Origin of the sequence: Sphingomonas sp. NFR15, from assembly GCF_900103265.1 — a bacterium.
Classification (GTDB): domain Bacteria; phylum Pseudomonadota; class Alphaproteobacteria; order Sphingomonadales; family Sphingomonadaceae; genus Sphingomonas; species Sphingomonas pollutisoli.
The window spans coordinates 1-226,861 of the sequence record NZ_FMWX01000005.1 but is presented as its reverse complement, the minus strand read 5'-3'; the positions used below and the strand labels follow the sequence as shown (position 1 = coordinate 226,861).

211 protein-coding genes and 2 pseudogenes (1 of these 213 cut by a window edge) are annotated in these 226,861 nt (G+C 68.0%); 113 read left to right on the top strand and 100 right to left on the bottom strand.

Features of this window, described 5'->3' with window-relative positions; all coding sequences use genetic code 11:
- Positions 1–491, top strand: partial view of a GNAT family N-acetyltransferase gene (locus BLS81_RS13425; protein ID WP_093224570.1) — the 3' portion only. Its footprint begins 55 nt before the window's first position; 491 of the gene's 546 nt are visible here — the last part of the coding sequence; its start codon lies off the left edge, out of view; the stop codon is at positions 489–491.
- A 64-nt stretch (positions 492–555) separates the two neighbouring features.
- Here BLS81_RS13425 and BLS81_RS13420 read toward each other — a convergent pair whose 3' ends face one another.
- Positions 556–1,401, bottom strand: coding sequence for a metal-dependent hydrolase (locus BLS81_RS13420; protein ID WP_093224568.1), 846 nt, complete (start codon positions 1,399–1,401; stop codon positions 556–558).
- Positions 1,402–1,454: 53 nt separating this feature from the next.
- Between BLS81_RS13420 and BLS81_RS13415 the strand changes: the two genes are divergently transcribed.
- The 11 genes from BLS81_RS13415 to BLS81_RS13365 all read left to right on the top strand — a co-directional run bounded on the left by BLS81_RS13415 (position 1,455) and on the right by BLS81_RS13365 (position 12,236).
- Positions 1,455–2,051 carry a TetR family transcriptional regulator gene (locus BLS81_RS13415; protein WP_093224567.1) on the top strand — a complete coding sequence of 199 codons (597 nt, stop codon included), beginning with the start codon at positions 1,455–1,457 and terminating at the stop codon, positions 2,049–2,051.
- A gap of 106 nt (positions 2,052–2,157) precedes the next feature.
- Positions 2,158–3,204: a GTPase ObgE gene (obgE, locus tag BLS81_RS13410; RefSeq protein WP_093224565.1), complete on the top strand. Its 1,047-nt coding sequence runs from the start codon at positions 2,158–2,160 to the stop codon at positions 3,202–3,204.
- Positions 3,205–3,234: 30 nt separating this feature from the next.
- Entirely contained in the window at positions 3,235–3,702 is a 468-nt protein-coding gene (locus BLS81_RS13405) for a Uma2 family endonuclease (protein ID WP_256326231.1), read from the top strand.
- Between the two features lie 108 nt (positions 3,703–3,810).
- The gene (gene proB, locus BLS81_RS13400; RefSeq protein ID WP_093224564.1) at positions 3,811–4,917 is read left to right on the top strand and encodes a glutamate 5-kinase; all 1,107 of its coding nucleotides are present in this window, start codon (positions 3,811–3,813) and stop codon (positions 4,915–4,917) included.
- Positions 4,918–5,008: 91 nt separating this feature from the next.
- Positions 5,009–5,914 (top strand): NAD-dependent epimerase/dehydratase family protein, encoded by a 906-nt coding sequence (locus tag BLS81_RS13395; RefSeq protein ID WP_093224562.1) that lies wholly within the window; start codon positions 5,009–5,011, stop codon positions 5,912–5,914.
- Between the two features lie 65 nt (positions 5,915–5,979).
- Positions 5,980–6,222, top strand: a complete 243-nt coding sequence (locus BLS81_RS13390; protein WP_093224561.1) for an acyl carrier protein — start codon at positions 5,980–5,982, stop codon at positions 6,220–6,222.
- Positions 6,223–6,283: 61 nt separating this feature from the next.
- Positions 6,284–7,546 carry a serine palmitoyltransferase gene (locus BLS81_RS13385; RefSeq protein WP_093224714.1) on the top strand — a complete coding sequence of 421 codons (1,263 nt, stop codon included), beginning with the start codon at positions 6,284–6,286 and terminating at the stop codon, positions 7,544–7,546.
- Positions 7,547–7,596: 50 nt separating this feature from the next.
- On the top strand, positions 7,597–9,549 hold the full coding sequence (locus BLS81_RS13380; RefSeq protein WP_093224713.1) for an ATP-binding protein: 1,953 nt from the start codon (positions 7,597–7,599) through the stop codon (positions 9,547–9,549).
- A 97-nt stretch (positions 9,550–9,646) separates the two neighbouring features.
- Entirely contained in the window at positions 9,647–10,843 is a 1,197-nt protein-coding gene (gene lptF / locus BLS81_RS13375) for an LPS export ABC transporter permease LptF (RefSeq protein WP_176787165.1), read from the top strand.
- Complete coding sequence (gene lptG, locus BLS81_RS13370; RefSeq protein ID WP_093224558.1) at positions 10,840–11,931, top strand: LPS export ABC transporter permease LptG; 1,092 nt, start codon at positions 10,840–10,842, stop codon at positions 11,929–11,931. Before lptF ends, lptG begins: the two co-directional genes overlap by 4 nt.
- A gap of 5 nt (positions 11,932–11,936) precedes the next feature.
- Complete coding sequence (locus tag BLS81_RS13365; protein ID WP_093224711.1) at positions 11,937–12,236, top strand: putative quinol monooxygenase; 300 nt, start codon at positions 11,937–11,939, stop codon at positions 12,234–12,236.
- 38 nt (positions 12,237–12,274) lie between these two features.
- Here the strand turns inward: BLS81_RS13365 and BLS81_RS13360 are convergent, their stop codons facing one another.
- Entirely contained in the window at positions 12,275–13,369 is a 1,095-nt protein-coding gene (locus BLS81_RS13360; protein WP_093224556.1) for a fatty acid desaturase family protein, read from the bottom strand.
- A gap of 196 nt (positions 13,370–13,565) precedes the next feature.
- Here BLS81_RS13360 and BLS81_RS13355 point away from each other — a divergent pair, with 196 nt between their 5' ends.
- Positions 13,566–14,723: an N-acetyltransferase gene (locus BLS81_RS13355; protein WP_093224555.1), complete on the top strand. Its 1,158-nt coding sequence runs from the start codon at positions 13,566–13,568 to the stop codon at positions 14,721–14,723.
- 56 nt (positions 14,724–14,779) lie between these two features.
- On the opposite strand, the gene BLS81_RS13350 is transcribed toward BLS81_RS13355, so the two are convergent.
- The 3 genes from BLS81_RS13350 to BLS81_RS13340 all read right to left on the bottom strand — a co-directional run bounded on the left by BLS81_RS13350 (position 14,780) and on the right by BLS81_RS13340 (position 16,753).
- Positions 14,780–15,037 (bottom strand): hypothetical protein, encoded by a 258-nt coding sequence (locus BLS81_RS13350; protein ID WP_143023361.1) that lies wholly within the window; start codon positions 15,035–15,037, stop codon positions 14,780–14,782.
- Between the two features lie 174 nt (positions 15,038–15,211).
- Complete coding sequence (locus tag BLS81_RS13345) at positions 15,212–16,003, bottom strand: transporter (protein WP_093224552.1); 792 nt, start codon at positions 16,001–16,003, stop codon at positions 15,212–15,214.
- Positions 16,004–16,048: 45 nt separating this feature from the next.
- Entirely contained in the window at positions 16,049–16,753 is a 705-nt protein-coding gene (locus tag BLS81_RS13340) for a GcrA family cell cycle regulator (protein WP_093224550.1), read from the bottom strand.
- A 63-nt stretch (positions 16,754–16,816) separates the two neighbouring features.
- On the opposite strand from BLS81_RS13340, the gene BLS81_RS13335 reads away from it, so the two are divergent.
- Complete coding sequence (locus BLS81_RS13335; protein ID WP_093224549.1) at positions 16,817–17,671, top strand: ABC transporter permease; 855 nt, start codon at positions 16,817–16,819, stop codon at positions 17,669–17,671.
- Positions 17,672–17,870: 199 nt separating this feature from the next.
- Here the strand turns inward: BLS81_RS13335 and BLS81_RS13330 are convergent, their stop codons facing one another.
- The gene (locus BLS81_RS13330) at positions 17,871–18,533 is read right to left on the bottom strand and encodes a C40 family peptidase (RefSeq protein ID WP_093224547.1); all 663 of its coding nucleotides are present in this window, start codon (positions 18,531–18,533) and stop codon (positions 17,871–17,873) included.
- 209 nt (positions 18,534–18,742) lie between these two features.
- Between BLS81_RS13330 and BLS81_RS13325 the strand changes: the two genes are divergently transcribed.
- The 10 genes from BLS81_RS13325 to BLS81_RS13280 all read left to right on the top strand — a co-directional run bounded on the left by BLS81_RS13325 (position 18,743) and on the right by BLS81_RS13280 (position 28,594).
- The gene (locus tag BLS81_RS13325) at positions 18,743–19,936 is read left to right on the top strand and encodes an aspartate aminotransferase family protein (protein WP_093224545.1); all 1,194 of its coding nucleotides are present in this window, start codon (positions 18,743–18,745) and stop codon (positions 19,934–19,936) included.
- A 250-nt stretch (positions 19,937–20,186) separates the two neighbouring features.
- Entirely contained in the window at positions 20,187–21,053 is an 867-nt protein-coding gene (gene argF, locus BLS81_RS13320; protein ID WP_371128285.1) for an ornithine carbamoyltransferase, read from the top strand.
- Positions 21,054–21,212: 159 nt separating this feature from the next.
- The gene (locus BLS81_RS13315) at positions 21,213–22,115 is read left to right on the top strand and encodes an Hsp33 family molecular chaperone HslO (protein ID WP_093224544.1); all 903 of its coding nucleotides are present in this window, start codon (positions 21,213–21,215) and stop codon (positions 22,113–22,115) included.
- A 121-nt stretch (positions 22,116–22,236) separates the two neighbouring features.
- Positions 22,237–22,635, top strand: a complete 399-nt coding sequence (locus BLS81_RS13310; protein ID WP_143023360.1) for a DUF3617 domain-containing protein — start codon at positions 22,237–22,239, stop codon at positions 22,633–22,635.
- A gap of 159 nt (positions 22,636–22,794) precedes the next feature.
- Positions 22,795–23,478: a 7-cyano-7-deazaguanine synthase QueC gene (queC, locus tag BLS81_RS13305; RefSeq protein ID WP_093224540.1), complete on the top strand. Its 684-nt coding sequence runs from the start codon at positions 22,795–22,797 to the stop codon at positions 23,476–23,478.
- Positions 23,478–24,110 (top strand): 7-carboxy-7-deazaguanine synthase, encoded by a 633-nt coding sequence (queE, locus tag BLS81_RS13300; RefSeq protein ID WP_093224539.1) that lies wholly within the window; start codon positions 23,478–23,480, stop codon positions 24,108–24,110. Before queC ends, queE begins: the two co-directional genes overlap by 1 nt.
- 260 nt (positions 24,111–24,370) lie before the next feature.
- A complete protein-coding gene (ahpC, locus tag BLS81_RS13295) occupies positions 24,371–24,934 on the top strand; it encodes an alkyl hydroperoxide reductase subunit C (protein WP_093224537.1) in 564 nt (187 codons plus the stop codon).
- Between the two features lie 185 nt (positions 24,935–25,119).
- Complete coding sequence (gene ahpF, locus BLS81_RS13290; RefSeq protein WP_093224536.1) at positions 25,120–26,709, top strand: alkyl hydroperoxide reductase subunit F; 1,590 nt, start codon at positions 25,120–25,122, stop codon at positions 26,707–26,709.
- Positions 26,710–26,913: 204 nt separating this feature from the next.
- Positions 26,914–27,816 carry a hydrogen peroxide-inducible genes activator gene (locus BLS81_RS13285; protein WP_093224534.1) on the top strand — a complete coding sequence of 301 codons (903 nt, stop codon included), beginning with the start codon at positions 26,914–26,916 and terminating at the stop codon, positions 27,814–27,816.
- 85 nt (positions 27,817–27,901) lie between these two features.
- Positions 27,902–28,594, top strand: a complete 693-nt coding sequence (locus BLS81_RS13280) for a fasciclin domain-containing protein (protein WP_093224708.1) — start codon at positions 27,902–27,904, stop codon at positions 28,592–28,594.
- Between the two features lie 192 nt (positions 28,595–28,786).
- Here BLS81_RS13280 and BLS81_RS13275 read toward each other — a convergent pair whose 3' ends face one another.
- Genes BLS81_RS13275 through pgsA form a run of 3 tightly spaced genes read right to left on the bottom strand, consistent with a single transcriptional unit; the run spans position 28,787 to position 30,032 of the window.
- Positions 28,787–29,227 (bottom strand): molybdenum cofactor biosynthesis protein MoaE, encoded by a 441-nt coding sequence (locus tag BLS81_RS13275; RefSeq protein ID WP_093224533.1) that lies wholly within the window; start codon positions 29,225–29,227, stop codon positions 28,787–28,789.
- On the bottom strand, positions 29,224–29,481 hold the full coding sequence (moaD, locus tag BLS81_RS13270; protein ID WP_093224531.1) for a molybdopterin converting factor subunit 1: 258 nt from the start codon (positions 29,479–29,481) through the stop codon (positions 29,224–29,226). Before moaD ends, BLS81_RS13275 begins: the two co-directional genes overlap by 4 nt.
- Entirely contained in the window at positions 29,481–30,032 is a 552-nt protein-coding gene (gene pgsA / locus BLS81_RS13265; protein ID WP_093224530.1) for a CDP-diacylglycerol--glycerol-3-phosphate 3-phosphatidyltransferase, read from the bottom strand. The genes moaD and pgsA overlap by 1 nt, the downstream gene beginning before the upstream one ends.
- 124 nt (positions 30,033–30,156) lie before the next feature.
- Here pgsA and BLS81_RS13260 point away from each other — a divergent pair, with 124 nt between their 5' ends.
- Complete coding sequence (locus BLS81_RS13260; protein ID WP_093224528.1) at positions 30,157–31,446, top strand: MFS transporter; 1,290 nt, start codon at positions 30,157–30,159, stop codon at positions 31,444–31,446.
- 35 nt (positions 31,447–31,481) lie between these two features.
- On the opposite strand, the gene BLS81_RS20800 is transcribed toward BLS81_RS13260, so the two are convergent.
- The 4 genes from BLS81_RS20800 to otsB all read right to left on the bottom strand — a co-directional run bounded on the left by BLS81_RS20800 (position 31,482) and on the right by otsB (position 35,665).
- Entirely contained in the window at positions 31,482–31,649 is a 168-nt protein-coding gene (locus BLS81_RS20800) for a hypothetical protein (protein ID WP_176787164.1), read from the bottom strand.
- A gap of 85 nt (positions 31,650–31,734) precedes the next feature.
- On the bottom strand, positions 31,735–33,120 hold the full coding sequence (gene otsA / locus BLS81_RS13255; protein ID WP_093224527.1) for an alpha,alpha-trehalose-phosphate synthase (UDP-forming): 1,386 nt from the start codon (positions 33,118–33,120) through the stop codon (positions 31,735–31,737).
- Positions 33,117–34,913 carry a glycoside hydrolase family 15 protein gene (locus BLS81_RS13250; protein WP_093224525.1) on the bottom strand — a complete coding sequence of 599 codons (1,797 nt, stop codon included), beginning with the start codon at positions 34,911–34,913 and terminating at the stop codon, positions 33,117–33,119. The genes otsA and BLS81_RS13250 overlap by 4 nt, the downstream gene beginning before the upstream one ends.
- The gene (gene otsB, locus BLS81_RS13245) at positions 34,910–35,665 is read right to left on the bottom strand and encodes a trehalose-phosphatase (RefSeq protein ID WP_093224524.1); all 756 of its coding nucleotides are present in this window, start codon (positions 35,663–35,665) and stop codon (positions 34,910–34,912) included. Before otsB ends, BLS81_RS13250 begins: the two co-directional genes overlap by 4 nt.
- Positions 35,666–35,867: 202 nt before the next feature.
- Between otsB and BLS81_RS13240 the strand changes: the two genes are divergently transcribed.
- The 9 genes from BLS81_RS13240 (at position 35,868) to BLS81_RS13200 (ending at position 46,244) form a co-directional block, all read left to right on the top strand.
- Positions 35,868–37,778: a methyl-accepting chemotaxis protein gene (locus BLS81_RS13240; RefSeq protein ID WP_093224522.1), complete on the top strand. Its 1,911-nt coding sequence runs from the start codon at positions 35,868–35,870 to the stop codon at positions 37,776–37,778.
- A gap of 3 nt (positions 37,779–37,781) precedes the next feature.
- Positions 37,782–39,146 carry a chemotaxis protein CheW gene (locus BLS81_RS13235; protein WP_093224521.1) on the top strand — a complete coding sequence of 455 codons (1,365 nt, stop codon included), beginning with the start codon at positions 37,782–37,784 and terminating at the stop codon, positions 39,144–39,146.
- Positions 39,143–40,231, top strand: a complete 1,089-nt coding sequence (gene cheB, locus BLS81_RS13230; RefSeq protein ID WP_093224519.1) for a chemotaxis-specific protein-glutamate methyltransferase CheB — start codon at positions 39,143–39,145, stop codon at positions 40,229–40,231. Before BLS81_RS13235 ends, cheB begins: the two co-directional genes overlap by 4 nt.
- Positions 40,228–41,061, top strand: coding sequence for a CheR family methyltransferase (locus BLS81_RS13225; RefSeq protein ID WP_093224518.1), 834 nt, complete (start codon positions 40,228–40,230; stop codon positions 41,059–41,061). Before cheB ends, BLS81_RS13225 begins: the two co-directional genes overlap by 4 nt.
- Complete coding sequence (locus BLS81_RS13220) at positions 41,061–42,938, top strand: chemotaxis protein CheA (RefSeq protein ID WP_093224516.1); 1,878 nt, start codon at positions 41,061–41,063, stop codon at positions 42,936–42,938. Before BLS81_RS13225 ends, BLS81_RS13220 begins: the two co-directional genes overlap by 1 nt.
- Positions 42,935–43,162, top strand: coding sequence for a hypothetical protein (locus BLS81_RS13215; protein ID WP_093224515.1), 228 nt, complete (start codon positions 42,935–42,937; stop codon positions 43,160–43,162). The genes BLS81_RS13220 and BLS81_RS13215 overlap by 4 nt, the downstream gene beginning before the upstream one ends.
- A gap of 91 nt (positions 43,163–43,253) precedes the next feature.
- Entirely contained in the window at positions 43,254–43,637 is a 384-nt protein-coding gene (locus BLS81_RS13210; protein ID WP_093224513.1) for a response regulator, read from the top strand.
- Complete coding sequence (locus BLS81_RS13205; RefSeq protein ID WP_093224512.1) at positions 43,637–44,272, top strand: chemotaxis protein CheX; 636 nt, start codon at positions 43,637–43,639, stop codon at positions 44,270–44,272. The genes BLS81_RS13210 and BLS81_RS13205 overlap by 1 nt, the downstream gene beginning before the upstream one ends.
- Positions 44,265–46,244 carry a hybrid sensor histidine kinase/response regulator gene (locus BLS81_RS13200; protein WP_093224510.1) on the top strand — a complete coding sequence of 660 codons (1,980 nt, stop codon included), beginning with the start codon at positions 44,265–44,267 and terminating at the stop codon, positions 46,242–46,244. The genes BLS81_RS13205 and BLS81_RS13200 overlap by 8 nt, the downstream gene beginning before the upstream one ends.
- A 70-nt stretch (positions 46,245–46,314) precedes the next feature.
- Here BLS81_RS13200 and BLS81_RS13195 read toward each other — a convergent pair whose 3' ends face one another.
- Positions 46,315–47,580, bottom strand: coding sequence for a dipeptidase (locus BLS81_RS13195; RefSeq protein ID WP_256326229.1), 1,266 nt, complete (start codon positions 47,578–47,580; stop codon positions 46,315–46,317).
- Positions 47,581–47,655: 75 nt separating this feature from the next.
- Positions 47,656–49,761, bottom strand: coding sequence for a phosphocholine-specific phospholipase C (locus BLS81_RS13190; protein ID WP_093224507.1), 2,106 nt, complete (start codon positions 49,759–49,761; stop codon positions 47,656–47,658).
- A 131-nt stretch (positions 49,762–49,892) separates the two neighbouring features.
- Between BLS81_RS13190 and BLS81_RS13185 the strand changes: the two genes are divergently transcribed.
- Positions 49,893–50,447 carry an HD domain-containing protein gene (locus BLS81_RS13185; RefSeq protein ID WP_093224707.1) on the top strand — a complete coding sequence of 185 codons (555 nt, stop codon included), beginning with the start codon at positions 49,893–49,895 and terminating at the stop codon, positions 50,445–50,447.
- 18 nt (positions 50,448–50,465) lie between these two features.
- On the opposite strand, the gene BLS81_RS13180 is transcribed toward BLS81_RS13185, so the two are convergent.
- On the bottom strand, positions 50,466–51,008 hold the full coding sequence (locus BLS81_RS13180; RefSeq protein ID WP_093224505.1) for a pseudouridine synthase: 543 nt from the start codon (positions 51,006–51,008) through the stop codon (positions 50,466–50,468).
- 283 nt (positions 51,009–51,291) lie between these two features.
- Here BLS81_RS13180 and BLS81_RS13175 point away from each other — a divergent pair, with 283 nt between their 5' ends.
- Both BLS81_RS13175 and BLS81_RS13170 read left to right on the top strand, forming a co-directional pair.
- Entirely contained in the window at positions 51,292–54,159 is a 2,868-nt protein-coding gene (locus tag BLS81_RS13175) for a TonB-dependent receptor (RefSeq protein WP_218123130.1), read from the top strand.
- 99 nt (positions 54,160–54,258) lie between these two features.
- Positions 54,259–55,014 carry a UTRA domain-containing protein gene (locus tag BLS81_RS13170; RefSeq protein ID WP_093224503.1) on the top strand — a complete coding sequence of 252 codons (756 nt, stop codon included), beginning with the start codon at positions 54,259–54,261 and terminating at the stop codon, positions 55,012–55,014.
- A gap of 16 nt (positions 55,015–55,030) precedes the next feature.
- On the opposite strand, the gene BLS81_RS13165 is transcribed toward BLS81_RS13170, so the two are convergent.
- Genes BLS81_RS13165 through BLS81_RS13155 form a run of 3 tightly spaced genes read right to left on the bottom strand, consistent with a single transcriptional unit; the run spans position 55,031 to position 58,289 of the window.
- On the bottom strand, positions 55,031–56,347 hold the full coding sequence (locus BLS81_RS13165) for a DUF5690 family protein (RefSeq protein ID WP_256326228.1): 1,317 nt from the start codon (positions 56,345–56,347) through the stop codon (positions 55,031–55,033).
- Positions 56,344–57,153, bottom strand: coding sequence for a phosphonoacetaldehyde hydrolase (gene phnX, locus BLS81_RS13160; RefSeq protein ID WP_093224501.1), 810 nt, complete (start codon positions 57,151–57,153; stop codon positions 56,344–56,346). Before phnX ends, BLS81_RS13165 begins: the two co-directional genes overlap by 4 nt.
- Positions 57,150–58,289: a TIGR03364 family FAD-dependent oxidoreductase gene (locus BLS81_RS13155; protein WP_093224499.1), complete on the bottom strand. Its 1,140-nt coding sequence runs from the start codon at positions 58,287–58,289 to the stop codon at positions 57,150–57,152. The genes phnX and BLS81_RS13155 overlap by 4 nt, the downstream gene beginning before the upstream one ends.
- Positions 58,290–58,442: 153 nt before the next feature.
- Here BLS81_RS13155 and BLS81_RS13150 point away from each other — a divergent pair, with 153 nt between their 5' ends.
- Positions 58,443–59,381 (top strand): LysR substrate-binding domain-containing protein, encoded by a 939-nt coding sequence (locus BLS81_RS13150; RefSeq protein WP_093224498.1) that lies wholly within the window; start codon positions 58,443–58,445, stop codon positions 59,379–59,381.
- 16 nt (positions 59,382–59,397) lie between these two features.
- Here the strand turns inward: BLS81_RS13150 and BLS81_RS13145 are convergent, their stop codons facing one another.
- Positions 59,398–60,339, bottom strand: a complete 942-nt coding sequence (locus BLS81_RS13145) for a class I SAM-dependent methyltransferase (RefSeq protein ID WP_176787163.1) — start codon at positions 60,337–60,339, stop codon at positions 59,398–59,400.
- A gap of 213 nt (positions 60,340–60,552) precedes the next feature.
- Between BLS81_RS13145 and BLS81_RS13140 the strand changes: the two genes are divergently transcribed.
- From BLS81_RS13140 to BLS81_RS13130, 3 genes are read left to right on the top strand one after another with little or no spacing between them, the layout of a single operon-like run.
- A complete protein-coding gene (locus BLS81_RS13140; RefSeq protein ID WP_093224495.1) occupies positions 60,553–62,088 on the top strand; it encodes an MBOAT family O-acyltransferase in 1,536 nt (511 codons plus the stop codon).
- A gap of 8 nt (positions 62,089–62,096) precedes the next feature.
- Entirely contained in the window at positions 62,097–63,182 is a 1,086-nt protein-coding gene (locus tag BLS81_RS13135; RefSeq protein WP_093224494.1) for a hypothetical protein, read from the top strand.
- Positions 63,182–63,589, top strand: a complete 408-nt coding sequence (locus BLS81_RS13130; protein WP_093224492.1) for a VOC family protein — start codon at positions 63,182–63,184, stop codon at positions 63,587–63,589. The genes BLS81_RS13135 and BLS81_RS13130 overlap by 1 nt, the downstream gene beginning before the upstream one ends.
- Positions 63,590–63,930: 341 nt before the next feature.
- Here the strand turns inward: BLS81_RS13130 and BLS81_RS20795 are convergent, their stop codons facing one another.
- Positions 63,931–64,107, bottom strand: a complete 177-nt coding sequence (locus BLS81_RS20795; RefSeq protein WP_176787162.1) for a hypothetical protein — start codon at positions 64,105–64,107, stop codon at positions 63,931–63,933.
- Positions 64,108–64,379: 272 nt separating this feature from the next.
- On the opposite strand from BLS81_RS20795, the gene BLS81_RS13120 reads away from it, so the two are divergent.
- The 6 genes from BLS81_RS13120 (at position 64,380) to BLS81_RS13095 (ending at position 72,036) form a co-directional block, all read left to right on the top strand.
- Positions 64,380–65,165 carry a sulfite exporter TauE/SafE family protein gene (locus BLS81_RS13120; RefSeq protein ID WP_093224489.1) on the top strand — a complete coding sequence of 262 codons (786 nt, stop codon included), beginning with the start codon at positions 64,380–64,382 and terminating at the stop codon, positions 65,163–65,165.
- 55 nt (positions 65,166–65,220) lie between these two features.
- Complete coding sequence (locus BLS81_RS13115; RefSeq protein WP_176787161.1) at positions 65,221–66,432, top strand: TCR/Tet family MFS transporter; 1,212 nt, start codon at positions 65,221–65,223, stop codon at positions 66,430–66,432.
- Between the two features lie 280 nt (positions 66,433–66,712).
- Positions 66,713–69,103 (top strand): hypothetical protein, encoded by a 2,391-nt coding sequence (locus tag BLS81_RS13110; protein ID WP_093224487.1) that lies wholly within the window; start codon positions 66,713–66,715, stop codon positions 69,101–69,103.
- 182 nt (positions 69,104–69,285) lie between these two features.
- Entirely contained in the window at positions 69,286–69,891 is a 606-nt protein-coding gene (locus BLS81_RS13105; RefSeq protein WP_176787160.1) for an EF-hand domain-containing protein, read from the top strand.
- A gap of 79 nt (positions 69,892–69,970) precedes the next feature.
- A complete protein-coding gene (locus BLS81_RS13100) occupies positions 69,971–70,690 on the top strand; it encodes a response regulator (RefSeq protein ID WP_093224484.1) in 720 nt (239 codons plus the stop codon).
- A gap of 41 nt (positions 70,691–70,731) precedes the next feature.
- Entirely contained in the window at positions 70,732–72,036 is a 1,305-nt protein-coding gene (locus BLS81_RS13095) for a sensor histidine kinase (RefSeq protein WP_093224482.1), read from the top strand.
- 17 nt (positions 72,037–72,053) lie between these two features.
- Here BLS81_RS13095 and BLS81_RS20790 read toward each other — a convergent pair whose 3' ends face one another.
- Positions 72,054–72,206 (bottom strand): hypothetical protein, encoded by a 153-nt coding sequence (locus tag BLS81_RS20790; RefSeq protein WP_176787155.1) that lies wholly within the window; start codon positions 72,204–72,206, stop codon positions 72,054–72,056.
- 153 nt (positions 72,207–72,359) lie between these two features.
- On the opposite strand from BLS81_RS20790, the gene BLS81_RS13090 reads away from it, so the two are divergent.
- The 3 genes and pseudogenes from BLS81_RS13090 to BLS81_RS21150 all read left to right on the top strand — a co-directional run.
- Positions 72,360–74,222 (top strand): ABC-F family ATP-binding cassette domain-containing protein, encoded by a 1,863-nt coding sequence (locus tag BLS81_RS13090; protein ID WP_093224702.1) that lies wholly within the window; start codon positions 72,360–72,362, stop codon positions 74,220–74,222.
- A gap of 229 nt (positions 74,223–74,451) precedes the next feature.
- Positions 74,452–74,910 (top strand): YaiI/YqxD family protein, encoded by a 459-nt coding sequence (locus tag BLS81_RS13085; protein WP_093224481.1) that lies wholly within the window; start codon positions 74,452–74,454, stop codon positions 74,908–74,910.
- Positions 74,907–75,278 (top strand): annotated as a pseudogene (locus tag BLS81_RS21150) (nuclear transport factor 2 family protein); the annotation flags it as partial. The gene BLS81_RS13085 and the pseudogene BLS81_RS21150, both read left to right, overlap by 4 nt.
- 237 nt (positions 75,279–75,515) lie before the next feature.
- On the opposite strand, the gene BLS81_RS21145 reads toward BLS81_RS21150, so the two are convergent.
- Positions 75,516–76,067, bottom strand: a complete 552-nt coding sequence (locus BLS81_RS21145; RefSeq protein ID WP_093224480.1) for a hypothetical protein — start codon at positions 76,065–76,067, stop codon at positions 75,516–75,518.
- Between the two features lie 124 nt (positions 76,068–76,191).
- Positions 76,192–76,515 (bottom strand): carboxymuconolactone decarboxylase family protein, encoded by a 324-nt coding sequence (locus tag BLS81_RS13070; protein WP_093224479.1) that lies wholly within the window; start codon positions 76,513–76,515, stop codon positions 76,192–76,194.
- Between the two features lie 488 nt (positions 76,516–77,003).
- Between BLS81_RS13070 and BLS81_RS13065 the strand changes: the two genes are divergently transcribed.
- The 5 genes and pseudogenes from BLS81_RS13065 to BLS81_RS21135 all read left to right on the top strand — a co-directional run bounded on the left by BLS81_RS13065 (position 77,004) and on the right by BLS81_RS21135 (position 81,226).
- A complete protein-coding gene (locus BLS81_RS13065; RefSeq protein WP_093224701.1) occupies positions 77,004–78,128 on the top strand; it encodes a hypothetical protein in 1,125 nt (374 codons plus the stop codon).
- Positions 78,121–78,519 (top strand): hypothetical protein, encoded by a 399-nt coding sequence (locus BLS81_RS13060; protein WP_093224478.1) that lies wholly within the window; start codon positions 78,121–78,123, stop codon positions 78,517–78,519. Before BLS81_RS13065 ends, BLS81_RS13060 begins: the two co-directional genes overlap by 8 nt.
- 219 nt (positions 78,520–78,738) lie before the next feature.
- A complete protein-coding gene (locus BLS81_RS13055; RefSeq protein ID WP_093224477.1) occupies positions 78,739–80,589 on the top strand; it encodes a M1 family metallopeptidase in 1,851 nt (616 codons plus the stop codon).
- Between the two features lie 66 nt (positions 80,590–80,655).
- Positions 80,656–81,057, top strand: a pseudogene (locus tag BLS81_RS21140) (UPF0149 family protein); the annotation flags it as partial.
- Between the two features lie 13 nt (positions 81,058–81,070).
- Positions 81,071–81,226, top strand: a complete 156-nt coding sequence (locus BLS81_RS21135) for a YecA family protein (protein WP_256326241.1) — start codon at positions 81,071–81,073, stop codon at positions 81,224–81,226.
- Between the two features lie 194 nt (positions 81,227–81,420).
- On the opposite strand, the gene BLS81_RS13045 is transcribed toward BLS81_RS21135, so the two are convergent.
- Positions 81,421–81,762: an SWIB/MDM2 domain-containing protein gene (locus tag BLS81_RS13045; RefSeq protein WP_176787159.1), complete on the bottom strand. Its 342-nt coding sequence runs from the start codon at positions 81,760–81,762 to the stop codon at positions 81,421–81,423.
- 267 nt (positions 81,763–82,029) lie between these two features.
- On the bottom strand, positions 82,030–82,782 hold the full coding sequence (locus BLS81_RS13040) for an SDR family NAD(P)-dependent oxidoreductase (protein ID WP_093224474.1): 753 nt from the start codon (positions 82,780–82,782) through the stop codon (positions 82,030–82,032).
- A 116-nt stretch (positions 82,783–82,898) separates the two neighbouring features.
- On the opposite strand from BLS81_RS13040, the gene BLS81_RS13035 reads away from it, so the two are divergent.
- The 3 genes from BLS81_RS13035 (at position 82,899) to BLS81_RS13025 (ending at position 85,190) form a co-directional block, all read left to right on the top strand.
- Entirely contained in the window at positions 82,899–83,801 is a 903-nt protein-coding gene (locus tag BLS81_RS13035; RefSeq protein WP_093224472.1) for a LysR substrate-binding domain-containing protein, read from the top strand.
- A gap of 51 nt (positions 83,802–83,852) precedes the next feature.
- Positions 83,853–84,362: an OsmC family protein gene (locus BLS81_RS13030; protein WP_093224471.1), complete on the top strand. Its 510-nt coding sequence runs from the start codon at positions 83,853–83,855 to the stop codon at positions 84,360–84,362.
- Positions 84,363–84,467: 105 nt separating this feature from the next.
- Positions 84,468–85,190 carry a hypothetical protein gene (locus tag BLS81_RS13025; protein ID WP_093224469.1) on the top strand — a complete coding sequence of 241 codons (723 nt, stop codon included), beginning with the start codon at positions 84,468–84,470 and terminating at the stop codon, positions 85,188–85,190.
- A gap of 15 nt (positions 85,191–85,205) precedes the next feature.
- Here the strand turns inward: BLS81_RS13025 and glgX are convergent, their stop codons facing one another.
- Genes glgX through BLS81_RS12995 form a run of 6 tightly spaced genes read right to left on the bottom strand, consistent with a single transcriptional unit; the run spans position 85,206 to position 96,071 of the window.
- Positions 85,206–87,074, bottom strand: coding sequence for a glycogen debranching protein GlgX (glgX, locus tag BLS81_RS13020; RefSeq protein ID WP_093224467.1), 1,869 nt, complete (start codon positions 87,072–87,074; stop codon positions 85,206–85,208).
- Positions 87,074–88,702 carry an alpha-D-glucose phosphate-specific phosphoglucomutase gene (locus tag BLS81_RS13015; RefSeq protein ID WP_093224466.1) on the bottom strand — a complete coding sequence of 543 codons (1,629 nt, stop codon included), beginning with the start codon at positions 88,700–88,702 and terminating at the stop codon, positions 87,074–87,076. Before BLS81_RS13015 ends, glgX begins: the two co-directional genes overlap by 1 nt.
- Complete coding sequence (glgA, locus tag BLS81_RS13010; protein WP_093224464.1) at positions 88,699–90,150, bottom strand: glycogen synthase GlgA; 1,452 nt, start codon at positions 90,148–90,150, stop codon at positions 88,699–88,701. Before glgA ends, BLS81_RS13015 begins: the two co-directional genes overlap by 4 nt.
- Positions 90,151–90,154: 4 nt before the next feature.
- A complete protein-coding gene (gene glgC, locus BLS81_RS13005) occupies positions 90,155–91,417 on the bottom strand; it encodes a glucose-1-phosphate adenylyltransferase (protein ID WP_093224463.1) in 1,263 nt (420 codons plus the stop codon).
- A 16-nt stretch (positions 91,418–91,433) separates the two neighbouring features.
- The gene (gene glgB / locus BLS81_RS13000) at positions 91,434–93,587 is read right to left on the bottom strand and encodes a 1,4-alpha-glucan branching protein GlgB (RefSeq protein WP_093224461.1); all 2,154 of its coding nucleotides are present in this window, start codon (positions 93,585–93,587) and stop codon (positions 91,434–91,436) included.
- A gap of 27 nt (positions 93,588–93,614) precedes the next feature.
- A complete protein-coding gene (locus BLS81_RS12995) occupies positions 93,615–96,071 on the bottom strand; it encodes a glycogen/starch/alpha-glucan phosphorylase (RefSeq protein ID WP_093224460.1) in 2,457 nt (818 codons plus the stop codon).
- A gap of 206 nt (positions 96,072–96,277) precedes the next feature.
- On the opposite strand from BLS81_RS12995, the gene BLS81_RS12990 reads away from it, so the two are divergent.
- From BLS81_RS12990 to BLS81_RS12970, 5 genes are all read left to right on the top strand, one after another.
- Positions 96,278–97,669, top strand: a complete 1,392-nt coding sequence (locus tag BLS81_RS12990; RefSeq protein WP_093224458.1) for a TIGR03013 family XrtA/PEP-CTERM system glycosyltransferase — start codon at positions 96,278–96,280, stop codon at positions 97,667–97,669.
- 78 nt (positions 97,670–97,747) lie between these two features.
- Complete coding sequence (gene prsK, locus BLS81_RS12985; RefSeq protein WP_093224457.1) at positions 97,748–99,793, top strand: XrtA/PEP-CTERM system histidine kinase PrsK; 2,046 nt, start codon at positions 97,748–97,750, stop codon at positions 99,791–99,793.
- A complete protein-coding gene (prsR, locus tag BLS81_RS12980) occupies positions 99,790–101,151 on the top strand; it encodes a PEP-CTERM-box response regulator transcription factor (RefSeq protein WP_093224455.1) in 1,362 nt (453 codons plus the stop codon). Before prsK ends, prsR begins: the two co-directional genes overlap by 4 nt.
- Positions 101,144–103,219 (top strand): tetratricopeptide repeat protein, encoded by a 2,076-nt coding sequence (locus BLS81_RS12975; RefSeq protein WP_256326227.1) that lies wholly within the window; start codon positions 101,144–101,146, stop codon positions 103,217–103,219. The genes prsR and BLS81_RS12975 overlap by 8 nt, the downstream gene beginning before the upstream one ends.
- Positions 103,220–103,374: 155 nt before the next feature.
- Positions 103,375–104,187 (top strand): ATP-binding protein, encoded by an 813-nt coding sequence (locus tag BLS81_RS12970; protein WP_093224454.1) that lies wholly within the window; start codon positions 103,375–103,377, stop codon positions 104,185–104,187.
- A 130-nt stretch (positions 104,188–104,317) separates the two neighbouring features.
- On the opposite strand, the gene BLS81_RS12965 is transcribed toward BLS81_RS12970, so the two are convergent.
- The 5 genes from BLS81_RS12965 to BLS81_RS12945 form a co-directional block, all read right to left on the bottom strand.
- On the bottom strand, positions 104,318–105,538 hold the full coding sequence (locus BLS81_RS12965; protein ID WP_093224452.1) for an SGNH/GDSL hydrolase family protein: 1,221 nt from the start codon (positions 105,536–105,538) through the stop codon (positions 104,318–104,320).
- Between the two features lie 77 nt (positions 105,539–105,615).
- Positions 105,616–108,537, bottom strand: a complete 2,922-nt coding sequence (locus BLS81_RS12960) for a TonB-dependent receptor (RefSeq protein WP_093224696.1) — start codon at positions 108,535–108,537, stop codon at positions 105,616–105,618.
- Between the two features lie 329 nt (positions 108,538–108,866).
- Positions 108,867–110,153, bottom strand: a complete 1,287-nt coding sequence (locus BLS81_RS12955) for an MFS transporter (RefSeq protein ID WP_093224451.1) — start codon at positions 110,151–110,153, stop codon at positions 108,867–108,869.
- Positions 110,150–111,361 (bottom strand): D-mannonate dehydratase ManD, encoded by a 1,212-nt coding sequence (manD, locus tag BLS81_RS12950; protein WP_093224449.1) that lies wholly within the window; start codon positions 111,359–111,361, stop codon positions 110,150–110,152. Before manD ends, BLS81_RS12955 begins: the two co-directional genes overlap by 4 nt.
- A gap of 8 nt (positions 111,362–111,369) precedes the next feature.
- Positions 111,370–113,694 carry a glycoside hydrolase family 3 N-terminal domain-containing protein gene (locus BLS81_RS12945; RefSeq protein ID WP_176787177.1) on the bottom strand — a complete coding sequence of 775 codons (2,325 nt, stop codon included), beginning with the start codon at positions 113,692–113,694 and terminating at the stop codon, positions 111,370–111,372.
- 354 nt (positions 113,695–114,048) lie between these two features.
- Here BLS81_RS12945 and BLS81_RS12940 point away from each other — a divergent pair, with 354 nt between their 5' ends.
- Both BLS81_RS12940 and BLS81_RS12935 read left to right on the top strand, forming a co-directional pair.
- Positions 114,049–116,091, top strand: a complete 2,043-nt coding sequence (locus BLS81_RS12940) for an alpha-glucuronidase family glycosyl hydrolase (protein ID WP_093224448.1) — start codon at positions 114,049–114,051, stop codon at positions 116,089–116,091.
- 120 nt (positions 116,092–116,211) lie between these two features.
- Positions 116,212–117,327 (top strand): LacI family DNA-binding transcriptional regulator, encoded by a 1,116-nt coding sequence (locus BLS81_RS12935; protein ID WP_256326226.1) that lies wholly within the window; start codon positions 116,212–116,214, stop codon positions 117,325–117,327.
- Positions 117,328–117,483: 156 nt separating this feature from the next.
- Here BLS81_RS12935 and BLS81_RS12930 read toward each other — a convergent pair whose 3' ends face one another.
- From BLS81_RS12930 to BLS81_RS12915, 4 genes are all read right to left on the bottom strand, one after another.
- Positions 117,484–118,866: a sugar porter family MFS transporter gene (locus BLS81_RS12930; RefSeq protein ID WP_093224446.1), complete on the bottom strand. Its 1,383-nt coding sequence runs from the start codon at positions 118,864–118,866 to the stop codon at positions 117,484–117,486.
- 107 nt (positions 118,867–118,973) lie between these two features.
- The gene (locus BLS81_RS12925) at positions 118,974–119,744 is read right to left on the bottom strand and encodes a D-xylose 1-dehydrogenase (RefSeq protein ID WP_218123128.1); all 771 of its coding nucleotides are present in this window, start codon (positions 119,742–119,744) and stop codon (positions 118,974–118,976) included.
- Complete coding sequence (locus tag BLS81_RS12920; RefSeq protein ID WP_093224445.1) at positions 119,741–120,871, bottom strand: fumarylacetoacetate hydrolase family protein; 1,131 nt, start codon at positions 120,869–120,871, stop codon at positions 119,741–119,743. Before BLS81_RS12920 ends, BLS81_RS12925 begins: the two co-directional genes overlap by 4 nt.
- 163 nt (positions 120,872–121,034) lie before the next feature.
- Complete coding sequence (locus BLS81_RS12915) at positions 121,035–121,919, bottom strand: SDR family oxidoreductase (protein WP_093224443.1); 885 nt, start codon at positions 121,917–121,919, stop codon at positions 121,035–121,037.
- 90 nt (positions 121,920–122,009) lie between these two features.
- On the opposite strand from BLS81_RS12915, the gene BLS81_RS12910 reads away from it, so the two are divergent.
- From BLS81_RS12910 to BLS81_RS12900, 3 genes are read left to right on the top strand one after another with little or no spacing between them, the layout of a single operon-like run.
- Positions 122,010–122,867: a helix-turn-helix transcriptional regulator gene (locus tag BLS81_RS12910; RefSeq protein ID WP_218123127.1), complete on the top strand. Its 858-nt coding sequence runs from the start codon at positions 122,010–122,012 to the stop codon at positions 122,865–122,867.
- 37 nt (positions 122,868–122,904) lie between these two features.
- Positions 122,905–124,353, top strand: a complete 1,449-nt coding sequence (locus BLS81_RS12905; RefSeq protein ID WP_093224440.1) for an ABC transporter substrate-binding protein — start codon at positions 122,905–122,907, stop codon at positions 124,351–124,353.
- 6 nt (positions 124,354–124,359) lie between these two features.
- On the top strand, positions 124,360–124,791 hold the full coding sequence (locus BLS81_RS12900; RefSeq protein WP_093224438.1) for a DUF4112 domain-containing protein: 432 nt from the start codon (positions 124,360–124,362) through the stop codon (positions 124,789–124,791).
- A gap of 92 nt (positions 124,792–124,883) precedes the next feature.
- Here the strand turns inward: BLS81_RS12900 and BLS81_RS12895 are convergent, their stop codons facing one another.
- From BLS81_RS12895 to BLS81_RS12845, 11 genes are all read right to left on the bottom strand, one after another.
- Positions 124,884–125,594, bottom strand: coding sequence for a ribonuclease T2 family protein (locus tag BLS81_RS12895; protein WP_093224437.1), 711 nt, complete (start codon positions 125,592–125,594; stop codon positions 124,884–124,886).
- A 37-nt stretch (positions 125,595–125,631) separates the two neighbouring features.
- Positions 125,632–126,477 carry a carboxylating nicotinate-nucleotide diphosphorylase gene (gene nadC, locus BLS81_RS12890; RefSeq protein ID WP_093224435.1) on the bottom strand — a complete coding sequence of 282 codons (846 nt, stop codon included), beginning with the start codon at positions 126,475–126,477 and terminating at the stop codon, positions 125,632–125,634.
- 66 nt (positions 126,478–126,543) lie between these two features.
- Positions 126,544–127,284 carry an SDR family oxidoreductase gene (locus BLS81_RS12885; protein ID WP_093224434.1) on the bottom strand — a complete coding sequence of 247 codons (741 nt, stop codon included), beginning with the start codon at positions 127,282–127,284 and terminating at the stop codon, positions 126,544–126,546.
- A 28-nt stretch (positions 127,285–127,312) separates the two neighbouring features.
- The gene (locus BLS81_RS12880; protein ID WP_093224432.1) at positions 127,313–128,296 is read right to left on the bottom strand and encodes an aldo/keto reductase; all 984 of its coding nucleotides are present in this window, start codon (positions 128,294–128,296) and stop codon (positions 127,313–127,315) included.
- 166 nt (positions 128,297–128,462) lie between these two features.
- Positions 128,463–128,993, bottom strand: a complete 531-nt coding sequence (locus BLS81_RS12875) for a hypothetical protein (protein WP_256326225.1) — start codon at positions 128,991–128,993, stop codon at positions 128,463–128,465.
- Positions 128,994–129,064: 71 nt separating this feature from the next.
- Complete coding sequence (locus BLS81_RS12870; protein WP_143023358.1) at positions 129,065–129,919, bottom strand: peptidoglycan-binding protein; 855 nt, start codon at positions 129,917–129,919, stop codon at positions 129,065–129,067.
- Between the two features lie 134 nt (positions 129,920–130,053).
- Positions 130,054–131,052 carry a quinolinate synthase NadA gene (nadA, locus tag BLS81_RS12865; RefSeq protein WP_093224429.1) on the bottom strand — a complete coding sequence of 333 codons (999 nt, stop codon included), beginning with the start codon at positions 131,050–131,052 and terminating at the stop codon, positions 130,054–130,056.
- A gap of 62 nt (positions 131,053–131,114) precedes the next feature.
- Positions 131,115–131,840 (bottom strand): DUF4230 domain-containing protein, encoded by a 726-nt coding sequence (locus BLS81_RS12860; protein ID WP_093224428.1) that lies wholly within the window; start codon positions 131,838–131,840, stop codon positions 131,115–131,117.
- A complete protein-coding gene (locus BLS81_RS12855) occupies positions 131,830–132,687 on the bottom strand; it encodes an MBL fold metallo-hydrolase (protein WP_093224426.1) in 858 nt (285 codons plus the stop codon). Before BLS81_RS12855 ends, BLS81_RS12860 begins: the two co-directional genes overlap by 11 nt.
- Positions 132,688–132,745: 58 nt before the next feature.
- Positions 132,746–134,290: a M56 family metallopeptidase gene (locus BLS81_RS12850; protein ID WP_093224425.1), complete on the bottom strand. Its 1,545-nt coding sequence runs from the start codon at positions 134,288–134,290 to the stop codon at positions 132,746–132,748.
- Positions 134,287–134,655, bottom strand: a complete 369-nt coding sequence (locus tag BLS81_RS12845) for a BlaI/MecI/CopY family transcriptional regulator (RefSeq protein WP_093224424.1) — start codon at positions 134,653–134,655, stop codon at positions 134,287–134,289. Before BLS81_RS12845 ends, BLS81_RS12850 begins: the two co-directional genes overlap by 4 nt.
- Positions 134,656–134,802: 147 nt before the next feature.
- Here BLS81_RS12845 and BLS81_RS12840 point away from each other — a divergent pair, with 147 nt between their 5' ends.
- From BLS81_RS12840 to BLS81_RS12790, 11 genes are all read left to right on the top strand, one after another.
- A complete protein-coding gene (locus tag BLS81_RS12840; protein ID WP_093224422.1) occupies positions 134,803–135,507 on the top strand; it encodes a CoA transferase subunit A in 705 nt (234 codons plus the stop codon).
- The gene (locus BLS81_RS12835) at positions 135,504–136,712 is read left to right on the top strand and encodes an HAD family acid phosphatase (RefSeq protein WP_093224421.1); all 1,209 of its coding nucleotides are present in this window, start codon (positions 135,504–135,506) and stop codon (positions 136,710–136,712) included. Before BLS81_RS12840 ends, BLS81_RS12835 begins: the two co-directional genes overlap by 4 nt.
- Before the next feature lies 1 nt (position 136,713).
- The gene (locus BLS81_RS12830; protein WP_093224419.1) at positions 136,714–137,358 is read left to right on the top strand and encodes a CoA transferase subunit B; all 645 of its coding nucleotides are present in this window, start codon (positions 136,714–136,716) and stop codon (positions 137,356–137,358) included.
- Positions 137,355–138,242 (top strand): alpha/beta hydrolase, encoded by an 888-nt coding sequence (locus BLS81_RS12825; protein ID WP_371128284.1) that lies wholly within the window; start codon positions 137,355–137,357, stop codon positions 138,240–138,242. Before BLS81_RS12830 ends, BLS81_RS12825 begins: the two co-directional genes overlap by 4 nt.
- Before the next feature lie 37 nt (positions 138,243–138,279).
- Positions 138,280–139,233: an NAD-dependent epimerase/dehydratase family protein gene (locus BLS81_RS12820; protein ID WP_093224418.1), complete on the top strand. Its 954-nt coding sequence runs from the start codon at positions 138,280–138,282 to the stop codon at positions 139,231–139,233.
- A 75-nt stretch (positions 139,234–139,308) separates the two neighbouring features.
- Positions 139,309–140,748 carry a 3-isopropylmalate dehydratase large subunit gene (leuC, locus tag BLS81_RS12815; protein ID WP_093224417.1) on the top strand — a complete coding sequence of 480 codons (1,440 nt, stop codon included), beginning with the start codon at positions 139,309–139,311 and terminating at the stop codon, positions 140,746–140,748.
- Between the two features lie 159 nt (positions 140,749–140,907).
- Positions 140,908–141,519, top strand: a complete 612-nt coding sequence (gene leuD, locus BLS81_RS12810) for a 3-isopropylmalate dehydratase small subunit (protein ID WP_093224416.1) — start codon at positions 140,908–140,910, stop codon at positions 141,517–141,519.
- A gap of 160 nt (positions 141,520–141,679) precedes the next feature.
- On the top strand, positions 141,680–142,003 hold the full coding sequence (locus BLS81_RS12805) for a DUF1476 domain-containing protein (RefSeq protein WP_093224415.1): 324 nt from the start codon (positions 141,680–141,682) through the stop codon (positions 142,001–142,003).
- Positions 142,003–142,236, top strand: coding sequence for a BolA/IbaG family iron-sulfur metabolism protein (locus BLS81_RS12800; protein WP_093224414.1), 234 nt, complete (start codon positions 142,003–142,005; stop codon positions 142,234–142,236). Before BLS81_RS12805 ends, BLS81_RS12800 begins: the two co-directional genes overlap by 1 nt.
- An 11-nt stretch (positions 142,237–142,247) precedes the next feature.
- The gene (gene grxD / locus BLS81_RS12795) at positions 142,248–142,592 is read left to right on the top strand and encodes a Grx4 family monothiol glutaredoxin (RefSeq protein WP_093224687.1); all 345 of its coding nucleotides are present in this window, start codon (positions 142,248–142,250) and stop codon (positions 142,590–142,592) included.
- A gap of 294 nt (positions 142,593–142,886) precedes the next feature.
- The gene (locus BLS81_RS12790; protein WP_093224412.1) at positions 142,887–144,524 is read left to right on the top strand and encodes a thiamine pyrophosphate-binding protein; all 1,638 of its coding nucleotides are present in this window, start codon (positions 142,887–142,889) and stop codon (positions 144,522–144,524) included.
- Positions 144,525–144,581: 57 nt separating this feature from the next.
- Here the strand turns inward: BLS81_RS12790 and BLS81_RS12785 are convergent, their stop codons facing one another.
- Both BLS81_RS12785 and thiS read right to left on the bottom strand, forming a co-directional pair.
- Positions 144,582–144,752 carry a CsbD family protein gene (locus tag BLS81_RS12785; protein WP_093224411.1) on the bottom strand — a complete coding sequence of 57 codons (171 nt, stop codon included), beginning with the start codon at positions 144,750–144,752 and terminating at the stop codon, positions 144,582–144,584.
- A gap of 131 nt (positions 144,753–144,883) precedes the next feature.
- Positions 144,884–145,888, bottom strand: a complete 1,005-nt coding sequence (gene thiS / locus BLS81_RS12780) for a sulfur carrier protein ThiS (protein ID WP_093224409.1) — start codon at positions 145,886–145,888, stop codon at positions 144,884–144,886.
- 160 nt (positions 145,889–146,048) lie between these two features.
- On the opposite strand from thiS, the gene aroQ reads away from it, so the two are divergent.
- The 8 genes from aroQ to BLS81_RS12740 all read left to right on the top strand — a co-directional run bounded on the left by aroQ (position 146,049) and on the right by BLS81_RS12740 (position 153,266).
- Positions 146,049–146,483: a type II 3-dehydroquinate dehydratase gene (gene aroQ / locus BLS81_RS12775; RefSeq protein ID WP_093224408.1), complete on the top strand. Its 435-nt coding sequence runs from the start codon at positions 146,049–146,051 to the stop codon at positions 146,481–146,483.
- Positions 146,484–146,531: 48 nt separating this feature from the next.
- Positions 146,532–147,014, top strand: a complete 483-nt coding sequence (gene accB, locus BLS81_RS12770; protein ID WP_093224406.1) for an acetyl-CoA carboxylase biotin carboxyl carrier protein — start codon at positions 146,532–146,534, stop codon at positions 147,012–147,014.
- 123 nt (positions 147,015–147,137) lie between these two features.
- Positions 147,138–148,496 carry an acetyl-CoA carboxylase biotin carboxylase subunit gene (accC, locus tag BLS81_RS12765; RefSeq protein ID WP_093224405.1) on the top strand — a complete coding sequence of 453 codons (1,359 nt, stop codon included), beginning with the start codon at positions 147,138–147,140 and terminating at the stop codon, positions 148,494–148,496.
- Between the two features lie 109 nt (positions 148,497–148,605).
- Entirely contained in the window at positions 148,606–149,223 is a 618-nt protein-coding gene (locus tag BLS81_RS12760) for a glutathione S-transferase family protein (RefSeq protein ID WP_093224403.1), read from the top strand.
- 85 nt (positions 149,224–149,308) lie between these two features.
- Complete coding sequence (locus BLS81_RS12755) at positions 149,309–150,223, top strand: UDP-2,3-diacylglucosamine diphosphatase (protein WP_093224402.1); 915 nt, start codon at positions 149,309–149,311, stop codon at positions 150,221–150,223.
- A 5-nt stretch (positions 150,224–150,228) separates the two neighbouring features.
- Positions 150,229–151,254, top strand: a complete 1,026-nt coding sequence (locus tag BLS81_RS12750; protein WP_093224400.1) for a glycosyltransferase family 4 protein — start codon at positions 150,229–150,231, stop codon at positions 151,252–151,254.
- A 112-nt stretch (positions 151,255–151,366) separates the two neighbouring features.
- Positions 151,367–152,041, top strand: a complete 675-nt coding sequence (locus BLS81_RS12745; RefSeq protein ID WP_093224686.1) for a DUF1013 domain-containing protein — start codon at positions 151,367–151,369, stop codon at positions 152,039–152,041.
- A 217-nt stretch (positions 152,042–152,258) separates the two neighbouring features.
- Positions 152,259–153,266 carry an LLM class flavin-dependent oxidoreductase gene (locus BLS81_RS12740; protein ID WP_093224399.1) on the top strand — a complete coding sequence of 336 codons (1,008 nt, stop codon included), beginning with the start codon at positions 152,259–152,261 and terminating at the stop codon, positions 153,264–153,266.
- Between the two features lie 184 nt (positions 153,267–153,450).
- Here the strand turns inward: BLS81_RS12740 and BLS81_RS12735 are convergent, their stop codons facing one another.
- The 3 genes from BLS81_RS12735 to BLS81_RS12725 all read right to left on the bottom strand — a co-directional run bounded on the left by BLS81_RS12735 (position 153,451) and on the right by BLS81_RS12725 (position 156,004).
- Positions 153,451–154,833, bottom strand: a complete 1,383-nt coding sequence (locus BLS81_RS12735; protein WP_093224397.1) for a sensor histidine kinase — start codon at positions 154,831–154,833, stop codon at positions 153,451–153,453.
- 150 nt (positions 154,834–154,983) lie between these two features.
- Positions 154,984–155,649, bottom strand: a complete 666-nt coding sequence (locus BLS81_RS12730; protein WP_093224396.1) for a response regulator transcription factor — start codon at positions 155,647–155,649, stop codon at positions 154,984–154,986.
- A gap of 34 nt (positions 155,650–155,683) precedes the next feature.
- Entirely contained in the window at positions 155,684–156,004 is a 321-nt protein-coding gene (locus BLS81_RS12725; protein ID WP_093224394.1) for a hypothetical protein, read from the bottom strand.
- A gap of 337 nt (positions 156,005–156,341) precedes the next feature.
- Here BLS81_RS12725 and BLS81_RS12720 point away from each other — a divergent pair, with 337 nt between their 5' ends.
- Both BLS81_RS12720 and BLS81_RS12715 read left to right on the top strand, forming a co-directional pair.
- A complete protein-coding gene (locus BLS81_RS12720) occupies positions 156,342–158,123 on the top strand; it encodes an ABC-F family ATP-binding cassette domain-containing protein (protein WP_093224393.1) in 1,782 nt (593 codons plus the stop codon).
- A 207-nt stretch (positions 158,124–158,330) separates the two neighbouring features.
- The gene (locus BLS81_RS12715; protein WP_093224391.1) at positions 158,331–159,620 is read left to right on the top strand and encodes an aminotransferase class V-fold PLP-dependent enzyme; all 1,290 of its coding nucleotides are present in this window, start codon (positions 158,331–158,333) and stop codon (positions 159,618–159,620) included.
- A gap of 535 nt (positions 159,621–160,155) precedes the next feature.
- On the opposite strand, the gene BLS81_RS12710 is transcribed toward BLS81_RS12715, so the two are convergent.
- The 3 genes from BLS81_RS12710 to BLS81_RS12700 form a co-directional block, all read right to left on the bottom strand.
- Positions 160,156–162,645, bottom strand: coding sequence for a glycoside hydrolase family 9 protein (locus tag BLS81_RS12710; protein WP_093224390.1), 2,490 nt, complete (start codon positions 162,643–162,645; stop codon positions 160,156–160,158).
- A gap of 206 nt (positions 162,646–162,851) precedes the next feature.
- The gene (locus tag BLS81_RS12705; protein WP_093224388.1) at positions 162,852–163,415 is read right to left on the bottom strand and encodes a hypothetical protein; all 564 of its coding nucleotides are present in this window, start codon (positions 163,413–163,415) and stop codon (positions 162,852–162,854) included.
- Positions 163,416–163,418: 3 nt separating this feature from the next.
- Positions 163,419–164,402, bottom strand: coding sequence for an NAD(P)H-quinone oxidoreductase (locus tag BLS81_RS12700; protein WP_093224684.1), 984 nt, complete (start codon positions 164,400–164,402; stop codon positions 163,419–163,421).
- A 105-nt stretch (positions 164,403–164,507) separates the two neighbouring features.
- Here BLS81_RS12700 and BLS81_RS12695 point away from each other — a divergent pair, with 105 nt between their 5' ends.
- A complete protein-coding gene (locus BLS81_RS12695; protein WP_093224387.1) occupies positions 164,508–164,705 on the top strand; it encodes a DUF1192 domain-containing protein in 198 nt (65 codons plus the stop codon).
- Between the two features lie 136 nt (positions 164,706–164,841).
- Positions 164,842–167,160 carry an ATP-dependent Clp protease ATP-binding subunit ClpA gene (clpA, locus tag BLS81_RS12690; protein WP_093224385.1) on the top strand — a complete coding sequence of 773 codons (2,319 nt, stop codon included), beginning with the start codon at positions 164,842–164,844 and terminating at the stop codon, positions 167,158–167,160.
- Between the two features lie 163 nt (positions 167,161–167,323).
- Here clpA and BLS81_RS12685 read toward each other — a convergent pair whose 3' ends face one another.
- The 21 genes from BLS81_RS12685 to BLS81_RS12585 form a co-directional block, all read right to left on the bottom strand.
- Positions 167,324–168,394 carry a nucleoside hydrolase gene (locus BLS81_RS12685; RefSeq protein WP_093224683.1) on the bottom strand — a complete coding sequence of 357 codons (1,071 nt, stop codon included), beginning with the start codon at positions 168,392–168,394 and terminating at the stop codon, positions 167,324–167,326.
- 104 nt (positions 168,395–168,498) lie between these two features.
- Entirely contained in the window at positions 168,499–169,512 is a 1,014-nt protein-coding gene (locus tag BLS81_RS12680; RefSeq protein WP_093224681.1) for an adenosine deaminase, read from the bottom strand.
- Positions 169,513–169,648: 136 nt separating this feature from the next.
- Positions 169,649–170,935 carry a guanine deaminase gene (guaD, locus tag BLS81_RS12675; protein ID WP_093224384.1) on the bottom strand — a complete coding sequence of 429 codons (1,287 nt, stop codon included), beginning with the start codon at positions 170,933–170,935 and terminating at the stop codon, positions 169,649–169,651.
- A gap of 1 nt (position 170,936) precedes the next feature.
- On the bottom strand, positions 170,937–171,266 hold the full coding sequence (uraH, locus tag BLS81_RS12670; protein WP_093224382.1) for a hydroxyisourate hydrolase: 330 nt from the start codon (positions 171,264–171,266) through the stop codon (positions 170,937–170,939).
- The gene (locus tag BLS81_RS12665) at positions 171,263–172,678 is read right to left on the bottom strand and encodes an FAD/NAD(P)-binding protein (protein WP_093224381.1); all 1,416 of its coding nucleotides are present in this window, start codon (positions 172,676–172,678) and stop codon (positions 171,263–171,265) included. Before BLS81_RS12665 ends, uraH begins: the two co-directional genes overlap by 4 nt.
- Positions 172,675–173,127 (bottom strand): 2-oxo-4-hydroxy-4-carboxy-5-ureidoimidazoline decarboxylase, encoded by a 453-nt coding sequence (uraD, locus tag BLS81_RS12660; RefSeq protein WP_093224379.1) that lies wholly within the window; start codon positions 173,125–173,127, stop codon positions 172,675–172,677. The genes BLS81_RS12665 and uraD overlap by 4 nt, the downstream gene beginning before the upstream one ends.
- On the bottom strand, positions 173,124–173,504 hold the full coding sequence (hpxZ, locus tag BLS81_RS12655; protein WP_093224378.1) for an oxalurate catabolism protein HpxZ: 381 nt from the start codon (positions 173,502–173,504) through the stop codon (positions 173,124–173,126). Before hpxZ ends, uraD begins: the two co-directional genes overlap by 4 nt.
- Positions 173,491–174,387, bottom strand: a complete 897-nt coding sequence (gene puuE, locus BLS81_RS12650) for an allantoinase PuuE (RefSeq protein ID WP_093224376.1) — start codon at positions 174,385–174,387, stop codon at positions 173,491–173,493. Before puuE ends, hpxZ begins: the two co-directional genes overlap by 14 nt.
- Before the next feature lie 97 nt (positions 174,388–174,484).
- Entirely contained in the window at positions 174,485–175,666 is a 1,182-nt protein-coding gene (locus tag BLS81_RS12645) for a pyridoxal-phosphate-dependent aminotransferase family protein (protein WP_093224680.1), read from the bottom strand.
- Between the two features lie 50 nt (positions 175,667–175,716).
- Positions 175,717–177,132 (bottom strand): Zn-dependent hydrolase, encoded by a 1,416-nt coding sequence (locus BLS81_RS12640; RefSeq protein ID WP_093224374.1) that lies wholly within the window; start codon positions 177,130–177,132, stop codon positions 175,717–175,719.
- Positions 177,126–178,709, bottom strand: a complete 1,584-nt coding sequence (locus tag BLS81_RS12635) for a gamma-glutamyltransferase family protein (protein ID WP_093224373.1) — start codon at positions 178,707–178,709, stop codon at positions 177,126–177,128. The genes BLS81_RS12640 and BLS81_RS12635 overlap by 7 nt, the downstream gene beginning before the upstream one ends.
- Positions 178,706–180,052 (bottom strand): NCS2 family permease, encoded by a 1,347-nt coding sequence (locus BLS81_RS12630; RefSeq protein WP_093224371.1) that lies wholly within the window; start codon positions 180,050–180,052, stop codon positions 178,706–178,708. The genes BLS81_RS12635 and BLS81_RS12630 overlap by 4 nt, the downstream gene beginning before the upstream one ends.
- On the bottom strand, positions 180,049–181,383 hold the full coding sequence (locus BLS81_RS12625) for an AtzE family amidohydrolase (protein WP_093224370.1): 1,335 nt from the start codon (positions 181,381–181,383) through the stop codon (positions 180,049–180,051). The genes BLS81_RS12630 and BLS81_RS12625 overlap by 4 nt, the downstream gene beginning before the upstream one ends.
- On the bottom strand, positions 181,380–182,516 hold the full coding sequence (locus tag BLS81_RS12620) for a bile acid:sodium symporter family protein (protein WP_093224368.1): 1,137 nt from the start codon (positions 182,514–182,516) through the stop codon (positions 181,380–181,382). Before BLS81_RS12620 ends, BLS81_RS12625 begins: the two co-directional genes overlap by 4 nt.
- Before the next feature lie 169 nt (positions 182,517–182,685).
- Positions 182,686–182,889, bottom strand: coding sequence for a hypothetical protein (locus BLS81_RS12615; RefSeq protein WP_093224367.1), 204 nt, complete (start codon positions 182,887–182,889; stop codon positions 182,686–182,688).
- Between the two features lie 55 nt (positions 182,890–182,944).
- Positions 182,945–184,591 carry a GGDEF domain-containing protein gene (locus tag BLS81_RS12610; RefSeq protein ID WP_256326224.1) on the bottom strand — a complete coding sequence of 549 codons (1,647 nt, stop codon included), beginning with the start codon at positions 184,589–184,591 and terminating at the stop codon, positions 182,945–182,947.
- 134 nt (positions 184,592–184,725) lie between these two features.
- Entirely contained in the window at positions 184,726–185,559 is an 834-nt protein-coding gene (locus BLS81_RS12605) for an alpha/beta fold hydrolase (protein WP_176787157.1), read from the bottom strand.
- On the bottom strand, positions 185,556–186,455 hold the full coding sequence (locus BLS81_RS12600; protein ID WP_093224362.1) for a pirin family protein: 900 nt from the start codon (positions 186,453–186,455) through the stop codon (positions 185,556–185,558). Before BLS81_RS12600 ends, BLS81_RS12605 begins: the two co-directional genes overlap by 4 nt.
- Positions 186,452–186,895 (bottom strand): NUDIX hydrolase, encoded by a 444-nt coding sequence (locus BLS81_RS12595; protein ID WP_093224361.1) that lies wholly within the window; start codon positions 186,893–186,895, stop codon positions 186,452–186,454. The genes BLS81_RS12600 and BLS81_RS12595 overlap by 4 nt, the downstream gene beginning before the upstream one ends.
- Positions 186,892–187,602 carry a glutathione S-transferase gene (locus BLS81_RS12590; RefSeq protein WP_093224359.1) on the bottom strand — a complete coding sequence of 237 codons (711 nt, stop codon included), beginning with the start codon at positions 187,600–187,602 and terminating at the stop codon, positions 186,892–186,894. Before BLS81_RS12590 ends, BLS81_RS12595 begins: the two co-directional genes overlap by 4 nt.
- 1 nt (position 187,603) lies before the next feature.
- Positions 187,604–187,888 carry a BolA family protein gene (locus tag BLS81_RS12585; protein WP_093224358.1) on the bottom strand — a complete coding sequence of 95 codons (285 nt, stop codon included), beginning with the start codon at positions 187,886–187,888 and terminating at the stop codon, positions 187,604–187,606.
- A 40-nt stretch (positions 187,889–187,928) separates the two neighbouring features.
- Here BLS81_RS12585 and BLS81_RS12580 point away from each other — a divergent pair, with 40 nt between their 5' ends.
- Positions 187,929–188,543, top strand: coding sequence for a J domain-containing protein (locus BLS81_RS12580; RefSeq protein WP_093224356.1), 615 nt, complete (start codon positions 187,929–187,931; stop codon positions 188,541–188,543).
- Positions 188,544–188,581: 38 nt separating this feature from the next.
- Here the strand turns inward: BLS81_RS12580 and BLS81_RS12575 are convergent, their stop codons facing one another.
- The 4 genes from BLS81_RS12575 to BLS81_RS12560 are packed head-to-tail and all read right to left on the bottom strand — an operon-like array spanning position 188,582 to position 190,677.
- Positions 188,582–189,028: an SRPBCC family protein gene (locus BLS81_RS12575; RefSeq protein ID WP_093224355.1), complete on the bottom strand. Its 447-nt coding sequence runs from the start codon at positions 189,026–189,028 to the stop codon at positions 188,582–188,584.
- Positions 189,025–189,513, bottom strand: coding sequence for a VOC family protein (locus BLS81_RS12570; protein WP_093224353.1), 489 nt, complete (start codon positions 189,511–189,513; stop codon positions 189,025–189,027). Before BLS81_RS12570 ends, BLS81_RS12575 begins: the two co-directional genes overlap by 4 nt.
- A complete protein-coding gene (locus tag BLS81_RS12565; RefSeq protein ID WP_093224352.1) occupies positions 189,510–190,289 on the bottom strand; it encodes a VOC family protein in 780 nt (259 codons plus the stop codon). Before BLS81_RS12565 ends, BLS81_RS12570 begins: the two co-directional genes overlap by 4 nt.
- 22 nt (positions 190,290–190,311) lie before the next feature.
- Positions 190,312–190,677, bottom strand: a complete 366-nt coding sequence (locus BLS81_RS12560) for a DUF1428 domain-containing protein (RefSeq protein WP_093224350.1) — start codon at positions 190,675–190,677, stop codon at positions 190,312–190,314.
- Positions 190,678–190,934: 257 nt separating this feature from the next.
- Here BLS81_RS12560 and cobS point away from each other — a divergent pair, with 257 nt between their 5' ends.
- From cobS to BLS81_RS12530, 6 genes are read left to right on the top strand one after another with little or no spacing between them, the layout of a single operon-like run.
- Positions 190,935–191,939 (top strand): cobaltochelatase subunit CobS, encoded by a 1,005-nt coding sequence (gene cobS, locus BLS81_RS12555; protein ID WP_093224349.1) that lies wholly within the window; start codon positions 190,935–190,937, stop codon positions 191,937–191,939.
- Positions 191,940–191,977: 38 nt separating this feature from the next.
- Positions 191,978–192,274: a nucleotidyltransferase family protein gene (locus BLS81_RS12550; RefSeq protein WP_093224347.1), complete on the top strand. Its 297-nt coding sequence runs from the start codon at positions 191,978–191,980 to the stop codon at positions 192,272–192,274.
- On the top strand, positions 192,264–192,605 hold the full coding sequence (locus BLS81_RS12545; protein WP_093224346.1) for a HepT-like ribonuclease domain-containing protein: 342 nt from the start codon (positions 192,264–192,266) through the stop codon (positions 192,603–192,605). The genes BLS81_RS12550 and BLS81_RS12545 overlap by 11 nt, the downstream gene beginning before the upstream one ends.
- On the top strand, positions 192,605–194,437 hold the full coding sequence (cobT, locus tag BLS81_RS12540; protein WP_093224344.1) for a cobaltochelatase subunit CobT: 1,833 nt from the start codon (positions 192,605–192,607) through the stop codon (positions 194,435–194,437). Before BLS81_RS12545 ends, cobT begins: the two co-directional genes overlap by 1 nt.
- A gap of 4 nt (positions 194,438–194,441) precedes the next feature.
- Positions 194,442–194,714: a ribbon-helix-helix domain-containing protein gene (locus tag BLS81_RS12535; RefSeq protein WP_093224343.1), complete on the top strand. Its 273-nt coding sequence runs from the start codon at positions 194,442–194,444 to the stop codon at positions 194,712–194,714.
- 59 nt (positions 194,715–194,773) lie between these two features.
- Positions 194,774–197,320 (top strand): TonB-dependent receptor, encoded by a 2,547-nt coding sequence (locus tag BLS81_RS12530; protein WP_256326223.1) that lies wholly within the window; start codon positions 194,774–194,776, stop codon positions 197,318–197,320.
- A 322-nt stretch (positions 197,321–197,642) separates the two neighbouring features.
- On the opposite strand, the gene BLS81_RS12525 is transcribed toward BLS81_RS12530, so the two are convergent.
- Positions 197,643–197,927: a chorismate mutase gene (locus BLS81_RS12525; RefSeq protein WP_093224342.1), complete on the bottom strand. Its 285-nt coding sequence runs from the start codon at positions 197,925–197,927 to the stop codon at positions 197,643–197,645.
- A 107-nt stretch (positions 197,928–198,034) separates the two neighbouring features.
- On the opposite strand from BLS81_RS12525, the gene BLS81_RS12520 reads away from it, so the two are divergent.
- Positions 198,035–199,048: a polyprenyl synthetase family protein gene (locus tag BLS81_RS12520; protein ID WP_093224340.1), complete on the top strand. Its 1,014-nt coding sequence runs from the start codon at positions 198,035–198,037 to the stop codon at positions 199,046–199,048.
- 135 nt (positions 199,049–199,183) lie between these two features.
- Here the strand turns inward: BLS81_RS12520 and BLS81_RS12515 are convergent, their stop codons facing one another.
- From BLS81_RS12515 to BLS81_RS12480, 8 genes are all read right to left on the bottom strand, one after another.
- Positions 199,184–200,626: an efflux transporter outer membrane subunit gene (locus tag BLS81_RS12515; RefSeq protein ID WP_093224339.1), complete on the bottom strand. Its 1,443-nt coding sequence runs from the start codon at positions 200,624–200,626 to the stop codon at positions 199,184–199,186.
- A gap of 12 nt (positions 200,627–200,638) precedes the next feature.
- On the bottom strand, positions 200,639–203,824 hold the full coding sequence (locus tag BLS81_RS12510) for an efflux RND transporter permease subunit (protein WP_093224337.1): 3,186 nt from the start codon (positions 203,822–203,824) through the stop codon (positions 200,639–200,641).
- Between the two features lie 155 nt (positions 203,825–203,979).
- Positions 203,980–205,242 (bottom strand): efflux RND transporter periplasmic adaptor subunit, encoded by a 1,263-nt coding sequence (locus BLS81_RS12505; protein WP_093224336.1) that lies wholly within the window; start codon positions 205,240–205,242, stop codon positions 203,980–203,982.
- Positions 205,239–205,634: a hypothetical protein gene (locus BLS81_RS12500; protein WP_093224335.1), complete on the bottom strand. Its 396-nt coding sequence runs from the start codon at positions 205,632–205,634 to the stop codon at positions 205,239–205,241. Before BLS81_RS12500 ends, BLS81_RS12505 begins: the two co-directional genes overlap by 4 nt.
- A gap of 311 nt (positions 205,635–205,945) precedes the next feature.
- Positions 205,946–206,560: a TetR/AcrR family transcriptional regulator gene (locus BLS81_RS12495; RefSeq protein ID WP_093224334.1), complete on the bottom strand. Its 615-nt coding sequence runs from the start codon at positions 206,558–206,560 to the stop codon at positions 205,946–205,948.
- Positions 206,561–206,616: 56 nt separating this feature from the next.
- The gene (locus tag BLS81_RS12490) at positions 206,617–207,276 is read right to left on the bottom strand and encodes a helix-turn-helix domain-containing protein (protein ID WP_218123126.1); all 660 of its coding nucleotides are present in this window, start codon (positions 207,274–207,276) and stop codon (positions 206,617–206,619) included.
- Between the two features lie 122 nt (positions 207,277–207,398).
- Positions 207,399–208,373 carry a Gfo/Idh/MocA family protein gene (locus BLS81_RS12485; RefSeq protein ID WP_093224331.1) on the bottom strand — a complete coding sequence of 325 codons (975 nt, stop codon included), beginning with the start codon at positions 208,371–208,373 and terminating at the stop codon, positions 207,399–207,401.
- The gene (locus BLS81_RS12480; protein WP_176787156.1) at positions 208,370–209,326 is read right to left on the bottom strand and encodes an MDR/zinc-dependent alcohol dehydrogenase-like family protein; all 957 of its coding nucleotides are present in this window, start codon (positions 209,324–209,326) and stop codon (positions 208,370–208,372) included. The genes BLS81_RS12485 and BLS81_RS12480 overlap by 4 nt, the downstream gene beginning before the upstream one ends.
- 50 nt (positions 209,327–209,376) lie before the next feature.
- On the opposite strand from BLS81_RS12480, the gene BLS81_RS12475 reads away from it, so the two are divergent.
- Entirely contained in the window at positions 209,377–209,904 is a 528-nt protein-coding gene (locus tag BLS81_RS12475; RefSeq protein WP_093224327.1) for a DUF1003 domain-containing protein, read from the top strand.
- 19 nt (positions 209,905–209,923) lie between these two features.
- On the opposite strand, the gene BLS81_RS12470 is transcribed toward BLS81_RS12475, so the two are convergent.
- Genes BLS81_RS12470 through BLS81_RS12460 form a run of 3 tightly spaced genes read right to left on the bottom strand, consistent with a single transcriptional unit; the run spans position 209,924 to position 212,861 of the window.
- Positions 209,924–211,036 carry an inositol-3-phosphate synthase gene (locus tag BLS81_RS12470; protein ID WP_093224325.1) on the bottom strand — a complete coding sequence of 371 codons (1,113 nt, stop codon included), beginning with the start codon at positions 211,034–211,036 and terminating at the stop codon, positions 209,924–209,926.
- Positions 211,036–212,046, bottom strand: a complete 1,011-nt coding sequence (locus BLS81_RS12465; protein WP_093224324.1) for a glycosyl hydrolase — start codon at positions 212,044–212,046, stop codon at positions 211,036–211,038. The genes BLS81_RS12470 and BLS81_RS12465 overlap by 1 nt, the downstream gene beginning before the upstream one ends.
- Positions 212,043–212,861: a TIGR04290 family methyltransferase gene (locus BLS81_RS12460; RefSeq protein ID WP_256326222.1), complete on the bottom strand. Its 819-nt coding sequence runs from the start codon at positions 212,859–212,861 to the stop codon at positions 212,043–212,045. The genes BLS81_RS12465 and BLS81_RS12460 overlap by 4 nt, the downstream gene beginning before the upstream one ends.
- 198 nt (positions 212,862–213,059) lie before the next feature.
- On the opposite strand from BLS81_RS12460, the gene BLS81_RS12455 reads away from it, so the two are divergent.
- Positions 213,060–213,944, top strand: coding sequence for a glycosyltransferase family 9 protein (locus BLS81_RS12455; protein ID WP_256326221.1), 885 nt, complete (start codon positions 213,060–213,062; stop codon positions 213,942–213,944).
- Entirely contained in the window at positions 213,941–214,375 is a 435-nt protein-coding gene (locus BLS81_RS12450) for a DUF6165 family protein (protein ID WP_093224321.1), read from the top strand. Before BLS81_RS12455 ends, BLS81_RS12450 begins: the two co-directional genes overlap by 4 nt.
- On the opposite strand, the gene BLS81_RS12445 is transcribed toward BLS81_RS12450, so the two are convergent.
- Positions 214,353–214,934 (bottom strand): histidine phosphatase family protein, encoded by a 582-nt coding sequence (locus BLS81_RS12445; protein WP_093224319.1) that lies wholly within the window; start codon positions 214,932–214,934, stop codon positions 214,353–214,355. The genes BLS81_RS12450 and BLS81_RS12445 overlap by 23 nt on opposite strands.
- A 190-nt stretch (positions 214,935–215,124) precedes the next feature.
- Here BLS81_RS12445 and BLS81_RS12440 point away from each other — a divergent pair, with 190 nt between their 5' ends.
- The 8 genes from BLS81_RS12440 to BLS81_RS12400 are packed head-to-tail and all read left to right on the top strand — an operon-like array spanning position 215,125 to position 223,903.
- The gene (locus BLS81_RS12440; RefSeq protein WP_256326220.1) at positions 215,125–216,240 is read left to right on the top strand and encodes an NAD-dependent epimerase/dehydratase family protein; all 1,116 of its coding nucleotides are present in this window, start codon (positions 215,125–215,127) and stop codon (positions 216,238–216,240) included.
- The gene (locus tag BLS81_RS12435) at positions 216,237–217,301 is read left to right on the top strand and encodes an SDR family NAD(P)-dependent oxidoreductase (protein WP_093224317.1); all 1,065 of its coding nucleotides are present in this window, start codon (positions 216,237–216,239) and stop codon (positions 217,299–217,301) included. Before BLS81_RS12440 ends, BLS81_RS12435 begins: the two co-directional genes overlap by 4 nt.
- Positions 217,298–218,419 (top strand): glycosyltransferase family 4 protein, encoded by a 1,122-nt coding sequence (locus BLS81_RS12430; protein WP_256326219.1) that lies wholly within the window; start codon positions 217,298–217,300, stop codon positions 218,417–218,419. Before BLS81_RS12435 ends, BLS81_RS12430 begins: the two co-directional genes overlap by 4 nt.
- Complete coding sequence (locus BLS81_RS12425; protein WP_093224315.1) at positions 218,416–219,603, top strand: CgeB family protein; 1,188 nt, start codon at positions 218,416–218,418, stop codon at positions 219,601–219,603. The genes BLS81_RS12430 and BLS81_RS12425 overlap by 4 nt, the downstream gene beginning before the upstream one ends.
- Positions 219,600–220,688, top strand: coding sequence for a CgeB family protein (locus BLS81_RS12420; protein ID WP_093224313.1), 1,089 nt, complete (start codon positions 219,600–219,602; stop codon positions 220,686–220,688). The genes BLS81_RS12425 and BLS81_RS12420 overlap by 4 nt, the downstream gene beginning before the upstream one ends.
- Positions 220,685–222,772, top strand: coding sequence for a bifunctional glycosyltransferase/UDP-glucuronate decarboxylase (locus BLS81_RS21295; RefSeq protein WP_371128282.1), 2,088 nt, complete (start codon positions 220,685–220,687; stop codon positions 222,770–222,772). The genes BLS81_RS12420 and BLS81_RS21295 overlap by 4 nt, the downstream gene beginning before the upstream one ends.
- Positions 222,773–222,783: 11 nt before the next feature.
- Positions 222,784–223,416, top strand: coding sequence for a cysteine hydrolase family protein (locus BLS81_RS12405; protein ID WP_093224312.1), 633 nt, complete (start codon positions 222,784–222,786; stop codon positions 223,414–223,416).
- A gap of 43 nt (positions 223,417–223,459) precedes the next feature.
- Positions 223,460–223,903, top strand: coding sequence for a DUF3606 domain-containing protein (locus tag BLS81_RS12400; RefSeq protein ID WP_093224310.1), 444 nt, complete (start codon positions 223,460–223,462; stop codon positions 223,901–223,903).
- A 128-nt stretch (positions 223,904–224,031) separates the two neighbouring features.
- Here the strand turns inward: BLS81_RS12400 and BLS81_RS12395 are convergent, their stop codons facing one another.
- Positions 224,032–224,625 (bottom strand): DUF4142 domain-containing protein, encoded by a 594-nt coding sequence (locus BLS81_RS12395; protein WP_093224309.1) that lies wholly within the window; start codon positions 224,623–224,625, stop codon positions 224,032–224,034.
- A gap of 172 nt (positions 224,626–224,797) precedes the next feature.
- Here BLS81_RS12395 and BLS81_RS12390 point away from each other — a divergent pair, with 172 nt between their 5' ends.
- Positions 224,798–225,205, top strand: a complete 408-nt coding sequence (locus BLS81_RS12390; RefSeq protein WP_093224307.1) for a DUF3597 family protein — start codon at positions 224,798–224,800, stop codon at positions 225,203–225,205.
- Positions 225,206–225,262: 57 nt separating this feature from the next.
- Here the strand turns inward: BLS81_RS12390 and BLS81_RS12385 are convergent, their stop codons facing one another.
- Positions 225,263–225,532 (bottom strand): helix-turn-helix domain-containing protein, encoded by a 270-nt coding sequence (locus tag BLS81_RS12385; RefSeq protein ID WP_256326238.1) that lies wholly within the window; start codon positions 225,530–225,532, stop codon positions 225,263–225,265.
- Between the two features lie 294 nt (positions 225,533–225,826).
- On the opposite strand from BLS81_RS12385, the gene BLS81_RS12380 reads away from it, so the two are divergent.
- Together BLS81_RS12380 and BLS81_RS12375 are read left to right on the top strand one after the other, a co-directional pair.
- Positions 225,827–226,504, top strand: a complete 678-nt coding sequence (locus tag BLS81_RS12380) for a FadR/GntR family transcriptional regulator (RefSeq protein ID WP_093224306.1) — start codon at positions 225,827–225,829, stop codon at positions 226,502–226,504.
- A 63-nt stretch (positions 226,505–226,567) separates the two neighbouring features.
- A partial coding sequence (locus BLS81_RS12375) for an IS5 family transposase (protein WP_143023357.1) occupies positions 226,568–226,861 on the top strand: 294 nt, incomplete at its 3' end.

The following is a 226,861-nucleotide window of genomic DNA, read 5'->3' as shown; positions in this document are numbered from 1 at the left end:
CCCATGAGAGCGTCGTGATGAACCTTTCGCGCGTGCCGTGGCCCTACATGCCGGCCGATGCGCGCGATTGGCTGGCGATCCCGCGTGGTTCCACCGACGTGACGCTGCTGATCCACGCGCATGATGGCCCCGCCCCGGGCCGAAGCTGTCCGCGGCTGATCGGCACGATCTCGCTCGATCGCGAAAGGGGCGATGCGCCGGAGCTCGGCTATTGGCTGACGCCGTCCGCCTGGGGACGCGGCTATGCGACCGAAGCCGGACGCGCGGTGCTGCACATGGCGCGCCATTCGCTCGGGCTCAAGCGGCTGCGGGCGCGACATTTCGTGGACAACCCCGCCTCGGGCCGGGTGCTCGGCAAGCTGGGGTTTCATGAGACCGGGCGCGGAACGACCTTCTCACGCGCGCGCGGACGCGAAGTGGCGAGCGTGATGCTCGCGTGCGACCTGGAGGATGCGCGAATCGGGGACCAAGCGCTCAGCCTCGCCGCCTAAACACGTCTCGCGACATCTGACACGCATGATAGCGCAGCGGCCCCGGCCTGCGCCGGGGCGACGGCTATGCTGGCAGCACCGCCGCCGCGTAGTCGCTCTCCGCGCGCGAGATCAGCTTACGGTCGTCGTGCCGCCACGGATGAAAGCCCGGCAGGAAATAGCTGATCCACGCGCCGAGTACCTTACGCACCATGCCGGGGCGCACGAAGGCATAGTGCAGCACGCCGAGATGCGCGCGCAGGCCGGTGATACCATCCTGACGCAGCAGTTCGATGGTGCCGAGGTAGCGACCGCTGAGAAACTTGCGCGTCGTGGTCAGCATCACCAGCGCCTTGACGGCCCAACGCCGCAAACGCGGCCAGTCGCGCGTGGCATGGAGCCATGTGTCATAGGCGACCCCCTTGTGCTCGATCTCCTCGATCGCATGCCAGCGCCACATCGCCGCCGCCTCCAGCTCCGCACCCGCGAGGTGGCGCGGCGCGGCGAGCAGTTCGTGCGCGAGGATCGCGGTGAAATGTTCGAGCGCCATCGTCGCGGCGAGCCGCGCGATCGCCGGCTTGCCCTCGGTCAGCGCGATCGCCTCGTCGACATGCCGGTCGAGCAGAGACACGTCATAGCCCTGATCGGTGACGTGGCGGTTGAACGCGACATGCTCGCGCGTGTGCATCACCTCCTGCTTGATGAAGGCGTTGATCTCGGCGTTCAGACGCGACGGCGTACCGGCGCGAAACGCGCGCACGCTATCGATGAAAAAGCCTTCGCCCTTCGGGAAGGTCACCGACAGCGCGTTGTAGAAGGCGGTCGCGATCGGATCATTGTTCATCCACCAGCGCGCGCGGCGCACGCCCCGGCCAAACCGCAAGTCGCGCGGGGTGATCGTCAGATCGGTAGGCGTGGTTGCTTTCGTCATGGAAACCTCCAGACAGCTTCTGCGGGACAGTGAAATAGGCGTTACTTACAATCGTGTCAATAACACCAAAACGACTAAGCCCCGAACGCTCGCGCGTCGCCGCGATCGAAGCCGCGCGCGATATCCTCATCCACGACGGCCCGCAGGCGGTGACGCTCAAGGCGGTGGCGCAGCGGATCGGGCGCACGCACGCCAATCTGCTCCACCATTTCGGCAGCGCGGGCGGGCTGCAGAGCGCGCTCATCACGCACCTGGCCGACACAATCACCGCACGGATCAGCGACGCCGCCAAACGCGCCCGCGCCGGCGAGGCCGATCCGCGCGAGGTGGTCGATCTGACCTTTGACGCCTTCGCGCAGGGCGCCGGCGCGATGGCGAGTTGGATGATCCTGTCGGGCAATCACGACGCGCTTGATCCGGTGTTGAGCGCGATCCACCGGTTGGTCGATGATCTCGCCGCGGACGAGGCCGATCAGGCGACGCACATCCGCGAGGAGACGCTTCGGCTCGTACTCGTCGCGATGGGCGATGCGCTGCTGGGACCGGCGATGGCCAAGGCGCTCGGGTTGCCACGCGAAACCGCGCGCGGGCTGGCGACCGACGCGTTGGTCGCGGCGCGGGCTACGGCGGTGAAGGGGGCTGGCGGCTGATCCCCAGGCGGCGCGGCAAAGCCGCGCCGTCGGCCCTCGCCCGGTGGCGAGGCCGGCCGGCGCGCTCTGGCCTCGCTTTAGCTGTGCTAAAGCGTTAGAGCGCGCCATGCATTTTCTCGACCAAGCTAAAATCTTCGTCCGCTCGGGCGCGGGCGGCCCCGGCGCCGTCAGCTTCCGGCGCGAGAAGTTCATCGAATATGGCGGCCCGGACGGCGGTAACGGCGGCAAGGGCGGCGACATCATCTTCGAGGCGGTCGCCGGGCTGAACACGCTGATCGACTTCCGCTACACGCAGCATTTCCGCGCGCCGCGCGGTGAGGGCGGCTCGGGCAGCAACCGCACCGGCGCTGGCGGCGACGATCTCGTCATCAAAGTGCCGGTCGGCACGCAGATCATGGACGAGGAGCGCGAGGAGGTACTGCTCGACTTCACCCGCGCCGGCCAGCGCGAGGTGTTCCTGCGCGGCGGCGACGGTGGACGCGGCAACGCCAGCTACAAGACCTCGACCAACCGCGCGCCGCGCCAGCACGGCACTGGCTGGCCGTATCAGGAAGCGTGGGTGTGGCTGCGCTTGAAGCTGCTCGCTGACGCCGGGTTGGTCGGGCTGCCCAATGCCGGTAAATCGACCTTCATCAACGCCGTCACCAACGCGCAGGCCAAGGTCGGCGCCTATGCGTTTACGACGACGCGCCCGCAGCTTGGCGTGGTGCGCCACCACAACCGCGAGTTCGTGATCGCCGACATCCCGGGCTTGATTGAAGGCGCGGCGGACGGCGCGGGGATCGGCGACCGCTTCCTCGGCCATATCGAACGCTGCAAGGTGCTGCTTCACCTCGTCGATGCCAATGACGACGATGTCGCGGAGAGCTACCGCATCGTCCGCGACGAGCTGGAAAATTACGGCGGCGGGCTCACCGACAAGCCGGTGGTGGTCGCGCTCAACAAGATAGACACGCTCGACGACGAACTGATCGCGGCGCTGCTCGCCGAACTCGAGGAAGCCAGCGGCGAGGAAGTCATCGCCATCTCGGGCGCCGCCGGCACCGGCACCGACTGGGCGCTTGATCGGCTGCTCGAGGCGATCGGTCCGGAAGCGGCGACGGTCGATGAAGACGACGAGGGCGAGGACTCGATCGAATGGTCGCCGGTTTAAGCGACTCGCGCGCTCTGTTATGAGCGCACCATGCTGTCGCCAGTCGAATATCCGCTGCTGAGCGCCGAGGATTTCCTCGACATCAATTTTGGTGATCGGAAGGCTGAGCTGGATAACGGTGTTATCCGCATGATGGCTGGTGGAACGGCGCGCCACGTGCTGGTGCAAGGGAACATCCTCGTCGCTTTGGCATCACGCCTCCGCGATTCGGACTGCACGCCTTTCACCTCGATAATGGCAGCGCAGACCCACGCCTATTCCGTTCGCTATCCAGACGTAACGATCTACCGCAGCGGCAGCGGTAGAGAGCATGACGATGCGAGAGCGTTCGACGATCCCGTGGTCATTTTCGAGGTGATGTCCGCAGGCACCTCGCGAACTAATCTCGTCGTCAAACTGGAAGAGTATACAGCACTCGAAAGTGTCGATACCATCGTTTTCGTGGACATCGCGAGAGAACGGCTCCGCGTTATCCAGCGCACGGGTGTCGGCGCCTGACCGGTCGATCTGGCCCTGCCCTCCGTACGTACTGAACTGACGCATGCCGAGATTTTCGCCCGCTGATTTGGTTGGCGGATCGCCCGCCCCGCGCTAAGCGCCGCCCCGATGCATCTGTTTCCGCCCGCCACCTGCCCGCGCCTGATCGTCAAGATCGGCTCGGCGCTGCTCGTCGATCCCGACGGCGGCGTGCGGCGTGCGTGGCTCGCCGGGATCGTCGCCGACATCGCCGAACGTGCCCGCGCCGGGCAACAGGTCGCGGTGGTGTCGTCGGGCGCGATCGCGCTCGGCGCGCGGCGGCTCGGGTTGCCCAAGGGCGGGCGCGCCAACCTCGAGGATGCGCAGGCCGCCGCTGCGACCGGGCAGATCGCGCTCAGCCAAATGTGGGCGGAAACGCTCGGCGCGGAGGGGCTGACCGCAGCGCAGATCCTCGTCACGCTCGACGATCTCGAGGACCGTCGCCGCTATCTCAACGCCGCCGCCACGCTCGACCGGCTGCTCGGCCTCGGCGTGGTGCCGGTGCTCAACGAGAATGACAGCGTCGCGACGGCGGAAATCCGCTTCGGTGACAACGACCGCCTCGCCGCGCGCGTCGCGCAGGCGGCGGGCGCGCAGGGCGTCGTGCTGCTCTCCGACATCGACGGACTGTACGATCGCAACCCCGCCCTGCCCGGCGCGGCGCACATCGCGCGCGTCGAGCGGATCGACGCGCGCATCGAGGCGATGGCGGATCGCGGCTCCGCCTCGGGCATGGGGTCGGGCGGGATGGTCTCGAAGATCGCCGCCGCGCGCATCGCCAATGCGGCGGGCGCGAACCTCGCGATCGCGAGCGGCCGGATCGAGCAGCCGCTCTCGACGGCGGCGCGCCACACGCTGTTCGTCGCCGAGAAATCCGCGCCCGCGCGCAAGGCATGGCTGGCGGGCGGGCTGACCGCGCGCGGCACGATCCACGTCGATGCCGGCGCCGCCACCGCGCTGCGCAGCGGCGCGAGCCTGCTCGCAGCGGGGGCGACCCGCGTCGAGGGCGGTTTCCGGCGCGGCGACCTCGTCACGATCTGCGCGGACGACGGCCGCACGCTGGCGCGCGGACTCGCCGAATATGATGCCGACGAGGCGGAACGGATCACCGGCAAGCGCAGCGGCGAACTTGCCGACATCCTCGGCTACGCGCCCCGCGCCGCGCTGGTCCATCGCAACCACATGGCGCTGTTGTGAGCGTCCGCCACGCACGCAACCTGCTCCCCTCCCTGGAAGGGAGCGGCACCGCGCGAGACGCGACCGCAGCGTTCCCCAGGAACCCCTCGCAATGACCACGCTCGCCATCACCGGCGGCACCGGCTTCGTCGGCAAGCGGCTGATCGCACAGGCGCTCGCCGCCGGCTATCAGGTCCGCGCGCTCACCCGCCGCACGCAGCCGCCGCGCGACGGCGTGACCTGGATCGCCGGCGCGCTCGACGATGCGCCGGCGCTCGCCGAGATAGTCGCCGGCGCGGATGTCGTCATCCACGTAGCCGGGGTCGTCAACACGCCGACGCGGGCGGGATTTATCGCAGGCAACATCACCGGCACGCAGGCGGTGGTGGATGCCGCGCGCGCAGCCGGCGTGCGCCGCTTCGTCCACGTCTCCTCGCTCGCCGCGCGCGAGCCGGCGCTTTCCACCTACGGCTGGTCGAAGCACGGCGCGGAGGAGGTGGTCGCCGCCTCCGGTCTCGACTGGACGATGGTGCGCCCCTCCGGCGTGTTCGGCCCCGGCGACACCGACTGGCTCGATATGTTCCGCGCGGCCAAGCACGGGCTCGCGCTGCTGCCGCCGCCCGGCAAGCTCGCGGTGATCCATGTCGACGATCTCGCCCGGCTGCTGCTCGCGGTGGTCGCGACTAACCCAGGCCCGGTCCTCTACGAAGCCGATGACGGCCGCCCCGGCGGCTGGACGCACCGCGCGTTCGCGCGCGCGATCGGCGCGGCGGTCGGCCGTCGCGTTCTGGCGATCGACCTGCCCAAGCCGGTGATGCTCGCCGCCGCGCGCATCGACCGGCTGATGCGTGGCGACAAGGCCAAGCTCACCCGCGACCGGGTCGGCTATTTCTGCCATTCCGACTGGACGATCGATCCGGCCCGCGCGCCCGATCCCGCGCTGTGGCGCGCACAAATTCCGACCGAGGAAGGTCTCGCCGCGACGGCGGCATGGTATCGCGACCACAGCCTGCTATAGAATCGTCCGAATGCCGCCGCATTTGCTTGGCAACGATCGTGCGGCCCCACTCCCGAAGGATTTCCATGAGCGACCGCGCCACCGTTTTCGAAACCGTTACCCGCCAGATCGAACCGTTCAACAAGAAGCAGGTCGCGCTGACCGAGGCGACCACCTTCCAAGGCGATCTCGAGTGGGACAGCTTGACGGTGATGGATTTCGTCGCCGCGATCGAGGACGAGTTCGACATCATCATCACCATGAACATGCAGGCCGAGATCGAAACGATCGGCCAGCTCGTCGATGCCGTGATGAGCCTCAAGGCCTGATCCCAACCTCCGTTCGTCCCGAGCGAAGTCGAGGGACGCGAACGGTCTAGGAATGAATGACATGACCGAAGCCGCTGCCACCGCCGACGCCCTGCCCGCCTCGCCCGCCGAGGTTGCGCCGGAACGCGACCTGTTCACCAAGTTCGACGCGCTGATCGCCGAACGCGAGGCGCTGATGGCGACTGGCGTGCGCGATCCGTTCGCGATCGTGATGGACGAGGTGAAATCGCCCACGCTCGCGGTCATCAAGGGCAAGGAGACGATCCTGCTCGGAACCTACAATTACATGGGCATGACGTTCGATCCGGACGTCGTGCGTGCCGGCAAGGACGCGCTCGACGCGTTCGGATCGGGCACCACAGGCAGCCGCGTGCTCAACGGCACCTATTCGCCGCACAAGGATTGCGAGGAGGCGCTCAAGGAGTTTTACGGCACATCCCACGCGATGGTGTTCTCGACCGGATATCAGGCCAATCTCGGCATGATCTCGACGCTCGCCGGCAAGGGCGAATATGTCATCCTCGACGCAGACAGCCACGCCTCGATCTACGATGGCTGCGCGCTCGGCAATGCCGAGATCGTCCGCTTCCGTCACAATTCGGTCGAGGATCTCGACAAAAGGCTCGGCCGGCTGCCCAAGGAGCCGGGCAAGCTCGTCGTTCTCGAAGGCGTCTATTCGATGCTTGGCGATATCGCGCCGCTGCCCGAAATGGTCGCGGTCGCCAAGAAGCACGGCGCGATGGTGCTGGTCGACGAGGCGCACGGCATGGGCTTCTTCGGCCCCAACGGGCGCGGCGTGTACGAGGAACAGGGCGTCGAGGATCAGGTGGATTTCGTCGTCGGCACCTTCTCCAAGTCGGTCGGCACGGTCGGCGGGTTCTGCGTGTCGAACCATCCCAAGTTCGATGTGATGCGGCTGGTGTGCCGCCCCTATGTCTTCACCGCCTCGCTTCCGCCCTCGGTGGTGGCGACCGCGGCGACCTCGATCCGCAAGCTGATGCACGCCGGCGAGAAGCGCGCGCATCTGTGGGCGAATTCGAAGCGGCTCCACGGCGGGCTCAAGGACATGGGCTACACGCTCGGCACCGAGACGCCGCAATCGGCGATCATCGCGGTGATCCTCAAGGATCAGACCCAGGCGGTCGCCCTATGGCAGTCGCTGCTCGAGGGTGGCCTGTACGTCAACATGGCGCGGCCGCCCGCAACGCCGGCCGGTACGTATCTGCTGCGCTGCTCGCTGTGTGCGGAGCATAGCGCCGAGCAGGTCGAGACGATCCTCGCCATGTTCAAGGCGTCGGGTCAAGCGGTGGGCGCGATCGATTAACGGAACGTCGCGCCTTTCCTCGATTTCCGCGCCATAGTAACATGACCGCCATGAGCGGGACCGAGGGCGACGCGGCGGCGGAACGGGGGGCGGAGCACACCTTCGGCGCGGTATGGCGGACCATCATGCTGGGCATGATGGCGCTGTTGGGCGTGTCCGTGCTCATCGCACTGATTCTCACGCTGTCGGGCGCCAACCGCCAGCGCGACGAAGCGCAGCAGCGCGAGCGGCATAGCTATGAGGTGATGATCCTCACGCGGACGCTCGCGGGCACGATCGCCGACGCGGAGGCGGCGCTCGGCCGCTACGTCATAAGCGGCGACCGCGTGCTCGGCGCGCGCTATGCGGAGCGATGGCAGATCGCCGGTTCGCAGATCGACAAGCTTCGGCGCGACACCGCCGACAACCCCGAACAGGCGCGCGCGATCGCCGACCTCGCCCAGGCATATGATGCGCGCGGCGCCGAACTCGAACTGATCGCGCTGAGCACACGCTACAAGAAGAACACGCAGGCGCTCGATCTATATTACCGTGCCGGCACCTCGCCCCGCCTCGCCCGGATCAACGCGCTGCTGAACGAGATTTCGGCGCGGGAACATGCGCTGCTCGACCGGCGCACCGCCGGCGCGATCGCGGCGGTCGCGCATTCGAACGATGTCGCGAAAGTGCTGGCGGTGTTCGGTGTGTTGATCGTCATCGGCGCGATCCTGCTCGGCTGGATGATGGTGCAGGCGCTGCGTTCCGAAGCGATCGCGCATGCCGAGACCGCCGCCGAACGCGCGCGCGCCGAAGACCTGAGCGCCGCCGTCGCCGCCGCGGCCGCCGAACTCCGCGCGCAGGAAGCGCAACTCCGCCAGATTCAGAAAATGGAGGCGATCGGCCAGCTCACCGGCGGCATCGCGCACGATTTCAACAATATGCTCGCAGTGGTGCTCGGCGGGCTCGAACTGGCGCGACGGCAGATCGCGCTCGATCCGGCCGCCGCCAACCGCCATATCGACAGCGCGACCGAGGGCGCGAAACGCGCCGCCGAACTGACCCGGCGGCTGCTCGCCTTCTCGCGCGAAGACGCGCTGAACACCGAGCCGATCGAGCCGGGCGCGCTGGTCGCGGGCATGTCGGACCTGCTCGACCGCACGCTGGGCGACACCATCACGGTGACGGTGCGCGATGCGGGCAGCGGCTGGCATACGCGGATCGACAAGCACCAGCTCGAAAACGTCATCCTCAATCTCGCCGTCAACGCGCGAGACGCGATGGACGGGCGCGGCCAGCTCACGATCACCACGGCGGGCACCGCGCTGTCGCAGGGCGCGGTGGGCGCGTGTCCGGCGGGCGAATATGTCAGCATCGCTGTCTCCGATACCGGCAGCGGCATGACGCCCGAGGTGATGGAGCGCGTGTTCGAGCCGTTCTTCACCACCAAGCCGGTCGGCAAGGGCACCGGCCTCGGCTTGAGCCAGGTGTTCAGCTTCGTTCGCCAAGCGGAGGGCGAGGTCGTTTTGCGCTCGGCACCGGGCGAAGGAACCACGGTGACGCTGTACCTGCCGCGTCATGCCGACGCGGCCGCACCCGCCCCGCCCGCCCCCGCGCTCCCTGTCGGCATGACGCCCGCCGCGCGCGACATCCTGGTCGTCGAGGACGATCCGCGCGTGCTCGCCGCGACGATGGTCGCGCTGGAGGAACTCGGCCACCGCGCGATAGCCTGCGGCGACCCCCTCGCCGCGCCGGCATTGCTCGCCGCCAACCCTGGCGTGAGCATGGTGATTTCCGACGTGCTGATGCCGGGCCAGACCGGGCCGGAGATGGTCGCCACGCTGTTGCTGCGCCGGCCCGATCTTGCCGTGCTGTTCGTCACGGGCTTTGCCGGCGACGCCGCCGAGGCCGAGTTCGGCGGCCATGTCGTGCTGCGCAAGCCGTTCACCATCGCCGGGCTGGAAGCCGCGATTCACGATGCGGCCGCTACGCCGGGCGGCATCGAGGACCACATCGCCGCGGAATGATTTCGTAGCTGACGCGGGCGGTATAGGCCGATATAGCCCGCGCTTCGGTCTCCCACTCCCCAGACCGCCCCAAGCAGAAGGCCGCCAAAGCCCGCCCATGAAGTCCATCGACCGTTACATGGCCCGGCTGATCGCGGTGCCGCTGTTCTCGACCCTGGTCATCTCGGCGATGCTGCTGGTGCTCGACCGGATGCTGCGCCTGTTCGATTTCGTCGCGACCGAGGGCGGGCCGATCAGCGTGGTGTGGCGGATGCTCGCCAACCTGCTGCCCGAATATCTCGGGCTCGGCATTCCGATCGGGCTGCTGCTCGGCGTGCTGCTCGCCTTCCGGCGGCTCGCCACGTCGTCCGAGCTCGACGTGATGCGCGCGGTCGGCATGAGCTATCCGCGTCTGCTCTACGTGCCCTTCCTGTACGCGGCGGCGCTGGCGGCGGTGAATCTCGCGATCGTGGGCTTCATCCAGCCGGATGCGCGCTATTCCTATGAGAAGCTGCGCTTCGAGCTGCGCACCGGCGCGCTCGGCGCCTCGATCAAGGTCGGCGAGTTCACCCACTTCCCCAACGGCGGCACGGTGCGGATCGAGCACAGCCGCGACAACGGCCGCAAGCTCTCGGGCATCTTCGTGCAATACGCCGACAAGAAGGGCGACTGGTACGCCGTGACCGCGCAGAGCGGGCAGTTCCTCGCCACCGACAACCCGGACGAGATCATCTTCCGGCTGACCAAGGGCACGCTCGTCAACAAGGCGCCCAATTTCGCGACGCCGCGCGTGCTGACCTTCACCTCGCACGACCTGCCGATCGCGCTGCCCAAATACGAGAGCTTCCGCACCCAGGGCAGCAGCAACCTGGAGATGACGTTGCCGACGCTCGCGCGGCTTGGCCACGACCGCCATGCCGACAAGGAAACCCGCGACACGAGCCGCGCCGCATTCCACTTCCGCATCGTCGAGGTCTGTACGATGTTCCTGTTGCCGATGCTCGGCCTCGCGCTCGGCGTGCCGCCGAAGCGATCGTCCTCGGCGATCGGCGTGTTCCTCGGCATCATCATGATCGTGGCGTATCATAAGGTGAATGAATACGGCATGGCGGTCGGCGGTCTCGGCAGGATCGACCCGATCATCGCCTTGTGGGTGCCCTTCGCCGTGTTCGCCAGCCTAGTGCTGTGGATGTTCTACACGATCGCGTTCGTCCCCGGCGGGCAGCCGATCGGCGCGCTGGAACGCGCCGCATCCAAGGCGGCCAAGGCGATCGGCCGGCTGTTGCCGCGCCGCGGCCGGGAGGCGCGGGCATGACGGCGATGTTCCCGTCGCGCACCGTCGCGTTCTACATGGCGAGGATGTTCCTGATCCGGACCTTCGCCATCCTCGGCGTGCTGGTGCTGGTGCTGCAATCGCTCGACCTGCTCACCGAATCGGGCAAGATTCTTGCCTATGCCGGCAATGGCGACGCGCAGATCTGGCATTATGTCGGCCTGCGCGTGCCGCAGATCATCTCGACCTTCCTGCCCTATTCGGTGCTGCTCGGCGCGATCATCACGCTGACGACGCTCAACCAGAACAGCGAGGTCATCGCGCTCAAGGCGTCGGGCTTGTCGGCGCACCAGATCCTCGCGCCGCTGATCGTGGCGAGCTTCGGCGTCGCGCTGCTGTCGTTCAGCTTCAACGATCGCATTGTCGCGCGCGCCACCGCGACGCTCGATCAGTGGCAGAAGGTCAATTACGGTCCGCTGCCGATCGACCGGGGCGACCGGTCGGACGTATGGGTGCGTGACGGCGACGATCTCATCCAGGTCGATCAGATCAAGGGGCGCGGCGACGCGGCGATCCTGGGCGGCGTGACCCTGTTCGATCGCGAGGGCGGCTCGCTCAGCACGATCACCAAGGCGCCGCATGGCAAGCGCGAGGGGGACGGCTGGCGGATCTGGCCGGCGACGCGGTTCGATCTCGCCGCCGACAAGGTCACACAGGCCGGCTCGATCGTGATCGGCCGCGGCGTGCGCCCCGATCAATTCTCGCTGTCGAGCGTCGATGCGGACGGGCTGTCATTTAGCGATCTTCGCTCCGCGATCGCCGACCTCGCCGCCGCCGGACGGCCGACCGCTTCGCTGGAAGGCACGCTCTGGCACAAGCTGTCGGGGCCGCTGTCCGCGATGCTGATGCCGCTGCTCGGCGCGGTCGCCGCGTTCGGCATCGCGCGATCGGGCAAGCTGTTCATCCGCGCGGTGATCGGCATGGGACTCGGCTTCCTGTATTTCGTCGCCGACAATTTCGCGCTGGCGATGGGCAATCTCGGCGCCTACCCGCCATTCCTCGCCGCGTGGGGCGCGTTCCTGCTGTTCCTGATGATTGGCGAGACCGTGCTGATCCGCACCGAGGAGTGACGCGCATGCTACTGATCGCCGGCACGATCCGCCTGCCCGCCGAAAACGTCGCCGCCGCGCGCGACGCGATCGCCGCTGTGGTCACGGCCACCCGCGCCGAGGACGGTTGCCTCGAATATCGCTTCGCCGAGGACGTGCTCGATCCCGGCCTGATCCACATCACCGAACGCTGGCGTGATCGCGCGGCGCTCGACGCGCATTTCGGAACACCGCACATCGCGGCATGGCGCGCGGCGGGCACTACGCTCGGGATCGGCGGCCGCGCGCTGACACTTTACGACGTGGGCGCGGGCAAAGCCATCTGACAGCGTTCGCCGCCGGTCGAGCGAATGTCAGCGCGCGTCTAGCGAAGCCTGGTCGTGCTACGCACCAGCCGCGCGACCAGCGGCGCGAGGCCGGGATGGTTGCCGTCGTGATAGGGCGAGGCGGTGTCCAGCGTCGCGACGAGCCGGCGATGCGCCTCGCCCAGCGCGTGATACGGCACGCTCGGCACGAGGTGGTGGAGCGCGTGGTAGCGCAGGCCCACCGGTGCCCAGAGGAACGGCAGATAGCTTGGCGGCGGCACGTTGACGCTGTCGAGATATTGCGCGGTGACGCTCATCGGCTCGCCTTCATTCTCCCACAAATGCGCGACCAAGGTGCGGATCTGGTTGAGCAGCGTCGAGACGGCGTAGATGCCGAGGAAGATCGCGGCGGCGCGCAGCGGAATCACGCCGCTCGCCACCAGAGCAACCAAAGCGATCGCCCAGACGCTGGTCGCGCCCTCCAGCCACAGCCAGCGGGTGCGCAGCTCGCCCTCGGGGGGACGGCGGCGGAAGGCGGGGTTGATTGCCAGCGACGACGCCTGCTCGACCAGCCAGGTCCGCACCTGCGGGATCACCAGCGAGAGCGGCACCAGCACAGCATAGCGCACGACGAGAGCGATCGGGGCGAGCAGCGCGGTCAGCACGAACAGCGGCAGGGTCCACGGCTTCATCAGCGCGAGCGGCAGATATTCGGGATCCTCGACCGTACCATAGCGCGTGCGGGTGTGGTGGATGGTGTGCACGCCTTCGTACATGAAGGACGGCACCATCATCGGAATGCCAAACAGCAGGTTCCAGCCCAGGCGGAAGCCGGGCACCGCGCTCGGCTTCATATGGGTGATCTCGTGGATGAAGCTGCCGGCGCGATAGAGCGCGAGCGCGGCGACGGCCCCGGCGAGGATCGCCCAGGGCGACACCCACAGCATCGCCACCGCGAGTGCGGCATAGCCCGTCACCGCCGAGGCGAGGAAATCCACCCAGTAGATCGTCGGATTGGGTGTATGCAGATCCCGCGTCAGTTCGGCGGCGGCGCGCAACATCGCCTTGTCATCGGCCTTCCGGTCGATCGGCGCGCGCGCAGGGACGCCAGCGTCGTCGGCGGTGCTGCGCCGGGCGAAGGTCATGCTCGTCATGGGGCTTTCCATTGCCCTAACATAGTGGCCGCATGGTGGCAGTAACAGGAGGGCAAATTGTCCAACGCCGGGCGTGCCACCAAACACTGGCGCCCTTACGCCTGCAACACGTAACCGCTTGACGCGCCGCGCGCGCTGCGGCTTGTGCGCTGCGCGCGACGGAGTGCGCGACGCTTTAGCGAGAGGCTTATCCACCGTGGCAACTAAAGATTTCACGATCCGGCCAATCGAGAGCAAGGCCGATCGCAAGAAGTTCATCGAACTGCCGTTCCGGCTCTATGCCAACGATCCGAACTGGGTGCCGCCGCTGAAAGGTGAAGCGCTCGGGCTGGTCACCCCCGAGAAGAATGGCTGGTTCAGCCACGCCAAGGCGCAACTGTTCCTCGCCGAGCGGAACGGCGCGGTGGTGGGGCGGGTTTCGGCGCATATCGACACGCTCGCGCTGGAGATGCCGAGCGATCAGGGGTTCGGCCCCGGCTGCGGACAGTTCGGCCTGCTCGACGCCGAGGACGGCGTGATCGCCGCCGCGCTCATCAAGACCGCCGAGGCGTGGCTGCGCGGCCAGGGCATGAACCGCGTGCTCGGGCCGATCAGCATGTCGATCTGGGAAGAACCCGGATTGCTGATCGAGGGCTATGACCATCCGCCGACCATCATGATGGGCCATGCGAAGCCCGAATATCGCGGCTGGATCGAGGGCGCGGACTACCGTCCGGTCAAGCAATTGCTGACCTACGAACTGGACATCACCAAGCAATTTCCCCCGATCGTCCAGCGCATCATCGCATCGGGCGAGAAAAATCCGCGCATCGTCATACGCGAGGTGAACAAGAAGAAGTTCGACGAGGAAGCGGCGATCATCCTCGCCATCCTCAACGATGCATGGTCGGACAATTGGGGCTTCGTTCCGCTCACCCCGCCCGAGATCAAGGACGTCGGCGTCAAGCTCAAGCCGATCGTGTTCAACGACCTGATCCGCATCGCCGAGCTCGACGGCCGGCCGGTCGCGTTCATGATCACGCTCCCAGATCTCAACGAGGCGATCATGCCCTTCAAGGGCAATCTGTTCCCGTTCAACGTGCTCAAACTGCTGTGGTGGCTGCGCAAGCCCAAGGTGAAGACGATGCGCGTGCCGCTGATGGGCGTGGTGAAGGAATTGCAGGCATCGCGCATGGCGAGCCAGTTGGCGTTCATGATGATCGAATATATCCGCCGCACATCGGTCGCGAACTATGGCGCGACGCGCGGCGAGATCGGCTGGATCCTCGACGACAATCAGGGGATGCGCTCGATTGCCGAGACGATCAATTGCGACATCAACAAAGTGTATCAGGTGTACGAAAAGGCGCTCTGAACGCGGGAGACGCGGCGCGCGGGGTCTTCCGCGCGCCGCAGCGACCCCGTTCGGGTTCAGTTCTTCTCGAGCGGGTCGTGGCCGGTCAGGTCGATCCAGTCCTTGCGCGTGTGGCAAACCTTGCGCGGGATGATCGAGCCGGTGATCGTGTCGATGACACAGTAGCGGGTCTCGCGCTTGGCGGGCGCGGCGACGATCGGCGCGGTATTGGCCTCGATGCGCGCGCCGTCCGGGGTGCCGGCGGGAGTGGCGATCGACGGGGTCGCGAGCAGCGCGGTCGAGGCGGCGGCGGCGAACAGGGCGGTCTTGAACATGGCGTAATCTCCGATGGTGAGCGGCTCGTTGCGCCGCGCCAACGGTATTGCATCCACCGTGCCAACTTATTTTATGCTGCTAAAACAATGACATGATCCGATCGATCACGCTGCCAGGCGGCATACCAAACCAACACACCGGATAATACGCCAAGCTGTGGCGCAATTTCCCGATCAGAAGAGCTGCGAAATTCCGAGGTACACTTCGGCGTCGGGCGCGTCGCGATTGAGCCCGGCGATACCGCCGATATCGAGCTGCACCGCCTTGCCGACCATCCAGGCGAGCGACAGCGCGCCGGATGCCTGAGTGGTGCCTTCGTCGGGATCGTCGTCGCGCAGCACCTGTGCCTCGATCGTGGCGGTCAGCGCCTCGGTGAGTTCGACGCCGAGCCCCAGCGTGCCGCTCGCCGCGAAGTGGCGACCGTGCCCGTCCTTGTCGACCGCCGCCTCGACTTCGGGCGTGGCCTGTAGCTTGAAGGTCTCGTTCAGTTCGTAGGAGACGGGTGCGGTCATCCCCGCGCCCCAATCCCCGAAGCCCACCGGCATCCGGCCGACCGGCACGGTCACGAAGGGGCGGACGGCGGCGGACAGGCCCTTGCCGTCCGGATTGTGCAGGTTGACCTTCGCGCCGAGCGTCACGTCGCCGGCACGCGCGCGGTTCTCGACCATGCCGCTCGCGCTGTCACGGGCGCGGACGTGGCCATAGGGCGTCCAGCCCACCTGCGCCTCGACGGTGTCGCTCAACCCGACTCGCACCAGCGTGTCGGCGATCAGCACCGTGTCGGTGCGGCCGTCCGAGTCCTTTTCGAGCGTCCAGTCGGCGAGCGCGGTCTCCACCGAGACGCGGCCGGGTGCGATCGTACAGGGCGGCCGGCCGAGATCAGGGCGCGACGGACAATATTCGCGGTCCTCGGCAAGAGCTGGGGCGGCGGCGAGCGTCGCCGCCAGAAACAGGATGGTGCGCATGAAGTCCCCTTTTCATGCGCAACCCCGAATCGACGGTTCCGTTCCTTAGCGGACGCGCGGGCCACCGAAGGGCAGCGGCGGCGGCGGACGGCGGTCGCGGCGGGGGAGCTGCGCCTGATAGGCGTGCCCGCAATGCGCGACGCAATACGGGAAGCCGGGGTTCACCTTTTCGCCGCAAAAATGGAAATCGGGTTCGCCTGGGTGGCCGAGCGGCCATTTGCAGATACGGTCGCTGAGATCGAGCAAGGTGGTCTTGCCCGCCATGTCGGCCGAGGGCTTGGCGGGAACCAGCCGGCGCGGCGGCGCGGGCGTGATCGGCGCCTGCTGTTCGCCCGGCGACTGGCGCAGAAATCCGCCCGGACCGACCGAGCGCAGGATCGGCTGCGGCGGCGTGGCCGGCGCGGGCGCGGCGACGGGCTCGGGTGAAATTTCAGCATCCTCGTCCTCATCGACCTCTAAAACCGGGTCGGCGGGGGCGGCAGCGACGACTTCCACGGGCTGGAACGCGGCCGGCGGCACGGCCGGAGCGGGCTTGGGCGCGGGCGCCTCGACGACAGGCTTGGCGGCGACCTCGGCGGTGACGTCGTTGGGCTTGACCGGGGACGGGCGCGATTGCAGGCCGAGCCGATGTGCCTTGCCGATCACGGCGTTGCGGCTGACCTGCCCGAGCGCTTCGGCGATCTGGCTGGCGGTCTGACCGTCCTCCCACATCTTCTTGAGCGTATCGATCCGTTCGTCGGTCCAGGCCATGAAATCTATCTTCCCTACATGCCGGGTTGCGGGCGGTGGCGGCAGCGACTAACCGATCGCGCCATGAGCAGCCACCCCCCATCCGGCGAAATCCAGTCGGCGGTCCGCAACGCTCCCGGCGTTCCCGTCATCAAGGACGTGAACTGGGGCGGCCTGCGAACGCTCTATATCAAGGAGGTGCGCCGTTTCTTCAAGGTCCACCTGCAGACGATCTGGGCGCCGGCGATCACGACGCTGCTGTTCCTGATCGTCTTCACGATCGCGACCGGCGCGAAACGGCCGGTGCATGTCGGCGGAATCGACATCCCGTTCGCCGATTTCATCGCCCCCGGACTCATCATCAGCCAGGGCATGATGGGGCCGGCGTTCGCCAATGCCAGCTTCTCGCTGCTCGCGGGCAAGATCCAGGGCACGATCGTCGATTACCTGATGCCGCCGCTCTCGACGCTGGAGGTGCTCGCCGCGCTGCTCGGCGGCGCGATGACGCGCGCGTTCCTCGTCGGCTTCGTGGTTTGGCTGGCCATGCTGCTGTATCCGGGCGTGCATGTGATTCCGTCGCACCCGGTCGCCGTGGTGTGGTTCGGCTTCCTCGGCGCGCTGTTCCTGTCGCTGCTCGGCGTGCTGACCTCGATCTGGGCGCAGAAATTCGACCACGCCGCCGCCGTGACCAACTTCGTGGTGGCGCCGCTGTCGCTGCTGTCGGGTACCTTCTATTCGGTCGACCGGCTCGCGCCCGCGTTCCGCGCGTTCAGCCACGCCAACCCGTTCTTCTACATCATCTCGGGGTTTCGCTACGGCTTCCTCGGCACCGCCGACTCGCCGGTGCTGGTCGGCAGCATCGTGGTGCTGGGCGTCGACGTGGTGCTGTTCGTATTGTGCTATCAATTGCTGGCGCGCGGCTGGCGGCTGAAGAGCTGAAGCGCAATGGCAGTACCCCCACCCGTTCGTGCTGAGTAGGGATCGAGTAGGCGCTTGCGCCGTATCGAGAGCCCGTATCGAAGCACAGATCGGACTCGGGGCCTGTGCTTCGATACGCTACCTCGATACGCCCTGCGGGCTACTCGGCAGCTACTCAGCACGAACGGAGCGACTTGAGTCAAAGCCGGCAGGAAGCCGGTCAGGCCGGCTTGCGGAACACCGGGTTGCGATACAGCGTCGTGCCGAGCTTGCCATTCCGCGGATACAGCGCGCGATGCACGCGGTTGGACTGGTTGCCGCCCAGCACGAGCAATTTCGCGCCCTGATCGTCGAGCAGATACGAGACGTGGCCGAGCGTCTTGCCCCCGACGATACGCTCCCACACCACGACGCTGCCCCGGCCGGGCGTCGGATTCTCGACGCCCCACCCTCGCCAATCGAGCGCCCAGGCCGAGTCGGTGCCTTTCTCGCCCGCGCTCACCATGCACCAGTTGACGAAGGCCGAGCACCAGGCGGTATCGTCATCATTGCGTTGCGCCGCGCTCAAGCCCTTACAGGTCGCGAGATATTCGACGATGCGGGGATTGCTGCCGGGATTATATTCGGCGACGCCGGCATCCTCCTCGCGCAAGGCGAGCGAAAGCCAGAGCGGATCGCCTTCGGCGGCGGTCTCGGTCGCCGCGCCGACCAGCAGCGCGCTCCGGTCGCTGCCGTCGGGCAGAACGATCTGCTGGCCGGAGCGAATCAGGTTGGGATTGGTGATCTGCGGGTTCAGGGCGAGCACGTCCTTGGCCGATACCTTCAACCCGTGCGCGATGGCTCCGATCGTATCTCCGGGCCGCACGGTGTAGATCTTCTTCATGAGACTTGCCCCCAAGCCGGCGATCCTTCCTGGCACCAGACTATATGGCGCTCCCGGCGTGCTCTAGGATAAAACCGACTTGCGGCGGCGGTGAGCGTTGCCCGGGCCTTCAGGCCGAGGTTGACGCTCAGCGTTCACACCACGTAGATATCCGCTCCGGCGGCCCAAGCACGGGCCGCCGTTTTTGTTTCTGCTAGGAGCGCGTCATCATGCCGATCACCCCACTCATGCCAGTGTACCCGCGCTGCGGCGTGCGCCCGGTGCGAGGCGAGGGCTGCTATCTGATCGGCGAGCAGGGCGAGCGGTATCTCGATTTCGCCGCGGGCATCGCGGTCAACGCGCTCGGCCACGGGCACCCGCATCTGGTCAAGGCGATCGCCGATCAGGCGGCGACGCTGATGCACGTCTCTAACCTCTACGGCAGCCCGCAGGGCGAACATCTCGCTCAGCGCATCGTCGACAACAGCTTCGCCGACACCGTGTTCTTCACCAATTCGGGCACCGAGGCGGTCGAATGCGCGATCAAGACCGCGCGCCGCTATCACTTCGTCAACGGCAACCCCGAGCGCACCACGCTCATCACCTTCAACAACGCCTTCCACGGGCGGACGATGGGGGCGATCAGCGCGACCAACCAGCCGAAGATGCGCGACGGGTTCGAGCCGTTGCTGCCGGGCTTCGCTTATGCGCCGTTCAACGATCTCGCCGCCGCGCTCGCGCTGATCGACGAGACCACCGCCGGCTTCATGGTCGAGACGATCCAGGGCGAAGGCGGCGTGTCTGCGGGCACGCCCGAGTTCATCCGGGGCCTGCGCGAGGCGTGCGACAAACACGGGCTGCTGCTGGTGCTCGACGAGGTGCAGTGCGGCTATGGGCGCACCGGCAAGATGTGGGCCTATGAGCATTACGGCATCACCCCCGATATCATGTCGGTCGCCAAGGGGATCGGCGGCGGCTTCCCGCTCGGCGCGTGCCTCGCCACCGAGGAGGCTGCGAAGGGCATGGTGTTCGGCACGCATGGCTCGACCTATGGCGGCAATCCGCTGGCGATGGCTGCGGGCGAAGCGGTGCTCGATGTGATGCTCGAGCCGGGCTTCCTCGAGAATGTCACGGCGATGGGCGAGCGGCTCCGCGGTGCGCTCGAACAGATGATCCCCAACCACGACAGCGTGTTCGACAGCGTGCGCGGCAAGGGGCTGATGCTCGGTATCAAGCTGAAGGACACGGCTGTGGCGCGCGATTTCGTCGCGCATGCCCGCGACGCGCACGGGCTGCTCACCGTGTCGGCGGGCGAGAATGTCGTACGCGTGCTGCCGCCGCTGGTGATCGAGGAGCATCACATCGCCGAGGCGATCGAGAAATTGAGCGAGGCGGCGCGGACCTACGCGCCGGTCGCGGCGTGATCTCCCTCTCCCCTTGGGAGAGGGAAGGGGCCCGCACGGCGCAGCCGTGTGGGAAGGGTGAGGGCGAGGTTCGCGCTATCACCCTCACCCTTCCGTCGCTTCGCGCCTCCAGCATCGGGTGGACAGCGCCCCGCGCTGTCCAGGCCATGCCAGGGGCATGGCCGACCCGATGCTCTCTCCCAAAGGGAGAGGGAAAGTGACTCGCCACTTCCTCAACCTCTCCGATGCCGGCGCGGACGGGATCGCGGCGATGCTGGCCGATGCGCTCGATCGCAAAGCGGCGCGGGGCGGCTGGCCCAAGGGCAAGGCCGATGCCGATGCGCCGCTCGCCGGGCACACGCTGGCCATGGTGTTCGAGAAGAACTCGACCCGCACACGCGTCAGCTTCGACATGGCGATCCGCCAGCTCGGCGGGTCGTCGATCGTGCTCGACGCGGGGACGACCCAGCTCGGACGCGGCGAGACGGTGGCGGATACCGCGCGCGTGCTGTCGGGCTATTGCGACGCGATCATGCTGCGCACCGACGACCACGACAAGGTCGAGGAGATGGCGCGCCATGCGAGCGTGCCGGTCATCAACGGCCTCACCGATGCGTCGCATCCGTGCCAGATCATGGCCGATCTGCTGACCATCCTGGAGAGCGGCAAGGCGCTGCCCGGCCTCAAGGTCGCGTGGCTGGGCGACGGCAACAACGTGCTCGCCTCGATCATCGAGGCGGCCGGGCTGATGCGGTTCGATGTGGTGGCGGCGTGCCCGCAAGGCTTCATGCCGCCCGAAAGCGACCTCGCGCTCGGCAAGGGCCGGGCGCGTGTGGTCGGCGATCCGCGCGAGGCGGTCGAGGGCGCGGACATCATCGTCACCGACACGTGGATCTCGATGGGACAGGCACACGCCGAGACCAAGCTCGCCGCGATGATGCCGTTCCAGGTGACGGAAGCGCTGATGGCGCGCGCCAAGCCCGACGCCAGGTTCCTCCACTGCCTGCCCGCGCACCGCGGCGAGGAAGTGACCGACGCGGTGATCGACGGGCCGCAATCCTTGATCTGGCCCGAGGCGGAGAACCGGCTGCACGCGCAGAAATCGGTGCTGCGCTGGTGCTTCGGGCAGATCGGTTGATCCGGCCGGCGCGCTTCCCCACATAGCCGTCTCTCATCGCACCCTGCCCCGTCACCCCAGCGCAAGCCAAGGTCTCGCGGACGTCCGGAGCGACCTTGCCGCGAAAGACCCCAGCTTTCGCTGGGGTGACGATTGTGGCTGGGGTGCTGAAAGACGTTGATGCCTGACACCTCCCCCGATCTCGATCTCGCGCTCGGTTTCACCATTCCCGGCCGCCACGCGCGCGGGCGGATCGTCCGGCTCGGCCCGGTGATCGACCGTATCCTCTCCGCGCACGCCTATCCCGCTCCGATCGAGGCGTTGCTCGCGGAAGCGCTGACGCTGACGGCGCTGATCGGCTCGACGCTGAAGGACGCGGGTGGCCAGCTCACGCTGCAGGCGCAGACCGAGACCGGCATCGTCAGCCTGCTGGTGTGCGATTATCGCGGCGGCGAGCTGCGCGGCTATGTGCAATATGACGCGGGCCGCCTCGCCGACGCGCCGCTCGCGCCGAGCCTGTTCGCGTTGTTCGGCACCGGCTATCTCGCGATCACCTTCGACCAGGCGACGACGGGCGAGCGCTATCAGGGCATCGTCCCGCTCGACGGCGAATCGATCGCGGACGCGGCGGCGACCTATTTCCTCCAGTCCGAGCAGATTCCGACGCTGATCCGGCTCGGCGTCGCGCCCGGCAACCGTGTGACCGGCGGGCTGTTCCTCCAGCATCTGCCCGAGGGCGAGGAAGGCCGCGAGCGGCTGCACGTGCGGCAGGACCATCCCGAATGGGAGCATGTCGCGCTGCTCGGCCAGACGATGGGCGCGGACGAACTGACCGACACCACGCTGCCGCTGGAGACTCTGGTGTGGCGGCTGTTCAACGAGGAAAGCGAGGTCCGCGTGCTCGCGCGCCAGCCGATCGTGCGCGGATGCCGCTGCTCGCCCGACTATATCGCGCAGGTGCTCGCCAAGTTTTCCGACGAGGACCAGCGCGAAATGGCCGACGAATCGGGGGTGATCACCGTCGATTGCGCGTTCTGCGCGCAGAAGTTCCCGGTATCGGTCGGGAATCGTTGCGATTCCTGAACGACATTGAATCTCGCGACACGATCCCCCACTTTCTGTACCGAGCGGTCACGCTCACGGCGGTGGGGCGTGGACTTGGGGAACCGAAATGATGCGGCGTTGGCGGATGATATGCGCGGGTGTGGCCGCGCTGGCAGGAACAGGCGCCATCACGGCGGCGGTGCCCGATCCGGGCGCGTCGGTCGCGTTGTCGCGGATCGAGCGCGGGCAGTATGAGATCAAGGTGGTCGGTTCGGAGGCGCCCGGGCGGTCGGTGTGCATCGCCGATGCGGCGATGCTGCTCCAGATGCAGCATCCCGGCGCCGCCTGCACGCGGCTGGTGATGGCTGACAGCCCCGACAGCACGACGGTCAACTACACCTGTTCGAGCGGCGGGCATGGGCGCACCGTGGTGACGATCACCACGCCCAGATCGTTCGATATTGATACACAGGGCATCGCCAGCGGCGCACCTTTCGACTTGAATTATCAGGGACGTCGTGTCGGCCCTTGCCCGGCACGCTCCACCGCATCGCGTTAACCCTTTGCGAAGACGGTGTGATTAAGGTGATTCGAGTGTGCTTTGGCATGCTTTTTCCCAATTGCCCGGTAACGGGCGACCGCTGGGCCGCCCAAGGGCGGCCCGTTTTTCCACAGCGGATTGCGCGGGATGCCCCCCGCCCCTAGACATGGGACGATCATGACACGCGGCAACACCCTGGCGGTCGCCCTGATTTCGGGCGGCCTCGATTCGATGGTTTCGGCGGCGCGCGCGCGCGAAGACGGGCACCGGCTGCTCGCGCTCTCGATCGATTACAACCAGCGGCACCAGATCGAACTGGCGGCGGCGCGGCGGATCGCGGCCATGCTCGGCGCGGAACGCCATGTCGTGCTGCCGCTCGATCTGTCGGCGTTCGGCGGATCGGCGCTGACCGCCGATATCGCGGTGCCCAAGGATGGCGTCGGCGACGGCATACCCGTCACCTACGTGCCGGCGCGCAACACGATCTTCCTCAGCCTCGCGCTCGGCTGGGCCGAGGCGGCGGGCGCGCGCGACCTGTATATCGGCGTCAACGCGCTCGATTATTCGGGCTATCCCGATTGCCGGCCCGAGTTCATCGCCGCGTTCGAGGACATGGCCGAGGTCGCGACCAAGGCCGGCGTCCAGGGCGAGCGCTTCCGCGTCCGCGCGCCGCTCCAGCATATGACCAAGGCCGACATCGTGCGCGAGGCGGCGCGGCTCGGACTCGACGCGGGGATGAGCTGGTCGTGCTACGATCCCGCGCCCGGCGGGGTGCATTGCGGCCAGTGCGATAGCTGCCGGCTGCGCGCCAAGGGATTCGCCGAGGCGGGGTTGCCCGACCCCACCGTTTACGCGATCTGATGTCCTACGCGGTCAAGGAGATGTTCCTCACGCTGCAAGGCGAGGGGGTGAATGCGGGCGCCCGCGCGGTGTTCGTGCGGTTCGCCGGGTGCAACCTCTGGTCGGGGCGCGAGGAGGATCGCGGCACTGCGGTGTGTCGGTTTTGCGATACCGATTTCGTCGGGATCAACGGGCTGGGCGGTGGGCGCTTCGCCGATGCGGGCGCGCTCGCGGCGGCGGTGGCGCGCTTCTGGGGCGACGGCCGCGAGTCGCGCTTCGTCGTGCTGACCGGCGGCGAGCCGATGTTGCAGGTGGACGACGCTCTGGTCGACGCGCTGCACGCGGCGGACTTCCGAATCGCAATCGAGACCAACGGCACCCTGCCCGTCCACCCCGGCATCGACTGGGTGTGCGTCAGCCCCAAGGCGGGCAGCGTGGTGGTGCAGCGCTCCGGCGACGAACTAAAACTGGTGTGGCCGCAGGCGGGCAGCGACCCCGAAGCGCTGGAACGCTGGGATTTCGCCAACTTCCTCGTCCAACCGATGGATGATGCGACGGCGGTCGACAATCAGGCGGCCGCGATCGCGCTGGCGATGGCGCGACCCAAGTGGCGGCTGAGCCTGCAAACGCACAAGTTTCTGGGATTGCGGTGATTTCCTTCTCCCCTCCCTGGAAGGGAGGGGTTGGGGGTGGGTTGGCCCGAGAGGGAACGGCGCGCGTGCCACAAGCCTACCGACCCCCGGCCCCTCCCTTTCAGGGAGGAGAGCAGGTGGGGCGAACTCTTGCGCTTGCGAAATCACTCAATATCTTTGCACTGATCGTTCTACTCGATCGGTCAGAACGAACTTCCCAATTTCCCGTGGGCGGGCGATTCGCCTATATCCGCCTCGTCCACTGCAAAGGAGAAAATTGCATGTCGATCATCGGCAAGACGATCAAACCGTTCACCGCGACCGCGTATAAGGAAGGCAAGTTCGTCGACGTCACCGATGCGGACGTCAAGGGCAAGTGGTCAGTATTCTTCTTCTACCCTGCGGACTTCACCTTCGTTTGCCCGACCGAACTCGAAGACCTCGCCGATATCTACCCGACGCTGCAGAAGATGGGTGTCGAAGTGTATTCGGTCTCGACCGACACGCATTTCAGCCATAAGGCATGGCACGACACCTCGCCGGCGATCAGCAAGATCAACTATTACATGCTGGGCGACCAGAACCACGTGATCTCGAACAATTTCGACATCCTGCGTGAAGGCGTCGGCCTCGCCGATCGCGGCACCTTCGTCGCCGATCCGGACGGCGTGGTGCAGCTCGTCGAGATCACGCCCGAGGGCGTGGGCCGCAACGCCGTCGAACTGCTGCGCAAGATCAAGGCCGCGCAATATTGGGCGTCGCACCCCGGCGAAGTGTGCCCGGCCAAGTGGGAAGAGGGTGAGACCACGCTCGCCCCGTCGCTCGATCTCGTCGGCAAGATCTAACCGATAGCCCCTGGGGTCGCACGTGGCCCGGGGTGGATGACCGTCCGCCCCGGGCCATTTGTCTTTAAGTAGAACCGCATGTCCGTTCGTCCCGCGCGCAGCCGAGGGACATCAAATCTCCCAGTGTCTCGACTTCGCTCGACACGAACGGGGTAGCGGTACTCATCCAATGAGGAGTTTCACCCATGCTCGACGCAAATCTGACGCAGCAGCTCAAGGCCTATCTCGTCAACATCAAGCAGCCGATCGAGCTGGTCGCCTCGCTCGGCGACGATGCCAAGTCGCGCGAGATGGGCGAGCTTCTGAACGAGATCGCCGCGCTCTCCGACAAGATCGCGGTCGTCGACGGCATCGACGCGCGCAAGCCCAGCTTCATGATCCGCCGCGTCGGCACCGATATCGGCGTGCGCTTCGCCGGCCTGCCGATGGGGCATGAGTTCACCAGCCTCGTGCTCGCGCTGCTGCAGGTCGGCGGGCATCCGTCGAAGGCGGCGGCCGAGCTGATCGAACAGGTCAAGAATCTCGACGGCGATTTCAGCTTCGAGACCTATTTTTCGCTGACCTGTCAGAACTGCCCGGACGTCGTGCAGGCGCTCAACCTGATGGCGGTGCTCAACCCGCGCATCAAGCACACCGCGATCGACGGCGCGCTGTTCCAGGCCGAGGTCGAAGAGCGCAAGGTGATGGCGGTGCCGACCGTGTTCCTGAACGGCGAACCGTTCGCGAGCGGCCGCATGGAGCTCGAACAGATCGTCGCCAAGATCGATACCGCCGCGGAAAGCCGCGCCGCCGAGAAGATCAAGGGCAAGGCGCCGTTCGACGTGCTCATCATCGGCGGCGGCCCCGCCGGTGCCGCCGCCGCGATCTACACCGCGCGCAAGGGCATCCGCACGGGCATCGCCGCCGAGCGGTTCGGCGGGCAGGTGCTCGACACGATGGCGATCGAGAATTTCGCCTCGGTGCCGCACACCGAAGGGCCGAAGTTCGCCGCCGATCTCGAACGCCACGTGCGCGACTATGATGTCGACATCATGAACCTGCAGCGCGCCGAGAAGGTGATCCCGGCGAGCGAGGCCGGCGGTCTCCACGAGGTGCGTCTCGCCAACGGCGCGAGCCTCAGGACGCGCACGTTGATCCTCTCGACCGGCGCGCGCTGGCGGCAGATGAACGTGCCCGGCGAGGACACGTACAAGAACAAGGGTGTCGCTTATTGCCCGCATTGCGACGGCCCGCTCTACAAGGGCAAGCGCGTCGCGGTGATCGGCGGCGGCAATTCGGGCGTCGAGGCCGCGATCGACCTCGCCGGCATCGTCGCGCACGTCACGCTGATCGAATATGACAGCGATCTGCGCGCCGACGCGGTGCTCCAGCGCAAGCTCGCCAGCCTGCCCAACGTCAAGATCATCACCTCGGCGCTCACCACCGAGGTGCTCGGCGACGGCGAGAAGGTGTCGGGGCTGATCTACAAGGATCGCAACCACGACACGCATCACGAGATCGAACTGGAGGGGATCTTCGTCCAGATCGGGCTGGTGCCGAACACCGAGTTCCTGCGCGACACCGTCGCCTTGTCGCCGCGCGGCGAGATCGAGGTCGATCATCGCGGCGAGACCTCGCGCCCCGGCATCTTCGCCGCCGGCGACGCGACGACGGTGCCGTACAAGCAGATCGTGATCGCGGCGGGTGACGGCGCGAAGGCGGCGCTGAGCGCGTTCGATTATCTGATCCGCAACGAGCCGGTCGATGCGGCGGAACAGGAACTGGTCGCGGCGTAAAGACGCTGCGTTCCCCGCACGGGCGGGGGTCTGGAGCCGCGGGCTTCTTGCCTGCGGCCCTGGACTCCCGCTTCCGCTGGGGTGACGGTGTCGCGAAGCGTCGCCCCGGCGCAGGCCGGGGCCGGTGCGTAATCTGGCGGCGAGTCGCCCCCACCCAGCGGCCCCGGCCTGCGCCGGGGGCGACGGACATTATGGAGCACTGCACTGGCCGCCACCTATCTCCCCACGCTGAAACAGCTCCAGTATCTGGTCGCGCTTCAGGACAGCGGCCATTTCGGGCGCGCGGCGGATGCGTGTTTCGTCACGCAATCAACGCTCTCTGCGGGAATACGCGAGCTTGAGACGCTGATCGGCGTGGTGCTGGTCGAGCGGACGCGGCGCGTGGTGCGTTTCACGCCGCTCGGCGACCGTATCGCCGAGAAGGCGCGGCGCGTGCTGCGCGAGGCGGAGGAACTGGGCGACATGGCGCGCGCCGCCGGGCGGCCGCTGTCGGGCGACATGCGGATGAGCGTGATCCCGACGATCGCGCCGTTCATGCTGCCGCGTATCCTGCCCCGGCTGCGCCGCGACTATCCCGAACTGCGGCTATTCCTGCGCGAAGAGGCGAGCGGCCCGGCGTGCGAAAGCCTGAGCCAGGGCCGCGCCGACTGCGTGCTGCTCGCGCTGCCCTATGCGTGCGGCGAGGTGACGTCGCAGGTGCTGTTCGAGGACCGGCTGTTCCTCGCCGGGCCAGAAGCGGAGATCGGCGCGGGCGGCGCGAGCGTCAGCGCCGACGCGATCGACGAGACGCGGCTGCTGCTGCTGGAGGACGGGCATTGCCTCAAGGACCATGCGCTCGCCGCATGCAACCGCCCCGAGCTGCGCGCCGAGGCGACGATGCTCGGCACGTCGCTCCATACGATCGTGCAGATGGTCGACAACGGCCTGGGTGTGACGATGCTGCCCGAAATGGCGCTCAACGCGGGCATTCTCGACCATACGCACCTCGTCGCGCGGCCGCTGTCGGCGGCGAATCCGTCGCGCAAGATCGCGCTCGTGTGGCGGCGCGCATCCCCGCGCGAGAAGGATTTCCAGTTGCTCGCCGACGCTCTGACCGAGGTACATTAAAGAGGCGGACGAAACCATTTCGGTCCTGATCCGTATTTCCACGGAGCGCCCGCGTCGGCGCCACCCGTAACGCTTGGAGAATTCGATGATCCGCACCACCACTGCTTCGCTCGCCGCGATCGCCGCGCTGATGGTCGCCACGAGCGGCTCCGCCCAGACGGCGGGCCAGACCATGCCGCAGACCGGCACGGCCCAGCCCGGAACGGCACAGCCCGGCACTGCCCAGCCCGGCACCGCAACGCCGGGGGCGCCGGCGACGGGCGCGGCGCCCGCCGATCAGGCCGCGGCCCCCAACCCGACCGTCGGCGGCGCGGCGATGGACGCGAGCAAGCCGATTCCGGTCAACGCGGCGGCGGCCCCCACCCTGTCGACTCTGGTGAAGGCGGTGACCGCCGCCGGGCTCGTCCCCACGCTCTCGGGCCCAGGGCCGTTCACCGTGTTCGCGCCGACCGACGATGCGTTCGGGCGGCTCGCGCCTGGGACGGTCGATACTTTGCTCAAGCCCGCCAACAAGGCGACGCTGACCAAGGTGCTGACCTATCACGTCGTTCCCGGCAAGATCACGATCGCTCAGTTGCAGGCACAGGCCACCGCCGCCGGCGGCAGCACCACGCTGACCACGGTCGAGGGCGAGCCGCTCAAGGTGACGGTCAACAACAACGTGATCGAACTGTCCGACGTCAACGGCAACAAGAGCTATATCTCGACCGGTGACGTGATGCAGTCGAACGGCGTGGTGCATGTCGTCAACGGCGTGCTGCTGCCGAAGCTGGGCTAACGCGCAACTGCCTTTCGTGCTGAGCGAAGTCGAAGCACGTGCCACTGGCGGTATCGCTTGCGGCACGCTCTTCGACAAGTTCAGGGCGAACGGCGGTAGATTTTAAGCCCGTACCCCGTTCGTGTCGAGCGAAGTCGAGACACCTGTCACTCCGGGCTGTCCCTCGACTGCGCTCGGGACGAACGGGTGTGTTTAGGGCCGCCACCGCGCAGCGGCGGCGTCGTCGCTGTCGCGTGGTTCCACCCAGCGCTCGGCGCCGGCGAGGGTTTCCTTTTTCCAGAACGGCGCGTCGGTCTTGAGCCGGTCGATCAGGAAGGCGCAGGCCTCCAGCGCGGCGGCGCGGTGGCGGGCGGCGGTGGCGACGAACACCACCGTGTCACCGGGGACCATCCGCCCGACGCGGTGCGTGATCCGCGCCGCACTCAGCGCCCAGCGCGCGGCCGCCGCCTCGGCGAGCGCCACCAGAGCCGCCTCGGTCGCGCCGGGATAATGTTCGAGCGTCAGCGCCGTGACGCCGTCGTCGGCGCGGACCAGCCCGGCGAAGGTGGCGATGCCCCCTGCCCCATCCACCGCGATCGCGGCATATTCCGCGCCGATGTCGATCGGTGTGGGATCGACCATGACCGCAATCATCCGCCCGTCACCGGCGGGAAGATCGCGACTTCGCGCGGCCGGCCGAGCGGCGCGTCGAGCGCGACGAAATTCTGGTCGAGCGCCGCGCGCAACCGGGTGGGATCGGCGAAGGCTTCGGCGTGGCCGGGGCTGCGCCCCGCGAGCCACGCGACCAGATCGGCCACGGTCGCGAGGCCGGCGGGAAGATCGAGCGTCTCGGCGCCGGTGCCGATCTTCTCGCGCACCCAGGCGAAATAGAGGATCTCGGTCGTCATCAGTCCATGTGCTTCAGGCCGACGCGGAGATAATCCCAGCCGGTGACGAGGGTGAGCGCGGCCGCACCCCACAAAGCGACGAGGCTGATCGTCTGCAGCCACGGCCACCCCGGCAAAGCCCCGGCGAGGATCAGCCCGCCGAGCGCGACGAGTTGCAGCGTCGTCTTCCACTTGGCGAGCCGCGATACCGGCACCGAGACCTGCAGTTGCGCGAGGAATTCGCGCAAGCCCGATACCGCGATCTCGCGCAGCAGGATGACGAGCCCGGCGATCAGGTTCACCCCGGCGATATCGTGATCGGCGACGAGCAGCAGCACCACCGCCGCGACCATGATCTTGTCCGCGATCGGATCGAGGAAGATGCCGAGCTTCGAGACCGTGCCTTGCGCGCGGGCGAGATAGCCGTCGAAATAATCGGTGATGCCCATCAGGCAATAGAGCGCGAAGCCGATCGCGTAACCGGTCGCCCAGGCCGGCCACCACAGCGCCCAGACGAGCAACGGCACCGCGACGATTCGCGACAAGGTGAGCAGGTTCGGCAGGGTCAGCATCGGTGCCGCTCTACCCTCCTCACCCTCTCAGCGAAAGCCGTGGATGACAAGTAGGTTGCCGCTCCCTTGCCGCCTCGTCTATGCGTTGCCATCTTTTCGCCATTCACTGACCACGGACCCTAACATGCTCAACGCGCTCGGCTTGCTGAAAGAGCGCCGGTTCCTGCCGCTTTTCACGACGCAGTTTCTGGGAGCATTCAACGACAATCTGTTCAAGACGGCGATGGTGCTGTTCGCCACCTATCAGATTTTCCACAATCCATCGGGCGAGCAGAATTTCAACGCGCTCGCCACCGCGATCGGCATCATCCCGTTCTTTCTGCTGTCGGCGCTGTCGGGGCAATTGGCGGATACGCACGACAAGGCGAGCATCATCCGCATCGTCAAGACCGCGGAGGTCGGCATCATGCTGCTCGGCGCGGGCGGCCTCTTGGTGGCGAGTTCGGGGCTGACCACGCTCGGGCTGGTCATGATGCTGTCGGCGGTGCTGTGCCTGGGCGTGCATTCGGCATTCTTCGGGCCGATCAAATATGCGATCCTGCCGCAGCATCTCGAGGATGACGAGGTGCTCGGCGGCACCGGACTCGTCGAGGCGGCGACCTATCTCGCGATCCTGATGGGCACGGTCGCGGCCGGGCTGCTGTCGGTGCGCGGCACCGCGATCACGGTGTTGGTGGTGGCCGCGATCGGCTGGCTGATGGCGCTGCTGGTGCCGCCCGCGCCGCGCATGGGGCCGAAGCTGACGGTCAACTTCAACCCGTTCACCTCGTCGTGGCGGCTCATCAACGCGACGATGCACATCCCGCGGCTGTTCCTCGCGATCTGCGCGATCAGCTTCTTCTGGACGATGGGCGCGGTGCTCATCATCATCTTTCCGCCGCTGGTGAAGAACGTGCTGACCGCCGACAAGCAGGTCTCGACCTTCGTGATCGCGCTGTTCTCGGTCGGCGTGGCGATCGGTTCGGTGGCGATCAACGCGCTGCTGCGCGGGCATACCAGCGCCAAGTTCGGCCCGTTCTGCGTGCTCGCGATGGGCGCGTGCATCGTCGTCTTTTCGCTGCTGACGCGCACCTTCCCGCATGCGCCGGCGGGCACGCTGTATGATCTGACGACGTTCCTCGAAATCCCCCACGGCGTGCTGATCGTCGTCGTGCTGATGGCGGTGGCGGTGACCGGCGGGATGTTCGTGGTGCCGCTCTACGCGTTCCTGACGACGACCGTGACCAAGGACCAGACCGCGCGGACCGTGGCGGCGAACAACGTCGTCAATTCGGGCGCGATGGTGGTCGGCGCGGTGATGGTGCAGGGGCTGGCGTCGGCCGGCGTGACGCCAGAGGACATGCTGTTCGTGGTGGCCGCGATGTCGCCGGTGTCGGCCTGGCTCGCGCAGAAGCTGCATCTGGCCTGCGATTGACGGGGTTCTGACAAGCCCGCCTCAACAGCGGCGCTTCAGAAAATCAGCGTGTAGAAGCAGATGAAGAAGGCGGTGAAGCTCAGCACGAAGAGCTTGATGTCATCGTCCTCGCCGCGATCGGCGCGGGACGCGTGCGCCCGCGCGACCGATTGGCGGAACGGGTGACGCGGCACCCTGGCGACGCTGCGGTGACGACTCCTCATGGCACGAGGTTAACGCGCGGCTTACGATCTCAGCCATCACATTTGTAAGGTTAACGCCCGTCCCGTTTCGGGGCAGACCCGGCAGTTAGGCCGTCGCCTCGTGCGGCGTCGCCTCGAGCATGTCGGTGAAGCGGCGGCGCCACCAGAACACGTCCTGCTGTTCGATCGTGTCCATCATCGCGCGCCAGCGCTTCACCCGTTCCTCCAGCGGCATCGCCAGCGCGGTGGCGATCGCATCGGAGACTTCCTCGGGGCTGTGGGGGTTGACGAGCAAAGCATCGGTCAGTTGCTCGGCCGCGCCGGCGAAGCGCGACAGGATCAACACGCCGGGATCGGCCTGGTCCTGCGCGGCGACATATTCCTTGGCGACGAGGTTCATGCCATCGCGCAGCGGCGTGACCAGCGCCACCCGCGCGGCCCGGTACATGCCGGCGAGCTGCTCGCGTGGATAGCCTTTGTTCACGTAGCGGATCGGCACCCATTCCACGTTGGAGAACTCGCCGTTGATCCGCCCCGACAGCGAATCGAGCGTCGCGCGGATTTCCTGGTAGCTCTGCACCTCCCCGCGCGAGGGCGGCGCGATCTGCAGCAGAAACACCTCGCCCTGCTGGTCCGGGTTGGCCGACAAGAAGCGCTCATAGCCCAGGAAGCGCTCCTGCAGGCCCTTCGAATAATCGAGCCGATCAACCCCGATCATCATCGTGCGGCCGTCCGCGCTCTCGCGCATCCGGGCGAACCGCTCGCGGGCGGTCTCGCTGGTGGCGCTCGCGCGGAAATCGGCGGTGTCGATGCCGATCGGATCGGCGATCAGGCGGACGCTGTGCCCCTCATAGGTCATCACGCCGGCATCATCGATCTCGGCCTCGAACTGCGAGCGCGCATAATCCCGGAACGCATCGAGCGAGTCCTCGGTCTGGAAGCCGATCACGTCATAGGCGAAAAGGGATTCGACCAGTTCGCGGTGGCTCGGCAGCGACATCAGCAGCCGCGTCGGCGGCCAGGGGATGTGGAGGAAGAAGCCAATCCTGTTCTCGCAGCCGCGCTTGCGCAGTTCGCGCCCGAGCGGGATGAGGTGGTAATCGTTGACCCAGACGAGATCCTCCTCCTCGATCAGCGGCACCACCGTCTCGGCGAAGCGCGCGTTGACGCGCTCATACCCGCCGGCGAAGCCGCGCTCATATTCGGCGAGATCGATCCGGTAGTGGAACAGCGGCCACAGCGTGCGGTTGGCGAAGCCGTTGTAATATTCGTCGATATCCTGCGCCTCCAGGTCGATCGTCGCGGTGGCAACACCCTGGTTGCGCTGGAAGTTGATGTTGCCGGTGAAGGTCTCGATCTCCTCGCCCGACCAGCCGAACCAGATGCCGTTGCTTTCGCGCAGTGCAGCCGACAGCGCGACCGCGAGGCCGCCCTGCGCGCCGCCGCCGCTGGGCGCGGAGACGCGGTTGGAAATGATGACGAGCCTGCTCATCGTACGGAACTCCAGGGTTTACTGAGCAAGCCGGCGCAATTGATGAGGCCGACCAGCGAATAGGTCTGCGGATAATTGCCCCACAATTCGCCGCTGACCGGATCGATATCCTCGGACAGCAGACCGGCGGCGGTGCAGCGCGACACCATCTCTTCGAACAGCGCGCGCGCATCGGCATCGCGGCCAGTCGCGTGGAGCGCCTCGATCAGCCAGAAGGTGCAGACGTTGAACGCGGTCTCGGGCAGGCCGAAATCATCCTCGGTGTCATAGCGCAGCATGTTCGAGCCGCGCCGCAGCCCGACCTCGACCGCTTCAAGCGTGCTGCGGAACCGCGGATCGTCGGGTGCCAGGAAGCGCAGGTCGAGAAGCTGGATCAGGCTCGCGTCGAGATCGTCGCCGCCAAACGTGGCGGAGAGGCGCCGGGTGTTCTCGCGCCACGCCGCTTTCTCGATCGTGTCGCGCATGATGTTGGCACGGTCGCACCAGAAGGCGCGGCGCTCCTCGAGGCCGAGCGCCCAGGCGGCGTTGGCGAGCCGGTCGCACGCCGCCCAGCACATCGCCGCCGAATAGGTGTGGACGTGGCTGCGCGTGCGCAGTTCCCAAAGCCCCGCATCGGGCTTGTCATAGGCTTCCCAGGCGCGTTCGCCGACCATCTCCAGCGCGCGGAAATCCTCGACCGTGGCGACCCGGAACAACCGCTGGTCGAAGAACGCCTGCGCGTTGCACAGGATGATCTGGCCATAGGCATCGTGCTGGACCTGCTCATAGGCCTGGTTGCCGACCCGCACCGGCCCCATGCCGCGATAGCCATTGAGGCCGGGCGCGACGCGCTCCTCAAGCGTCGCCTCGCCGCCGACCCCGTAGAGCGGCTGGATGTGGCCGCCGCGCGCGCTGTCGACGATGTTGCGGAGATATTCGAGATACCCCTCCAGCACGTCGAGCGCGCCGAGCCTGTTGAGCGCCTGCACCGTGTAATAGGCGTCGCGGATCCAGCAGTAGCGATAATCCCAGTTGCGCTCGCTATTGGCATGTTCGGGGATCGAGGTGGTGAGCGCGGCGACGATCGCGCCGGTTTCCTCGTGCTGACATAGCTTGAGCGTGATCGCCGAGCGGATCACCGCTTCCTGCCATTCGAGCGGCGTGGCGAGACCACGCACCCAATGCCGCCATTCGGCGGCGGTGCGGTCCAGCATCATCTCGATCGTTGCGGAGAGCTCACCGCTGAAACTCTCGTCGGGGCCGAGGAAGAAATAGAGCGGGCGTTCGATGCGGAACAGCCGCTCTTCCTGAATCCAGCCGACCGGCGCGTTGGTGCTCAGCCGCAGCGTCATCGCATTGTTGAGATAGCGGATGTGGTTGGAGCCTTGCGTGCGCTCGGTGTCGGCGCTGCCCCAGTCACGCGCCGGGCGCAGGCGCGTGCGCATCCGCGGGCTGCCCGCCACGGGGCGGACGATGCGAACGAACGCGACCGGGCGATAGGTGCGTCCTTCTCGCACATAGCGAGGGCAGAAATCCGTGACCTCGATCGCGTTGCCCGCGTCATCCTCGTGCCGGGTGACGAGGATCGGCGTGTTGCGCATGTAGCGCTGCGTCGTCTTGGTGCCGTTTTCGAGATCGATTTCCCAGAAGCCGCGCGCGCCCTCCCCGCCCCTCGGCGCGTCATCGAGCAGCGAGCAGAACACCGGATCGCCGTCGACCCGCGGGACGCAGCCCCAGGAGAAACGCCCGGCGCGATCGACCAGCGCGGACACCTGGCAATTGCCGATCGGCCAGAGATCGAGCGTCGCGGTCATGCATGTTCCTCCAAAAGCCACGCCCGCACGGCGGCGGGATCGGGCAAGCCATAATCGGCCGCGCTCGCGCGGGGTTCGCCGACGAGAATGGCGTGCCCGCCCGAATCGCGCGCGGCGACGAACGCGGGTTCGTCGGTGAGATCGTCGCCGATGAAGATCGGCCGGGTTCCGGCCATGTCGGGCCGTTCCATCAGCCGCGCGACCGCGACGCCCTTGTCGCTGCCGGGCACGCGCAGCTCGATCATCATCTTGCCGTGCTGGATCGCGAGATCATGGTGCGCCGCGAGCCGCTCGGCGAGCGAAAGCGCTTCCGCCCCGAAACCCGGCGCGAGCCGGTAATGGAGCGCGACGCCGAAGCTCTTCTCCTCGACGATCACGCCGTCCTGTCCGGCGGCGGCGGCGTGCATCGCCTCGGCGACATGGTCGAGGCTGTCGGGCCGCTCGGGCCGCGCGGTGGCGCCGTGCCAGCGATGCTCGCAGCCGTGGCTGCCCGACAGCGCCAGCGTCCGCGCGACCGGGCCGAGCAGCGCGTCGAGCTGCGCGAGCGAGCGCCCGCTGACGATCGCGACGCGGCCGTCGAGCCGCCGGGCGAGGCCGGCGAGCAGATCGGTGAGGCCGGCATCGACCGAAACGCCGTCGGGGCGATCGGCAAGATCGACCAGAGTGCCGTCGAAATCGAGGAACAGGCTGGCGGACTCGAGCAGAGTCGGCGGCGGCGCGGGCAAGATCACTGCGTCCGTGGCGGCGGACATTCGGTTCTCCTTCGGGATCGGCACGAAACACCCGTTAGCATGTCGTTACGCTGCGGACACGAGGCGCTCCACCCGTTGGACGTGCGAATCGGTCAAAGGGTTCCCCCGGCGCGATGCAAAAGCCGGCGCGGGCGTGCGCTGGCGTCGGCGCGAGGCTTGTCCTATGCCGGCCGCGCCACTCCCCGTCACGCAGAGTAACCTCATGGCGTTAGTCAAGAAATCGACCCTCAGCGCACGCGGCGCGCCGGCGCCGGCTCCGACCACACCGGCGCCTGAGCCGGCCCCGCCGGCGGCCCCGCGCACGCTGACTGGCGCATCGGCAGTGGAGCGGATCGACCGCGCGGCGCAGGATCTCGCCAGCGGCATCGGCGAAGCCGCCGCCGCCGCCGCCGAACTGCAACGCGCGATGGACCAGATCGCGAGCGGCGCCGAAGAGGCCGCCGGGGCCGCGCAGGAATCGCTCGGGCTGATCGGCGCGCTCGCGGGCGGCTTTCGCGACGCGCGCGCGCGCGCCGAGGCGTCGCGTCGCCAGACCGACGCGGTGCAGAGCGCCTTCGTCGAAGTGGGCGCGCAGATCGACGGATCGGTGACCGCGATCGAGCGGAACGCGCGGCGTCAGCTCGCCACGGTCGAGATCATCGGCGCGCTGGAGGATGCGGCGACGCGGATCGACGGCATCGGCGGCGCGATCACCGACATTTCCGACCAGACCAGCCTGCTCGCGCTCAACGCGACGATCGAGGCGGCGCGCGCGAGCGATGACGGCCGGGGCTTCGCGGTCGTCGCCGACGAGGTGCGCGCGCTCGCGGAAACCTCCGAGGCGAGCGCGGGCGAGATGCGGACGCTCGCGGGCGAGGTGACGCTCGCGGTGCGCGACATCGCCGCGCGCGTCCGCTCGGGCGCGGCGCTCGCCGTCGGCGAGGCCGAGACCGGGCGGCAGGTCACCGCACAGCTCGACGAGGCCCGCGGCGACCTCGCGACGCTGGGCGAGGGCGTGCGCGAGATGGTCGATGCGTCGATCGAGGCCGAGGGCGCGCTGGGCGAGGCCGAGCGCGGCTCCGAGCAGGTCGCCAGCGCCGCCGAGCAGCAATCGGCCGCAGCCGCGCAGGCGCAACAGGCGCTCGAACAGCAAAGCGCCGCGCTGGAGGAGAGCCAGCAGACCGCCGAGCAACTGGGCGTCCTGACGCGGGATCTGCGCGCGGACGCGACCGACACGCTCGCGATCGAGCAGGTCGCGAGCGCCGCCGAACAATTGTCCGCGACGGTACAGGAGCTTTCGGGCGCGTCGGGCGAAATCATGGTCGCGATCGAGCAGATCGGGCGCGGGGCGCAGGCGCAGGCGGCGGCGACGCTCCAGTCGAGCACGGCGATGGCGCAGATCGAGAAGACCGCCGACCTGGCCCGCGCCCGCGCACGCGCCGCCCTGGAGCGGATCGTCGCGGTGTCGGAATCGGTGGCCGCAGGGCGCAAGGTGGTCGAGCGGCTGATCGACGGCGTGACCGCCTCGGTCGCCGAGGTGCGCGCGGTGCTCGAGCTGCTCGGCACGCTCGGCGGGACGGCGCGGCGGATCGAGAAGATCACCGACGGGCTCGCGCTCATCGCCGTGCAGACCAGCATGCTCGCGGTGAGCGGCGCGGTCGAGGCGACGCGCGCGGGCGACGCGGGGCGCGGTTTCGCCAACGTCTCGGGCGATATCCGGACATTGTCGCGCGATTCGGCGGCGGCCGGCGATCGCGCCAAGGATGTCGTGCGCGTGATCCAGGATCAGGTCGATGCGGTGCGGCGCGATCTCGATCAGGTCGTCGCAACCGCCGAGACCGAGATGGGGCGCAGCCGCGTCGTGATCGAACGCACGCGCACGATCGCGGACGACCTCGATGCCGCGCGCGCGGCCAACGAAGCGATCCTGACCGGCGCCGAGGCGATCCTGCTGTCGGCGCGCGAAGTGCGCGGCGGCACCGACCAGATCGCGCGGGCCGCCGAGCTTTCCGCCGGCGCCAGCCGCGAGGCGGGCGCGGCGGCGCGCCAGCAGTCGCAAGGTGCCGAGCTGCTCGCGGCGGCGATCGAGGAGATCGCGTCGCTCGCCGCCGCGCTGGTCGATGCGGCCGGATAGCGGATGGCCGGACCAAGCCTGACGTTCCGAGCCGGCGGCGCGCGCTTCGCGGTTCCGGCGGCGAGCGTACGCGAGGTCGCGCGCGTCCCGCGCCTCACGCGGGTGCCGCACGCGCCGCCGAGCCTGATCGGGCTCGGCAACTTCCGGGGCACCGTGCTGCCGGTGCTGTCGCTCGCGGCGTTGCTCGCGCGGCCGCGCGGCGACGAGGCGCACGTCCTGCTGGTCGAGGACGGCGAGCGCGTCGGGATCGCGGTCGATGTGGTCGAGGGGATCGCGCGCGCGGCCGACGCCGCCGAACCCGTGGCGCTGGCGTCGCTGATCGCGGCGGGCTTCGCGCGCGTCGAACGCCGCGCCGGGCGCGCGATCGTGGCGGGCGCACGGACCGCCGGGCGGCGCGACGAGATCCCGCTGCTCGTCTTCGCGGTCGGAGCGCAGGACTTCGCGCTGCCGGTCGGTGCGGTCGAGGCGGTGCTGCGGCTGCCGCGAGACGTTACCGTGCTTCCGCAGGCCGATGCGGCGGTGGTCGGCAGCATGTCGGTGCGGAACCGCCTGCTGCCGCTGCTCTCGCTCGCCGCGCTGCTCGGCCTGGGCGCCACCGCCGCCGGCGCGCGAACGCCGGTGATCGTCGTGCGGATCGGCGCGCACCGCTTCGGCCTCGTCGTCGATGCGATGCGGGCGATCGAGCGCGTGCCCGAAAGCGACCTGGACGCGGTGCCCGCCGTGTTCAACCGGGGCGGGGCGGAAGCGCGTATCCAGGCGATCGGTCGGCTGGATGGCGGGCGGCGGCTGGTCTCGGTGCTCGCCGTGGAGCATCTGCTGAGTGACACGCTGACGGCGCGGCTGTTGCGATCGAGCGGGGAAATGCCGGACGCGGCGCCTGCGACCGACGCGCCGGCCGAGCGATTTCTGGCGTTCCGCGTCGGCGACGGGGCGTTCGGCCTGCCCGTCGCGGCGATCGACGAGGTGGCACCGGTGCCCGATCGGCTGACCCGGCTGCCCAACGCGCCGGCCTTCGTGCAGGGCGTGATGAACCTGCGCGGCGCCGTGGTGCCGGTGGTCGATCAGGTCCGGCGGTTCGACGGAGTGGCGGCGCGGGGCGCCAAGCGGCGGATCATCGTCGTCCGGGCTGGCGCAACGCGGATCGGCTTCATCGTCGATGCCGCGCCCGAGGTGCTGCGCGTGCCGGCATCGGCGTTGTGCGAGGCGCCCGAACTCGGCGGCGCGGAGACCCGGGTGTTCGAGCGGGTCGCGGCCCTTGGCGACGACGCGCGGATCGTCCTGATCCTGTCGCCGCGCGAACTGCTCGACGGCGCCGAGCGGGACATGCTCGCGGCACTTCGGCCGGAAGGCGCGGTGGCGCAATCGTGACCAGAGTGCTGATCGTCGACGATTCGCCGCTGATGCGGCGGCTGCTGGGCGACATCTTCGCGAGCGCCGGCGATTTCGAGGTCGCGGTAGCGCGCTCGGGCGCCGAGGCGCTGGCGCTGCTGGCCGCGTTCGCGCCCGACGTCATCACGCTCGACATCCACATGCCGGAGATGGACGGACTCGCCTGTCTCGACCGGATCATGCTGCTGCGCCCTTGCCCCGTGGTGATGGTCTCGGCGCTGACCGCCGAGGGCGCGAACGAGACGCTGGAGGCGATGGCGCTCGGCGCGGTCGATTTCATCGCCAAGCCACGCGGCGCGATCTCGCTGGAGATCGACGCGCTCGCGCCGGTGCTGGTCGACAAGGTTCGCGCCGCCGCCGGCGCGCGCATCTCGCGCGCGGCGCGGCTGACCGAGCGCGTGCGCGCGCGCGCCGGCGGCACCCGCCAGGCGCCCCCCGCGTCGCACCCGCACGCCGTCCGCACCCGGCCGGTCACGCGCGCCGCCGCGCCCGCCGGGCTGGTGTTGGTCGGCTGCTCGACCGGCGGGCCGCCGGCGCTCGACGCGCTGCTCGGCGGACTGGCGGCGGACTTCCCCTGGCCGGTCGTGGTCGCCCAGCACATGCCCGCGAGCTTCACCGGCGCGCTGGCGCGCCGGCTCGACCGGATCTGCGCGCTCGACGTGATCGAGGTGTCGGGCGCGGTGCCGCTCGAACCGGGGCGCGCCTATATCGGGCGCGGCGATGCCGACGTGATCGTCTCGCGGCGCGGCGGCGCGGTGGTGGCGATGTCCGCGCCGAACGATCCCGCGCGGCTCTGGCACCCGAGCGTCGATCGCCTCGTCGAAAGCGCCGCCGCCGTGCTCGCCCCCGAACGCCTGGTCGGGGTGTTGATGACCGGCATGGGCAATGACGGCGCGACCGCGATGGCCGACCTGCATCGTCGCGGCGGCCACACCATCGCCGAAAGCGCCGAGACGGCGATCGTCTGGGGCATGCCCGGCGCGCTGGTCGCGGCGGGGGGCGCCGGCGAGACCGTACCGCTCGAGCGCATCGCGCCCACGCTGACCGCGCTGTTCGCGGCATGAACGACGCCCCCGTCCCCCTCGCCGGCGCGGATCTCGCCCACACCAGCGCGCTGATCCACCGCTGGACCGGCATGACCTTCGGCGAGACCAAGCGCTATTATATCGAACGCCGCCTCGCAGAACGGATGAAGCGCACCGGGCACGACACCGCGCGCGTGTATCTCGCCTTCGCCGCCGCCGATCCCGGTGAGCGCGAGGCGCTCATCAACGCCTTCACGATCAACGAAACCTATTTCTACCGCGAGGAGCATCATTTCGCGGCGCTCGCCCGGCAGATCCTGCCCGCCGTGGTGGCGGATCGCCGGCCCGGCGACCGCATCCGCATCTGGTCGATGCCGTGCTCGACCGGCGAGGAGGCGTATTCGATCGCGATCTGGCTGCTGGAGAACTGGCGGCTCGTCGATGCCTATAACATCGAGATCGTCGGATCGGACATCGACACGCACGCGCTCGCGCGGGCCCGCGAGGGCCGCTACGCGCCGCGCGCGCTGGCGCGGCTGCCGGCGCCGCTGATCGCCACCTATTTCGAGGCCGAACATCGCCACACGCGCCGCATCATCGCCGATCTGCGCGAATCGGTGCATTTCACCGTCGCCAACCTCGTCGATCGCGCGACGCTGGTCGATCAGGGCATGTTCGACGTGATCCTGTGCCGCAACCTGCTGATCTATTTCGACGACGCGATGCGGGCCATCGCGGCGGACAATCTGTTCGAGCGGCTCAACCCCGGCGGCTATCTCGCGCTGGGGCACAGCGAATCGATGGCGCGCATCTCGGACAGGTTCACCACGACTCGCCTTGACGACGCGATCGTCTATCGTCGGCCGTGATGGACGACCTGCTCGAACACTTCCTGATCGAAGGCCGCGATCTCGTCGCGCAGGGCCAGGCCGATCTCGCGGCACTGGCGCGGAACCCGGCCGACGCGCGCGCGATCGACGGCGCGTTTCGCGCTGTCCACACGCTGAAAGGGTCGGTCGGGCTGTTCGACATGGCGCCCGCCGAAACCCTGCTCCACGCCGCCGAGGACATGCTGGAGCGCGCGCGCAAGGGCGTTTCGGCGCTCGATGCCGATATGGTGGCGCGGCTGGTCGCGACGCTCGACCAGACCGATCGCTGGATCGACGCGCTCGAACGCGGCGAGCCGATCGTGGCCACGGCGCCGCAGGAGACGCCGGGCACCGACACCGCGCCGGAAGCCGAGTGGGCCGGGGCGCTATATGCCACCGCGCGGCTGGCCGGGGACGCCGTGCCGCGCACCGCGTTCCGCTACACACCCGATGCCGATTGTTTCTTTCGCGGCGACGATCCGCTCGCGATCGTCGCCGCGGTGCCCGATCTGCTTGCCCTCACCGCCAGCCCGCTGGCGGGCGCGTGGCCCGCGCTCGACGGTTTCGAGCCGTTCCAGTGCGTCACTCGGCTTGAGGGGCTGAGCGCCGCGCCGGTCGCGGCGGTGCGCGCCGCCTTCCGGCTGGTTTCCGATCAGGTCGAACTTGCCGCCGTCACGCCGCGCGCGGCGTCGGTCACCGCCGCCGAAAGCTCTGCCGCCAGCACGACATCGCTGCGCGTCGATCCCGCGCGGATCGACACGCTGGGGGATGATCTCGGCGAACTGGTGGTGGCCGCCAACGCGCTCGCGCCGCTCGCGGCGCGGCTCGAGCGCATCGATGCCGCCGCCGCGCTGGAGGTGCGTACGGCGCAGGCGCGGATCGGCCGCTCGGTCGCGGCGTTGCTGCGCACCGTGTCGGCGGTGCGGATGGTGCCGCTCGAACCGACCCTGCGTCGCCTGCCCCGGCTGGTCCGCGAGATCGCCGAGCAGCTCGGCAAGACCGTGCGCTTCGACATGCGCGGGCAGGCCACCGAAGTCGATCGGCAGATCGCCGAGGGGCTGTTCGAACCGCTGCTCCACCTCGTCCGCAACGCGATCGACCACGGCATCGAGGCGGCGCCCGCGCGCGCCGCCGCGGGCAAGCCCGCCGAGGGCACGTTGTCGCTCGGCGTCGCGCGCGAGGGCGGACAGGTCATCGTGACGCTCGGCGACGACGGCGCGGGCATCGATCCCGTGCGCATCCGCGCGACGGCGGTCGCGCGCGGGCTGATCGACGCCGAAGCGGCTCAGGCGCTGAGCGACGCGCAGGCGATCCGACTGATCTTCCGGCCCGGTTTCTCGACCGCCGCCGCCGTCACCGGCGTGTCGGGGCGCGGCGTCGGCATGGACGCCGCGCTCGCCGCGATCGAACGGCTGCGCGGCACGATCGAGATCGACAGCGCGCCCGGCGCGGGGACGCGCTTCCGGCTGCGGCTGCCGGCGCACGCCATCACCACGCGCATCCTCGTCGTCGAGGCCGGGGGCGATCGCTACGGCGTCCCGCTCGACCAGATCTTCGAGACGGTGCGCGTCGCCGTGGACGACCTGCGGCCGCTCGGCACCGGCACCGCCGTCGTGCTGCGCGATCGCACCGTGCCGGTGCTCGATCTCGCCACGCTGCTCGGCGGCGGATCGGGCGGCGGCGGCACGCGGCTGCTCGTCACCGAGGCGGACGGTGCCCCGGTGGCCGTCCGCGTCGATGGCTTCGGCGAACGGATCGACACGCTGGTGCGGCCGGCCAGCGGCGTACTCGCGGCGGTGCCCGGCGTCAGCGGCACCACGCTCACCGGCGGCGGCGACGTGCTGCTGGTGCTCGACCTGCCCGAGCTGCTGGCATGAGCGTCCGCGTCGAAGCCGGGGTGATCCACCTCGAAGGCCGTTGCCTGGTCGAGGATGCCGAACCGCTACTGCTCGCGTTGCAGGACGATGCCGACGCGACCGTGTCGCTCGCGGGCGTGACGCGGCTGCACATGGCGGTCGTGCAGGTCTTGCTCGCCGCGAGACCATCGCTGAGCGGCGTCCCAGCCGATCTCGCCGTGGCGCGGTTTCTTCTCGCACCTTGACCTGGATCAGTCCATCCCGTCACGACTTTGCCCTAGACCGGCGCGCTGTATAAGCGTGCCGTGCGCCCCTCCGGGCGCCTTGGAGTTCCCGATGCCCGTAACCGTCCTGATCGTCGATGACAGCAAGCTCGCGCGGATCGTCGCCGCCAAGGCGCTCGCCGCGCTCCAGCCTGACTGGTCGAAGATCGAGGCGGGCGGCGGTGCGCAGGCGCTCGAACTCGTCGATCGGACCCCGGTCGATCTCGCGCTGATCGATTACAACATGACCGAGATGGACGGGCTCGAACTCGCCGGCGACTTGCGGTCGCGCTTCCCCGACATGCCGATCGCGATCATCACCGCCAACATCCAGGACGAGATCGTCGCACGCGCGCGCGAGATCGGCGCGGCGTTCGTCGCCAAGCCGGTGACGCCCGAGGGGCTGGAAGGCTTCCTGTCGGGTGCCGCGCTTCGGCTGCGCGCGGCGCGATCGTGATGGCGGACGGGGTGGCGCTCGGAGATCTCGAACGTGACGCGCTGACCGAGATCGTCAACATCGGCGTCAGCCGCGCCGCCTCCAACCTGCGCAAGATGATCGGCGACCATGTCATCCTGTCGGTGCCGTCGATCGACGTGGTCAGCCAGCGGCGGGCGGCACGCCTCATCACCGAACGCGAGGCGGCCGATCTGATCGCGGTCCGGCAGGATTTCACCGGGCCATTCAGCGGCCGCGCGCTGCTGATCTTCCCCGAGGCCAACAGCCTCGAACTGGTGCGCGCGGTGACGCAGGGCGAGCTTTCGGCCGACGAGGTGATCGAGATCGAGCGCGAAGCGCTGGTCGAGACCGGCAACGTGATCCTCAATTCGTGCCTGGCGACGATGGCCAACCTGCTCAGAAGTTCATTGTCGATGACGATCCCCGAGGTGATGCGCGGCTCGGGCGCGACGCTGTTCGGGGTCGAGGACGCGTCGCCGAGCGACGGGCTGGTCCTGTTCCTGTACATAGATTTCGCGGTGCGGCGGCTCGATATCCGCGGCTATATCGCGATGATCATGGACCTGCCGGCGCTGGAGACGCTGCGCGCCCTGCTCGGCGACTTCATCGCGCGCGTGGTCGGCGACGATGGCTGACGCCACCGCCGAGGCGGACCGGCTGCTCGCAATGCTCGCCGCGGCGGGGGCGAGCGGGACATGGGACTGGGAGATCGCCGCGGACCGGCTGCGCGTCGACCGGCGCTTCGCGGAATTATATGGCTTCGATCCGGCCGAGGGGTTGAGCGACCTGCCGACCGCGCGTTTCTTCGCCGCGATCCACCCCGATGACCGCGCGCGCATGCGGATCGCGGTGGCGGCGATCCTCGCCGGGGCCGAGCTGTTCTCCAAGGAGTTCCGCATCGTCACCCCCGCCGGCACGACGCTGTGGATGCACGCGCGCGGGCAGAGCCACCTCGACGCGCATGACGAGCCGGTGCGCTTCACCGGGCTGCTCGTCGACGTCACCGAACGCAAGCGCGCCGAGGAGCGGTTGCGCATCGCGCAATCGGCGGGCGGCGTCGGCAGCTTCGAATATAGCGACGGTTTCGCCACCGCGACCGTTTCCGAGGAATTCTGCCGGCTGCTGGGGCTGCATCCGGCGCAGGCGCTGCCGGTGCGCACGATCAACGGCGTGCTCGCCGATGGCGGCGTGCCGCTGATCCCGGAACCCAGCCGCGAACCGCCGCCCGAGACGCTCGACCACGTCTTCCGCGTGCGGCGCGCGGACGACGGCGACGAACGCTGGATCGCGCGGCGCGGCGAAATCCTGCCCGAAGGCTCGGGCTATCGACTGGTCGGGGTGATCTACGACGTCACCCAGGCCAAGGAACAGGAAGCGCGGCTGCGCGAGCTCAACGAAACGCTCGAGATGCGCGTCGCGAGCGCAGTGGCCGAGCGGCAGGAGGCCGAAGACGCGCTGCGCCAGGCGCAGAAGATGGAAGCGGTGGGCCAGCTCACCGGCGGCATCGCGCATGATTTCAACAATCTGCTGACGATCATCATCGGCAATATCGACACGGTGCTCCGGCGATTCGATTCGGCCGCCGATCCCCGTGCGCGGCGCTCGCTCGAAAACGCGCTGAAGGGCGCCGAGCGGGCCGCATCGCTCACGCAGCGGCTGCTCGCCTTCTCGCGCCGCCAGCCGCTCGACCCCAAACGCATCGATCTCGACCGGCTGCTCTCGGGCATGTCCGATCTGCTGACGCGTTCGATCCCGGAGGCGATCGCGATCCAACTCGCCCCCGCCGCCGACCTTTGGAGCATCGAAGCCGATCCGCATCAGCTCGAGAACGTCATCCTCAACCTCGCGGTCAACGCGCGCGACGCAATGCCCGACGGCGGATCGCTGACCATCACCGCGCGCAACGTCACCGCCGGCCCCGACGCCGAACGGATCGCGGGCGTGCCCGACGGCGCCTATGTGCTGATCCAGGTGACCGACACCGGCATCGGCATGACCGCGGATACGATCGCCAAGGTGTTCGATCCGTTCTTCACCACCAAGGAAGTCGGCAAGGGCACCGGGCTCGGGCTGTCGATGGTCTATGGCTTCGTCAAGCAGAGCGGCGGCCATATCGAGATCGATTCGACGCCGGGCAAGGGCACATGCGTGTCGATCTTCCTGCAACGCCAACATCCTGGCGCCCCCGAAGGCAATGAGGATATCGAGACGCCGGCCGCGCGGCCGGGCAAGCTCTCCGAAACGATTCTCGTCGTCGAGGATGACGACGATGTCCGCGCCTATACCGTCAGCATCCTGCGCGAACTCGGCTATCGCGCGGTCGAGGCGCATGACGGCGCGACCGCGCTGCGGCTGCTCGAACGGCAGGAAACACCGATCGCGCTGCTGCTGACCGACGTGGTGATGCCGCAGATGTCGGGCCAGGAACTCGCGAACCGCGTGCGTACGATGCAGGGCGACATCCGGGTGCTCTACACGTCGGGCTATACGCGCGAGGCGATCATGCGCGATGGGCGGCTGGAGCCGGGGGTCGACCTGATCTCCAAGCCGTTCACCTACCACATGCTCGCCGCCAAGGTGCGCGATCTGCTCGACCGGGCGCAATAGGCGCGAAGACGCCCGCCATCCCGTTCGCGCTGGGCTTGTCCAAGCACGAACGGGGCGGAGGCGAGTTGCCTCAATTCGTGACCGGCACCTTCGGCAGCGAAGCCGGATCGGCCAAAGATTGCGCGGCGCGCAGCACGCGCAACGCGTTGCCGCCCCAGATCTTGCCGATGTCGGCCGGGGTGTAGCCCGCCTTGAGCAGCGCCGCCGTCACCTTGGGGTAGGCGGTGACATCCTCCAGACCATCGAGGCCGCCGCCGCCATCGAAATCGCCGCTGATGCCGACATGATCGATCCCGACGACTTTGATCGCATGGAGCAGGTGCTGCATGAACATGTCGAAGGTCGCGCGCGGCGCGGGGAATTGCGCTTCGATCGCCTTGCGGCGGGCGATCAGCGCGCGGCGTTCGGCGACGGTCATCGTATCGGCCTTCTCGTAGCTCGCCGCCAGTTCCTTCATCGCGGCAGCCCGCGCGGCGCTGGCGGCGGGAGGATCGACCATATAGCCGCTATAGGCGTTGATCTGGATGACGCCGCCCTTCGCGGCGACCAGCTTGGCATCCTCGTCGGACACGTTGCGCGGGTGGTTATGGATCGCACGCATCCCCGAATGCGACAGGATGATCGGGGCGCTCGACAACAGGACGGTCTGGCGCAGCACGTCGTCCGACGCGTGGCTGACGTCGATCACCACGCCCAGCTTGTTGGCTTCCGCAACGGCTTCCTTGCCCTTGGGCGACAAGCCGTGCCATTCGGGCGTGTCGGTCGCGCTGTCGGCGAGATCGTTGTTCTTGAAGTGGACGAGACCCATCATCGTCACGCCGAGGCCGCGGAAGGTCCGCATCAGCGTGAGATCGCCCTCGAACGGATAGCCGTTCTCCATGCTGAGGAACACGAAGCGCTTATGCGCCGCCACCGCCTTCGCCGCATCATCGGCGGTGAGCGCGAGCGCGAACACATCGCTGTGCCTGGCCACCATCTCGCGGATCTGCACCGCGCGCTGGATGCCGAAATCGCGTGCGGTGCGATCCCCCACCGGCGTGCGCGGGCCCGAGGGCGTGTAGATCGCGAAGAAACCGCCATCGACGCCGCCCTGCACCATGCGCGGATAATCGACCTGATCGCCATCGGTGGCGGTGGCGTGCCGGTCCATGATGCTCCAGCCGGGGCGACCGAGGTTGGCGGGCGTGTCGAAATGCGTGTCGAGCACGATCAGCTTCTCATGAACAGCGCGCGCCGGGTCGGCGGGGGCCTTCCTGCTCGCGGCGTAGCCGGCGCCGCCGATCAGCAGGGCGCCGCTCGCGAGCAGCGCCATTACGCGATTTCGTCCGTCGATCACAGCGACCCCTTTATGTTTGCACGTGCAGCATCGTCGGGGCGGCGGCGCGGTTCGTCAAGCGGTGGATCGTTCGCTTCACGCGTCGAGCCGCATCACCCCGATGCCGGGATCGGTCTTGCGGCCGCTCGCGAGACGCCCGGCGAAACGACGCAGGAAGGTGCCGTCGCCCTCGCACCTGACGCTGAGATCGTACCAGCCGTCGCTCGCGGCCAGACTCCAGCGATCGACGGCGCGCTTGCCGGGCGCGAGCGTGATGCGGCGTGTGCGCTCGGCGCCGGGATAGGCGGGATCGAGCGCGATCACGAACACGCATGCCGCGTCCCCGTGGTTGGCGAAGATGAGTTCGACGGAGGTCGCGCGCCGCCGCAGCGTCACCTCGCCGGTCGCGACACGGGTGCCGGCGAAGCGGCGATAGAAGCCGTCCGGGCCATGCACCGTCAGGTCGTACGCGGTGTCGGCGGGCGCGTGCCAGTCATCGGCGGCGTGGCGGGCGCCCGCCCCGATCGTGAAATGCCACGGCGATTGCACGTCATGATTGTCGTGGACCGAGAACACCGCGCCGGTGCCGCCGGCATTGACCATGTCGATCCTCAGCCGTCCGTCCGACAAGGCGGCGTTGACGTCGAGCGCATAGGGAAGCGGGCGCGCGGGGCGTTGGCCGGGCATCTGCCGCGCCGGGGTTTGCACGGGCGGGATGGTGAGCGCGGTGCCGGCCTTGGAGCGGGCGATGCGGTCGAGAAAGTCGCGGGTCGGTGGGAGGCCGGGCGCGGCCGGGTCGGCGCCGGTGAAATCGAATGCCGAGGTGAGATCACCACACACCGCGCGGCGCCACGCGCTGATATTGGGTTCGGCGACGCCGAAGCGCTTCTCCATGAAGCGCAGCACCGAGGTGTGATCGAACAGCTCCGAGCAGACTTGGCCGCCACGTGTCCAAGGCGAGACGATGATGGTGGGCACGCGGATGCCTAGGCCGATCGGATGCGTGCCCGTGTTGGCGAGCGGCCCCTGCCCCCAATCCTTGGTCTCGCCGTCGATCGGCACGGTCGAATGGCCGCGATAGCCCGCGACCGGTGGCACCGGCGGAGCGACGTGATCGTAGAAGCCGCCGGCCTCGTCGTAGGTGACGATGAACGCGGTCTTGGCGAACATCTCAGGGTTGTCGACCAGCGCGGCGATCAGTTCGGCCGCGACATGCTCGCCGCGCGACGGCTCGGCAGCGGGATGTTCGGACAGAGCGGCGGCGGTGACGATCCACGAGATTTGCGGCAGCGTGCCGTTCGCGAGATCGTCGCGGAAGGCGGCGACGAGCTGCTCGCCGTCCGAGCGGGTGCGATCCGCGCCGGTCTTGTGTTCGCTGACCCACGCGCGGCCGCGCCGGTAGAGCGGCGATTCGGGCGGGCACGGGCGGAAGGCGGGGAACACCGACAGCAGATTGTCGCCGAAATTGTCGTATTCCTGATAGACCTTCCAGCTTACCCCCGCCTGTTCCAGTCGCTCGGCATAGGTGGTCCAGCGATAGGCGTCGGGGCGGAGCGGCTTGTCCTCGCGCATGTCGGCGCTCGGGGTTTCGTCCTCGCCGTAATTGTGCATCTGCGGATCGCCGCCGACCGTGCCGCCGCCGTTGCAGCCGGTGAACAGATGCAGCCGGTTGGGATAAGTCTGCGTCATCGTCGAGCAATGATAGGCATCGCAGACCGTGAAGGCGTCGGCGAGCGCGTAATAGAAGGGCAGATCGCCCGCGGTATAATGCAGCATGCGGTTGTGGAGTTCGCCGCTCGCGCCCCAGCGGTCGTAGCGACCCCGGTTGAAGATCGTCATGTTGCCCTGATGCGACTGATCGGCGCCATCGACGAGGAACGACCGGCTGACCTTCGAATCGCCGTGATAGGGCATGACATAGCCGTCGGGATGCTCATGCGAGGGCTGGCGCCACACGCTCGCGCCGCCGCTCAGCCGAAGCGGACGCGGATCGCCAAAGCCACGCACGCCGCTCAGCATGCCGAAATAATGATCGAACGCGCGGTTCTCCTGCATGAACACGACAATGTGCTCGACATCGCGGATCGAGCGGGTGCGATGGTTGGCCGGGATCGCGAGCGCGCGGCCGATCAGCCCCGGTAGCGACGCCGCCGCCGCGCCGGCCCCCGCCATGCGCAGGAAATCGCGTTTCGACCTATCCATGCTTTTGCCTTTTCAGCCTCGATCTTTGCCGCTATCGGCGCATTCCTCTGGTATAGTCCAATAGTGACAAAACCGCGACATTGGGGACGGCACCACCCGCCGCAGCCCTCTTCGGCCATTCGAGGACGATGATGACGACACAGGTGATCGACGAGATTTACGCGCTGTTCGCGGCGGCGGGCGACGAATATTACGGCGAGAACGCCACCCAGTTGCAGCACGCGCTCCAGGTCGCCGAACTCGTGCGCCGCGCGGGCGGCGACGCGGCGCTGATCGCCGCCGGGCTGCTCCACGATGTCGGGCAGCTCATCGACGACGCCGGCCATGCCGCCGAGCGCCACGGCACCGACATGCGCCACGAGATGCTCGGCAATGCGTTGTTGAAGGCACATTTCCCGCCCGCCTTGACCGAGCCGGTGCGGCTTCACGTCGATGCCAAACGCTATCTGTGCGCGGTCGAGCCGGGCTATCAGGCGTCGCTCAGCGCGGCGTCGTTGCTGAGCCTGCGCTTGCAGGGCGGCGCGCTCGACGCGGAAGGCCGCGCCGCGTTCGAGGCCGAGCCGTATTTCGCCGAAGCCCTGCTGCTGCGCCGCTGCGACGACGGCGGCAAGCGCAAGGATTGGGTGGTGCCGACGCTGGAATCCTATCGGCCGCTGCTGGAGGCGCTGGTGGTTTCGCGGCCGTGACCGCCGCCCTGTGAGCCCCTACCCCGCACGCCATTCGCCGGGCGCGAGGCCAGCGACGGTCCAGTCGCCGATGCTCCAGCGGATCAGCCGCAAGGTGGGATGACCGACCGCCGCCGTCATGCGGCGGACCTGCCGGTTGCGGCCTTCCCGGATCGTCAGCCGCAGCCAGCAATCGGGGATGTTCGCGCGGACGCGGATCGGCGGATCGCGCGGCCAAAGCGCGGGCGCCGTGATCCGCTCCGCCTCGGCGGGCCGGGTCGGGCCGTCCTTCAGCATCACGCCGGCGCTCAGCCGTTCGAGCGCACCGGCGCCGACCTCACCCTCGACCTGCACGAGATAGGTCTTGGGCAGCTTGAACTTCGGATCGGCGATCCGCGCCTGGAGACGGCCTTCGTCGGTCAGCACCAGCAACCCCTCGCTGTCGCGATCCAGCCGCCCCGCCGGATAGACGCCGGGCAGATCGATGAACGCCGACAGCGTCGCGCGCGCGTCCGCCGTGCCGCGATCGGTGAACTGGCTCAGCGTGCCATATGGTTTGTTGAACAGAATCAGCCGCGCCATCCCGCCGCCTTTAGGACGATGCCGGCGGCACGGCGAGTCGATCGGTGCGTTGAGGCTTTCTCGAATTATTTCGCATGACGGCGTGGTCGTAACCAAGCCGTCATCACATCTGGTTTAGACCAGTCGTGGCCGGAAGAGCCGACTCGCCCGGCCCGCCGGGGCAGGGATCAGACCGCCGCTTCGCCCCGCAGACGCGCCCGCGTCGGCGGCCGCGGCGGTGTGTCTGTGCCCGGTCGGTGCCCGGCCCGAGCTTGATATTCTCACATCCCAAAGGGGGGACATGATGACGATGCCGTTCCACAGCGCGCGCCGGGCGCACGCGCTCCGATCCGCCGCCCTACCCGCGTTGGCCGCCGCGCTGGCCACCACTTTGCTCGCGCCCGCCACGGCACGCGCCGATGCCGTCGCACCGCCCGCCGCCGACGATGCCGGCGCGGACACGTCCAACGACGTCGTCGTGAGCGGCCAGCGGCTCAGCACCGCGCGCGCGCTCGAGGACAAGCGCGCGTCCGACCGGGTGATCGACGTGATCTCGGCCGACGATCTCGGCAAGCTGCCCGATGCGACCGTGGCGGATTCGCTGGCGCGCGTCCCGGGCGTCTCGACGATCGTCAATCAGGACACCGGCGAGGGCGAATATGTCACCGTGCGCGGCCTGTCCGGCACGTACAACGCGGTGATGATCAACGGCGTGCGCGTCGCCAACACCGATCCCAGCACGCGCGACGTGTCGCTCACCGTGCTGCCGCCTTATGGTCTCGCCTCGGTGACCGTCACCAAGACGCTGACCCCCGACCAGGATGGCGATGCGATCGGCGGGACGATCGACTTCCGCACGCCGACCGCGTTCGACTTCAAGAACCGCACGACATTCCGCCTCTACGGCAGCGGCGGCTTCAACGACCGCGCGAAATCGGCCGATCTGCCGGCGGAGAATTACAATTTCCAGGGCGATTTCGCGCATCGCTTCGCCGATGACCGTTTCGGCGTGTTCGCATCGGCCAATTACGGCGTCACCCACGGCGACGGACAGGAAACCGAGAATGACGGCGAGTGGGAGCCGAACCAGTGGCGCGCCAATTCGACCGAGGTGATCGACCAGCGCAACATGCACCTGCCGGGAATCGATCTCGATTTCCGTCGCGTCAAGAACACGCGCTACGGCGGCAACGTCTCGCTCGACTGGCATGGCGACACCACGCGGCTGTACCTGCGCGGCCAGATCTCGCGGCAGGAGCAGCGCGGCAGCAACGACGTGACCGACTATCGCAGCCGCACCACCGCGCGGCTGACCCAGGTCGACAAGAACGATACCAGCCTCGTGCAGCCCGATCGCAACGTGATCGGCACGGTCACCATCGGTGGCAAGACCTATAGCCGTTATGGTTACACCACGTCGCAGATCGTGGACGCCGACGGCGACGGCATCATCACCGGGCACGACGCCAATTCGAACCAATATTGGTCGCTCAACGGCCGGTCAGGGATCTGGAACCCGCAGGCGTTCCAGTTCGCGCGCAACTTCGGCACGATCAACTCGAACCAGACGCTCGCGACGGTGAGCGGTGGCGGACACAGCGATTTCGAGCGGCTGCATGTCGATTACCAGGGCAGCTACAGCTACGGCGTCCGCGAAAACCCGGACAGCTATTCGATCTCCTACAATTGCGACAAATGCGCGCCCGCGCTGCTGTCGCAGGGGCTCGACTGGGTATCGGCCGATCCGCGCTTCCCGCAGGCCAGCCCGACCGGCGCGGCCGCCAACGTCCAATACGACCCGACCCTGCTGCCGTTCGACGGCGCCAGCCACAACCGCGACAAGCAGACCGACAACCGCATCAACGCCAAGCTCGACGTACGTTATGATTTTGACGGATGGCTGGAATATCTAAAGGCAGGCGCGCAGTTCAACCGGTCACATCGCGTCTATGATTACACGCCGCTGTGGAGCGGCGACTTCACCGGCACCACGCTCGACGGCAAGAGCCTCGCCGCGTCGGGGCTGATCCAGCGCGACGTGACCGACATTCTGCACGGCGAATATTATTATGGCGCGATCTTCGATCCCGCCAAGGTGCGCGCGGCGATCGACGCGGCGCAGGCGCTCGGCAACAACGGCCTGCCCTCGGCGACCGACCGGCTCTCCAGCGACAACAAGAACACCGAGAAGGTCACGGCGGGCTATCTGCTCGCGCATCTCCGGCAGGGCGCGGTGCAGGCGACGATCGGCGTGCGCGCCGAACACCGCGAGACGAAGAACGTGTTCTGGTCCGACGATGGCGACAACAGTGGCTTCGACAGCACCAGCAACAGCTATACGGTGGTATTGCCGAGCGCGAACCTGATCTGGCGGCCGAGCGACAAGCAGGTCTATCACTTCGCGCTCTGGACCGGCTATTCGCCGCCCGAATATGGCTATCTCTCGGGTGGCCAGAGCGTCGCGCGCAACGCGCAGAACGAGATCATCGCGATCAGCCGGGGCAACCCCGATCTGAAGGCGGCGCGCGCGGTCAATCTCGACGTTTCGGCGGAATATTACCCCGATCGCACGAGCATCGTCAGCATCGCGGGCTATTACAAGTCGATCAGCAACTTCATCTTCACCAACGGCAGCCAGGTCAATGCAGACACCTCGGTCGGCACGGTCGAGATCAGCCAGCCGCAGAACGGCAAGGACGCGATCGTCTACGGGTTCGAGGCGGCGATCGTGAAGCAGTTCCAGGGGCTGCCCGCGCCGTTCGACGGGTTCGGCTTCGAGGGCAACGTCACCATCCAGCATAGCGAGGGCGACACCGGGCAGGCCTATCGGATGGGCAAGAAGATCCCGCTCATCAATACGCCGGGGGTGCTCTACAACGCCTCGCTTACGTATCAGAAATACGGGTTCGAGGCGAAGCTGTCGTACAATTATCGCGGCAAGTACATCGAGAGCCTGCGCGACAACGCCGTCGACAAATGGGTGCAGCACAATCGCAGCGTCGATCTGCACATGCGCTACAACATCAACGACCGCTTCGCGATCGACGTCGATGTCAGCAACCTGCTCGACGACTGGAAATATTGGACCACCAAGGGCGACAACCCGAGCTACCTCAAGGACTATATGGAGCCGGGCCGCAACGTGATCGTCCGCGCGAGCGCACGGTTCTGATCCCGCCACCGCCGCCCCGGCCCCGCGCCGGGGCGGCGATATCGCCGCGCCGTCATATCGCGGTTGCCTCCCGCCGCCGCCCCGCCCAAGATCACCGGCATGGCTCGCCTCGACAGCATGATTCCGCTCGCCCCGCCCGGGGGCGCAGGCCCGCATTACATCGCGCTGCGCGACCAGATCGCGACCAGCATCGAGGCGGGGCAGCTCGCCGCCGGTGCCAAGCTCCCCTCCGAACGACAGCTACAGACCGGCGCGGGCACCGCGCGCGGCACCGTGCGCGAGGCGCTGTTCCAGTTGGAGGCCGAGGGGCTGATCTACCGGCGCGAGCGCAGCGGCTGGTACGTCTCGCCGCCCGCCGTCACATATGATCCGACGCGGTGGAGCGGCTTCATGACCTATGTCGCGGAGCAGGGCCGCCGCCCGGCGACGCGCACGGTGAGCAAGGACAGCGTGCCCGCCACCGCCGCCATCTCAGACATCTTCCGCGTCGCGCCCGGCACCCCGCTGTACGTGATCGGCCGGTTGCGCTCGATCGACGGGCGGCCTGTGCTGATCGAGAAGATCACGGTCGATCCCGCGCTCGCGCCCGGGCTGCTCGACCACTCGCTCGACGGATCGCTGACGCAGGTGCTGACGCGCGAATATGGCGCCACGGTGATCCGCAACCGCGTGGATATGCGGCCTTGCGCGCTGATCAAGACGGTGGCGGACGAACTCGGCGTGAAATCGGGCACGCCGGGGCTGCTCGTGGTGCGCACCAGCTTCGATTCGGCCGGGCGCGTGGTGGAATATGATCAGGAATATTGGCGCCACGACGCGATCCGCGTGCATGTCGATCTGAGCGTGCGGGGGTAAGTTCCTGCCGTCCGCGCTAGGACGCCGGCTGCAGCGTCAGCGCCCGCTCCGGCGCCTGCGTCGTGTGGCGGAATGCCGCCGCCCCGAAAGCGGTGCCGGCCAGCCCCAGCCCGCAGGCGGCGTAGCAGACCGCGCACAGGAAGTTGCTCCAGTCGAGCGAGACGTGCGCGAAGCTGCGGAACAGCAGCAGCGCGACGCTGCCGACATAGCCGCACGCATCGGCGACGTAGATCAGGAAACCGGCATTGCCCGGCACCGAAGCGGTCGCCATCAGCCGATCGAACAGCAGGGCGTTGAACGGCGTATAGGCGAAATAGAGGCCCGCGCCGATCACGATCATCCACGCGACCGCGCCGATCAGGCCGAGCTGGAACGCGGCGGTGGCAAGGCCGAGCAGCGCGAAGCCCAGCGCGATCAGCGCGAGGTTCCAGAACACCGCCGCGCGATTGTCACGGACGCGGATCAGCATCCCCATCGACACCAGCACCACCACCGCGACGGGCAGTTCGGAGACGGTGAAAATCCCGGCTTCACCCGCGAAGCCCAGTTCGCGCCAAATCTCGGCGGCGAAATTGTCGCGGAAATCGCGTAAGGCGGTGAGCATCACATAGACGCCGATCAGCGCGGTCAGTGACGGCGCATAGGCGGCGAACAGGCGCGCGCGCTGCTCGCGGCCCATCGGCACGCGCGGGGCGCGCTCGGCCTCGTCGCGGGAGTCCGGCGGCGGCAGTTGCGCGAGCGCCCACACGGAGACGAGCAGCAGCGGCGTGAACGCGAGGCCGGTCGCGGCGGGCATCCAGCGCTCGCTCGCCCAGCCGGCTAAAATCAGCGCCTCGCCGGCCGATTTGACCAGCCCCGAAGACAGGATGAAGCTCGCGCACAGCATCGCGCCGAGCACCTCGGACAGCCGCCGCCCTTCGAGAAAGCCGAACACCAGCCCCCAGATCATGCCGAGCATCAGCCCGTTGAGGAACAGCGCGGCGATGCCGGCGACCGCCGGCAAGGTCGCGAACCCGATCAATGCGAGCTCCGCCACGCCGATCAGCGTGAGGATGCCGGCCGCGCGGCGCGCGGGCGGCATTTCGGAGACGATCTTGATGCCGATCACCTTCGACATCGCATAACCAGCCACCTGCGCGATGACGAGCGCGACCTTGAAGTCGATCGCGAAGGGCCAGCCGGCGACATGCTCGAAGCTCGCGGCGGTGAAGGGTTTGCGGAAGGCGTACATCGCCGAATAGGCGGCGAATCCGGCAAGCCCGCCGTAGAGCGCGAACAGGAAGGGCGGCGCGGTGCGCAGCCAGCGCGTCACCGCGCTTTCGCGGGCGCTCATGCCGGCTTTTCGCCGGCGGCGACGCGGACCGAGATTTGCTCGAGCACCGGCCACAGGTCGACGACGCTGTCGATCACATAATCGGCGCCCGCCGCGTAGAGCGCGTCCGCTGCGTCGACGATCCGGCGCGCGCGCGCATCGGCGGGAAGCGCGGCGAGTTCGGCGGTATCCAACCCGACGCCGTTGCCCGACGCGGCCAGCCCGACCGTCCACATCCCCGCCTCGCGCCCCTCGCGGACCCCGACGGTCGCGTCGTCGACCTTGACGCACGCCGACGACGGCCACACGCCGAGTTCGACAAGCGCCTTCCACGCCATGAGCGGCGACGGGCGGCCTTCGGCCGTCTCCCCCGAACAGACCACCACCTCGGGCGCGTACCCCTGATCGGCCGCGCGCGGCAGGATGTCGGCCATCATCGCGCGCGTGTAACCGGTGCAGGAGCCGATCCGCACACCCTCCCCGCGCAGCCGCGCCGCGATCTGCGCCGCGCCGGGCACCAGCGCCGCACAATCGGCGGCGGCGGCGCGCATGATCGGCTCGACCGCGTCATGCAGCCGCGACACATCCGCCTCGCCCGGCGGCGCATCGTACACCGCCCGCCAACCCGCCGCGATATGCGGCACCGCGAGGATGGCGCGGATATGGTCTCGCTTGGCACGCCCCATGTCAGCGCGCGCCTCCGCCTCGGTGATCGGCACGCCGACATCCTCGAACAGCCGCAGCAGCGCGATGACCGGCGCGCGCGAACCGAAATCGATCATCGTGCCGGCCCAGTCGAAAATCACGGCCTTGATCGCGAGACTCATGCGGAAGCTCCCATTCGGATGGTTGCGAGGTCGCCGATCACCTCCTCGGCGAGCGCGAAGGCGGTCGATGCGCCGGTGCCGCTGGTGACGACGACCAACCGCACGCGCTCCATCGGCGTCTCGACAAGGCTGTGGCCGGACGCCGACGCATAGGTGCCGGTCCAGCGTTCGAGCACCGGCGGCACGAGGCCGAACACGGCGGCGAATTCATCGAGGATCAGCGCGTCGACCGCGCTCGACCCGAACGGATCGGGCGTGGCGGCATAATGGTGGCTGTCACCGACGACCAGACTGCCGTCGGCGCTTTGCGCGACGATGAGGTGGACGCCGTTGGCGAGGTGACCGGGCTGCTCCACCTTCAGGCGCGCTTCGAGCGCGGCGGCGGCGGGCAGCGCCGCATAGCCGCGATAGCGCACCAGCCCGAGATCGGACATCACCGCCGAGGGCAGCCGAAAGCCGGGATCGGCCAGCCGCAGCATCTGCAGCTTGCAGCGGGTCACGCCGGCGCGCGCCAGCGCATCGGGGAACAAGGTGGCGAGATCATCGCCGGGGCACACGATAACCGCGTCGGCGGCGACCGTTCCGGCACTCGTCGCCACCCGCCCGGTCTCGACCGCGTGGACCGCGACGCCGCGCCGGAACGCGACACCGTGACGCTCGGCCAGCCACGCGGCGAGCCGGGGGATGGCGGTGCGCGATTCGACGCGCAGGTCGATGCCGCTGAACAGGGCGCCGGCCAGCCCGCGCGGGCGCACGTCGCCGAGCCGGGCACGGGCGGCGGACGCGTCGAGCAGATCGCAGCCCTCGGCCATGTCGGTCGCCATGAAGGCTTCGAGCACCGCCAGCGCCTCGGGTCGCCGCGCCACCATCGCGAGGCCGGTCTGCTCGATCGCAATGCCGGCTTGCGGCGCGACCTCCGCCCAGATGTCGCGCGAGCGCCGCGCGCGGCGCCACGGCGCGCCCGCTTCCTGCCCTGTGACCGTGACGAAGCCGAAGTTGCGGACGGACGCGCCATTCGCGCGCGCGTCGCGGTCAATCACCACCACGCGGAGGCCCGCGCGCGTGGCGGCGAGCGCGTGCGCCAGCCCGACGATCCCCGCGCCGACGATGGCGACGTCATATTGGTCTTCGCCCAAAGATCGGCTCCCCCGCGAACAGGGGATCGCCCTCGCGCGGAAATGCCGGGCGGGGCCAAGCGTTTGCTTGAATGCGCCCCATAGATGATACCTATGACTACGCGGCGGAATCGTCACGCAACCGTCACCAGCCTAGGCTAGGCGGAAGTCCCGATGGCAGCGAATCATCAGCATCTGCGCGCGTTCCACGCGATCGCGGTGGAAGGCGGCGTGTCGCGGGCGGCGCGGCGGCTCAACGTGTCTCAGCCGACCCTGTCGCAGCAGCTCAAGGCGCTCGAAAGCCGCTACGGCGTGACATTGTTCGAAAGCCGCAAGGCGCCGCTGCGGCTCTCGCCCGCCGGGCGCGACCTGCTCGCGCTGACGCGCAAATTGTTCGCGACCGCCGCGGATATCGACGACCTGCTCGGCGATACCGCCGATCCTGCCGGCGGCGCGCTCCGGCTCGGGTCGGACTCGCCGCGCTACGCGGCGCAACTTGTCGAGCAATTTCACCGCCGCCACCCCGATACCGGCATCCAGATCCGCATGGGCAACGCGCGCGAGGTGATGCGCTGGCTCGACGAGGCCGAGATCGACGCCGCCGTTGCCAGCGACCCGCCCGCCCAAGGCGCGTTCAGCTACGATCCCCTGTTCACCGATCGGCTCGCCTGCGCGATGCGCAACGATCATCCACTCGCGCGCCACCCGACCGTGCCGATCCGCGCGCTCGCCGACGAGACGCTGATCCTGCGCGAGCCGACCTCCAAGACACGCGCCTTCACCGAACGCGCGCTCGGCGATGCAGAAGTGCGGCCGCGCGCGACGCTCGAACTGCAGAGCCGCGAAACGATCCGCGAGGGAATCGCGCTCGGGCTCGGCATCAGCGTCTTCCTCACCTCGGAATGCCCTCCGGACCCGCGGATCACGTATCGGCCGCTCGATACCGGCGCGCGCGACTATCGGCTGCGCAGCTATCTGGTCTGCCAGAGCGACCGCCGCCGCAGCGCGATGATGCGCGCGCTGCGCGAGATCGCGCTGGAGATGCGGGCGGCGGATGAGGGGGATGTCGCCGCCCCGGAGCTCATGCCGGCGGGCGCCGACACCCCCCGGTGAGTCCAAGCCCGCGAGGTCAGCCCGGCCGCCGCGCCAGCACCGAGCAACTGATCGACAATTTGTGCTTCTCCGCGCGCGCGAGCGTGGTGCCCGACATCGGGAAGGCGGCCGCGTCGATCACCTCCAGCCCGGCCTCGCGCGCGATCGCCTGCGCATGATCGAGACCTTCGAACAGGAAGATGTGATCGGGCGCGGGGCTGTTCGCGGGAACGTTGATCCACAGCAACCCGCCGGGGACGAGCCAGCGCGCCGCCGATGCGAGCGCGGCGACCGGCTGTTCGAGATGTTCGAGGATCTCGCTCATGACGATGCCGTCGAACAAGGCGTCCTCATCGGGCGCGGCGGCGGCGAACAGATTCTGGAGCGTCAGTTCCACCGGCGCGGTGACGCCGAGCAGATCGAGCGCGTGACGGGTCTTGGCGATGCTGGTCGGGCTGACATCCCACGCGGCGATCCGGGACGCGCGTCCTGAGGCGGCGGCGAAATAGAGCAGCAGGCCGTGACCGGGGCCGATCTCCAGATGCCGGCCGCCGGCGGGCAGGCGCGGCAGATAGTGATCGACGAAATAGGCGAAGGCGTGCGCATGGTTCGACCACAAGACGTCGGACAGGAGCAGCCCGTTCATGTAGCGGTTCATGAACGGCGCGTTGGCATAGCATTCGCGTTCGGCGTCCTCGAAGCGGCTGAGCCGGTAGCTGTCGTGCCGGCGGAAATGGATCTCCTCGGGCAGCACGATCTCTTCGCACAGGAAACGGTAATCTGCGGCGAGCGCGGACAAGCCGCCGTCGATACCGGGCGCGAGCTTGAGAATTGCGTCGCTCAACCGCTCGGACACGTCGAGCACCGCGTCGGACCGGCCGGCGAGGCTCTTGGCGATGAAGCCGGCATGGTCTGGCCACGCGGCGGCGACGGTATCCGCGATCGTGCGCAGCGCAACCCGTAAGCCGGTCTCGGTCATGTCATCTCCACACGCCGGGCGCGCGCCTCGCGGGCTCGACGGGGCGTTATAGTCATGCTGCATCGCAGCCGGCAATCTCGCCGCATCGCGGAAATCTGAGGCCGCGCGGCTGGACAAATCCCGCGCTTGGCCGCACCACGGCGCCCGGGGGCCGACGGATCGTAAGGTCAACGCGGCCGAGGCGGTCACAAAGCTTGGCGGGCGGCGCAATCCATGTTGTTCAATTCGGCCGGTTTTTTGCTGCTGTTTCTACCGGCCGCCCTGATTCTCCATCATCTCGTCTGCGCGTTGGCGGCACGCTGGCGCCAGCCGTTCCTGATCGCGCTGACGATTCTTTTCTACACGATCGGCGGCAAAAAATTCATTTTGTTGCTGCTGGTCTCGGTTGCGGTGAATTACGCAGCGGCGCGCTGGATCGCGGCGCGGCGCCGGAGCGGCCGATCGGCGCGCTGGCCGCTGGCGGCGGGGATCGGCTTCGATCTCGCTTTGCTGTTCTATTTCAAATATTCGGCGGCGGTGATCGTCGGTGCGGGCGGGCTGTTCGGGCTGAACCTGCCGCTTCGCCACATCGCGCTGCCGCTGGGCATCTCGTTCTTCACCTTCCAGCAGATCGGCTTCCTCGTCGATCTCGCGCGCGGCCGCTTCGAGATGAAGCGCGTGCGCGATTACGCGGGGTTCGTGCTGTTCTTCCCGCAACTGCTCGCCGGGCCGATCGTGCGGTACGAGGAACTGGTGCCGCAGTTGCGCGACCGGCCGCCCGGCGCGGCGAGCAGCAACATCCTGATCGGGCTGACGATCTTCGCGATCGGGCTGTTCAAGAAAGTGGCGATCGCCGATACCGTCGCGACGCTGGCCGCGCCCGCATTCGACGCCGCGGCCGCTGGCGCGACGCCGGGCATGGCGGCGTGCTGGATCGCGGCCTTCGCCTATACCGCGCAAATCTACTTCGATTTCTCGGGCTATTCGGACATGGCGATCGGCACCGCGCGGATGTTCGGCGTGGTGCTGCCGCTCAATTTCCATTCGCCGCTGCGCGCGTCCAGCATCATCGAGCTTTGGCGGCGCTGGCACGTCACGCTCAGCCGCTGGGCGCAAAGCTATATCTTCCAGCCGCTGACGATCCCGCTCGCGCGGTTCTCGGCGGATCACGCGGCGGGCAAGCTCGCCAGTTTCCTGCTGTCGTTCGCGGTGCCGACGCTGCTGTCGATGGTGGTGATCGGCGTGTGGCACGGCGCGGGTTGGACGTTCGTGCTGTTCGGCGTGTTACAGGGCCTCTACATGGCGGTGAACGAATATTGGCGGATGGCCCATCGCAAGGCCCGCAAGGCGCGCAAGGGGCCGCCGCCCTTCTACGTCGAGCCGATGTACCGCGCGCTGACCCTGGTCGCCTTCGTGGTCGCGGTGGTGGCGTTCCGCGCGCCGTCGCTCGACGTGGTGTGGCGGATGTATGGGGCGATGGTCGGCCTAGGCGGCGGTGCCCCAGTCGCGTGGCCGGGCGGCCTCGGCGCCGCGCTCGCGATCCTCGCGGTCATCTACGCGATCATCTACCTCGCCCCCAACACGCAGGCGATCCTGGCGCGGTATGAGCCGGTGCTGGAATGGGCGAAGTGGCGCAGGATCGATCCGCCGCGTATCGCCGTCGAATGGCGGCTCACCGTCGGCTGGACGATCGCCTCGGCGGTGCTGTTGTTCGCCGGTTTCGTGCTGGTGATGCGCGGGACCACCAACTTCATCTACTTCAACTTCTGAGCAGGACCGTGGCGCAGCCGACCGACACCGTGAGCGCGACATTGGCGACCTTCCCGGCGCGGCGCGGGTTGCTCGCGCTGTTCGTGATCGTCTTCCTAGCCTGTTGCGTCGGCGCGACCTTGCTGCCGCACGACCGCCATATCCGCTACCAGCAGTTCGGCGGCACGGCGATGCTGCCGCTCGGCTGGGTCTATGACCGGCTCCATTATGACCGCACGCCGATCGACATAGCGATCATCGGGGCGTCGCGCACCGAAGTCGGGGTCAGCGGCCCGCAGGTGGAGGCGGTCCTCACCGCGAAACTTGGACGGAGGGTGCATGTCGCCAACCTGTCGCTGCCACAGGACGGCCGCAACCTCCATTACGAGATGACGAAGGAGTTGCTGGCGACGCATCCCGAGGTCAAGCTGATCCTCTATTCGCTGATCGAACATGCCTCACGCACCGGGCATCCCGCGTTTCGCGACGTCGCGGACACCAGCGACGTGCTGCGCGCGCCCATCCTGCTCAACCCGAAGTATTTCGACAACCTCGCCTATCAGCCGTATCGCCAACTTTCGCTATTCCTCCAGACGCAGATGCCGGGGCTGTTCGGGGTGCATCGCGGCTTCGACCCGAAACGCTACGCCGGCCCGGAACATGACGGAACCCTGAGCCATTGGTCGGTCCACGGCAATTGGGTCGATCGGGACACGATCCACTCCGCGGCCGAGCTGGCGAAAGCGGCGAAGGGCAAGGTCGCGCAGCGCAGTCCAATCTTCCTGCCGGCGCGGTTCCGCGAATATGAATATGTCGTCGAGCGCCATTACACGCGCGCCACGATCGCCCTGGCGCACGCGCATCATGTCGAAACCGGCTTTCTGTATCTCCCGATTTACGCGCACGACCAGCCGATCGCCGACGCCGATTTCTACCGCGCGCGCGGTTTCGTCCTGAACGCGGGCGCGATCGGGAGCGAGGCGCGCAATTATTCGGATTACGCGCATCTCAATCGCACCGGATCGGGGAAGGTATCGCGCTGGCTGGCCGGCTGGCTGGCATCCGGCGAGCGGCGCGGCCAACTCCATTTCCTGCCGGATGATCGGGTGCGCTGATGTTCGAATCCTATACTCTGCACCATGTCGGCATCATCTGCCCGGATCTTGCCGACGCGGACGCGTTCATGGCGAAGATGGGGCTGGCCGAGAGCTATCGCGGCCATGTCGCGCGCTGGGGATGCTGGTGCCTCTTCACCGTTGCCGCCTCGGGCGCGGTGATCGAACTGGTCGTGCCCGACGACGGCAGCGTGCTGGCGAAGTTCAACAAGGGCGCGGGCGGCGTCCACCATTTCGCCTATCAGGTGGACGATCTGCGCGCGACGATGGACTGGTGCGCGACCCGCGGGCTGCGCATGCTGGAGCCGGAGCCCGTGAAGGGCGCGGGGGATTTCCTGTGCAACTTCGTCAACCCGGTCGATACGCGCGGGATTCAGATCGAATTCGTCCAGCCGCTCGCGTCATGACGCGCGGGCGAGCCTCCGACGTCAAAAAACGAAGAAGCTGACGATCCCTGCCCAGATCACCAGGCTGATCGCGCCGCCGAGGACCACGCCGCCGAGAACGCTGGCACCAGCCAGTTGATCCGGTGCCAATTCCACGGGCGACTCTTCCCCACGACCCATAGCACTCTCCTAATCGACCCGCCGATGGCGAGTCCGCCGATCGACGATTGTTTTATATCGCGCCGCTTATAACACGGCTTGAACGTCCGGGTGACGCCCAGCTTCATGAAGAAACGTACATGCGCGATTAAGGTTCCGCGAAAAACGCAATATTTCCCGTGAATTAGAGGCACTTACGAGCCTCAGCGGGCGGCACCGAGCCCCTGCGCGGGCCGGTCGGGGGTCATGCTGGCGGGAAGCAGCGGTTCCAGAGACCAGCCATCGCACTGGGGGTCTCCGCAGCGGCAGATGCTCGCCGCCCAATGTGTCCGCCCGATGCGGACGGTGTCGCCCGAAATCGAGAAGTTATCGATCGACATCGATCGAAGATGTGCTGCCAGCGAATCGCGAACCGTCTCGACCATCGCGGGATGATCCGTCTTTTCACCATCCGTTGCAATATCTTTGTCGCAGCGAACTTCAACTGTAGTTTGTCCGACATGCCGTAGTCTATTGTCCGAGAATATTATGGGAGCGCTACCGTCATCCTGACGTCGCGATGATACCGGCACGCATGGACGGACAAGCTTCTGTTTGTTGCGGCCGCGTGACGCGCAGTGCATGGGCGGACCGACATTTCTGAGGCTCGCGCATGATTCTTGCCGGTATCAACCCGCTCTATTCCGTCGCCGGCCTCGCGATCGGCACGCTCGTCGGGCTGACGGGGGTAGGCGGCGGATCGCTGATGACGCCGCTGCTGGTGCTGCTGTTCAACTTCCATCCCGTCACCGCGGTCGGCACCGATCTGCTTTACGCCTCCGCGACCAAGAGCGTGGGCACCGGCGTCCACGGCTTCAACCGCACCGTCGACTGGCGGGTGGTGCGCCTGCTCGCCTTCGGCAGCGTGCCCGCCACGGTCCTGACGCTGATCGCGCTCGGCTATGCCGGCAAACATTATGGCGGCATGGTCGATGTGGTCACGATCGTCCTCGGCCTGACGCTGATCGCGACGGCGATCGCGATGCTGCTTCGCCGGCAAATCGTCGCGCGGATCGCGCCGGCGATCAACGCGCTCAGCATGCGCCGTGTCGCCGAGTTGACGGTCGCGCTCGGCGTGCTGCTGGGGGTGCTGGTCTCGCTCACCTCGGTCGGCGCGGGCGCGATCGGCATGACCGCGCTGCTCGCGCTCTACCCGCATCTGCCGACCAATCGGCTGGTCGGATCGGACATCGCGCACGCTGTACCGCTGACGTTGATCGCCGGGATCGGCCATTGGGTGATGGGCGCGGTCGATGTCGGCCTGCTCGGCAGCCTGCTGATCGGATCGGTGCCGGGCATCGTCATCGGCAGCCTGCTGTCGGCGCGCGTGCCCGATGGCGTGCTGCGCGCGATCCTCGCGCTGACTTTGCTCGTGGTGGGCGGCAAGCTCCTGTTCTAAAGGCCACCGAGCCGTGGTAGCGCCCCATGTGCGGAGCGGAGGGGTTTTCACAAGAATGCGGTTCGAACATCGCGCGGTGCCGATCGTGCTGGCGGCCGTGCTGATCGACACGATCGGCTTCGGCATCGTGATGCCGGTGCTGCCGACGCTGATCGTGCAGTTGAAAGGCGGCAGCCTCTCGGACGCGGCGCGCACCGGCGGTGCGTTGCTGATCGCGTTCGCCGCCGCGCAATTCGTCGCGGGGCCGATCTTCGGCAGCCTCGGCGATCGTTTCGGGCGGCGACCCGTGCTGCTCGCGGCGATGATCGCCTTCGCGGTCGATTACGCGCTGATGGCGTTCGCGCCGACGGTGGGCTGGCTGTTCCTGGGCCGCGTCGTCGCCGGGGTCGCGGGCGCGATCTACGGCCCCGCCAACGCCGTGCTCGCCGACGTGACGCCGGCCGAGAAGCGGGGCGAGGTGTTCGGGCTGATGGGCGCGGCGTTCGGCGCCGGGTTCATCATCGGCCCGGCGATCGGCGGGTTGCTCGTCGGGTTCGGGCCGCGCGCGCCGTTCGTCGTCGCGGGCGCGCTGGCGGTGCTCAACGCGATCTGGATGGCGGTCGCGATGCCCGAGACGCTCGCGCCCGCGGACCGCCGCGCGTTCGACTGGCGCCGCGCCAACGCGTTCGGCGCGTTCAAGCCGGTGTTCCACGCCGGCGGCGCGACGCCGCTGCTGATCGTCGCATTCTGCTGGCAGATCGGCCAGATGGTGTATCCGGCGACCTGGGCGTTCTGGTGCGAGATCCGCTTCGGCTGGAGCCCGCACATGATCGGGCTGTCGCTCGCCGCGTCCGGCATCACGATGGCGCTGACCCAGGTGTTCGTCACCGGCCACGTGATCCGGCGCTTCGGCGAGGCGCGCACGGTGATGATCGGCATGGTCGTGGCGGTGATCACCTTCGTCGCGATCAACTTCGCGACCGCGGGCTGGATGGTGTTCGCGCTGATCGCGCTCGGATCGCTGACCGGGCTGGTCTTTCCCGGCATCAACGCGCTGCTCTCGCGCAGCGTCGATGCGGCGAACCAGGGCGCGCTCCAGGGCGGCATGGCGAGCCTGGGGAGCGTCGCCGAGGTGATCGGCCCGCTCGCGATGACGCAGACGCTCGCGTTCGGCACCGAGCATGGCACACCGGGCGCGGCGTTCCTGCTGGCCGCCGCGCTGGCCGGGGTCGCGGCGGTGATCGTCGCGACGCGGCTGGTGCGATGGGAGCGTGTCGCGCCGGCGTGAGTGGGCCGGCCAAACATGGCTAACGTGACCCACCGAGCGCACGGTACGGGCAGTGTCACTTTTGGCACGCAGACCGCGCGCACGCGCCCGGCCGGCCGCGAACGCGGGCTGGGACGATCGGCGCGGATGCGGACGACGGGCATGGCGCGGAGTATGGCGATGGCGGCGGCTGTAGGACAGGGTTGGCCTGGACGCGGTGGCTTAGATATCGCCAACCAGTGAAACGACCGTATACCAACCGATCTTATTCTTAAGACGAGAAACAGGGCCACCACACTTGATGACACTCGCACAGGCGCTCGCCACGGCCCGAACCGAGGAGGACGTCAAGGACGCCTACATAGCGGCCTTGGGTCTCAAAGGCGTTTCCAAAAACCTAGTCGATATCCAGACGCAGGAGGTCTGGTTCGAAGCGAAAGCGGTTTCGACCCCGCCGATCATCATGTTCGCACAACTGATGTTCTACGTCCGCGCGGCGAAGAAGCGGGGCGAACCGATCCCAGCTTTCCTTGCCGTGATCGACCGCGACAAGGCCGCGATTATGCCAACCGAGAAGGCCCTGCCCTTGCTCGACGACAAGAGCATTGTCTGGCCGAAATCCGGATCGGGCGCGGGCAAGGAACTGGGCGCGCAGATCGCGCCCTACGTCCAGACGCACATCGTCGAATATGAGATCGCGCATGACGAGGCGGCGTTCATCCGGGCGGTGAAGGACGCGATCAAACAACGGCGCATCATCCGCACGCCCATCACGCCCGACAATCTGCGACAGGTGTTCGATCGCTGGGTCGCGATGATCGGGCAGGAATTGGGCGTAAAAGCGCAGGCGGATTATGCTGTGCTCTTCTTCGCTGACATCATGCACGACGGCGAGCACGAGGCGATGCACAACCTGCCTGCGCGGCTGCTGATGACTGCCGACGGGCCGATCTTTCTGCTTAATGGTGAAACCTTCGAACTGGCCAACGATCGCGGCTATCGTAATTTCTGGGCAATATACCACCGGCCGCCCGAGCAGAAGCACCGCCACTATCTGCTCGAACGGCGCGACAGCCTGCTCCCGGTGGACGAACAGAAGTTCAAGGGCGCCTATTACACACCGCTGCACATCGTCGACAAAGCCTATGATCAGTTGCGCGCCACACTGGGCGAGAACTGGCAGAACCGCTACTTGGTATGGGACATGTGCGCGGGCGTCGGTAATCTCGAGGCTAAGCACAGCAACCTGCGCAACGTCTTCATGTCGACGCTCGACAAGGCGGATGTAACGATCATGAAATCAAATCCTGCTTTCGCGGGAGCGGAAATTTTCCAGTACGATTATCTTAACGACGACGTCACAGATTTCGGCGAGATTGACCACAGTCTGTCGAACAAGCTGCCGATCGCGCTGCGGAAGGCGATCGCTGATGCGAAAGAGAGCAAGACGGGCGCGAAGCAAATTTTAGTGCTTATCAATCCGCCTTATGCGGAAACTGGCTCCGGGATCGGACGCGGGAACAATAACAAGAAGGGTGTCGAAAACACACGTGCTCAAAGGATGATGGAGCGCGTTAGCGCCGGTTTCGCAAGTAAGGAGCTTTTCGTCCAGTTCCTTGTTCGCATTCAGCAGGAAATGCCATCCGCCACGCTAGCAATGTTCAGCAAGCTAAAGTATGTTAACTCTCCAAATTTTGAGAAATTCCGACAAGGCTGGAGAGCAAAATTTATTGGAGGCTATGTAGTTCCGAGCCGGGTTTTTGATAAATTGAAGGGAAATTTCCCTATTGGCTTCTTGGTTTGGGATCAAAGTCAGAAAGAGAATATTACTGAAACGCCGGTTGCTGTCTTGAATCGGGCGGGAGCGGTCATCGGCGAAAAAATTTATCGGACCGCGCCTACCAATCAGCTTTTAAATGTCTGGATAAATAGACCTGTGGCACGCGGCGCACCAGCTTTACCGCTCTCTAATGCGCTCAAGGTTTCTGACAATCCTCGTCCAAAGAGGCAGTGCGAAAATGCGATTGGTTTTCTCTATGCCAGCAACAACGATTTACAGCATGCTCAACTAGAAACACTTATCACTTCTTCAATATTTACAGGTGGCAATGGTGGCGGCTATTACATACTGGTCGAAAACCTATGGCAAGCGGCCATCGTCTTCAGCGTCCGCCGCTTGATTAAGCCGACTTGGCTCAACGACCGCGACCAGTTCCTGCAACCAAGCGAACGGCTGACTGACGAGTTCAAGTCGGACTGCCTCGTTTGGATGCTGTTCAATGGCAGCAACCTGACCGCCGGGGCTGACGGCCTGCGCTGGAACGATCGCGACTGGAGCCTCGTCAATCACTTCATCCCCTTCACCGAGGCCGAAGTCGGCGCGAAGGGGCGGTTCGAGAGCGACTTCATGGTCCGCTACATCGCAGGCATGGCCTTTTCGCCCGAGGCGCGTGCAGTGCTCGACACGAGCCGCACGCTCTGGAAGCGCTTCCACGCCACCAGCTTCCCGCGCAAGATACGCGACGAGTACAAGCTCGGGCGGCCCGACGCCGGATGGTATCAGATTCGCCGCGCGCTGGAAGCCCATGGCGACACCGAACTGACCGACTTCGATCCGTTCAAAACAGCCTATGCCGCGCTGACCGCCAAACTGCGCCCGAGCGTTTATGCTTTGGGCTTCCTGCCTGAGTGACGAGCCTTTCCTCTCGATAGCAATGTCAGCTTAGGGGTCGGTCATCGCCGAGAGGGCGATCATCCAGCGACGCGACACATTGCGACAGTTTCGGGGCGAACTGACATAGCCGCGGTACAGACGCGGCCTAAATCCTCACGGATGATCCGGGATGGCCGGGTCCATCGATGAGGACGATCACGATGAAGATGCTCTTTCTCGCCACCGCGCTCGCCGGGACGGTCCTGGCCGGTGTGCCGGTCGTGGCGCAGGGTCCGGGCGGCGGGATGATGATGCGCGCCGACACCAACGGCGATGGCGTCATCACCCGCGACGAGTTTCTGGCGCAGTCCGCCGAGCGGTTCCAGCGGATGGATGCCAATCACGACGGCAAGCTCGCCGGCGACGAGCTGCGCGGGCGGATGGCGGAGCGCGCGCAGGGCGGCACGATCACGCGCGAGGCGTTCATGGCCGAGGCGGAGGCGCGCTTCCAGCGGCTCGACGCCAACCACGACGGCAAGATCACCAAGGACGAGATGGCGGCGCTCGGCGCGCGCGGCGGCGCGGGCATGGCTCCGCCGGCGGGCGGGATGCCGGGGCCGCATGGCCATGGCGACTGGTTCGACAAGATCGACACCAACCATGACGGCCGCATCAGCCGCGAGGAGATGCGGGCGCAGGCGGACGCGCATTTCGCCAAGCTCGACACCAACCACGACGGCTTCGTCGACAAGGCCGAGCTGAACGCCGCGCACATGCACCACCGCCACGGCGGCATGCCGGCGCCGGGCGCCGACGCCGGCCAATAGGACCGGCCGCCGGGCGGCGCGCGCCCTCGCCCGCCCGGCGACCTTGGCAGGATGACGCTTTATGCTAAGCCCAGACCCCATGGGTGACACACCGCATCTGCTGCTCGTCGACGACGAGCGCTCGATCCGCGAACCGCTCGCGCAATTCCTGACGAAGCAGGGCTTCCGCGTGACCCAGGCGGGCGACGCCGAGGGCGCGCGGATGCGGCTGGCGGCCTATGCGATCGACCTCGTCATCCTCGACATCATGATGCCGGGCGAGGACGGTCTCAGCCTGTGCCGCCATATCCGCGCGACCGGCGACACCCCGGTCATCCTGCTCACCGCCAAGACCGAGGAGACCGACCGGATCGTCGGGCTGGAGATCGGCGCCGACGATTATGTCGTCAAGCCCTTCTCCCCGCGCGAGCTGACCGCGCGGATCAAGGTGATCCTGCGCCGTGCCGCCGGCGGCGGGGTGCGCCAGCATGCGCCCGCCGCCGGATCGTTCGCCTTCGCCGGCTGGGTGCTCAAATCGGGCGAGCGTGCCCTGGTCGATCACGACGGGGTATCGGTGCCGCTCTCGACGGGCGAGTATAATCTGCTGCACGCGCTGGTGACGCGCCCGCGCCAGGTGCTGACGCGCGACCAGTTGCTCGATCTGACCCAGGGGCGCGAGGCGGCGGCGTTCGACCGCGCGATCGACAATCAGGTCAGCCGGCTGCGCCGCAAGATCGAGGCCGACCCCAAGAACCCCGAACTCATCAAGACCGTGTGGGGCGGCGGCTATACGCTCGCGGCCGAGGTCACGCGGCTTTGACGCTGCGCCCGCGCCTGTGGCCACGGAGCCTTTCCGGGCAGATGGCGCTGGTGATCGCGGTCGCGCTGTTCGTCGCGCAGGCGATCAACTTCACGCTGTTGTTGCAGGAGCGCCAGCGCGCGCGCATCGAGGGCGCGACCGGGCCGGTGGTCGGGCGCATCGCCGACGCGATCGAGCGCAACACGTTCGGCGACCCGAGGCGGTCCGATCGCGGCCGCGTGCGCAGCCTCGCGCTGTCCCCGGTCGCGCCGCAGGGCGAGCATCGGCCCGATATCGAACGCAGCCTGCGCGCCGCGCTCGCCGAGGCGGGGATCAAGGCCGGGCGGGTCGAGACCGAGGTACGCACGCTGACGCCCGACGACCCACGGCTGCGCTTCACCGGCAAGGAACGCCGCGAACGGTTTCGCCGCGCCGGCGGCGAGCTGATGATCGCGATCGAACGGCCGGGCCGCGACTGGCTGGTGCTGTCGGTGCCGTGGTTCCGCGGCGAGGACATGATCTTCTGGCATCTCGTCTCGCAGACGATCATCCTGTATGTCGTCGTGCTGGTGCCGGTGCTGGTCGCGGCGCGGCAGATCTCCAAGCCGCTGCGCACCTTGGCGGGCGCGGCGCGCGGCTTCCGCCCCGGCGAGCCGACCGAGCCGATCGAGGGGCGCGGACCGCAGGACGTGCGCGACGTGATCGCGGCGTTCAACGCGCTGCGGCTGCGCGTGACCGCGATGCTCGACGAGAAGGACCGGATGCTCGGCGCGATCGGGCACGACCTGCGCACCCCCCTCGCCGCGCTGCGCGTCCGCATCGAATCGGTCGACGACGATACAGACCGCGCGCGCATGGCCGAGACGATCGACGAGATGAACCGCACGCTCGACGACATTCTCTCGCTCGCCCGGCTCGGGCGGCCGAGCGAACCGCCGACCGAGGTCGATCTCGCCGCGCTGGTCGAGGCGGTGGTGGACGATTTCCTCGATCTGGGTGAGGAGGTCGCGTTCGAGGAGCGGGCGCGGCTGCGGATGCGGCTGCGGCCCTCGCTGATGCGCCGGGCGTTGCGCAACCTGATCGAGAATGCGTTGAAATACGCGCGCGATGTCGAGGTGCAGCTCGCCGAGACGCCGCAGCAGGTGCGGATCGCGGTGTGCGACCGCGGCCCCGGCATCCCGGAGGATCGCCTGAACGACGTGTTCGAGGCGTTCACGCGGCTCGAACATTCGCGCAACAGGGATACCGGCGGCATCGGCCTGGGCCTCGCGCTGGCGCGCGCGATCGTGCGCGAGGCGGGCGGCGACATCATGCTCGCCAACCGCACGGAGGGCGGCCTGAGCGCGACGATCACGCTGCCGCGCTAGGCCGCCCGTCGTGCCGGTTACGCGAGAGCCGGGGCGAAATGCGCGTCGTTGCGGGTCGCCACGCGGAAGCCGTCGTCGATCCGGGTACGATCGGTGCGGCGGCGCAGCTTCTCCGCGATCACCCGGCCGACCAGTTCATGATCCGCGCGAAAATAGATAACACCGTTCATCGTTCGCTCCTCATATCCGTGCGGAGAGAGGTCATTTTTCGACTCACCGTCGGTTATGCACGATTCAACGCATGCGGCCGCGATATGTTCCACAGCTTCGCCGTCGACGCCGAGAGGTGACGAATGCTGCACCGCATGGTAAGCGCGCGCGTTATGCTCAATATCAACGGTATCACGGTGCGCCTTGGCGGGCGGACGATCCTCGACAACGCCTCGGCGGCGCTGCCCGGCAAGAGCCGCGTCGGGCTGATCGGCCGCAACGGCGCGGGTAAATCGACGCTGATGAAGGTGATGATCGGCTCGATCGACCCGGATACCGGCGAGATCGAGATGCCGCGCAAGACGCGGATCGGCTATCTCAAGCAGGACGCACCGCAGGGCACCGCGACGCCGATCGAAACCGTGCTCGCCGCCGATGTCGAGCGCGCCGCGCTGCTGACCGAATCGGAAACCTGCGAGGATGCCGATCGGCTCGGCGAGATCTACGAGCGGCTGGGCGCGATCGACGCCTATACCGCGCCGGCGCGCGCCTCCTCGATCCTGGTCGGCCTCGGTTTCGACGAGGAGATGCAGAACCGCCCGCTCGACAGCTATTCGGGCGGCTGGAAGATGCGCGTCGCGCTGGCGGCGTTGCTGTTCTCCGAACCCGATCTGCTGCTGCTCGACGAGCCTTCGAACCACCTCGATCTCGAAGCGACCTTGTGGCTGGAGAACTTCCTCAAGTCATACCCCAACATGATGGTCGTCATCAGCCACGAGCGCGACCTGCTCAACAACGTCGTCGACACGATCCTCCACGTCGAGGGCGGGCGCGTCGCGATGTACACGGGCAATTACGACAGCTTCGAGCGGCAACGTGCCGAGCGGGCGGCGCAGCTCGCCGCCGCCAAGGCCAACCAGGACGCGCAGCGCGCCAAGCTGCAGGATTATATCGCGCGCAATTCGGCGCGCGCATCGACCGCGAAACAGGCGCAGTCGCGCCAGAAGATGCTCGCCAAGATGCAGCCGATCGCGGCGATGGCCGAAGATCCGTCGCTGTCGTTCGAATTCCCCAGCCCCGACGAGCTGAAGCCGCCGCTCATCACGCTCGATCTCGCCACGGTCGGCTATGGCGAGACGCCGATCCTCCAGCGGCTCAACCTGCGGATCGACCCCAATGACCGCGTCGCGCTGCTCGGCCGCAACGGCAACGGCAAGACCACGCTCGCCCGGCTGCTCGCCGCGCAGCTCGCGCCGATGCACGGCGCGATGAACGCGAGCGGCAAGATGCGCGTCGGCTATTTCACCCAATATCAGGTCGAGGAACTCGACGGCGACGACACGCCGCTCGAAACCATGATCCGGGTGATGCCGGGCAAGACCCCGGCGTCGGTGCGCGCACAGCTTGGCCGGTTCGGCTTCCAGGGCGACAAGGCCATCACCAAGGTCGGCAAGCTTTCGGGCGGCGAGCGCGCGCGGCTCGCGCTCGCGCTCATCACCCGCGACGCGCCGCACATGCTGATCCTCGACGAGCCGACCAACCACCTCGATGTCGATGCGCGCGAGGCGCTGGTGCAGGCGCTCAACGCCTATGACGGCGCGGTCATCCTCGTCAGCCACGATCGCCATATGGTCGAGCTGACCGCCGACCGGCTGGTGCTGGTCGATAACGGCACCGCGCGCGAATATGACGGCAGCATGGAGGACTATATCGCCTTCGTGCTCGCCGGCGACCCCGCCGCCGCCGAGGCCAAGGGCAAGGCGAAAGCCAAGGACAAGGCCGCCGACGCCGCGCGCGAGCAGGCCAACGCCTTGCAGAAGCGCGCGCACGAGGCCGAGGCGCTGGTCGCCAAGCTGACCCGCCAGCGCGACGCGATCGACCGCGCCATCGCCGATCCCTCGGTGGCGGAACCGTGGCTCGCGCGGATGAACCCGCACGCGCGGGCGAAGGAACGCGCGACGGTGGCGAAGAAGCTCGAAGCGGCCGAGGCGGTGTGGTTCGAGATCAGCGAATCGCTTGAGGGAATCGCGGCCTAGAACCAACCCGTTCGTCCCGAGCGAAGTCGAGGGGCCGCGACGAAGCGCAAGTGTCTCGACTTCGCTCGACACGAACGGTTTGGGATGCACGATCGGAAAGCCGGAGGATGCCTTCCACCACCCCATTCGTGTCGAGCGAAGTCGAGACACGACGCGATACGCATGAGGCCTATCCCTCGACGCCGCTCGGAACGAATGGTGGTAGGGAGCGCAATTGCAGGACCATCGGATGACCGACACCACCCCCCGCATCCTCGTCGATGGCGACGCCTGCCCGGTCAAGGAGGAGATCTACAAGGTCGCCTATCGCCGGAACGTGCCGGTGATCGTCGTCAGCAACAGTCCGTTCCGCATTCCGCAGCATCCGCTGGTCAGCCGCGTGGTGGTGTCGGACGGGTTCGACGCCGCCGACGACTGGATCGCCGAACGCGCCGATGCGGGCGCGGTCGTCGTCACCGCCGACATCCTGCTCGCCGACCGCTGCCTCAAGGCCGGCGCCACCGTGCTCGCGCCGACCGGCAAGCCGTTCACCGCCAGTTCGATCGGCGGGGCGATCGCGACGCGCGCGATCATGGCCGATCTGCGCGCCGGCGGCGACGTGATCGGCGGGCCCGCGCCGTTCGCCAAGGCCGACCGCTCGCGCTTCCTGCAAGCGCTCGACACCGCGCTGGTGAAGCGCGCGCGATGAGCGCCGATCTCGCCATCCGCCTGCGCCGCGCGGCGTTCAACCGCGCGCTCGCCGAGGGCGATCTCGCCGCGATCGGGCCGCTGCTCGCGGCGGACGCGGTGCTCGTCACCGGCACCGACAGCGCGGTGCTGAACGGGCGCAAGGCGCAGCTCGCGGCGTGGCGGCGCGAGTTCGCCGCCGCGCCGCGCACCGTCTATACGCGCACGCCCGAGACGATCGTGGCCTCGCCGGTCGAGCCGATCGCGTTCGAACACGGCCGCTGGCAGGGCGTGATCGCTGGTGAGACCAGCGCCTCGGGGGTCTATACCGCCAAGTGGCGCGAGCGCGGCGGCGGCTGGGTGATCGAGGCGGAGCTGTATCTGACGCTCGGCCGAGACGAAAAATGGCAAAGGTCAGCCACACGGCACACGGTACGGACCTGTCACTTTTACGCACACACCGCGCGCGCGCACTCCGCGCATGGCACGGGCAGGACCATGATCGGCGGACGCGGTCGGCGGGCGGGGCCGCGATATGGCACCCGCGCCGCGTGTAGGACAGGCCCGACGATCCTCGGCGAAGACGGCGCCGGGGGCGTTCCGGCGCCGCCTTGCCGGGGACGAGCGTCAGGCCGCTTTCGTGTCGCTCGCGAGCGCGCGGCGCGCGATGCTCGCGGCGAACAGCGGCGTCTCGCGGCTGTTATGGTCGCCGCCGGCATCCTGGCGCGCCTTGGCAGCGTCCTCATAAGCGATGCCGTGCGCGGCGATGAAGTCCATGAAGGCGTCGGTCGGATGCGCGGTCACGGCATTGGTGTAACGGGTACGGCCGCCGTCGATGCGCTCGGCCTTGAGCTCCCAGATCACGTTGACCTGGGTGCGGCCGTTGGCGGTGAACACGTCCGAAATCGAGTTCATGCGGCAATAGGTCGGCCCCGCTTCTTCGGCGACATAGTGCTGGACGACCAGACCGGTGCCGATCATCTCGACATTGATCGACATCAGCCGGCCATCATCGGTGTGGGTGGTGGCGGCGGCGATGTGATCGGGCGGGCAGCAGCGCTGATATTCCGCCTCGGCGAGGTTGAACAGCCAATCGGCGATGTCGATCTTCTCGATCGGAACGTCGATCTCTGCCGAGAATGCCGATTTCGACAGGATGATGTCCGTAAGTACCTTCATGATGCTATCCTTTTCGTCTTGCAGGGGTGGTCGGGAGGAAAACGGGGTGGCCAGCCGCGCCCGGCCCGCGCGGGGGGCGGTGTCTCTCGTGGGGAGGCGTCGAACCGGGGCGGTTCGAGGATCGTCAGCCGTCGCCGAGCGGCCCGAGCGTCTCGGCGGCGCGGACCGACGCGGAGATCGCGGCCGGGAAGCCGGCGTAAAAGGCGAGATGCGTGATGAGTTCGCTGAACGCGCGCGTGTCGACGCCGTTCTCGACGCCGCGGCGAAGATGCGCCGGAAGCTCGTCCAGCGCGCGCAGCGCGGCGACGGTGGCGATGCTGCGCTCGCGCTTGCTCAGGCCGCCGCGCTCCCACACCTGCGCATACAGCGGATCTTCGACATAGCGGGTAAGCTCGGGCGTGAAGGCGCGCGCCGCCTCGCGCGGGCTGGTGAAGTCGGGTCCGCTCATGCTGCACTCCTTCTCGATGCGGCGGCGCGGACATCGTATTCGACGCCGCCGATGCACCGGATATCGGGGCAGACGGGGCGCGGCGGCAGACATACCTAGGTTTCTAGCGGTGGTTTGTGGGGGGTTGGCGGGGGAAGCGTGGGCCGGCGGGGGCGCGGTGCGTAGCGGCGTGGCTGGACTTGTCATGCGGGAATGACCGGCGATGCGGACGGGGCGAGCGGAGACATTTCTCCCATTCGTGCCGCCACCTCGGATCACCGACACTGGCAAACCTGACTCTAGCACCGAGCTGGCGAGCTATCAGTTCGACGGCGCCGACTGCCGGCAGCTTCGGCAAAGGATACACTTCTAAGCTCGGTGACTTCGATGATGTTGGCGGGAACGCCCAACATGTATCCTGTTTGCCGGCGCGGAGTAACGATGTCCTGACAAAAAATGTTGGCGTTGGCGATCGCGCGAGATACTCAATGCCGCCTACCGAGGGGCCGATGCCAGACGAACCGACGATTTTCAGTCTGCACTACAGGGGAAGCCGCTTTCGCAACGCGCGGCTTCCTGTCGAGGTGCTGGCTGATCTCCCGGCCTTCCGCGACCTCCTTGTTTCCTACGCCAAGGACGAATGGCGACGGCGAAACTCGGATCGCCAGCGTGTGCCGAAAGGCTTCGACAAGAGTCTCTCATTCGACCTCATCTCGATACGAGAAGGCAGCGCGATTCCGAAGCTGGAGTGGAACCGAGACAGCGCTCAAGCCAATCTCCCTGGGTTTGCCGACGAGATTGAGGAGATTGTTGAGGCCGCTTACGATGACGTCGTTGCGCTCATCGACGGCCAAGACGGACGAATCACCGCACTTAATGCCGAAAAAGTAAGGGCGCTTAATAGATTCGGGGCTGGACTTCGGGACAACGAAACTATCGAGTTAACCTCTCGCGGGACTGGCGGCGTCGTGTACTTCGACGCGCTTCGCCGAAAACAGCTTATCACTGGCGCTCGCGAGACCTATTTGACTCGCATCGAAGGCATCGGTGAGTTGATCGGGACTTATGTTCCCAGCGGCTATCAGGGCCACATTATCGTAAGGACGGAGAAGTACGGAAACATAAATATCCCCGTTGACCCGTTTCAAATCTATGAAGAATTCGCCAATGAACTCAACAATGATGTTCAATTCGAACTTCTCGCTGAACTCGACAGTCAAGATCGCTTTAGGGGCGTGTCTGATGTGTTCGAAGTTGGCATCGTGTTTGATGAGGCTCGCGCCGCCTTTGAGAAGGCCATGAAGCGCCTCTCGGAACTTCGCGCGTTGCCGGATGGCTGGCACGATGGAAGCGGAAAACAGATTGCTGGGGATGCGCTAGAAAGCGCAAGCCAGTTTTTCGATCAGCGGCCAGCGTTCTGTGAGCTTTATCGCATTTACCCTACAGAAGAAGCGGCGATCCTCATCGATTTTGAAATTGACGGTTGGGACTACTCGATTGAGTTCGGGAGCGGCGGCGCAATAGAAATGTACGGAATCCAGGTGGATGGTGACGCGGAAATGGAGCCGCATGATTTCAGAAGCGTAGATGCACTTGTTGCGGAGTTCGACAAACGGATCGCCGCTGATGGGTAACCCGCTGACATCAGCCGATGAGGTAATGTTTAGGCAAATTCACCCTAACTTCATTCAAGATGGAGAGCCTGCAAGCGACCGCTTCAAGCCCCAGCCGAATGACGCCGGGTTGATGTCACTAGATCGCGGTTCGTTGACAACAGCGGCCGCGTCGCATGCGTTGTATACTAGTACGGGCCGTCAATCGGCGGCAGTATTCGGGGTGAGCGTGGGCGAATTTCAGGTGGAGGCCATCCCCTGTCAGGATGATCCACTAGCCGCGACCCCGACCGCACCGGCCAATCCGGCCCACGCCCTCGCGGATTATACCGGCCACGCAGACAAGGCCCAGAAGAACATATCAAAGCGACTTAAGCGCAAAGCAGTAGCGCGGGGACAGCTTCACCCCTGACGCCGCTTAGCGGGGTGATAGAAGCAATCACCTAGGTTAGTAACTCTACCCCAAAAAACTGTGGGTGCTCGGCTCACCCCAGCGCAGCCGCTATGGTTGATGCCAGTTTTGATCATCGGCACATGCATGAACCAATCGAAGTATTCAATGTGCTGGTTCCGCTCGCCGCGCACCCCACCCCCTCTTTGCCCGCCCCACGAAACCCGGTAGCACGCTGCGATGATCCCGACCCTCATCGCGCTCGCCGCCGCGCCGCTTGCCGCCCCGGCGGCGGCGCCCGCTCCGATCCTCACCACGCCCGAAGCGAGGGACACGCTCTCCTTCGCCGAGCCGGAAAAGGCGCGGGTGACGCATGTCGATCTCGATCTCACCGCCAATTTCACCACGCAGCGGCTGAGCGGCACCGCGACGCTCGACATCCTCGCCAAGCCGGGCGTCGGCTCGATCGTGCTCGATGACGACGGGCTCGTCATCGCCCGCATCACCGACGCCAAGGGCCGCGCGCTGAAATACACCGTCGGCGCCATCGTGCCCGACAAGGGCGCGCCGCTCACCGTCGCGATCGGTGACGCGCGGCGGATCGTCGTCACCTATACCTCCGCGCCCAAGGCGAGCGCGCTGCAATGGCTGCCGCCGTCGCTCACCGCCGGCAAGACCAAGCCGTTCCTGTTCAGCCAGGGCGAGCCGACCAACAACCGGAGCTGGATCCCGACGCAGGACAGCCCCGGCATCCGCCAGAGCTGGTCGGCGCACCTCACCGTCCCCGCCGACATGATCGCGGTGATGAGCGCGAACCGGCTCACCCCCAAAGGCGAACCCGCCGCCAACGGCCGCAAGCGCTTCGCGTTCGACATGCCGCATGCGGTGCCGCCGTATCTGATCGCGTTCGCGGTCGGCGATCTCGCGTTCAAGCCGCTCGGGCCGACCACCGGCGTCTATGCCGAGCCGGCGACACTCGCGCGCGCCGCCGCCGAACTCGACGACACCGAGAAGATGGTCGCGGCGGCGAGCGCGCTCTACGGGCCGTATCGCTGGGGGCGCTACGATATCCTGATGCTGCCGCCCTCCTTCCCCTATGGCGGGATGGAGAACCCGACCCTCACCTTCGCCACGCCGACGATCCTGACCGGCGACAAATCCAACGTCGATGTGATCGCGCACGAACTCGCGCATAGCTGGTCGGGCAATCTCGTCACCAACGCGACCTGGTCGGATGCGTGGCTCAACGAGGGCTTCACCACCTATTTCGAGAACCGCATCGACGAGGCGGTCTATGGCAAGGAGCGCGCCGCGACGCTCGCCGATCTGAGCTGGGACAATCTCCAGCGCGACCTCAAGGCCGCCGGGCCGGAGTCGGGCGCGACGCGGCTGCACGGCGATCCCGGCGGCACATATGGCGAGCTCGATTACAACAAGGGCGCGACCTTCCTGCGCACGATCGAAGTTCGCGTCGGGCGGGCGCGCTGGGATGCGTATCTGCGCGGCTATTTCGATCGCCACGCCTTCCAGCCGCAGACCACCGCCGGCTTCCTCGCCGATCTGCGCGCCAATCTCATCAAGGGCGATGCCGCGCTCGAAAAGGATCTGGAGCTCGACCGCTGGGCGTATCAGCCGGGGCTCCCCGACAATGCGGTGCATGTCCGCTCGGCGACGCTGGCGGCGATCGACACCAGGATCGCCGCGTTCGACGGCGGCGCGGCGGCGGCCTCGATCGACACCAGCCGGTGGAGCACTCAGGAATGGCTGCGCTTCCTCAACGGCCTGCCGCGCCAGCAGACGGCGGCGCGACTGGCGGAAATGGACTCGGCCTGGGCGCTGTCGAAATCGCCGAGCGCCTATATCGGCTTCGCGTGGTTCAGCCTCGCCATCGCCAACCACTATGATCCGGTCGTGCCGGCGCTCGACCACTATCTGCACACGATCGGGCGCGGGCTGTTCGTCTATCCGCTCTATCGCGCGCTGATGGCGCAAGGGTCGTGGGGCCAGCCGATCGCGCGGCGCATCTATGCGAGCGCGCGCGCGACCTATCACCCGACGGTGGCGGCGACGCTCGACGGGGTGGTCAAATAGGTGGCGAAACTCCCCTCGCGGCTGCGGCGGCTCGACGACATCCTCTACGATCTGCCCGATGACGCGATGCTGCTCTCCGAGCTGGACGGCTATCTCGCCGGCATCGCCACCGCGCCCGAGCCGATCGCGCCGGCGGAATGGCTGCCGCCGATCTGGGGCGGGCTGTATGGCGAGGCGGCGCCGTTCGACGATCCGCTCGACGCGGATCTTTTCGCCGACATGGTGGTGGCGCGCTATGGCGAGATCCTGCGCGATCTCGGGCGCGGCAAGCTCCAGCCGATCTTCGACGTGGACGACCGCAACGGCGAGGTGCTGTGGGAGATCTGGATCGCGGGCTTCGCCGAGGCGATGGCGCTGCGCGACGGCGCGTGGCGCGCGGCCAGCGGCGACGACGCAGCCGCGCTCTCCTATCTGCGGATGCTTTCGGACATCGCCGACAACACGACGGCGCTGACCAGCATCGAGCTCAACGCGATCAGCGATGCCGCGCCGGGCGAGATCGCCGGACAGGTGCTGCGGCTGTACGCGGCGCGGCGTGGCGCTGCCGGAAACCGGCGCGCGCGCGGCGAAGGTCGGCCGCAACGATCCGTGCCCGTGCGGATCGGGGAAGAAGTTCAAGAAGTGCTGCGCCGCGTAGTGAGAGCGTGCTCGTTCGGCCGTTCGCGCTGAGCGCAGGCGAAGCAGGTGTCCGCGAGCGCTGCGCCGGGGGCACGCCCTTCGACTGCGCTCAGGGCGAACGGGGTGGTTCGCGCCGGGGCGAAGGGGGTGGATGTGGCGCCGCGACGCCGGGGCCGGGGGTGCCGGCCGCCGGCGGCGCGACGCGCGGTACCGTCAGTCCTTCTTCGCGGTGAGATGCGCGCTGAGGTGCTTGTTCATCTCGAACATGCTGACCGACTTCTTGCCGAAGATCTTCTGCAATTTGTCGTCGCCGTTGATCTGGCGACGGTCCTTCGCGTCCTGCAGATCGTGCTTCTTGATATAGTCCCAGACCTTCTTGACGACGTCGCTGCGCGGCAGATCCTTCTTGCCGACGATCTCGGCGAGATCATCCGACGGGGTGACGGGGGCGGTGATGCCGCCGCGCGCGCCGCCGGCGGGCTTGCCGGTCGCCTTGACCTTCTTCTCGGCGGCCGCCGTCTCGTCCTTGCCGCGCTTCTCTGCCGTTCGTGCCATCATGCTCTCCGTGCTTGCCCGTTCGAGCGGAATGCTCCCTGCCAGGCATATACGTCGCTCGTCCGTCTTCGTTGCCGGCATGCCCCCGTTTTGACACGGTTGCGCCCCGTTTATGCGACGGAACCGCCCCCGGTCTTGGAAAAATGCGCCGACATCGCCCGCGAGCGGCGGCGCCATCATCCGCGCGACGGCGAAAAAGGGCAAGTGGGCTGATCGCGAGCCTCCGCACCGCGCGCGGCGCGGCGCGAAGGCTCGCGCGGCGCGCGGCTAGATCTGCGTCATGCCGCCATCGACGAACAATTCGATGCCGTTGATGAAGCTGGCATCGTCCGAGGCGAGGAACAGCACCGCCTTGGCGACTTCCTCGGGCTCGCCGACGCGGCCGCTCGGGATCATCTGGGTAAGTTGCGCCTTCACGCCGTCCGCCTGTTCACCGCCGCCGAACAGCTCGTTGAGGCCGGCGGTGTCGATCGGGCCGGGGCTGACCGCGTTGACGCGGATGTGCCGGTCCTTGAGATCGAGCACCCAGTTGCGCGCGAAGCTGCGCACCGCCGCCTTGGTCGCGCCATAGACGCTGAACGCGGGCGTGCCCGATACGCCGGCGGTCGAGGCCGTCAGCACGATCGCGCCGCCGTCACGCAGCAGCGGCAGCGCCTTCTGCACGGTGAACAACGTGCCCTTGACGTTGGTGGCGAAGGTCGATTCATACTGGTCCTCGGTGATCGCGCCGAGCGGGGCGAAGGTGCCGCCGCCGGCATTGGCGAACACCACGTCGATCTGGGCATGCTGCTGCTGGACCGCGTCATACAGCCGGTCTATGTCGGCGAGCACGCTCATGTCGCCGCGCACGCCGGTCACGCGGCCGCCGATCGTCTTGACCGCCGCGTCGAGCGCATCCTGACGGCGGCCGGTGACGAATACCGATGCGCCCGCGTCCGCGAACGCCTTGGCGGTGGCGAGGCCGATGCCGCTGGTGCCGCCGGTGACGACGACGACCTTGTCTTGAAAATCCGTGCGCATTCTATGTCTCCTGTCCGGCGACGCGACCCGTTCGCGTCGGCTGCACGGGAGATGGATCGGCAACGCCGAAGCGGGTAGATGACGATTTCGGCCCTTAGCGTTCTATCAGAGGAACGATGAACGACCTCAACGACTATGTCTTTTTCGCGCGCGTGGTCGAACACGGCGGGTTCGCCGCCGCCGGGCGCGCGCTCGGCCAGCCCAAGTCCAAGCTCAGCCGGCGCGTCGCCGCGCTGGAGGCGCGGCTGGGGGTCCGGCTGATCGAGCGCTCCTCGCGCCGCTTCCGCGTCACCGAGACCGGCCAGGCGTTCTACGAACGGTGCCGCGCGATGCTGCTGGAGGCCGAACAGGCCGAGGCGATCGTCGCCAGCGCGCAGGCCGAGCCGCAAGGGCTGGTGCGCTTCTCCTGCCCGACCGGGCTGCTCGAAACGCTTGCGCCGGTGATCGGGAGGTTCCTCGCACGCTATCCGCGCGTGCGGCTGCATGTGCTCGCGGTCGATCGGCCGGTCGACCTGATCGGCGAGGGCATCGACATTGCGCTCCGGGTGCGCGTCACGCTAACCAGCGACGCGGCGCTGACGATGCGCAGCTTCGGCGTGTCGCGGCGCATCCTCGTCGCGAGCCCGGCGCTGGCGAACGGGCTCGGCGACGACGTCGCGGCGCTGGCCGGCTATCCGACGCTCAGTTCCGCCGACGTGCCCGGCGAGGTGACGTGGGAGCTGCACGCAGCGGATGGCGCGGTGTGGCGCTGGCGGCACGAGCCGCGCATGACCTGCGGCGACTTCGGGGCGCTGCGCGAGGCGGCGATCGCCGGCCTCGGCATCGCGCTGCTGCCCGACCATAGCTGCGCCGCCGCGCTCGCCGCGGGCACATTGGTGCAGGTCGTGCCCGATTGGGCGGCCGCGGCGGGGATCGTCCATATCGTCTTCACCACGCGGCGCGGGCTGCCGCCGGCGGTGCGCGCGTTCATCGACCATCTCGCCGCCTGCTTCCCGCGCGAGGTCGCCACCCGCGCGTGACCGGGCCGCCGCCGCGTGGCATGTAGCGGCACGCAAGACAGGAGCAACCGCATGACCGATCCGCTGCCCGGCGGCGCCATCGCCGAGGAAACCGGCACCAGCCGCTTCCAGATCCGCATCCAGACGGGGGACACGACGATCCTCGCCGACGAGCCGGTCGCGGCGGGTGGTCTTGGCAGCGGACCCACGCCCTATGAATTGCTGTGCTCGGCGCTCGCGGCCTGCACGACGATGACGCTGCGGCTGTACGCGGCGCAAAAGGGCTGGCCGGTCGGCGCGATCCGCACGCAGGTCGGCCATCGCCGCGAGACCGGCACGACCCCGCCCGATCTGTTCACCCGCCGCATCGCGATCGAGGGCGATCTCGACGCGGCGCAGCGCGCACGGCTGATCGAGATCGCCGATCGCTGCCCGGTCCATCGCACGCTGACCGGCGGCGCCCGCGTCGAGACGCAGGCGAGCGCGGCGACCCCGCCATGCGAGCCGGCGGTGACGCACATGGCGGACATGGAGGCGCTGATCGCGGTCGGCCGGGGATCGTTCGACTTCGCGGAGCATTGAGCGCGCGGCCGGCGCGGCCATGTCGAAAATCGCCAATCCTTTGCCGGCGACCTCGTTCTAGGGTATGTTTTTCCAACACCGATCGGGGGCGGTTGGGGGGAGCATATGGCGACGACGGCACTATCGCGCGATCCGGTCTCGGCGGAGCGGGCGTTCTTCTTCCGCATGGCGATCGCCTTCGCGGCGACGGTCGTGGTGGGATTCTCGTTGAGCTACGCGCGGATGACGCAGCCGCCGAGCACACTGCCGATCCAGATCCACCTGCACGCGATGGTGTTCGTATCCTGGGTGGGGTTCTATCTGGTCCAGAACGGGCTGGTCGCGACCGGGTCGATCGCGATCCACCGGCGGCTGGGCGCGGTCGGCGGCGTGCTCGCCGCGCTGATGGTGGTGCTGGGGATCGTCGTCACGGTGATGTGCCTGCGCCGTGGCGCGGTGCCGTTCTTCTTCATGCCGGGCGTGTTCCTGCTGCTCGACGTGCTGGGCGTGGCGCTGTTCGGCGCGCTGGTCGGCGCCGCGATCGGGCGGCGCAACCGGCCCGACTGGCACAAGCGGCTGATGCTGTGCGCGATGGCGGTGGTGATCTCGCCCGCGCTCGGGCGTATCCTGCCGATGCCGCTGTTCGGCATCTGGTCGCCGGTTGCGGTCTATGTGGCGTCGATGCTCTATATCGCCGCGGCGATGGTGTATGACGTGCGCGCGCGCGGCTCGATCCATCCCGCCTATTGGTGGGGCACCGCCGGGCAGACGGTGTTCGTCCTGATCGTGATGCTCGGCGGGTTCAGCGCGCCGGTGATCGCGCTGGCCGACTGGATCGCGCGGGCCTGATCGCCGCGCCCGGGTTCACGCCGGCGCGCCGTCGAGCACGAAGGCGACGCTGCGCGCCGGCACCGTCCTCGGCGGATCGGCGAAGGCGACCGCCGTATCGGTGCGGTTGAACAGCACGCTGACCCCGTTCAGCCGCATCGCGACCGCGCCCGCATCGGGCACGTGCCAGTCCGCGTCCTCGAAATGCCCGCCATCGGGGCGCAGCCACGCGACATCGGGGCCGGTGAGCATCGCCGGATCGGACAGATGCGGGCTGCGCGCGCGCAGGGCCGCGAGGCCGGCGGTGAAATCCTCCAGATCGGTGTCGCGGTTCGCCCAGTCGAGCCAGGTGATCGCATTGTCCTGGCAATAGGCGTTGTTGTTGCCACGCTGGGTACGGCCGAACTCGTCGCCGGCGGTGAGCATGATCGTGCCGCGCGTGGCGAACACCGTGGCGAGCAACGCCTTCACGTCGCGGCGCCGCGCGTCGCGGATCGCGGGATCGTCGCTCGGCCCCTCGACGCCGTTGTTCCACGAGAAATTGGGATCGTGGCCGTCGCGATTGCCTTCGCCATTCGCCTCGTTGTGCTTGACCGCGTATGCGACGAGATCGCCGAGCGCGAAACCGTCGTGCGAGGCGACCGCGCTGACCGACCGCGTCGCGGCGCCGGTGAACACGTCGGACGATCCGGCGACGCGCGTGACGAAATCGCCGAGCCGGTGCGCGTCGCCGCGCCAGAAGCGGCGCACGTCGTCACGGTAGCGATCGTTCCATTCGAGCCAGTTGGCGGGGAAATTGCCGAGCTGATAGCCGCCGGGGCCGAGATCCCACGGTTCGGCGATCATCACCCGATCGGCGAGCACCGGATCGGCGGCGATCGCGGCGAACAGGGGCGCCTGCGGATCGAAGCCGCCCGCCCCGCGCCCGAGCACCGGCGCGAGATCGAAGCGGAAGCCGTCGACGCCGGCGTTGATGACGAAATGGCGCAGCGTATCGAGGATCAGCCGCCGCATCGGCGCGCCTTCACACGCGAGCGTGTTGCCACAGCCGGTATCGTTGACGAGCATGCCGTCGGCCATGCGGAAATAGGCCGCGCCGTCGATGCCGCGCAGCGACAGCGTGCCGCCCATCGCGTCGCTTTCGCCGCTGTGGTTGAACACCATATCGAGGATCACGCCGATGCCGGCGGCGTGCAGCCGCTCCACCGCATCCTGCAACTCGCCGATGCCGCCCGGCGCGATGCGCGGGTCGAGCGCCATGAAGGGCACGCTGTTGTAGCCCCAGCCGTTGCGCAGCCACAGCGGCGGCAGGTGGCGCTCGTCGATCCACGCCGCGATCGGCATCAGTTCGATGGCGGCGACGCCGATCTTCTTGAGGTGCGCGATCACCGCCGGATGGCCGAGCGCGGCGATGGTGCCGCGCTGCGCCTCGGGCACGTCGGGGTGGAGCATCGTGAACGGACGCACCGCGACTTCGTAGATCAATCCGCCCGGCGCGAAGCGCGGCGGCTCGGGGAAGCCCGGCTCGGGCAGCGCCGTGACGATCGCCTTGGGAACGAGCGCGGCGGTATCATAGCCGCGCTGGCCGAGCCTTGGGTCTTGCACGAACGGGCGGTCGACCGCGAGCGCATACGGATCGACCAGCAGCTTGGCGGGATCGTACCAGAGCCCGGCGGACGGCTCGTAGCGCCCGGTCATGCGATAGCCGTAACGCGCGCCCGGCTCGACCGTCTCGACGAAGACATGGTGCCAGCCGCCCTGCCCGGCCTCGAGCCGCTGCCGCCCGATCTCGGCGTCGCCGGCGCCGAACAGCACGACATCGACCGTCTCGGCATGGTCCGACCAGATCGTGAAATGGGTGCCATCCTCCTGCGGATAGGCACCGGGCGGGAACGGCGGCTCCATCAGGTGACGACGTCGGGCTGGCTGCGGCCGGTGTGGCGCGTGATGCCGGCGACCGCCTCGGCCGCGGCGATCAGCGGCGCGAGCGCCTGCGGCGTGTCCTGCGCGAGATCGCCGTCGGCGGGTTCGTAGCGCTCGATATAGACGCGCAGCGTCGCGCCCGAGGTGCCGGTGCCCGACAGGCGGAACACCACGCGCGAGCCGCCTTCGAAGCCGATGCGGATGCCCTGTTTCGCGCTGACCGAGCCGTCGACCGGATCGGTATAGGCGAAATCGTCGGCGCTCGCGATCTTCAGCCCCGCCGCCTCGGTGCCGGGCAGCGCCGCGAGCTGACCGCGCAGATCGGCCATCAGCGCGTCGGCGGCGGCGGTGTCGATGCCTTCGTAATCGTGGCGGGCATAGTAATTGCGGCCGTAGGTCGCCCAATGCTGCCGCGCGATCGCGGCGACGCTTTCGCGGCGCGCGGCGAGGATGTTGAGCCACAGCAGCACCGCCCACAGCCCGTCCTTCTCGCGGACGTGGTCCGATCCGGTGCCCGCGCTTTCCTCGCCGCAGATCGTCGCCATGCCGGCATCAAGCAAATTGCCGAAGAACTTCCAGCCGGTCGGCGTCTCGTAGAGCGGGATGCCGAGCTTTTCCGCGACGCGGTCGGCGGCACCACTGGTCGGCATCGAGCGGGCGATGCCCTTGAGACCGGCGGCATAGCCCGGCGCGAGATGCGCATTGGCGGCGAGCATCGCCAGCGAATCCGAGGGCGTGATGAAGATGTGCTTGCCGATGATGAGGTTGCGGTCGCCATCGCCGTCCGACGCGGCGCCGAAATCGGGCGCGTCGGGGGCCATCAGCCGGTCGTACAGATCGTGCGCGTGGACGAGGTTGGGATCGGGATGGTGCCCGCCGAAATCGGGCAGCGGCACGCCGTTGAAGATCGCATCCTCACCCGCGCCGAGCCGGCGGCCGATGATCTCCAGCGCATAGGGGCCGGTGACCGCGCTCATCGCATCGAACACGACGCGGAAACCCGAACCGATCAGATCGCGGATCGCGCCGAAATCGAACAGGGTTTCCATCAGCGCGGCGTAATCGGCGACCGAATCGATCACCTGCACCGACATGCCTTCGATGAAGCTCTCGCCGATCGTGTCGATGTCGACATCGGGCGCGGTGACGGTCTTGTAGGCGTCGATCACCTTGGTGCGCGCGTAGATCGCGTCGGTGACGCCCTCGGGCGCGGGGCCGCCGTTGGCGATATTGTACTTGATCCCGAAATCCTCGTCCGGCCCGCCGGGATTGTGGCTGGCCGAGAGGATGATGCCGCCGAACGCCTCGTATTTGCGGATGACGTTGCTCGCCGCCGGGGTCGAGAGGATGCCGCCCTGCCCGACCAGCACGCGGCCGAAGCCGTTCGCCGCCGCCATGCGCAACACGACCTGAATGACCTCGCGGTTGTGGAAACGGCCGTCGCCGCCGAGCACCAGGGTCTGCCCTTCGAAGCCTTCGAGGCTGTCGAAGATCGCCTGGACGAAGTTCTCGATATAGTTCGGCTGCTGGAAGTGGCGAACCTTCTTGCGCAGCCCGGACGTACCGGGCTTCTGGTCCTGATAGGGCGTCGTCGGCACGGTCTCGATCATGCTGGCGTCCGTTCTTGGAGGAGCGAATGGTACAAAGCCGCATAGCGCGCCGCGCTCTGCCGCCAAGAGAAATCGGCGCGCATGCCGGCGCGTTGCATCGTCGCCCATGTCTCGCGCTGGCGATAGAGCGCGATCGTGCGGTGGATGCCCGAGTGGAGCGCCTCGCGCGTGCCGGGATCATGCACCACCCCGGTCGCCACGCCGGCGGCGAGCGCGGCCTGATTCGCGTCGATCACGGTATCGCCGAGGCCGCCGGTATGCGCGACCACCGGGATGCAGCCGTAGCGCAGCGCGTAGAGCTGGGTGAGGCCGCACGGTTCGAAGCGCGACGGGATGAGGATCGCGTCGGCGCCCGCCTGGACGAGATGCGACAGGCTCTCGTCGAAGCCGGTGAGCACGCCGACCCGCCCGCGGTGGCGCGCGGCGGCATCGAGCATCGCCGCCTCGATCCCCCGGTCGCCCGAACCGAGCACCGCGAGGCGCCCCCCCATCGCGACGAGGCCGTCGATCTCGTCGGCGAGGATATCCATGCCCTTCTGCCACGTCAGCCGGCTCACCACCGCGAACAACGGCCCGTCCGAGGGCGCGATGCCGAAGCGCTTCTCGACCGCGCGGCGGTTGCGGCGGCGTTCGGCGAGGCCGCGCGGGCCATAGTGGACGGGCACGTGCGGATCGGTCGTCGAATCCCATTCGGCGGTGTCGATGCCGTTGAGGATGCCGTGCAGCCGCCCGCGCCGCGCGGCGAGCAGCCCGTCGAGCCCCATGCCGTGGGTCGGCGTCAGGATCTCGTCGGCATAAGCGGGGCTGACCGTGGTGATCGCGTCGGCATAATAGAGGCCGGCCTTGAGATAGCCGACGCCGCCATAATATTCGATGCCTTCGGTCGCGAAGGCGCCGCCGGGCAGGCCCAGCGCCGGGAAGATGCCGGCATCGAACCGACCCTGGAAGGCGAGGTTGTGGATCGTCGTAACCGTCGGCAGATCGGGGCGGCGGCCGTGGCGCACATAAGCGTGTGTCAGCGCCGCCTGCCAATCATGCGCGTGGACGATATCGGGCGCATAGCCCTTGATCGCGCCGCCCGCGATATCCGCCGCGACCGAGGACAGCGCCGCGAAGCGCCGCCAATTGTCGGGCCATTCGCGCCCCGTGGTGTCGCCGTAGATGCCGCCCTCGCGCTGGAAATGCAGCGGCGCATCGAGCACGAGCAGCGCCGCCTCGCCGAGCTTCGCGCGTAGCACGCGCGCCGGGCCGCCAAAAAGATCGGGATAGCGCGCCACCGTGCGCGTGCCGGCGAGCGCCGCGAGTACGGCGGGATAGCCCGGCAGGATCGTGGTGACGCGCACGCCATAGGGCGCGAGCGCCGCCGGCAGCGCGCCGACCACATCGGCGAGGCCGCCGGTCTTGACCAGCGGGTGCATCTCGGAAGCGACGGCGAGAACGTCCAGCATGCCGTCAGTCGCCCAGCCGGTCGATCATCGGCTGGGTGATGAGCACCACGCCCTGTTCGGTACGGCGGAAACGCTCGGCATCCGCGACCGGATCTTCGCCGACGATCAGCCCGCCGGGGATCTTGACGTGCGAATCGACCACGACCTTGGTCAATCGCGCGCCGCGCCCGATCTCGCAATAGGGCATCACCACCGCTTCGGTGATCGACGAATAGCTGTGCGCGCGAACCCCGGTGAAGATCAGGCTCTTGTGGAGCGCCGACCCCGAGATGATGCACCCGCCCGCGACCAGCGACGAGATCGCGCTGCCGCGCCGCCCTTCGTAATCATGCACGAATTTGGCGGGCGGGTTGATCTCCGAATAGGTCCACAGCGGCCAGGCGCGATCGTAGATGTCGAGTTCCGGGATGACATCGGTGAGGTCGATATTCGCCTCCCAATAGGCGTCGATCGTGCCGACATCGCGCCAATACGCCTTTTGCTCGAGCTTCGAACGCACGCAGCTCGCCGCGAAACGGTGCGCGACGGCTTTGCCGTGTTCGACGACGTACGGGATGATATCGCCGCCGAAATCATGCTTCGACGCCGGATTGGCGGCGTCGCGCCGGAGCAGATCGGCGAGGAAGCTCGTGCGGAAGACGTAAATGCCCATCGACGCGAGCGCGAGCTCCGGCTGCGCGGGGATTCCGGGCGGATCGGCGGGCTTCTCGACGAAGGCGATGATCCGGTCGGCCTCGTCGACGTGCATCACGCCAAACGCGGTCGCGTCCATGCGCGGCACTTCGAGGCAGCCGACCGTCACGTCCGCGCCCGAATCGACGTGCTGTTGCAGCATCAATTCATAGTCCATCTTATAGACGTGATCGCCCGCGAGGATGACCATGAACTCGGGCGCGTAATTCTCGATCACGTCGAGATTCTGGTACACCGCGTCGGCGGTGCCCGAATACCAGCCATATTCCTCCTGCCGCTGGCTGGCGGGGAGGATGTCGAAACTCTCGTTGCGCTCGGGCCGGAAGAAGTTCCAGCCGCGCTGGAGATGGCGGATCAGCGAATGCGCCTTGTACTGGGTCGCCACGCCGATCCGGCGGATGCCCGAGTTGAGCGCGTTGGACAGCGCGAAATCGATGATCCGTGCCTTGCCGCCGAAATAGACGGCGGGCTTGGCGCGCACATCGGTCAATTCCCACAGCCGGCTGCCGCGGCCGCCGGCCAGCACATAGGCCATCGCATCGCGGGCTAGCGGTGCGCCTCTCCGTTCGACCATGACTGCATCTCTCCCGTTAAATGGTATGTTCGAACATGAGCGTGGCGAGCGGCGGGACGGTGATGACCGCCGCGCCGCCCTCGGCCGCTTCGATCCCGCCGAGATTGCCCGCGCCGGTGCCGCCGTAGCCTTGCGCATCGGTGTTGAGGATCTCGCGCCACCGCCCGCCCGCGGGCAGCGTCAGCCGGTAGCCGGTGAGCACCTGCGGTGTGAAATTGGTGACGACGACGACCGGCGCTTCGCCGGGCGCGCGGCGGACCCAGGCAAACACCGAATTGGCGCGATCGTCGGCGACGACCCACGCGAACCCCTCGCCTTCGCAATCGCGCGCGTGGAGCGCGGGCGTGTCGCGATAGACGCGGTTGAGATCGCGCACGAGGCAGCGCACGCCGTCGTGGGCGGGGGCCTGGAGCAAGTCCCAGTCGAGCTGGCGGCTCTCGCTCCATTCGCGGCGCTGGGCGAATTCCTGCCCCATGAACAGCAGTTTCTTGCCGGGATAGCCCCACATGAAGCCGTAATAGGCGCGCAGGCTCGCGAACTGCTGCCAGTCGTCGCCCGCCATCTTGGTGAGCAAGGTGCCCTTGCCGTGGACGACCTCGTCATGGCTCAGCGGCAGCACGAAATTCTCGGAAAAGGCATAGACGAGTCCGAACAGGATCTCGTCATGATGCCACTGCCGGTACAGCGGATCGCGCGCCAGATAGGCGAGCGTATCGTGCATGAAGCCCATGTTCCATTTGAAGCCGAAGCCGAGGCCGCCTTCGTGGGCCGGCTTGCTGACGCCGGGCCAGGAGGTCGATTCCTCGGCGATCGTCATCATGCCGGGGTGCGCGCCGTACACCGCGATGTTCATGCGCTTGAGGAATTCGACCGCCGCCCAATTCTCGCGCCCGCCCTGTTCGTTGGGCACCCATTCGCCGGGTTGCCGCGAATAATCGAGGTAGAGCATCGAGGCGACCGCATCGACGCGCAAACCGTCGAGATGGTATTTCTCGGTCCAGTAGAGCGCGCTGTTGACGAGGAACGCCGACACTTCGCGCCGCCCAAAATTGTAGATCGCGGTGTTCCAGTCGGGGTGGAAGCCCTGGCGCGGATCGGCATGTTCGTAGAGCGCGGTACCGTCGAAATGTTCGAGCCCGAAGGCGTCGGTCGGGAAATGCGCGGGCACCCAATCGAGGATCACGCCGATGCCGGCGCGGTGGCAGCCATCGACGAAGCGCGCGAACCCCTCGCCATCGCCGAAGCGCGAGGTCGGCGCGAACATGCCGGTGGTCTGGTAGCCCCAGCTCGGATCATAGGGATGTTCGGTGATCGGCATCAGCTCGATATGGGTGAAGCCCATCTCGACGACATAGGGGATGAGCTGTTCGCCCAGTTCGTCCCAGGTGAGGAAATTGCCGTGCCAGTCGCGCCGCCACGATCCGGCGTGAACCTCGTAGATCGAGATCGGCTGACGGCGCGCATCGGCCTGTGACCAGAAGGCGCGGTGCTCGGCATCGCCCCATGCGTGCGCGAGCGGCGCGGTGGTGATCGACGCGGTGGCGGGGCGAAGCTCGGCGTGGAAGGCGAACGGATCGGCCTTGAGCGGCAGCGGCGTGCCATCGGCGGCGAGGATCTCGAACTTGTACGGCGCGCCGGTGCCGATGCCGGGGATGAAGATTTCCCAAATGCCGGTGTCGCGGCGAAGGCGCATGACGTGCCGCCGCCCGTCCCACTGGTTGAATGCGCCGACCACCGAGACCCGCCGGGCGTTGGGCGCCCACACCGCGAAATGGATGCCGTCGCTGCCTTCGTGGTGGAGCGGATGCGCGCCGAGCTTGTCGAACAGCCGCAGATGCGTGCCCTCGGCGATGTAATAATCGTCCATCGGGCCGAGCACGGGGCCGTAGGCGTAGGGATCGTCGACCCACCAGTCGCCACCGGCGTTGCGCGCGTGGTAGCGCAGCGGCTGCGGCGCCTTGAGCGCGACCTTGCCCGCGAACAGCCCGTCCGGGCCGGCGGGCGCGAGCGCGCCGAGCGCGGTGCCGTCGGGCGTGAACGCCTCGACGCTTTCCGCGCCCGGGATGTAGCAGCGTGCGACGATGGCCCTGCCCTCGCGGTGCACGCCCAGCACCGCGAACGGATCACCATGCGTACCCGCGACGATCGCTTCCGCTTCGCCGGGTTTCACCGCGCACTCCTTCTCACAAAGATCGGGCTATGGAAGAACGCCCCAGATTTCGCTCGCATATTGTCGGATGGTCCTGTCGGAGGAGAACCAGCCAACGCGCGCGGTGTTCCGAATGGTTTTCGAATACCATGCGGCTTCATCGCCCCAGAGCGCGTCGATCGCGCGCTGCGTGGTGTGATAGGCATCGAAATCGGCCGCGACCATGAACCAGTCGCGATCATAGATGCCGCCGATCAGATCGCGGTAGCGGTCGCGGTCGTCGGGCGAGAACACGCCCGAGGCGATCGCCGACAGCGCTTGGCTCAGTTCGCGTGAGGCTTCGATCGTCTCGCGCGGATTATACCCGCCGGCGCGTTTGGCAGCGACCTCCTCGGCGGTGAGGCCGAAGATCATGATGTTCTCGTCGCCGACATGATCCTTGATCTCGATGTTGGCGCCATCGAGCGTGCCGATCGTCAACGCGCCGTTGAGCGCGAACTTCATGTTGCCGGTGCCCGAGGCTTCCATGCCCGCGGTCGAAATCTGTTCGGAGAGATCGGCGGCGGGCATCATCACTTCGGCGAGGCTGACGTTGTAATTGGGCACGAACACGACCTTGAGCAGCCCCTGCACCGCCGGATCGTGGTTGATGACGCGCGCGACGTCGTTCGCCAGCTTGATGATGAGCTTGGCATTGGCATAGCTCGGCGCGGCCTTGCCGCCGAACAGTTTCACGCGCGGCTGCCAGTCCTTCTCCGGATGCGAGCGGATCTGGTCGTAGAGCGCGACCGCCTCGATGATGTTGAGGAGCTGGCGCTTGTATTCGTGGATGCGCTTGATCTGGATGTCGAACAGCGCGTTGGGGTCGATCTTCAGCCCCATCCGCTCGCGCAGCAGGTTGGAGAGCGCGGCCTTCTTGGTGCGCTTGACCGCCTTGAACTTTGCCTGGAACGTGGCGTCATCGGCGACGGCGTCGAGCGCGGCGAGCTGCTCGGTATCGTCGAGGAAGGCGTCGCCGATCGTCTCGCGCAGCAGCCCGGTCAGTTCGGGATTGCATTGCTGGAGCCAGCGGCGCGGGGTGACGCCGTTGGTCTTGTTGTTGATCCGCTCCGGGAACATGCGGTGCAGATCGGCGAACACGGTCTGCTTCATCAGCTCGGTATGGAGCGCGGCGACGCCGTTGACGCTGTGCGACCCGGCGAAGGCGAGGTTGGCCATGCGGACGCGGCGTTCGCCGGTCTCGTCGATCAGCGAGATCGCGGCGATGGCGCGGTCGTCCATGCCCTTTTCGCGCCGCGCCTCGCCCAGCAGCCGGGCGTTGATCGCATAGACGAGCTGCATGTGGCGCGGCAGCAGGCGCTCGAACAGCGGCACCGGCCATGTCTCCAGCGCCTCGGGGAGCAGCGTGTGGTTGGTGTAGCCGAAGGTCGGCTGGGTCACCGCCCAGGCTTCGTCGAAGGTCAGATCGTGCTCGTCGATCAGCAGTCGCATCATCTCGGCGATCGAGACCGCCGGATGCGTGTCGTTGAGCTGGATCGCGGCCTTTTCCGGCAGCGTGCGGATATCGCCGAAATACTGGATGTGGCGGCGGATGATGTCCTGCAACGACGCCGAGGAGAAGAAATATTCCTGCCGCAGCCGCAGTTCCTGCCCGGCGGGGTTCGAATCGGCCGGGTAGAGCACGCGCGCGAGACTGTCCGCCTTGTTGCTCTCGGCGAGCGCGCCGAGATGATCGCCGGCGTTGAACCGGTCGAGCAGGATCGGGTCGATCGGCGTCGCGGTCCACAGCCGCAGCGTGTTGACGCGCTCGGCACGCCAGCCGACCACCGGCGTGTCATAAGCGGTCGCGATCAGCCGCTCGCCGGGTTTCCACACGCGCGCGTCGCCATCCTCGACGCCGGGTTCCACGGTGCCGCCGAAGCCGATCTCGTAGCTCGATTCGCGGCGTTCGAACTCCCACGGATTGCCGTGGGCGAGCCAGGTCTCGGGCAGCTCGATCTGCCAGCCGTCGTGGATCTCCTGCCGGAACATGCCGTTCACGTAGCGGATGCCGTATCCGTAGGCGGGCACGTCGACCGTCGCCATCGATTCCATAAAGCATGCCGCGAGCCGGCCGAGGCCGCCGTTGCCGAGCGCGGCGTCGGGCTCCAGCTCGCGGATCAGATCGAGCTGGACGCCGAGCGACGCCAGCGCCTGCCGCATCTCCTCCATCAGCCCCAGGTTCGAGACCGCGTCGCGCATCAGCCGGCCGATCAGGAACTCGAGGCTGAGATAATAGACGCGCTTGCCGCCCTGTTCGTACGTCTCCTGCGTCGAGGCGATCCAGCGGTCGATGATGCGGTCGCGGATCACGTTGATGACGGCGGCGAGCCAGTCGTGCGGCTTGGCCGCGACCGCGTTCTTGCCGATGCGATAGGTGAGCCGTTCGACGATCTCGGCGGCGAGCACCTCCGGATCGGTGGCGCGCGGCGCCGGCTTGGGAAGCGTGGACACGGCCTTGATCATCGAAAACCCCCGAGGACAACCCGAAATGAGCCTATCGCGGCGGATGCGCTTTGTAGAGAGCCAATTCGCGCGGCTGCGTAACGATTTCGCTCACGCGGACGATGGCGACCGCGACGCCGCCGCCGTTTAGCCTTTGTTTGTCAATTTCTGCGACACGGCCCGGGCATGTCGGAATTGCTTACACATGCCACCGGGGCGACGCGACGATGATCAGGCTGTTCAAGCACTACATCCCCAACGCCGTGCTGCTGCTCGGGCTGCTCGACATCGCGCTGCTCGTGATCGCGGGCGAGGCCGGGTATGTGCTGCGCATCCATCAGCTCGGCAGCATCGTCGATCCGATCCAGCATCGCGTCCCGCAGCTCGCCACCTTCGCCCTGTGCGTCGAGGTCGCGATGATGGCGACCGGCGTCTATAGCGCGCAGTCGCTGCAATCGCTGCGCTTCGCGCTGGCGCGGCTGGTGGTGGCGGTTTCGCTGGCGGTGATCCTGCTCAGCGTGGTGTTCTTCCTCGTGCCCGGCGCGACCTTCTGGCGATCCAACCTGCTCTATTCGATGGGCATCAGCGTGCTGCTGCTGATGGCGATGCGGATGCTGCTCGGCAAGGCGCTGGGCGGACAGATCTTCAAGCGGCGGATCGTCGTGCTCGGCGCGGGCGCGCGCGCGGCGCGGCTCAAGGCGCTGGCGGCGGCACCGGGCGCCGGCTTCGTCGTGGTCGGCTATGTCGCGATGAGCGAGGCCGCGCCGCGCGCCATTCCCGAGGCGATCGCGCGCGAGGCGATCTACAACCTGGCCGATCATGTCGTGCTGCTGAACGCGAGCGAGGTGGTGCTGGCGCTGGAGGAACGGCGCAACGCGCTCCCGCTCAAGGATCTGCTGCGCATCAAGACGACCGGCGTCCACGTCAACGAGATTTCGACCTTCCTCGAACGCGAGACCGGGCGGGTCGATCTGCAGAGCGTCAACCCGAGCTGGCTGATCTTCTCCGACGGCTTCTCGTCGGGCCGGATGTTCTCGAGCATGTTCAAGCGGTTGTTCGACATCTGCGCGAGCGCGACGTTGCTCGCGTTGATGGCGCCGGTGATCCTGCTCACCGCGATCGCGGTCAAGCTGGAGAGCCGGGGGCCGGCCTTCTACCGGCAACGCCGGGTCGGGCTGTTCGGCGTCGGGTTCGATTGCATCAAGCTGCGGTCGATGCGGCAGGATGCCGAGCTCGCCGGGCAGGCGGTATGGGCGGAGAAGGACGATCCGCGCATCACCCGCGTCGGCCGCTTCATCCGCAAATGCCGGATCGACGAACTGCCGCAGACCTGGAGCGTGCTGAAGGGCGAGATGAGCTTCGTCGGCCCGCGCCCCGAACGGCCGCAGTTCGTCGAGGATCTCGAACAGCAACTGCCCTATTATGCCGAGCGGCACATGGTGAAGCCCGGCATCACCGGCTGGGCGCAGATCAACTATCCCTATGGTGCCTCGATCGAGGATTCGCGCCACAAGCTCGAATACGACCTGTATTACGCGAAGAACTATTCGCCCTTCCTCGATCTGCTCATCATCCTTCAGACGATCCGCGTCGTGCTGTTCCCCGAAGGCGCGCGGTAGGCCGATGTCGGCTGACCCATCCGACTTGCACCTGGAGCGTTCGGCGGGTCACGCTCCGGACGCGCGCGCACGCACCCGATGATCGCGAGCGTGATCCTGTGGGGCCATGCGCTCGCCGCGCTGCTGTTCGCGGGCGTGGCGCTGTCGCTGCTGCGCGAACGGCCATCGGGGCTGCCGCGGCTGACCATGATGGCCGCGTTGGGCGGGACGGCTTTGTGGGGGCTGGCGGTGGCGGGCATCGGCGGCGCGGAGGTGGTGACGCGCCTCGCCGAGAGCGGCCGCGATCTCGCCTGGCTCGCGTTCATGTTCGCGCTGGTGCGGCGCGACCCCGCCGATGCGCGCCGCCGCGCGGTTTCGCTGATCTATGGCGCGGTGATGCTCGTCGTGGTGGCGGGGGGCGCGCTCGCCGTCGCGCAGGCGGCGATCGGCCGGGACGCCGCGGCCGATCTCGGCGCGGCGCGGGCGCTGTTCCGCGCGGTGGCGGCGATCGGCGCGCTGGTGCTGGTCCAGCATCTTCATGGCGCGGTGGTGCCGCGCGCGCGCGCCGGCGTGCGGCTGGTGGTGATCGCGCTGGCGGCGATGTGGGGCGTCGATCTGATGCTCGCCGCGACCGCCTATGCGGCGGGCGGCGCGCCGCAGCCCCTCCTCGCCGCGCGCGGCATCGTCATGGCGCTGACCGCGCCGATCCTCGCGGTGGCGGTGCAGCGTGGCGGCGACTGGACATTGCACCTGTCGCGCACGGTCGCGTGGCAGACGCTCTCGGCCGCGGCGACGATCCTCTATGCCGTCGCGATGCTGCTCGCGATCAGCGCGATCGCCACGCTGGGCGGAGACCATGCGCGGCTGCTCCAGACCGCGTTCGTGTTCGGCACCACCGCCGCCGGGCTGACCATGCTTTCCTCGCCGCGCGTGAAGGCGTGGACCAAGATCAAGCTCGCCAAACATGTCTTCGCGCACCGATATGATTACCGCGCCGAATGGATGCGCTTCACCGACACGCTCGGCCAGCCCGAGGGCGCAACGCCGCTCGCCGAGCGGATCGTCAAGGCGGTGGCGGATCTGACCGATTCGCCCGCCGGACTGCTGCTGGTGCCCGAGGGCGCGGGGCTCGGCATCGGCGCAGGCTGGCGCTGGGAGCATCCGCCCGCGCAGGGCAGCGACGAGACGCTCGCCGCATATCTCGCCGCCAGCGGCCGGATCATCGAACTCGATGCGGTGCGCGGCGGCGGCGCCGACCCGGCCGAGCGGGCGAGCGTGCCGGCGTGGATGCTCGCGACCGACGCCTGGGCGCTGGTGCCGCTGGTGCATCTGGGCAAGCTCGCCGGCGCGATCCTGCTCGCGCGCCCGCCGATCGACCGCGCGCTCGACTGGGAGGATTTCGATCTGCTCCGCGTCGCCGGGCGGCAGGTGGCGAGCTATCTCGCCGAGGCGCGCGCGCAGGAGGCGCTGGCCGAGGCCGAGCGGTTCGACGAGTTCAACCGCCGCTTCGCCTTCATCCTGCACGACATCAAGAATCTGGTCAGCCAGCTCACGCTCACCGCGCGCAATGCCGAGCGGCACGCGGAGAACCCCGCCTTCCGCGCCGACATGATCGCCACGCTCAAGGATTCGGCGGGGCGGATGAACGACCTGCTCGCGCGGCTGTCGCAGCACCATTCGGGCCGCGCCGAGGAACCGCGCGTGGTCGATCTCGCCGACATCGCCGAGCGCGTGATCCGCCAGCGCCGCCGCCAGCATCCGATCACGCTCACCTGCACGCCGCACGCGACCGCGCTCGCCGATCCGGCGCGGCTGGAGCAATTGCTCGCGCACCTGCTCCAGAACGCGATCGAGGCGAGCGGGCCGGACGAGCCGGTCGAGATTTCCGTCGCCGGCGGCGCGCGCCCGACGCTCATCGTCGCCGACAGCGGCTGCGGCATGTCGCCCGCGTTCGTGCGCGAGCAATTGTTCAAGCCGTTCGTGTCGTCCAAGCCGGGCGGGTTCGGCATCGGCGCGTTCGAGGCGCGCCAGCTCGCCGAGGCGATGGGCGGCGGCGTTGCCGTCACCAGCCGTGAGGGCGCGGGAACGCGCTTCGTGGTGACCCTCGCCCCCGCCCCCAACATGCCCGTGGAGCAGGCCGCATGACCGACAAGCCCAGGACGCCGCCCAAATTGCTCATCGTCGAGGACGATCCGGGGCTGCAACGCCAGTTGCGCTGGGCCTATGACGGCTATGAGGTGATCGTCGCCAGCGACCGCGCGAGCGCGATCGACGCGGTGCGCGCCGAGGAGCCGGCGGTCGTCACGCTCGATCTCGGGCTGCCGCCCGATCCCGACGGCGTGGCCGAGGGGTTCGCGACGCTCGCCGAGATCCTCGCGCTCAAGCCCGACACCAAGGTGATCGTCGCATCGGGCCACGGCGCGCGCGATTCGGCGCGGCAGGCGATCGCCGACGGGGCGTGGGATTTCTACCAGAAGCCGATCGACATCGACGCGCTCGGGCTGATCGTCGCCCGCGCCTTCCACGTTCACGCGCTGGAGGCGGAGAACCGCCGCCTCGCCGACCGCGCGAGCGGCACCACGCTCGGCGGCATGATCACCGCTGCGCCCGAGATGCTCAAGGTGACGCGCACGATCGAGCGCGTCGCGGGCGCCGACGTGTCGGTGATGCTGCTGGGCGCGAGCGGTACCGGCAAGGAACTGCTCGCGCGCGGGCTGCACGACACCAGCCGGCGCGCGCGCGGCACCTTCGTGGCGATCAACTGCGCCGCCATTCCCGAGACGCTGCTCGAGAGCGAATTGTTCGGGCATGAGAAGGGCGCGTTCACCGGCGCGATCAAGACCACCGAGGGCAAGATCGAGCAGGCGAGCGGCGGGACGCTGTTTCTCGACGAGATCGGCGACGTGCCGCTGCCGTTGCAGGTCAAGCTGCTGCGCTTCCTGCAGGAACGCGTGATCGAGCGGATCGGCGGGCGCAAGCCGATCGCGGTCGATACGCGGATCGTCTGCGCGACGCATCGCGACATCGACACGATGGTGGCGGACGGCTCTTTCCGCGAGGATCTCTATTATCGTCTCGCCGAGATCGTCGTGCGCATCCCCACGCTTGCCGAGCGCAGCGGGGACGCCGGCCTGCTCGCCAGCCATTTCCTCAAGAAATACGCCCGCACGATGCACTCCGCCGTGACCGGCCTCGCCCCCGACGCGCGCGCCGCGATCGACGCCTGGGGATGGCCGGGCAACGTGCGCGAGCTGGAGAACCGGGTGAAGCGCGCGGTCATCATGGCGGAGGGCAAGCTCGTCACCGCCGCCGATCTCGATCTCGCGGGTGACGCGGAGGCGGCGCCGCTCAACCTGCGCGCCGCGCGCGAGGGCGCCGACCGCAAGACCATCCGCCAGGCGCTGGCCCGCGCGGAGGGTAATATCTCGAACACCGCCAAGCTGCTCGGCATCAGCCGGCCGACGCTGTACGACCTCCTGAAGAGCTATGATCTCCATGCCTGAGCGTCGCGCATCGTTTCGGATCGCGCGCCGCGCGCTGGTGGCAAGCGGCGCGCTGGCCGCCGTCGCGGGCGCCTGCGTCTTCGCGCTGGGGACGATCGCCCCGGCGCGCGCCGATGCGAAACACGCGCGCGGCGAGCTGGCCCAGAGCCTGACGCTGCTCGATGCCGGCAATTACAGCGCGGCGCGGCTGCACGCACAACGCGCGATCAAGGCCGATCCGGACTGGGGCCTCGCGCATGCGGTGCTGGCGCGCGCCTATCTCGCGCTCGGCGACGGCATTTCGGCGGAGGGTGAGCTCGACCGCGCGCGCGACGACGGCTTCGACCACGACCGCGCCCACCAGCTCTACGCCCATGCCGCCTTGCTCGAAGGCGATCCCGACCGCGCGCTGGCCGAGGCGGCCAAGGCGCAGCCGCGCTTCGCGGGCTATGCGCTGCGCGTCGCCGCGCTCGCGCTCGCCGCCAAGGGGCACGGGCCGGAGGGCGAGGCGCTGCTCGACCGGCTGCTCGACGTGAACCCGAACGATGGCGCGGCCTGGGCCGATCTCGGCCGCATCCGCTTCGCGGCGGGCAATGTCGCGGGTGCGATCGACGCCGCCGCGCGCGCGATCAAGGCCAGCCCGAACGATCTCGCCGCGCTGACGCTGCGCGGCGAACTGGTGCGCGCGCAATATGGGCTGGTCGCGGCCTTGCCGTGGTTCGAGGCGGCGCTGGCGCGCGACGCTTATTATTACGACGCGCTGATCGACTATGCCGCGACGCTCGGCGACATCGGGCGCTACCGGGACATGCTGGCGGCGACGCGCAAGGCGCTCGATGCGCGGCCGAACGACGCGCGCGCTTATTATCTCCAGGCGGTGCTGGCAGCGCGCGCGGGACACTATGACCTCGCGCGCACGGTGCTGGCGCGGGCGACGGGGACGCTCGGCGACGTGCCGGGGGTGCGGTTGCTGGGCGGGATGCTCGCCTATCAGGCGGGCGCGTATCAGCAGGCGATCGACCAGTGGAGCGCTCTCGCGAGCCAGCAGCCGATGAACCTCACCGCCAAGCGGCTGCTCGGGCTGGCGACGCTGCGCGCCGGGGACGCGCGCGGGGCGCTCACCGCGCTGCGCCCGGCGGCGCTGCGCGGCGATGCCGACAGCTATACGTTGACGCTGGCGGCGCGCGCGTTCGAACAATCGGGCGAACGGGATTGGGCGGCGCCGTATCTCGACCGGTCGTTCTGGCCGGCGCGCCCGGGCGCGGCGCCGTTCGGGACCGACGACGCCCCGGCCGCGCTCACCGCCGCCGCCGCCGCGCAGCCGGACGAGCCGGTCGCGCGGCTGAGCGCGGTGCGCGGGTTGCTGGAGACGGGCGACCAGAAGGGCGCGCTCGGCGAGGCGCAGGCGATCACGCGCATCCTGCCCGGCGCGCCCGCCGCCTGGCTCGCGCTCGGCGATACGCTCGCCGCGATGGGTCGCGGCGTCGACGCGGCGCGCGCCTATACCCGCGCCGCCGACATCCGCTTCGACGAACCGACGATGCTGCGCATGGTCGACGCGCTCGAGCGCGCCGGGCAGCGCCCCGCCGCGCTCGATGCGCTCACCAAATTCCTGTCGCAAAACCCGCAGAGCATCGCCGGGCGCCGGATCGCCGCGCATTGGCAGATCGCCGCCGGGCGCTATGACGACGCGATCGAGACGCTGGAGCGCCTGCGCGGGGAACTGGGCAATCGCGACGCGGCGCTGCTCGCGGAACTGGCGGTCGCTTATACCGGCGACGGCGATGCCGAGACCGGGCGCAGCTATGCCAGGGCCGCCTATGCGCTCGCGCCGATGAACCCGGCCGCGACCGACGCTTATGGCTGGGCGCTGTACCAGCTCGGCAAGACTGCGCTGGCGCTGCAACTGTTCCAGAAGGCGGTGGCGATCGCGCCGGGCGACGCGACGCTGCACTGGCATCTCGGGCAGGCGCTCGGCGATCTCGGCCGAAACGGCGAGGCGGCGGCGCAGATCCGCGCCGCGCTCGCCGATCCGGGGTTCGGCGACCGGGCGGCCGCGATGGCGGCGTTGCGGCTGTTAGGCACCTAGTTCCCCCGAGTTCGCGGGGGAGCGTACGCCCTCACAACCGTTCGTGCTGAGCTTGTCGAAGCACGTGTCCCAAGCGTCGTATTCCGGGCACGTGCTTCGACTTCGCTCAGCACGAACGATGGAAAAGATCGATCCGGCGCGATAGGAGCGATCGCATGACAGACCCGATCGAGCGGATCGCCGCCGCGCTGGAGCGGATCGCGCCGCCCCGCCCCACCCCCGCCGACCCGCTCGCGCAGCCGGCCTATGTCTGGCGCGGCGACACGCTCGCGGCGGCGCGCGCATTCGCGCCGGTGCCGCTCGACCGTATCTTCGGGCTGGCGACGCAGAAGCAGGCGCTGCTCGACACGCTCCACCGGCTGGCACAGGGCGCGGCCGCGCATGACGTGCTGCTGTGGGGCGCGCGCGGCACCGGCAAGTCGGCGCTGGTCAAGAGCTGCACCGGCGCGGTGCAGGCGGATGGCGCGAACCTCGCGCTGATCGAGGTGATCGGCGCGGGGCTGGAAACGATGCCCGCGCTGTTCGCCTTCATCGCGCCCGTGCCGCGCGCGTTCGCGATCTTCATCGACGATCTCGGCTTCGACGCGGCGAGCGACGCACGCGCGCTGCGCTCGATGCTCGACGGCGGCGCGGAGGCGCGGCCCGCCAACGCGCGGCTGTTCGTCACCTCGAACCGCCGGCATCTGGTGCCGCGCAACATCGAGGAGCAGGAGAATGCGATCAACCCGCGCGATTCGGTCGACGACAATCTCGCGCTCGCCGACCGGTTCGGGCTGAGCCTCGGCTTCCATGTGATCGACCAGGATACGTATCTCGGCATCGTCGAAGGCTATGCGCGGGCGCTCGACCTGCCCTTCGACGCGCAGGACGCGGTCGGCTGGGCGACGCGGCGCGGCAGCCGGTCGGGCCGGGTGGCGTGGCATTATATCGTCGATCTCGCCGGGCGGCACGGCAAGGCGGTCGCGTAAAGCGCCTCGGCGAAGCACACGCTCATACGCACAATACCGGGCGAAAGACCCATCCGTTCGTGCCGAGCGAAGTCGAGGCACCTGCGCAGGCGCCTCGACTTCGCTCGGCACGAACGGATGCGGCTTCGGTTTAACGGAACAACGCCAGCGGCACCGCCTCGCCCATCGCCTTGTAGCCCGCCGGATTGGGATGGAGGTGATCGCCCGAATCGAACGCGGGCGCGAGCCGCGAGGGATCGGCGGGGTCGCGCGTTACGCGATCGAAATCGACCATCGCGTCGAAATGGCCGGGCGCGCGGATCCACGCGTTGATCGCCTGCCGGTCGGCCTCACTGCCAGCGTCGGGGTGGTAATAGCCGCTGCCCATGTCGGGGGTGATCGTCGCGCCATAGACCTTGAGCCCGCGCGCATGCGCCCGCGCGACGATCTGCGCATAGCCGGCGGTGAGTTGCGTGACGAACGCCTTGCGCTCGGCGGGGGTCTTGGCTTCGAGACGGGTCAGCACGCCGAGATCGTTGATCCCCTCCAGCACCAGCACGTAGCGCACGCCCGGCTGTGCCAGCACGTCGCGATCGAGCCGCGCCAGCGCGTTGGGTCCGAGCCCGTCGAGCAGCACGCGGTTGCCGCCGATTCCTTGGTTGAGCACCGCCGCGCCGCCGCCGAGCCGGCGCGCGAGCACGTCGGGCCAGCGATCATTGCCGTTGGTGGTGGCGCCGTGCCCATCGGTGATCGAATCGCCGAGCGTGACGATGCCGTTCGCCGGCGCGCAGCGCTCGACCTCGACGCCGGAGAGCATGTACCAATGATCGACCGGGGTCGCGCCGGTCAGCGTGGCCGCCGCGATCTGGTCGCCCGCCGCGACATAGGATGTCGCACGCGAGCCGGGGTGCGCGGTCTGACTGGCGGGATCGCCGCTCGCGCGCAGCGAGATGGCGAGGTCGTCGAACGCCTTCACGTCGAGCGTGACGGGATCGGAAAGCCAGTCGGCGCCGGGCGGGATGGTGATGCCCGCCGCGCCCGCGAAGGTCAGCGTACGGCGGCTGGCCACGTCGATCCGGTCGCTGCGATTGTCGGCGGAGCGCGCCAGCCCGGCGCCGAGGATCACCAGCGGCGTGCGGCCGAAGGCGTTGGAGAAGCGCACGCGCAGCTTGCCCGCGCCGAGCGTCGGGCGGACGATCTGGCGCAGCGTCGCGCCGTTCATCCCCGCCGCCGGCATCGCGTTGGCGGCATCGGGGCTCATCTGCGCCGAGGCCCAGGCGGCCTGCCACGAACAGGCCGGCGCGGCCTGCGCGCCCGGCGCTACGCCGGCGCCGCCCAACGCCAGCAGCAACGCCGTGAAGATGGTTCGCATGCCGCGGTCCTCTCTAGAAAAAAGGGGGCCGGCCGTGGTGGCCGACCCCCGCAGGTCTACACTGGGGAGTGTATCTCTCAAAACTTGCCGCGGATGCCGAACAGGATCTGACGGCCCGGATAATAGACGCTGTAGGTCGCGTTATCGTAGCCGAAGGTCGTGCGGATCGGCGCGTTGGTGATGTTGAGCACGTCGAGCGTGAGCCGCGCCGCGTTGTTGAAGAACGGAAGCTGGTAGCCCGCCGACAGATCGAACTGGCCGCGCGCATCCGAGTTGAGCGACGCCGGCAGGCCGCTTTGCGGGCCGTTGGCGGCGATCAGCTTGTCGGTCCACACATAGTTCAGGCTGAGCGAGACGCCGTGGCCTTCGTAGAAGCCCTGCAGGTTGTAGCTCCACGGCGCGACGCCGGGGGCGACGAGCCCGCTGTCCGACGACTGCGAGATGTGCGTGCCGTTGACCGAATAGCCCAGACCCTTGACCAGGAAATCGAGCGGCTGGACCCAGGTCGCCTCGACGCCGCGGATACGCAGGTTCTGGAGGTTGACCGGCTGGCCGACCACGACCGTCGCGACATCCGGGCCGCCGCGCAGCATGATCGCCTGCTGCTGGGTGACGGTGAGATTGTCGAAGGCGAGGCCGAGCGACGTGAACGGAACGGTGTTCTGCTGCGTAACGGTGAAGCCCGAAATATCCTTCTGGAACAAATCGAAGCCGATATAGCCGATGCCACCGGTGTAATATTCGCCGCCGAAATCGATGTTGTTCGAATAATAGGGCTTCAGATTGGGGTTGCCCGCAGTGCCGATCTGCGCCGACGGATCGGAGAAGGTGAGGCCGGGCAGCAGCGAACCCGGATCGGCGCGCGTCATCGAGCGCGACGCGGCGAGCCGGACCTTGAGGTTGTGCAGCACGTCGTAGCTCAGGTTGAACGACGGCAGGAAGTCGTCATACGACGCGTTCTGCGCGACATCGACGATGCCGTTGACGGTCGAGGTCGGGCCGGCGACGCGCTGGTCGGTGTGGAAGTAGCGGATGCCGGCGTTGATGCGCAGATCGCGGTCGGCGAGCTGGAACACGCCGTTGGTCTCGACGTAACCGCCATAGGTCTTCTCGTCGATCAGACCGGTCGCGCCGCCAGTGACCGCGCCGATCGCCTCGGGCGCGCTAGCGAGGTATGACTGATAGTTCGTCGCCTGCTCGAGCGCGGCGACGTTGGGCTGGATGAACTGCGTGTAGCCGACGCTCGACCCGGCGAGATGGCCGAAGTTGCTGATGTTCATGCCCTGCAGATACTGGCCGAGCGCGCTGTTCGGCACCGATCCGCTCAACCCGTCGCAGGTCGCGCCGCAGACCGAGGTCTGGAACGCGGCGCTGTTGTCGAAGGCGCGGATGTCGCGATAGTTGGTGTCGTAGGCGAAGCCGCCCTTCAGGTTGAGGTTGGCGTCGCCCCAGGTCAGATCGAGATGCGCGCCCTTGGTGTTGGTCTTGCGGCGCACGGTCTGGACGTTGACGCGGTACCAGCGCCAGCCGAGGTTGGGATCGTTGAGATCGCGGTTGGTGGTGATGATCGGCTGCGGATTGCCGCTGGTGTTGTCGAAATAGACGTCGAGGCCCGATTGCGCCGGCGTCTGGAAATCGAACTGCGGCTGTTCGCGGAAGAAGTCGCTCTTGCTGTAGTTGAGCGACAGATCGACGCGCAGATTGCCGGTCGGCTTCCACGTCATGCTCGGGTTGATGTTCCAGAACGTCGTCGTCTGGTTGAAGATGTCCTGCTCGAGGAAGAAGGACGAGTTGGCGAACGTGCCCTTGGTGACGACGTTGTTGCCATCGACGCTGAGGCCGATCGGCACCATGCCGCCGGTCGAGGTCGGCGAGGTGCCCGGCCCCGAGTTGCGGACGTACCAGTTCATCGCCGAATGGATGTAATCGCGCTTGGACTTCGCCCAGATGCCATCGAGCGCGAAGTGCAGGTCGTCGCTCGGGCGCCATTCCAGCGAGCCGACCACCGAGATGCGCGAGCGCGTGCCGTCGGTCAGCGCGTTGCGGCCGAGGCGCGGGATGGTGGCGGTGCGAAGCTGGTCGAGCGTCAGCCCGGAGGTCGCGGCGAGATCGACCGGGGCGCCGGGGACGAGACCGTGGCCGGTGTTGTTCGGCACGACCGACGCATAGGAGAAGCCGTTGTTGCCGAGATCGGCGATCGGCTTGCCGTTCGCATCGAAACGCGGGACGTTGCCGTCGGCCCAGCCGATCGTCTCGAAGCCGTCCACCCGCGTCTTGGTGCGGACGCCCGACACGCCGACCAGCACGCCCCAGGTATCGCCGGTGTGGCTCGCGACGATCGCGCCGCGCGGGCTCACGCGCATGTTGCTGTCGGTATATTGGCCCTGCGCGACGACGGTGACGTGGTCGCCGGGGTTATCGAACGGGCGCGCGTTGTGCAGGTTGACCGTGCCGGCGATACCGCCCTCGATCTGGGAGGCGTCGGCGCTCTTCGACACGTCGAGGCGGGTGAACAGTTCGGACGGGAAGAAATCGAGATCGACTTCGCGGTTGGTGCTGCCGCCGTTGGTGCCGCCGTCCGACGCGACCGCGATCTGGCTGCCGTTGAGCAGCACCTTGGAGAAGCTCGGGCCGAGCCCGCGGATCGCGACCTGCGTGCCCTCGCCGCTGATGTCGCGGTTGAGGCGGACGCCGGGAATGCGGTTCAGCGTTTCGGCGAGGTTGGTCGCGGGCAGCTTGCCGATATCCTCGGCGAAGATCGAATCGCCGAAGCCGACCGAGTTCCGCTTGGCGTTGGTGGCGCTGCGCAAGCTGGCGCGGATGCCGGTGACGACGATGTCCTGCGCGGCATCGTCGGGGACGGCGGCGGCGGGCTGGCTCGTCGCGGCATCGGTCGGCGTGGTCTGCGCCGGTGTCTCGACGGGCGTGGTGACCGGGGTAGCGGCCGTCTGGGCCGAGGCAGCGGATGCGACCAGCGCGCCGAGCGCGGCGGCGTTCATCAGGCCGAACCGAACGGCCGTGCTGCGAGCAATGACTTTCATAAATCCCCTCAAAGCCCCGGTTAACCACCGGGCTACTTGATGATGCGCTGGTAGCGCTATCGGCGGGCGATTATGGGTCTGGCCAATTTGTGTCAAGTGACTTGCTGTTCACAAACCCTTGGCGCACCGAAATTTTCGTCGTGCCTTTCTGCCGCTTGGCCGCACAGTAAGCATGACTACGCCGCGAATGCGGCCAGGCCGGTTAGCGTCACCATGTCTCAGCTAAACGTGCATGTGCGGCCTTACCGCTCATGCTGACCGATTTCCGCCAGCCGAACTGCGGCGGGCTAAGCGTGGCGTTCGGCGAGCGTCGCGGCGGCGTAGCGCGGCACGAGCAGGTGGATGACCGCGAGCGCGATCAGATAGGCGCAGGCGGCGACGAGGAAGATCGGCTGATAGCTGCCGACGGTCGCGAGGATCGTGCCCGCGAACTTCGCCATCAGCATGCCGCCGAGTGCGCCCGACAGCCCGCCCAGCCCGATCACCGACCCCGAGCGCCCGCGCGGGAACAGATCGCCCGGCAGCGCGAAGACATTGGCCGAGAAGCCCTGATGCGCGGCGCAGGCGAGTCCGATCAGCAGCACCGCCCACCACATATTCGGCACGTGGGTGGCAAAGGCGATCGGCAAGGCGAACAAGGCGCACACGAACATCGCGGTCTTGCGCGCGCGCCCGACGTGCCAGCCGCGCAGCAACAGCCGCGACGACAGCCAGCCGCCCGCGATCGAGCCGATATCGGCGAGCACATACACCGCGACCAGCGGCGGCCCGAAATCGAGCATCTTCACATGATACTGGCGGTTGAAGAAATCGGGCAGCCAGAACAGGAAGGTCCACCACACCGGATCGATGAGGAACCGGCCGAGCATATAGGCCCAGGTCTGACGCATGCCGAGCAAGGTCCGCCACGGGATCGGCCGCGCCGCCTCGGCCGGCTCATGCTCGATCCACGCCAGTTCCTCGGCCGAGACGCGCTTGTGGTCGCGCGGGCGGCGATAGAAGCCGAGCCACGCGACCAGCCACAGCACCGTCAGCGCGCCGGTGGCGATGAACGCCATCCGCCAGCCGAAGGTCAGCGCGATCACCGGCACGATCAGCGGCGTGACGATCGCGCCGACGTTCGAGCCGGCGTTGAAGATGCCGATCGCGAGCGCGCGTTCGGACTTGGGGAACCATTCGTTGGTCGCGGAGATCGCCGCCGGGAACGCCCCCGCCTCGCCGATCGCGAGCGGAACGCGCGCGATCAGCATGCCCGCCGTCGAGGTGAACAGCGCGTGCGCGACGTGGCCGACCGTCCACAGCACCACCGCGACCGTATAGCCGATCCGCGCCCCGAACCGATCGACCAGCCGCCCGAACAGCACATAGGCGAGGCCGTACGCGCCCTGGAACCAGATCGCGAGATCGGCATAGCCCTGCTCGCTCCAGCCATATTCGGCCTGGAGCGAGGGCTTGAGCACCGGCAGCACGAGCCGGTCGATGTAGCTCAGCACCACCGCCGCGAACAGCAGTGCGCAGATCACCCAGCGGATGCGGCCGCGTGGCTTTCGCGGCGGGGCGGCGGACTCGCTCACCAGTTGAACATGGTGCCGTCTTCGAGCCGGTTCACCGGCAGGAAGGCGCGGTTGTATTCATAGCCCTCGGCGAGTTCCTCATCGATATCGACGCCGAGGCCGGGCGCGTCGCCGGGGTGCATCGCGCCGTCCGCGAAGGTGTAGGCGTGCGGGAACACCGCGTCGGTCTCGGGCGTGTGGCGCATATATTCCTGCACGCCGAAATTGGGCACCGACAGATCGAAGTGGAGCGCCGCCGCCATGCACACCGGCGACAGATCGGTCGCACCGTGGCAGCCGGTTTTCACCTGATAGAGATCGGCGAGCGCGGCAATGCGGCGCAGATGGGTGATGCCGCCGGCATGCACCACGGTCGCACGGATATAGTCGATCAACTGGTTCTCGATGAGATCCTTGGCATCCCAGATCGAGTTGAAGATCTCACCGACCGCGAGCGGGCTGGTGGTGTGCTGGCGGATCAGCTTGAAGGCTTCCTGATTCTCGGCCGGGGTCGCGTCCTCGAGCCAGAACGGGCGGTATGGCTCGAGATCCTTGCCGAGTCGACCTGCCTCGATCGGCGTCAGGCGGTGGTGGATGTCGTGGAGCAGATGCACGTCCCAGCCGAGCGCCTCGCGCGCGGCCTTGAACAGCTCCGGCACGACGCGCATGTACTTCGACGTGTTCCAGACGTTCTCGGTCGGCAGATCGGCGTCGGCCGGCTCGTAGAAATATTTGTCCTTCGACACGCCGTAGGTCGAGGCCATGCCCGGCACGCCGCACTGGATGCGGATCGCCTTATAGCCCTGTTCCTGATATTCGAGCGCGACCTTGACGGTATCCTCGATCGTGGTGCCGTTGGCATGGCCATAGACCATCACGCTCTCGCGGCTCGCGCCGCCGAGCAACTGATAGACCGGCAGCCCGGCGATCTTGCCCTTGATGTCCCACAGCGCGGTATCGACGGCGGCGATCGCGCTCATCGTCACCGGGCCGCGGCGCCAATAGGCGCCCTTGTAGAGATACTGCCAGATATCCTCGATGCGGTGCGCGTCGCGGCCGATCAGGCAGGGAATGACATGATCGGTCAGATAGCTCGCGACCGACAGTTCGCGGCCGTTGAGCGTCGCGTCGCCGACGCCGGTGGTGCCGTCGTCGCACGTGATCTTGAGCGTGACGAAGTTGCGGCCCGGCGAGGTGATGATGACTTTGGCGGATACGATCTTTGGCATGGGGCTCCTCAAACGATTTCGAGAGTGACGGTTTTGAGATCGACGGAGTTCGGCCCCGCCATGATGTCGAACAGGCCCGGTTCGACGACTTCGCGCATCTCCGCGTTCCACAGCCGGAAAGCCTCCGGGCCAAGCGCGAAGCGGAGCGTGCGGCGCTCGCCGGGCGCGAGCGTGACGCGTTCGAACCCCTTCAATTCACGCACCGGGCGCGTGACCGAGGAGACCTGATCGCGGATGTAGAGCTGCACGACCTCGTCGCCCGCGCGGGCGCCGGTGTTGCGGACATCGACCTCGACCGTAACGGTCCCTTCGCGGGCGATACGCGGCACCGACAGGCGCGGCGCGCCGATCTCGAAGCTCGTGTAGCTGAGGCCGAAGCCGAACGGGAACAGCGGCGCGGTGTCGGTGAAGAGATAGCCGCGCAGCGCGGTCGGCTTGTGATCGTAATAGAGCGGCACCTGGCCGACGTCGCGCACCACCGTCACCGGCAGCTTGGCGCCGGGGTTGATCGTGCCGAACACCGCCTCGGCGATGGCGGTGCCGCCCTCCTGCCCGACGTACCAGCATTCGAGCAGCGCGTTGGCCTGCGCGACGACCGCCGGCCAGGACGGCGGGCGGCCGTTGATCGCGATCACCACCACCGGCTTGCCGGTCGCCTTCATCGCGGTGAACAGCGCATTCTGTTCGCCGAGCAGATCGAGATCGGTACGGTCGCCGAGATGGTTGGCGGCATAGCCTTCGCGGCTGGTTTGTTCGGTGTCGCCGATCGCGAGCAGGATGACGTCGGCGGTCTTCGCCACTTCGACCGCTTCGGCGATCAGCGTGCGGTTGCGTGCGGGATCGGCGAGTTGCACGTCGTTCGCGGAGCGATCCTCACTGCGGGTGATGAACACGCCCTGCGCATGAACGACCTCCGCCTTGCCGGCGAGATGCGCGGTGACCCCGCCGAGCAGCGAGACGGTCGCCTTCGGCGTCGAGGAATAGCCGCCGAGCCGGGCGATGGCCGCGTTCGGGCCGATCACGGCCACGCGCTTGAGCGCCTTGGCGTCGAGCGGCAGCGTGCCGTCGTTGACGAGCAGCGCGATGCTCTTGCGCGCCGCCTCCAGCGCGATCGCGCGCGCCTCGGCATTGCCGGTGAGGCGGGCGGCGGCGCGCGGATCGAGCGGGGGCGCCTCGAACAGGCCGGCGCGAAACTTCATCGTCAGCATCCGCCGGCATGCCGCATCGACACTGGCGAGCGGCACCTTGCCGGCGCGGACCAGATCGGCGAGCGCGCCATAGGTCTTGCCGTCGGGCAGGTCGCAATCGACGCCGGCGTCGAGCGCGATCCGCGCCGCCTCCCCGGCATCGGCGGCGACGTGATGCAGCGTCGCCAGTTCGCCGATCGCGGCATAATCGCTGACGATCGCGCCGTCGAAACCCCATTCGCCGCGCAGCACATCGGTGAGCAGCCAGCGGTTGCCGTGGCTCGGCACGCCGTCGATCTCGTTATACGACGGCATCACCGCGCCGACGCCGGTGCGCGACACCACCGCGCGGAACGGCGGGAAGAACGCGGCGCGCAACTCACGCTCACCGAGCAGCGCGGGCGCGATATTGTCGCCGGCTTGCGGCTGACCGTGGCCGGTCATGTGCTTGAGCGTGGCGTGGACCTTGTCGGGGCCGAGCTCGCGGCCTTGGCCCTGCAACCCGGTAACGGCGGCGACGCCCATCTCGCCGCATAGATAGGGGTCTTCGCCGAACGTCTCCTCGATCCGGCCCCAGCGCGGATCGCGCGCGATGTCGACCACCGGGGACAGCACCAAGGTCGAGCCGTGCGCGCGCACCTCGCGCGCGATCACGCTGTTCGCGCGTTGGACGAGATCGCGATCGAACGTGCCGGCAAGCGCGATCGCCTGCGGGAAGCTGGTCGCGTCGGGCGCCATATAGCCGTGCAGCGCCTCTTCGTGGAACAGGATCGGGATGCCGAGCCGGGTGCGGGTCCGCGCCCACGCCTGCGCGGCATTGACGAAGGCGATCGTGTTGGCGGGGGTGCGCCAACGCCCGGTGACATCGGCGCCGGTGTTGGTCGCGGTGGCGGCGCCGGCGAGATCGGACGGGCGGGTGATCTGGCCGATACCGGCGGGGTGGAGCGCCTCGGCGCGCGCGGCGTCGAACCCGCCCTCGGGCGTCATCACCGCGCGCTTGCGGGTGGAGAGCACATCGAGCTGCGCGACCTTTTCGTCGAGCGTCATCCGCGCCATCAGATCGCGCACGCGCAGATCGATCGGCGCGCGCGCATCCTTATAGACCGGCGGCGCGGCACGAGTCGCGGCGGGCAGCAGCGTCAGCATCGACACGCCCGCGCTCCAGCGCAGGAAATCGCGACGGCTGTTCACAGCCTTGCGCACCACGACATGACCATCTCCCCAGAATTGGTCAGATCATATGCAGAGACTGCGCGCAAATTGAAAGCGCGTTCTGACGACGGCGCCCGCGCCGCTTCATCGCCGCCCGCCCCGCCGGGATCCCCTGCCCGCATCACCGAACCTCTCCTGTTTTTCTGCTAAAACGCGGCATTGCTGTGCCGCCGTCGTGGTGATAGCGATATCACTCACGATACCGGGCGCCGTTGTCAATGGCGTGAACCGCAGGAGAGGCATGTGAAACTCGTAAGGACGCTGTGTGCGGGGATCGCCCTTTTTGGTATGACCACTGGGGCGGCGCAGGCCGAGGATGGCTATGATCTGTGGCTGCGCTACGGCCAGCCCGGCGCGGCGGCGATTTCGGTTCCACACGCTTCACCGACGCTGGACGCGGCGGCCGCCGAATTGCGGCGCGGGCTGCCGCGCGCCGCCCGCCCGATCGTGTTGGAGCGCGCGAGCGCGCCCGAGGTCGCCGCGCTCGGGCTCAAGCTCGGCGCGCTCGGCGACGAAGGCTATGCGGTGCGGCAGGTTCGGCTCGGCGGCCGCGCCGTCACGCTCGTCACCGGCAACAGCGACGTCGCGATCCTGTACGGCGCGTTCGCGCTGATCCGCCACGCCCACACCGGCGGCATCATCGAGAGCGCCTCGCTCACCTCGACGCCGCGGATCAAGCTGCGCATGCTCGATCATTGGGACAATCTCGATGGCTCGGTCGAGCGCGGCTATGCCGGGCAATCGCTGTGGGACTGGTGGACGCTGCCCGATTTCCGCGACCCGCGCTATGTCGATTATGCGCGCGCCAATGCCTCGATCGGCATCAACGGCACGGTGCTCAACAACGTCAACGCCAAGCCCGACAGCCTGACCGCGCCGTATATCGCCAAGGCGGCGGCGCTCGCTGACATCTTCCGCCCCTATGGCATCAAGGTCTATCTGTCGGCGCGCTTTTCAGCACCGATCGAGATCGGCGGGCTGAAGACCGCCGATCCGCTCGACCCGCAGGTCGCGGCGTGGTGGAAGGCCAAGGCCGACGAAATCTACCGCGCGATTCCCGATTTCGGCGGGTTCCTCGTCAAGGCGAACAGCGAGGGCCAGCCCGGTCCGCGCGATTACCACCGCAGCCATGCCGATGGCGCCAACATGATGGCGGCGGCGGTCGCGCCGCACGGCGGCATCGTGATGTGGCGCGCGTTCGTCTATGCCGAGACCAACGCCGAGGACCGCGCGAAGCAGGCGTATAGCGAGTTCAAGCCGCTCGACGGCACCTTCGCCAGCAACGTCATCCTGCAAGTGAAGAACGGCGCGATCGATTTCCAGCCGCGCGAACCGTTCCATCCGCTGTTCGGCGCGATGCCGAAGACGCCGCTGATGATGGAATTCCAGATCACCAAGGAATATCTCGGCTTCGCGACGCACCTCGCCTATCTCGCGCCGCTGTTCAAGGAGACGCTCGACGCCGATACGTTCGAGCGCGGCCCCGGCTCGACCGTCGCGCGCGTGATCGACGGCTCGATCGAGGGGCATAAGCTCACCGGCATCGCTGGCGTCGCCAATATCGGGCGTGACCGCGACTGGTCGGGATCGACCTTCAACCAGGCAAACTGGTATGCATTCGGGCGGCTGGCGTGGGATCCGTCGCTGTCGTCGGAGGGGATAGCGCGCGAATGGGCCGAGCAGACGCTCGGCACCGATCCCAAAGTCGTCGATACCAGCGTGGCGATGATGCAGGGCTCGCGCGAGGCGGTGGTCGATTACATGACGCCACTCGGTCTTGCCCACCAGATGAGCACCTCGGGCCATTACGGGCCGGCGCCGTGGATCGCCGACCTCAAGCGCCCCGAATGGAACCCGGTCTATTACAACCGCGCCGACGCGAAGGGCATCGGCTTCGACCGCACCGCGACGGGCAGCGACGCGGTCGCGCAATATGCGCCGCCGGTCGCGAAGATCTTCGCCGATCCCAAGCTGACCCCTGAGCGCGACCTGCTATGGTTCCATCACGTCGCCTGGGACCGCAAGATGGCATCGGGCCGCACGCTCTGGGCCGAGATGATCGCGCATTACGATCGCGGCATCGATTACGTCACCGGCATGCGCGCCCGCTGGGACGGGCTGAAGCCGCTGGTCGATGCCGAGCGCTGGCAGAAGACCGCGACCTATCTCGCCATCCAGGAGCGCGAGGCGCGCTGGTGGCGCGACGCGAGCCTCGCCTACTGGATGTCGCTCAACCACCTGCCGCTGCCGGCGGGCGAGGCCGCGCCCGAGCACGATCTCGACTGGTACAAGCGGCAGACGTTCCCCTTCGCCCCCGGGCAGGGCAAATGATCGCCTGTCCGGAAATGGTAAGCTCTGCCGCGTCGCGATAGTTTCGGGTAAAGACCTGCGACATTCCCGAGCTTGCACATTGTTCGCGGGTGCGTAATCTGGTCTGCGAAAGGTATTGCATTGAAGGAACCCCGCGGCCCCCGTCGCCAGCGCAACGTGCCGACGATCAACGATGTCGCGGCGCAGGCCGGCGTATCACCGATGACGGTGAGCCGGGTTATCAACCATGAGGCGAACGTCCGCGACGAGACCCGCCGCCGGGTCGAGGAAGCGATCGCCGCGCTCAACTATCGCCCCAGCGCGGCGGCGCGCACGCTGGCGGGCGGCGACGAGATCCGCATCGGCCTGCTCCATTCGAACCCGAGCTTCGCGTATCTGAGTGCGTTCCTGGTCGGCAGTCTCGATCAGGCGAGCCGCAGCAACGTGCAGATCGTCGTCGAGAAGTGCGACGACGACCGAAGCGAGCAGGCTGCGATCGACCATCTGCTGCGCGGCCATGTCGACGGCATCGTGCTGCCGCCGCCGCTCAGCGACTCGCCATCGGTCCTCAAGGCGCTCGCCGCGACCGACCTTCCGGTGGTGGCGGTGGCGACGGGGCATGCGCCCGAATGGGCGATGTCCGTCAGCATCGACGATCGTCAGGCCGCCTATGACATGACGCGCCATCTCGGGGCGCTCGGCCACCGCCGGATCGGCTTCATCACCGGCAACCCGAATTTGACCGCGAGCGCCGAGCGGCTCGAAGGCTATCGCGCCGCGCTCGCCGACCTGAAGCTGGCCGAAGCGCCCGAACTGATCGCCGAGGGGCTGTTCACCTATCGCTCGGGTCTCGACGCCGCCGATCAACTGCTCGAACTCGCCGATCCGCCCTCGGCGATCTTCGCGTCGAACGACGACATGGCGGCGGCGGCGGTGGCGATCGCGCATCGGCGCGGGCTCGACGTGCCGGGCGACCTCACGGTCTGCGGGTTCGACGATACCGCGCTCGCCACGACGATCTGGCCCGAGCTGACCACGATCCGCCAGCCGGTCATCGATATGTCGCGCATGGCGATCGACATGCTGGTGCGCGAGATCCGCGCGCGCAAGGCGAACGAGGGGAACGCTTCGGGCGCGCATCTGGTCGCGGAGTATGAATTGATCCGGCGCCAGTCGGATGCCGCGCCGCGCCGCCGCCCGGCCGCCCGGCGCGGCTCCGGCGGGGCGCTGCCCTCCCGCGCGCACGAGCCGCTGTAAGCGCCGTCCGAGCCGCCGCCCTCGCGGCGTTGCCCGCACGCCAAAAGAAAACCGCCGCTCCGGGGCGATCCCGGAACGGCGGCTCTTGAAACCAGGTCTTGAGCGCGGCCCGGCACCGGCGAGACGCTTTCGCATCCCCCGGCGCCGGCGTGCGGCCTATCCCTCCATCGCTTCCAGCTCGCGGCCGCGCGTTTCCCGAACCATCTTCTGGACGAAGAAGAACGAGATCGCCGCGAACACGGCATAGCCGGTGTAGGTCAGCGCGAGGCCCGGCGACTTGGCGAGCGTCGGGAAGCTGACCGAGATCGCCGCGTTCGCGATCCACTGCGCGAAGCCCGCCACCGCGAGGCCCGAACCGCGAATCTGGTTCGGGAACATCTCGCCGAGCATCACCCACATGATCGGGCCCCAGCTCATGTTGAACGCGATCGTGTAGAGGTTGGCCGCGACCAGCGCGATCACGCCGTTGTGGCCGGGCAGCGTGACCGCGCCGTCGGCGCCGGTCACCGCGGTCGAGAACGCCCAGGCGACCGTGGCGAGCGTCACGGTCATCCCGGCCGATCCGATCAGCAGCAGCGGCTTGCGGCCGATCTTGTCGACCAGCGCCATCGCGGCGAGGCACGCGCCGATCGAGAGCACGCCCGAGAGGATGTTGGTCATCAGCGCGTCGTTCTCGGAGAAGCCGACCGCTTCCCACAAAGTCGCGCCGTAATAGAAGACGACGTTGATGCCGACGAGCTGCTGGAACACCGCGAGGCCGATGCCCGCCCACAGGATCGGGCGGATCTTGCCGGTGGTCTTGTCGATCAGATCGGAGAGTTTGGGCTTGTGGTGATCGGCGGCGAGGCTGGCGCGGATCTCCGAAACCTTGCGATCCGCCTCGGTGCTGCCGAGCAGCCGGGTGAGCACGCCGCGCGCATCCTCATCGCGCCCTTTGGCGACAAGGAAGCGCGGGCTTTCGGGGATGAAGAACAGCGCGACGAGATAGATCGCGGCGGGGATCGCCTGCAGCCAGAACATCCAGCGCCACGCCGAGAAGCCGAACCAGAAATCGGCGGTCGAGCCGCCGGCGAAGCGCGCCAGCGCGAAATTGGCGACGAACGCGCCGGTGAGGCCGGTGATGATCATCACCTGCTGCACGCTCGACAGCCGGCCGCGGATCGCCGCCGGCGTGACTTCCGAGATGTACACGGGCGAGATGACGCTCGCCGCGCCGACGCCGAGGCCGCCCATGATGCGCGCGAGGATGAACACGAGCGAACTGCCGGCGGCGCCGGCGAGCAACGCGCTGACGAGGAACAGCACGGCGGCGAGCATCATCACGCTGCGCCGCCCGATCCGGTCGGCCAGACGCCCGGCGGTGAACGCGCCGATCGACGACCCGATCAGGATCGCGCCGACGTTGATGCCGAGGCCGAGCTTGCCGAGATCGAACGCGGCCTCCAGCCCCTTCTGCGTGCCGTTGATGACGCCCGAATCATAGCCGAACATGAAGCCGCCGATCGTGGCGACCGCCACGATCGTGGCGATAAAGCCCATATTGAGCTTTTGCTCAGGGTTTAATCCCACCGAACCTGTCACACCCTGCTCCTTGTTGCGCCGCTATCGGCGTTCGTCCCACCCAATATCGTGTCGTGCTTATCCGATCAGCGCCAGCCGGCGTCGATGAAATAATCATGGCCGGTACACATACGCGCGTCGTCCGATGCGAGGAACAGCGCGAGCGCCGCGACATCGGCGGGCTGGATGCGCCCGTCGAGGCACTGCGCGGCGACGATCTCGGCCTCGCCCTCGGGCGTGTACCATTTCTCCTGGCGCGGTGTCTGGACGTTGCCGGGCACGATCGTCGAGACGCGGATGTTGTCGCGGCCGAAATCGCGCGCCATCGCGCGGGTCATGCCTTCGATGCCGGCCTTGGCGGTTTCGTACAGCATCAGTTCGGGCAGGCCGAGATGCCAACTGATCGACCCGAAATTGAGGATCACGCCGCCGCCATTGGCGCGCATGCCGGGGACGACCGCCTGCGCGGCGAACAGCAGGTGGCGCAGGTTGGTCGCCATCCGCTCGTCCCAATATTCGGGCGTGATCGCGTCGATCGTGTGGCGATCGTCGCTGGCGGCGTTGTTGATGAGCACGTCGATGCCGCCGAACTCGGCGATGATCGATTCGATCGTGGTCTTGAGCAACGCCAGATCGCGCAGGTCGCACGGCTTGAAGACCGCACCCTCGAACCGCGCGGCATGGGCCACGCCCGCCTCCGCATTGATGTCGAGGAAGGCGACGCGTGCGCCGGCGCGCGCGAACGCCTCGACGAGTCCGGCGCCGATGCCGGTCGCGCCGCCGGTCACCAGCACGCGCTTGCCCTTGAGGCTCGGATAGACGGCGCGATCTTCCGCGGGCAGGAGTGCGATGCTCACGCTGCGCCGCCGAGCAAACCGCGCGACGCGAGGTTGGCGATGAACGCGCCGATGCCGGTCTGCCACGGCGCGGCGTCACGCGAATAGACCACGCGGTTGACCAACTCGCCCAGCCGATCGCTTTCGATCCGCACGGTGTCACCCACCTTGTGGGTGAAGCCGCGGCCCGGCTCGTCGCGGTCCTGAACCGGCGCGAACAAGGTGCCGAGGAACAGCACGAAGCCGTCGGGATATTGATGCTCGCTCAGCGTCTGCCTGACGAGGTCGAGCGGATCGCGGCTGATCTCCGCCATGTTGCTCGCGCCTTCGAGGCGGTAATTGTCCTCGCCCTCGATGGTGAGGCGCACCTCGGCCTTGCGCACGTCGTCGATCGTGAAGCCGTCATCGAACAGCCGCACGAACGGCCCGAGAGAGCACGAGGCGTTATTGTCCTTGGCCTTGCCGAGCAGCAGCGCCGAGCGTCCTTCGAAATCGCGCAGATTGACGTCGTTGCCGAGGCACGCGCCAACTGCCTTGCCCTTGCTGTCGACGAGCAGCGCGATTTCCGGCTCGGGATTGTTCCAGCTCGAATCGGAGCGGATGCCGATCTCCACGCCCGTCCCGACGGTGGAGAGCACCGGCGCCTTGGTGAACACTTCGGCGTCCGGCCCGATCGCGACTTCGAGATATTGCGACCACAGGCCCGCTTCGACCAGCGCCGCCTTGAGTTCGGCGGCCTCGTCCGAGCCGGGCTTGACCGAGCGGATCGAGCCGCCGACGCGCGCCTCGAGGCTGTCGCGGATCGCACCGGCGGCGGCCCAGTCGCCGCGCGCGCGCTCTTCGATGACGCGCTCGACCGCCGACACCGCGAAGGTGACGCCGCACGCCTTGACGCATTGCAGATCGATCGGGCTGATGACCGTCACGTCGGACTGATCGAGCGCGCCGAGCGACACGCCGCCCGCGCCGGAGAAATCACCCGCCTCGACCAGCGCGGACACGGTCGGCGCGACCCGCGACATATCGAAAAGCTCGCCGCCGATGAGCAGCACCGGACTCGGGCCTTGCGCGGTCTGCACGCGGCCGAGGAAACGGCCCGCCTGCCAGTCGCTCGGCAGGCTGTTCTGAATTGCGGTTCCGCCCCTCATATCCACTCCGGTAGTCTATTGAATTTGATAGCGCTACCAGCACGGCAGGGCCAGCGCTGTCAATAGGACAGACCAATGGGGTGCGCCAGAACGCAGGTAAGTTATGCGCAAGCGAAATTCACCGGGCCGGAAAAGCCGGGTGAGCGCCGCCGCCGGAGCCCCCTCACCGCGCGAAATAGCCCGCGTTCACATGATCTTCGAACAGGCCGGGCTGCTCGGGGCGCCAGCCCAGAATGTCGCGCGTGCGGGCGCTCGACGCGGCGATATCGGCGCCAGCGAACATCGCGAGCCAGCCGAAATGATCGGCGGCCTGCTCGGGTGTGACGGACACCACCGGCATGCCGAGCCCCTGCCCGATCGCCTCGGCGATCGCGCGGAAGGGCACCCCCTCCTCGGCGACCGCGTGATAGGTCTCGCCGCCCGCGCCGCGCTCCAGCGCGAGGCGGTACAGGCGCGCGGCATCGCCGCGATGTGTCGCCGCCCAGCGATTCGCCCCGTCGCCGACATAGGCGGCGATGCCTTTGCGCCGCGCGATTTCGATCAGGAACGGCACGAAGCCATGATCCCCCGCCCCATGCGTCGTCGGCGCCAGCCGCACGGTCGATGCCCGCGCGCCAGCCGCCGCGGCCGCCGCCGCCGCGGCTTCCGAACGGCGCGGGAGAGTCTCGGGCGAGCGGTCTTGTTCGGTCGCGAGCCGGCCGGCCGCGAGCATCGCCAGCCCCGAGGTGACGAGCATCGGGCGCGCCGATGCGGCCAGCACCGCGCCCATCGCCTCGATCGCACGCGCATCCTCGGCGGCGTTGGCGGCATATCGGGAGAAATCGTGGTTGAACGCGGTGTGGATCACGCCATCCGCCGCCGCCGCGCCGCGCCTCAAGCTGTCGAGATCGTCGAGCCCGCCACGGTGGACCTTCGCGCCCGCCCTTTCCAGCGCGGCCGCGCTCGCATCCGATCGCGCGAGGCCGAGCACCTCATGCCCCGCATCGAGGAGATCCCGCACCACCGCGCTGCCGACGAACCCCGTGGCACCCGTTACGAAAACACGCATCGCCAATCCTTCCTGATCGATGCGGCCTCTATCGGGGCTGCCGCTATCGGGTTAAATATGGGAGCATATCGGGGTATAATGGGTAACAGCATGGCGACGCGGACCGATGACAACCGGCTCGGCACCTATTTGCGGGACCGCCGCACGCGGCTCGATCCGGCGGTGCTGGGCTTCCCGCCGGGGCGGCGGCGGACGCCGGGCTTGCGCCGCGAGGAGGTCGCGCAGCGCGCGCATATCAGCGCCACCTGGTACACCTGGCTCGAACAGGGGCGCGGCGGCGCGCCGTCCGCCGACGTGCTCAACCGCATCGCGCGCGCGCTGATGCTGACCGACGTCGAGCGCGAGCATATCTTCCTGCTCGCGCTCGGCCGCCCGCCCGAGGTGCGGTATCAATCGGGCGACGGCGTCACGCCGCGCCTGCAACGCGTGCTCGACGCGTTCGGCAATTGTCCCGCGCTGGTCAAGACGCTGACCTGGGACGTGGTGGCGTGGAACCGCGCCGCCGCGCTGGTGCTGACCGATTACGGCGCGCTGCCGCCCGACCGGCGCAACATCCTGCGGTTCCTGTTCTGCGATCCGCGCGTGCGCGCCGCGCAACACGATTGGGAGAGCGTCGCGCGCTTCGTGGTCGCCGCCTTCCGCGCCGACGTGACGCGCGCCGGCGCCGCCGCGCAAGCGAGCGCGCTGATCGAGGAACTGTGCGCGACCAGTGCGGAGTTCGCGCGGCTGTGGGCGGACAATGACGTTCGGCAGTACGGCGGCGGGCTGAAGCAATTGCGGCACCCGGTGCTGGGGCCGATCGCGTTCGAATATTCGGCGTTCGCCGTCGATGGCCGCCCCGATCTCGGGCTGATCGTTTACAATCCCGCCACCGCCGAGGATGCGGCGCGCATCGACGCGATGCTCCACCCCGAACGCGGCGAGGCGCCGGGAATTTTCACGCGGTAGGTGGCGGCGGCGGCGGCGCGGTGGCAAGACACCCCCGATGCGCCGCCTGCTGCCCCTCGCTGTGTTGCTCGCCGCCGGCGGGTGCGATTCGCGGCCCGATGCGGGCGCGGTGGTGGTCAGCGCGATCGGCGGCGCCCCCGCGCTCGCCGATCCGGCGCGGGGCGCGCTCGCCACGCCCGGCCGGCTGCTGCTCGATTCGGCGGCGCAGGGGCTGGTGCGCTTCGATGCGGCCGGGCAGATCGAACCCGGCCTCGCCGAACGCTGGACCGTGCTCGACGATGGCCGCAGCTACATCTTCCGCATCCGCGAGGCGACGTGGAGCGACGGGAAGCCCGTAACCGCCGCCGAAGTGGTCGCGATCCTCAAACGCCAGCTCTCGCCCGCGTCGCGCAACCCGTTGCGCCCGTTCCTCACCGCGATCCACGAGATCGTCGAGATGACGCCCGAGGTGATCGAGGTGCGGCTGAGCCGCCCGCGCCCCGATCTGCTCAAACTGTTCGCGCAGCCCGAACTCGCCATCCTGCGGGCGCGGCCGCCCGGCGGCAGCGGGCCGTTCCGCGCCGGCACCATCGGGCGCGACGGGGTGATGCTGCGCCCGGCGTCCGATCCGCGCCACGCCGACGACGACGATGCGGCCACGCCGTCGCCGCAAGCCTCGGTACGGCTGATCGGCGAGCGCGCGGCGAAGGCGATCCTGCGGTTCCAGCGCCGCGACGCCGATCTCGTCGCGGGCGGCGGCTTCGCCGACTGGCCATTGCTCGCGCACGCGTCGATCCCGCCCGCCGCCGTGCGGATCGATCCGGCGGCGGGCGTGTTCGGCCTCGCCATCGCCGATCGCACCGGTTTCCTCGCCGATCCCGGCAACCGCGCCGCGATCGCGCAGGTGATCGACCGCGCCGCGATCGTCGCCGCGTTCGCGCCCGGCTGGGCGGCGACGCTGAGCATCCTGCCCGAACAGCTCGATTCCGCCGCCCCGCCCGCCGTGCCGACGTGGCAGCAGGCCGGCGCGATCAACCTCTCGCCGGCGGAACGGGTGCGGCAGTGGCGCCAGATGCACCCGCTGCCGCTGTACCTGCGCGTCGCGCTGCCCGCCGGGCCGGGCGCGACGATCCTCTACGGCCATATCGCCGCCGCGCTGGTGCGGATCGGCATCGGGCCGCAGCGGGTGGGGCTGGCCGAACCCGCCGACCTCCGGCTGGTCGATGCGGTCGCGCCGTATGACAGCGCGCGCTGGTATCTGGCGACGGCGTGTCAGCCGTGCGGCGAGGCCGCGCGCAGCGCGCTCGACGCCGCGCGCGACGCGCCGACGCTCGCCGAGCGCGCGCGGCATATCGCGGACGCGGACGCAGCCCTTGCCGCCGACGTCGCGTTCGTGCCGATCGCGCGTCCGCTGCGTTGGTCGCTGGTGTCGGCGCGGCTCAAGGCGTGGACCGGGAACCCGCGCGCATGGCATCCGTTGAATCGGCTGCGCAGTGACACCAATTGAGGTGACATGACCCAGGCCACCCGTATCAAGCCCGAACCGCTCCACGGCTTCGCCTCCGGCTATGTCGGCCGTGACGCCGCGGCGGTGCGCAAACGCATCGAGGCGATGGAGCGGCTGCTCGAAGGGCTGTTCGTCATCCCCGGCATCAACCGGCGGATCGGCCTCGACGTGATCCTCGACCTGATTCCGATCGGCGGAGACGCGGTCGGCGCGGCGATGGGCGCATGGATGGTGTGGGAGGCGCGCAACCTCGGCATGTCCAAAGTGCAGATCGCGCGGATGCTGGGCAATGTCGGCGTCGATTTCGCGCTCGGGCTCATCCCGTTCGTCGGCGCGATTCCCGACGCGCTGTTCCGATCGAACACGCGCAATTTGCGGATCATCCACAAACATCTCGACAAACATCACCCCGCGAGCGCGGTCGTCGAGCAGCGGTGACCGTCGCCCCGGCGCAGGCCGGGGCCGTTGCATGATCTGGCGGTCCGATCGCCCAAAACCCAGCGGCCCCGGCCTGCGCCGGGGCGACGTGTCTAGCGGCGGCCGCGCCAGATTTTCAGCGGCGTGCTCGCCGGAATCCCGCCCGAGTTCGGCTTGCACCGCTCGTACGCGAAGCTCTTGTCGAGGCACAGCCAGAGTTCGTCGAGCCAGCCCTTGCGGTTGGCGGTCACGCGGATCGCGCTCGCGGGCAGCCCCGGATTGACGGCCGCGAACGCCGCCGCGAAATCGCCCGCGGTGAGCGGCCGGCGCGAGAGCGCGTCCATGTCGGGGTAGCGCAGTTTTCCGTACAGCCCGGTCGAGCGTTTGAAATACTCCGCCGGCGTGGTCGGCATGCAGGTGCCGTGCTTGGCCCATTCGTGCTGGAGCAACTGCGCCGACGGGGTCGCGCACAGATGCTGCTTGATGAGCGCCGACGGCAGGATCGGTGTCGCCTGGCAATATTGCGGCCACTCCGCCCCTACCCCGTCGGGCCACAACCCATGCAGCGTGAAGCCGAAGCGATTGCCGCCGCCGCATTCCATCTGCGCGCCCGCGTCGCGGCGATGCGCCTGGCAATATTCGGGCGCCCAGGTGAGCGCGAGCGTGTAGCCGCCGATCGGCAGGGTGCGCACCGGCTCCTTGGCGGAGGGGAGTTCGGGGCGCGGACTCGGCACGAACGCGGGGATCGCGCATTGCAGCGCCTGTGCCTGCGCGACGCCGGGCACGGCGATCGCGAGCAGCGGCAGGATGTACGACAGTTTCATGCGGCGTTCCCCCTCGTATCCGTGACCGCCATCGCCCTCAAAGCGCGGCGAAATCAAGCCCGATGTCGGCGGCGGGCGCGGATTGGGTGATGCGGCCGACGCTGACATAGGTGACGCCGCTTTCCGCGATCGCACGGATCGTGTCGAGCCGGACCCCGCCCGAGGCCTCGGTCGGCACGCGCCCGCCGACCATGGCGACCGCCTCGCGCAGCATGTCGGGCGGCATGTTGTCGAGCAGCAGGTGCGTCGCGCCCGCATCGAGCGCCGGCGCGATCTGCGCGAGCGTGTCGACCTCGGCGATGATGCTGGCGATCCCCGCCGCCTTCGCGCGCCGCACCGCCTCGCCGATGTCACCGGCGACCGCGACGTGATTGTCCTTGATCATCGCCGAATCCCACAGCCCCATGCGGTGATTGGTCGCGCCGCCCATACGGGTCGCATATTTCTCCAGCACGCGGAGGCCGGGAATGGTCTTGCGCGTATCGAGCAAGGTCGCGCCGGTGCCGGCGATCGCATCGACATAGGCGCGGGTCAGCGTGGCGATGCCCGACAGATGCTGGACGGTGTTGAGCGCGGAGCGTTCGGCGGTGAGCATCGCGCGGGCCGCGCCTTCGAGCCGCAGCAGCTCGGTGCCGGGCGCGACCGAATCGCCGTCCTCGACCAGCCGGGTGATCGCCACCGCCGGATCGAGTGACCGGAAGAACGCCTCGGCGATGCCGAGACCCGCGACGACGATCGCGTCGCGGCTGTCCATCACGCCGGTGAAGCGCGCCTCCGCCGGGATCACCGCCGCCGCGGTGATATCCCCGGCGTCGCCGAGATCCTCGGCGAGCGTCGCCGCGACGAACGCATCCAGATCGAAACGGTCGAGGTGAAAGGCCATGCGGGCATCCGGGTGGTTGAACGATGCCCGCCCCTTGCCAGATCGCGCGCCGCGCGAACAGCGCGCTTACAGCTCCTGCACGGTCGGGCGGAACAGGATTTCGTTGACGTCCATGTCCTCGGGCTGGCTGATCGCGAACGCGACGACGCGCGCGAAGCTGTCGGCCGAGATCGCGTTCTTCTCGTAGAAGTCGTTCATCCCCGCCGCGATATCCGGCTCGGTGATGCTCTGCGCCAGTTCGGAGGCGACCGCGCCCGGCGAGACGATCGTCGTGCGGATATTGTACGGCTTGACCTCCATCCGCAGCCCTTCGGACAGCATCCGCACCGCCGCCTTGGTTGCCGCATAGACCGCGCTGCCGGGGCGAACCTTGTGCCCGGCCACCGACGACACGTTGATGATATGCCCGCTCTTCTGCGCGGTCATGTGTGGGAGCGCGGCGGCGATGCCGTACAGCGTGCCCTTGAGGTTGACGTCGATCATCCGGTCCCAGTCCGCGATCTTGCGGCGTTCGAGCGGCGAATGCGGCATCAGCCCGGCATTGTTGATGAGCACATCGATACGGCCGTGGAGCGCGACCGCGCGATCGACCAGCGCCTGCACCTGCATCGGATCGGTCACGTCGGTCTCGACGGCGGCATCGTCGCCCAGCCCGAGGTCTGCGGCGAGCGCCTGGAGCCGATCGAGCCGCCGCGCGCCGAGCACGAGCTTCGCGCCCGCCGCCGCCAGATGGCGCGCCGCCGCTTCGCCCAAGCCGCCGCTCGCGCCGGTGATGACGATGATCTTGCCTGCGATATTCTCGGTCATGATGATCTCCTGTGCTGTGCGGATACGGTCAGTTGCCGGTCCTCGCCATCAACTGGGCTGGGTAGCGCTCGCCTTCGACGTCGATTTCGGCCAGCGCGGCGCGAATGTCGGCAAGCTCGCCGTCGTCGAGCGTGACGGTGAGCGCGCCGAGATTTTCCTCGAGCCGGTGGCGCTTGGTGGTGCCGGGGATCGGCACGATCCACGGGCGTTGCGCGAGCAGCCACGCGAGCGCGATCTGCGCCGGTGTCGCCTGCTTGGCGTCGGCGATCGTCCTGATTCGGTCGATCAGCGCCTGGTTCTTCGCCATCGCCTCGGGGGTGAAGCGCGGCAGCAGCTTGCGGAAATCGCCTTCGGTCAGTTCGGTCCCGAGCGCGCCGGTGAGGAAGCCCCGGCCGAGCGGACTATACGGCACGAAGCCGATGCCGAGTTCCGCGCACACGTCGAGGATGCCGTTGGTTTCGGGCTCGCGCGTCCACAGCGAATATTCGTTCTGAAGCGCGGCGACCGGCTGGACCGCATGCGCGCGGCGCACCGTCGCCACGCCGGGTTCGGAAAGGCCGAAATGCTTGACCTTGCCTTCGGCGATCAGGTCTTTGACCGTACCCGCGACATCCTCGATCGGGACGGCGGTATCGACACGGTGCTGGTAGAACAGGTCGATCACCTCGACGCCAAGCCGCTTGAGCGAGGCGTCGCACACCGCGCGGATATGGTCGGGCTGGCTGTTGAGGCCGCCGGACACGCCCTGATCGGCGTTGAAGCCGAACTTGGTGGCGATCACCACCCGGTCGCGCACCGGGCGCAGCGCCTCGCCGACAACCTGCTCGTTGGTGAACGGGCCATAGATTTCGGCGGTGTCGAAGAAGGTGACGCCGAGATCGACCGCGGTGCGGAGCAGCGCGATCGCCTCATCCTTGCCGGGCGCGTGACCATAGCTGGACGTGAGCCCCATACAGCCGAAGCCGAGCGCCGAAACCTCGAGTCCGCTGTCGCCGAGCGTGCGTGTTTGCATGTGCGATCCTCCTGTGTGCCGATGACGCGCGCCATCGGTGGGTGGGAGATAGGGTCGAAGACGGCGGCGGATTAGGCCGTGAATGTGGGATGAGCCTATGCCGTACATTCATGAATGGCGACCACATTGATGCAAGCGGAGGCCGTTCGGGCGGAGGACCCCCGGTTCAGCCCACGGGGGCGAGCAACCGCACCGCGAGCGCGAGCCGGCTCGCGTCGCCACGCGCGACAGGCTCGGACGGCAACAGCCGCCCGGCACGATCGAGCGCCGCGACGACATCCCCGCGCGACACGCCGCGCGCGCACAGCAATTCGCCCAGATACCGCACCCGGAACGGCGCGGCACAGCCGCACGCCTGCGCGAGCACCTCGAGCCAATAGGCGTCGAGATCGCAATCGGCATAGACTTCGCAGCCGGCGGCCTCGGCCATCAATTCGTCCAGGACTTGCTGCGGATGCTGCCCCCGCTCGGACAGCATCGTGCGGCTGATACCGTGGAGATGCTCGGCCTCGGGCGACCAGTCCCAATATCGCCACTCGGCGGCCGGGCGGATCAGCCAGCTTCGCGTGCTGCCATCGACCTTCGCCAGCGCGACCTCGATCGGATAGGATTCCCCCGCTTCGGGCAGGCACGACGCCGCGAAGTCGATGATCGCCACCGGCCGCGTTTCGGTGCGGGAGAGAGACTGAGTCGCCAAGATCACCTCCTGATGACAGTTTGGCGACACTCTCGGGACTTGTCACGCGCGGCGTGCGCGCCGCGGCGGGATCAGCCGATACCGAGCGACAGCAGCAGATCGTTGCTGATCGCGGGCGTGAGCGGCAGCTTCATCTTGGCGCGATAGCCGAGGATCGCCGCGCGCGTGGTCGCGCCGATCACGCCATCGGGATCGCCCGAATCGAACCCGGCGGCATCGAGCGCGGCCTGAACGCGGAATTCGGTCGAATGTTCGACCGGCGGCGCGCCGATCACGAACGGCCAGATCTTCGCGAACCATTTCCTGCGCCCGGCCAGCCCGACGAGCCCGCCGTTGACGAGCCTCGTCACCAGTTCGATGTCATTGTGATCGGCGGCGGCATTGCAGTGCTTGTCGTCCCATTCGGCGAGCGCGGGTTTGAGCGCATGATCGCCCGAGGCGACGAGATCGGGGTGGCCGAAGAAATCGACGCCGCAGCGCTTGCCGAAATCGGCGTAGCTGGCGCGGCCCGTCGTCTGGAGAATGCCGCGCCCGCGATACGTCCAGCCGTCCTTCGAGGCCGGCGGCCCGTTGCCCATGCGATTGCCATAGACGAGGCTGAACAGAGCGACGCCGTGATCGCGCTTGCACTGCTCCGCCATCTCGACGCAGGCGGCGCGATTGGTGAAATATTTGTGCCAATTGCCCGAATCCCACATATCGCCGAGGTTCTTGGCGGAATAGTCGCCGCTTTCGACCAGGATGGTCAGCCCGCCGGTCTCATGCAGCACCTGCGCCATGAAATGCGCAAGTCTTAGCGGCGTGGTGATGCCGCTCTTGGCAAGCAGCGCATCGCCCTGTTGGAACGCCTGTTTATATGCATCCTTCGCGCTTGGCGCGAAACGCGAAACGATATCGCTCGCCCGAACGGCAGCGGCCACGCTCATCGACAGCCTCCCCCACAGTGACTGTCCCGCGTCTTCTGCCGATCAATCGCTGTAGGCAAGCCTTATTGTCGCCGATGTGACGATGACCTTGGCGAGATCTTCTCCCCTCCCCGGAAGGAGGGGAGCGTGTAGCATTATTGGGAGACTTTCAGCGGCCCCAGGTCGCCCAGCCCGACCGTGCCAGACGCCATCGCCAGCATCGCGTCGAGGCTCTTCTTGGCGCGCAGCCGCAGCCCTTCCTCGATCTCGACGCGCGGGGTGAGGTCGCGCAGCGCGATATACAGTTTTTCGAGCGTGTTGAGCGCCATGTACGGGCAGATGTTGCAGTTGCAATTGCCGTCCGCACCCGGCGCGCCGATGAAGGTCTTGGCGGGTGCGGCCTTTTGCATCTGGTGGATGATGTGCGGCTCGGTCGCGACGATCAGCGTGTCGCCGGGCATCGAATCGGCGAAGGCGAGGATGCCGCTGGTCGATCCGACATAATCGGCGTGATCGAGGATATAGGGCGGGCATTCCGGGTGCGCGGCGATCGGCGCGCCGGGGTGCGCGATCTGGAGCTTGAGCAGCTCGGTCTCGCTGAACGCCTCGTGGACGATGCACACGCCCGGCCACAGCAGCATGTCACGCCCGGTCTTGCGGGCGAGATAGCCGCCGAGGTTCTTGTCGGGGCCGAAGATGATCTTCTGTTCGGGCGGAATTTGGCTCAGGATCTTCTCCGCCGACGACGAGGTGACGATCACGTCGGAGAGCGCCTTCACCTCGGTCGAGCAGTTAATGTAGGTCAGCGCGATGTGATCGGGGTGCGCGGCGCGGAACGCGGCGAACTGCTCGGGCGGGCAGCTATCCTCGAGGCTGCACCCGGCATCCATGTCGGGCAGCACGACGATCTTCTCGGGGGAGAGGATCTTGGCGGTCTCGGCCATGAAGCGCACGCCGCAGAAGGCGATCACGTCGGCGTCGGTCGCCTGCGCCTTGCGCGACAGGTCGAGGCTGTCGCCGACGAAATCGGCGAGATCCTGGATCTCGGCCTTCTGATAATAATGCGCGAGGATGACGGCGTTGCGCTCCTTGCGCAGCCGGTCGATCTCGGCGCGCAGGTCGAGTCCTTGCAGGTCTTGAGTCTGGACGGTCATGCGCAAAGTCTCCCTCGCGCGCCCAGATAGGGAGTCGCGCGGCGGTTGTCAGCCGGGATCGCTCACCGCCCCTCGGCGAGAATCTCCTCGATCGATCGGCTGCGGTCCCATTGTTCGGTGTTGCGGCCGCCCTCGCCCTCGAACTGGACGACGACGTGCGCATCGACGCCCGCGATGGTCAACGGGCGCTGGTACAGATCGGCGATCTCGCGCCGGGCATTCTCGCGCGCGCGCACCATGTTCTTCGCGCTCCCCGCCTCGCCCCGCACGACCTGCGCGGCGCGCGACGAGGCGCGCTGGCGCAGCCGCGCCATCGCGCCGCGCGTGACGATGAGGCCGGTCGCCTGATCGACCGTCGCACGGCCTTCGTCGACGTTGACGCTGTCGACGCGCACGTCGGGCGGGGTCACGATCAGCGTCTTGGTCTTGGCGTTCCAGAAGAAATGGCCGCGATCGAGCTTGGCGAGATCGACGAAATAATCCGCCTCGAACGGCGCCTTGAACACCAGCCCCGAGGGCAGGATGCCACCCCAGCCCGTATCGGAGGCGGTCGCCTGCACCGTGCCGGTCAGGCGGCTGACGCGCAGATCGGTCGCGCCGGCGAGCCGCGCATCGACCACCTTGGAGACGACCAGCCCGTCGCTCTCGCGCTCGACCGTGTAGCGCACCGTATAGCGCTGATAGGCAAGATAGCCGCCGACCCCGAGCGCGATCACCACCGCCAGCACGACCGCGCCGGCCAGCGCGGGGATCAGCCAGGCGGCGGGGCGCGGCGATTCAACCGGCATAGGACCAGGTTTCGGCATCCTCGGTCACCAGCCCGCGCGCGCGCAGATCGATCAGATGCGCGAGCACCGAGCGGCCGGCGGCGGGGAACAGCCTGGGATCGAGCCCGGCGTACATCCGCTCGACCATGTCGGGCACCGGGCGCGACCCCTCGCGCAGTAGCCGGAGGATCTGCCCTTCGCGCTGCTTGCGGTGACCCATCATGCCGCGCACCAGCCGGCGCGGGTTTTCGATCGGGTCGCCGTGGGCGGGGTAATAGATACGGTCCTCGCGGTGCATCAGCCGGTCGAGGCTCGCCATATACGCGGCCATGTCGCCATCGGGCGGCGCGACGACGCTGGTCGACCAGCCCATCACATGATCGCCGGTGAACAGCGCGCCGGTCTCCTCCAGCGCGAAACACAGGTGGTTGGAGGTGTGGCCGGGGGTATGGACCGCGCGCAGCGTCCAGCCCTGCCCCGCCACCGCCTCGCCATCGGCGAGGATGCGGTCGGGCGCGTAATCGGGGTCGAACCCCGCTTCGAGGCGTAGGCCGGTGTCGGCGACGACGAGCGGCGCGCAACCGACGATCGGCGCGCCGGTCAGCACGGCGAGCGGGCGCGAGGCCGGGCTGTGATCGCGGTGGGTGTGGGTGATGACGATCGCGGTGACCGGACGCCCGGCGATGGCGGCGACGATCGCGTCGAGATGCTCGGACAGGTCGGGGCCGGGATCGATCACAGCGAGATCGGTGGTGCCGACCAGATAGGTCTGCGTGCCGGTATAGGTGAAGGGCGACGGGTTGGGCGCGAGCACCCGCGCGACGCGCGGCTCTAGCGCTTGCGAAGTGCCGGTGTGCTGCGCGTCCATGCCGGTCGATGTGGCGGCGCCGGGCGCGGAACGCAAGTCCGCGCCCAGCCGGACGCGATCAGTCCTGCTCGTCGATATGGGCCTGGATCTCGTCGAGCGAAGCGTCGATCGAGTCGAGCGCCTGGTGTCGAGCGTCGACGGGCATATTGGTGTTGTGGGCGACGTTGGCGCGTGCGCGGCGCAGCCCGGCGAGCGCGGAGCGATAGGCGCTGCGCTGGAGCACCGCGCTGTTCGCGGCCAGCGCGGCCCCGCGCGCGGCGGCGCGGTCGATCCGGTCGGTGCAGATCGTGATGCTGCGCTTGCCGTCATGCTCTGCGCGGATGACGGTCGGCCGGTCGGGACCGCCGCAATGGGCGGAGGTCACGCGCGGCACATCGGCGGCAATATCGCGCATGTCGTGCCAATCCCGGCTTGAAACCGCGATCGGCGGCACCGGCGGCACGGGCTCGACGGGGGAAAGCGGTGACACGGGCGGCTCGACCGGCGCGATCGCCACGTCGGACGGCGCCAGCGGAGCGACCGGCACCTCCGACGAAGCCGGCGGCATGACCGGCACATGCGACGACGCTGGCGGGATGACGGGCACGCGGGACGACGCTGGGGCGAGCGCGGCCATCGTCGGCATCGAATCGAACGACGTGATATCGATCCCGGTCACGGTCTTCACCCGCGTTCGGACATGCTCGGCGGCCTGCGTGCCCGAAGCGGTCAGCCCCAAGGCGGCGACGCCGAGCAGCGCGACGGCTGCGCTGCCGCCGGCGAGGCGGACGCGGGAAATGCGGCGGGTGGTCAGCATCCTCAGTCTCCCTTTCAGATCGTCGATGGTGTGGAGGTGGCATGCCGCCGACACCGCGCCGCCATGCGCCGCCTTCAGGATCGCGCAGGCATAGGTGTGACGGGTGATCGCGGGCCGGCCGGCGAGCACGCGCGCGTCGTTCGCCACTTCCTGATCGGTGCGGAATGCGCGGAAAGCGTACCAGGCGAGCGGATTGAACCAGTGCAGCGCGAGCACCGCCAGCGCGATCCAGTTGGCGACGAGATCGCCGCGCGCATGGTGGCCGAGTTCGTGTGCGAGCGCGAGATCGCGCTCGGCGGGATCATAAAGCGCGCCGAAATCGGTCGGGAAGGCGACGTAGCGCCGCCAGATGCCGAAGGCGAGCGGGCCGCGCGCCACCGGCGTTTCGATCACCTGCACCGCGCCGCGCGCCTCCAGAGGCGCGGCGCCGTCGAGCAGATCGCGACAGAAGCGCCGGTGCGCGAACACATGCCACCCGGCGAAGCCGAGCGCGCCGACCAACCACACCGCCGCTACGACCGGCACGAACGCGTCCCAGCCGACCGACCGCGCCGCGGCCCGCGCCGGGGCGGCGAGCAGGATCGTGACCGGCTCGCTCGCCTGCGCGACCGGCAGGGCGGCGACGTGGCGCACGCTTCGGGACACCATTTCGGGCAGCGGCGGCAAGCACAGCCGCAACACCGGCAGCGCCCATAGCGCATAAGCCACGTCCGGCCCGAACGCGCGGCGCACCGGCCCGCGGATCGCCATCACCAGCGCCATCAGCACGGCCGAGCCGGCGAGCGCCTCGAGAGCCCAGCCGATCATGGCTTGAGCGCCTTGAGCAGCGCCTCGATCTCGGTGATGTCCTGCGCGGACAGCGCATCGCGCTCGGCAAGATGCGCGACCAGCGGGGTGAGCCTGCCGCCGAACAGCCGGTCGATCAGCCGCCGCGATTCGCCCTCGACATAATCTTCGCGCGCGACCAGCGGGCGATAGAGATAGCGCCGGCCATCGGCCTCGTGCGCGATCACGTTCTTGGCGAGCAGCCGGCCGAGCAGCGTCTTGACGGTGTTGGCGGACCAGTCGCGCCCCGGCGCGATCCGTTCGGCAACGTCCTGCGCGGTGAGCGGGCTATCGTCCCACAGCACCTCCATCACCGCATGTTCGGCATCGCTGATCCGTTCGGCCACGACTCGCTCCCGTAATGACTACACGTGTAATCGCACTGACTACGGGTGTAGTCAAGATCGGCGGCGTGCCGTCGCGGCGAATCCTGCGCGCGTCTCTTGACCAGTGCTGCACCGCACCCCTATCCGCCGGATGTTGGAGGGACACGCATGCAGAAGCTCTACCCGAACGCCGCCGCCGCTTTAGAGGGGCTGCTTCAGGACGGCATGACGATCTGCGCGGGCGGCTTCGGCCTCTGCGGCATCCCCGAACGGCTGATCGACGCGATCCGCGACGCGGGCACCAAGGATCTCACCATCGCCAGCAACAACGCCGGCATCGACGGCGAGGGCCTGGGCAAGCTGCTGCGCACCCGCCAGGTCAAGAAGATGATCTCCTCCTATGTCGGCGAGAACAAGGAGTTCGAGCGGCAGTATCTTTCGGGCGAGCTCGAGGTGGAATTCTGCCCGCAGGGCACGCTCGCCGAGCGCTGCCGCGCGGGCGGTGCGGGCATTCCCGGCTTCTACACCAAGACCGGCGTCGGCACGCTCGTCGCCGAGGGCAAGGAAGTGAAGAGCTTCGACGGCGAGGACTATATCCTCGAACGCGGCATCCGTGCCGATCTCGCGATCATCAAGGGCTGGAAGGCGGACAGCACCGGCAATCTGATCTTCCGCAAGACCGCGCGCAACTTCAACCAGCCGATGGCGACGGCGGGCAAGGTGTGCGTCGCCGAGGTCGAGGAGATCGTGCCGGTCGGCAGCCTCGGCGCCGATTCGATCCACCTGCCCGGCATCTACGTGCAGCGGCTGATCGTCGGCAGCCCCTATGACAAGAAGATCGAATTCCGCACCGTCCGGGAACGCGCTGCGTGAAGCGACTCCTCGCCCTCACGGGGTCGCTGGCGGCACTGGCGCTGTTACAGGGCTGCGCCGCGGCGATCCCGATGGCGGCCGATATCATGGGGCGGCGCCATTATGACGCGCGCCTCAACGGGCGGATCGAGACCGACACCGATCTCGCCGCCTATGCCAGCGCCGCCGCGAGCGCGCCGCCGGTGATCCCCGCCGCCTTCGCGGGCCCGGAGACCGCGCCCGCGCCGATCCACGCGGCGATGCTCCAGCCCGGCGGCGGCACCGACATCGCGCTCCAGCAGGCGTCCGCGCAGGACGACGAGACGCCGTCCGCGTCGCGCACCTATGTCGCGCCGCGCAGGCGCAAGCGCGGGGCCGCCCCGCCGCCGCCCGCGCCCCGCGCCACCACGGCGGTGCCGGCGGGGATGCAATATCTCTACGGCTCGGGCGAGGCGGCGGCGCAATATCTGCAGACCTATATCGCGCTCGAAAACTATCTGCTCGGCGTCACCTCGGATCGCGCGATCGGGCATATCGTCCATTCGGTCGTGCTCGCGCCCGGCGCGACGCTCCAGAATCCGAGCTTCCTGCCATGCGACCAGAAGCCGATGGCGGTCGTGTTCGATATCGACGAGACGGTGGTGTTCAACCTCGGCTTCGAACAGGCGAGCCTCGCCGCGGGCGGCGGCTACAGCGCGGCACGCTGGGAAGCGTGGGAACGTTCGGGCAGCAAGGCGGTGTCACTCGCGCCCGGCGTCGCGGAAGCGATCAAGGTCGCGCGCGACGCGCATGTCGAGGTGATCTTCAACAGCAACCGCTCGGGCGCGAACGCGGACAAGACCGCCGCGATGCTCAACGGCCTCGGCGTCGGCCCGGTCGCTTATGGCACCAACCTGTGGCTGAAAGGCGACAGCGGCAGCACCGGCAACGGCAAGGACGCCCGCCGCCAGGACATCTCGGTCCATTACTGCGTGATCGCGATGGTCGGCGATCAGCTCGGCGATTTCAGCGACCTGTTCAACGCTGGCGACATCACCCTGTCGGAACGGCGCCAGCTCACGGCGGGCCGCGAAATCTATCTGCTCTGGGGGCATGGCTGGTTCATGCTGCCCAATCCGGCGTATGGCACCGCCGTCAACGGCACGCAGGCGGACATCTTCCCCGCCGACAAACGCTGGACACCCGGCGCGGCACCGCCCCCCGACCCCGCTCCCACGGAGAAATAACATGGCCTGGACCCGTGACGACATGGCGGCGCGCGCCGCGCGCGAGCTGCAGGACGGCTTCTACGTCAATCTCGGCATCGGCATCCCGACGCTGGTCGCGAACCATATCCCCGAGGGCGTCGAGGTGACGCTCCAGTCGGAAAACGGCATGCTTGGCATCGGCCCTTTCCCCTATGCGGGCGAGGAGGACGCCGATCTCATCAACGCGGGCAAGCAGACGATCAGCGAACTGCCGCAAAGCGCCTATTTCTCGTCGTCGGACAGTTTCGCGATGATTCGCGGCGGGCATATCGATCTGACCGTGCTCGGCGCGATGGAGGTCGCCGAGAATGGCGACATCGCCAACTGGATGATCCCCGGCAAGATGATCAAGGGCATGGGCGGGGCGATGGATCTCGTCGCCGGCGTCAAGAAGATCATCGTCGTGATGGAGCATACAGCCAAGAACGGCGACCCCAAGTTCATCCCGGCCTGCACGCTGCCGCTGACCGGCAAGAACGTCGTCGACATGATCGTCACCGATCTGTGCGTGTTCCGCCGGCCCGACCATGACAGCCCGTTCGAGCTGATCGAACTCGCCCCCGGCGTGACCGCCGACGAGGTCGCCGCCAAGACCACCGCGCATTACACCAGCGCCATCGCGTGATCCTGCGCATCGCCGCGATCGGCCTGTTGGCGGTCGCGGTCGGGCTGGTGGCGGTGCTCAGGCTGCTCTCGCCACCGGGTCAGCTCAGCCTGCTCGACGGCGCGATGGGCGGCGGCTGGGGCACCGCTCGGCCCGGCGTCGCGGTGCCGTTCGGCGGCCACGGCCAGACGCTCGACGTGTGGCGGCCCGCATATCCGGCGCACGCGAAGCTGCCGGTGGTGATCTTCTTCTATGGCGGCGGCTGGGCGGCGGGATCGCGCGACGGCTATCGCTTCGCGGCGCGGGCGTTCGCCAGACGGGGGTTCGTCGTGGTGGTGCCCGATTACCGCAAGGTGCCGGCGGTGCGCTTCCCCGCCTTCGTCGAGGATGGCGCCGAGGCGGTGAAATGGACGCACGATCATATCGCGGCCTACGGCGGCGATCCCGATCGGATCGCGCTGGCGGGGCATTCGGCCGGGTCGCACATCATCGCGCTGCTCGCGCTCGATCGGCGCTATCTGGCGGCGCAAAAGCTGCCACCGAACACGATCAAGGCGGTGGTCGGCCTGTCGGGACCGTATGATTTCTATCCGTGGACCTCGCCGCGCGCGATCGCGGCGTTCAAGGGAACCGCCGATCCACGGACCACGCAGCCGATCGCCTACGCGCGCGCCGATGCACCGCCGATGCTGCTCGTCACCTCGTCCGGCGATACCGAGGTCGAGCCGCGCAATGCGATCAGCCTCGCGCAGCGACTCGATACGCTCGGCGCGCCGGTGACCTTGCGCAGCTACCCGAGGCTCAGCCATGAGGAGGTGGTGATGGCGCTGTCGGTGCCGTTCCGGCGCAAGGCGGCGGTGCTCGCGGACAGCGCGGCCTTTCTGCACGGGGTGATCGGGCGGTAAGGCCATGCCGGCGACCTGAACAGGGGGGAACTTCGAGATGCGCGTGCTGCTCACGGGATCGTCAGGCTGGCTCGGCCGCTTCCTCGCGCCGCGCCTGCGCGAAGCCGGGCACAGCGTCACCGGGCTGGACGTCGCGCCGGGCATCGACACCGACGTGATCGGCAGCGTCGCCGACCGCGCGTGCGTCGAGCGATTGTTCGCGGAGCATTGCTTCGACGCGGTGATCCATGGCGGCGCGCTCCACAAGCCAGACATCGTCCGCTATCCGCGCCAGGCGTTCATCGACGTCAACGTCAGCGGAACGCTCCACCTGCTCGAAGCGGCGGTGGCGCATGGCGCGAGCCGCTTCATCTTCACCTCGACCACCTCGCTGATGATCTCCGCCGCGATCCGCGCGGGCACCGCGAACGAAGCGGTGTGGATAGACGAAAGCCTCGCCCCGCTCGAACCGCGCAACATCTACGGCATCACCAAGCTCGCCGCCGAGCAAATGTGCCGGCTGATCCACGCCGAGCATGGCCTGCCCGTGCTGATCCTGCGCACCGGGCGCTTCTTTCCCGAGGATGACGACACGCACCGCGCGCCCGATGGCGAGAACATGAAGGCGAACGAACTGCTTCACCGCCGCCTCACCGTGGAGGACGCGGCGGATGCGCACGTGCTCGCGCTGGAACGCGCGCCCGAAATCGGCTTCGGCACCTTCATCCTCTCCGCGCCGACGCCGTTCACGCGCGCCGACTGCGCCGCACTGAAGACGGACGCGACGGCGGTGATCGCCCGCATCTTTCCCGATGCCCCGGCGCTGTATGCCGCACGCGGCTGGTCGCTGCCCGAGCGGATCGACCGTGTGTACGATGCCGGCCGCGCCGAGCGCGTGCTCGGCTTCCGCTGCCGCACCGGCTTCGCCGAGCAGCTCGCGGCGCTGCGCGACCAGTCGCCCTCGCCGGTCACGCACGATCCGACGTATCTCTCTCCCAAGGAGGCGGGTTGACCGCGGATTTCCGACTTGCGCAATGAACATGCAGTCTGAGGTTGCGATCGCGCATCAAAGCGTTAAAGCGCGCGCATGTCGAACCCGCAAACGCTGTACGAGAAAATCTGGAACGCGCATGTCGTCGAGAAGCGCGACGACGGGACGTGCCTCATCTATATCGATCGTCACCTCGTCCATGAGGTGACCAGCCCGCAGGCCTTCGCGGGCTTGCGCGCGAACGGCCGCAAGGTGCGCCGCCCCGATCTCACGCTCGCGGTGCCCGACCACAACCTGCCGACCACACCGCGCGTCGATGCCGCCGGCCACCGCCTGCCGATCGCCGACCCGGAGAGCGCGCAGCAGCTCGACGCGCTCGAGCGCAACACGCGCGAGTTCGGCGTCGATTATATCGACGCGGTCGCGCCCGAACAGGGCATAGTCCATGTCGTCGGCCCCGAACAGGGCTTCACCCTGCCCGGCACGACGCTGGTATGCGGCGACAGCCACACCTCGGCGCATGGTGCGCTCGGCGCGCTCGCGTTCGGGATCGGCACCTCCGAGGTCGAGCATGTGCTCGCCACGCAGACCTTGCTGCTCAGCCCGTCCAAGACGTTCGAGGTGCGGATCGAGGGCGAGCTCGGTGTGGGCGTGACGCCCAAGGACGTGATCCTGCACGTGATCGGGCGGATCGGCACCGCCGGCGGCACCGGCCATGTCATCGAATATACCGGCTCGACGATCCGCGACATGTCGATCGAGGGCCGGCTGACGATCGCCAACATGTCGATCGAGGGCGGTGCGCGCGCCGGGCTGATCGCGCCCGACGAGACGACCTTCGCCTATCTCAAAGGTCGGCCGATGGCACCCAAGGGCGCGGCCTGGGACGCGGCGGTCGCCTATTGGCGCACGTTGCCGACCGATCCGGGCGCGCGCTACGACCGCACCATCCTGATCGACGCCACGCAGATCGCGCCGTCGCTGACCTGGGGCACCTCGCCCGAGGACGTCGTGCCGATCACCGGCGTGGTGCCCGATCCCGAGAGTTTCGCCGATCCGTCGAAGCGGGTCGCGGCGCAAAAATCGCTCGACTATATGGGCCTCGCCCCCGGCACGCCGATCGCCGAGGTGCCGGTCCAGCATGTCTTCATCGGCAGTTGCACCAACAGCCGCATCGAGGATCTGCGCGCCGCCGCCGCGATCGCGGGCGGGCGGCACGTCGCCGAGGGCGTGCGCGCGCTGGTCGTGCCCGGCTCGGGGCTCGTCAAGCGCCAGGCCGAGGCCGAGGGGCTCGATCGCATCTTCCGCGACGCCGGATTCGAGTGGCGCGAGCCGGGCTGTTCGATGTGCCTGGCGATGAACCCGGACAAGGTGCCGCCCGGCGAACGCTGCGCTTCCACTTCGAATCGGAATTTCGTAGGACGGCAGGGGCCGGGTGCGCGGACGCATCTGGTTTCACCGGCGATGGCGGCTGCGGCCGCGATCAACGGCCGGTTGAGTGACGTCCGCGAGTTCGATTTGGGGGTACAGGCATGAAGCGCGCACTTATCTTGCTGATCATGGGCACCATCGTCAGCGGCGTCGCGGCGTATGCCGCCACGGCGCGCCCGAACCTCACGCTGACCAGCGGCGAACGCTGACGCGGCGTCGGCGTCAAGCAGGCAGACACTTTCGTTCCTTGAAGGCACTCGTCCGATGAAGCCCGTCACCCAAGTCTCCGGCCGCGCCTATCCGTGGGGCGCGAAGAACATCGACACCGACGTCATCATCCCCGCGCATTGGCTGAAGACGGTCACGCGCGAGGGGCTGGGCAAAGGCGCGTTCGAGACGGTGCGCGCGGAGCCGGGCAACATCTTCGACGATCCGCGCTACGCCGGCGCGCCGGTGCTGATCGCGGGCGACAATTTCGGCTGCGGATCGAGCCGCGAACATGCCGCCTGGGCGCTCGCCGACATGGGGATCGCCGCGGTAATCGCGCCGAGCTTCTCGGACATCTTTTCCGGCAATGCGTTCAAGAACGGCATCGTCACCGTGGTGCTGCCGCAGGATGCGGTCGATCGGCTGGTCGAGGTGGCGAAGACCGACAGCGTCTCGGTCGACCTCGAAACCATGACCGTCACCACGCCCTTCCAGGACCGCTTCGCGTTCGAGCTCGATCCGTTCCGCCGCCAGTGCCTGATGGAAGGTCTCGACGAGGTCGGGCTGACGCTGGCGCGCGATGCCGCGATCTCCGGCTATGAAGCCGGCGTCGCCCACGACCGGCCGTTCATGGCCGGCGAACGCTTCCACGCGAGCGCGGCGGCATAAACCAACCGTTCGTGTCGAGCGCAGTCGAGACACCTGCGCGCCGGGGATGTTCCTCGACGTCGCTCGGGACGAACGGATCGGCGGCCTAACGCCCAGTTGCGCCACCCCATCGCCTTCCCTATCTCGGTCAGGAGATTTTGCGGCCCGAGGGGAGAGCCAGATGACCACATTCGACGAGCGCGAGCGGGCGTTCGAGGCGAAGTTCGCACGCGACGAGGAGATGGCGTTCCGCATCGTCGCGCGGCGCAACCGCCTGCTCGGCTATTGGGCGGCGGAGCTGATGAAGCTGACCAAGGCCGAGGCCGACGCTTATGCCACCTCGGTCGTGCATGCCGATTTCGAGGAAGCGGGCGATGACGATGTCGTGCGCAAGCTGCTCGGCGACCTGACCGCCGCGGATATCGCGTGCGACGAGGCGATGGTGCGCCGCGCGATCGACGAGCATACCGTCGAGGCGCGCCGCCAGTTGATGGCCTCCGAATAATGCCGATGGCCGCCCATGAGATCGAGGCGCTGATCGTCGCGGCGATCCCCGATGCGCAAGTCGTGATGACCGACCTCGCCGGGGATGGCGACCATTGGGCCGCGCGCGTCACCAGCGAGACGTTCCGCGGCCTGCCGCGCCTCAAGCAGCAGCGGGCCGTCTATGCCGCGCTCGGTGAACGCATGGGCGGCGTTCTCCACGCGCTCCAGCTTACCACCGCCGTACCAGAGTGAAGGATATCCAGATGACCACCGAAACCAGTGGCGAGACCCAGGCTCGCCTCGCCGAGATGGTCGGCAAGAGCGACGTGCTCCTGTTCATGAAGGGCAGCCCGCTCTTCCCGCAGTGCGGCTTTTCGAGCCGTGCCGTCGCGATCCTCAACCATGTCGGCGTCGAGTTCGACAGCGTCGACGTGCTGCAGGACCAGGCCGTGCGCCAGGGCATCAAGGCGTTCTCGGACTGGCCGACGATCCCGCAGCTCTATGTGAAGGGCGAATTCGTCGGCGGCTCGGACATCATGATGGAGATGTACGAGAGCGGCGAACTGGCGCAATTGCTGACCGACGCGGGGCTGTTGAAAGCCGCCTGATCGGAATCGACCGTCCGCATCGCGGGAAAGCCGGGTGCGGACGGGCCGACGCGAGATCGGGGGCAGCATCGGCCCGTCCTGCTGAAGCGTTTCCGCTCGGCTGATTAGTGTAGTGCAGGGCGCGTGCCAATTGGCGCGAGATCGCGGATTTGCTCGCACGGCCTGGTTAACGCGGCGCGCCGGATCGCGGCGGTGTAAAGCTTCCCGACAGGTCCAATGACGTTCGGGCGAACCGATACGTCGCGGCTTTTCCCCATCCGCTCGCCCGAGCGGCAGACGTTTGAGAGACGTGCCATGACCCATCCGCGCACCGGCGGCCGCATTCTCGTCGATCAACTGCTCGCGCAGGGATGCGACCGGATCTTCACCGTCCCCGGCGAGAGCTTCCTCGCGGTGCTCGACGCGTTGCACGACACGCCCGCGATCGACCTCGTCGTCTGCCGGCAGGAAGGCGGGGTCGGGTTCATGGCCTGCGCCGACGGCACGCTGACCGGGCGGCCTGGGGTCGCCTTCGTCACGCGCGGGCCGGGTGCGACCAACGCATCGATCGGCGTCCATGTCGCGATGCAGGACAGCCAGCCGATGATCCTGTTCATCGGCGACGTCGATCGCGGCACGCGCGACCGCGAGGCGTTTCAGGAAATCAACTTCGAGGCGATGTTCGGAGCCGTAGCCAAATGGGCGGCGCGGATCGACGACGCGCGCCGCATCCCCGAATATGTCGCGCGCGCCTATGCGACCGCGATGAGCGGGCGGCCGGGACCGGTCGTGCTGGCGCTGCCCGAGGACATGCTCAAGGATGTGGTCGAGGTAGTCGATCGGCCGCGCGTCACGCGGGTGACGCAGGCGGCCGATCCGATCCAGATGGCGGCGCTCGGCGGCGCGCTGGGCGGCGCCGAGCGGCCGATGCTGCTCATCGGAGGCGCCGGGTGGGACGATGCGGCGGCGCGCGACATCGCGCAATGGGCCGAGCGCAGCGGCGTGCCGGTCGCATCGGCGTTCCGGCGGCAGGATGCGCTGCCCAACACGTGCCCGGTCTGGGCTGGAAATCTCGGCTACGGCCCCAATCCGAAGCTCGTCGCGCGCATCCGCGCGGCCGATCTGCTGGTGGTGGTCGGCGCGCGGCTGGGCGAGGCGACCACCGATGGCTATACTTTGCTCACGCCCGAGCATCCCGGCCAGACGCTTGTCCACGTGCATCCCGATCCCGAGGAACTCGGCAGCGTCTATCGCGCCGATCTGGCGATCTGCGCGGACATGGCATCGTTCGCGGATGGCCTGCTGTCGATCGACCTGCCGCCGCGCACCACCGGCGCCGAAGCGCATGCCGAGTATCTCGCCTGGTCCACCCCTGCCCCGCGCCCCGGCCTCGTGCTCGATCTCGGCCCGTGCGTGGCGGCGATGCGCGAACGGCTGCCGGCGGACACGATCATCTGCAACGGCGCCGGCAATTATTCGGGCTGGTGGCACCGCTATTGGCGATATGAGCTCAACAGCCAGCTTGCTCCGACCTGTGGCGCGATGGGCTATGGCGTTCCCGCCGCAACCGCCGCCGCCCTCCGCCACCCCGACCGGCAGGTCGTCGCGCTCGCGGGTGACGGCTGCTTCCTGATGAACAGTCAGGAACTCGCGACAGCGGTGGCGCACGGCGTGGACATGCTGGTGCTGGTGATCGACAATGCGGGCTATGGCACGATCCGCATGCATCAGGAGCGCGACTATCCCGGCCGGGTGAGCGGGACGCGGCTGCACAACCCCGATTTCGCCGCGCTCGCCCGCGCGTACGGCTGCTGGGCGGAGACGGTGGAGACCACCGAGGCGTTCGCGCCCGCGCTCGAGCGCGCACTCGCGCATAGCGGTGTCAAACTGCTCCACCTCAAGACCGAGATGCGCGCGATCAGCGCGGGTGCGATGCTCGCGGGCGACGCCTAATGAAAACGCCGCCCCGGTCCCCCGGGGCGGCGTGTCTCTCCTAACGCTTTCGCGGCCTCAGATGTCGTCGCCGAGCGCGCCCTTGATCTTGCCCTTGACCTGCTCGCCCTTGCCTTTCAGCTCCTGCGCGGCACCTTCGTCGCGCGTGGCGGGGTCGTCGCTCTGCTGCTTGACCTTGCCGATCGCCTCGTTGATGTTGCCTTTGATCTTGTCGCCGAGTTCGCCCATGATCTGTCTCCTGCGTGGGTGAAAAGCGCGTCGTTGGCCGACGCTTACCACTCCCGCAGTATCAACGGACCAAGGCGGTCATGGTTCCGAAACAGTAACTTAGATCATATGCGGCGCGCGTGCCCGGCGGATCAGATCAGCCCGGACAGCGGGCTCGACGGATCGGCATAGCGCCGCTTGCCCATCCGCCCGGCGAGATAGGCGAGCCGCCCCGCCTCGACGCCCGCCTTCATCGCGGCGGCCATCATGATCGGGTCTTTCGCCTCGGCGATCGCGGTGTTCATCAGCACCCCGTCGCAGCCCAGCTCCATCGCCGCCGCCGCGTCCGACGCGGTGCCGACGCCGGCATCGACCAGCACCGGCACGCCCGCGCCCTCGACGATCAGCCGGATCGTCACCTGGTTCTGGATGCCCAGCCCCGAGCCGATCGGCGCGCCGAGCGGCATGATCGCGACCGCGCCGGCATTCTCCAGCCGCTTCGCCGCGATCGGATCATCGACGCAATAGACCATCGGCAGGAAGCCTTCCTTGGCCAGCACCTCGGTCGCGCGCAGCGTCTCGACCATGTCGGGGTACAGCGTCTTGGCCTCGCCCAGCACCTCGAGCTTGACCAGATCCCAGCCGCCCGCCTCGCGCGCCAGCCGCAGCGTGCGGATCGCACTTTCCGCATCAAAGCAGCCGGCGGTATTGGGGAGGTACGTCACCTTCTTCGGGTCGATATAGTCGGTCAGCATCGGCGCGTTCGGGTCGGAGACGTTGACGCGCCGCACCGCGACGGTGACGATCTCCGCGCCCGACGCTTCCAGCGCGGCGGCGTTTTGCGCGAAATCCTTATACTTGCCGGTGCCGACGATCAGCCGCGAGCGGAAGGTGCGGCCCGCCACGCTCCATGTATCCTGCGCGACCGCGCGGGCATGGTCGCCGCCGCCCACGAAATGCACGATCTCCAGCTCGTCGCCATCCTCCACCAGCACATCCTTGAGCGTCGAGCGCGGTACCACCGACAGATTGCGCTCGACCGCGACCTTTTCGGGCGCGAGGCCGAGATCGGCAGCCAGATCGGCCAGCGTCAGCCCGGCACGCACGCGGCGATGCTCGCCATTGACCTGAATCGAGAGAGTTCCGTCTGTATGCATATCGAATCCTGCGTTACGGTGGCGCGCCGCGCCCTGTGCCGTTCGTGTCGAGCGAAGTCGAGCCGTGTGCGCGGGTCTCTCGACTTCGCTCGGCACGAACGGATAAGGATGGTCGTCACGATATAGGCGTGCGCGCCGTGCCCGCAATTGAAAGCGTCCGATGCCCGACACCATCTTCGTCCTCAACGGCCCCAATCTCAACCTGCTCGGCACGCGCGAGCCGGACATTTATGGCCACGACACGCTCGACGACATCGCCGGCATGCTCGAGGATCGCGCCCGCGAGCTCGACCTGACGATCGACGTGCGGCAATCCAATCACGAGGGGCATCTGGTCGATTGGCTGCACGAGGCGCAAGCGGTGGGCGCCAAGGCGGTGCTGCTCAACGCCGGCGCGTTCACCCATACGTCGGTCGCGGTGCATGATGCGATCAAGGGGATCAGGACGCCGGTGATCGAGGTCCACCTCTCGAACCCGCTCACGCGCGAGACATTTCGGCATCACAGCTACGTCGGAATGGCCGCTAAGGGCACCATAGCGGGGTTCGGTGCGTATTCCTATATGCTGGCGCTTGAAGCCGCCGCGCGCTTCTGACAGGACGCGCCACCAAATTCAGGGCAAGAACAGGACAACAGGGGTCGTATGACCGATAGCACAGAAACTTCCGGCGCGATGCGGATCGATGTCGATCTGGTCCGCCAGCTCGCCGAAATGCTCGACGCGACCGATCTCACCGAGATCGAGGTCGAGGACGGCGACCGCAAGATCCGCATCGCGCGCAAGGCGCCGCCCGTCGCGGCCGCGCCGATGCATTATGCCGCGCCGGCGGCCGCCGCACCCGCTGCCGCCACCGCAGCGGCCGAGATCGTCGCGTCACCCGCGCCGAGCGCGGCCAACGCGGTCAAGTCGCCGATGGTCGGCACGGCCTATCTCTCCGCCGAGCCGGGCGCCAAGCCGTTCGTCGGCATCGGCGACCGCGTCGCGGCGGGCGAGACGCTGCTGATCGTCGAGGCGATGAAGGTGATGAACCCGATCGTCGCGCCCTCGGCCGGCACCGTGAAGGCGATCCTGGTCGAGAACGGCCAGCCGGTCGAGTTCGATCAGCCGCTCGTCGTGGTGGAATGAACCACCCCACCGCCGTTCGTGCCGAGCGTGTCGAAGCACATATTCTGACGCCTGCCGTTTTCGCTGCACGCCCTTCGACAGGCTCAGGGCGAACGACTGGCCTTTTCATGGTCTCGATCAACAATGGCTGAAATCAAGAAGCTCCTGATCGCCAATCGCGGCGAGATCGCGTTGCGCATCCACCGCGCCTGCCACGAAATGGGCATCCAGACGGTGGCGGTGCATTCGACCGCCGATGCCGATGCGATGCACGTGCGGCTCGCCGATCAGGCGATCTGCATCGGGCCGCCGGCGGCGGGCGAGAGCTATCTCAACATCCCCAACATCATCTCGGCGGCGGAGATTTCGGGCGCGGACGCGGTCCACCCCGGCTACGGCTTCCTCTCGGAGAACGCCAAGTTCGCCGAGATCGTCGAGGCGCACGGGCTGATCTTCGTCGGGCCTAAGCCCGAACATATCCGCACGATGGGCGACAAGGTGGAGGCAAAGCGCACCGCCGGCGCGCTCGGGCTGCCGCTGGTGCCCGGTTCCGACGGCGCGGTCAGCGACATCGCCGAGGCGCGCGAGATCGCGGCGCGGATCGGCTATCCGGTCATCATCAAGGCCGCGTCGGGCGGCGGCGGGCGCGGCATGAAGGTGTGCGCGTCCGAGGACGAGCTCGAAACGCTGATGCAGCAGGCCGGCAGCGAGGCGAAGGCCGCGTTCGGCGACGCCACCGTCTATCTCGAAAAATATCTCGGCAACCCGCGCCACATCGAGTTCCAGGTGTTCGGCGACGGCAAGGGCGAGGCGATCCACCTCGGCGAGCGCGACTGCTCGCTCCAGCGCCGCCACCAGAAGGTGCTGGAGGAAGCCCCCTCGCCCGTGCTCGGCCCCGAGGATCGCGCGCGGATGGGCGGGATCGTCGCGAAGGCGATGGCGGACATGGGCTATCGCGGCGCGGGCACGATAGAGTTCCTGTGGGAAGACGGCGAGTTCTACTTCATCGAGATGAACACGCGGCTCCAGGTCGAGCATCCCGTCACCGAAGCGATCACCGGCATGGATCTGGTGCGCGAGCAGATCCGTATCGCCGAGGGGCATCCCTTGTCGGTGCGGCAGGAGGAGCTGGAGTTCCGCGGCCACGCGATCGAATGCCGCATCAACGCCGAAGACCCGCGCACCTTCGCCCCGTCGCCGGGGCGGGTGGACTATTTCCACGCGCCGGGCGGCATGCACGTCCGCGTCGATAGCGGACTGTACGCCGGCTATCGCATCCCGCCTTATTACGATTCGATGATCGCCAAGCTGATCGTCTATGGGCGCACGCGCGAGGGCTGTATCCTGCGGCTGCGGCGCGCGCTCGAGGAGTTCGTGATCGACGGCGTCAAGACGACGATCCCGCTCCATCAGGCGCTGCTCGACGATCCCGAATTCCGCGCGGGGGATTATACGATCAAGTGGCTCGAAGACTGGCTCGCGCGGCCCGAGAATCAGGACTGACGGACGTGGATGAGCTCGGGTTGATAAGCCCGGCTTATCTGCCCCCCGCCACGCTTTGCTTGTGTTCGCGCGCGATGCGGGCACAAGCGGCGCGGCATAGGGGGCGACCATGACCGATCTGATCCTGCACGAATATGCGCCATCGGGGAATTGCTACAAGATCCGGCTGACCGCCGCGCATCTCGGCGTTCCGCTCGGGCGACGCGGCTATGACATCCTCGCTGGCGAGACGCGCACCGACGCGTTCCTGCGCGACGTCAACGCCAACGGACGAATCCCCGTCCTCCAGATCCGCGACAGCTTCCTGCCCGAGAGCAACGCGGCGTGCGTGTGGCTCGCCCACGGTTCGGCGCTGATCCCCGAGGATCGCTTCGACCATGCCGACATGCTGCGCTGGATGTTCTGGGAACAATATAACCACGAACCCAATGTCGCGACGCTGCGCTTCTGGCGCGCGATGATCGGCGAGGCCAACCTCACCGACGCACAGCGCGCGCAGATTCCCGCCCGGACGGCGGCGGCGGAAGCGGCACTGACGCTGATGGAGGATCACCTCGCCCGCGCCGACTGGTTCGCCGGCGGCCGCTTCACGCTCGCCGATATCGCGCTCTACGCCTATACGCATGTCGCGAGCGAGGGCGGGTTCGATCTCGCACGCTGGCCCGCCGTATCGGCATGGCTGGCGCGAGTCGCGGCGCAGCCGGGGCATGTCGCCATCACCGCGTAACGCGGCTGTCATCCCGCCCGACTCAAGGTGTAACAAAACCCGGCCATAGCACGGTCTCAGCCGATATCCGGGCCGGGGAATGCGCATGGACGCCGTCACCAAGATTGCGATGGATCTGCTGCCGGGAGACGGCTCGGTCACGGACCTGTTCGATTTCGCGAACTCCACGCCGGCGATCCCCGAGCGCACGCCGCCCGAACGGCTCCGCTACCGCACGATCTGGATTTCGGACATCCATCTCGGCACGCGCGGCTGCAACGCGGAGATGCTGATCGACTTCCTCGACCATGTCGACAGCGACACGATGTATCTGGTCGGCGACATCATCGACGGCTGGCGGCTGAAGAAGAAGTTCTACTGGCCCGCCGCGCACAACGACGTGGTGTGGCGCATCCTGAAACGCGCCAAGCGCGGCACCGACGTCATCTACATCCCCGGCAACCACGACGAGGTGATGCGCCAGTTCAGCGGGCTGAGCTTCGGCGGCGTCTCGATCCGCCGCAAGGCGATCCACACCACCGCCGACGGGCGCCGCCTACTGGTGCTCCACGGCGACGAGTTCGACGCGATCACGCTCGCGCACAGATGGCTGGCGCATGTCGGCGATGTCGCATATGAAACCTTGATGGCCCTGAACCGGCTGGTGAATGCGTATCGCCGCCGTTTCAACCTGCCATATTGGTCGCTCTCGAAACATGCGAAGGCGAAGGTGAAGAACGCGGTCGAATTCATCTCGAATTACGAGCAGGTGATCGCGGAAGCGGCGGGCGCGCGCGGGGTCGACGGCGTCGTGTGCGGGCATATCCACACCGCCGAGATCCGTGATATCGGCGGCGTTGAATATTATAACGATGGCGACTGGGTGGAGGGCTGCACGGCCTTGGTCGAGCATTTCGACGGTCGCATGGAGGTGTTGCACTGGGCCGACGAAATTGCCGCCCGCAAGCCGCCCGAGGCGGTGACCGAGGCGCCCGCGGAGATCGAGATGATGGCGGCCTGAGCGCGGTGCGGATCGCGATCGCCACGGACGCATGGAGCCCGCAGGTCAACGGGGTCGTCCGCACGCTGCAATCCGTTCGCGCCGAACTTGAGCGCCAGGGGCATCAGGTGCTCGTCGTCTCGCCCGATCTGTTCTATTCGCTGCCCTGCCCGACCTATCCCGAAATCCGCCTCGCGCTCGCCAGCACCGGCGGGGTCGGCAAGATGCTCGCCGATTTCAACCCGCACGCCATCCACCTCGCCACCGAGGGGCCGGTGTGCCTCGCCGCGCGGCGCTGGTGCCTGACGCAGAATTTTCCGTTCACCACCGCCTATCACACGCAATTCCCGGACTATGTCTCGGCGCGGACGGGCGTGAACCCCGAATGGGTCTGGCGCTATATCCGCTGGTTCCATGCCCCCGCGCAGGCGATTCTCGCCTCCACGCGCTCGATCGAGGCGACGCTCAAGGATCACGATCTCACGCGGGTGCGCGAATGGGGGCGCGGCGTCGATCTGTCGCTGTTCTCGGCCACCGCGCCCGACGCCGAACTGCGGGCGCTGCCCGGCCCGGTGATGCTCTACGTCGGGCGGGTCGCGATCGAGAAGAATATCGAGGCGTTCCTGACCGCGTCGCACCCCGGCACCAAGGTCATCGTCGGCGACGGCCCGGCGCGCGCCGCGCTCGAAGCGCGGTTTCCCGATGCGAGGTTCCTCGGCGCGCGCTTCGGCGCGGAGCTCGCCGCCGCATACGCCGCCGCCGACGTCTTCGCGTTTCCGAGCCGCACCGACACGTTCGGGCTGGTGATGATCGAGGCGATGGCATGCGGCACGCCGGTCGCCGCCTATCCGGTGACGGGGCCGCTCGACGTGCTCAAACCCGGCGTCGGCGTGATGGACGAGGATCTCGACACCGCGATCGCGCAGGCGCTGACGCTCGACCGCGCGGCCTGCGCCGCCTACGGCCAGAGCTTCACCTGGGAGGCGAGCGCGCGGCAATTCCTCAAGGCGCTCGCCCCGGTCGGGCTGGACGACGCGGCGATCGCGGCCTGATTACGCGCCCGTCGCACGGCGCTTGCCCCGGCGGGGCATAAGCATTAAGTCATATGCATTACTGCGGCCGCTCCGAAAGGGGCGGCCCTTTCCGTTTTTGAAGGAGTATTTCGTGGCCCAGCCGCTTATGCCGCACGCGACCGCGTCCTGGCTCGTCGACAACACCTCGCTTTCGTTCGAGCAGATCGCCGAGTTCTGCGGGCTGCACATCCTGGAAATCCAGGCGATCGCCGACGATACCGCCGCGACCAAGCTGACCGGCCGCGATCCGGTGCGCGCGCACGAACTGACCCAGGAAGAGATCGACAAGGGCCAGGCGAACCCCGATTATCGCCTGCAGATCCTCAAAGGCCCCGAGCAGGTCCGCCGCACCAAGGGGCCGCGCTACACGCCGGTTTCGAAGCGTTCGGACAAGCCCGACGGCATCGCCTGGATTATCCGCAACCATCCCGAGATTTCGGACGGCGCGATCGGCAATCTGATCGGCACCACCCGCACCACGATCGCGGCGATCCGCGACCGCAGCCACTGGAACATCGCCAACATCACGCCGAAGGATCCGGTCACGCTGGGCCTGACCACGCAGCGCGAGCTCGACGCCGCGGTGGCGAAGGCGGCCAAGGCGGCCGGTATCGAGGCGCCGGTCGATACCCGGCTGGAGGGTGACCGCGAGGCGCTCATCACCGAACTGCGCGCCCAGCGCGAGCAGGCCGCGCGCGGCGAGAACGGCGAGAGCGGCGGCATCACGCCGTCCGAGCCGACCGCCGAGACGCTGTTCCGCCGGTAATCGCCCGCCTCCGCCGAATTATCTTCCTCCCGTTCGTGCTGAGCTTGTCGAAGCACGTGCCAGGCAATGCAGCACCTGGGGCGCGTGCTTCGACAAGCTCGGCACGAACGGCGCAGGGAGTGTTCAACGATAGCACTGCAAGGGTCGCCGGCAGGCGACCGGGATTTTTGTACCGTCCGGTCTGGTAAGCCGTCCCGCCCCTCCCCACATCCGGCGCATGACAGCTTATTCGCTTCTCGATCTCGTGCCCGTCGTTCAGGGCGGTTCCGTCGCGCAAAGCCTCGCCAACGCAGCCGATCTGGCGCGGACGGCCGAGCGACTCGGCTTCACCCGCTATTGGACCGCCGAGCATCACGGCATGCCCGGCATCGCCAGCGCGGCCACCTCGGTGGTGATCGGACACGTCGCCGCGGCGACCTCGACGATCCGGGTCGGCGCCGGCGGCATCATGCTGCCCAACCACGCGCCGCTGGCGATCGCCGAACAGTTCGGCACGCTCGACGCGCTGTTCCCCGGCCGGATCGATCTTGGCCTCGGCCGCGCGCCCGGCTCCGACCTGCGCGTCGCGCGCGCGATGCGCCGTACCCTGGCGAGCGACGCCAACGCCTTCCCCCGCGACGTGCTCGAATTGCAGAGCTATTTCGCCGACGACGGCCAGACCGGCATCACCGCGACGCCGGGCGCGGGCGCCAATGTGTCGCTATGGATCCTCGGATCGAGCACGTTCGGCGCGCAACTCGCGGCGATGCTCGGCCTGCCCTATGCCTTCGCGTCGCATTTCGCGCCGGATTCGCTGATGGAGGCGATCACGATCTACCGGCGCGACTTCAAGCCATCGGCGGCGCTCGCCAAGCCGCATCTGATGGCCGGTTTCAACGTGGTCGCCGCCGAAACCGATGATGAGGCGGAATATCTCGCCTCCTCCCAGCAGCAGGCGTTCATCGCGCTGCGCACCGGCACGCCCGGCCGGCTGCCGCCGCCGATCCACGGCTATCGCGCCGCGCTCGGCGCGCAGGGCAATGCGATGCTCGACCACGTGCTGCAATGCTCGGCGATCGGCGGCCCCGCCAAGGTCGCCGAGGGGATCGCGGCGTTCATCGCCCGCACCGGCGTCGACGAGATCATGGTGACGAGCATGATGTACGATCACGAAGCGCGCAAACGCAGCCTCGAGATCGCGGCCGGGGCGATGCAGGCGCTCGGCAAAGAGGCTGTCGCGGCCTGAATCCTTCAAGCTGACGACCGTTCGCCCTGAGCCTGTCGAAGGGCGCACCCCAGGCGGTGGCGCGCGGGGTACGTGCTTCGACTTCGCTCAGCACGAACGGGGAAAAGGTGGCGGCCCGTTCGTGCCGAGCGCAGTCGAGGCACCGTGAACCACCGTCCTTCGACTTCGCCCGGACGAACGGGACTTAGTTCGCGGCGGGCAGCCTCAGCCGCACCAGCAGCCCGCCCAGATCCTCGCTCTCCTCCAGCGCGACGGTGCCGCCGTAGATTTCCGCCACGTCGCGCACGATCCCCATACCGAGCCCGGTGCCGGGCTTGCCGCTGTCGAGCCGCACGCCGCGATCGAAGATGCGCGCGCGCTGCTCCTCCGGGATGCCCATGCCGTCGTCTTCGATCAGGAACTCGACGAAGCCGGCCTGCGCGCCCACCGTCACGAAGACGCTGCCGCCGCCATATTTGGCGGCGTTCTCGACGAGGTTGCCGAGCATCTCGTCGAGATCCTGCCGCTCGACATGCACCTGCAAGTCCTTCGGGCCGGCGATGTCGATGCGCACATGGCGGTACAGCCGCGCGACCGCACGCTCGACCGATTCGAGGCTCGGCCACACATCGGCGCGGCTGTGCGCCGATCCGCGCCGGCCGACCGCGCGGGCGCGGGCGAGGTGATGATCGACCTGCCGCCGCATCGTCCGCGCCTCACGAATCACCGTCTCGCCGAGATCGTCGGCCTGCGCGGTCGCGGCGTTCATGATGACGGTGAGCGGCGTCTTGAGCGCGTGGGCGAGATTGCCGGCGTGGCGGCGCGCTTCCTCGGCCTGCTTCTCGTTATGCTCGATCAGCGCGTTCAACTCCTCGACCATCGGCGCGACCTCGATCGGCATCGCGCGTTCGATCTGGCGCGCCTTGCCCGCGCGCATCCGCGCGATCTCCTCACGCACCTTGCGCAGCGGCCACAGCCCGTAGAAGGTCTGGAGCGCCGCCATCACGATCAGCCCGAAGCCGAGCAGCGCGAAGCTCTTGAGCATCGTGCTGCGCAGGATCTTGATCTGCGCGTCCAGTCCGGCGCGGCTCTGCGCGACCTGGAAGCGCCAGCGCACCGGCGATCCGGGCAGCTTGATGTCGCGCTCGACGATGCGCAGCCGCTCGTCGGGAAACTGGTCGCTGTCATAGACGTGGACGCCGAGATCGTTGTGCTGCCCGCCATAAGCGAGCCGCCGGTCCCACAGCGAGCGCGACGGGAACGCCTCCTGGCCGGGGGCGCTCACCTGCCAATACAGACCCGAGCCGGGTTCGAGGAAGCGCTGGTCCGCTGCCTCGCGGGTGAACATCACCTCGCCATCGGGGCCGATCTCGGACGAGACGATCTGTGCTTTCAGGACATATTCGAGCTGATCGTCGAAATTCTGCGTGATCGCGGCGGTGAGCACACGATCGAGCGCGAATCCGCCGCCGGTGAGCAGGATCAGGATCCACGCCGCCGCGATGACGATCATGCGTCGGCTGAGCGATCCGGTGGTGCGCACGCGCGGAGCGGGCGCGGAGATGTCAGGCGCGGTGTCTTCAGTCATGCCGACCCGATCCTCCCCCGCCAGGGGGAGGTGTCGCCAAAGGCGACGGAGGGGGAGGGCTGCGGCGCCTCTCGACCGTTCCGTGGCCCTCCCCCTCCGTCACGCTGCGCGTGCCACCTCCCCCTGGCGGGGGAGGATGTGGGGAACGCCTTAGCCATTGGGCTCTTCGAGGCTGTAGCCCAGCCCGCGGATGGTGGTGATGACATCCTGCCCGAGCTTCTTGCGGATGCGCGTGACGAACACTTCGATCGTGTTCGAATCGCGGTCGAAATCCTGGTCGTAGATATGCTCGATCAGTTCGGTGCGGCTCACCACCTTGCCCTTGTGGTGGAGCAGATAGCTGAGCAGCTTATATTCCTGCGCGGTCAGCTTGACCGGCTCGCCCGCCAGCGTGACCTTGCCGCTGCGCGTGTCCAGCCGCACGTCGCCCGCGATCAGCTCGGACGAGGCGTTTCCGCTCGCGCGGCGGATCAGCGCGCGCAGCCGGGCGATCAACTCTTCGGACTGGAACGGCTTGGCGACATAATCGTCGGCGCCCGCATCGAGCCCGGCGACCTTGTCCGACCAGCTATCGCGCGCGGTGAGGACGAGGACGGGCATCACCTTGCCCTCCTTGCGCCAGCGGTCGAGCACGGTCAGCCCGTCGATCTCGGGCAGGCCGAGATCGAGCACGACGGCGTCGTAATTCTCGGTCGAGCCGAGGAAATGCCCTTCCTCGCCATCCGTGGCGAGGTCGATCGCGTAACCGGCGCCCTCGAGCGTGTTCTTGAGCTGCTGGCCCAGATTGGGTTCGTCCTCGACGATCAGCACGCGCATCTTAGTCCCCTTTTGGAAATCAGCGGATTTAGGCTCAGTGGCCGGTACGGCCGATGATCTGGCCGGAGCGGCCATCGACATCGACCCAGATGACGACGCCATCGCGCAGGAACTTGAGCGTGTAAATCCCGCTGTCCCCCTCGAAATCGAAGCCGAGATACTGGCTGCCGCGCATCGCCGGCAGCACCCGCGCCTCGATTTCGCGTAACGGGAGGATGCGGCCCTGCTGGCGCTGGCGCCACGCCTGTTGCTGGTCGCGCTGCTGCTCGGGCGCGGGCGCCGCGAGGGCGGCGGCCGGCGCGGCGAGCAACAGGGGCAATGCAAAGGCGGCGAGCATCTTCATAAGGTGTTGCATAGTGGCCGGGCCTTGAACAGCCTGTGAATGCCGCAGCGCGGCAGCGGCAACGCTGGCTCGCGCTGCGGCCGGCCGGCGGGTCGGCTAAGCCGAACCCGTCCGGCGACGCGGGATTACTCCCGCGTCGGTCACCCACCCCCACCGTTCGCCCCGACCGAAATCGAGGGGCGATCCGGAGTGCAGGCGCCTCGACTTCGCTCGGCACGAACGGGTGGGGAAATGCGTGGAGAGAAGGCTCGACGCGGCAAAGCCGCGTCGGACGGCGCTATAGCGCCGCCGGCCGAGCGTGCGCGAAGCCCTCGCTTTAGCTGCGCTAAAGCGTTAGGGCGCGCACGCTATGGCAGCACCTATCCTCGCATATGAAAATCTCGGCGTCATCCAGGGGTCGGGCTGGTTGTTTCGTGGCCTCGACATCAACGTCGGCCCGCGCGACCGGCTCGCGCTGATCGGGCGCAACGGCGCGGGCAAGACCACGCTGCTCAAGCTGCTCGCCGGCGTGATCGACAGCGACGAGGGGCGCCGCAGCGTCGTACCGGGCACGCGGGTCGTGATGCTCGAACAGGAACCGGACCTGCGCACCTTCCCGACGCTGCGCGATTACGTGCAGGGCGGCGACGACGCCCCCCAACCCTATGAGGCCGATGCGATCGCCGACCAGCTCGGCATCGATCTGTCGCGCGAATCCGCCTCGGCGTCGGGCGGCGAGCGCCGCCGCGCCGCGATCGTGCGCGCGCTGGCGATGGACCCGGACGTGCTGCTGCTCGACGAGCCGACCAACCATCTCGACATCGCCGCGATCGACTGGCTCGAGGAATGGCTCAACCGCTTCCGTGGCGCCTTCGTCGTCATCAGCCATGACCGTACCTTCCTGACACGCCTCACAAAACAGACCCTGTGGCTCGATCGCGGCGCGATGCGACGCGCCGAGATCGGCTTCGGCGGGTTCGAGGCGTGGACCGAACAGGTCTATGCCGAGGAGGAGCGCAACGCGCAGCGGCTCGACGCCAAATTGAAGATCGAGGAGCATTGGCTGTTGCGCGGCGTGACCGGGCGGCGACGGCGCAACCAGGGCCGACTCACCAAGCTGCACGAGATGCGTGCCGAGCGCGCGGCGATGGTCGGCCCGCAAGGCTCGGCCAACCTCACGATCGGCACCGATGACGCGCGCAGCAAGGTGGTGATCGACGCGAAGCACATCTCCAAGAGCTTCGGCCCGCGCAAGATCATCGACGATCTCACGCTGCGCATCACGCGCAAGGACCGGATCGGCATCGTCGGCGCGAACGGTGCGGGCAAATCGACCCTCATCAAGCTGCTCACCGGCGCGCTCGAACCCGACAGCGGCGAGATCCGGTTCGCGCAGACGATCGAGGCGATGGTGATCGACCAGCAGCGCACCAAGATGGAGCCGCAGAAGACGGTGCGCGAGGTGCTGGCGGATGGCGGCGACTGGGTCGATGTGCAAGGCGTGCGCAAGCATGTCATCGGCTATCTCAAGGACTTCCTGTTCGACGGCCATATGATCGACGCCAAGATCGGCACGCTCTCCGGCGGCGAACGCTCGCGGTTGCTGCTGGCACGCGAATTCGCGCGACCGTCGAACCTGCTGGTGCTCGACGAGCCGACCAACGATCTCGACCTCGAGACGCTCGATCTGTTGCAGGACGTGATCGGCGATTTCGACGGTACCGTGCTGATCGTCAGCCACGACCGCGACTTTCTCGACCGCACGGTGACGGTGACGCTCGGGCTCGACGGATCGGGGAAGGTCGATGTCGTCGCGGGCGGCTATGAAGATTGGGAGAGGCAGCGCCGGGCGAAGGCGGGTGGCGGCAAGCGCGAGAACCCGCGCAAGGTGCAGCCGACCGCGCCGCCGGTCGCCGCGCCCAAGGTCAAGCTGACCTACAAGGACCAGCGCGATTACGAACTGCTGCCCAAGCGGATCGAGGAACTGGAAGCGCAAATCGCGCGCGACGAGGCGCTGCTCGCCGATCCCGCGCTCTACGCGAAGGATTTCGCGCGGTTCGAGGCGCTGACCAAAGCAGTGGCGAAAGCGCGCGACGACAAGGACGCGGCGGAAATGCGCTGGCTCGAACTGGCGGAGATGGTCGAGGGGTAACGGGTTCGCAGGGGACTGGCGCTCCTCCGTTCGCACTGAGCGAAGTCGAAGTGCGTGCGCCAGGCGCCTCGTCCGGGGCCACGTGCTTCGACTTCGCTCAGCACGGACGGTAGGTGGCGCAGGGCGACCTTTCTCCTCAGGAATATGGATTGCGCAGCGTGACAAAGGCGCTACGCTCGACGGCATCCCATCCAAATCGAGGTGCCGATGCTCAACCGCCGTTCCCTGCTCGCGACCGCAACCGCCGCCGGGCTTGCCGCCCCGTTTGGACGCGAAGCTTTCGCCGCGGCGCTGACGCCGGTCGCGATGCCGGCGCCCGGCCTCTACGATACCAATGAGGACGCCTATTGGGCGTCCTTGCGCAAGCAGTTCCTGATGCCGGCGGACCTCGTCAACCTCAACAACGGCACGGTCGGTTCCTCGCCGCGCCCGGTGCTCAAGGCGGTGTTCGACAGCTATGAGCAGACCGAGCAGATGATGCAGGCGGCGCCGGAGGATTATCCGATCTGGGGCTATGGCCCGTGGCCGGAGTTCCGCAAACCCTTCGCCGATCTGATGGGCGCGCGGGTCGATCAGATCGCGATGGTGCGGAATTGCACCGAAGCGAACAGCTTCGTCGGCAACGGTTTCGAGATGAAGCCGGGCGACGAAGTGCTGATGTCCGACGAGGAGCATGGCAGCGGCATCGCCCCGTGGGAGCTTCGCGCCAAGCGCTACGGCATCGTCATCAAGACCTTCGCGATGCCCAAGCCGCCGAAAAGCCCCGACGAGATCCTGAACCGCATCAACGATGCGATCACCCCGCGCACCCGGATCATCTTCGTCAGCCATATCAGCACCTCGACCGGCGTGGTGCTGCCGGCCAAGCAGATCTCGGCGCTGGCGCGCTCGAAGGGCATCGTCTCGGCGTTCGATGGCGCACACGCGGCGGGGATGATGAAGGTCGATCTCAACGACATCGGCTGCGATCTCTACACCGGATCGATGCACAAATGGCTGTTCGCGCCCAAGGGCACGGGGTTCCTGTATCTGCGCGACGACAGCATCATCAACCGCGTGTGGCCGACGACGGTGACGCATTCGTGGGATGACCTGTCGCTCAAGGCCGGGCGCTACCAGCAGTTCGGGTCGTCCAACATCCCGACGATGATGGGGCTGAACGCGTCGATCGCGCTTGCGCAAGGCATCGGCATCGACCGGATCGAGAAGCGCCACCGCCAGATGGCCGATTACCTCCACGCCGAGATGGTCAAGCGTGGCGCGGAAAGCTGGACCTCGCCCGATCCGACGCTGCGGTGCGCGATCACCACGGTCAACGTGCCGCCGGTCTCGCGGATGGAATTGGAGACGTGGCTGTGGAAGAACCACAAGATCCGCATCCGCGGCGGCGAGCCGAGCAAGCTGCGGCTCTCGACGCCCTATTATCTGTCCAAGGCCGATCTCGACCGCTTCCTCGACCGCTTCGATGCGTTTCGGAAGATGAAGGGGATCGCGTGATCCGTACCCGTTCGTGTCGAGCGAGGTCCAGACACCTGCCGCAGCGCTCGCGGCCATCCCTCGACTTCGCTCGGGATGAACGGGGAGGTGGTGTTTCGCCTCTCTCGCCAAGATGGAGGTGCGCTGATCCGGCCGCGGCTTCACCCACCCCCCGTTCGTCCTGAGCGAAGTCGAAGGACGTGCCCGGAGCGCAGCGCTTAGGGCACGTGCTTCGACAGGCTCAGCACGAACGGGGTGGGCGAAGCAGCCGAGCGATGTATTCCGGAAGATGAAGAGACTCGCCCGATCCCCACCCGTTCGTGTCGAGCGCAGTCGAGACACCTCCCGCAGCGCTTGCGGAACATCCCTCGACTTCGCTCGGGACGAACGGGGCGGTGGCATTGCACCTTCTTCGCCGAGATGAAGGGGTCACTTGATCCGGCCGCCCCCCCCACTCCGTTCGTCCTGAGCGAAGTCGAAGGACGTGCCCGGAGCGCAGCGCTTGGGGCGCGTGCTTCGACAAGCTCAGCACGAACGGGGCGGGCACATCCCTGCGTTATTTCGCCTCCTTCGCCGCCGCCGCCGCCGCGTTGGCGGCGAGGATGTAGGCCGAGGTCGTGCTGACGGTATATTCGTTCTCGAACCACAGGAACGGCCAGTCGGTCTTCACCTCGGGGAAATCGGGCTTGATGACGATCACGCCGGGCGTCATCCCGCCGGGGATGAAGCTGTAATCGGCACGGTTGTGGCCGTAGCCGATCAGCCGCGATTGCGTGCCGACGGTCGAGACCAGCGACAGATTGTTGGCGGGGTGCCGCCCCAGCATGTAATCGAGCGCGCGCAGCGAATATTCCGGCCCGACGATCTCGGGGAAGGCGGTGTGGAGCATGTACATCGTGCTGCCGAACGTCGCCACGTCATGCGACCCGGCCCAGGTTCCCAGGCTCACCGGCACGCCGAAAGGGTTTTTGGCCATGTCGGTATCGATCTTCGCCTTGGCCGCCTGCACCAGCGGCACCAGCTTGGCGCGATAGTCGGCATCCATGAACGGGATCGCGCGCACCGCGGCGCTGCCGATGAAGGCGAACCGCTCGCTGATCGTCGGCAGCAGCGCCTTCAGCTTGGCGGTGTAGGTCGGGTCGCCCTTGGTGGTGATGACCAGTTCGACCGTCGCCGCGACGTTGGCGACATCGGGGAAGCGCGAGGCGAAGCTGTTCTCGCGGCCATCGTTGCTGTCGACCAGCCGCGGCTGCTGCTTGGCCCATAGCGCCTTGGCGGTGGCGAGCGCCTCGGCCGACATCTTCGGGTCGAGCGTGGCGAGCGCGCGGCTCGCCCCGGCCAGCGCACCGACGACATAGAGGTTGGTCGCCGGGATGTCGGTGGTGAACGCCCAGCGGTCGTCGGGCTTGCCCGAGGTCGCGCCGGTATCGCCGAGCGGCCCGAGCTTGGGATCGTAGAGCTTGCCGTCGGTCTGCGAACCGGCATCGCCGAGATGCGCATATTGCCGCAGCGTCGGATCGATGATGCCGACGATGGCGTGGCCGAACACCTTGTACTGCGCGAGCAGTTGCAGCGTGCCGTGGCGGATCTGCTGGAGCGAATCCTCGATCCCGTCGGGCTTGCGGATTTCGACCGCGCGCGCCGCCTCGTCGACGCTGGTCTGGTCCCACTTCAGCCCGAACAGCTCGTGCGCCCAGACGAGATCGCGCACCACCCAGGCATTGTCGGGCGTCTGGATGTCGTAATCGCCGGCATCCTGCCAGCCGCCGACCGCGAGGCCCGGGATATGCTCCCCCGCCTTGAAAGGCGAATCGAGGTTCGGCCCCATCCGGTAGCCGTCGAAATGGACATGGTTGACGGGCGCCTGCCGCGCGTCGTCGAGATGCGAGGGCGACTGCCAGACGCGATACTGCTCGCGCACGCCGACATGGTCCATCTGCTCGGCGAGGAAGGTGTCGAGCGAGGTCTGCCAGACATGGTCATATACGTCGGGCGAGATGCGGAACGGGTTGGTGGTGTTGCCCGCATAGGTGATCGCGTAAATGCCGGGATCGCGCACACTCGAGAAGTCGAACGCGGCATAGTCATAGCGCAGGAAGCGGCCGCGCGGCTGCGTCTTGGCGCGCAGCACGACCTGACGGCTGCCGTCGGGCGCGAGCTTGACCAGTTCGGCCTCGCCTGGCGCCTTGAAGGCGGGATCGAGTTCGATCAGCGCCACCTTGTCGCGCGCGGGCGTATAGCCGGCCTGGTTGAACGAGACGACCGGCGCGCGCGTCCAGCCCTTGATGACGTTGGGGCGGACATGCCATACGACGGCATTCTCCTTCGCCCCTTCCGCGATCAGCGAACGCACCACGAACCAGCCGTTCTGCGCGCGGGCGCGGGCATCGTAGAGCGACAGCGTGCCGGCATCCGAGGTGATCGAGACGCGCGTGAGCGGGTCTTCGGGCGCGAGCGTGATCGACGTGCCGCCAGTGGCGAGCGGCAGCGGATCGCCCGATCCGTCGAGCGCCATTTCGCCCGTCGGGTGGCGCGGGAACAGGCCGGGGGCGGCATCCATCAGATAGGTCTTGCCGAAATAGGCGGTGGGCAGGAAATCCAGGTTGAACCCGGCCTTGCCGGCGAGCGCGTGCGGCAACGGCTGATCGAGATCGACTGCGATGCGGAAGCCAGTGCCCTCGGCGGTGACCTTCACGCGATAGGCGAGGTTCTGATCCTTGTACGCCGAGCGCACGACGATCTGATTGGGCTCGCTGCCGCGCTCGCGGCTGATGAAGGCGGGGACCGGCGCCCATTGCTCGGGGGTGCGATCGAGCCGGACCGCGCCGTCGGTGGCGATGCGGTCGCCGTGGAGGACGAGCTGGATGCCGGCATTTTTCTCATCGAAGAAGATCGGGCTGAACTGGTTCTGGTCGATGATGACGCTGAGGCCCTGCGTCTCGAGCGTATCGTTGGGGCCGGTCTTGAGCGACTGCGCCGAGGCGGCGTGGAGGGTGGCGACCAGACTGACGGTCGCAAGTAGCTTGGCACATACACGGTAACGCATCGACGCCTCTCCTGTTAGCGTTATCATCTTTGCCCCACATTTCGCGTCTGGAACGATCGCGCGATTTTTGCGGGGAGACGGACGACCCGGCTAACGCCATGTGACCGCTACCTTTCTTGTGGACGAAAGGCGGGCGGCGGGCAACAGGATTTGTCGTTCAAATCAATATCATCGCCGCCACGAGGGGCGGCGCGGCGTCGCTGCGCTCAGATCAACCCTTCGGCCTCGCGCCGGCGCCGCGCCGCGCCGATCTCGAACAGCCCCCAGCCGGCGAGCGCGAGCGGGAAGACCCAGCCCCAAACATGCTCCCACCAGGCGAACGACTGGCGCGACAGCGGCTTCGGCCCCGGCAGCCCGACCTTGCGCATATAATCGTCGGTCACCGGCGCGTAGACATATTCGCGCAGCGTTTCGTAATAAACGACGTAGCCGTCATCCTTGCGATACCAATACGGCGCGCCGAGGATGCTCGTCTCGACGATCGAATAGCCGAAACGCAGCCGCTCGACCGTGAGCGGGGCGCGCTCCGCCAGCGCCGGCGCGTGCCCCTGTTTGGGCAAATGCACGCCATATTGGTCGAGCGCTTCGACATAGCCTTTCGGTGCGGCCGACACCGGGATGCTGGCGCCGGGCAACACCAGCGCGCGGCTGCCGATCACCACCGGACGGTCGGTGACCATCAGCACGATCGCCGCGTAGAGCACGATGACGCCGAGAATCGCGCTGCGGATATGCTGGTCGCGCGCGACGATCGGGTCGGCGTGCGCCATGGGTCAGTCGTCCATCGTCAGCACGATCTTGCCGATATGGTCGCCCGCCTCCATCCGGCGATGCGCGGCGGCGGCTTCGGCGAGCGGGAAGCTGCGGTCCATAACGGGGCGCAGCTTGCCGGCCTCGACATGCGGCCATACGGTCCGGTGCAGCTCGTCGGCGACGAGCGACTTGAACGCGGTGTCGCGCGAGCGCAGCGTCGATCCGGTCAGCGTCAGCCGGCGGCGCATGATCTCGAAGATCGGGATTTCGGCGGTGGCGCCGCGCTGCACCGCGATCGAGACGTGGCGGCCATCATCGGCGAGGCATTTGAGGTTGCGCGGCAGGTAATCGCCACCGACCATGTCGAGCACCGCCGCCACCCCGGCGCCGCCGGTGATCGCGCGGACCTGCTCGACGAAATCCTGCGTGGCGTAATTGATCGCGTGATCCGCGCCGAGCGCCAGCGCCGCCGCGCGTTTCGCATCGTTGCCGACGGTGACGATGATCGTCAGCCCGAACAGCTTGGCGAGCGAGATCGCCATCGTGCCGATGCCGCTGGTGCCACCATGCACCAGCACCGTATCGCCTTCGATCGCATAGGCGCGCTCGAACAAATTGGTCCACACGGTGAACAAAGTCTCGGGCAGCGCCGCCGCCTCCGCCATCGACAGCGACTCGGGCACCGGGAGGCACTGCCCGGCCGGCACGCTCGCATAGTCGGCATAGCCGCCGCCGGCGAGGAGCGCGCAGACCGGCTGGCCGAGCAACTCAGACCCGACCCCCTCGCCCGTGGCGACGATCGTGCCGGAGATTTCGAGACCAGGAATCGAGGGCGCGCCGCGCGGCGGCGGATAACCGCCCTTGCGTTGGAGCACGTCGGGGCGGTTGACGCCCGCCGCCGCCACGCGCACCAGCACCTCGCCCGCGCCGCACGCGGGAACCGGCCGCTCGACGACGCGGAGCACCTCGGGTCCGCCGGGCGCGTCCGGGTCGATCGCCCGCATCGTCACTGGTATCGCATCCGTCGCCACGCCCGTCCCCCGCCGGGGGATTGGCGCCCCGTCGCCGGCCTTATTGACATCGCCCGCGCATCGGTCAACGATCCGCACATGGACTTCGACGAGATTCTCGCGAAAAACCCGGCCGATCCGCTATCCCAATTGGTGCGGCAGGATCTCGATCGCCTCTCGCTCGACGAACTCGCCGCGCGGATCGCGGTGCTCGAAAGCGAAATCACGCGCAGCCGACAGCAGATCGAACGCGCCAGCAAGCACCGCGCCATCGCCGACGATCTCTTTCGGAGATGACCGCGCCCGCCAGACCGGGCGGCGAACGCGAAACAGGGCGGGCAGGCGCATTTCAAGTGCTTGATGCGAACCCCCCGCCTTCCAACATAGTCGGAAAGGGCCGCGCGTCTGCTTGCGGCCCGCATGGAGTACCATAATGCCCTCTTTCGCCTCCGCGCTGGAAACCACGCTCCACAAGGCGCTTGAAGCCGCGTCGTCGCGGCGCCACGAATATGCCACGCTCGAGCATCTGCTGCTTGCCCTGGTCGATGACGAGCACGCCTCGAAGGTGATGGCGTCATGCGGGGTCGAACTCGGCGAACTCAAGACCACCGTCGCGCACTATCTCGATACCGAACTCGAAGCGCTCAAGGTCGACACCGCGACCGATCCGTCGCCGACCAGCGGCTTCCAGCGCGTCGTGCAGCGCGCGATCCTGCACGTCCAGTCGTCCGGCCGGGACGAGGTGACGGGCGCCAACGTGCTCGTCGCCCTGTTCTCCGAACGCGAGAGCTATGCCGTCTATTTCCTCCAGCAGCAGGACATGAGCCGTCTCGATGCCGTCAGCTTCATCTCGCATGGCGTCGGCAAAGGCGGCGCCGCCCCCGAGCCGCGCGAAGTGAAGGGCGCCGAGGAGGAAAAGCCCAAGGCCGAGGCCAAGGGCAAGGCGGAGAGCGCGCTGAAGCAGTTCACCGTCGATCTCAACGAGAAGGCGAAGAGCGGCAAGGTCGATCCGCTGATCGGGCGCGGCCCCGAGGTCGATCGCACGGTGCAGATCCTGTGCCGCCGCTCGAAGAACAACCCGCTCTATGTGGGCGATCCCGGCGTCGGCAAGACCGCGATCGCGGAGGGACTCGCGCGCAAGATCGTCGAGGGCGACGTGCCCGAGGTGCTGCTGCCGGCGGTGATCTATTCGCTCGACATGGGCGCTTTGCTCGCGGGCACGCGCTATCGTGGTGATTTCGAGGAGCGGCTGAAGGCGGTCGTCAACGAACTCGAGAAGCTGCCGCACGCGGTGCTTTTCATCGACGAGATCCACACCGTGATCGGTGCGGGCGCGACCAGCGGCGGCGCGATGGACGCATCGAACCTGCTGAAACCCGCGCTGTCGGGCGGGACGATCCGCTGCATCGGCTCGACCACCTACAAGGAGTTCCGCAACCACTTCGAGAAGGATCGCGCGCTGCTGCGCCGGTTCCAGAAGATCGACGTCAACGAGCCGACGATCGAGGATACGATCAAGATCCTCGCCGGGCTGCGCTCCGCGTTCGAGGACCATCACAAGGTCAAATACACGCCCGACGCGATCAAATCGGCGGTGGAGCTCAGCGCGCGCTACATCAACGACCGCAAGCTGCCCGACAAGGCGATCGACGTGATCGACGAAGTCGGCGCGATGCAGATGCTGGTGCCGCTGGGCAAGCGCAAGAAGACGATCACCAGCCGCGAAATCGAGGCCGTGATCGCGACGATGGCGCGCATCCCGCCGAAATCGGTCTCGACCGACGACACCAAGGCGCTCGAATCGCTCGAAACCGATCTCAAGCGGGTGGTGTTCGGCCAGAACGAGGCGATCGAGAAGCTCGCCTCGGCGATCAAGCTCAGCCGTGCCGGCCTGCGCGATCCCGAAAAGCCGATCGGCAACTATCTGTTCACCGGCCCGACCGGCGTCGGCAAGACCGAAGTCGCCAAGCAGCTCGCCACGATCATGGGCATTCCGCTCCAGCGCTTCGACATGAGCGAATATATGGAGCGGCACTCGGTCTCGCGGCTGATCGGCGCGCCTCCCGGCTATGTCGGCTTCGATCAGGGCGGCCTGCTCACCGACGCGGTCGACCAGCAGCCGCATTGCGTGTTGCTGCTCGACGAAATCGAGAAGGCGCATCCCGACCTGTTCAACATCCTGTTGCAGGTGATGGACAACGGGCGCCTGACCGACCAGCATGGCAAGACGGTCGATTTCCGCAACGTCATCCTCATCATGACGACCAATGCGGGCGCCTCCGACATGGCGCGCGAGACATTGGGCTTCGGCAATCTCACCCGCGAGGGCGAGGACGAGCAGGCGGTGCAGAAGATGTTCAGCCCCGAGTTCCGCAACCGGCTCGATGCGATCGTGCCGTTCGGGTACCTTCCGACCGAGGTGGTCGCGCGGGTGGTGGACAAGTTCATCCTCCAGCTCGAACTGCAGCTCGCCGACCGGGGCGTCCACATCAACCTCGACGACGAGGCGAAGACGTGGCTCACCGCCAAGGGCTATGACAGGCTCTACGGCGCGCGTCCGATGGGCCGCTTGATCCAGGAGAAGATCAAGCAGCCGCTCGCCGAGGAACTGCTGTTCGGCAAGCTGGTGCACGGCGGCGAGGTCAGCGTGAAGATGAAGGACGGCGCGCTCGCCTTCGAGATCGTGCCGGCCGCGCCGAAGAAGCCGAAGAAGGGCAAGTCGGCGCCGAAGGCGGTGACCCCGACGGAGTGAACATGGACAGGCCCGGTCGCGAGACCGGGCCTGTTTTCTGCGGTCCCACGTCAACCCAAGCCGTTCGTGGATCGTACTCTAATCCAAACCGCTCGTGCCGAGCGAAGTCGAGGCACCTGCGTTCCGGACTCGCCACTCGACTTCGCTCGGGGCGAACGGAAGGTTACTTCCGGGACATCTCCCGCGCCATCAGCGCTTCGAGCCGCTTGGGATCGACCGCGCGCACCACCTCGGCCTTTTGCTCGCCAAGCCCCGGCTGATAACCATCGCGCCACGACAGCATGTCGCCATAGCCGGCCGAGAAGACGGTGTTGTAATCCACGAACAACGTCTCGCGATCGGTCACGATCGAGGGATCGAGCCAAACCGCCGCCGCCGTCTCGTCCCACAGCGGAAAGCCCGGCTCCATCCCCGCGATGAACCTCGCCACATCGGGCAGCGCCACCTTGGCCAGCCGCGCGAGCAAAGCCGCGCTGAGTTCGGTCGCGGTCGAGGGATCGACCGGCACCGCGACGATCCTGCGCCACGGCGCGCGCGCGACGATACTCGCCGCCTCGGGATCGAAGCGGGCGTTGAACTCGCGGCGCGGCGTGTTGGTATATTCGCGCGCGAAGTCGCTCGCCGAGGCGCCGGTCAGCACCTGATGCGGGTTGAGGCTGCCGCCCATATAGACGAGCTCCTTGGCCAGCCCCGCGAACGCCGGATCGAGCCGCTGCGCCAGCGCCAGGTTGGTGAACGGCCCCGCCGCCAGGATCGTCACCTCGCCGGGGTAACGATGCACCATGCGGATCAGGAAATTGGCGGCGATCTCGTCGGCCGCCTTGTGCGTCGGGTTGCCGCCGCGCAGATCGACCGGATCGTTCGGGCCGAAATAGGCGGGCGTGCTTTGCTGGGTCGGCTCGACCCAATGCTTCATCCACGCGCCCTTCCAGGTGAGCTTGCCGTACAGCGTCTCCCACCGCTCCGTCGCCGCCTCGGTGTTGACGAGCGGAAAGGTCGCGCCCTGCACCACCGGCACGTCGGTGCGGTGCGCGATCTCCAGCCCGCGTAGCGCCATCGCGGTCGCGCGGTTCGCCCAGACATTGCCCGAGACGGTGGTGAGGCCGAGCACCTCGACGTCCGGGTCTTCGAGCAGCATCAGGTGCATCAGCCCAAAGCCCTCGTCGTCGATGATGACCTTGCGCTTGGGGGTTTGCGCGTGCGCTACGCCGAAGCTGAGGAGCAGCGCCAACATCAAGCCCACCAGTTCCCCCGCGAAAGCGGGGGTCCAGAGCCACGAACGCTGGCGCTGTTTGGCCCTGGACTCCCGCCTGCGCGGGAGAACGGACAGTGCCGCAGTCACTGCGCCGCCACGAACGCATCGATCCGCGCGAGGTGTGCCGCCACCGCATCCGCCGGCAGGAACGATCCGATGAAGCTGTTGCGCGCCAGCGTTGCCAATGCGGCGCGGTCCAGACCGCGTCCGCCCGCGATCGCGCGGTAATTGTCAGCGACATAGCCGCCGAAATACGCGGGATCGTCCGAGTTGACGGTGGCCTTGAGGCCAAGCGCGAGCATCCGGTCGATCGGATGCGCGGCGATCTCGGGCACGACGCACAATTTGAGGTTGGAGAGCGGGCAGACCGTCAACGTCATCCCCTCAGCCGCCAGCCGCGCGACCAGTGCATCGTCTTCGAGCGCGCGGTTGCCGTGGTCGATGCGATCGACATGGAGCAGATCGAGCGCCTCCCAGACATAGGCGGGCGGCCCTTCCTCGCCGGCGTGCGCGACCAGCTTGAGGCCCTTCGCGCGCGCTGCGGCGAAGACGCGCGCGAACTTCTCGGGCGGGTGGCCGACTTCGGAGGAATCGAGCCCCACGGCCACGATCCGGTCGAGCCACGGCTCTGCCTCGGCGAGCGTCGCGAACGCATCGTCTTCGCTCAGATGGCGCAGGAAGCTCATGATGAGGCTGCTGGTGATGCCGTGCTTCGCCTCGGCCTCCGCCATGCCCGCGAGCAGCCCTTCGATCACCGTCGCGAACGCGACGCCGCGCGCGGTGTGCGTCTGCGGATCGAACATGATCTCGGCATGGCGCACCCCGTCCGCCGCCGCGCGATCGAAATAGGCGGCTGCGAGATCGTGGAAATCGGCTTGCGTGCGCAGCACGTCCGCCCCGGCATAATAGATGTCGAGGAAATCCTGAAGGTTGCCGAACGCATAGGCCGCGCGAACCTCCTCGACCGACGCATAGGGGATTGTCACCCCGTTGCGCCGGGCGAGCGCGACCATCAACTCGGGTTCAAGACTGCCCTCGATATGGAGGTGGAGTTCGGCCTTGGGCAGGCCGGTGATGAAGGTGTCGAGATCGGTCATGCGGCCGAATGTGCTGCGGTGCGGCATGGAAGGCAAGCGCGGCCTGCCGTCGCCCCGGCGCAGGCCGGGGCCGTTGCGTGACTTGGCGAGCCGGGTGCCCCAAACACAGCGGCCCCGGCCTGCGCCGGGGCGACGGTTAGCGGGTCCATGCGCAGTCTCCGAGCACATAGGTCCGCGCGATCGCACGGTCATCGCCGAGGATCTGGAGCGCGAACAGCCGCTCCGCCAGCCCCACCCCCGCCGTGCGGCGCGCGAGCAGCGAGGTCGCCGCGCAGTCGAGCACGACGAAATCGGCTTCCTGCCCGATCTCCAACGCGCCGACGCGATCGGCGATGTGGAGCAGCGCTGCACTCCCCGCCGTCGCCAGATACAGCGCGCGAAACGGATCGAGCGGGTAATCGCGCGCCAAAGCCGCCTGATAGGCAAGGCCCGCCGTGTGAAGCATCGAGAACGTCGTCCCCGCGCCGACATCAGTGCCGAGGCCGAACGACACCCCATGGGCGTCGGCCTGCCCGAAATCGAAAAAGCCCGAGCCGAGGAACAGGTTCGAACTCGGGCACACCGCGATCCCCGCGCCGGTCTCGGCCAGCCGTGTGCAGGCTCGGTCGGAGAGGTGAACGCCATGCGCGAACACCGAACGCGGCGTCACCAGCCCGAAGCGATCATAGGCGTCGAGATAATGATAGGCATCGGGGAAGCGCGCGGCGACCGCCTCGCATTCGCGCACATTCTCGGCGAGGTGCGTGTGCATCAGCACGTCCGGGTGGGCGGCGACCAGATCGCCCGCGACCTGCAATTGCGCGTCCGACGACGTGAGCGCGAACCGTGGCGTCACCGCATAGCCGAGCCGCCCGCGCCCGCGCCCGCGCCAGCGCGCGATCAGCGCTTCGCTCTCGGTTCGCGCGCGCTCGGGCGTGTCGGCGAGGCCCGCTGGCCCGAGGTCCATCAGCACCTTCCCCGAGACGATCCGCATCCGCCGCGCCAGCGCCGCCTCGAACAGCGCATCGACCGACTGTTCGTGGACGGTCGGGAACACCAGAGCGCTGGTCGTGCCGTTGCGCAGCAACTCGGTGAGAAACGCGTTCGCCACGTCGTCGGCGTGGGCGCGATCGGCGAAGGCCGTCTCGGCGGGGAAGATGTGGCGAGTCAGCCAGTCGAGCAACTGTTCGCCGTGCGACGCGATCCGGTCCATCTGCGGATAATGAACATGCGCGTCGATGAAGCCGGGCACGATCAGCCCCGGGAGCGGCTCGACGGCGATGTCGGGGAATCGTTCGGCAAGCGCTGCATACGTCCCCCGCGCGACGACGATGCCGTCCTCGACGACGAGCAGCCCGTCGGGCTCGTGGCGCACGGCATGCGCATCGTGGCGCGGATCGCGCGGCACCGACAGCAGTTCGCCGCGAAAGGCTTTGAGCGTCATCTCAACTGCCGCGATAGGTCGAATAGCTATAGGGCGAGACGAGCAGTGGCACATGATAATGGCCGCCCGCAGCGACGCCGAAGTCGATCGTGATCACGTCGAGGAACGGCGGATCGGCAAGCGTCACCCCCTGCCCCCGGAAATAGGCGGCGGTCGCAAATTCGAGACGGTAGCGGCCGGCATCGACGGCGGGGAGGCCGGGGCAGCGGCCATCGGCGTTGGTTTCGCCGGTGAACAGCACGCCGCCGCCCGCGCCGAGCAGCCGCAGCGCGACGCCGGCGGCGGGGCGACCGTGCGCGGTATCGAGCACGTGCGTCGACAGGCTGGTCATGCGGTGGGCCTTTCGGGCGGCCATTCGCCGAGGAACTCGGCTTCCTCATAAGCGATCAGATCGGCGACGAGTTGCTCCCGATCATCGAGGAACAGTTGATCGGCGACCCCCTTCACCACGCGCGGCAGCGCGGTCTGGAGGCCCGAGAGCGCGGATGCGGACAGACCTAGGCTGATGAGCGCGGAATAGTTGAACGCGAACAGGCCGTGGAGCGCGTCGGCATCGGCGGCGTCGCGCGGCAGCAGTTCGAAGCCGGGCCCGAGATAGGGATGCGCGTCGATCAGCGCGTTCTCGGCACCCGGCGCGGGCGCGAAGCGATCCGCCCAGCGCGCGATCTTGTCCGCCACCAGCCGCAGTTCGGGGCGCAGGCCGGGATCGCTGACGAGACCGGTCGAGAGCACGACGAAATCGAAATCGTGGCTGCCGTGCGGCGTCGTCACGCGGACCACGCCGCCTTCCTCCGCCACCGACAGCCACGGCGCGCCGAGATGGAGTTCGAAACCCGGCCATGCGGCGGCCCGCGTGAACGTGTCGTTGGTCGGCGGCTGGTTATGCCCGAGGAAGCTCGCCATCACCGCATATTTCTCGGCGTCCGAAAGCGCCGGATAGCGGCCGGTGAAGCCCACCCGCTCCATGAAGCGGATCGGGTTGATCCGCGGCAGCGCCCCGCGCCGGATGAACACATGCGCTGCGGCCACGCCCATCGTCAGCGCGGCATTGGCATTGTCGAACGCCGATGCGCCGCCGCCGAGGATGCCGATGCGCTTGCCGGCGAGCGCGGCGTAATCGATCGGCTCGCTGGTGTGCGCGTAGCGGCCGCGCGGCAGGGCGTCGCGGATCATCGCGGGCGTGTGCCATTCGCCGCCACCCTGGATGCCGGTCGCCAGCGCGACCTTCCTTGTGAGGAGCGGCGCGCCTTCGGCGAGGTGGAGGCGGTGCAATCCGCCGCCGAGCGGCTCGATCGTCGCGAGCCGGCACGCGTTGCGCACCGGCAGCGCGAGCACGCGGCGATACCAGCGCAGATACGCCATCCAGTCGCCACGCGCGATCTTGTCGACCGCCGCCCAGCCCGCCGCGCCGTGCTGCGCCTCCCACCATGCCCGGTAGGTGAGCGCGGGCACGCCGAAGTCGATCGGGTTGAGCCCCTTGGGGGTACGCAGCGTCAGCATCCGCGCATAGGTTTCCCACGGGCCTTCGAGGCCGGGCGGATTCTCGTCGAGCACGAGGATGTTCGAGACCCGCTCGCGCAACAGCCCGAATGCGGCGGCAAGCCCGCTCTGGCCGCCGCCGACGATCACCACGTCATAGACATGGCCGTCGGGATGCGTGCGCGGGCGCGTCCAGTCGGCGCCGCCGTGGCCGATAAGCGCGAGCTGGCGCGCGAGATCGGCCTCGAGCGCGGCGAGGCTCACGCTTCGTCTTCCATCCGCAGCAGCACGATCTTGCCGATCTCCGCGATGGCGGTGGCGATTTCGGTCTCGCGATCATGCGCGAGCCGGCGCTCCATCGCGGCGAGGATGCCGGCCTTGTCGGTCAGCCGCACGCAGATCACGAAGGGGAAGTCGAATTTCTCGCGATAGGCGGCGTTGAGCGCGTGGAAAAGCTCGAACTCGCCGGGCGTGAGCCGGTCGAGCCCCGCCGACGCCTGCTCGGCCGCCGATGCCTCGCTCAGCGTGCCGTCGATCGCGGTCCTGCCGGCAAGCTCGGGGTGCGCGCGGATCAGCGCCACCTTCTCGGCGCGGGTGGCATCGTACACCACTTCCATCAGGTCATGGTAGCGGTTGCCGGTCGAGGGCCGCGCATCGGCGCGCGCCTCCACCCAGGGGCTATGTTCGAAGAGTGGCTCATGATGGGTGCTCAATGTGTGCTCCCCTCCAGGCTGACATGCGCCGAAACGACCTTCCAGCCATCGGCGAACTTGACCCACGCTTGCGTCTGGCGACCGCGCCGATCGCTGTTCTCGCGAAAGAATTCGGCGTCGGCGGTGGCGAAGCTGTCGCCATAGACGGTGATCGCGACGCGGCCGAGCCTGCGCTGGGGCGAGCCGCCCCGGCCTTTGCGAAACGCGCGGATTTCCTCGATGCCGTACAGCACCTCGCCGACGCCGTAGCGGTTGGTGGTCGGGGCATCGTGGAACAAAGCGTCCATCGTCGGCACGTCGTCGGCCATCAGCGCGCGTTCATAGGCGTGGAACGCTTCGGTCACTTCGGCGAGCAGAGCCGGATCATCGATTTTCATACGGGTGAACCTCCAGCCAGTGACGGGCGATGTCGATGCGGCGCGCGACCCAGGCGTCGCCGCTCGCGAGGACATGATCGAGGAAGCGCGCCAGCGCCCGCGCGCGGCCCGGCCGCCCGGCGACGCGCGCATGCAGCCCAACCGACATCATCCGCCCGCCTTCCTCACGAAGCTGGTCGAACGTGTCGCGCAAATAGCGGAAGAACTGCTCGCCCTCGGTGAAGCCGTTCAAGGCGACGATCTTCATGTCGTTGACGTCGAGCGTATAGGGCACGATCAGTTGCGGCGCGCCGAAGCGGGTGTCGTAATAGGGCAGATCGTCGGCGTAGCTGTCGGCATCATAGACGAACCCGCCTTCCTCGACGATCAGCCGCGCGGTGTTGGGCGAGGTGCGGCCCTGATACCAGCCGAGCGGGCGGCTGCCGGTCAGCCGGGTGTGGAGCGCGATCGCCTCGGCGATGTGCGCGCGTTCGGTCGCTTCGGGCACGTCCTGATAGTCGATCCAGCGCAAACCGTGGCTGGCGATCTCCCAATCGGCGGCTAGCATCGCTTCGACGGCGGGCGGGTTCATCTCCAGCGCCCTGGCGACGCCAAATACGGTGACGGGCAGGTCGCGCTGTGTGAACAGCCGATGCAGCCGCCAGAAGCCGGCGCGGCTGCCATATTCGTAGAGGCTCTCCATCGCCATCGCGCGTGCCGGATGGCTGGCCGCGCCGACCATTTCGGAGAGGAACTTCTCCGAACCCGCGTCGCCGTTGAGGACGCTGTTCTCGGCGCCCTCCTCGTAATTGACGACGAACTGGACGGCGACGCGCGCCCCGCCGGGCCAGCACGGATCCGGCGGGGTGGCGCCATAGCCGATCAGGTCGCGCGGGGCGGTCATGCCCCGCCCGCCCGCATCCGTTCGGGCCGAGCGCAGTCGAGGCCCCGATGTGGCGTATGTCCCTCGACTTCGCTCGGGACGAACGGACGTAGCACCCTCACGCCTCCCAAGCCTCAAGCGCTGCCGTCACCGCCGCCCCCGCCGGCAGCACGAACCCCTCCGCGCGCAGGCACGCCTCTAGCGCGCCCAGCGTAATCAGCACCTTATGCTTCATCGCATTGTAGCCCATCGCACCGATCCGCCAGATTCGGCCGGCTAGCGGGCCGAAGGCGGTGCCGATCTCGATCTCGAAATGGTCGCGCATCGCCGCGCGGACGCGTTCGCCGTCAACGCTCTCGGGGATGTAGACGCCCGTCACGTTGGTCATGCGGAAGCGGTCGTCGCCGAACACGGTGAGCCCCATCGCGCGCAGCCCCGCCGTCACCGCCCGGCCCGCAGCGGCGTGGCGGGCATAGCGCGCCTCCAACCCCTCGCCGAGCGCTACGCGCGCGCATTCGCGCGCGGCGTAGAGCATCGAGGTCGCCTCGGTGTGGTGGTTGAGCCGCTTTTCGGACCAGTAATCCATAATCATCGCGAGATCGAAATAGTTCGAGCCGATGCGCGGACCGTTGCCATCCACCATATCCGCCGCGCGGATGCCCGCCTCGGTATGGCGGCGCGCGAAGATATGCTCGGCGGCGGCATCGGAGATCGTGATCGGCGCCGAGCCGGACGGGCCGCCGAGGCATTTCTGCAAACCGCCGGTAACGATGTCCGCGCCCCAGCGATCCGCCGCAATGTCCATCCCGCCAAGTGTCGCGGTGGCATCGACATAGAGCAACGCCCCCGCCGCGTGGCAGAGATCCCCGAGTCCGTCGAGCGGCTGCGCCATCGTCGTCGAGGTGTCGCCATGGATGGTGGCAACGACTTTCGGGCCGGTACGCTCGATCGCGGCGGCGATGACGTCGAGCAGAACGGTCTTGCCCCAGGGTGCATCGACCGTTTCGATGCGCGCGCCGATGCGGCCGAGGATCTCCTGGAGCAGCAGCCCGAACCGGCCGAAATCGACCACCAGTACGGTGTCGCCCGGCGTGACGAGGCTGACCAGCGCCGCCTCGATCCCCGCGCGCGCGGTGCCGTCGATCAGCATCGTCCAGCGGTTCTGCGTCCCGAAGATCGGGCGATAGAGCGCCATCACCTGGTTCATATAGCCGGTCATCTCGGGATCGAACTGGCCGAGCAGATCCGCCGACATCGCGCGCAGCACGCGCGGATGCGCGTTGACCGGGCCAGGCCCCATCAGCAGCCGCTGCGGCGGGTCGATCTCGCCGAACAGGAGGGGGTCGAGGGTCACGCGGCATCTCCGAGGCGTTCGATGAAGCCGAGCATCACCCGCAACGCGATCTCGGCGTCGGCGGGGTCGACATGCTCGGCGGGGTTGTGGCTGATGCCGCCCCTGCAACGGACGAACAGCATCGCGGTCGGGCACAGCGCCGCCATCACCATCGCGTCATGCCCCGCACCCGAGACGAGCCGGCGCATCGGCTGGCCGGCAGCGGCGGTGGCCGCATCGAGCAGGTCCATCAACGCGGGATCGCACGGACTGGCGGGGAGATCGTGGATATGATCGACGTCGAAGTCGAGGCCGCGTGCATCCGCGATGGCGGCGATCGCATCCAGAATCGCTTCGGCGGCGCGGTCCCGCCGCGCGGGATCGCCTGAGCGGATATCGATCGTGAAGCGCACCGTGCCCGGGATCACGTTGGCGGCGCCGGGCAGCGCCTCGATCCTGCCCACGGTCGCGACGAGATCGGAGGCGTCGGCGCGGGCGATGCGCTCGATCGCGAGCATCATTTCGGCCGCACCGGCGAGCGCGTCGCGGCGCAGCGGCATCGACGCCGTGCCGGCGTGGCCGGCGACGCCGATCACGCTCGCCTGAAAGCGAAGCTGCGCGGCAATGCCGGTGACGGTGCCGATGGCGAGTCCCTCGGCTTCGAGGACCGGGCCTTGCTCGATATGGGCTTCGAGATAGGCGAGCGCTTCCGGGATGCGTGCCTCTCCGAACGCCGTCACCCCAGCGCAAGCTGGGGTCTTTTGCGGCGCGGACGCGCCCTCCCCCGGGAGACCCCAGCTTGCGCTGGGGTGACGGTTTGCGGCATGGGCGTCCTCTTCCCCGTTCGTGCTGAGCGAAGTCGAAGCACGGGCCGCGAGCGCTGCGCCTGGGATCTGTGCTTCGACTTCGCTCAGCACGAACGGGGAAAGCGGGGGAAGTGCGGCAAGCGCCTCCGCCAGCGTCACGCCATCCGCATCCGCCACCTCCAGCGCGGCCATATCCAGCGTCCCCGCCACCGCGCGGCTGGTCAGCATCGCGGCGGGGAAGCGCGAGCCTTCCTCGTCGCCGAACGCGATCACCTCGATCGGGAAGCGCATGCGTCGCCCGGCGGCGTGCAGCGCCGCGACCGCCTCGATCCCCAGCAGGATGCCGAGCGGCCCGTCGTAGCGCCCGCCATCGCGCACGCTGTCGAGATGGCTACCGATCAGCAACGCCGGCGCCTGCACGTCGGTGCCCGCATAGTGGCCGATCAGATTGGCGGCGGGGTCGCGGAGCACCGTCATGCCAGCGTCCGCCATCCAGCCGGCGAGTGCGTCCTGCGCGGCGGCGTAAGCGGGGGTCAGATAGCCGCGATACAGCCCGTCCGGCATGTCGCTATACGGTGCGATCCCCAGCGCATCGCAGCGCGCCACTGCGCGTGCGCCGCCTACCATGCCACCACCCCGCCGTCGCTGCGCGGATCGGTCGCACCCTCGAGCGCGCCGTCGCCGTGGCGGACGATCGCGCCGGCATGGCCCATCATCGCGGTCAGCGCGCCGACGCGCTCGACATCGTGCCCCGCCGCCGCGAGCGCCGCGTAGAGCGTGTCGTCGAAACCGTCTTCCAGCTTGAGCGTGGTCGATTGCTCGCCCCAGGTGCGCCCGAGCAGCCAGCGCGGGGCGCGGATCGCGGCCTGCACATCCACACCGTAGCGTGCATAGCGCGTGAACAGCGCGGCCTGGGTCTGCGGCTGGCCCTCGCCGCCCATGGTGCCATAGGCCATCACCCGGCCATCGTCGAAGCGCGCGAGTGCCGGGTTGAGCGTGTGGAACGGCTTGCGGCCGGGCTTCAATGCGTTCCAGCCACCCTCGGCAAGCCGGAACGAACTGCCGCGATTCTGCCAGGTGATGCCGGTCTGCGGCAGCACCAGCCCCGATCCGAACTCGAAATAGGTCGATTGGATGCAACTCACCACGCGCCCCTCGGCATCGGCGGCGCCGAACCAGCAGGTATCGCCCCACTGCGGCGGCTGCGGCCATGACAGCGCATGCGCGGGGTCGATATCGGCGGCCAGCGCGTCGAGCGCGTCGGCGTCGTCCAGCAGCGCCTGCGGCTCGCCCTGCATCCAGTCGGGATCGCCGCAATGCTGGTCGCGCCATCGGAACGCCCGCTTGGTCGCCTCGACCAGCGCGTGAACATGGTCGAACCCGTCGGCCTCGGTCGCCTCCAGCCGGTCGAACAGCGCGAGGATCAGCAGCGAGGCGATCCCCTGCGTCGGCGGCGCGGTGTTGTAGAGCGTCGCGCCGGCGATCTTCACCGACAGCGGCGCGGGGGCCGTCGCACGGTGCGCCGCCAGATCGGCGCGCGACACCGGGCTGCCGAGCGCGGCGAGATCGTCGGCGATCCGCTCGGCAAGCGCGCCATGGTAGAAGTCGTCGAGGCCATCCGCCGCCAGCGTGCGCAGTGTCTCGGCGAGCAGCGGCTGGGTGAAGATATCGCCTTGGGCGAGCGGGCGCCCCGCGGGCTCGAACACGCTGGCATAGGCGCCGGGCTGGGCGCGCAGTTCGGCACCCTTGGCGGCGGCAATGGCGGCACCGCCCGCCGTCACCGCGACGCCCGCCTCGGCATGGCCGATCGCGTCGCGCAGCAGCCGCGCGAGCGGCAGCGTGCCGCCGCTCGCCGCCAGCGCCGCTGCCCAGCCCGAGACCGTGCCCGCCACGGTGTTCGCCGCGAGGGCCCCACGCGTCGGCACCGCCGCCAGTCCGGCATAGAGCGACAGATCGGCGCGCGCCGCCGCCGCGCCGCAGCCATGCACCGTATGGACGCAGCCACCCGGTTCGGCGATCAGCCAGAAGCCGTCACCGCCGAGTCCGGTCATGTGCGGATAGACCACCGCCAGGCAGGCCGCGACCGCGACGCACGCCTCGACCGCGCTGCCGCCGTCGCGCAGCACCGCCACCCCCGCCTCGGCGGCGAGATGGTGTGGCGCGGTGACGATGCCGCGCGTGCCGGTGACGGTCGTGAGGCTCATGCCCCCGCGCTCATCCACACGAACCGCACCACGAACAGCGCGGCGAGCACGAACAGGAACCAGTCGCTCCGCCGGATCGTGCCGCGCAGCAGCTTCAGCGCGGCGTGCGCGGTGATCCCGAAGGCAAGCCCGTTGGCGATCGAGAAGGTGAGCGGGATCATCGCCACGGTCAGGAACGCCGGGATCGCCGAGAGCGGGTCTTCCCACTCGACCTCGGTCAGCGGCAGCAGCATCAGCCCGCCGACGATGATGAGCGCGGGCGCGGTCGCCGCGAGCGGCACGATCTGCGCGTAGGGCGCGACGAACATCGTCGCGAAGAACAACAGCCCGGTAACGACCGCCGTCAAGCCGGTGCGCCCGCCCGCCTGCACCCCCGCCGCGCTCTCGACATAGGAGGTGACGGTGCTGGTTCCCGCCATCGATCCGACGATCGTCGCAGTCGCGTCGGCGATGAGGATGCGGTTGAGGCCGGGGATGCGCCCGGCGGCATCCATCAGCCCGGCGCGCTTGGTGACGGCGACGAGCGTGCCGATATTGTCGAACAGATCGACGAACAGGAACACGAACACGATCTCGAACACCCCGCCCGAGAGCTTGAAAACGCCGGGCAGATCGAGCTTGAACGCGGTGCCGGTCAGCGCCGACAGGCTGTACGGATCGGGCTTGAACGCGACCAGCCCGGCCAGCCAGCCGAGGATCGTCGTGCCGACGATGCCGATCAGCATCGCGCCGCGCACCCCCCATACGCTGAGCGCGCCGATCAGCAGCAGCCCGAACAGCGCCACCGCCGCAGCCGGCTCGCGCAGGTTGCCGAGCGCGACGAAGGTCGCCGGATTGGCGACGACGATGCCGGCGTCCTTCAGCCCGATGAAGCCGATGAACAGACCGATGCCACCCGCGACGGCGGCGAACAGATAGGTCGGGATCACCGCGACGATCAACTGGCGCACGCCGGTCAGCGTCAGGATCAGGAAGCACACGCCCGAAATGAACACGCAGCCGAGCGCGACCGGCCAGGGCACGTGCATCTGCTGGACGACGGTGAAGCTGAAATAGGCGTTGAGCCCCATGCCCGGCGCGAGCCCGAGCGGGGTGTTGGCGACCAGTCCCATCAGGATCGAGGCGAAGGCGGCGGCGAAACACGTCGCCGCCGCGACCGAGGCGACCGGCATGCCCGCAAGACCGAGAATCGCCGGGTTGACCAGCACGATATAGGCCATCGTCAGGAAGGTGGTGAAGCCGGCCAGCACCTCCGTCCGCACCGTCGTGCCGCGCTGCGCAAGCGCGAAATAGCGCTCGAGCGGCCCCGCCGATGCTGGCGCCGCCGCCTGTGGTTCGCTCATGCCAATTCCCCCTGCAACACCCCCGTCGGCGCCGACACGCCGCCCCCCCCTTGCGCCTCCAGCCGCGCGGCGAAGCGGAACAGCGTCCGCTCGCTGCCGGCGCGACCTATCACCTGCAACCCGAGCGGCAACCGTCCCGGCCGCAGCAGCGGCACCGCCAGCGACGGGAGGCCAAGGAAGCTGATCGGCTGGCTGTGAATGCCGAGATCGGCGCGCGCCGGGCTGAGCGCGCCGTCGATCAGGATGCGCGGATCGGCGATCGGCGGCGCGACGCACGGCGTGGCGGGCGCGAGCAGCACGTCATACGGCGCGATCAGATCGGCGATGCGCTGCTTGAAGGCGGCGCGGAACGCCTGCGCTTGGTCGTACAGCGCCTGTGGCAGGAGCGCGCCGGCGATGAGCCGATCGCGGACTTGCGGGTCGAACGCCATCGCCTGTTCGGCGAGCGCGGCGCGGTGGAGCTTTCCACCCTCGAACGCGGTGATGACGAACGCCGCCGAGCGCGCGCGGGCGATGTCGGGAAGTTCGATGACCGGCGCGTCGGGCGCGATCGCGGCCATCGCTGCGATCTGGTCGGGATCGGCATTGTCGCGGAAACGCCCGCCGAGCAATGCGACGCGCAAGGGCGCCTCGGTCGCGTCGGCGGGGGTGCCGCTCAGCACGTCCCACACCACGCGCATATCGGCGACCGAGACTGTGAACGGCCCTATATCGTCGAAACTCTCCGCGAACGGGAACACCCCCGCCATCGGCAAGGCGTCGTGCGTGGCCTTGATGCCGTACACGCCGGTCAGGCTGGCGGGGACGCGGATCGAGCCGTTGGTGTCCGAGCCGAGTGCGAACGGCAGCAGCCCGGCCGCGACCACCGCCGCCGATCCGCCCGACGAGCCGCCTGCCAGCCGGGCGGGATCGTGCGGGTTGCGTGTGGTGCCATAGGCCGCGTTGATCGTCGCGAAGCCATAAGCGAATTCGTCCATGTTGAGCGTGGCGACCAGCACCGCGCCGGCTTCACGCAGGCGCCTGATCGCCTCGGCATCGGCGCGCGCCGGTGCGGCATCGGCGTAGAGCGTCGAGCCGGCGGTGGTCGGCAGGCCGGCGACGTCGAACAGATCCTTGACGCCATAGGGCACGCCGGCGAGCGGCCCCGGATCGCGTCCGGCCGCGATCTGCGCGTCGACCGCAGCCGCCTCGGCGCGCGCGCGATCGGCGAGGACGCGCGTGACGGCGACGAGGTCGTCGCGGCCAAGCGCGGCAAGACACGCCTCGACGATCGCGGCGGCGGTGACACGCCCGGCGCGGACATCGGCGGCGATGTCGATCGCCTGCCTCATGGCTGGGCGCCGCGCAGCGTCGCGGCATGCCGATCGAGCAAGGCAAGGTTGGCGGTCACGCCGGGCAGGCACGCGTCGGGGATCGCCAGCCCGGCCGCCTGCGCCGCCGCCGCGATCTCGGCCTCGCTGCGGGGGATCGCCACCGCAGCCTCGCGCGCCTCGGCCGCGCTGCGGAACCGCCCGGCCAATGCCGCGCAGACGAACAATTGCAACTGGTGGAAGATCATCAGCGGCAGCACGATCAGCCCGACATGCGCCGGCGCGAACAGCGCGCCCGCCATCGGCACGCCCGAGGCGAGGCTCTTCTTCGATCCGCAGAACAGCAGCACGATGAAATCCTCGCGCGACAGACCGGCGAGCCGCGCCATCAGTACGTTCACCGCCATCACCGCCGCGAGCAGCACCGCGCTCAAACCCAGCAGCCCGGCGAGATCGGCGACGTTCACCTGAGTCCAGATGCCGTTCACCACCGCCGCGCTGAACGCCGAATAGACGACGAGCAGGATCGATCCTCGGTCGACCGGCTGGAGCACCTTCTTGTTGCGATCGACGAAGCCGCCGATCACCGGGCGCAGCAGATGCCCGGCGACGAACGGCAGCAGCAATTGCACCGCGATCGTCCAGATCGAATGCCACGACGACACCGCACCCTTGCCATCGACCTGCATGAACAGCGCGACCAGCAGCGGGGTCAAGAAGATGCCGAGCAGATTGGACAGCGACGCGCTGCACACGGCGGCGGCGACATTGCCGCGCGCGATCGCGGTGAACGCGATCGAGGATTGGACGGTGGAGGGCAGCAACGTCAGGAACAGCAGCCCCGACAGCAGCAGCGGATTGCCCCAGCCGTGCAACAGCGCGACCAGCGCCAGTCCGAGCAGCGGGAACAGCAGGTAGGTCGAAGCGAGCACCAGTGCGTGCAGCTTGAGATTGCCGATCCCCTGCACGATCGCCGCGCGCGACAGCTTGGCACCATGCAGGAAGAACAGCAATGCGATGGCGAGATCGGCGGCGAGATCGACCCAGCCCGCCGCCGCGCCGCGCACCGGCACCAGCGACGCCGCCACCACCACCGCGATCAGCAGCAGCAGAAACCGATCGATCGACACTAACAGCTTGAACGCGCGCCCCATCATCGCGCTATGCCCGCTCCCGCCCTACCGATCCAACACAATGACGGACACGGATCGTTGCAAAAAAGCGTGCAGCCCGCTCCGACATCCAGGCGCCTCTTCAAACCCGTTCGCACTGAGCGTCACGTTCGCTACACGCGTCGGCACGCCCGGAAGGAACGGCAGGACGCTAGGCGAAGCGATGCGACGTCCAGGTAATCAGCACCGACACCGCCATCACACCCAGATCGACCGCAGCCTGAATGCGGTGCGGCGCGAGGTCTGCGGGATCGTGGAGCAGAACGCGAAGATCGGCCGACGGATGCCGCGCGACCGCGACCGCGACCGCCACCAGCGCCAGGGCAACGAAAACAGCGATCCGTCGATTGCGCATGGCCTCATCTCCTGCGGCGCGTTTACCGTAAACGCCGCCGGGCGACAAGCATGGCTCAGGCCGCGAAGCGGCGGAGCGCGGGGGCGCCCCGCACCCGGTCGCGGCCAGCCTTCTTCGCCTCGAACAGCGCGGTGTCGGCGCAGCGGTACAGCGCCTTCCAGTCCGCCTCGCGCGCCAGCGGGCCGCGGCACTGGCCGATGCTCGCCGTCACCGTGATGTCGAAGGGCATGCGGGCATGCCGCAGCCGGTCGAGAATGTCCTCGGCGAGCGCCTCATCCGGGTCTGCGATCACCACCGCGAATTCCTCGCCGCCGAGCCGCGCGGCCAGGGCGCCGGCGGGCAGCGCCTGACGCAAGGTGCGCGCGAAGATGCGCAGCACCTCGTCGCCGCCGTCGTGGCCGATCGTCTCATTGACGTGCTTGAAATGGTCGAGATCGACGAGCAGCAAGGTGAAATCGCCCTCGTGCCCCACCGCGCCCCGCAGGAAGGCGCGGCGGTTGAGCAGGCCGGTGAGCGAGTCGGTATCAGCGAGCAGCCGCGCGGCGATCTCCTGCTCGCGCGCCTCGTCGCGCTCGCGGGTGAGGAGCAGCACGCGGTGGCCAATCGCGAGGCTCGACAGCAGCGCTTCCACCGTCATCGAGATGACGGAACTGTTGTCGATCCAGAAATGATATGGCCAGCCGAACAGGCCCGACGCCGTGCGCACCGCCGCGAACGCGATCGGCAGCGACCAGGCGATCGTGAAGAACGGCAGGAAGGCGCTGTTCCGACGCCAGGCGTTGACGAGGATCGGCACGATCGAGCCGAGCAGGAACAGGAAGCCGATCCCATAGATCGTGTCGAACAGGCGCAACCCGATCGGCGCGAACAGCGCGATCGCGATCGCCGGGACGCCGACCGACACCGCGGCCGCGACGCAGACCCGCCTGAGCCAAAGCGTCATCACCCGCTGTTCGAAGAAGTTGCGCAGAAACGCGAGCGCGGACACCGCCACCAGCGCGAGCAGCACATAGTTGATCCGCATCCGCGCCGTGTTGGCGATATCGGGCAGCAGCCACGCGAGCGTGCCCGACGAACTCAGATCATAGGCGAGCAGCGCGACCATCATCAGGCAGTAGAACGGCATGAAGCGGTGGCGCAGCGCATAGGCCAGCCCGAGATTGAACAGCAGCAACGCCGCGCACGCCCCGCCGACCCCGGCATATAGCGCGGCGAGATGGGTATCGGATCGCGTCACCTCCCCGCCCGTCGCGAGCGTCGGCGCGAGCAGGATGCCGCGCAGGTTGGCAGCGCCTTCGACGTGCCAGAGCAGGCGCACCAGCGGCGCCGACCGACGCGGCAACCAGCGCTGGAAGATCGCGCCGAGCCTTAGGTGGCGCGAGACCGCGACATCGTCGCTGCGGATCGAGACGATCGTGCCATCGGCATACAGCGCGTAAATGGTCATCGCGCGCTGCCACACGCTCGACGAGCGTACCGCGAGCCGGCTTTCGGCGGCGGGCAGGTCGAGCGGCTGGCTGAGCAGCCAGAAGTCGCCGCCGCCGAATCGCGCTTGCGGCGTCGCGCAATCGAACCGTCCGGCCGCGTGGAACAGTTTCGCCGCGCTCAGCCCCGGCGCGTCGCGCAGCACGCAGGTCCGGATCGGGATGCCGACCGGCCCGACCTGCGCGTTCGCCGCGCCCGCGCACAGCGACACCAGCATCGCGAGGAGCCAGGCAAGACAGCGAAGGGGCGAGCGCGACCGCATTGCGCAACCGCATTAGCCGATTATGGACAATAATCGGTAAATTTTTGCGCGTGAGGGAACCGGAACGGGTCGGCTACGTTTTGTCGCGCTTACGTCGTCCCCAACCAGTCGCGCAGCGCGGCGTTGACCGGCGCCGCCGCAGCCCAGGGGGTGAAGTGGCCGGCATCGAGTTTGACCAGCGTCAGATCGGTGACGAGCGCGTCCAGCCCTTCGATCTGCGCCGGCAGCAGATACCGGTCGCGCATCCCCCAGATCACCAATGTCGGCTGGGTCACGACCGGCGCGGGCGACAGCGCCATGCCTGCGCGCGGCGCGGCGCGATACCAGTTGAGCATCGCCGTCATCGCGCCCGGCTGGCTCCATTCCTCGAGATGCGCGGCGCGATCGCGCCCCACCGCCAGCGCCGCCAGCCGCTGCACGGCGCGGTTGCCGAACGTCGCCGCGAGCAGCCGCGACCGGTCGATCCGGGTGCCGCGAATGAAGCCGATATAGCCGCTCGCACGCCGCTGCGCGGCGTCGTCGCGCAGGGTCTGCTGGAAGCGATAGGGGTGCGGCGCGTTGAGGATCACCAGCCGCCCGACGCGGTCGGGCCGCGTCATCGCCGCGCCCCAGGCGATCGCGCCGCCCCAATCGTGGCCGATCAGCGTGAAGCGTTCGCGCCCGAAATGATCGGCCAGCGCGAACACGTCGGCCATGATCTTGTCCGGCGCATAGTCCGCCACCTCCGCCGGTTTGGACGAGCGCGCATAGCCGCGCTGGTCCGGCGCGATCACGAAATGGTCACGCGCGAGTTCGGGGATCTGGTGCCGCCAGGTGCGGTGCGATTCGGGAAAGCCGTGGAGCAGGATGATGGCGGGATGCGCGGGATCCCCCGCCACCGCGACATCGAGCTCGACACCGGTGGCGAGGGATGCGCGGATCACGGGTAGCTGACCGTGAGCGGCACCTCGGGAAGCGGGATCCACTCCTTGTCGTCGCCCGGCACCTTGGGGAATTGCTGCGCCTTCCACGCGCGCTTGGCATCGTTGATGCGCTCGCGGCGCGACGAGACGAAGTTCCAGAACACATGGCGCGGCGTGGCGAAGGCTTCGCCGCCCGCCAGCATCACGCGCCCCCCGCGTTCCGAGCGCAAGGTCGGCGTCGTGCCGGGGCGCAGCACGTAGAGCGTCATCGGTTCGAGCGTCATCCCGTCGAGCGTCGCCTCGCCGAGCGCCACGTACAGCGCGCGTTCGTCGGCCGACGCGTCGATCGGGATGCTGCCGCCCGCGCCCAGCGCGATGTCGGCATAGATCGTCTGCGCATAGGTCGTGGTCGGCGCGCTCGCCCCCCACAGATCGCCCATGATGATCCGCGCCCGCGCCCCACCGTCCTCGAACACCGGCAGCGTGGCCTCGGGCACATGCTCGAACGCGGGGTCCATCTCCTCGTCCTTCTCGGGCAGGGCGAGCCAGGTCTGGATGCCCGACAGGTCGGGGCCGCCCGCGCGCTCGTCGGCGGGCGAGCGCTCGGAATGGACGATGCCGTGGCCCGCCGTCATCAGGTTGACCGCGCCCGGCTCGATCCGCGCGTCGCTGCCGATCGAATCGCGATGCTCGATCGCGCCGGCGAACAGATAGGTGACGGTGGCGAGGTTGATGTGCGGGTGCGGCCGCACGTCGATGCCCTGCCCCGCCGGCAGATGCGCCGGCCCCATCTGATCGAAGAAGATGAACGGCCCGACCATCGTGCGCGGCTTGGCGGGCAAGGTACGGTGGACCTTGAAGCCGCCGAGATCGTGCGTCGTCGGCAGCAGCGTCTGGATGATGAGATCGTCGGTCATAGGGCCTCTCGCGTCGCGATCATGTCGAGCAGATCCTCGGGGAAGATCGGCTCGTGGAAGGTGGCGATGTCCTCGCGCGCGAACCAGCGCCATTCGCGCATCACGCGCTGTTCGAGCGGGGTGTGGCCGCTGGTGTCGACCTCGACCGCGCCGGCGTCGATACGGAAATAGCGTTCGTCGGCGATGACGGGAACGCCTTCCAGCGTGACGAACTCGACGACGCGGCGCGCCACCTCCTCGCCGGGATCGGCGACGATGCCGGTTTCCTCGAACAATTCGCGCCGCGCCGCAGCTTCATAGCTCTCGCCGGGGTCGACCGCGCCGCCCGGGGTGCACCAGAACGGCGGCCGGTCGGCGGGATCGAAGCGGAACAGCAGGATACGCCCCGCACCATCGAGCAGCAGGATGCGCGCGGCCGGGCGCGGCACGCGTGCCGTCATGCTGCGTCCAGTTCGGGATAGTGGCGGAAGATGCCTTGCGTGTTGAACGCGATCCGGCGCTTGCTGGCCAGATACGCCTTGATGCCGTCCAGCCCGGCGACGCGGTCGTGCAGCGCGATCAGCTTCGGGTAATCGCCTTCGATCGCCGCCATCCGCTGCGGCAACATGTAGCGCAGCCCGGCGACGATCTGGAACAGCGAGGTGTCGCCGTGGCTCCACGTCTCCCCCATCAGCCAGTCGCCCGGATTGGCGCCGAGCGCGGCTTCGAAATAGCCGAGGAACTTGGGCATGCGTCCGCCACGGAACTGGGCGGCGGCGCGCGCCGCCTCGGGCTTCTGATCCTCGTAATAATCCATCATCGCGACCGGATGGTGGACGTTATGCACCTCCGCGACGAGATCGGCGATGGTGAGCTGGATGCCGTTCAGCCACTGCCGGTCCGCCAGCGCCAGCGGCGCGATGCCGTGCGCCTGGCCGAGATAGGCGAGGATGTTGGCGACGTGCGAAACGATGCCGTCAGGAGTTTCCAGATAGGGCGGCGCGAAGGCGCCGCGCCCGCCGGCCCGGCCGTCGAGGTCCGCGATCAGCGCCTCGGCGCCCTGCTCGCGCGCGCAATCCTCATACGCGATGCCGCCCGCTTCCAATGCGAGCCGCACGAACTCGCCGCGCCCCTGTATGCCAGGCCAGTACCACAGCCGATAGGTCATCTCACTCTCCCGGGGCGCGCGCCCGGATCGCGAGCGCATGAATCCGCGCGGCGAGCAGATCGGCGAGCGCGGTGTTGACGAGCCGCTGGCGTTGAACGCGCGAGACGCCGGTAAAGGCCGCGCTCTCGACGATCACGGTGAAATGCGATTCGCCCGAACGGTCGTCCCCCATATGCCCGGCGTGGTGGTGGCTGTCGTTGATGACCTCGAGATGCGACGGCGCGAGCGCGGCGGTGAGACGGGCGGCGATCTGATCCGCGACGGGAGTGGTGGCGAGCGTGTTCATCGACCCTATATACGCCGTTTCGCCAATTCAGGGAGCCGGCGTGGCACGCCAGACCGAAAAGAAAGATCGTCCCAATGTCCGCTTCCACGGCCGCGTCGAGGGAAGCGGCCGGGTGTGCGACGAACCCGGCTGCGACCTGCCCGGAGAGTTCCGCGCGCCGGCGGACGGCCCGAGCAACGATTTCGAGGGACCGCGCCCGTACCGCTGGTTCTGCCTCGATCATGTCCGCGCGTTCAACGCCCGCTACAATTTCTTCGCGGGTATGAGCGCTGACGAAATCCACGACGCCCAACGCCCGTTCTCGGGCTGGGAGCGCGAGACGCGCGCGTTCACCGGCAATGGCGGCGCAGACCGCCCGCCGCGATGGGCCGATTTCGCCGACCCGCTCGACGCGATCGGCGCGCGCTTCCGCGGCGCGACGGCGGCGGCGGCGGCGCGCAAGGACGGCCGCCCGCTGTCGGACGGGGACCGGCGCGCGCTGAAGGTGCTCGACCTGCCGACCGACGTCGACCGGCGCGGCTTGCGCCAGCGCTATGCCGAACTGGTGCGGCGCTATCACCCCGATCGCAACGGCGGCGACCGCAGCTTCGAGACAAAGCTGCAGGACGTGATCGCCGCCTATACCCAGCTCAAAAGCGCAGCGGCGTTTGCCTGAAGCCGTCGCCCCGGCCTGCGCCGGGGCGACGGCTTGGATCAGCCCTCCGCCAGCGCCGCGAGCTGATCCGCCACCGCGCCCCAGCCTTGTTCAAAGCCCATCGCCTCGTGCCGCGCCTTGGCCTCGGCGGTCCAGTGGCGCGCGGTGGCGGTGTAGCGGGTCTTGCCGCCTTCGTCGGCAAATTCGAAGATGCCGGTCATGAACGGCGCCTGCGGCACCCAGCCGGCGGCATAGGCATCGGTGAAGACGAAGCGTTCGCCCGGCACCACCTCCAGGAACACGCCCTCCTGCGCGTGGCGCTCGCCGTTCGGGCCGTGCATCACCATCGCCGAACGGCCACCGGCGCGCCAGTCCAGCTCGACGATCTCGGTCGTCCAGGGCCTCGGGCACCACCATTCGGCGAGCCGTTCGGTGGCGATGCTCCACACCCGCGCGACTGGCGCGTCGATCAGCCGGGTGACCGACAGGGCATTGCCCTCGCTCATGCCACCGCCTCCCCGGCGACCGCCGCCTCGATCGCGGCGATATCGATCTTGCGCATCGTCATCATCGCCTCCATCGCGCGCTTCGCCGCCGCCGGATCGGGATTGGCGAGCGCCGCCGTCAGCACGCGCGGCACGATCTGCCAGGCGAGTCCGTAGCGGTCACGGCACCAACTGCACGCGCTTTCGCTGCCTCCGTTCGACACGATCGCGTCCCAGTAGCGATCGGTCTCGGCCTGATCGTCGGTGAAGATCTGGAACGACACCGCGTTGGTGAAGGGATTGCCGCCGCCCGCGTTGAGCCCGACGAACGGCTGCCCGCAGACCGTGAACTCGACCGTCAGCACATCGCCCGCCTTGCCCGCCGGATAGTCCGCCGGCGCGCGGTGGATGGCGGTCACGCCTGAATCGGGAAAGACGCTCGTGTAGAAGGTCGCGGCCTCCTCGGCGTTGCCGTCGAACCACAGGCAGGTCTTGATCTTGCTCACTGCCGTTCCCCCGAGACGAAACCGATCGACGCGCCGGTCGGATCGCGCACGACCACGATGCGCTCGCCGCCGGGCACGTCCATCGGCGCCATCAGCACGGTGCCGCCCGCCGCCCGCACCTGCTCCGCCGCTGCATCGACGTCGGGTACGCGGAAGTAGAAGCTCCACCCGACCGGCTGGTCGGGCGCCGCACGGTTCATCATCGCGCCGATGCGCGTCTCGCCCACATCAAGGAAGCGATAGTCGCCGAGCGGCCCCATCGACATCGCCTCGGTGGAGGCCATCCCGAGCAGATCGCCATAGAAGGGCAGCGCCGTGGACGTGTCGAGCGTGGTCAGTTCGTTCCACGCGCAGCGCATCGGCAGCGTCGACGAGAACGATGTGCTGTCCTGATCGCCCATCGTCGGAGCGGGCGTCATCAGATACAAAGGCGCGCCTTGCGGATCGGCGATCAGCGCGATGCGGCCGACATCGGGCAGATCGAGCGGCCCCATATGCGTCTTGCCGCCCGCCGCCGTGTTCGCGGCGACCTTGGCATCGACATCGGCGACATGGAAATAGGCGAGCCACGTGGGGCCGCCGGGCGCGTCGGCCATTTCGACGAGGCCGCCCACGCCGACGCCGTCCGCGTTCCAGATCGTATAGGGCATCGTGCTTCCGGTCGACGTGAATTCGCTGGTCGTCCAGCCGACGATCCCGCTGTAGAAGGCCTTGGCGACAGCGGCATCGCCGGTGATGAGTTCGTACCAGATCGGCATTCCGTAAGGCGTCGGCATCGTCTCTCTCCCGTTCGCTCCATCAAGCTCCTGCGTCGCCGCTCTCGAACAGCGGCTCGAACCCGCCCCAGAACATGCGCTTGCCGTCGAAGATCGGCGGTTCGGGCGATTTCATGCGATCGTCCTCGAGCATCGCCGCCCAGCCGGCGTCGCGCGCCGCCTTCGACGGCCACACCACCCAGGAGAACACGATCGCCTCGCCATCCTCGGCCTTCACCGCCTTGTAGAAATCGGTGTGGGTGCCGTGCGGGACATCGACGCCCCAGGTCTCGACGATGCGGAGCGCACCGTGATCGTGGAACAGCGGCGCCACCCTCGCGGCCATGTCGCGATAGGCTTGCTTGTTCGCCGCCGGCACCGGACAGACATATCCGTCGATATAGGCCATGATGCTCTCTCCCGGAATCGAACCCGTTCAAAGCGACACGCGACTCGTGCGGCCACGTGCCGCCCGATATACACGTCGCGCGACGCGAAGCCGAGCGCCGGATCAGCGCGCGGGATGGCACGCGTTTGCGCCCGTAAGGGTCGATGGCGCTTGACGTGCCCCGCGTTCATTCGCACTGAGCGTCGCACGAAGTGCCGTTCGTTCGCGTCATGCGTTATCGGGGCTTCTCGACAGCCCATAAGACGGTACGCACGCCCATGACCGATATCCCCAACGCCCAGCCCGACAGCCGCGAGACCACGATCCTCGACGCGCCCGATCGCATGGTGAAGGTCCGCGATCTGTTCGGGATCGATTCGGACATGGAAGTCCCCGCGTTCAGCGAGGCGGACGAGCGCGTGCCCGATCTCGACCCGGCCTATGTGTTCGACAAGGACACCACGATCGCGATCTGCGCGGGCTTCGCATACAACCGCCGCGTGATGGTGCAGGGCTACCACGGCACCGGCAAGTCGAGCCATATCGAGCAGGTCGCGGCGCGGCTCAATTGGCCGTGCATCCGCATCAACCTCGACGCGCATATCAGCCGTATCGATCTGGTCGGGCGCGACGCGATCGTGCTCAAGGACGGCCAGCAGGTCACCGAATTCCGCGAGGGGCTGCTGCCCTGGGCGCTCCAGACGCCGACCGCGTTGGTGTTCGACGAATATGACGCCGGCCGCCCCGACGTGATGTTCGTCATCCAGCGCGTGCTCGAGACCGAGGGCAAGCTGACCCTGCTCGACCAGAACCGCGTCATCCGCCCGAGCCCGTGGTTCCGCCTGTTCGCCACCGCCAATACGATCGGCCTCGGCGATACCAGCGGGCTGTATCACGGCACCCAGCAGATCAACCAGGGCCAGATGGACCGCTGGAACATCGTCGTCACGCTCAACTATCTGCCCGCCGCGGTCGAGGCGCGGATCGTGCTCGCCAAATCGGGCGAGTATGACAAGCCGGAGGGCAAGCAGACCGTCGATCAGATGGTCAAGGTCGCCGATCTCACCCGGCGCGGCTTCATGAACGGCGACATTTCGACGGTGATGAGTCCGCGCACCGTCATCACCTGGGCGCAGAACGCGCTTATCTTCGGCGACATCGGCTTCGCGTTCCGGCTTTCGTTCCTGAACAAGTGCGACGAGGCGGAACGGCCACTGGTGGCGGAATATTACCAGCGCGTGTTCGGCAAGGATTTGCCCGAGAGCGTGGTCGCGAAGGGTTGAGGTTTCGCCCCGATACCGATTGCGGTACGATGTGAGACATGACCCGAGCCGAAGCCCTTGCCCTTCTCAAGCGCCGCGAGAGTGATATTCGGCAACTCGGAATTCGTGCGCTGTCGATCTTCGGCTCTACGGCACGTGGCGATGAAAAGCCGGATTCCGATGTGGATCTCGCCGCGTCACTTGATCCTGACCGTCCAATCGGACTTTTCGAGTTCGTGGATATGGAGCAGCAACTCGCGCGAATGCTCGGCAAGACGGTGGACCTCGTAACGGAGCCATCGCGCAAGCCCCGCCTGCAGGCTCAGATCGACCGGGACCGCGTGCGTGTTTTCTGAGCGAACCCAGTTGAGACTTCGCGACATCGCGGAAAATATCACCGCGATCCAGGAGTATGCCGGCGGCATGACCCTATCGCAGTTCGAGAGCGACCGCCGCACCAGTGACGCGATTGAGCGCTGCTTACAGCGGATCACCGAGGCCGTCATCCAGATCGGCGCCGAGGATATGGCGAGGATCGCGCCCGGCGTGCCGTTCGAAAAGGTTAGAGGTTTGGGCAACATGCTTCGGCACGAATATCACCGGATCGACCCGAAGCAGGTCTTCGTTACGGTTCACGACGAGTTGCCTGCGCTTCAGGCGGCGATTACGCAGGCTTTGCAGGACTGATGACCACCGAAACCCCGCTCGAACGTTTCAAGACCGTGCTCGGCGGCGCCGCGCGCGCGCTGGCGCGTGAACCCGAGATCGAACTCGGCTTCACCTCCGATGCGCCGAGCCAGTCGGGCAAACACGTCAAGGTGCCGATGCCCGCCCGCACGCTGCCGGCCGATCAGGTCGCCGAGGCGCGCGGATTCGCCGACGGGTTCGCGCTCCGGCTGCGCCACCACGACGTCAAACTCCATGCGCGGCAGGCGCCGGCGGAGGCGGTCGCGCGTGCGGTGTTCGACGCGGTGGAGGATGCTCGGGTCGAGGCGCTGGGCGCGCGCGGCTATGCCGGCATCACCGACAATCTCGCGACCGCGCTCGACGCGCGGCTGCGTTCCGACCCGATCACACGCGCGCGCAACCGCGACGAGGTGCCGCTGTCGACCGCGCTCGGCCTCGTGGTGCGCGAGCGACTCACCGGTGCGCTACCGCCCGCCGCCGCCGCGCCCGCGATGGCGCTGGTGCGCGACTGGATCGAACAGAAGGCGGGTGCCGATCTCGATTCGCTCGCGCTCGCGATCGACGATCAGCGCGCCTTCGCGACGCTGACGACGCGCTTGCTCGAAGACCTCGATCTCATCGAAGGTGAGTTGATCCCCGAAGAAACCGACGAGGGCGGCGAAGAGGACGAAGGCGCCGACCAGCAGGAGCAGACCGACGACGCCGACGAGGGCGACGGCGATACCGAGCAGGGCCAGGGCGAGATCGAGGCGCGCGGCTCCGAGAGCGAAAGCGAACAGCAGGACGGCGAGGGCGAAGAGCGCAGCGACGATCCGTTCGAGGACGGCGACGGCGAGCCGGGGGACGACGGCGAGGAGGGCATGCTGCCGGTCCGGCCCAACCGCCCGACCTCCGATTTCCCGCCGCAGTTCGAGTACAAGGCGTGGACGACGCGCTTCGATGAAGTCGTCGCCGCCACCGATCTGTGCGACGCCGACGAACTGGTGCGGTTGCGCGCCTATCTCGACCAGCAGCTCGTCCATTTGCAGGGCGCCGTCACCAAGCTCGCCAACCGGCTGCAACGCCGGCTGATGGCGCAGCAGAGCCGAAGCTGGGACTTCGATCAGGAGGAAGGCATTCTCGATGCGGCGCGACTGGCGCGGATCGTCGTCAATCCGATGCTGTCGCTCAGCTACAAGGTCGAGCGCGAGACCGAGTTTCGGGATACCGTCGTCACCCTGCTGATCGACAATTCGGGCTCGATGCGTGGGCGGCCGATCTCGATCGCGGCGATCAGCGCGGACATCCTCGCCCGCACGCTCGAGCGGTGCGGGGTCAAGACCGAGATCCTCGGCTTCACCACCCGCGCCTGGAAGGGCGGGCAGAGCCGCGAGGCGTGGCTCGCCGCGGGCCGCCCCGCCCAGCCCGGCCGCCTCAACGACATCCGCCACATCGTTTACAAACAGGCCGACGAGCCGTGGCGGCGCGCCAAGACCAACCTCGGGCTGATGATGCGCGAAGGGCTGCTCAAGGAGAATATCGACGGCGAGGCGCTGCTGTGGGCGCACCAGCGGCTGATCGCGAGGGCCGAGGAGCGCAAGGTTCTGATGGTGATCTCCGACGGCGCGCCGGTCGATGATTCGACGCTCAGCGTCAATTCGGGCAGCTATCTCGAACGCCATCTGCGCCAGGTGATCGGCTGGATCGAGAATCGCTCGCCGGTCGAACTCGTCGCGATCGGCATCGGCCATGACGTGACGCGCTATTATGCGCGCGCGGTCACGATCATGGATGCCGAACAGCTTGGCGGCGCGATCATCGAGCAGCTCGCGGCGCTGTTCGACACGCCCTGATCGCTTGAGCGGGATCGCGATGCCGCCCGGCGGGTTTGCCGGCCCGGTCAAGCGGTCGGTGACGATCGCCGGGCATCCGACCTCGATCAGCCTCGAACCAATCTTCTGGCGCGCGCTGGAACAGGCCGCGCGCGCGCATGCGCTGCCGCTCAGCGCGTTGATCGCGGAGATCGACGCGGTGCGCATCGCCGCCACCGACCCGCCCAATCTCGCCAGCGCGATCCGAAGCTGGCTGTTCACGGAATCGCTCACTGAAAGTGAGAACAACTCTCAATAACGTTGACAGTGCGACTGACTCGCAATAGCTGACCCCGCAACGAACAAGGGGGACATCCATTGCCGAGCCACGTTATCCGCACCGCCGCCAAGCCCGCCTTCCTCGCGCTGTCCTGCGTCGGCGCCTTCGCCGGGCTGCCGGCCTGGGCCGATGACGCGGCCGCCCCGGTGGCGAACGAGGATCAGAGCCACACCGATGTCATCGTCAACGGCCAGCGCGACGCCGGCCCGCGCGATCCCAAGCAGGTCGCGCCGCTCATCAACACGCCGCGGTCGATCGTCGTCCTGCCAAGCGAAGTGATCGAGCAGACCGGCTCGACCAGCCTGCAGGATGCGCTGCGCACCGTGCCGGGCATCACCTTCGGCGCGGCCGAGGGCGGCAACCCGATCGGCGACCGCCCGTTCATCCGCGGCTTCGACAGCCAGGGCAGCATCTATATCGACGGCGTGCGCGATCTCGCCTCGCAGAGCCGCGAGGTGTTCGCGATCGATTCGGTGCAGATCGTGCGCGGTTCCGATTCGACGCTGGGCGGGCGCGGCAGCGCCGGCGGCACGATCAACATCATGACCAAGCTGCCCAAGGCGGCGGATTTCGGATCACTCAGCGCGAGCTTCGGCAATGCCGATTACAAGCGCGTCGCCGGCGACCTCAACCTCAAGATCACCGATACGATCGCCTTCCGCCTCGAAGGCATGTGGCACGACCAGGATTTCGCCGGCCGCGACGCGATCTGGAGCCGCCGCTGGGGCGTAGCCCCTTCGGTGACGATCGGCCTCGGCACGCCGACACGGTTGACCGCGAGCTATTACCACATGGAAAGCCATGAGCTTCCCGACAGCGGCATCCCCTATCTCTATGCCTGCTCGACCAATGTCTGCAACGCGCCGACCGGCAACGTCTTCACCACGCCCGCGATCGGCCGCATCACGCTGGCGGACGGCACCACCGGCACCGTCGATCGCTCGGCCTTCTACGGCCTCAAGGACCGCGATTTCCGCGACACCAAGACGCAGACCGCGATGGTCCGCGCCGAGCATGATTTCGGCGGCATCACGCTGCGAAACACTGCGCGCTATAATTACAGCCAGCAATCCTACATCTTCCTGCTGCCCGACGATTCGAACGGCAACGTGTTCGGCCTGCTCAACCGCGCGACCGGCGCGATCAGCCCCGCACCCGGCACGATCAACCCTGCCACTGGCGGCAGCGAACTGACCGGCGGCGGCTATGTCTGGCGGCGCGGCAACACGCGCTACGGCTACAGCAAGGCGCTGGTCGATCAGATCGATCTCTCGGGCAAGTTCAGCACCGGCGCGATCGAGCACAGCTTCGCCGCCGGCGCCGAATTCTCCTGGGAGAAGACCCGGCGCGGCGCCTTCGTCGAGGCGACGGGATCGACGATCACCCCGCGCTGCGACAGCACCACGCTCGCGCGCTATTATTGCACCAGCCTGTTCAACCCCAATCCCAGCGATCCGTGGGTCAATTACGCCAGCGATACCTCGAATGTGCGGATGCCGATCGTGAAGGGCGCACTCAACAGCGAGACGCAGAATGACGCGAGCACCGTCGCCGTGTACGGCTTCGACTCGATCACATTGCTCCCGTCGCTGATCCTCAACCTCGGCGCGCGCTACGATCGCTACAAATCGACCATTACGCCACCCTTCACCGCCGGCACGACGGCAGCGCGCTATTCGCGCACGGACGAACTGTTCAACTGGCAGGCCGGGCTCGTCTTCAAGCCGACCAAGGACACCAGCCTCTACGCGAGCTACGCCACTTCGGCGACGCCTCCCAACGCGCTGCTCGGCGAGGGCAGCGAACCCAATGCGCTGCCGACCACCGCCGCCACCGCCAACGTCCTCGCGCTGCTCAAGCCGACCAAGACCAAATCCTACGAGGTCGGCGCCAAGGCCAATCTGTTCCACGAACGGCTCGGCATGAGCGTGGCGGTGTTCCAGACCGATATCGACAACGCGCGCGTGCTCGACGACAGCAACACCGTCGCGTTCATCGGCAAGTCGCGTATTCGCGGCGTCGAGTTATCGGTCTCGGGGCAGATCCTGCCCGGCTGGTCGGTGTTCGGCGGCTACACCTATCTCGACCCCAAGATCATCGACGGCGGCACCACCGCGCTGACGGCGGCGGCGATCACCCAGACCGTGGGCGGTGTCGCCACCACGATCCAGAACGCGAAGACCGTCTCGGTGCAGTCGGTCAACACCGGCAAGCAGATGCCGCAGACCGCGAAGAACAGCTTCACCGCGACCTCCAGCTATCAGATCACCAGCCGCCTCTCGTTCGGCGGCACCGCGATCTACATGGACAAGCAATATGGCGGCTATGCCGACAACCGCAGGGCGACACAGAATGCCGCCGGCGTGGTCACGGTCACGCCCGCCACGACCGTCCTGTCGCGCGGCATTCCCGATTACTGGCGCTTCGATCTCAACGCCCAGTACAAGCTCACCCGCAACCTCCAGGTGAGCGTCAACGTCCAGAACCTCACCGACAAGGTCTATTTCACCCAGGCCTATGCCTCGCACTACGCCACGATCGCAGCCGGGCGGACGGTGTTCGGCACGGTGACGGCCAAGTTCTAGTCGTGAGGTAATGGCCGCTACGCCGGCCGCTCCATCGCGAGCGCGGAGGCTACGCAGCGGCCTAGCAGCGGTATCCGCACGACCATCCGGAACCAACCTTAGCGTATATCTACGGGTTCCGGATCGTCTCTGCGCCAGCCTAGAAAGCTGGCGGGAGAGGCGAGATGTTTCATGGTCGGATCGTTGCGACGAACCACATCGATTTGCCCGAGACCGCTCGGGCGGGGCCGATCGCGGGCATCGCACACGCGCTGCCGGTCAGTATGTGCTTGTGGGCGATGATCTTCGGCATGCTGCGGTTCTGAGCGGAGCCGCAGCCCCCTCACCCCGCGTCGCGCACGCGCTCATGATGGCGAATCACCTCGTCGATGATGAAGCGCAGGAATTTCTCGCTGAAATCGGGGTCGAGATCGGCCTGTTTGGCGAGGCCGCGCAGTCGCGCGATCTGCGCTTCCTCGCGCCCCGGATCGGCCGGGGGCAGCCCGGCGGTGGCCTTGTAACGGCCGACCGCCTGCGTCACCTTGAAACGCTCGGCGAGCAGGAAGACCAGCGCCGCGTCGATATTGTCGATGCTCTGGCGATATCCCGCCAGCGTGCCGTCGCTCATCAAACCCTCCATCCGCGGTTCGCGCGCCTTTTGCGCAGCCCTTGAGCGGCGCGCAAGTCCATTGCGGGCTTGCCTTTGCGCGCCCTTGCCGCCACATCGCCACGGACATGAGCGCAACGATCCACCGCCTCGACCAGCGCCCGGCCCCATCGCTCGACCCGATGGTTGCGCTGATCGCCGCCGACATGAACCTCGTCAACGCGGTCATTCTCGATCGCATGCAGTCCGACATCCCGCTGATCCCGACGCTCGCCGGGCATCTCATCGCCGGTGGCGGCAAGCGGATGCGGCCGATGCTGACGCTCGCGAGCGCGAAGCTGCTCGGCTATACCGGCACCCGCCATCACCGCCTGGCGGCGGCGGTCGAGTTCATCCATACCGCCACCCTGCTCCACGACGATGTCGTCGATGGCTCCGATCTGCGGCGCGGCAAGCGCACCGCCAATCTGATCTGGGGCAATCCGGCGAGCGTGCTGGTCGGCGATTTCCTGTTCAGCCGCTCGTTCGAGCTGATGGTCGAGGACGGCAGCCTCAAGGTGCTCAAGATCCTGTCGAGCGCGAGCGCGATCATCGCCGAGGGCGAGGTCAACCAGCTCACCGCCGCGCGGCGCGTCGATACGCCCGAGGAGCGCTATCTCGACATCATCGTCGCCAAGACCGCGGCGCTGTTCGCCGCCGCTTGCAAGATCGCGGCGGTGGTGGCGGAGCGCAGCGAGGCCGAGGAAGCCGCGCTCGATGCCTACGGCCGCAATCTCGGCGTCGCTTTCCAGCTCGTCGATGACGCGATCGATTATGTCTCGGATGCCGACACGATGGGCAAGGACGCCGGCGACGATTTCCGCGACGGCAAGGCCACCCTGCCTGTCATCCTCGCTTATGCGCGCGGCAGCGCCGAGGATCGCACGTTCTGGAAGGCCGCGATCGAGGGGCATCGCAGCGGCGACGCGGATTTCGCCCATGCGCTCGATCTGGTCCGCGCCACCCGCGCGATCGACGACACGCTCGCCCGCGCCCGCCACTACGGCCAGCGCGCGATCGACGCACTCGCGATCTTCCCCAACGGCAAGGCCAAGGACGCGATGGTCGAAGCGGTCGACTTCGCGATCGCGCGGGCGTTTTAAGCTCCCGCCGGGGCATCGCCCCTTCTACCGTTCGTGCTGAGCGAAGTCGAAGCACGTGCCACGCACGGCTCACCGAGAACACGTGCTTCGACTGCGCTCAGCACGAACGGGAGGCGGCGGCGAGGACTGTCCGGCTTACCGCCCCGCCTTCTCCCCACCCGCCGCCTTCGCCACCACCGGCGCGCCCCAGCCGCCGCCCAGCGAGCGGAACAGGTCGACCTGCGCGTCGGCGATCCGCACGTCGGCGCTCGCCAGATCAGCGTCGGCGTCGGCGAAGGTCCGCTCGGTATCGAGCACCGCGAGGAAATCGATCGTGCCCTCCCGCTGGCGGGCGCGGGCGATCTTCGCCGCGCGTTCGGCGCCGTCGCGCGCCGCGACGAGCGCCTGCCGCCGGTCGATCTCGCGCGCATAGGTGGACAGTGCCGTCTCGGTTTCCTCGAGCGCCTGCAGCACCGTGCCGTCGAAGCTGGCGAGCGCGCCACGGCTGTCCGCTTCCGCCCCGGCAATCCGCGCGCGCGCGGCGCTGGTGTTGGGGAACGACCAGTTGATGAGCGAGCCGACCAGCCAGCGGAACGGCCCGCCGCCGAAAATGTCGCTGAAGCTGGTGCCGGTCGAGCCGACCGATCCGCCGAGCGTGATGCGCGGATAGAGGTCCGCGGTCGCCACGCCGATCCGTGCGGTCGCCGCCGCCAGCCGCCGCTCGGCCGCTCGCACGTCCGGTCGGCGCGCGAGCAGGGTCTGGCCATCACCGACCGGAATCGGCTGGTCGAGCCGGGGCGGATCGGCGCGCAAGGCCGCATCCGCCGGCAGCTCGCGCGGCGTATGCCCGGTCAGCGTCGCCAGCCGGAACAGCGCCGCCTGCCGCTCGGCCGCGATCGCGGGCACAAATGCGGCGCGCTGGTCGCGCAGCGTCTGGATGCGGATCACGTCGAGCTTCTCGGCGCGGCCCGCGTCGAAACGCTTGCCGGTCAACGTCACCGACGTGTCGAGCAGATCGACGATGTGCCGCGCCACCGCCAGCCGCTCGGCCGCGCCGGCGGCATCGACATAGGCCCGGATCGTCTGCGCCACGATCGCGACGCGCACCGCATCGGCATCCGCCGCCGCCGCGCTGACATCGCCCTTCGCCGCCTCGATATTGCGGCGAACGCGTCCGGCGAGATCGAGCTCATACGAAACGTCGAGCCCGAGCGCGATCTGTTCAGTCTCTCGCGCCCCGCCCGTGCCGCTTTGCAGCGCCGGCAAGCGGCCATAGCCCGGCTGCGCGCTCAGTTGCGTCTGCGGCAGCAGATCGTTGCGCGCACCTTTGAGCGACGCGCGCGCCGCATCGAGCCGCGCCACCGCGACGCGGATGTCGGTATTGGCGGCGAGCGCATCACCGACCAGCCGGTCGAGCACCGGATCGTTGTAGAGCTTCCACCACTGGTCGTCGGGCGCGGTCGCCACCACCGCCGGGCTGGCGGCGCCGGCGAACCCGCCGACCGCGCCTGGGGTCGGCACGGGCGCCACGTAATTGGGGCCGACCGCGCAGGCGGAGAGCGTGAGCGCCGAGATCGTGGCCAACAAGATGTTCTTCATGACGGTCCGCTCCTATTCGGCGGGATGAAGCTGGGGATGGTTCGGCTCGGCGGCAGCGGCGGGCCGGCGGCGGGCGAGGCGGATCGCCAGCGCCCTGCACACCACGTAGAAGGTCGGCGTGAAGATCAGCCCGAACGCCGTCACCCCGATCATCCCGAAGAACACCGCCGTCCCGAGCGCCTGGCGCAGTTCCGAACCCGCGCCGCTCGCCGTCACCAGCGGCACCGCGCCGAGGATGAACGCGAACGAGGTCATCAGGATCGGCCGCAACCGGGTGCGCGCCGCCTGCACCGCCGCCTCGATCGGCGACAGGCCCTGCAACTCCTCGGCCTGCTTCGCGAATTCGACCACGAGGATCGCGTTCTTCGCCGCCAGCGCGATCAGCACGACGAGGCCGATCTGGGTGAGGACATTGTTGTCCATGCCGCGCAGGTTCACCCCCGCCATCGCGGCGAGCAGACACATCGGCACGATCAGCACGATCGCGAGCGGCAGCGTGAGGCTCTCATATTGCGCCGCCAGCACGAGGAAGACGAACACCACCGCCATGCCGAACACGATGCCCGCTGTGCTGCCCGCCGCCTGCTGCTGATAGGCGATGCCGGTCCACTCGGTCGTGAAGCCCTTGGGCAACGTCTCGTCCGCAAGCTTCTGCATCGTCACCAGCGACTGGCCCGAGGAGAAACCCGGCGCGGTATCGCCGTCCACCTCGACGGCGGGGGCGAGATTGTAGCGCGTCACGCGGTACGGCCCGGTCTTGTCCTCGAAGGTCGAGACCGAACCGATCGGCACCATCTGCCCCGAGTTGGAGCGCGTCTTGAGGTTGGCGATATCGGCGGGCGTGCGGCGGAACGGTGCGTCGGCCTGCGCCGTCACGCGGTAGGTGCGCCCGAGCAGGTTGAAATCGTTGACGAAGGCCGAGCCGAGATAGACCTGCAACGCCTCGAACACGCGCTCGGGGGGCACGCCGAGCATATTGGCCTTGGCGCGATCGACATCGGCGAAGATGCGCGGAGTCGAGGTTTCGAAGAAGGTATAGACCTGCTTCAGCCCCTTGGTCTGGTTGGCCTTGCCGATCAGCCCGTACGCCGCGGTCGCCATTTGCGTGTAGCCGCGCGCCTCCTGATCCTTGACCATGATCCGATAGCCACCCGCCGAGCCGATCCCCTGGATCAGCGGCGGCGGCACGATCAGCAGCCGCGCTTCGTTGATGTCGGCGGTCGCCTTACCCGCCTCGGCCATGATGCTGCCGAGCGTCACGCCCAATTTGGCGCGCTCCTCGAAGCTCTTGAGCGGGATATAGGCGGCGGCGGCATTGGGTGCGAGCGTCTGCGATGGGCCGTCGAACCCGGCGAGCATCACCGCGCCCTTGACGCCCGCGAGCGGCAGGATGCGGGCGGCGACCTTGCGCATCACCGTGTCGGTGCGCTCGACCGAGGAGCCGGGCGGCAACTGGATGACGGTGAGGAAATAGCCCTGGTCCTGCGCCGGGATGAACCCGGTCGGGGTCGCCCAGAACACGCCCACGGTCAGCGCGATCATGCCGGCATAGGCGAGCATCATCTTGCGCGGCGCCCGCACCAGGCGGAGAGTCAGCGCGGCGTACGCGTTGCTCAGTCGTTCGAACCCGCGGTTGAAGGCGTCACCGGCGCGCGTCACCGCGCGACCGAACCGCCCTTCGCTGCGCGCTTCGCTCGGCTTGAGCAGGATCGCGGCGAGCGCGGGCGACAAGGTCAGCGACAGCACCAGCGAGATGATCGTCGCGGTCGTGATCGTCACCGCGAACTGGCGGTAGAACGCGCCCGACAGGCCGGTGAGGAACACCGTCGGCACGAACACCGCGACCAGCACCAGCACGATCGCGACGAGTGCGCCCGACACCTCGTCCATCGACACGCGTGCGGCCTCGAGCGGCGACAGCCCGTGTTCGAGGTTGCGCTCGACATTCTCGACCACGACGATCGCGTCGTCGACGACGATGCCGATCGCCAGCACCAGCCCGAACAGCGACAGGTTGTTGAGCGAATAGCCCATCGCCGCCAGCACCGCGAAGGTACCGATCAGCGAGACGGGGATCGCCACCACCGGGATGATCGCCGCGCGCCATTTCTGGAGGAACACGAGGATGACGATCACGACGAGGATGATCGCCTCGATCAGCGTATGCTTCACCGCGTCGATCGACTGCGAGATGAACTCGGTGGGGTTGTAGATCACGCGGTAGGCGAGGCCCTTGGGGAAATGCTTCTGCGCATCGTCCATCGTCGCGGTGACCGCCTGCGCGGCGGCGAGCGCGTTCGAGCCGGGCCGCTGGAACACCGCGAGGATCACGGTCGGCTTGCCGCTCATATAGGTGTTCGAGCCATAGTCCTGCGCGCCGAGTTCGACGCGGGCTACATCCGACACGCGCACCTGCCGGCCATCGGCGTCGGTGCGGATGACGACGTCGGCGAACTGCTTGGGGTCGGTCAGCCGACCCTGCGTCTCGACGTTGAGCTGATAGGCGTCCCCCTGCGAATAGGGCGGCTGGCCGAGCGTGCCCGCTGCGACCTGGACGTTCTGCGCGCGCAGCGCCGCGACGATCTCGCCGGCGGTCAACCCAAGCGCGGCGGCGCGGCCGGGGTCGATCCACACGCGCATCGAATAGTCGCGATTGCCGAACAACTGCACGTCGCCGACCCCATCGATGCGGGTCAGCCGGTCGCGGATCTGCGTCAGCGCGTAATTGGAGACATAGCCGCGATCGAGCGAGTCGTCGGGCGAGATCAGGTTGACCACCATCAGAAAGTCGGGCGAGGTCTTGCGCGTCACCACGCCGAGCCGCTGCACGTCTTCGGGCAAGCGCGGCACCGCGATCGCGACGCGGTTCTGCACCAGCACCTGCGCGGCATCGAGGTTGGTGCCGATCTTGAAGGTGACGGTGATCGTCAGCTTGCCGTCGCCGGTCGATTGTGACGACTGGTACAGCATGTTGTCGACGCCGTTGATCTCCTGCTCGATCGGCGTGGCGACCGTCTCGGCGACCGTCTCGGCGCTGGCGCCGGGGTAGACCGCCGTCACGGTGACGGTCGGCGGGACGATATCGGGATATTGCGACACCGGCAGGCCGACATAGGCGATCGCCCCGACCAGCGTGATGACGACCGCGATCACCGCGGCGAAGATTGGCCGCGTGATGAAGAGGCGCGAGAGGCGCATGAGTGTTCGTCCTTGATTAAAGGAAACGGTTTCGGTCGTGCGGTGCCCACCACGCGCACCCGTCCCGTTCGCCCTGAGCTTGTCGAAGGGCGTGTGCCGAGCGCAGCGCTTGTTGCACGTGCTTCGACAAGCTTAGCACGAACGGGAGCTTGGACTTACCGCCCGAAAGTCGCCTCGCCAGCGAGCGGCGCGGCCACCGGCGTGGCTGCGGCCTGCGCCTCGGGCGCGATTTTGCCGGGGTGCGGCGCGACCTTGGTGCCCGGCACCGCCATCTGCACGCCGGTAATGACCACCCGGTCGCTCGGCGCGAGACCCGAACGCACGACGCGCAGCCCGTTGACGACCGGCCCGAGCACGACCGGCTTGGCGACGACCTGATCCTGCCGATCGACCGTCAGCACGATCTTGCGCGCCTGATCGGTCTGCACCGCCGCGTCGGGCACGAGCAGCGCGCGGGTGGTGCCGCCGTTGGCGAGCCGCATGTTGCCGAACATCCCGGGGGTGAGGAAATAGTTGGGATTATCGAGCACCGCGCGGCCGCGAATGGTGCCCGAACGCTGGTCGAGCGCATTGTCGGTGAAGTCGAGCCGGCCCTTCCACCGATGCTCGGCCTCGTCCTGCAACTGAATCTCGACCGGCGCCGGCCCCGCGCCGGGCTGGCGGTTGCGCTGCGTCTTGAGATACAGCGCTTCGGAGCCGTCGAACTCGAAATAGATCGGGTCGAGCGCGTTGATCGTGGTCAGCACGGTGCCGCCCGTCCCCTCGCCGCCCGCGACCTGGTTGCCCGGATCGACGCGGCGGTCGGAAATGCGGCCGGCGATCGGCGCGCGCACCTGGGTGAACTCCACGTCGAGCGCACGCGCACGCACCCGCGCCTGTGCCGCCGCGAGCGCGGCGCTCGCCGCCTGAACCTTGGCGCGCAGCGAATCGACTTCGCCCGCCGACACCGCCTCGTCATCGACCAGCCGGGTCGCGCGGCCGAGATCGGACTTGGCCAGCGCCAGCGCGCTGGCGGCACTGGCGACGTTGGCCTTGGCTTCGGCGAGTTGCGCTGCGAACGGCCGCGCGTCGATCGTGAAGAGGAGTTGGCCCTTGCGGACGATATCCCCATCGCGGAAATGCACGCCGGTGACTTCGCCGTTGATGCGCGGGCGGATTTCGACCGTGCGGCTGGCGGCGAAGCGGCCGATATAATCGTCCCATTCGTTGACATCGCGCACCAGCGGCGGCGCGACCGTCACCGAGGCGGGCGGCATCGCCGCGACGGTGGGCGCGGGCGCGGCGAGCCTGGTGCCGGCATAGCCGAGCGCCGCGATCGGCAGCAGGATCGCGGCGCCGCGCTGCCAGCCCGGCATTCGCGACCATCGTCGGCTGACGGGGGTAGCCCCCTCCGCCGTGATCGGGGTTTCCATGTTCATGCGGCGATCTTCCACGCGAGCGAGCCCATCGTGCCGCCGGTGACGCTCGCCACCAGCAGCTCGGCCTGCGCCATGGTGAAGCCCGCCTTCAGGAAATTGGCGACCTCCGACGCGGGGAGCGCATAGCCACGCCGCCACGCATGCACCGCCAGCCGGCGCAGCGTCTCCAGCTTGGGCTCGGCGAGCCGCGACGCCTTGCCGAAGCCGAACAGGCCGCCGAACGCACGCGCGATCGCGCCGGGTTCGTCGAGGCTGCTGATCCGGTCACGCCGCGCGACCGCGATGACGCTCCATTCGAGCGCGGAGAAGCTCGGCGCGGTATCGGCGGGCTTCGCGGTGTCGCGGCTGGCGCCGGGTGCGGCGAACGGATGTTCGAGATCGAGATAAGCCATCATATGTCCCCTTGGACGGCCGCGCGCCAGCGGCCCCGCGGACGCATTCCTGCGACGCGGCGAGACCGACGGTTCGGGCAAAGTTCGGGCGGCGCCGGAAAGCGAAAACCGCCTGCCCGCGTCTACGATTACGGAAGATGTGATACGCGAGGCAGCCGCGTACATGCGGCTGCCGACATTCAGCAGGTCGGTCTAATCATCGGCGGTTCCCTCGCCTCGATGCCAGGCTGACTTACCGACCCAGCTTCAATACCAGTCGGTATATAATGGCGTGCCGCACTGCGTCAACAGCATTCTATACCGATGGGTAATTATTTCGTCGGCCACACCGCGAGGCTGGTCTCGACGAGCTGCGACAGCTCGGCGCAGGTCGCGCCCGCGCCCGCCTGAACCGACAGGCCCTGCATGATGGCATACAGGAACCGCGCGAGCGCGGCGGGCTCGAGCCCCTCGGGAAACTCACCCTCGTCCTTCGCGCGCTGGAAGCGTGCGATCAGCGCGGCTTCGGACGAGGCCCGGCGCGCGATCACGTCGGCGCGGATCGATTCGGCTTCGGCGCCGCAGGAGATCACGCTCATGATCGCCATGCAGCCCTTGGGGTCATAGGGGTTCATCTGCAGTTCGAGCGAACCGCGCAGCAGGCGTTCGGCGACCCCGCGCGCGGTCGGCGCCGCCAGCGCTTTCTCGGTGTAGGCGAGCTTGTCGCGTTCGTAGAGGTCGAGCGCCTTGTGGAACAATTGTTCCTTGTTGCCGAACGCGGCGTAGAGGCTCGGCTTGGTGATCCCCATCGCCGCGGTCAGCTCCGCCATCGACGCGCTCTCATAGCCGTTGCGCCAGAACACGCGCAGCGCTGCGGCGAGCGCGGTGTCGACGCAGAACTCGCGGGGCCGTCCCTTTGCAGGCGCAATCGTGTCAATCTGTTCCATACCGATCGGTATATAGGTATGGCGTACAGTGGAGTCTAGGCGTGGCGACTGCCGCGTCAGCCGTGGTTGCGCGGATAGATGATGATCGAGAGATAGCGCATCGGAAACTGGACGAGTTCCTCCGGCCCGTGCTGCGCGCCCGAATCGAACATCATCGTGTCGCCGGGCGTCAGGTGGAAGGTCTCGCCGCCGTGGCGGTATTTCATCTCGCCTTCGAGCATGTGGATCAGCTCGACGCCCGAATGGCTGAAGCTGGTGTGCGGCGTCGCCCGCTCGTCGAGCGTGATGAGATACGGCTCGACGACGACGTCACCGCGCGAGAGGTGGCCGAGCAACTGGTAATTATGCCCGGCCTTGGTGCCGCGCCGCTCGATATGGACGCCGCGTCCCGCCGGCACGAACGAGCAATCCTGCCGCTCCTCGACGCTTTCGAACAGCGACGAGATCGGCACCGACAGCGCATGGGCGAGCGACTGCACCGTCGTCAGCGACGGCGAGATCTGGCCGTTTTCGATCTTCGAGAGCATGCCGAGCGAGATGCTCGCCGCCGTCGCGAGATCGGACACCGAGAGATCCTGCCGGCGGCGCAGCAAGCGGATCTGCGTCCCCAGGGCACGCTCCAGCGTGCGCGCTTCGGTGGTCGGCGCGCTCGATACGGTGCGCAGTTCCTCGATCTCGGCGGCCGCTGTCTCGATATCGTTGACCAACTTGGGCATTCGCATACTCCGTTACTGGCGGCCCGCGCGGGTCGAGCCGGGAGCCGCTTCGTCCAGGAACATCGTAGCGGCTCGCGCCCCAATCGCGCCATTGCGAGCGATGCGCAACACCGTTGTCGGGGTCAGCGCCCGTAGATGCGGTCGAGCACCTCGGCGCAACGGACGAACTGTTCCGCCAGCGGATCGAAACCGGGCGCGCGGGCGAGCTGCCCGGCCCAGGCGGCGGCGGCGCGGCCGCCCCAGTCGTCGGGCGGATCGGCGAGGCGCGTGGCGGCGGTGCCGTCGAAGCGTTCGGCGGTGAAATCGTAGAACGAGCCGCCGACATTGCGCAGCGCCGCGCCGCCTTCCGTCCCATAGAACGCCGCCTCGATCACCGCGTCGCGCCCGGCATTGAGGCGCCACGAACAGGCGAGCCGCACCTGCGCGTCACCGGCCGCGAACCGCGCGACCGCGTAATCCTCGACCGCGCCGGCGGCGAGGGGCAGGCCCCCGCGCGTCAGCCGCGCATCGACATCGGCAACCGGCGGGAAGCCGAGCGTCCACAAGGCGAGATCGACGAGATGCACGCCGAGATCGACGACACAGCCGCCGCCCGATTGCGCGGCGTCGTAGAACCACGGCTTGTCGGGGCCGTACGCGTTGTGGAAGGTCAGATCGATCGCGAACACCCGCCCGAGCGCGCCCGAGCGGACCAGATCGGCGATCTGCCGCATCGCCTCGGTATGGCGATACGACAGATCGACCCCGAGCAGCCGGTCCGCCGCGCGCGCCGCGTCCACCACGCCCCGCGTCTCCGCGGCGGTGCGGCCGAGCGGTTTCTGGCAGAACACCGCCTTGCCCGCCGCGAACGCCTCGATCGACTGCGCGGCGTGGAGTGCGCTCGGCGTCGCGATCACCACGCCGTCGATGTCGAGCGCGAGCATCTCGGCAAGGCTCTCCACCACCCGCGCGTCCGGCGCGAGCGCGCGTGCCTCGGCGACGCAGTCCGGCGACGGATCGCAGATCGCGACCGCATTGACCGCGCCGGTCGCGAGCATCGCCGCCATCCGGTGGCGGCCGATCCAGCCGGTGCCGAGAAACCCGATCCGCGGCGTCATGCCAGCACCACCAGCGCCTTGACGAACGCCCCCGGCTTGTCGCGGGTGGCGTCGAGCGCCTCGCCGAGCTGATCGAGGCCGTAGCGATGCGTGTAGAGCGGCGCGGGATCGAGCCGCCCGCTCGCGACCGCGTCGATCGCCTCGCGAAGCCCGCGCATCTGCACCCTGGGGTCGCGTTCGTGCGCGTTGATGACGTCGATGCCCTTCCAGTTCCAGCTCTGCATGCTCACCTGGCGCGGACCGTCCTGATGATAGCCCGCGATCACCAGCCGTCCGCCGAAGCCGACCAGCTCACCCGCCAGATCGAGCGGCCATTGCTTGCCGACCGCCTCGATCACGCGCTCGCACATCGCCTCGCCGGTCAACGCCTTGACCTCATCGATGATCGCACAATGATCGTGCATCGCGATCGTCGCGGCCGCACCATAATGCCGCGCGAGATCGAGCGACTCTTGCCGCCGCGAGATTGCGATCACGCGTGCGCCGGCGTCGCTCGCGAGCTTGGTGAGCACCGCGCCGAGGAAGCCGATGCCGATGATCGCCACCGTCTGCCCCGCGCGGATGTTGCTGCGGTGGAAGATATTGAACGCGCAGCCGAGCGGCTCGCCCGGAAACGGCTGGCCGGCGAGCGCGGGCGGCAGCTTGGCGACCATGTCCGCCGCCGCGACGTCATATTCGGCGAAGCTGCGGTAGGAGAGCGCCGCGACGCGGTCGCCGGGCGCCAAGCCATCGACGCCCGCGCCGACCGCGTCGATCGTCCCCCAGCCCTCATGCCCGAGGCCGCCCGCCTCGCCCGGATAGGTCATCCAGTCCTGACCCGCCCAGGGTTCGAGGTTGGAGGCGCACACGCCGCACCCCTCCAGCCGGATCCGCACCTCGCCCGCGCCCGGGGCAGGTGCGGCCACCTCGTCGATCCGGATCACGCCGGGTTTGTCCAGCACGGCTGCACGCATCATATTTCCTTTTCCTGCAACTCTTTGGCGACCTGTCGATTGCCGCCTGCATGACCAGCCCGACGCCACAGATGATCGAAACGCTGCGCGACAACATCGCGCGGCTGACCGCACGCGAACGCGCCGAGGCGCAGGCCGCGCCGCTCAGCGAACGTATCGCCGGCCAGATCACCGCCTTCACCGGCTCGATGCGCTTCGTCGCGCTGCATCTCGCGGTGTTCGGGGTGTGGATCATCGTCAATCTCGGTGTCGTGCCGGGTGTCCCGCGCTTCGATCCCAGCTTCGTCGTGCTGGCGATGGTCGCCTCGGTCGAGGCGATCTTCCTCTCCACCTTCGTCCTCATCAGCCAGAACCGGATGGCCGCCGCCGCCGATCGTCGCGCCGATCTCGATCTTCACGTCAACCTGCTCGCCGAACACGAACTGACCAAGCTCGCCGAACTCGTCGCGCGCATCGCGGCGAAGCTCGACGTGCCGGTCGACCGCGCCGAATTCGGCGAGATCGAGACCGACGTCGAGCCGACCGCCGTACTCGACGCGCTCGACCAGCGCCGGCGCGAGGAAGGGCTTACCCAATGATGCCCCCGGCCCGCGCGCGTCAGTTCGCGCGCGGGTCGATGAACGCTTCGAGCGCGGCGTGCGCCGCATCATCGGGCATCTGCACCGGCGGGTGCTTGCAGAACCACGCGGCGGCCGGCAGCACCGGCCCGGCCATTCCGCGATCCTTCGCCACCTTGGCGCAGCGGATCATGTCGATCGCGACGCCCGCGCTGTTCGGGCTGTCCTCGACCGACAGGCGCAGTTCGAGGTTCATCGGCACGCCGCCGAACAACTGCCCTTCCATGCGCAGAAAGCAGACCTTGTTGTCGTTCTGCCACGCGACATAATCCGACGGCCCGACATGGATGTTCTCATCCTCCAGCCGCGCCTGCGCGACCGACTGCACCGCCTCGGTCTTCGACTCCTTCTTCGACGCGAGCCGCGTGCGGTTGAGCATGTTGAGGAAGTCGGTGTTGCCGCCGGTGTTTAGCTGATAGGTGCGGTCGAGCTTCACCCCACGCTTCTTGAACAGATCGGTCAGCACGCGGTGGACGATCGTCGCGCCGAGTTGCGCCTTGATGTCGTCGCCGATGATCGGCACGCCCGCCTTGGTGAAGCGATCCGCCCATTCGGGGTTGCTCGCGATGAAGACGGGGATGTTGTTGACGAAGGCGACTCCGGCTTCGAGCGCGCATTCGGCGTAGAATTCGCTCGCCGCCTGCGACCCGACCGGCAGATAGTTCATCAGCACGTCGGCCTTGCTCTCACGCAGCAGCGCGACCACGTCCGCCTTGCTCGGTTCGGCGGCGTCCGCGACGCGGAAGGTGCGCTCGTCGGGGTAGTCGGCCATGTGATCGGCGACGCCATCGAGCACCGGCCCCATCCGCACCTCGGCGCCGGTCGGCTCGACGCTCGCACAGAAGACGGCGGTGCAATTGGGCTTGGCGAAGATCGCCTCGGCCACGTCGCGGCCGACCTTGCGCGCATCGACATCCCAGGCGGCGACGACACGAATGTCGCTCGGCTCATAGCCGCCGAGCTCCTGGTGCATCAGTCCGACGGTGTCGTTGGCACCGGCGCGATAATGTTCGATGCCCTGGACGAGCGAGCTGGCGCAATTGCCGATGCCGGCGATGGCGACGTTGATTCCACGACGGTCGGGGGAAAGCATCAGGCGGCGCTCCGTTCGGCGGCGAGACGCTCGTCGCGGTTGAAATCGAGAGGGGTGAGTTCGGGCACGCGCGGCGGCACCGGTGGCGTTTCCGGCGCGGCGATGCCCGTGCTGGTGGCTCCGGCGGGCGCGTAGCGGTCGATCATCCACGCGCAGAAATCGGCGAACTGCTGCGGGTCGCGCGCCGGACTGGTGTGGTGCGGCGCGACGCCGAGATGCTCGGGGGTGAAGCAGAAGGTGACGGTGACGTCGAAATCGGCGAGCGCCTCCATCTGCCGGTCGAACCAGTCGACCGCATTGGGACGGAAGCTGTCCGCCCATGACAGGCCGGTGCGGATGCGCCGCGTGCCGAGCCGCTTCATCCACGCCACCGCCTCGTCGAGCCGGGGATCGTGGAAATGGAACCACTGCATCAGCCCGATGTCGGCGGCATGCTGCGCATAGGTTTCGAGCGCGGGCTTGGGCGTGCCGTCCTCGCGGATGAGGCCAAGATAGAAATGGCGGTAATAGGACGACCCTTCCGCCTCGCGGTGGCGCGTCTCGGCGCCCCAACTCATCGGCAGATCGAACAGCGAATACCAGAACACGCGTGGTGCCACACCTTTCAGCAGGCTCGCGGTGCGCTCCAGCCCGAACACCTGCACCTCCTCGGCACCGAACGAACTGACGCCGACCTCGGTCACCCACACCGGCTTGTCGGTGACGGCCGTGATCTCGGCGATCTTGTCCGGCCAGGCCGAGAGCGGCCACAGGTTCCAGTCGAGCGGGAAGCCGTGGACCGCGACCACATCGACCGCGTCGAGCGCGCCATGTCCCTCCATCTTGCCGAGCCAATGCGGGTCGATCGGCGACATGCCGCCGAGCACGCGCGTCACCGCCGGGTTGATCGCGTGGATCGCATCGCCGGCGCGCACGACATGCTCGGCGAAACGCTGCCAGTCAGGGTCGAGCGCCGGATCCCAATGCGATTTGTTGTTCGGCTCGTTCCAGAGCATCGCCGCTTCGATCATGTGAGCCCCCCCTTGGCTGGATAGACCGCCGCCGGGCCGTGCTCGGCGTACGGCACGGGCGCGGTGCGGCAGAGATAGACGTCGGCCTCCGGGTTGGCCTTGATCGTGAAGCCGGCGGCGCGCAGCATCGCCTGGCTGCACGCCGCGTTCGGCGCCCACCAATTGGTCCAGTCGTTCGCGAACGCGTGCTCGATGAAGTGCATCTTGGGATAGCCGGGATCGTCGAAATAGGCCGGCGGCGTGTAGGTGCCGGGCACGAAGAACGGATGATCCGCCGGCACCTCGGCGACCGTGTTCGCGCCTTGCTGAAGCGTCTGGAACAGCATCAAATCGCCCGCGACATGCTCGCGGATCAGATCGAGCGCGAGCAGCGGGTGGCGCAAATGGTAAAGCACGCCCATGAAGATCACGAGATCGAAACGCTCGCCGATCGCGGCGACGTCATAGACCGAGAGATTGGCGAACTCGACGCCGTCGAAGCCGAGCGCCTCGCTCGCCAGCCGCGCCTGCGCCAGGTAGCGCTCGTCGCTGTCGATGCCGAGCACGCGCGCGGCGCCGCGCCGCTTCATCTCGACCGAATAGAAGCCGGCGTTGCAGCCAATATCGAGCACGGTCTTGCCGGTGAGATCGGCCGGGATGACGTGCGCGAAGCGTTCGTATTTGAAGGTCGGGTAATCGCCGAGAAAATGATCGGGTGCGGTCGTCACGCCGCCGCCGAGATCGATATTGTGGAACCACGGCCCGAGCGCATCGATCCGCGTGCGCAGCGCGGCGGCATCCAGCGCGCTCGCGCCCTGTCGGGATAAATGATGCAACGTGCAGCCTCTCGGAAAAACTTCAGATTCGTTACGCCAACGAACATTGAACCATGCTGTTCCGCGATCAGCAACAAAGCGTCGCAACTTGATCTATGTAAACTCGCACCCTTAACTTAGATAAGGCTGAGCAGCTTTTTACAAGAACTTGGGAACCGTTACGGCTCCGCGAAGATTGCTTCGCGCATGGCGGACCGGATGGCACTTTGGGTCGCGGCGATGCGCGCGGAGGACTATGACGCCGCTTGGGCGCTCGCCGCGCGGACACTCGCCGAGCGCGACCCCGCGACCCGCGACGATCCCACGCTGCCCTATCATCTGCGCTGGGTGTGGAACGGGCGCGCGATCGACAGGCGCGACGTGCTGGTGCGCTGCTATCACGGCCTTGGCGACACCATCCAATTTGCGCGCTTCCTCCCGCCGCTCGCCGCGCGAGCGGCCTCCGTGACGGTGGAAGTGCAGCCGCGCCTGTGCGATCTGATCGCCACCGTGGGGCGCGGGATCACGATCGTCCCGTTCTATGTCGCGCGTCCGCTGCCGCCCGCCGAGGTCGACATCGAGATCACCGAACTCGATTTCGCGCTTCGCCTCCCGCCGGATGCGACCCCGGCGCCCTACCTCCGCGCGGCGGCCGCGCCACTCCCGCGTGGCGCGGTCGCGCTGTGTTACGGTGCCGGCGATTGGGACGGCGAACGTTCGGTGCCCTCGGCGCTGTTCGCGCCGCTCTGTCGCTTCGCGCCCTGTTTCACGCTGATGCCCGAGCCGACCGATCTCGCCGTGCGCAATCCGCAAGGCTGCCCGCTCGACATGGCGCACACCGCCGGGCTAATTTCAGGCGCCGATCTCGTCATCACCGTCGACACGATGATCGCGCATCTCGCCGGGGCGCTCGGCAAGCCGACGTGGCTGCTGCTCAAGGCGGAGCCCGATTGGCGCTGGTCGCCGGACGCACGGCGCAGCGCCTGGTATCCGACGATACGCCTCTACGCCCAACCGCGCGCGGGCGATTGGGGCACCGTCATCGCCGATGTCGAACGCGATCTCGCCGCGCTCGGCCTTCCCGCACTGGAGGATAGCATATGAAGCATCTGGCAAGCCCGGCGGTGCCGGTGTCGTGGGGCGAACTGCTCGACAAGATCAGCATCCTCGAGATCAAGCGCGCGCGGATCGCCCGGCCCGAAGCCCGCGCGAATGTCGAGAAGGAACGCAGCCTGCTCGGCGCGATCGGGGCGAGCGCGCTCGGGCGGGCCGATGTCGCGGCGCTGTTCGCCGAGCTTCGCGCGGTCAACGAGGCGTTGTGGGACATCGAGGACGCGATCCGCGAGAAGGAGGCCGAGGCGCGGTTCGGCGCCGAGTTCATCCAGCTCGCGCGCTCGGTCTATCGGCGCAACGACGAGCGCGCCGCGATCAAGCGGCGGATCAACGCGGTGCTCGAGTCCGATTTGGTCGAGGAGAAAAGCTACGCCGGCATCGCCGCCGCGCCGCGAGCGCTCATGGCCGCACCCGCTCATTGAGCGCGATGACACGGCCGCTATCGAGGTCGATCGTGGTGCGCGAGGCGGGGTCGCATTCGAGCGCGAACAGCCGCTCGAAGCCGATGCCGAGCTGCTGGACGACGAGGCCACGGATGACGTCGCAATGCGTCACGCACAGCGCCGGGAAACCGTCGGGCGCGAGCTGCGCCAAGTAACGCTCGGCGCGCGCACAGGCTTCGGCCATGGTTTCGCCGCCCGGGCAGCGCGCGGTGGCGCGCTCGGCATTCCAGCGGAACCATTCAGGATCGCCATCAAGATCGGCGAAGGCGCGGCCGGTGAAGGCGCCGAAATCAATCTCGTCGAGCGCCGGCGCGATATCGGCGGTGAGCGCGCGGCGCGCGGCGAACGGCGTCGCCGTCTCCCGCGCGCGACGGCGCGGGCTGACATGCAGCGAGGCGACCGGCGTCCCGTCGAGCGCCGTGGCGAGCGCCGCCGCCTCGGCCCGGCCACCCGCGCCGAGCGCGATTTCGGAGCGCCCGCTCAGGATTTGGCCGACTTCAGCGTGCGTGCCGTGCCGCACCAGGATGACGATCCGCATCGGCGCATTCCACCAATATTTTGCCAGCTAAGTTGTTGATCGTTTTCGATCGGGAACAAAGAGGAAGAAGAAGCATTGCCACTGACAAGAAAGCGCAACAAATCTTCACAATCAAGCGCATTTACCGATCTTGATCTGGATTAATCATTTTTCCTGATCTGGATCAACATCAAATTAGGAGGCCATGGCTTTGAGCGAGACAGTCCTGATTACCGGTGGCGCGGGCTTTATTGGCCGCTTCGTCTCGCGCGAGCTGTTGCGCCGTGGCAACCGTGTTCGCGTGCTCGACGCGCTGATCCCGCAGGTCCACGGCGCGGGCGAGCGCCCCGCCGATATGCCCGTCGAGGTCGAGCTGATCCAAGCCGACATCCGTAACGGCGACGCGGTGGCGGGCGCGCTGAAGGGCGTCGACAGCGTGATCCATCTCGCCGCCGAAGTCGGGGTCGGCCAGTCGATGTACGAGGTCGAACGTTATACCTCCACCAACGACGTCGGCACCGCCGTGCTGTTCGAGCGGCTGATCGACCATCCCGTGCGGCGCGTCGTCACCGCCTCGTCGATGAGCATCTACGGCGAGGGCCTGTACCGCGATCCCGACGGCACTCTCGTCGAGACCGCCGAGCGCGGCATGGTCCGCGACGGACAGAAGATCTGGGATCCGCTCGACGCGCAGGGCCGCCCGCTCGCGCCCGTCGCGACGCCCGAGTGGAAGCGCCCCAGCCTCGCCTCGATCTATGCGCTCAACAAGTTCGTGCAGGAACGCACCACGCACATCATGGGCGCGCCCTATGGCATCGAGAGCGTGTGCCTGCGGCTGTTCAACGTCTATGGTCCGGGCCAGGCGCTGTCGAACCCCTATACCGGCGTGCTGGCGATCTTCGCGTCGCGGCTGCTCAACGGCCAGCAGCCGATGATCTTCGAGGATGGCGAGCAGCGCCGCGATTTCGTCCATGTCAGCGACGTGGCGCGCGCGTTCGCCGATGCGCTGGTGCTGCCCGAGGCGACGGGCCAGACCTTCAACATCGGCTCGGGCGAGGACCGTTCGGTCACGCAGGTCGCCGAGGCGCTGGCGCGCGCGATGGGCAAGAACAGCATCGCCCCCGAGATCGTCGGCAAGGCGCGGATCGGCGACATCCGCCATTGCTTCTGCGATACCAGCCTCGCCGCCGAGAAGCTCGGCTTCGAAGCGCGGCAGGATTTCGAGGAGGGGCTCGCCGAACTCGCCGAATGGGTCCAGCAGCAGACCGCCGAGGATCGTGTCGCGCACGCGCGCGCCGAACTCGAAGCGCGCGGGCTGGTGGCATGAGCGCGGACCGTCGCCCGATCCTCGTCACCGGCGGCGCGGGGTTCATCGGCTGCAACATCGCCGACCGGCTCGCGCGCATGGGCCATGACGTGATCGTCTATGACGCGCTTGCCCGCGCCGGGGTGGACCGCAACGTCGCATGGCTCAAGGAGCGGCACGGCGACAAGATCGAGCTGATCGTCGCCGACGTGCGCGATGCCGACACGCTCGGCAGCGCGGCGCGGCGCGCGGGCGCAGTGTTCCACATGGCGGCGCAGGTCGCCGTCACCACCAGCCTCGCCGATCCGCGCGAGGATTTCGACATCAACATCGGCGGCACGTTCAACCTGCTCGAGGCGGTGCGGCAGACCGGCGCGCCGGTGCCGGTGATCTTCGCCTCGACCAACAAGGTCTATGGCGACCTGATCGACCTCGATTTCGACGCGACCGAGCACGGCTATCTGCCCGCCGACGCGGACTTGCGCGCGCACGGTATCGGCGAGGCGCGCCCGCTCGACTTCCACACGCCCTATGGCTGTTCGAAGGGCGCGGCCGACCAGTACGTGCTCGATTATGCGCGCAGCTTCGGCGTGCCGGCGGCGGTGCTGCGAATGAGCTGCATCTACGGCGAGCGCCAGATGGGCACCGAAGATCAGGGCTGGGTCGCGCATTTCCTGATCCGCGTGCTCGAAGGCCGCGCGATCACTCTGTACGGCGACGGGCAGCAGGTGCGCGACATCCTGGAAGTCCAGGACGCCGTCGATGCGTACATGGCGGTGTGGCGCGATATCGATACGGTCGCGGGCCGCGCGTTCAACCTCGGCGGCGGCCCCGGCAACGCGGTGAGCCTGCGCACGCTGCTCGATCATATCGGCAGGTTGGTCGGCGGCGCGCCGGACATCCAGTTCGACGATTGGCGCGCGGGCGACCAACGCTATTTCGTCGCCGACACGCGCGCGGCGCAAGCGACACTGGGCCTCGGCGCGCCGACGCCGTGGCGCGAGGGCGTTGCCCGGCTGGCGCACTGGCTCGCCGCCGAACGCGGGCTGCCGATCGGCGCCGAACAGGTCGCCGCGCAGTGAGCCAGGGCGCGCGCGCGGCCGGCTTGCGGGTTCTGCTCACCGTCGATGCGGTCGGCGGGGTGTGGCAATATGGCCTCGATCTCGCGCGCGGGCTGTCGGTGCGCGGGGCGGTGCCGGTGCTCGCGCTGCTCGGCCCGGCGCCATCCACCGCGCAACGCGCGGAGGCACGCGCGATCGCGGGCGCGACGCTGATCGAAACCGGATTGCCGCTCGACTGGCTGTGCGACGGCCCCGCGCCGATCCGCGCAGCGGGCGCGGCGATCGAGGCGCTCGCGCGCGACCTCCGCTCCGATCTCGTCCAGCTCAACATGCCGACGCTCGCCGCGACGCCGCACGCCGTTCCGACCGTGGCCGTCACGCACGGCTGCGTCTCGACCTGGTGGCGGGCGGCGCGACCCGGCGAGCCGCTCGATCCGCAATTCGGCTGGCACCATGACATGATGGCGACCGGCTTGCGCGCCGCCGACCGGCTGGTCGCCCCGACCGCGAGCTATGCCGCGCTGATCGCGCGCCACTATGCGCTGCCGCGCGCGCCGCAGGTCGTCCACAACGGGCGCGCGCCGCTTGGCCAGCCCGGCGCACTCCGCGACGAAGTCCTGACGGTCGGACGGCTGTGGGACCGGGTCAAGCGCGCCGAGTTGCTCGACCGCGTCGCCGCGCGGCTGGCGGTGCCTTTCAGCGCGGCGGGCGCGGCGACCGGGCCGCATGGCGAGCATATCGACCTCGCCCATCTCCATCTGCTCGGCCAGCTCGACGCGGATGCGCTCGGGCAACGGCTGGCGGCGCGGCCGGTGTTCGTCTCGGCGGCGTCTTTCGAGCCGTTCGGGCTGGCGGTGCTCGAAGCGGCTGGCGCGGGCTGTGCGCTGGTGCTGTCGGACACCGAGGGATTCCGCGAGCTGTGGGACGGCGCGGCGGTGTTCGTGCCCGGCGACAACGAGGACGGCTATGTCCGCGCGATCGAATCCGTGATCGGCGATGCGGCGCTGCGCCGCCGGCTCGGCGAAGCCGCGCGCCGCCGCGCCGCGCGCTACGCGCCGCAAGCGATGGCAGACGGGATGCTGGCGATCTACGCTGACCTGCTCGGCGCGGCCGTCCCCGGCGGGAGGATCGCGGCATGAAGATCGTCTATTTCACCCATTCGCTCGCGTCGTGCTGGAACCACGGCAACGCGCACTTCCTGCGCGGCGTGCTGAGCGAGCTGATCGCGCGCGGGCATGACGTGCAGGTGTGGGAGCCGGCGGGCGCGTGGAGCCTCGCCAATCTGCTCGCCGATCATGGCGAGGCGGGGCTGGACGCGTATCGCTCCGCCTACCCGGAATTGTCATCGACGGTGTATCCGGCCGATGCTTCGCCCGAGGCGATGGTCGAGGGGGCCGATCTGGTGATCGTTCACGAGTGGAACGACCATGATCTCGTCGCCGCGATCGGCCGGCTGCGTGCGCGCGGCGGACGCTTCACTCTGCTGTTTCACGACACACACCACCGCGCGGTGAGCGAACCGGAGGCGATGCGCGCCTACGATCTGTCGGGCTACGACGGCGTGCTGGCGTTCGGCGAGACCTTGTCCGAAGTGTATCGCGGCTGGGGCTGGCAAGGCCGCGTGTGGACGTGGCACGAGGCCGCCGATCTGCGCCGCTTCCATCCGCCCGAGCAAGAGCGCGCGCGCGAGGGGCTCGTCTGGATCGGCAATTGGGGCGATGGCGAGCGCACCGAGGAGCTTGAGCGCTTCCTGTTCGGGCCGGCGCAGACCGCCGCGCTGCCGCTCGACGTGTACGGGGTGCGCTATCCCGATGACGCCAAGGCGATGCTCGCGCGCTACGGCGTGCGCTATCACGGCTGGGCCGCGAACGCGCGCGCGGGCGAGATTTTCGCGAACCATCTGGCGACGGTGCATGTGCCGCGCCGCTATTATGCGACGATCCTGCCCGGCATCCCGACGATCCGCGTGTTCGAGGCGCTCGCCTGCGGGATTCCGCTGGTCTCGGCACCGTGGAACGACGCCGAAGGGCTGTTCCGGCCCGGCGAGGATTATCTCGTCGCCCGCGACGGCGACGAGATGACGCGACAGCTCACCGCGTTGCGCGACGACGCCGATCTGCGCGCGAGCCTGGTGCGCAGCGGGCTGGAGACGATCCGCGCGCGGCATAGCTGCGCGCACCGCGTCGACGAACTGCTCGCCATCGTGAACCACATCACGTCATCCCAGCGGAAGCCGGGATCTCTTGAGGCCGATCGCGCGGCCGCCGCCGAAGACCCCAGCGTGCGCTGGGGTGACGAAAAAGCACAGGAACCCGCCGCATGAAAATCGCCTTCTACGGATCAAGCCTGTTGTCGTCCTACTGGAACGGCGCGGCGACCTATTATCGCGGCATCCTCAAGGCGCTCGCGGCGCACGGCTATGACATCACCTTCTACGAACCCGACGCGTTCGAGCGCCAGCAGCACCGTGACATCGATCCGCCGCAATGGGCGCGATCGGTGGTCTATCCGGCGACGGAGGAAGGCTTGCGTTCGGTCCTCGCCGAGGCGGGTGGCGCGGACATCGTCGTCAAGGCGAACGGGGTCGGCGTGTTCGATCGCGAACTGCTCGAAGGTGTGGTCGCGTTGAGCCGGCCCAATGCCTTGCGCATCTTCTGGGATGTCGATGCCGCCGCCACGCTAGACGAGATGCGCGGCGATCCGTCGCATCCGGTGCTGGCGGCGCTGCCCGATATCGACATGGTGCTGACCTATGGCGGCGGCCCGCCGGTGATCGATGCGTACACCGGCTTCGGCGCGGCCGAGTGCGTGCCGGTGTACAACGCGCTCGACCCTGAGACGCACCATCCGGCGCCGCCGCAGCCGCGCTTCACCGCCGATCTCGGCCTGCTCGCCAACCGCCTGCCCGACCGCGAGGCGCGGATCGAGGAGTTCTTCCTCCGCCCCGCCGCCGCGCTGCCGGAGCGCAGCTTCCTGCTCGGCGGCAATGGCTGGCACGACAAGGGCATGCCCGCCAACGTGCGCGCGATCGGCCATGTCGGCACGGGCGATCACAATGCGTTCAACTGCACGCCGCGCGCTGTCCTCAATGTCGCGCGCGATTCGATGGCGCATATCGGCTTCTCGCCGGCGACCCGCGTGTTCGAAGCGGCGGGCGCGGCGGCGTGCCTCATCACCGATGCGTGGGAGGGAATCGAACAGTTCCTCACCCCCGACGAGGAGGTGCTGGTCGCGCGCGACGGGCAGGATGTCGCCGAACATCTCGCCGCGCTGACCGAGGCGCGCGCACGGGCGATCGGCGCGGCGGCGCTGGCGCGGGTGCGCGCCGAGCACACCTATGCGCTGCGCGGCGAGCAGGTCCACCGCATCTTCCAGCAACACCGCCAGCGCGTGACGGAGGCCGCATGAAACTCGTCGTTCTCGGCCTCAGCCTCGGCTCGTCCTGGGGCAACGGCCATGCCACCACCTTCCGCGCGCTGCTCGCCGCCTATGCCGCGCGCGGGCATGAGGTGCTGTTCCTCGAGCGTGAGGTGCCCTGGTATTCGGGCGCGCACCGCGACTTGATCGACCCGCATTTCTGCCGGCTCGCTTATTACCAAGACCTCGCCGACCTCGAACGCTGGCGCGGTGAGATCGCGCAAGCCGATGCGGTGATCGTCGGCTCCTACGTGCCCGAGGGCGTCGCGGTCGCGCGGTTCGCGCAGGATGCGGCGCGAGGTGTGACCGCCTTTTACGACATCGACACGCCGGTGACGCTCGCCAAGCTCGCGCGCGGCGATTTCGAATATCTGTCGCCCCAGGTGATCCCCGGCTTCGACCTGTACCTGTCGTTCACCGGCGGGCCGACGCTCGCGCGGATCGAACGCGACTATGGCTCGCCCGCCGCGCGCGCTCTCCATTGCTCGGTCGATCCGCAAGCCTACCGCCCGCTCGACGTGCCCAAGCGCTGGGATCTGACCTATCTCGGCACCTACAGCCCCGATCGTCAGCCGACGCTCGAACGGCTGCTGATCGAACCCGCCCGCCGCCGGCCCGACCTGCGCTTCGCGGTGGCGGGGCCGCAATATCCGGCCGACATCGACTGGCCGGCGAACGTCGAGCGGATCGAGCATCTGCCGCCGGCGCAGCACGCCGAATTCTACAGCGCGTCGCGAATGACGCTCAACGTCACGCGCGCCGACATGATCGCGGCGGGCTGGTCGCCGTCGGTGCGGCTGTTCGAGGCGGGGGCGTGCGGCACGCCGATCCTGTCCGACCGCTGGGACGGGATCGACAGTCTGTTCGCGCCCGACCGCGAGATCGTGCTCGCCGACACCACTGAGGACGCGATCGCGGCTTTGTCGCGCCCCGCCGAGGCAATCGGCACGGCGGCGCGCGCACGCGTGCTCGCCGCGCATACCGCCGCGCACCGCGCCGAGGAACTCGAAGCCTATTTGACCAAAAGAACGGCGCAATCAGCGCCGCACGAGAGGATCGCCACCATGTCCCCCCAGAACCCGCCCCTCACCCTTGTCGCCGGCGGCGCCGGGTTCATCGGCTCGCATCTGTGCGCCGAACTGCTCGCGCGCGGCGAGCACATCGTCTGCCTCGACAATCTCCAGACCGCGCGCCCGTCGAACCTGCGCGTACTGGAGGCGCACCCCAATTTCACCTTCGTCGAAGGCGATATCGTCAACCCGCTGCCGGACGCGATCGTCGCGCTGACCGATCGGTTCACGCGCATCTACAACCTCGCCTGCGCCGCCTCGCCGCCGCAATATCAGGCCGATCCCGAACATACGATGCTGACCTGCGTGACCGGCACCAGCCATCTGTTGCGGCTCGCGGAAAGCTCGGGCGCACGCTTCCTGCTCACCTCGACCAGCGAAGTGTATGGCGATCCCGAAGTGCATCCGCAGCGCGAGGGTTATCGCGGCTTCGTCAACTGCACCGGTCCGCGCGCCTGCTATGACGAGGGCAAGCGCGCCGCCGAGGCGATGACGTTCGATTTCGCGCGGATGGGCCGCGCGGCGGTGCGCGTCGCGCGGATCTTCAACACCTATGGCCCGCACATGCACCCCGATGACGGGCGCGTCGTCTCGAACCTGATCTGCCAGGCGCTCTCCGGGCGTAAGGTCACGATCTACGGCGACGGCAGCCAGACGCGCAGCTTCTGCTACGTGTCGGACATGGTCGAGGGGTTGATCCGGCTGATGGAAAGCGACGCCGACGGGCTCGAGCCGACCAACCTCGGCAACCCCGAGGAGCGCACGCTCACCGAATTGCTCGACGAGATCCTTGCAGTGACCGGCGGGCCGGTCGCGATCGACTATCTGCCCTTGCCCGTCGATGATCCGCGCCGCCGCCGACCCGACATCTCGCGCGCGCAGGCGCTGCTCGGCTGGCAGCCACGCGTGTCGCTCGCCGAAGGACTCGCGCGGACCTGCGCGTGGTTCGCCGAGGAGATCGGTTCGGCGGATGTCGAGCGCAAGCTGACGGTTGCGGCCGAATAGCGGGGACCGAGATGTACGACGCCCAGCATCCCGACCCGGCGACGGCGGCCACGCGCGACCAGAAGCCGGAGCGGCCGGCGCTGCTCATCATCGACATGATCAACCGCTTCGATTTCCCGCAAGCCGACCAGATCAAGCCCGGCGCGCTCGCCGCCGCGCGGGTCATCGCGGAATTGCGCGAGACCGCCGAGCGTGCCGGATATCCGGTGGTCTTCGTCAACGACAATTTCGGCGAATGGCATTCCGAACGCTCGCGGCTGATCGACAGTGCACTCGCAGACGAGAACGATATCAGCGCGGCGCTGCGGCCGAACGACGACGATTATTTCATCATCAAGCCACAATTCTCCGGCTTCTACGCGACCAACCTGCCGGTGCTGCTGCCCAAGCTCGGCGTCAACCGGCTGATCCTGACCGGCATCGCCACGGACATCTGCGTGCTGTTCACCGCCGCCGACGCGCACATGCGCGACTATGATCTGTGGATCCCCGAGGATGCGGTCGCCGCCGAAACGGCGGAGCGCGGGCGGTGGGCGCTCGAGATCATGGCCAACAGCATGACCGCCGAGACCCGGCCGACCTCGACCCTGTCGCTCGACGCGTGGGTGTCGCGCGCGCAAGCCGACGCGCCCGCGCAACCATGATGGCCGCTTACGTGTTGAACAACCGCCACAAAGGGAGTTCGACATGTCGCATCAGCCACCCGTGCCCGAAGCCAACACCTCGCCCTACCCGCTCCAGCCGCCGCCGCTCGCGGCGTTGAAGGCGACCACGCCGCGCGGGGCCTCCCCCGCCGATGAAGGCAGCGCGGCATCGGGCGGCCTGTCCACAACGGTGCTCGGGATCGGTGCGGCGCTTGGCGTCGGCGCGGTGGCCGCGATCGGCGGCGTCGTGTTCGCGCGCCGCCGGGCGGCGACGAAATCGAGCGCGCGCAGCGGCGACGACAAGAGCAAGCGCGGTGCGGCCGATCGCCGCCGCGTGGCCGCGAACCAGCCGTATGAAGTTTCCTACTTCGCGCGCAAGCACAAGATCAGCACCGCCGAAGCGCGCGACATCATCCGCAAAGCCGGCCCCGACCGCAAAGCCGCCAACGCGCTCGCCAGCAAGCGCGCCGCCGCCAGCGTCCACTGAGCCGGGGTGAACCATCCTCCGTTCGTGGCCGGGCGACCCGCAGGGTCATCCGCCCGGCACGAACGGAGGCGGTGGTTCAAACGCGGGAATACAGCCTGCCCGCGCCGCGCGGGCAGGCTGCGCGATCATCAGGCCTTGAGGCCCTTTGCCATGTTGAGGTGCGCGGTGACGATCGGCACCAGATCGCTCGCGAAGGTCTTGAGCGCAGGCACGTCGCCGCCGGTCGCATAGGTCTTGAGCGCATCGAGCGTCTGCTGGTGGCCGGCGGTCTGCGCGTCGATATACGCCTTGTCGAACTCCGCACCCGACAGCGCCTTGAGCGCGTCGAGCTTCTGCTGCTGTTCGGGCGTCAGCGTCGGGTCGGGGGTGATTGCCGGGCTGAGGCCGGCGGTGACCTTCTTCAGCTTGGCGGTCGAGTCGGTGTGGGCGTCGATCATCTTCTGCGCGAACGCCTTCACCGATGCCGATTTGGAGGTGTCGAGCGCGGCGCGCGACGTGGCGATTTCGAACGCGTCGCTCGCGGCGGCGGTGTTCGCGAAGGTCTGGCCCGCCGCCGGCGCCGTCGCCATGTCCGTGCCGTTCATCGTGTCGGCACCGTTGACGGTATCGGTCTCCGAAATGGTGGTGGTGTTGGCAGACACGGTGCTCGTGTCGGTCTTCTGGCCACAGCCCGCCAGCGCGAGCGTCGCTGCCGAAAGCAGCGTCAAGCTCTTGATCTTCATACAAGTCTCTCCTGTTGAGCGCGCCGGGCGCGCGCCTCCCCAACGGCTCGCCGCGGCAGGTGTTCCGCGCGACGTCGGCGCCGCGATGCCAGCGCCGGCGCGGACCTTTGCTCCGCGCCTTTCGTTTCACCCCCCGGTAGCCGGCCACCGGCGACAAGGAGGACCATCACACGTGAGCATCTTCGGCAGCATCATGGGCAAGATCTTCGGCCACAAGACCGCCGCCCCCGCGGCGGCGAACGCCGCGCCCGCCCCCACCCCGACACCGGCGGCCGCGCCGGCGCCGACCCCCGCCGCCGCCCCGCAAGCCGCGCCCGCTCAGGCGGTGGATGTCGGCGCGGTGCTGTCGGAAATGGCATCGATGAAGAACGGCGGCGGCAACTATCAGTCGTCGATCGTCGATTTGCTCAAACTGCTCGATCTCGATTCGAGCCTCGATGCGCGCAAGCAACTGGCGGGCGAACTGAACGTCCATGCCGGGGCCGATGGCAGCGCGGAGCAGAATATCGCGCTCCACAAGGCGGTGATGGCGAAGCTCGCCGAAAACGGCGGCGTCGTGCCGGACAGCCTGCGCGGCTGATTCAGGGGCGGGCGGGGCCACGGCTCCGCCCGTTCGCGCCGCTCGCGCAGCGCCGCGTCAGTGCGTGAGCGCGCTTTCGCTCCAGCCGAGCGCCTGCGCGGTCACCGCCAATTGGGTGCGGTTGCGCACGTCGAGCTTGCGCATCAGCGCGGTCATGTGCGCCTTCACGGTCGCCTCGGCGATGCCGAGATCGAACGCGATCTGCTTGTTGAGTTGCCCCGAGTAAACGCCGTCGAGCACCTTGCGCTGCGTCGGCGTGAGCCGGGCGAATGGTGCCGAGCGGTCGGTCGCGGGCGCGGTGTCGGCCGCCAGTGGTTGCTGCCTCATCGTCTTCACACAGCCTCTCCCCATTTATGGCATCGCCCGGCGGGACTTTCGACCGCCGGATCAGGCCACGCGCGCGGTGCTCGTGGTGAGTCTCCGCAATCCGATGCTATGCGAATTGGTTGGACAGATTCAAGCGACGATTGCGCCTCCGGGCACGGTTAGCCGATTTTTCTATGGATGTTCGCGGATGTTGTCGTACAGATCATCGTGTCCGAAGGGGTTTTGATCCTGATCGCCATCCCCTAATCTGCAACCACGGCCGCCCGCCCGGAGGCGGCGACGCGGAGAGCAATGATGAGCGAAGGGCGCCTGGCCGACCGGGCCTATGCCGGGATCGTCGAGATCATCAACGGCGATGCGCTCGCGGTCGGAGACCGGCTCCCCTCCGAGGCGCGGCTGGCGGAAATGTTCGGCATGTCGCGCACGATCGTGCGCGAGGCGCTGGTCCGGCTGGCGGCGGACGGCATCACCGAAGCGCGTCGCGGCGCCGGCTCGTTCGTCAAGAGCCGCCCGTCCGACCGGCTGATCGCCTTCATGCCGATGGATCATATGTCGGCGACCTTCGGCACCTATGAAGTGCGCTTCGTGCTCGAGGCCGAAGCCGCCCGCCTCGCCGCCACGCGCCGCTCGGCGGAGGAGATGGCCGGGATCGACGCGGCGATGCAGGCGCTGCGCACCGCGCTGCTGTCGAGCGCGCCCGCGCATGACGAGGATATGGAACTGCACCGCCGCATCGTGCTGGCGACCGCCAACCCGGCCTTCCTGATCGCGTTCGAGGCGCTGTTCGCCGATGTCGAGCGGATCATGCGCGCGGGCGTCGACATCTCGCGCTCGCGCCCGCCCGAGGTGATCGGCGCGATGTTGCGCGAGCATGAGATGCTGGTCGATGCGATCCGCGTGCAGGACGCCGACGGCGCCGCGCTGGCGATGCGCTGGCACCTGTTTGAGGGCCGCAAGCGGCTGCTGCCTTGAAGAACGATGACCTTAGGGTGCGTGGGGATTCACAGGATGGCTGGAATGTGATTCAAGCGTGGGATGGATCGAGACGTACTGACGGATGCCCAGTGGGCGAAGATTGAACCGCATTGCCTGGGCAAGCGAACGGACCCCGGGCGAAGCGGCAGGGATAACCGGCTGTTCTTGGAGGCGGTATTGTGGATTGCGCGTACGGGCAGCCCGTGGCGCGATCTGCCGGAACGGTTCGGCAACTGGAGCACGGCGTTCCGGCGCTTCCGCGACTGGCGCGAAGCCGATGTTTTCAAACGCATATTCGACGCGCTGTCGGACGAGCCGGACCTGGAATATGCCATGGTCGATGCGACGATCGTG

Bases quoted from the DNA above. Each gene is read 5' to 3' on its own strand.
- BLS81_RS13170 (WP_093224503.1), top strand. From the start codon at position 54,259: ATGGCTCGCCTCGACAGCATGATTCCGCTCGCCCCGCCCGGGGGCGCA.
- BLS81_RS12560 (WP_093224350.1), bottom strand. From the start codon at position 190,677: ATGGCCTATATCGACGGATATGTCTGTCCGGTGCCGGCGGCGAACAAG.
- BLS81_RS12910 (WP_218123127.1), top strand. From the start codon at position 122,010: ATGGCGACGCGGACCGATGACAACCGGCTCGGCACCTATTTGCGGGAC.
- BLS81_RS12380 (WP_093224306.1), top strand. From the start codon at position 225,827: ATGAGCGAAGGGCGCCTGGCCGACCGGGCCTATGCCGGGATCGTCGAG.
- BLS81_RS12970 (WP_093224454.1), top strand. From the start codon at position 103,375: ATGACAGACCCGATCGAGCGGATCGCCGCCGCGCTGGAGCGGATCGCG.
- BLS81_RS13055 (WP_093224477.1), top strand. From the start codon at position 78,739: ATGATCCCGACCCTCATCGCGCTCGCCGCCGCGCCGCTTGCCGCCCCG.
- BLS81_RS12590 (WP_093224359.1), bottom strand. From the start codon at position 187,602: ATGACCTATCGGCTGTGGTACTGGCCTGGCATACAGGGGCGCGGCGAG.
- BLS81_RS12715 (WP_093224391.1), top strand. From the start codon at position 158,331: ATGCTCAACCGCCGTTCCCTGCTCGCGACCGCAACCGCCGCCGGGCTT.
- BLS81_RS12725 (WP_093224394.1), bottom strand. From the start codon at position 156,004: ATGCAACACCTTATGAAGATGCTCGCCGCCTTTGCATTGCCCCTGTTG.
- otsB (WP_093224524.1), bottom strand. From the start codon at position 35,665: ATGTCCGCCGCCACGGACGCAGTGATCTTGCCCGCGCCGCCGCCGACT.
- BLS81_RS13090 (WP_093224702.1), top strand. From the start codon at position 72,360: ATGCTCAATATCAACGGTATCACGGTGCGCCTTGGCGGGCGGACGATC.
- BLS81_RS13065 (WP_093224701.1), top strand. From the start codon at position 77,004: ATGCCAGACGAACCGACGATTTTCAGTCTGCACTACAGGGGAAGCCGC.
- BLS81_RS13225 (WP_093224518.1), top strand. From the start codon at position 40,228: ATGAACGACGCCCCCGTCCCCCTCGCCGGCGCGGATCTCGCCCACACC.
- BLS81_RS12755 (WP_093224402.1), top strand. From the start codon at position 149,309: ATGGACGCCGTCACCAAGATTGCGATGGATCTGCTGCCGGGAGACGGC.
- BLS81_RS13175 (WP_218123130.1), top strand. From the start codon at position 51,292: ATGACGATGCCGTTCCACAGCGCGCGCCGGGCGCACGCGCTCCGATCC.
- BLS81_RS13190 (WP_093224507.1), bottom strand. From the start codon at position 49,761: ATGGATAGGTCGAAACGCGATTTCCTGCGCATGGCGGGGGCCGGCGCG.
- BLS81_RS21145 (WP_093224480.1), bottom strand. From the start codon at position 76,067: ATGAAGGTACTTACGGACATCATCCTGTCGAAATCGGCATTCTCGGCA.
- BLS81_RS20795 (WP_176787162.1), bottom strand. From the start codon at position 64,107: ATGTCGATCGATAACTTCTCGATTTCGGGCGACACCGTCCGCATCGGG.
- BLS81_RS12700 (WP_093224684.1), bottom strand. From the start codon at position 164,402: ATGCGGGCGATCGACCCGGACGCGCCCGGCGGACCCGAGGTGCTCCGC.
- BLS81_RS12395 (WP_093224309.1), bottom strand. From the start codon at position 224,625: ATGAAGATCAAGAGCTTGACGCTGCTTTCGGCAGCGACGCTCGCGCTG.
- BLS81_RS12855 (WP_093224426.1), bottom strand. From the start codon at position 132,687: ATGGACGCGCAGCACACCGGCACTTCGCAAGCGCTAGAGCCGCGCGTC.
- BLS81_RS12920 (WP_093224445.1), bottom strand. From the start codon at position 120,871: ATGAGGGGCGGAACCGCAATTCAGAACAGCCTGCCGAGCGACTGGCAG.
- BLS81_RS12785 (WP_093224411.1), bottom strand. From the start codon at position 144,752: ATGGGCGAACTCGGCGACAAGATCAAAGGCAACATCAACGAGGCGATC.
- BLS81_RS13095 (WP_093224482.1), top strand. From the start codon at position 70,732: ATGGCGCTGGTGATCGCGGTCGCGCTGTTCGTCGCGCAGGCGATCAAC.
- BLS81_RS13340 (WP_093224550.1), bottom strand. From the start codon at position 16,753: ATGGCCTGGACCGACGAACGGATCGATACGCTCAAGAAGATGTGGGAG.
- BLS81_RS13110 (WP_093224487.1), top strand. From the start codon at position 66,713: ATGACACTCGCACAGGCGCTCGCCACGGCCCGAACCGAGGAGGACGTC.
- ahpF (WP_093224536.1), top strand. From the start codon at position 25,120: ATGCTCGACGCAAATCTGACGCAGCAGCTCAAGGCCTATCTCGTCAAC.
- prsR (WP_093224455.1), top strand. From the start codon at position 99,790: ATGACCGACAAGCCCAGGACGCCGCCCAAATTGCTCATCGTCGAGGAC.
- BLS81_RS12385 (WP_256326238.1), bottom strand. From the start codon at position 225,532: ATGAGGCAGCAACCACTGGCGGCCGACACCGCGCCCGCGACCGACCGC.
- accC (WP_093224405.1), top strand. From the start codon at position 147,138: ATGGCTGAAATCAAGAAGCTCCTGATCGCCAATCGCGGCGAGATCGCG.
- BLS81_RS20800 (WP_176787164.1), bottom strand. From the start codon at position 31,649: ATGAGGAGTCGTCACCGCAGCGTCGCCAGGGTGCCGCGTCACCCGTTC.
- BLS81_RS12790 (WP_093224412.1), top strand. From the start codon at position 142,887: ATGACCCATCCGCGCACCGGCGGCCGCATTCTCGTCGATCAACTGCTC.
- BLS81_RS13390 (WP_093224561.1), top strand. From the start codon at position 5,980: ATGAGCGACCGCGCCACCGTTTTCGAAACCGTTACCCGCCAGATCGAA.
- BLS81_RS13185 (WP_093224707.1), top strand. From the start codon at position 49,893: ATGACGACACAGGTGATCGACGAGATTTACGCGCTGTTCGCGGCGGCG.
- clpA (WP_093224385.1), top strand. From the start codon at position 164,842: ATGCCCTCTTTCGCCTCCGCGCTGGAAACCACGCTCCACAAGGCGCTT.
- cobT (WP_093224344.1), top strand. From the start codon at position 192,605: ATGACCACCGAAACCCCGCTCGAACGTTTCAAGACCGTGCTCGGCGGC.
- BLS81_RS12905 (WP_093224440.1), top strand. From the start codon at position 122,905: ATGCGCCGCCTGCTGCCCCTCGCTGTGTTGCTCGCCGCCGGCGGGTGC.
- nadC (WP_093224435.1), bottom strand. From the start codon at position 126,477: ATGGCCTTTCACCTCGACCGTTTCGATCTGGATGCGTTCGTCGCGGCG.
- BLS81_RS12880 (WP_093224432.1), bottom strand. From the start codon at position 128,296: ATGCAAACACGCACGCTCGGCGACAGCGGACTCGAGGTTTCGGCGCTC.
- BLS81_RS12505 (WP_093224336.1), bottom strand. From the start codon at position 205,242: ATGAACATGGAAACCCCGATCACGGCGGAGGGGGCTACCCCCGTCAGC.
- argF (WP_371128285.1), top strand. From the start codon at position 20,187: ATGCTGGCCGATGCGCTCGATCGCAAAGCGGCGCGGGGCGGCTGGCCC.
- BLS81_RS12840 (WP_093224422.1), top strand. From the start codon at position 134,803: ATGCAGAAGCTCTACCCGAACGCCGCCGCCGCTTTAGAGGGGCTGCTT.
- BLS81_RS12735 (WP_093224397.1), bottom strand. From the start codon at position 154,833: ATGACTGAAGACACCGCGCCTGACATCTCCGCGCCCGCTCCGCGCGTG.
- BLS81_RS13405 (WP_256326231.1), top strand. From the start codon at position 3,235: ATGCTGTCGCCAGTCGAATATCCGCTGCTGAGCGCCGAGGATTTCCTC.
- BLS81_RS13380 (WP_093224713.1), top strand. From the start codon at position 7,597: ATGAGCGGGACCGAGGGCGACGCGGCGGCGGAACGGGGGGCGGAGCAC.
- phnX (WP_093224501.1), bottom strand. From the start codon at position 57,153: ATGAGTCTCGCGATCAAGGCCGTGATTTTCGACTGGGCCGGCACGATG.
- BLS81_RS12400 (WP_093224310.1), top strand. From the start codon at position 223,460: ATGTCGCATCAGCCACCCGTGCCCGAAGCCAACACCTCGCCCTACCCG.
- obgE (WP_093224565.1), top strand. From the start codon at position 2,158: ATGCATTTTCTCGACCAAGCTAAAATCTTCGTCCGCTCGGGCGCGGGC.
- hpxZ (WP_093224378.1), bottom strand. From the start codon at position 173,504: ATGAAAATCGATGATCCGGCTCTGCTCGCCGAAGTGACCGAAGCGTTC.
- BLS81_RS12805 (WP_093224415.1), top strand. From the start codon at position 141,680: ATGACCACATTCGACGAGCGCGAGCGGGCGTTCGAGGCGAAGTTCGCA.
- BLS81_RS12830 (WP_093224419.1), top strand. From the start codon at position 136,714: ATGGCCTGGACCCGTGACGACATGGCGGCGCGCGCCGCGCGCGAGCTG.
- cobS (WP_093224349.1), top strand. From the start codon at position 190,935: ATGACCGATATCCCCAACGCCCAGCCCGACAGCCGCGAGACCACGATC.
- BLS81_RS12485 (WP_093224331.1), bottom strand. From the start codon at position 208,373: ATGACGCCGCGGATCGGGTTTCTCGGCACCGGCTGGATCGGCCGCCAC.
- BLS81_RS12720 (WP_093224393.1), top strand. From the start codon at position 156,342: ATGGCAGCACCTATCCTCGCATATGAAAATCTCGGCGTCATCCAGGGG.
- BLS81_RS12515 (WP_093224339.1), bottom strand. From the start codon at position 200,626: ATGAAGAACATCTTGTTGGCCACGATCTCGGCGCTCACGCTCTCCGCC.
- BLS81_RS12490 (WP_218123126.1), bottom strand. From the start codon at position 207,276: ATGCCCAAGTTGGTCAACGATATCGAGACAGCGGCCGCCGAGATCGAG.
- BLS81_RS12895 (WP_093224437.1), bottom strand. From the start codon at position 125,594: ATGAAACTGTCGTACATCCTGCCGCTGCTCGCGATCGCCGTGCCCGGC.
- glgA (WP_093224464.1), bottom strand. From the start codon at position 90,150: ATGCTGGACGTTCTCGCCGTCGCTTCCGAGATGCACCCGCTGGTCAAG.
- aroQ (WP_093224408.1), top strand. From the start codon at position 146,049: ATGCCCGACACCATCTTCGTCCTCAACGGCCCCAATCTCAACCTGCTC.
- BLS81_RS12625 (WP_093224370.1), bottom strand. From the start codon at position 181,383: ATGAGGCAGGCGATCGACATCGCCGCCGATGTCCGCGCCGGGCGTGTC.
- BLS81_RS13070 (WP_093224479.1), bottom strand. From the start codon at position 76,515: ATGAGCGGACCCGACTTCACCAGCCCGCGCGAGGCGGCGCGCGCCTTC.
- guaD (WP_093224384.1), bottom strand. From the start codon at position 170,935: ATGACGCTCAAAGCCTTTCGCGGCGAACTGCTGTCGGTGCCGCGCGAT.
- BLS81_RS13100 (WP_093224484.1), top strand. From the start codon at position 69,971: ATGGGTGACACACCGCATCTGCTGCTCGTCGACGACGAGCGCTCGATC.
- BLS81_RS13015 (WP_093224466.1), bottom strand. From the start codon at position 88,702: ATGATCGAGACCGTGCCGACGACGCCCTATCAGGACCAGAAGCCCGGT.
- BLS81_RS13045 (WP_176787159.1), bottom strand. From the start codon at position 81,762: ATGGCACGAACGGCAGAGAAGCGCGGCAAGGACGAGACGGCGGCCGCC.
- BLS81_RS12640 (WP_093224374.1), bottom strand. From the start codon at position 177,132: ATGGTAGGCGGCGCACGCGCAGTGGCGCGCTGCGATGCGCTGGGGATC.
- BLS81_RS12585 (WP_093224358.1), bottom strand. From the start codon at position 187,888: ATGAACACGCTCGCCACCACTCCCGTCGCGGATCAGATCGCCGCCCGT.
- BLS81_RS12565 (WP_093224352.1), bottom strand. From the start codon at position 190,289: ATGCCGACGCCTTACGGAATGCCGATCTGGTACGAACTCATCACCGGC.
- BLS81_RS13280 (WP_093224708.1), top strand. From the start codon at position 27,902: ATGATCCGCACCACCACTGCTTCGCTCGCCGCGATCGCCGCGCTGATG.
- BLS81_RS13205 (WP_093224512.1), top strand. From the start codon at position 43,637: ATGGCGGACGGGGTGGCGCTCGGAGATCTCGAACGTGACGCGCTGACC.
- BLS81_RS13260 (WP_093224528.1), top strand. From the start codon at position 30,157: ATGCTCAACGCGCTCGGCTTGCTGAAAGAGCGCCGGTTCCTGCCGCTT.
- BLS81_RS12610 (WP_256326224.1), bottom strand. From the start codon at position 184,591: ATGCTGGTGTCGCTGTGCGCGGGCGCGGCGAACGCGCAGGTCGGGCCG.
- ahpC (WP_093224537.1), top strand. From the start codon at position 24,371: ATGTCGATCATCGGCAAGACGATCAAACCGTTCACCGCGACCGCGTAT.
- leuC (WP_093224417.1), top strand. From the start codon at position 139,309: ATGTCGAACCCGCAAACGCTGTACGAGAAAATCTGGAACGCGCATGTC.
- BLS81_RS12850 (WP_093224425.1), bottom strand. From the start codon at position 134,290: ATGATCGGCTGGGCTCTCGAGGCGCTCGCCGGCTCGGCCGTGCTGATG.
- puuE (WP_093224376.1), bottom strand. From the start codon at position 174,387: ATGACCGCCCCGCGCGACCTGATCGGCTATGGCGCCACCCCGCCGGAT.
- BLS81_RS13420 (WP_093224568.1), bottom strand. From the start codon at position 1,401: ATGACGAAAGCAACCACGCCTACCGATCTGACGATCACCCCGCGCGAC.
- BLS81_RS13345 (WP_093224552.1), bottom strand. From the start codon at position 16,003: ATGCGCACCATCCTGTTTCTGGCGGCGACGCTCGCCGCCGCCCCAGCT.
- BLS81_RS13325 (WP_093224545.1), top strand. From the start codon at position 18,743: ATGCCGATCACCCCACTCATGCCAGTGTACCCGCGCTGCGGCGTGCGC.
- BLS81_RS12475 (WP_093224327.1), top strand. From the start codon at position 209,377: ATGACCAGCCCGACGCCACAGATGATCGAAACGCTGCGCGACAACATC.
- BLS81_RS13130 (WP_093224492.1), top strand. From the start codon at position 63,182: ATGTTCGAATCCTATACTCTGCACCATGTCGGCATCATCTGCCCGGAT.
- BLS81_RS12940 (WP_093224448.1), top strand. From the start codon at position 114,049: ATGACCACTGGGGCGGCGCAGGCCGAGGATGGCTATGATCTGTGGCTG.
- BLS81_RS13235 (WP_093224521.1), top strand. From the start codon at position 37,782: ATGGCCGGACCAAGCCTGACGTTCCGAGCCGGCGGCGCGCGCTTCGCG.
- BLS81_RS13350 (WP_143023361.1), bottom strand. From the start codon at position 15,037: ATGTTCAAGACCGCCCTGTTCGCCGCCGCCGCCTCGACCGCGCTGCTC.
- BLS81_RS13085 (WP_093224481.1), top strand. From the start codon at position 74,452: ATGACCGACACCACCCCCCGCATCCTCGTCGATGGCGACGCCTGCCCG.
- BLS81_RS12960 (WP_093224696.1), bottom strand. From the start codon at position 108,537: ATGAACGCCGCCGCGCTCGGCGCGCTGGTCGCATCCGCTGCCTCGGCC.
- BLS81_RS13395 (WP_093224562.1), top strand. From the start codon at position 5,009: ATGACCACGCTCGCCATCACCGGCGGCACCGGCTTCGTCGGCAAGCGG.
- BLS81_RS12945 (WP_176787177.1), bottom strand. From the start codon at position 113,694: ATGCTGACGCTGCTGCCCGCCGCGACTCGTGCCGCGCCGCCGGTCTAT.
- queE (WP_093224539.1), top strand. From the start codon at position 23,478: ATGTCCTACGCGGTCAAGGAGATGTTCCTCACGCTGCAAGGCGAGGGG.
- BLS81_RS20790 (WP_176787155.1), bottom strand. From the start codon at position 72,206: ATGAACGGTGTTATCTATTTTCGCGCGGATCATGAACTGGTCGGCCGG.
- BLS81_RS13030 (WP_093224471.1), top strand. From the start codon at position 83,853: ATGACCGATCCGCTGCCCGGCGGCGCCATCGCCGAGGAAACCGGCACC.
- BLS81_RS13115 (WP_176787161.1), top strand. From the start codon at position 65,221: ATGCGGTTCGAACATCGCGCGGTGCCGATCGTGCTGGCGGCCGTGCTG.
- BLS81_RS12760 (WP_093224403.1), top strand. From the start codon at position 148,606: ATGACCGATCTGATCCTGCACGAATATGCGCCATCGGGGAATTGCTAC.
- BLS81_RS12860 (WP_093224428.1), bottom strand. From the start codon at position 131,840: ATGCCGGTTGAATCGCCGCGCCCCGCCGCCTGGCTGATCCCCGCGCTG.
- BLS81_RS12740 (WP_093224399.1), top strand. From the start codon at position 152,259: ATGACAGCTTATTCGCTTCTCGATCTCGTGCCCGTCGTTCAGGGCGGT.
- prsK (WP_093224457.1), top strand. From the start codon at position 97,748: ATGATCGCGAGCGTGATCCTGTGGGGCCATGCGCTCGCCGCGCTGCTG.
- BLS81_RS12550 (WP_093224347.1), top strand. From the start codon at position 191,978: ATGACCCGAGCCGAAGCCCTTGCCCTTCTCAAGCGCCGCGAGAGTGAT.
- thiS (WP_093224409.1), bottom strand. From the start codon at position 145,888: ATGCATACAGACGGAACTCTCTCGATTCAGGTCAATGGCGAGCATCGC.
- BLS81_RS13025 (WP_093224469.1), top strand. From the start codon at position 84,468: ATGGCGACGACGGCACTATCGCGCGATCCGGTCTCGGCGGAGCGGGCG.
- BLS81_RS13335 (WP_093224549.1), top strand. From the start codon at position 16,817: ATGAGCAGCCACCCCCCATCCGGCGAAATCCAGTCGGCGGTCCGCAAC.
- BLS81_RS12695 (WP_093224387.1), top strand. From the start codon at position 164,508: ATGGACTTCGACGAGATTCTCGCGAAAAACCCGGCCGATCCGCTATCC.
- manD (WP_093224449.1), bottom strand. From the start codon at position 111,361: ATGCCAAAGATCGTATCCGCCAAAGTCATCATCACCTCGCCGGGCCGC.
- BLS81_RS12870 (WP_143023358.1), bottom strand. From the start codon at position 129,919: ATGAGCGTGGCCGCTGCCGTTCGGGCGAGCGATATCGTTTCGCGTTTC.
- BLS81_RS12595 (WP_093224361.1), bottom strand. From the start codon at position 186,895: ATGACGGCACGCGTGCCGCGCCCGGCCGCGCGCATCCTGCTGCTCGAT.
- BLS81_RS13210 (WP_093224513.1), top strand. From the start codon at position 43,254: ATGCCCGTAACCGTCCTGATCGTCGATGACAGCAAGCTCGCGCGGATC.
- BLS81_RS12450 (WP_093224321.1), top strand. From the start codon at position 213,941: ATGAAGCATCTGGCAAGCCCGGCGGTGCCGGTGTCGTGGGGCGAACTG.
- BLS81_RS12975 (WP_256326227.1), top strand. From the start codon at position 101,144: ATGCCTGAGCGTCGCGCATCGTTTCGGATCGCGCGCCGCGCGCTGGTG.
- BLS81_RS12900 (WP_093224438.1), top strand. From the start codon at position 124,360: ATGACCCAGGCCACCCGTATCAAGCCCGAACCGCTCCACGGCTTCGCC.
- BLS81_RS12680 (WP_093224681.1), bottom strand. From the start codon at position 169,512: ATGACCGATCTCGACACCTTCATCACCGGCCTGCCCAAGGCCGAACTC.
- BLS81_RS13200 (WP_093224510.1), top strand. From the start codon at position 44,265: ATGGCTGACGCCACCGCCGAGGCGGACCGGCTGCTCGCAATGCTCGCC.
- BLS81_RS12405 (WP_093224312.1), top strand. From the start codon at position 222,784: ATGTACGACGCCCAGCATCCCGACCCGGCGACGGCGGCCACGCGCGAC.
- BLS81_RS12495 (WP_093224334.1), bottom strand. From the start codon at position 206,560: ATGGAACAGATTGACACGATTGCGCCTGCAAAGGGACGGCCCCGCGAG.
- BLS81_RS13275 (WP_093224533.1), bottom strand. From the start codon at position 29,227: ATGATTGCGGTCATGGTCGATCCCACACCGATCGACATCGGCGCGGAA.
- BLS81_RS13365 (WP_093224711.1), top strand. From the start codon at position 11,937: ATGCTACTGATCGCCGGCACGATCCGCCTGCCCGCCGAAAACGTCGCC.
- BLS81_RS13165 (WP_256326228.1), bottom strand. From the start codon at position 56,347: ATGAGCGCCCGCGAAAGCGCGGTGACGCGCTGGCTGCGCACCGCGCCG.
- BLS81_RS13315 (WP_093224544.1), top strand. From the start codon at position 21,213: ATGCCTGACACCTCCCCCGATCTCGATCTCGCGCTCGGTTTCACCATT.
- BLS81_RS13385 (WP_093224714.1), top strand. From the start codon at position 6,284: ATGACCGAAGCCGCTGCCACCGCCGACGCCCTGCCCGCCTCGCCCGCC.
- BLS81_RS13140 (WP_093224495.1), top strand. From the start codon at position 60,553: ATGTTGTTCAATTCGGCCGGTTTTTTGCTGCTGTTTCTACCGGCCGCC.
- BLS81_RS13250 (WP_093224525.1), bottom strand. From the start codon at position 34,913: ATGACCGCGACGCTCGATCTCTGGCCGATCGGCAATTGCCAGGTGTCC.
- BLS81_RS13035 (WP_093224472.1), top strand. From the start codon at position 82,899: ATGAACGACCTCAACGACTATGTCTTTTTCGCGCGCGTGGTCGAACAC.
- BLS81_RS13145 (WP_176787163.1), bottom strand. From the start codon at position 60,339: ATGACCGAGACCGGCTTACGGGTTGCGCTGCGCACGATCGCGGATACC.
- glgX (WP_093224467.1), bottom strand. From the start codon at position 87,074: ATGGAGCCGCCGTTCCCGCCCGGTGCCTATCCGCAGGAGGATGGCACC.
- pgsA (WP_093224530.1), bottom strand. From the start codon at position 30,032: ATGCTGACCCTGCCGAACCTGCTCACCTTGTCGCGAATCGTCGCGGTG.
- nadA (WP_093224429.1), bottom strand. From the start codon at position 131,052: ATGACCGTCCAGACTCAAGACCTGCAAGGACTCGACCTGCGCGCCGAG.
- glgC (WP_093224463.1), bottom strand. From the start codon at position 91,417: ATGGTCGAACGGAGAGGCGCACCGCTAGCCCGCGATGCGATGGCCTAT.
- BLS81_RS12480 (WP_176787156.1), bottom strand. From the start codon at position 209,326: ATGCGTGCAGCCGTGCTGGACAAACCCGGCGTGATCCGGATCGACGAG.
- BLS81_RS12510 (WP_093224337.1), bottom strand. From the start codon at position 203,824: ATGCGCCTCTCGCGCCTCTTCATCACGCGGCCAATCTTCGCCGCGGTG.
- BLS81_RS13360 (WP_093224556.1), bottom strand. From the start codon at position 13,369: ATGACGAGCATGACCTTCGCCCGGCGCAGCACCGCCGACGACGCTGGC.
- BLS81_RS12420 (WP_093224313.1), top strand. From the start codon at position 219,600: ATGAAAATCGCCTTCTACGGATCAAGCCTGTTGTCGTCCTACTGGAAC.
- BLS81_RS12615 (WP_093224367.1), bottom strand. From the start codon at position 182,889: ATGCGCAATCGACGGATCGCTGTTTTCGTTGCCCTGGCGCTGGTGGCG.
- BLS81_RS12965 (WP_093224452.1), bottom strand. From the start codon at position 105,538: ATGCGAACCATCTTCACGGCGTTGCTGCTGGCGTTGGGCGGCGCCGGC.
- BLS81_RS13330 (WP_093224547.1), bottom strand. From the start codon at position 18,533: ATGAAGAAGATCTACACCGTGCGGCCCGGAGATACGATCGGAGCCATC.
- BLS81_RS12600 (WP_093224362.1), bottom strand. From the start codon at position 186,455: ATGACCGACGATCTCATCATCCAGACGCTGCTGCCGACGACGCACGAT.
- queC (WP_093224540.1), top strand. From the start codon at position 22,795: ATGACACGCGGCAACACCCTGGCGGTCGCCCTGATTTCGGGCGGCCTC.
- BLS81_RS12525 (WP_093224342.1), bottom strand. From the start codon at position 197,927: ATGAGCGACGGCACGCTGGCGGGATATCGCCAGAGCATCGACAATATC.
- BLS81_RS12455 (WP_256326221.1), top strand. From the start codon at position 213,060: ATGGCACTTTGGGTCGCGGCGATGCGCGCGGAGGACTATGACGCCGCT.
- BLS81_RS13220 (WP_093224516.1), top strand. From the start codon at position 41,061: ATGGACGACCTGCTCGAACACTTCCTGATCGAAGGCCGCGATCTCGTC.
- BLS81_RS13150 (WP_093224498.1), top strand. From the start codon at position 58,443: ATGGCAGCGAATCATCAGCATCTGCGCGCGTTCCACGCGATCGCGGTG.
- grxD (WP_093224687.1), top strand. From the start codon at position 142,248: ATGACCACCGAAACCAGTGGCGAGACCCAGGCTCGCCTCGCCGAGATG.
- otsA (WP_093224527.1), bottom strand. From the start codon at position 33,120: ATGAGCAGGCTCGTCATCATTTCCAACCGCGTCTCCGCGCCCAGCGGC.
- BLS81_RS12425 (WP_093224315.1), top strand. From the start codon at position 218,416: ATGAAGATCGTCTATTTCACCCATTCGCTCGCGTCGTGCTGGAACCAC.
- BLS81_RS21135 (WP_256326241.1), top strand. From the start codon at position 81,071: ATGCCGCGCCGGGCGAGATCGCCGGACAGGTGCTGCGGCTGTACGCGG.
- proB (WP_093224564.1), top strand. From the start codon at position 3,811: ATGCATCTGTTTCCGCCCGCCACCTGCCCGCGCCTGATCGTCAAGATC.
- BLS81_RS13120 (WP_093224489.1), top strand. From the start codon at position 64,380: ATGATTCTTGCCGGTATCAACCCGCTCTATTCCGTCGCCGGCCTCGCG.
- BLS81_RS12445 (WP_093224319.1), bottom strand. From the start codon at position 214,934: ATGCGGATCGTCATCCTGGTGCGGCACGGCACGCACGCTGAAGTCGGC.
- BLS81_RS12820 (WP_093224418.1), top strand. From the start codon at position 138,280: ATGCGCGTGCTGCTCACGGGATCGTCAGGCTGGCTCGGCCGCTTCCTC.
- BLS81_RS12520 (WP_093224340.1), top strand. From the start codon at position 198,035: ATGAGCGCAACGATCCACCGCCTCGACCAGCGCCCGGCCCCATCGCTC.
- moaD (WP_093224531.1), bottom strand. From the start codon at position 29,481: ATGACGACCGAGATCCTCTATTTCGCCTGGGTGCGCGAGAAGATCGGC.
- BLS81_RS13240 (WP_093224522.1), top strand. From the start codon at position 35,868: ATGGCGTTAGTCAAGAAATCGACCCTCAGCGCACGCGGCGCGCCGGCG.
- BLS81_RS12705 (WP_093224388.1), bottom strand. From the start codon at position 163,415: ATGGCGCACGCCGACCCGATCGTCGCGCGCGACCAGCATATCCGCAGC.
- BLS81_RS12685 (WP_093224683.1), bottom strand. From the start codon at position 168,394: ATGTTGGCGCTGCTCCTCAGCTTCGGCGTAGCGCACGCGCAAACCCCC.
- BLS81_RS13215 (WP_093224515.1), top strand. From the start codon at position 42,935: ATGAGCGTCCGCGTCGAAGCCGGGGTGATCCACCTCGAAGGCCGTTGC.
- BLS81_RS12800 (WP_093224414.1), top strand. From the start codon at position 142,003: ATGCCGATGGCCGCCCATGAGATCGAGGCGCTGATCGTCGCGGCGATC.
- BLS81_RS12500 (WP_093224335.1), bottom strand. From the start codon at position 205,634: ATGGCTTATCTCGATCTCGAACATCCGTTCGCCGCACCCGGCGCCAGC.
- BLS81_RS13105 (WP_176787160.1), top strand. From the start codon at position 69,286: ATGAAGATGCTCTTTCTCGCCACCGCGCTCGCCGGGACGGTCCTGGCC.
- BLS81_RS12575 (WP_093224355.1), bottom strand. From the start codon at position 189,028: ATGAGCGAGGGCAATGCCCTGTCGGTCACCCGGCTGATCGACGCGCCA.
- BLS81_RS12930 (WP_093224446.1), bottom strand. From the start codon at position 118,866: ATGGGCTTTATCGCCACGATCGTGGCGGTCGCCACGATCGGCGGCTTC.
- BLS81_RS12730 (WP_093224396.1), bottom strand. From the start codon at position 155,649: ATGCGCGTGCTGATCGTCGAGGACGAACCCAATCTGGGCCAGCAGCTC.
- BLS81_RS12645 (WP_093224680.1), bottom strand. From the start codon at position 175,666: ATGGGGCCTGGCCCGGTCAACGCGCATCCGCGCGTGCTGCGCGCGATG.
- BLS81_RS12620 (WP_093224368.1), bottom strand. From the start codon at position 182,516: ATGGGGCGCGCGTTCAAGCTGTTAGTGTCGATCGATCGGTTTCTGCTG.
- accB (WP_093224406.1), top strand. From the start codon at position 146,532: ATGACCGATAGCACAGAAACTTCCGGCGCGATGCGGATCGATGTCGAT.
- lptG (WP_093224558.1), top strand. From the start codon at position 10,840: ATGACGGCGATGTTCCCGTCGCGCACCGTCGCGTTCTACATGGCGAGG.
- BLS81_RS13180 (WP_093224505.1), bottom strand. From the start codon at position 51,008: ATGGCGCGGCTGATTCTGTTCAACAAACCATATGGCACGCTGAGCCAG.
- BLS81_RS13060 (WP_093224478.1), top strand. From the start codon at position 78,121: ATGGGTAACCCGCTGACATCAGCCGATGAGGTAATGTTTAGGCAAATT.
- leuD (WP_093224416.1), top strand. From the start codon at position 140,908: ATGAAGCCCGTCACCCAAGTCTCCGGCCGCGCCTATCCGTGGGGCGCG.
- BLS81_RS12995 (WP_093224460.1), bottom strand. From the start codon at position 96,071: ATGATCAAGGCCGTGTCCACGCTTCCCAAGCCGGCGCCGCGCGCCACC.
- BLS81_RS12915 (WP_093224443.1), bottom strand. From the start codon at position 121,919: ATGCGTGTTTTCGTAACGGGTGCCACGGGGTTCGTCGGCAGCGCGGTG.
- BLS81_RS21295 (WP_371128282.1), top strand. From the start codon at position 220,685: ATGAAACTCGTCGTTCTCGGCCTCAGCCTCGGCTCGTCCTGGGGCAAC.
- uraH (WP_093224382.1), bottom strand. From the start codon at position 171,266: ATGACCAGCCTGTCGACGCACGTGCTCGATACCGCGCACGGTCGCCCC.
- BLS81_RS12630 (WP_093224371.1), bottom strand. From the start codon at position 180,052: ATGAGCGAACCACAGGCGGCGGCGCCAGCATCGGCGGGGCCGCTCGAG.
- BLS81_RS12470 (WP_093224325.1), bottom strand. From the start codon at position 211,036: ATGCTTTCCCCCGACCGTCGTGGAATCAACGTCGCCATCGCCGGCATC.
- lptF (WP_176787165.1), top strand. From the start codon at position 9,647: ATGAAGTCCATCGACCGTTACATGGCCCGGCTGATCGCGGTGCCGCTG.
- BLS81_RS12435 (WP_093224317.1), top strand. From the start codon at position 216,237: ATGAGCGCGGACCGTCGCCCGATCCTCGTCACCGGCGGCGCGGGGTTC.
- BLS81_RS12885 (WP_093224434.1), bottom strand. From the start codon at position 127,284: ATGACCGAGAATATCGCAGGCAAGATCATCGTCATCACCGGCGCGAGC.
- BLS81_RS12710 (WP_093224390.1), bottom strand. From the start codon at position 162,645: ATGCGTTACCGTGTATGTGCCAAGCTACTTGCGACCGTCAGTCTGGTC.
- BLS81_RS12635 (WP_093224373.1), bottom strand. From the start codon at position 178,709: ATGAGCCTCACGACCGTCACCGGCACGCGCGGCATCGTCACCGCGCCA.
- BLS81_RS12465 (WP_093224324.1), bottom strand. From the start codon at position 212,046: ATGATCGAAGCGGCGATGCTCTGGAACGAGCCGAACAACAAATCGCAT.
- BLS81_RS12990 (WP_093224458.1), top strand. From the start codon at position 96,278: ATGATCAGGCTGTTCAAGCACTACATCCCCAACGCCGTGCTGCTGCTC.
- BLS81_RS13040 (WP_093224474.1), bottom strand. From the start codon at position 82,782: ATGCGCACGGATTTTCAAGACAAGGTCGTCGTCGTCACCGGCGGCACC.